At 65.0% G+C, this 229730-nt stretch carries 206 protein-coding genes, 5 pseudogenes and 1 riboswitch (1 of these 212 running past the window's edge); of the genes and pseudogenes, 139 read left to right on the top strand and 72 right to left on the bottom strand.

Going from position 1 to position 229730, the window contains the following annotated elements; all coding sequences use genetic code 11:
- Positions 1-260, top strand: partial view of a nicotinate-nucleotide--dimethylbenzimidazole phosphoribosyltransferase gene (gene cobT / locus ACXJMY_RS02650; protein WP_456617758.1) — the end only. 793 nt of this gene lie to the left of the window's left edge; 260 of the gene's 1053 nt are visible here — the last part of the coding sequence; its start codon lies off the left edge, out of view; the stop codon is at positions 258-260.
- A 6-nt stretch (positions 261-266) separates the two neighbouring features.
- On the opposite strand, the gene ACXJMY_RS02645 is transcribed toward cobT, so the two are convergent.
- Positions 267-839: a histidine phosphatase family protein gene (locus ACXJMY_RS02645; protein ID WP_456617757.1), complete on the bottom strand. Its 573-nt coding sequence runs from the start codon at positions 837-839 to the stop codon at positions 267-269.
- Between the two features lie 75 nt (positions 840-914).
- A riboswitch (cobalamin riboswitch) is annotated at positions 915-1116 on the top strand.
- Positions 1117-1234: 118 nt separating this feature from the next.
- Here ACXJMY_RS02645 and ACXJMY_RS02640 point away from each other — a divergent pair.
- Positions 1235-3607, top strand: a complete 2373-nt coding sequence (locus tag ACXJMY_RS02640) for a TonB-dependent receptor (RefSeq protein ID WP_456617756.1) — start codon at positions 1235-1237, stop codon at positions 3605-3607.
- 12 nt (positions 3608-3619) lie between these two features.
- Positions 3620-5053, top strand: a complete 1434-nt coding sequence (locus ACXJMY_RS02635) for a PepSY domain-containing protein (protein WP_456617755.1) — start codon at positions 3620-3622, stop codon at positions 5051-5053.
- A gap of 30 nt (positions 5054-5083) precedes the next feature.
- On the opposite strand, the gene ACXJMY_RS02630 is transcribed toward ACXJMY_RS02635, so the two are convergent.
- The gene (locus ACXJMY_RS02630; RefSeq protein ID WP_456617754.1) at positions 5084-5209 is read right to left on the bottom strand and encodes a hypothetical protein; all 126 of its coding nucleotides are present in this window, start codon (positions 5207-5209) and stop codon (positions 5084-5086) included.
- Positions 5210-5304: 95 nt separating this feature from the next.
- Here ACXJMY_RS02630 and ACXJMY_RS02625 point away from each other — a divergent pair, with 95 nt between their 5' ends.
- From ACXJMY_RS02625 to ACXJMY_RS02580, 10 genes are all read left to right on the top strand, one after another.
- Entirely contained in the window at positions 5305-6465 is a 1161-nt protein-coding gene (locus tag ACXJMY_RS02625; protein WP_456617753.1) for a transporter substrate-binding domain-containing protein, read from the top strand.
- On the top strand, positions 6462-7127 hold the full coding sequence (locus tag ACXJMY_RS02620; RefSeq protein ID WP_456617752.1) for an ANTAR domain-containing response regulator: 666 nt from the start codon (positions 6462-6464) through the stop codon (positions 7125-7127). The genes ACXJMY_RS02625 and ACXJMY_RS02620 overlap by 4 nt, the downstream gene beginning before the upstream one ends.
- A gap of 10 nt (positions 7128-7137) precedes the next feature.
- Positions 7138-8379 carry an urea ABC transporter substrate-binding protein gene (locus ACXJMY_RS02615; RefSeq protein WP_456617751.1) on the top strand — a complete coding sequence of 414 codons (1242 nt, stop codon included), beginning with the start codon at positions 7138-7140 and terminating at the stop codon, positions 8377-8379.
- Between the two features lie 93 nt (positions 8380-8472).
- Positions 8473-9345 (top strand): ABC transporter permease subunit, encoded by an 873-nt coding sequence (locus tag ACXJMY_RS02610; RefSeq protein ID WP_456617750.1) that lies wholly within the window; start codon positions 8473-8475, stop codon positions 9343-9345.
- Positions 9346-9360: 15 nt separating this feature from the next.
- On the top strand, positions 9361-10425 hold the full coding sequence (locus tag ACXJMY_RS02605; protein WP_456617749.1) for a branched-chain amino acid ABC transporter permease: 1065 nt from the start codon (positions 9361-9363) through the stop codon (positions 10423-10425).
- On the top strand, positions 10425-11141 hold the full coding sequence (locus ACXJMY_RS02600; protein WP_456617748.1) for an ABC transporter ATP-binding protein: 717 nt from the start codon (positions 10425-10427) through the stop codon (positions 11139-11141). The genes ACXJMY_RS02605 and ACXJMY_RS02600 overlap by 1 nt, the downstream gene beginning before the upstream one ends.
- Before the next feature lies 1 nt (position 11142).
- Positions 11143-11862, top strand: coding sequence for an ABC transporter ATP-binding protein (locus tag ACXJMY_RS02595; RefSeq protein WP_456617831.1), 720 nt, complete (start codon positions 11143-11145; stop codon positions 11860-11862).
- Positions 11863-11892: 30 nt separating this feature from the next.
- Entirely contained in the window at positions 11893-12882 is a 990-nt protein-coding gene (locus tag ACXJMY_RS02590; RefSeq protein WP_456617747.1) for an acetamidase/formamidase family protein, read from the top strand.
- A gap of 14 nt (positions 12883-12896) precedes the next feature.
- The gene (locus ACXJMY_RS02585) at positions 12897-14636 is read left to right on the top strand and encodes a nitrilase-related carbon-nitrogen hydrolase (RefSeq protein WP_456617746.1); all 1740 of its coding nucleotides are present in this window, start codon (positions 12897-12899) and stop codon (positions 14634-14636) included.
- Between the two features lie 21 nt (positions 14637-14657).
- Positions 14658-15419: an SDR family NAD(P)-dependent oxidoreductase gene (locus ACXJMY_RS02580; protein WP_456617745.1), complete on the top strand. Its 762-nt coding sequence runs from the start codon at positions 14658-14660 to the stop codon at positions 15417-15419.
- Here the strand turns inward: ACXJMY_RS02580 and ACXJMY_RS02575 are convergent.
- The gene (locus ACXJMY_RS02575; RefSeq protein WP_456617744.1) at positions 15416-16789 is read right to left on the bottom strand and encodes an amidase; all 1374 of its coding nucleotides are present in this window, start codon (positions 16787-16789) and stop codon (positions 15416-15418) included. The genes ACXJMY_RS02580 and ACXJMY_RS02575 overlap by 4 nt on opposite strands.
- Positions 16770-17966: an MFS transporter gene (locus ACXJMY_RS02570; protein ID WP_456617743.1), complete on the bottom strand. Its 1197-nt coding sequence runs from the start codon at positions 17964-17966 to the stop codon at positions 16770-16772. The genes ACXJMY_RS02575 and ACXJMY_RS02570 overlap by 20 nt, the downstream gene beginning before the upstream one ends.
- A gap of 26 nt (positions 17967-17992) precedes the next feature.
- On the opposite strand from ACXJMY_RS02570, the gene ACXJMY_RS02565 reads away from it, so the two are divergent.
- Positions 17993-18328 carry a hydroxyisourate hydrolase gene (locus tag ACXJMY_RS02565; RefSeq protein ID WP_060911301.1) on the top strand — a complete coding sequence of 112 codons (336 nt, stop codon included), beginning with the start codon at positions 17993-17995 and terminating at the stop codon, positions 18326-18328.
- On the opposite strand, the gene ACXJMY_RS02560 is transcribed toward ACXJMY_RS02565, so the two are convergent.
- Genes ACXJMY_RS02560 through ACXJMY_RS02545 form a run of 4 tightly spaced genes read right to left on the bottom strand, consistent with a single transcriptional unit; the run spans position 18329 to position 22198 of the window.
- Positions 18329-19144 carry an ABC transporter permease gene (locus tag ACXJMY_RS02560; protein ID WP_456617742.1) on the bottom strand — a complete coding sequence of 272 codons (816 nt, stop codon included), beginning with the start codon at positions 19142-19144 and terminating at the stop codon, positions 18329-18331. It abuts the gene before it with no gap.
- Positions 19144-20007, bottom strand: coding sequence for an ABC transporter permease (locus ACXJMY_RS02555; protein ID WP_456617741.1), 864 nt, complete (start codon positions 20005-20007; stop codon positions 19144-19146). Before ACXJMY_RS02555 ends, ACXJMY_RS02560 begins: the two co-directional genes overlap by 1 nt.
- A gap of 19 nt (positions 20008-20026) precedes the next feature.
- Positions 20027-21073: an ABC transporter substrate-binding protein gene (locus tag ACXJMY_RS02550; RefSeq protein ID WP_456617740.1), complete on the bottom strand. Its 1047-nt coding sequence runs from the start codon at positions 21071-21073 to the stop codon at positions 20027-20029.
- A gap of 30 nt (positions 21074-21103) precedes the next feature.
- Positions 21104-22198, bottom strand: coding sequence for an ABC transporter ATP-binding protein (locus ACXJMY_RS02545; RefSeq protein WP_456617739.1), 1095 nt, complete (start codon positions 22196-22198; stop codon positions 21104-21106).
- Between the two features lie 88 nt (positions 22199-22286).
- On the opposite strand from ACXJMY_RS02545, the gene ACXJMY_RS02540 reads away from it, so the two are divergent.
- Positions 22287-23675 (top strand): amidase, encoded by a 1389-nt coding sequence (locus ACXJMY_RS02540; RefSeq protein WP_456617738.1) that lies wholly within the window; start codon positions 22287-22289, stop codon positions 23673-23675.
- Here the strand turns inward: ACXJMY_RS02540 and ACXJMY_RS02535 are convergent, their stop codons facing one another.
- Complete coding sequence (locus tag ACXJMY_RS02535) at positions 23676-24425, bottom strand: aspartate/glutamate racemase family protein (RefSeq protein WP_456617830.1); 750 nt, start codon at positions 24423-24425, stop codon at positions 23676-23678.
- A 2-nt stretch (positions 24426-24427) separates the two neighbouring features.
- On the bottom strand, positions 24428-25138 hold the full coding sequence (locus ACXJMY_RS02530; RefSeq protein ID WP_456617829.1) for a GntR family transcriptional regulator: 711 nt from the start codon (positions 25136-25138) through the stop codon (positions 24428-24430).
- A gap of 198 nt (positions 25139-25336) precedes the next feature.
- Here ACXJMY_RS02530 and ACXJMY_RS02525 point away from each other — a divergent pair, with 198 nt between their 5' ends.
- Genes ACXJMY_RS02525 through hydA (ACXJMY_RS02505) form a run of 5 tightly spaced genes read left to right on the top strand, consistent with a single transcriptional unit; the run spans position 25337 to position 30114 of the window.
- Positions 25337-26341: an ABC transporter substrate-binding protein gene (locus tag ACXJMY_RS02525; RefSeq protein WP_456617737.1), complete on the top strand. Its 1005-nt coding sequence runs from the start codon at positions 25337-25339 to the stop codon at positions 26339-26341.
- Complete coding sequence (locus ACXJMY_RS02520) at positions 26325-27176, top strand: ABC transporter permease (protein WP_456617736.1); 852 nt, start codon at positions 26325-26327, stop codon at positions 27174-27176. The genes ACXJMY_RS02525 and ACXJMY_RS02520 overlap by 17 nt, the downstream gene beginning before the upstream one ends.
- Complete coding sequence (locus ACXJMY_RS02515) at positions 27176-27952, top strand: ABC transporter ATP-binding protein (RefSeq protein WP_456617735.1); 777 nt, start codon at positions 27176-27178, stop codon at positions 27950-27952. The genes ACXJMY_RS02520 and ACXJMY_RS02515 overlap by 1 nt, the downstream gene beginning before the upstream one ends.
- Before the next feature lie 3 nt (positions 27953-27955).
- Complete coding sequence (locus ACXJMY_RS02510) at positions 27956-28693, top strand: maleate cis-trans isomerase family protein (RefSeq protein ID WP_456617734.1); 738 nt, start codon at positions 27956-27958, stop codon at positions 28691-28693.
- Positions 28654-30114, top strand: coding sequence for a dihydropyrimidinase (gene hydA / locus ACXJMY_RS02505; protein ID WP_456617733.1), 1461 nt, complete (start codon positions 28654-28656; stop codon positions 30112-30114). Before ACXJMY_RS02510 ends, hydA (ACXJMY_RS02505) begins: the two co-directional genes overlap by 40 nt.
- 25 nt (positions 30115-30139) lie before the next feature.
- Here hydA (ACXJMY_RS02505) and ACXJMY_RS02500 read toward each other — a convergent pair whose 3' ends face one another.
- From ACXJMY_RS02500 to ACXJMY_RS02480, 5 genes are all read right to left on the bottom strand, one after another.
- A complete protein-coding gene (locus tag ACXJMY_RS02500) occupies positions 30140-31180 on the bottom strand; it encodes a Bug family tripartite tricarboxylate transporter substrate binding protein (RefSeq protein ID WP_456617732.1) in 1041 nt (346 codons plus the stop codon).
- Positions 31181-31399: 219 nt separating this feature from the next.
- A complete protein-coding gene (locus tag ACXJMY_RS02495) occupies positions 31400-32155 on the bottom strand; it encodes a siderophore-interacting protein (RefSeq protein WP_456617731.1) in 756 nt (251 codons plus the stop codon).
- A 40-nt stretch (positions 32156-32195) separates the two neighbouring features.
- The gene (locus tag ACXJMY_RS02490) at positions 32196-32888 is read right to left on the bottom strand and encodes an O-methyltransferase (RefSeq protein ID WP_456617730.1); all 693 of its coding nucleotides are present in this window, start codon (positions 32886-32888) and stop codon (positions 32196-32198) included.
- A 108-nt stretch (positions 32889-32996) separates the two neighbouring features.
- Positions 32997-33821: an AraC family transcriptional regulator gene (locus ACXJMY_RS02485; RefSeq protein WP_456617729.1), complete on the bottom strand. Its 825-nt coding sequence runs from the start codon at positions 33819-33821 to the stop codon at positions 32997-32999.
- Positions 33822-33922: 101 nt separating this feature from the next.
- On the bottom strand, positions 33923-34894 hold the full coding sequence (locus ACXJMY_RS02480) for a LysR family transcriptional regulator (protein WP_456617828.1): 972 nt from the start codon (positions 34892-34894) through the stop codon (positions 33923-33925).
- 174 nt (positions 34895-35068) lie between these two features.
- Between ACXJMY_RS02480 and ACXJMY_RS02475 the strand changes: the two genes are divergently transcribed.
- The 16 genes from ACXJMY_RS02475 to ACXJMY_RS02400 all read left to right on the top strand — a co-directional run bounded on the left by ACXJMY_RS02475 (position 35069) and on the right by ACXJMY_RS02400 (position 56884).
- Entirely contained in the window at positions 35069-35689 is a 621-nt protein-coding gene (locus ACXJMY_RS02475) for a UbiX family flavin prenyltransferase (protein WP_456617728.1), read from the top strand.
- A 24-nt stretch (positions 35690-35713) separates the two neighbouring features.
- Positions 35714-37135: a UbiD family decarboxylase gene (locus tag ACXJMY_RS02470; RefSeq protein WP_456617727.1), complete on the top strand. Its 1422-nt coding sequence runs from the start codon at positions 35714-35716 to the stop codon at positions 37133-37135.
- Between the two features lie 124 nt (positions 37136-37259).
- Complete coding sequence (locus ACXJMY_RS02465) at positions 37260-38099, top strand: helix-turn-helix transcriptional regulator (protein WP_456617726.1); 840 nt, start codon at positions 37260-37262, stop codon at positions 38097-38099.
- 131 nt (positions 38100-38230) lie between these two features.
- Positions 38231-41248: a xanthine dehydrogenase family protein molybdopterin-binding subunit gene (locus tag ACXJMY_RS02460; RefSeq protein ID WP_456617725.1), complete on the top strand. Its 3018-nt coding sequence runs from the start codon at positions 38231-38233 to the stop codon at positions 41246-41248.
- Positions 41245-42060, top strand: coding sequence for an FAD binding domain-containing protein (locus ACXJMY_RS02455; RefSeq protein WP_456617724.1), 816 nt, complete (start codon positions 41245-41247; stop codon positions 42058-42060). Before ACXJMY_RS02460 ends, ACXJMY_RS02455 begins: the two co-directional genes overlap by 4 nt.
- On the top strand, positions 42057-42575 hold the full coding sequence (locus ACXJMY_RS02450; RefSeq protein ID WP_456617723.1) for a (2Fe-2S)-binding protein: 519 nt from the start codon (positions 42057-42059) through the stop codon (positions 42573-42575). The genes ACXJMY_RS02455 and ACXJMY_RS02450 overlap by 4 nt, the downstream gene beginning before the upstream one ends.
- Positions 42568-44112, top strand: a complete 1545-nt coding sequence (locus ACXJMY_RS02445; protein WP_456617722.1) for an AMP-binding protein — start codon at positions 42568-42570, stop codon at positions 44110-44112. Before ACXJMY_RS02450 ends, ACXJMY_RS02445 begins: the two co-directional genes overlap by 8 nt.
- A 29-nt stretch (positions 44113-44141) precedes the next feature.
- Positions 44142-44948: an enoyl-CoA hydratase/isomerase family protein gene (locus tag ACXJMY_RS02440; RefSeq protein WP_456617721.1), complete on the top strand. Its 807-nt coding sequence runs from the start codon at positions 44142-44144 to the stop codon at positions 44946-44948.
- Between the two features lie 76 nt (positions 44949-45024).
- A complete protein-coding gene (locus tag ACXJMY_RS02435) occupies positions 45025-46356 on the top strand; it encodes an MFS transporter (protein WP_456617720.1) in 1332 nt (443 codons plus the stop codon).
- A gap of 253 nt (positions 46357-46609) precedes the next feature.
- Positions 46610-48415: a MocR-like pyridoxine biosynthesis transcription factor PdxR gene (gene pdxR, locus ACXJMY_RS02430; RefSeq protein WP_456617719.1), complete on the top strand. Its 1806-nt coding sequence runs from the start codon at positions 46610-46612 to the stop codon at positions 48413-48415.
- 174 nt (positions 48416-48589) lie between these two features.
- Positions 48590-50599 carry a hydantoinase/oxoprolinase family protein gene (locus tag ACXJMY_RS02425; protein WP_456617718.1) on the top strand — a complete coding sequence of 670 codons (2010 nt, stop codon included), beginning with the start codon at positions 48590-48592 and terminating at the stop codon, positions 50597-50599.
- Positions 50596-52176: a hydantoinase B/oxoprolinase family protein gene (locus ACXJMY_RS02420; RefSeq protein ID WP_456617717.1), complete on the top strand. Its 1581-nt coding sequence runs from the start codon at positions 50596-50598 to the stop codon at positions 52174-52176. The genes ACXJMY_RS02425 and ACXJMY_RS02420 overlap by 4 nt, the downstream gene beginning before the upstream one ends.
- 11 nt (positions 52177-52187) lie before the next feature.
- Positions 52188-53483, top strand: coding sequence for an aminotransferase class III-fold pyridoxal phosphate-dependent enzyme (locus ACXJMY_RS02415; RefSeq protein ID WP_456617716.1), 1296 nt, complete (start codon positions 52188-52190; stop codon positions 53481-53483).
- A 23-nt stretch (positions 53484-53506) separates the two neighbouring features.
- Positions 53507-55171, top strand: a complete 1665-nt coding sequence (locus ACXJMY_RS02410) for a long-chain-fatty-acid--CoA ligase (protein ID WP_456617827.1) — start codon at positions 53507-53509, stop codon at positions 55169-55171.
- A 106-nt stretch (positions 55172-55277) separates the two neighbouring features.
- Entirely contained in the window at positions 55278-56210 is a 933-nt protein-coding gene (locus ACXJMY_RS02405) for an N-carbamoyl-D-amino-acid hydrolase (RefSeq protein WP_456617715.1), read from the top strand.
- Positions 56207-56884: a flavin reductase family protein gene (locus ACXJMY_RS02400; RefSeq protein WP_456617714.1), complete on the top strand. Its 678-nt coding sequence runs from the start codon at positions 56207-56209 to the stop codon at positions 56882-56884. Before ACXJMY_RS02405 ends, ACXJMY_RS02400 begins: the two co-directional genes overlap by 4 nt.
- Here ACXJMY_RS02400 and ACXJMY_RS02395 read toward each other — a convergent pair.
- Positions 56881-57543, bottom strand: coding sequence for an aspartate/glutamate racemase family protein (locus ACXJMY_RS02395; protein ID WP_456617713.1), 663 nt, complete (start codon positions 57541-57543; stop codon positions 56881-56883). The two genes, ACXJMY_RS02400 and ACXJMY_RS02395, sit on opposite strands and share 4 nt — an antisense overlap.
- A gap of 56 nt (positions 57544-57599) precedes the next feature.
- On the opposite strand from ACXJMY_RS02395, the gene hydA (ACXJMY_RS02390) reads away from it, so the two are divergent.
- The 13 genes from hydA (ACXJMY_RS02390) (at position 57600) to ACXJMY_RS02330 (ending at position 73158) form a co-directional block, all read left to right on the top strand.
- Positions 57600-59069 (top strand): dihydropyrimidinase, encoded by a 1470-nt coding sequence (hydA, locus tag ACXJMY_RS02390; protein ID WP_456617712.1) that lies wholly within the window; start codon positions 57600-57602, stop codon positions 59067-59069.
- A gap of 16 nt (positions 59070-59085) precedes the next feature.
- The gene (locus ACXJMY_RS02385; protein WP_456617711.1) at positions 59086-60060 is read left to right on the top strand and encodes an NAD-dependent epimerase/dehydratase family protein; all 975 of its coding nucleotides are present in this window, start codon (positions 59086-59088) and stop codon (positions 60058-60060) included.
- A 1-nt stretch (position 60061) separates the two neighbouring features.
- Positions 60062-60811 (top strand): SDR family oxidoreductase, encoded by a 750-nt coding sequence (locus ACXJMY_RS02380; protein ID WP_456617710.1) that lies wholly within the window; start codon positions 60062-60064, stop codon positions 60809-60811.
- On the top strand, positions 60808-62244 hold the full coding sequence (locus ACXJMY_RS02375; protein ID WP_456617709.1) for an NAD(P)-binding domain-containing protein: 1437 nt from the start codon (positions 60808-60810) through the stop codon (positions 62242-62244). The genes ACXJMY_RS02380 and ACXJMY_RS02375 overlap by 4 nt, the downstream gene beginning before the upstream one ends.
- 107 nt (positions 62245-62351) lie before the next feature.
- The gene (locus ACXJMY_RS02370; protein WP_456617708.1) at positions 62352-63971 is read left to right on the top strand and encodes an ABC transporter substrate-binding protein; all 1620 of its coding nucleotides are present in this window, start codon (positions 62352-62354) and stop codon (positions 63969-63971) included.
- 25 nt (positions 63972-63996) lie between these two features.
- The gene (locus ACXJMY_RS02365) at positions 63997-65031 is read left to right on the top strand and encodes an ABC transporter permease (protein ID WP_456617707.1); all 1035 of its coding nucleotides are present in this window, start codon (positions 63997-63999) and stop codon (positions 65029-65031) included.
- On the top strand, positions 65028-65876 hold the full coding sequence (locus ACXJMY_RS02360; RefSeq protein ID WP_456617706.1) for an ABC transporter permease: 849 nt from the start codon (positions 65028-65030) through the stop codon (positions 65874-65876). The genes ACXJMY_RS02365 and ACXJMY_RS02360 overlap by 4 nt, the downstream gene beginning before the upstream one ends.
- Entirely contained in the window at positions 65873-67543 is a 1671-nt protein-coding gene (gene nikE / locus ACXJMY_RS02355; RefSeq protein ID WP_456617705.1) for a nickel ABC transporter ATP-binding protein NikE, read from the top strand. The genes ACXJMY_RS02360 and nikE overlap by 4 nt, the downstream gene beginning before the upstream one ends.
- Before the next feature lie 142 nt (positions 67544-67685).
- Positions 67686-69290: an ABC transporter substrate-binding protein gene (locus ACXJMY_RS02350; RefSeq protein ID WP_456617704.1), complete on the top strand. Its 1605-nt coding sequence runs from the start codon at positions 67686-67688 to the stop codon at positions 69288-69290.
- A gap of 17 nt (positions 69291-69307) precedes the next feature.
- Complete coding sequence (locus tag ACXJMY_RS02345; protein WP_456617703.1) at positions 69308-70249, top strand: ABC transporter permease; 942 nt, start codon at positions 69308-69310, stop codon at positions 70247-70249.
- Entirely contained in the window at positions 70246-71169 is a 924-nt protein-coding gene (locus tag ACXJMY_RS02340; protein ID WP_456617702.1) for an ABC transporter permease, read from the top strand. The genes ACXJMY_RS02345 and ACXJMY_RS02340 overlap by 4 nt, the downstream gene beginning before the upstream one ends.
- A 19-nt stretch (positions 71170-71188) precedes the next feature.
- Positions 71189-72178: an ABC transporter ATP-binding protein gene (locus ACXJMY_RS02335; protein ID WP_456617701.1), complete on the top strand. Its 990-nt coding sequence runs from the start codon at positions 71189-71191 to the stop codon at positions 72176-72178.
- Complete coding sequence (locus ACXJMY_RS02330) at positions 72175-73158, top strand: ABC transporter ATP-binding protein (protein WP_456617700.1); 984 nt, start codon at positions 72175-72177, stop codon at positions 73156-73158. The genes ACXJMY_RS02335 and ACXJMY_RS02330 overlap by 4 nt, the downstream gene beginning before the upstream one ends.
- Positions 73159-73327: 169 nt before the next feature.
- Here ACXJMY_RS02330 and ACXJMY_RS02325 read toward each other — a convergent pair whose 3' ends face one another.
- Positions 73328-74263: a GntR family transcriptional regulator gene (locus ACXJMY_RS02325; protein ID WP_456617699.1), complete on the bottom strand. Its 936-nt coding sequence runs from the start codon at positions 74261-74263 to the stop codon at positions 73328-73330.
- A 53-nt stretch (positions 74264-74316) separates the two neighbouring features.
- Between ACXJMY_RS02325 and ACXJMY_RS02320 the strand changes: the two genes are divergently transcribed.
- The 6 genes from ACXJMY_RS02320 to ACXJMY_RS02295 all read left to right on the top strand — a co-directional run bounded on the left by ACXJMY_RS02320 (position 74317) and on the right by ACXJMY_RS02295 (position 81591).
- Positions 74317-75477, top strand: a complete 1161-nt coding sequence (locus tag ACXJMY_RS02320) for a C45 family autoproteolytic acyltransferase/hydolase (RefSeq protein WP_456617698.1) — start codon at positions 74317-74319, stop codon at positions 75475-75477.
- Positions 75477-77042, top strand: coding sequence for an ABC transporter substrate-binding protein (locus ACXJMY_RS02315; RefSeq protein WP_456617826.1), 1566 nt, complete (start codon positions 75477-75479; stop codon positions 77040-77042). Before ACXJMY_RS02320 ends, ACXJMY_RS02315 begins: the two co-directional genes overlap by 1 nt.
- Positions 77043-77051: 9 nt before the next feature.
- On the top strand, positions 77052-77996 hold the full coding sequence (locus tag ACXJMY_RS02310) for an ABC transporter permease (RefSeq protein ID WP_456617697.1): 945 nt from the start codon (positions 77052-77054) through the stop codon (positions 77994-77996).
- Entirely contained in the window at positions 77993-78805 is an 813-nt protein-coding gene (locus ACXJMY_RS02305; protein ID WP_456617696.1) for an ABC transporter permease, read from the top strand. Before ACXJMY_RS02310 ends, ACXJMY_RS02305 begins: the two co-directional genes overlap by 4 nt.
- Positions 78802-80403 carry an ABC transporter ATP-binding protein gene (locus ACXJMY_RS02300; RefSeq protein ID WP_456617695.1) on the top strand — a complete coding sequence of 534 codons (1602 nt, stop codon included), beginning with the start codon at positions 78802-78804 and terminating at the stop codon, positions 80401-80403. The genes ACXJMY_RS02305 and ACXJMY_RS02300 overlap by 4 nt, the downstream gene beginning before the upstream one ends.
- 192 nt (positions 80404-80595) lie before the next feature.
- Entirely contained in the window at positions 80596-81591 is a 996-nt protein-coding gene (locus tag ACXJMY_RS02295) for a Bug family tripartite tricarboxylate transporter substrate binding protein (RefSeq protein WP_456617694.1), read from the top strand.
- A 161-nt stretch (positions 81592-81752) separates the two neighbouring features.
- On the opposite strand, the gene ACXJMY_RS02290 is transcribed toward ACXJMY_RS02295, so the two are convergent.
- From ACXJMY_RS02290 to ACXJMY_RS02275, 4 genes are all read right to left on the bottom strand, one after another.
- Positions 81753-82799 (bottom strand): helix-turn-helix domain-containing protein, encoded by a 1047-nt coding sequence (locus ACXJMY_RS02290; RefSeq protein ID WP_456617693.1) that lies wholly within the window; start codon positions 82797-82799, stop codon positions 81753-81755.
- A gap of 230 nt (positions 82800-83029) precedes the next feature.
- The gene (locus ACXJMY_RS02285; RefSeq protein WP_456617692.1) at positions 83030-83995 is read right to left on the bottom strand and encodes an acetamidase/formamidase family protein; all 966 of its coding nucleotides are present in this window, start codon (positions 83993-83995) and stop codon (positions 83030-83032) included.
- Positions 83996-84004: 9 nt separating this feature from the next.
- On the bottom strand, positions 84005-85423 hold the full coding sequence (locus tag ACXJMY_RS02280; RefSeq protein WP_456617691.1) for a cytosine permease: 1419 nt from the start codon (positions 85421-85423) through the stop codon (positions 84005-84007).
- A gap of 299 nt (positions 85424-85722) precedes the next feature.
- Positions 85723-86217, bottom strand: a complete 495-nt coding sequence (locus ACXJMY_RS02275) for a MarR family winged helix-turn-helix transcriptional regulator (protein WP_456617690.1) — start codon at positions 86215-86217, stop codon at positions 85723-85725.
- 153 nt (positions 86218-86370) lie between these two features.
- On the opposite strand from ACXJMY_RS02275, the gene ACXJMY_RS02270 reads away from it, so the two are divergent.
- From ACXJMY_RS02270 to ACXJMY_RS02225, 10 genes are all read left to right on the top strand, one after another.
- Positions 86371-87648 (top strand): amidohydrolase/deacetylase family metallohydrolase, encoded by a 1278-nt coding sequence (locus ACXJMY_RS02270; protein ID WP_456617689.1) that lies wholly within the window; start codon positions 86371-86373, stop codon positions 87646-87648.
- Positions 87649-87656: 8 nt separating this feature from the next.
- Positions 87657-90050, top strand: coding sequence for a xanthine dehydrogenase family protein molybdopterin-binding subunit (locus tag ACXJMY_RS02265; RefSeq protein ID WP_456617688.1), 2394 nt, complete (start codon positions 87657-87659; stop codon positions 90048-90050).
- Positions 90047-90883 (top strand): FAD binding domain-containing protein, encoded by an 837-nt coding sequence (locus tag ACXJMY_RS02260; RefSeq protein ID WP_456617687.1) that lies wholly within the window; start codon positions 90047-90049, stop codon positions 90881-90883. Before ACXJMY_RS02265 ends, ACXJMY_RS02260 begins: the two co-directional genes overlap by 4 nt.
- Positions 90880-92085, top strand: coding sequence for a xanthine dehydrogenase family Fe-S subunit (locus ACXJMY_RS02255; RefSeq protein ID WP_456617686.1), 1206 nt, complete (start codon positions 90880-90882; stop codon positions 92083-92085). Before ACXJMY_RS02260 ends, ACXJMY_RS02255 begins: the two co-directional genes overlap by 4 nt.
- A gap of 81 nt (positions 92086-92166) precedes the next feature.
- Positions 92167-93321, top strand: coding sequence for an ABC transporter substrate-binding protein (locus tag ACXJMY_RS02250; RefSeq protein ID WP_456617685.1), 1155 nt, complete (start codon positions 92167-92169; stop codon positions 93319-93321).
- A gap of 73 nt (positions 93322-93394) precedes the next feature.
- On the top strand, positions 93395-94267 hold the full coding sequence (locus ACXJMY_RS02245; protein ID WP_456617684.1) for a branched-chain amino acid ABC transporter permease: 873 nt from the start codon (positions 93395-93397) through the stop codon (positions 94265-94267).
- A complete protein-coding gene (locus ACXJMY_RS02240; protein WP_456617683.1) occupies positions 94264-95310 on the top strand; it encodes a branched-chain amino acid ABC transporter permease in 1047 nt (348 codons plus the stop codon). The genes ACXJMY_RS02245 and ACXJMY_RS02240 overlap by 4 nt, the downstream gene beginning before the upstream one ends.
- On the top strand, positions 95310-96092 hold the full coding sequence (locus ACXJMY_RS02235; protein WP_456617682.1) for an ABC transporter ATP-binding protein: 783 nt from the start codon (positions 95310-95312) through the stop codon (positions 96090-96092). Before ACXJMY_RS02240 ends, ACXJMY_RS02235 begins: the two co-directional genes overlap by 1 nt.
- Positions 96085-96789, top strand: a complete 705-nt coding sequence (locus ACXJMY_RS02230) for an ABC transporter ATP-binding protein (protein WP_456617681.1) — start codon at positions 96085-96087, stop codon at positions 96787-96789. Before ACXJMY_RS02235 ends, ACXJMY_RS02230 begins: the two co-directional genes overlap by 8 nt.
- Entirely contained in the window at positions 96782-97132 is a 351-nt protein-coding gene (locus ACXJMY_RS02225; protein WP_456617680.1) for a Rieske (2Fe-2S) protein, read from the top strand. Before ACXJMY_RS02230 ends, ACXJMY_RS02225 begins: the two co-directional genes overlap by 8 nt.
- Positions 97133-97262: 130 nt before the next feature.
- Here ACXJMY_RS02225 and ACXJMY_RS02220 read toward each other — a convergent pair whose 3' ends face one another.
- The 12 genes from ACXJMY_RS02220 to ACXJMY_RS02165 form a co-directional block, all read right to left on the bottom strand.
- Complete coding sequence (locus ACXJMY_RS02220; RefSeq protein ID WP_456617679.1) at positions 97263-98123, bottom strand: alpha/beta hydrolase; 861 nt, start codon at positions 98121-98123, stop codon at positions 97263-97265.
- 131 nt (positions 98124-98254) lie between these two features.
- On the bottom strand, positions 98255-98542 hold the full coding sequence (locus ACXJMY_RS02215) for a YciI family protein (protein WP_456617678.1): 288 nt from the start codon (positions 98540-98542) through the stop codon (positions 98255-98257).
- A gap of 65 nt (positions 98543-98607) precedes the next feature.
- Positions 98608-99597, bottom strand: a complete 990-nt coding sequence (locus tag ACXJMY_RS02210) for a sugar ABC transporter substrate-binding protein (protein WP_456617677.1) — start codon at positions 99595-99597, stop codon at positions 98608-98610.
- A gap of 46 nt (positions 99598-99643) precedes the next feature.
- Positions 99644-100618 carry an ABC transporter permease gene (locus ACXJMY_RS02205; RefSeq protein ID WP_456617676.1) on the bottom strand — a complete coding sequence of 325 codons (975 nt, stop codon included), beginning with the start codon at positions 100616-100618 and terminating at the stop codon, positions 99644-99646.
- On the bottom strand, positions 100615-101565 hold the full coding sequence (locus ACXJMY_RS02200) for an ABC transporter permease (RefSeq protein WP_456617675.1): 951 nt from the start codon (positions 101563-101565) through the stop codon (positions 100615-100617). Before ACXJMY_RS02200 ends, ACXJMY_RS02205 begins: the two co-directional genes overlap by 4 nt.
- A complete protein-coding gene (locus ACXJMY_RS02195) occupies positions 101558-103081 on the bottom strand; it encodes a sugar ABC transporter ATP-binding protein (RefSeq protein WP_456617674.1) in 1524 nt (507 codons plus the stop codon). Before ACXJMY_RS02195 ends, ACXJMY_RS02200 begins: the two co-directional genes overlap by 8 nt.
- A complete protein-coding gene (locus tag ACXJMY_RS02190) occupies positions 103078-104469 on the bottom strand; it encodes an FAD-linked oxidase C-terminal domain-containing protein (RefSeq protein WP_456617673.1) in 1392 nt (463 codons plus the stop codon). Before ACXJMY_RS02190 ends, ACXJMY_RS02195 begins: the two co-directional genes overlap by 4 nt.
- 59 nt (positions 104470-104528) lie before the next feature.
- The gene (locus ACXJMY_RS02185) at positions 104529-105413 is read right to left on the bottom strand and encodes an intradiol ring-cleavage dioxygenase (protein ID WP_456617672.1); all 885 of its coding nucleotides are present in this window, start codon (positions 105411-105413) and stop codon (positions 104529-104531) included.
- Positions 105414-105428: 15 nt separating this feature from the next.
- Positions 105429-106331: an NAD(P)-dependent oxidoreductase gene (locus ACXJMY_RS02180; RefSeq protein ID WP_456617671.1), complete on the bottom strand. Its 903-nt coding sequence runs from the start codon at positions 106329-106331 to the stop codon at positions 105429-105431.
- Positions 106332-106352: 21 nt separating this feature from the next.
- Entirely contained in the window at positions 106353-107726 is a 1374-nt protein-coding gene (locus tag ACXJMY_RS02175; RefSeq protein ID WP_456617670.1) for an amidohydrolase family protein, read from the bottom strand.
- Positions 107727-107730: 4 nt separating this feature from the next.
- Positions 107731-108810 carry a maleylacetate reductase gene (locus tag ACXJMY_RS02170; protein ID WP_456617669.1) on the bottom strand — a complete coding sequence of 360 codons (1080 nt, stop codon included), beginning with the start codon at positions 108808-108810 and terminating at the stop codon, positions 107731-107733.
- A complete protein-coding gene (locus tag ACXJMY_RS02165) occupies positions 108807-109130 on the bottom strand; it encodes a Dabb family protein (RefSeq protein WP_456617668.1) in 324 nt (107 codons plus the stop codon). The genes ACXJMY_RS02170 and ACXJMY_RS02165 overlap by 4 nt, the downstream gene beginning before the upstream one ends.
- A gap of 106 nt (positions 109131-109236) precedes the next feature.
- Here ACXJMY_RS02165 and ACXJMY_RS02160 point away from each other — a divergent pair, with 106 nt between their 5' ends.
- The 6 genes from ACXJMY_RS02160 (at position 109237) to mdlC (ending at position 116961) form a co-directional block, all read left to right on the top strand.
- Positions 109237-110160: a LysR family transcriptional regulator gene (locus ACXJMY_RS02160; protein WP_456617667.1), complete on the top strand. Its 924-nt coding sequence runs from the start codon at positions 109237-109239 to the stop codon at positions 110158-110160.
- A 45-nt stretch (positions 110161-110205) separates the two neighbouring features.
- Entirely contained in the window at positions 110206-110673 is a 468-nt protein-coding gene (locus ACXJMY_RS02155) for a MarR family winged helix-turn-helix transcriptional regulator (protein ID WP_456617666.1), read from the top strand.
- Positions 110674-110719: 46 nt separating this feature from the next.
- The gene (locus ACXJMY_RS02150) at positions 110720-112429 is read left to right on the top strand and encodes an FAD-dependent oxidoreductase (RefSeq protein ID WP_456617665.1); all 1710 of its coding nucleotides are present in this window, start codon (positions 110720-110722) and stop codon (positions 112427-112429) included.
- An 89-nt stretch (positions 112430-112518) separates the two neighbouring features.
- Positions 112519-113838: an MFS transporter gene (locus tag ACXJMY_RS02145; protein ID WP_456617664.1), complete on the top strand. Its 1320-nt coding sequence runs from the start codon at positions 112519-112521 to the stop codon at positions 113836-113838.
- Positions 113839-113867: 29 nt separating this feature from the next.
- Positions 113868-115316, top strand: coding sequence for an aldehyde dehydrogenase (locus ACXJMY_RS02140; RefSeq protein WP_456617663.1), 1449 nt, complete (start codon positions 113868-113870; stop codon positions 115314-115316).
- 37 nt (positions 115317-115353) lie between these two features.
- On the top strand, positions 115354-116961 hold the full coding sequence (mdlC, locus tag ACXJMY_RS02135) for a benzoylformate decarboxylase (RefSeq protein ID WP_456617662.1): 1608 nt from the start codon (positions 115354-115356) through the stop codon (positions 116959-116961).
- Positions 116962-117024: 63 nt separating this feature from the next.
- Here mdlC and ACXJMY_RS02130 read toward each other — a convergent pair whose 3' ends face one another.
- From ACXJMY_RS02130 to ACXJMY_RS02105, 6 genes are all read right to left on the bottom strand, one after another.
- Positions 117025-117861 carry an ABC transporter substrate-binding protein gene (locus ACXJMY_RS02130; RefSeq protein WP_456617661.1) on the bottom strand — a complete coding sequence of 279 codons (837 nt, stop codon included), beginning with the start codon at positions 117859-117861 and terminating at the stop codon, positions 117025-117027.
- Between the two features lie 71 nt (positions 117862-117932).
- On the bottom strand, positions 117933-118421 hold the full coding sequence (locus ACXJMY_RS02125) for a MaoC family dehydratase (protein ID WP_456617660.1): 489 nt from the start codon (positions 118419-118421) through the stop codon (positions 117933-117935).
- A 9-nt stretch (positions 118422-118430) separates the two neighbouring features.
- Positions 118431-120014, bottom strand: a complete 1584-nt coding sequence (locus ACXJMY_RS02120) for an acyl CoA:acetate/3-ketoacid CoA transferase (protein ID WP_456617659.1) — start codon at positions 120012-120014, stop codon at positions 118431-118433.
- Positions 120015-120030: 16 nt separating this feature from the next.
- A complete protein-coding gene (locus tag ACXJMY_RS02115; RefSeq protein WP_456617658.1) occupies positions 120031-121173 on the bottom strand; it encodes an acyl-CoA dehydrogenase family protein in 1143 nt (380 codons plus the stop codon).
- A 12-nt stretch (positions 121174-121185) separates the two neighbouring features.
- The gene (locus tag ACXJMY_RS02110) at positions 121186-121554 is read right to left on the bottom strand and encodes a tautomerase family protein (RefSeq protein WP_456617657.1); all 369 of its coding nucleotides are present in this window, start codon (positions 121552-121554) and stop codon (positions 121186-121188) included.
- A gap of 3 nt (positions 121555-121557) precedes the next feature.
- Positions 121558-122640: a LacI family DNA-binding transcriptional regulator gene (locus tag ACXJMY_RS02105; protein ID WP_456617656.1), complete on the bottom strand. Its 1083-nt coding sequence runs from the start codon at positions 122638-122640 to the stop codon at positions 121558-121560.
- Positions 122641-122823: 183 nt separating this feature from the next.
- Here ACXJMY_RS02105 and dapA point away from each other — a divergent pair, with 183 nt between their 5' ends.
- Entirely contained in the window at positions 122824-123741 is a 918-nt protein-coding gene (gene dapA / locus ACXJMY_RS02100; RefSeq protein ID WP_456617825.1) for a 4-hydroxy-tetrahydrodipicolinate synthase, read from the top strand.
- Positions 123742-123746: 5 nt separating this feature from the next.
- On the opposite strand, the gene ACXJMY_RS02095 is transcribed toward dapA, so the two are convergent.
- A complete protein-coding gene (locus tag ACXJMY_RS02095) occupies positions 123747-124649 on the bottom strand; it encodes a LysR family transcriptional regulator (RefSeq protein WP_456617655.1) in 903 nt (300 codons plus the stop codon).
- Between the two features lie 191 nt (positions 124650-124840).
- Here ACXJMY_RS02095 and ACXJMY_RS02090 point away from each other — a divergent pair, with 191 nt between their 5' ends.
- The 10 genes from ACXJMY_RS02090 to ACXJMY_RS02045 all read left to right on the top strand — a co-directional run bounded on the left by ACXJMY_RS02090 (position 124841) and on the right by ACXJMY_RS02045 (position 132800).
- Positions 124841-126031, top strand: coding sequence for a CaiB/BaiF CoA transferase family protein (locus ACXJMY_RS02090; RefSeq protein WP_456617654.1), 1191 nt, complete (start codon positions 124841-124843; stop codon positions 126029-126031).
- Positions 126028-127191 carry an acyl-CoA dehydrogenase family protein gene (locus tag ACXJMY_RS02085; protein WP_456617653.1) on the top strand — a complete coding sequence of 388 codons (1164 nt, stop codon included), beginning with the start codon at positions 126028-126030 and terminating at the stop codon, positions 127189-127191. The genes ACXJMY_RS02090 and ACXJMY_RS02085 overlap by 4 nt, the downstream gene beginning before the upstream one ends.
- A gap of 8 nt (positions 127192-127199) precedes the next feature.
- Complete coding sequence (locus ACXJMY_RS02080; protein WP_456617652.1) at positions 127200-127613, top strand: MaoC/PaaZ C-terminal domain-containing protein; 414 nt, start codon at positions 127200-127202, stop codon at positions 127611-127613.
- Positions 127614-127616: 3 nt separating this feature from the next.
- On the top strand, positions 127617-128048 hold the full coding sequence (locus ACXJMY_RS02075; RefSeq protein ID WP_456617651.1) for a MaoC/PaaZ C-terminal domain-containing protein: 432 nt from the start codon (positions 127617-127619) through the stop codon (positions 128046-128048).
- A gap of 8 nt (positions 128049-128056) precedes the next feature.
- On the top strand, positions 128057-128998 hold the full coding sequence (locus tag ACXJMY_RS02070) for a dihydrodipicolinate synthase family protein (protein ID WP_456617650.1): 942 nt from the start codon (positions 128057-128059) through the stop codon (positions 128996-128998).
- Positions 128999-129007: 9 nt separating this feature from the next.
- Positions 129008-129310 carry a hypothetical protein gene (locus tag ACXJMY_RS02065; protein ID WP_456617649.1) on the top strand — a complete coding sequence of 101 codons (303 nt, stop codon included), beginning with the start codon at positions 129008-129010 and terminating at the stop codon, positions 129308-129310.
- A gap of 121 nt (positions 129311-129431) precedes the next feature.
- The gene (locus ACXJMY_RS02060; RefSeq protein ID WP_456617648.1) at positions 129432-130268 is read left to right on the top strand and encodes an ABC transporter substrate-binding protein; all 837 of its coding nucleotides are present in this window, start codon (positions 129432-129434) and stop codon (positions 130266-130268) included.
- Positions 130269-130287: 19 nt separating this feature from the next.
- Complete coding sequence (locus ACXJMY_RS02055; RefSeq protein WP_456617647.1) at positions 130288-131019, top strand: amino acid ABC transporter permease; 732 nt, start codon at positions 130288-130290, stop codon at positions 131017-131019.
- Positions 131016-131816 (top strand): amino acid ABC transporter ATP-binding protein, encoded by an 801-nt coding sequence (locus ACXJMY_RS02050; protein ID WP_456617646.1) that lies wholly within the window; start codon positions 131016-131018, stop codon positions 131814-131816. The genes ACXJMY_RS02055 and ACXJMY_RS02050 overlap by 4 nt, the downstream gene beginning before the upstream one ends.
- Before the next feature lie 18 nt (positions 131817-131834).
- A complete protein-coding gene (locus ACXJMY_RS02045) occupies positions 131835-132800 on the top strand; it encodes a dihydrodipicolinate synthase family protein (protein ID WP_456617645.1) in 966 nt (321 codons plus the stop codon).
- Positions 132801-132882: 82 nt separating this feature from the next.
- Here ACXJMY_RS02045 and ACXJMY_RS02040 read toward each other — a convergent pair whose 3' ends face one another.
- Together ACXJMY_RS02040 and ACXJMY_RS02035 are read right to left on the bottom strand one after the other, a co-directional pair.
- Positions 132883-133257 carry a hypothetical protein gene (locus tag ACXJMY_RS02040; RefSeq protein WP_456617644.1) on the bottom strand — a complete coding sequence of 125 codons (375 nt, stop codon included), beginning with the start codon at positions 133255-133257 and terminating at the stop codon, positions 132883-132885.
- A gap of 267 nt (positions 133258-133524) precedes the next feature.
- On the bottom strand, positions 133525-133782 hold the full coding sequence (locus ACXJMY_RS02035; protein ID WP_456617643.1) for a hypothetical protein: 258 nt from the start codon (positions 133780-133782) through the stop codon (positions 133525-133527).
- A 234-nt stretch (positions 133783-134016) separates the two neighbouring features.
- Between ACXJMY_RS02035 and ACXJMY_RS02030 the strand changes: the two genes are divergently transcribed.
- The 6 genes from ACXJMY_RS02030 (at position 134017) to ACXJMY_RS02005 (ending at position 142173) form a co-directional block, all read left to right on the top strand.
- On the top strand, positions 134017-134193 hold the full coding sequence (locus ACXJMY_RS02030) for a hypothetical protein (RefSeq protein ID WP_456617642.1): 177 nt from the start codon (positions 134017-134019) through the stop codon (positions 134191-134193).
- A gap of 77 nt (positions 134194-134270) precedes the next feature.
- On the top strand, positions 134271-134951 hold the full coding sequence (locus tag ACXJMY_RS02025; protein WP_456617641.1) for a response regulator transcription factor: 681 nt from the start codon (positions 134271-134273) through the stop codon (positions 134949-134951).
- A gap of 60 nt (positions 134952-135011) precedes the next feature.
- A complete protein-coding gene (locus ACXJMY_RS02020) occupies positions 135012-136433 on the top strand; it encodes a sensor histidine kinase (RefSeq protein WP_456617640.1) in 1422 nt (473 codons plus the stop codon).
- Positions 136434-136580: 147 nt separating this feature from the next.
- Positions 136581-137582, top strand: a complete 1002-nt coding sequence (gene rpoH, locus ACXJMY_RS02015) for an RNA polymerase sigma factor RpoH (protein WP_456617639.1) — start codon at positions 136581-136583, stop codon at positions 137580-137582.
- 140 nt (positions 137583-137722) lie between these two features.
- On the top strand, positions 137723-140905 hold the full coding sequence (locus ACXJMY_RS02010) for an efflux RND transporter permease subunit (RefSeq protein ID WP_456617638.1): 3183 nt from the start codon (positions 137723-137725) through the stop codon (positions 140903-140905).
- A complete protein-coding gene (locus tag ACXJMY_RS02005; protein WP_456617637.1) occupies positions 140902-142173 on the top strand; it encodes an efflux RND transporter periplasmic adaptor subunit in 1272 nt (423 codons plus the stop codon). Before ACXJMY_RS02010 ends, ACXJMY_RS02005 begins: the two co-directional genes overlap by 4 nt.
- Here the strand turns inward: ACXJMY_RS02005 and ACXJMY_RS02000 are convergent.
- From ACXJMY_RS02000 to ACXJMY_RS01970, 7 genes and pseudogenes are all read right to left on the bottom strand, one after another.
- Positions 142170-142715 (bottom strand): hypothetical protein, encoded by a 546-nt coding sequence (locus ACXJMY_RS02000; RefSeq protein WP_456617636.1) that lies wholly within the window; start codon positions 142713-142715, stop codon positions 142170-142172. The genes ACXJMY_RS02005 and ACXJMY_RS02000 overlap by 4 nt on opposite strands.
- Positions 142716-142971: 256 nt before the next feature.
- Entirely contained in the window at positions 142972-144180 is a 1209-nt protein-coding gene (locus ACXJMY_RS01995) for an ABC transporter substrate-binding protein (RefSeq protein ID WP_456617635.1), read from the bottom strand.
- A gap of 77 nt (positions 144181-144257) precedes the next feature.
- Positions 144258-146723, bottom strand: coding sequence for an ATP-binding protein (locus tag ACXJMY_RS01990; protein ID WP_456617834.1), 2466 nt, complete (start codon positions 146721-146723; stop codon positions 144258-144260).
- 198 nt (positions 146724-146921) lie between these two features.
- Positions 146922-147158 (bottom strand): annotated as a pseudogene (locus ACXJMY_RS01985) (winged helix-turn-helix domain-containing protein); the annotation flags it as partial.
- A 462-nt stretch (positions 147159-147620) separates the two neighbouring features.
- Entirely contained in the window at positions 147621-147848 is a 228-nt protein-coding gene (locus tag ACXJMY_RS01980) for a hypothetical protein (RefSeq protein WP_456617634.1), read from the bottom strand.
- Positions 147849-147989: 141 nt separating this feature from the next.
- A complete protein-coding gene (locus ACXJMY_RS01975) occupies positions 147990-149228 on the bottom strand; it encodes an ABC transporter substrate-binding protein (protein ID WP_456617824.1) in 1239 nt (412 codons plus the stop codon).
- A 423-nt stretch (positions 149229-149651) separates the two neighbouring features.
- Positions 149652-149894 carry a hypothetical protein gene (locus tag ACXJMY_RS01970; RefSeq protein WP_456617633.1) on the bottom strand — a complete coding sequence of 81 codons (243 nt, stop codon included), beginning with the start codon at positions 149892-149894 and terminating at the stop codon, positions 149652-149654.
- 222 nt (positions 149895-150116) lie between these two features.
- Between ACXJMY_RS01970 and ACXJMY_RS01965 the strand changes: the two genes are divergently transcribed.
- Complete coding sequence (locus ACXJMY_RS01965; RefSeq protein ID WP_456617632.1) at positions 150117-150398, top strand: hypothetical protein; 282 nt, start codon at positions 150117-150119, stop codon at positions 150396-150398.
- Positions 150399-150485: 87 nt separating this feature from the next.
- On the top strand, positions 150486-153377 hold the full coding sequence (locus ACXJMY_RS01960; RefSeq protein ID WP_456617631.1) for an ATP-binding protein: 2892 nt from the start codon (positions 150486-150488) through the stop codon (positions 153375-153377).
- 337 nt (positions 153378-153714) lie between these two features.
- On the opposite strand, the gene ACXJMY_RS01955 is transcribed toward ACXJMY_RS01960, so the two are convergent.
- The gene (locus ACXJMY_RS01955) at positions 153715-156615 is read right to left on the bottom strand and encodes an ATP-binding protein (RefSeq protein WP_456617630.1); all 2901 of its coding nucleotides are present in this window, start codon (positions 156613-156615) and stop codon (positions 153715-153717) included.
- Between the two features lie 227 nt (positions 156616-156842).
- Complete coding sequence (locus tag ACXJMY_RS01950) at positions 156843-157736, bottom strand: SDR family NAD(P)-dependent oxidoreductase (protein WP_456617823.1); 894 nt, start codon at positions 157734-157736, stop codon at positions 156843-156845.
- 380 nt (positions 157737-158116) lie between these two features.
- Here ACXJMY_RS01950 and ACXJMY_RS01945 point away from each other — a divergent pair, with 380 nt between their 5' ends.
- The 13 genes from ACXJMY_RS01945 to cydB all read left to right on the top strand — a co-directional run bounded on the left by ACXJMY_RS01945 (position 158117) and on the right by cydB (position 169825).
- A complete protein-coding gene (locus ACXJMY_RS01945) occupies positions 158117-159172 on the top strand; it encodes a catalase family peroxidase (RefSeq protein ID WP_456617629.1) in 1056 nt (351 codons plus the stop codon).
- On the top strand, positions 159169-159732 hold the full coding sequence (locus tag ACXJMY_RS01940; RefSeq protein ID WP_456617628.1) for a cytochrome b: 564 nt from the start codon (positions 159169-159171) through the stop codon (positions 159730-159732). Before ACXJMY_RS01945 ends, ACXJMY_RS01940 begins: the two co-directional genes overlap by 4 nt.
- Before the next feature lie 125 nt (positions 159733-159857).
- Positions 159858-160358: a Dps family protein gene (locus tag ACXJMY_RS01935; protein WP_456617627.1), complete on the top strand. Its 501-nt coding sequence runs from the start codon at positions 159858-159860 to the stop codon at positions 160356-160358.
- A gap of 38 nt (positions 160359-160396) precedes the next feature.
- A complete protein-coding gene (locus tag ACXJMY_RS01930) occupies positions 160397-161020 on the top strand; it encodes a histidine kinase dimerization/phosphoacceptor domain -containing protein (RefSeq protein WP_456617626.1) in 624 nt (207 codons plus the stop codon).
- Positions 161021-161231: 211 nt separating this feature from the next.
- Complete coding sequence (locus ACXJMY_RS01925; protein ID WP_456617625.1) at positions 161232-161831, top strand: HdeD family acid-resistance protein; 600 nt, start codon at positions 161232-161234, stop codon at positions 161829-161831.
- A 3-nt stretch (positions 161832-161834) separates the two neighbouring features.
- Complete coding sequence (fdhD, locus tag ACXJMY_RS01920) at positions 161835-162671, top strand: formate dehydrogenase accessory sulfurtransferase FdhD (protein WP_456617624.1); 837 nt, start codon at positions 161835-161837, stop codon at positions 162669-162671.
- A gap of 18 nt (positions 162672-162689) precedes the next feature.
- Positions 162690-163352, top strand: coding sequence for a YoaK family protein (locus ACXJMY_RS01915; protein ID WP_456617623.1), 663 nt, complete (start codon positions 162690-162692; stop codon positions 163350-163352).
- A 185-nt stretch (positions 163353-163537) separates the two neighbouring features.
- Entirely contained in the window at positions 163538-164974 is a 1437-nt protein-coding gene (gene fumC, locus ACXJMY_RS01910) for a class II fumarate hydratase (protein ID WP_456617622.1), read from the top strand.
- A gap of 13 nt (positions 164975-164987) precedes the next feature.
- The gene (locus tag ACXJMY_RS01905; protein ID WP_456617621.1) at positions 164988-165389 is read left to right on the top strand and encodes a hypothetical protein; all 402 of its coding nucleotides are present in this window, start codon (positions 164988-164990) and stop codon (positions 165387-165389) included.
- 17 nt (positions 165390-165406) lie between these two features.
- Complete coding sequence (locus ACXJMY_RS01900; RefSeq protein WP_456617620.1) at positions 165407-165811, top strand: hypothetical protein; 405 nt, start codon at positions 165407-165409, stop codon at positions 165809-165811.
- A 22-nt stretch (positions 165812-165833) separates the two neighbouring features.
- Positions 165834-167408: a malate dehydrogenase (quinone) gene (gene mqo / locus ACXJMY_RS01895; RefSeq protein WP_456617822.1), complete on the top strand. Its 1575-nt coding sequence runs from the start codon at positions 165834-165836 to the stop codon at positions 167406-167408.
- Positions 167409-167426: 18 nt separating this feature from the next.
- Positions 167427-168836 carry a cytochrome ubiquinol oxidase subunit I gene (locus tag ACXJMY_RS01890; RefSeq protein ID WP_456617619.1) on the top strand — a complete coding sequence of 470 codons (1410 nt, stop codon included), beginning with the start codon at positions 167427-167429 and terminating at the stop codon, positions 168834-168836.
- Between the two features lie 2 nt (positions 168837-168838).
- The gene (gene cydB / locus ACXJMY_RS01885) at positions 168839-169825 is read left to right on the top strand and encodes a cytochrome d ubiquinol oxidase subunit II (RefSeq protein WP_456617618.1); all 987 of its coding nucleotides are present in this window, start codon (positions 168839-168841) and stop codon (positions 169823-169825) included.
- Between the two features lie 78 nt (positions 169826-169903).
- Here cydB and ACXJMY_RS01880 read toward each other — a convergent pair whose 3' ends face one another.
- Positions 169904-171151: an oxalate decarboxylase family bicupin gene (locus ACXJMY_RS01880; protein ID WP_456617617.1), complete on the bottom strand. Its 1248-nt coding sequence runs from the start codon at positions 171149-171151 to the stop codon at positions 169904-169906.
- Between the two features lie 247 nt (positions 171152-171398).
- On the opposite strand from ACXJMY_RS01880, the gene ACXJMY_RS01875 reads away from it, so the two are divergent.
- Positions 171399-173690, top strand: coding sequence for an FdhF/YdeP family oxidoreductase (locus ACXJMY_RS01875; protein ID WP_456617616.1), 2292 nt, complete (start codon positions 171399-171401; stop codon positions 173688-173690).
- Between the two features lie 23 nt (positions 173691-173713).
- On the opposite strand, the gene ACXJMY_RS01870 is transcribed toward ACXJMY_RS01875, so the two are convergent.
- The 6 genes from ACXJMY_RS01870 to ACXJMY_RS01845 all read right to left on the bottom strand — a co-directional run bounded on the left by ACXJMY_RS01870 (position 173714) and on the right by ACXJMY_RS01845 (position 181353).
- Positions 173714-175441 carry an ATP-binding protein gene (locus ACXJMY_RS01870; protein WP_456617615.1) on the bottom strand — a complete coding sequence of 576 codons (1728 nt, stop codon included), beginning with the start codon at positions 175439-175441 and terminating at the stop codon, positions 173714-173716.
- Positions 175442-175540: 99 nt separating this feature from the next.
- Positions 175541-175957, bottom strand: a complete 417-nt coding sequence (locus ACXJMY_RS01865) for a thioesterase family protein (RefSeq protein WP_456617614.1) — start codon at positions 175955-175957, stop codon at positions 175541-175543.
- Positions 175944-179087, bottom strand: coding sequence for an efflux RND transporter permease subunit (locus tag ACXJMY_RS01860; protein ID WP_456617613.1), 3144 nt, complete (start codon positions 179085-179087; stop codon positions 175944-175946). Before ACXJMY_RS01860 ends, ACXJMY_RS01865 begins: the two co-directional genes overlap by 14 nt.
- A complete protein-coding gene (locus ACXJMY_RS01855; protein WP_456617612.1) occupies positions 179084-180256 on the bottom strand; it encodes an efflux RND transporter periplasmic adaptor subunit in 1173 nt (390 codons plus the stop codon). Before ACXJMY_RS01855 ends, ACXJMY_RS01860 begins: the two co-directional genes overlap by 4 nt.
- A gap of 17 nt (positions 180257-180273) precedes the next feature.
- On the bottom strand, positions 180274-180813 hold the full coding sequence (locus ACXJMY_RS01850) for a hypothetical protein (RefSeq protein WP_456617611.1): 540 nt from the start codon (positions 180811-180813) through the stop codon (positions 180274-180276).
- 198 nt (positions 180814-181011) lie between these two features.
- Positions 181012-181353: a hypothetical protein gene (locus ACXJMY_RS01845; protein ID WP_456617610.1), complete on the bottom strand. Its 342-nt coding sequence runs from the start codon at positions 181351-181353 to the stop codon at positions 181012-181014.
- 248 nt (positions 181354-181601) lie between these two features.
- Here ACXJMY_RS01845 and ACXJMY_RS01840 point away from each other — a divergent pair, with 248 nt between their 5' ends.
- From ACXJMY_RS01840 to ACXJMY_RS01800, 9 genes are all read left to right on the top strand, one after another.
- Complete coding sequence (locus ACXJMY_RS01840; protein ID WP_456617609.1) at positions 181602-182387, top strand: alpha/beta hydrolase; 786 nt, start codon at positions 181602-181604, stop codon at positions 182385-182387.
- A gap of 176 nt (positions 182388-182563) precedes the next feature.
- Positions 182564-184210, top strand: coding sequence for a malonate decarboxylase subunit alpha (gene mdcA / locus ACXJMY_RS01835; protein ID WP_456617821.1), 1647 nt, complete (start codon positions 182564-182566; stop codon positions 184208-184210).
- 10 nt (positions 184211-184220) lie between these two features.
- Positions 184221-184538, top strand: coding sequence for a malonate decarboxylase acyl carrier protein (mdcC, locus tag ACXJMY_RS01830; RefSeq protein WP_456617608.1), 318 nt, complete (start codon positions 184221-184223; stop codon positions 184536-184538).
- Complete coding sequence (locus tag ACXJMY_RS01825) at positions 184535-185473, top strand: biotin-independent malonate decarboxylase subunit beta (RefSeq protein ID WP_456617607.1); 939 nt, start codon at positions 184535-184537, stop codon at positions 185471-185473. Before mdcC ends, ACXJMY_RS01825 begins: the two co-directional genes overlap by 4 nt.
- A complete protein-coding gene (gene mdcE, locus ACXJMY_RS01820) occupies positions 185460-186182 on the top strand; it encodes a biotin-independent malonate decarboxylase subunit gamma (protein WP_456617606.1) in 723 nt (240 codons plus the stop codon). The genes ACXJMY_RS01825 and mdcE overlap by 14 nt, the downstream gene beginning before the upstream one ends.
- Positions 186157-186837, top strand: coding sequence for a malonate decarboxylase holo-[acyl-carrier-protein] synthase (gene mdcG, locus ACXJMY_RS01815; protein WP_456617605.1), 681 nt, complete (start codon positions 186157-186159; stop codon positions 186835-186837). The genes mdcE and mdcG overlap by 26 nt, the downstream gene beginning before the upstream one ends.
- Positions 186834-187715 (top strand): triphosphoribosyl-dephospho-CoA synthase MdcB, encoded by an 882-nt coding sequence (gene mdcB, locus ACXJMY_RS01810; RefSeq protein ID WP_456617604.1) that lies wholly within the window; start codon positions 186834-186836, stop codon positions 187713-187715. Before mdcG ends, mdcB begins: the two co-directional genes overlap by 4 nt.
- Entirely contained in the window at positions 187712-188662 is a 951-nt protein-coding gene (locus tag ACXJMY_RS01805; protein ID WP_456617603.1) for an AEC family transporter, read from the top strand. The genes mdcB and ACXJMY_RS01805 overlap by 4 nt, the downstream gene beginning before the upstream one ends.
- 9 nt (positions 188663-188671) lie before the next feature.
- Positions 188672-189610 (top strand): acyltransferase domain-containing protein, encoded by a 939-nt coding sequence (locus ACXJMY_RS01800; RefSeq protein WP_456617602.1) that lies wholly within the window; start codon positions 188672-188674, stop codon positions 189608-189610.
- Positions 189611-189788: 178 nt separating this feature from the next.
- On the opposite strand, the gene ACXJMY_RS01795 is transcribed toward ACXJMY_RS01800, so the two are convergent.
- The 7 genes from ACXJMY_RS01795 to ACXJMY_RS01765 all read right to left on the bottom strand — a co-directional run bounded on the left by ACXJMY_RS01795 (position 189789) and on the right by ACXJMY_RS01765 (position 197642).
- Positions 189789-190835, bottom strand: a complete 1047-nt coding sequence (locus tag ACXJMY_RS01795; protein WP_456617820.1) for a helix-turn-helix domain-containing protein — start codon at positions 190833-190835, stop codon at positions 189789-189791.
- A gap of 262 nt (positions 190836-191097) precedes the next feature.
- Positions 191098-192303, bottom strand: a complete 1206-nt coding sequence (locus ACXJMY_RS01790; RefSeq protein WP_456617601.1) for a biotin/lipoyl-binding protein — start codon at positions 192301-192303, stop codon at positions 191098-191100.
- A 10-nt stretch (positions 192304-192313) separates the two neighbouring features.
- A complete protein-coding gene (locus ACXJMY_RS01785) occupies positions 192314-192517 on the bottom strand; it encodes a DUF1656 domain-containing protein (RefSeq protein ID WP_456617600.1) in 204 nt (67 codons plus the stop codon).
- Positions 192514-194412 (bottom strand): FUSC family protein, encoded by a 1899-nt coding sequence (locus ACXJMY_RS01780; protein WP_456617599.1) that lies wholly within the window; start codon positions 194410-194412, stop codon positions 192514-192516. Before ACXJMY_RS01780 ends, ACXJMY_RS01785 begins: the two co-directional genes overlap by 4 nt.
- Before the next feature lie 167 nt (positions 194413-194579).
- A complete protein-coding gene (locus tag ACXJMY_RS01775; RefSeq protein ID WP_456617598.1) occupies positions 194580-194960 on the bottom strand; it encodes a response regulator transcription factor in 381 nt (126 codons plus the stop codon).
- 103 nt (positions 194961-195063) lie between these two features.
- Entirely contained in the window at positions 195064-195735 is a 672-nt protein-coding gene (locus tag ACXJMY_RS01770) for a response regulator transcription factor (RefSeq protein ID WP_456617597.1), read from the bottom strand.
- On the bottom strand, positions 195732-197642 hold the full coding sequence (locus ACXJMY_RS01765; RefSeq protein WP_456617596.1) for an ATP-binding protein: 1911 nt from the start codon (positions 197640-197642) through the stop codon (positions 195732-195734). The genes ACXJMY_RS01770 and ACXJMY_RS01765 overlap by 4 nt, the downstream gene beginning before the upstream one ends.
- A 453-nt stretch (positions 197643-198095) precedes the next feature.
- On the opposite strand from ACXJMY_RS01765, the gene ACXJMY_RS01760 reads away from it, so the two are divergent.
- From ACXJMY_RS01760 to ACXJMY_RS01745, 4 genes are all read left to right on the top strand, one after another.
- On the top strand, positions 198096-198950 hold the full coding sequence (locus ACXJMY_RS01760; protein WP_456617595.1) for a helix-turn-helix domain-containing protein: 855 nt from the start codon (positions 198096-198098) through the stop codon (positions 198948-198950).
- A complete protein-coding gene (locus ACXJMY_RS01755; protein WP_456617594.1) occupies positions 198947-199153 on the top strand; it encodes a hypothetical protein in 207 nt (68 codons plus the stop codon). Before ACXJMY_RS01760 ends, ACXJMY_RS01755 begins: the two co-directional genes overlap by 4 nt.
- Positions 199154-199306: 153 nt before the next feature.
- Complete coding sequence (locus ACXJMY_RS01750) at positions 199307-199957, top strand: response regulator (RefSeq protein WP_456617593.1); 651 nt, start codon at positions 199307-199309, stop codon at positions 199955-199957.
- 57 nt (positions 199958-200014) lie between these two features.
- Positions 200015-201799 carry an ATP-binding protein gene (locus ACXJMY_RS01745; RefSeq protein WP_456617592.1) on the top strand — a complete coding sequence of 595 codons (1785 nt, stop codon included), beginning with the start codon at positions 200015-200017 and terminating at the stop codon, positions 201797-201799.
- Here ACXJMY_RS01745 and ACXJMY_RS01740 read toward each other — a convergent pair.
- Positions 201796-202290 carry a hypothetical protein gene (locus ACXJMY_RS01740; protein ID WP_456617591.1) on the bottom strand — a complete coding sequence of 165 codons (495 nt, stop codon included), beginning with the start codon at positions 202288-202290 and terminating at the stop codon, positions 201796-201798. The genes ACXJMY_RS01745 and ACXJMY_RS01740 overlap by 4 nt on opposite strands.
- A gap of 144 nt (positions 202291-202434) precedes the next feature.
- On the opposite strand from ACXJMY_RS01740, the gene ACXJMY_RS01735 reads away from it, so the two are divergent.
- The 9 genes and pseudogenes from ACXJMY_RS01735 to ACXJMY_RS01695 all read left to right on the top strand — a co-directional run.
- The gene (locus ACXJMY_RS01735; protein ID WP_456617590.1) at positions 202435-203166 is read left to right on the top strand and encodes a sulfite exporter TauE/SafE family protein; all 732 of its coding nucleotides are present in this window, start codon (positions 202435-202437) and stop codon (positions 203164-203166) included.
- 158 nt (positions 203167-203324) lie between these two features.
- Entirely contained in the window at positions 203325-204272 is a 948-nt protein-coding gene (locus tag ACXJMY_RS01730; RefSeq protein WP_456617589.1) for a PDR/VanB family oxidoreductase, read from the top strand.
- 18 nt (positions 204273-204290) lie between these two features.
- The gene (locus tag ACXJMY_RS01725; protein WP_456617588.1) at positions 204291-205631 is read left to right on the top strand and encodes a Rieske 2Fe-2S domain-containing protein; all 1341 of its coding nucleotides are present in this window, start codon (positions 204291-204293) and stop codon (positions 205629-205631) included.
- Positions 205628-206104 (top strand): aromatic-ring-hydroxylating dioxygenase subunit beta, encoded by a 477-nt coding sequence (locus ACXJMY_RS01720; RefSeq protein WP_456617587.1) that lies wholly within the window; start codon positions 205628-205630, stop codon positions 206102-206104. Before ACXJMY_RS01725 ends, ACXJMY_RS01720 begins: the two co-directional genes overlap by 4 nt.
- Positions 206070-207728 carry an ATP-dependent acyl-CoA ligase gene (locus ACXJMY_RS01715; RefSeq protein WP_456617586.1) on the top strand — a complete coding sequence of 553 codons (1659 nt, stop codon included), beginning with the start codon at positions 206070-206072 and terminating at the stop codon, positions 207726-207728. The genes ACXJMY_RS01720 and ACXJMY_RS01715 overlap by 35 nt, the downstream gene beginning before the upstream one ends.
- A 26-nt stretch (positions 207729-207754) precedes the next feature.
- Positions 207755-208483 (top strand): SDR family NAD(P)-dependent oxidoreductase, encoded by a 729-nt coding sequence (locus ACXJMY_RS01710; RefSeq protein WP_456617585.1) that lies wholly within the window; start codon positions 207755-207757, stop codon positions 208481-208483.
- Between the two features lie 124 nt (positions 208484-208607).
- Positions 208608-208810, top strand: a pseudogene (locus ACXJMY_RS01705) (IS5/IS1182 family transposase); the annotation flags it as partial.
- 80 nt (positions 208811-208890) lie between these two features.
- Positions 208891-209424 carry a methyltransferase family protein gene (locus ACXJMY_RS01700; protein ID WP_456617584.1) on the top strand — a complete coding sequence of 178 codons (534 nt, stop codon included), beginning with the start codon at positions 208891-208893 and terminating at the stop codon, positions 209422-209424.
- Positions 209425-209548: 124 nt separating this feature from the next.
- Positions 209549-209659 (top strand): annotated as a pseudogene (locus ACXJMY_RS01695) (IS5/IS1182 family transposase); the annotation flags it as partial.
- Here ACXJMY_RS01695 and ACXJMY_RS01690 read toward each other — a convergent pair.
- From ACXJMY_RS01690 to ACXJMY_RS01675, 4 genes are all read right to left on the bottom strand, one after another.
- On the bottom strand, positions 209656-210138 hold the full coding sequence (locus ACXJMY_RS01690; RefSeq protein ID WP_456617583.1) for a MarR family winged helix-turn-helix transcriptional regulator: 483 nt from the start codon (positions 210136-210138) through the stop codon (positions 209656-209658). The pseudogene ACXJMY_RS01695 and the gene ACXJMY_RS01690 sit on opposite strands and share 4 nt — an antisense overlap.
- Before the next feature lie 14 nt (positions 210139-210152).
- The gene (locus ACXJMY_RS01685) at positions 210153-210647 is read right to left on the bottom strand and encodes a MarR family winged helix-turn-helix transcriptional regulator (RefSeq protein ID WP_456617582.1); all 495 of its coding nucleotides are present in this window, start codon (positions 210645-210647) and stop codon (positions 210153-210155) included.
- Positions 210648-210798: 151 nt separating this feature from the next.
- Positions 210799-212364 (bottom strand): indolepyruvate oxidoreductase subunit beta family protein, encoded by a 1566-nt coding sequence (locus ACXJMY_RS01680; RefSeq protein ID WP_456617581.1) that lies wholly within the window; start codon positions 212362-212364, stop codon positions 210799-210801.
- On the bottom strand, positions 212361-214520 hold the full coding sequence (locus tag ACXJMY_RS01675; protein ID WP_456617580.1) for a thiamine pyrophosphate-dependent enzyme: 2160 nt from the start codon (positions 214518-214520) through the stop codon (positions 212361-212363). The genes ACXJMY_RS01680 and ACXJMY_RS01675 overlap by 4 nt, the downstream gene beginning before the upstream one ends.
- Before the next feature lie 99 nt (positions 214521-214619).
- Between ACXJMY_RS01675 and ACXJMY_RS01670 the strand changes: the two genes are divergently transcribed.
- The 6 genes from ACXJMY_RS01670 to ACXJMY_RS01645 all read left to right on the top strand — a co-directional run bounded on the left by ACXJMY_RS01670 (position 214620) and on the right by ACXJMY_RS01645 (position 220996).
- Entirely contained in the window at positions 214620-215663 is a 1044-nt protein-coding gene (locus tag ACXJMY_RS01670) for a carbon-nitrogen hydrolase family protein (protein ID WP_456617579.1), read from the top strand.
- 277 nt (positions 215664-215940) lie between these two features.
- Complete coding sequence (locus ACXJMY_RS01665; RefSeq protein WP_456617578.1) at positions 215941-217047, top strand: cupin domain-containing protein; 1107 nt, start codon at positions 215941-215943, stop codon at positions 217045-217047.
- A 43-nt stretch (positions 217048-217090) separates the two neighbouring features.
- Entirely contained in the window at positions 217091-217999 is a 909-nt protein-coding gene (locus ACXJMY_RS01660) for a fumarylacetoacetate hydrolase family protein (protein ID WP_456617577.1), read from the top strand.
- Positions 217999-218436, top strand: coding sequence for an acyl-CoA thioesterase (locus ACXJMY_RS01655; RefSeq protein ID WP_456617576.1), 438 nt, complete (start codon positions 217999-218001; stop codon positions 218434-218436). The genes ACXJMY_RS01660 and ACXJMY_RS01655 overlap by 1 nt, the downstream gene beginning before the upstream one ends.
- On the top strand, positions 218433-219140 hold the full coding sequence (locus tag ACXJMY_RS01650) for a hypothetical protein (RefSeq protein ID WP_456617575.1): 708 nt from the start codon (positions 218433-218435) through the stop codon (positions 219138-219140). Before ACXJMY_RS01655 ends, ACXJMY_RS01650 begins: the two co-directional genes overlap by 4 nt.
- A gap of 302 nt (positions 219141-219442) precedes the next feature.
- Positions 219443-220996, top strand: a complete 1554-nt coding sequence (locus ACXJMY_RS01645; RefSeq protein WP_456617574.1) for a glycoside hydrolase family 17 protein — start codon at positions 219443-219445, stop codon at positions 220994-220996.
- 251 nt (positions 220997-221247) lie between these two features.
- Here the strand turns inward: ACXJMY_RS01645 and ACXJMY_RS01640 are convergent, their stop codons facing one another.
- Entirely contained in the window at positions 221248-221949 is a 702-nt protein-coding gene (locus ACXJMY_RS01640; protein ID WP_456617573.1) for an alpha/beta fold hydrolase, read from the bottom strand.
- Between the two features lie 164 nt (positions 221950-222113).
- Between ACXJMY_RS01640 and ACXJMY_RS01635 the strand changes: the two genes are divergently transcribed.
- Together ACXJMY_RS01635 and ACXJMY_RS01630 are read left to right on the top strand one after the other, a co-directional pair.
- Positions 222114-223016, top strand: coding sequence for a LysR family transcriptional regulator (locus ACXJMY_RS01635; RefSeq protein ID WP_456617572.1), 903 nt, complete (start codon positions 222114-222116; stop codon positions 223014-223016).
- 246 nt (positions 223017-223262) lie between these two features.
- On the top strand, positions 223263-223478 hold the full coding sequence (locus tag ACXJMY_RS01630; protein WP_426613761.1) for a dodecin family protein: 216 nt from the start codon (positions 223263-223265) through the stop codon (positions 223476-223478).
- 78 nt (positions 223479-223556) lie between these two features.
- On the opposite strand, the pseudogene ACXJMY_RS01625 reads toward ACXJMY_RS01630, so the two are convergent.
- A pseudogene (locus ACXJMY_RS01625) lies at positions 223557-223811 on the bottom strand (transposase); the annotation flags it as partial.
- A gap of 372 nt (positions 223812-224183) precedes the next feature.
- On the opposite strand from ACXJMY_RS01625, the gene ACXJMY_RS01620 reads away from it, so the two are divergent.
- The 5 genes and pseudogenes from ACXJMY_RS01620 to ACXJMY_RS01600 all read left to right on the top strand — a co-directional run.
- A complete protein-coding gene (locus ACXJMY_RS01620) occupies positions 224184-226616 on the top strand; it encodes an arylsulfatase (RefSeq protein WP_456617819.1) in 2433 nt (810 codons plus the stop codon).
- Between the two features lie 199 nt (positions 226617-226815).
- Positions 226816-227121, top strand: a complete 306-nt coding sequence (locus ACXJMY_RS01615; protein WP_456617571.1) for a hypothetical protein — start codon at positions 226816-226818, stop codon at positions 227119-227121.
- Positions 227122-227275: 154 nt separating this feature from the next.
- Positions 227276-227455 (top strand): hypothetical protein, encoded by a 180-nt coding sequence (locus ACXJMY_RS01610; protein ID WP_456617570.1) that lies wholly within the window; start codon positions 227276-227278, stop codon positions 227453-227455.
- A gap of 38 nt (positions 227456-227493) precedes the next feature.
- Positions 227494-227823 carry a GcrA family cell cycle regulator gene (locus tag ACXJMY_RS01605; protein ID WP_456617818.1) on the top strand — a complete coding sequence of 110 codons (330 nt, stop codon included), beginning with the start codon at positions 227494-227496 and terminating at the stop codon, positions 227821-227823.
- Positions 227824-228882: 1059 nt separating this feature from the next.
- Positions 228883-229069, top strand: a pseudogene (locus ACXJMY_RS01600) (hypothetical protein); the annotation flags it as partial.
- Positions 229070-229730 lie beyond the last annotated feature (661 nt).

The following is a 229730-nucleotide window of genomic DNA, read 5'->3' as shown; positions in this document are numbered from 1 at the left end:
TCGTGTCGGTCGCAGCGCTGGCGGCCGTGCGGCTCAATCCGTCGTGCCAGCCGTTCCTGCTGCCGTCGCACCAATCGGCAGAGCAGGGGCATCGGCTGGTGCTGCGCGCGCTGAATGTGCAACCCCTGATCAGCCTCGATCTCAGGCTCGGGGAGGGATCGGGCGCCGCGATCGCGCTGCCGCTGGTACGGCTCGCCTGCAGCCTTCACAACGGCATGGCGACGTTTGCGCTGGCCAATGTGCCGGATCGACCAGCCTGATCCGGCTCAAGCCACGCGCTGATTGACGGAGACGACGCGCCAGCCGGTCGCGAGCCGATCGATCCGGGTCAGCGACAGCGGGTCGACCACGAAGCGCAAGGCCGCTTCCGGCGCAAGGTCGAGCGCGACGCACAGCGCGGCGCGGATGGTGCCGGAATGCACGACGAGCGTTGCCGACCCGGCCGCAATCCGCGAGAGACCCAGCCGGACGCGCGCGACCTGATCCTCAAAGCTCTCGCCGCCCGGTGGCCGTGCGTGCGCGGAATCGCTCCAGAATTGCGCATAGGTGTCGCCGCCCTTGGCGGCGAGCTCGTCATGTCGCCGGCCGGTCCAGTCGCCGAAATCCTGCTCGCTGAATTCGCCCACGAGCACCGGATCGAGCCCCAGCGCGCGCGCCGTCTCGATCGTGCGGCGCGCCGGGCTGGCATAGCTCGGCGCCTCCCGCGGCAGGTGACGCCGCAAGGCATTCAACTGTGCGGAATCGCTAAGATCGGCCGGCGCGTCGGGGGCATGGATCGTCCCCGCGACGCCGTCGACGGCCGCATGACGTATCAGCCAGAGGAAGGTCTCGCCTTCCATGCAAGAATCTCCAAGGAAAGTTGGCCGCTGTGGCAACAACGCCGCAACAGGCACATTGACTCTGTCTGGATCGTAATCCTAGATGGCCTCGACGGTTTCCCCACCCGGGGATGAAAAGGGAATGCGGTGCGGGGACGTTGTCCCCAATGCCGTGGCTGCCCCCGCAACTGTAAGCGGCGAATCTTGCGTCACAAGCCACTGGGTATCTCGGTCCCGGGAAGGCGACGCAAGGTGATGACCCGCGAGCCAGGAGACCTGCCGTCAGCCGTGGTCACACGCGAAGATGTCGGTCGGGGAGTACAGACATTCGGCTTCATCGGAGGGCTCGAAAGGCCCAAAAGATGAGACCTCGTTCGCTGTGACGTGCCACTGACGTCATACCGAGGTCCAGCACCGTGTCTTCTATCCGTCTTGTACGACCGCGCCGATTTTTGCTCGCGTCTGCCGCTCTCACATCGTTTGCCGCTGCCGATATGCCCGCTGCTTTGGCGCAGCAGGCCCGCGAACCGCTGCCGCCGATTGAGGTGTCCCCACAGCAATCCCGCAAGCCGCCCAAGCCCGCCGGTCGTGCCGGACAGGCTGCGCGCCGTGCGGCTGCGCATAGATCTGCGGTAGTGCCGGCCGCGCCCAAGCCGGTCGTGCCGGCTGCAACCGCGCAGACGCCGCTCAACACCAACGTGGTTGCCGAGAGCGCCTCGCGCCTCGGCCTGACCGTGCGCGAAACGCCGGCGACCGTCGAGGTGATTTCGGCCGAAACCATGCGCGAGCAGGGCTATCGCACTGTATCCGAGGTGGCCCAGGGCGCGGTCGGCGTCACCTCCGGCGACAATCCGGCCGAGCCCGCGGCTTTCTCCATGCGTGGCTTCACCAACAGCCAGATCAACATGCTCTACAACGGCATCAAAATCGGTCCGCAGAACATGACCTCGCGGATCACGGATACGGCCAATCTCGCAGCCGTCGAATTTTTGAAAGGTCCGGCCTCGCTGATATCGGGTGAAGGTGCCGCCGGTGGCGCAATCAACTTGGTCACGAAGCAGCCACACACCGGGCCGATCCGGAATGAGGCTGACTTTTCCTGGGATTCGCTGAACTCGTTCGGCGTCCATTACGGCTCGGGCGGCAGCACCAACGTGCAGGGGCTCGACTACCGCTTCGACATCAGCCGTTCCTCGCTCAACGGCTTTGCCGACGACACCAATACCAAGACGCTGGATGTGTCCGGCCAGCTCAACTACCGCATCTCCGACAGCCTCAAGGTCTGGGGCGCGATCGAGTATCGCGAGGATCGCGGCAGGGCCTATTGGGGTGCGCCGCTGGTGCCGATTGCCTTCAGCGGCTCGCATGCCACGAGCGGCATCGTCTCCGGCAATTACGTCTCGAACTATAACAAAACCAATCTTGGTCCGGTCACGATCGACGATCGTACCTTCAACGCCAACTACAACGTCCTCGACAACCGTAACGTGGCGCAGGAAGTCTGGCTGCGCGGAGGTTTCGAGCTGAAGCTGGCGTCGGACCTGACCTTGAAAAGCCAAGTTTATGGCTATGGCGCAGAGCGCACCTGGTTCAATAACGAGGTCGAGGCGTTCAATGCCAGTACGGGCCTGCCCAACTCGAACATGGTGGACCGCGAGCGCTTCTATGTCGCACACAGCCAGCGCCTTGTCGGCAACATCACCGACTTGATCTGGGACACGAACATCGCGGGCTTCGACAACCGGCTGGTCACGACGCTGTCGTCAAGCTATCTCGACTTCGTCAGGCCGGGCGCGGCGAAATTCCCGAACGACTATGTTCCGCTGGTCGGTTTCGATCGAGGCTTTTACGGCGAGCTCGCGACCAAGCAGCAGACCGCGCGAATCGACAACGAGGCGCTGTCGTTCGAGGACCGGCTGAAGCTGACCCGGACCTTCGCGCTGATCGGCGGCCTGCGCGTCGAGCATATCGGGCTCGACCGCAACTCAACCGACCAGAACGGTCTGGTGAACGCGGGCTTTCCGTTCACGAAGGACTGGGCGCCGGTGACGGGACGCATCGGCTACACCTGGGACGCCGTGCCCGGCCTGACCTTCTTCAGCCAGTACGCCACCGGCGCGGACGTCTCCGCCAACAATATCTTCCTGCTGTTGCCAACTCAGCCGCTCGACCTGACGACCGCGCGCACCTACGAGACCGGCGTCAAGCATCTGTTCTGGGACAACCGGGCTGAGTGGTCGTTCTCGGCCTACGACATCCTGCGCAAGAACGTCTATGCGGCGGCCGGCGGCATGCAGCTCAACATCGCCGGGCGGCAGGAATCGAAGGGCGTGGAGCTCGCGGCGGCCATCCGGCCGATCGAGCCTTTGCGGCTCTGGGGCAACATCGCCTATGTCGATGCGCGCTACGCCGACTACAATTTCGTCGGCGGCTCGTTCTCCGGCAACACGCCGCCGAACGTGCCGCGCGTCGTTGCCAATGCCGGCGCGTCGTATCGGTTCTTCACGCCGTGGCCGGTGGAGCTCGGCATCACCGGCCGCTATGTCGGCGACCGCTATAACACCGACGCAAACGTCGTGACGCTGAAGGCGTACACCGTGGCCGACGTCTATACCTTCGTCGACATCCCCAAGACGGTGTTCAATGCGGTCGATCAGGCCCGCCTTGGTTTCCGCGTGCGCAACATCACCGACAAGCGTTATGCGATCTGGGGCGATCCGTTCTATCCCGACCAGATCCTGCTCGGCGCGCCGCGCACCTATGAGATCTCGGCCGCGTTCAAATGGTAGGGCGCTGACCACATGATGAGCGCGATCGTCCTGCTGCACCGCTGGCTCGGGATCGCGTTCTGCCTGCTGTTCGCGATGTGGTTTGCGACCGGCATCGTGATGCACTTCGTTCCGTTTCCGTCGCTGACGGAGGCGGAACGCTTTGCCGGACTTGCGCCGGTGGATCGTGCGCGGGTGGCGATCGCGGTTGCCGATGCGGTGGCCGCCAGCGGCCTCACCGATGCGACGCGTGCTCGCCTGATCGAGCGCAGCGACGGACCGGTGTACGTCGTCTCGGGAGCGTCGCGTATGCGCGCAGTCCGCGCCTCGGACGGAGCGGACGCATCGGTCACGTCTCCCGAGTTTGCGCTCGCCATGGCGCAGGATCATGCTCGCAACCGTGGGCTCGAAGCCACCGGCGCGAGGATCCTCGCGCGCGCGGACTACGATCAATGGAGCGTGCCGAACGGTTTTGATCGCCACCGGCCGCTGTTTCGCGTGGCCCTCGGCGATGCCGCCGGGACGGAGGTCTATGTCTCCTCGCTGACCGGCGAGATCGTGCTGGAGACGACACGGAGCGCGCGCGGATGGAATCTGGTCGGCAGTGTGCTGCACTGGATCTATCCGACGGTCCTGCGAAGCAATTGGGCGCTGTGGGATCGCGTGGTCTGGACGCTGTCGCTGCTGGCGTCGGTTGCGGCGGTGCTGGGCGCGGTGCTCGGGATCGTGCGGATCAGGATTCGAGGACGCCAGGTCTCCTCGCCATACCGTGGCTGGCATGCCCTGCATCACATCATCGGCCTTGCGGCGACGGTGTTCGTGCTGACCTGGATTTTCAGCGGCTGGCTCTCCATGGATCACGGCCGGCTGTTCTCGCGCGGGCAGTTGACCGCGCCCGAAGCCGGGATAGCGAACGCCCCGCCGGACTGGACGGCCGTCTCGTCGCTTGATCGGGCGCCGATATCGTCCTCCGCCCGCGAGGTCGAATGGTTCGCCTTCAATGGCGGTGTTTATCGTCGTGACCGGATCGCACTTGGCAGCCAGATCCTGGTCAGGGCAGTAGAGGCGCCCCGTGATGGCCAGTCGGGATTCCTGAGCGCGCAGGAGGTTCAGGGCTTGACGATGCGCCTTGCGGCCGGCTGCAACCCGCCGTCCGTTCTTGCCGATAACGACGACTACCCCGCGCAGTCCATCGTTCCGGGGGCGCCCGTCCATCGCTCACGGTGCGGCGACCTCTGGTTCGACGTCGACAGCGCCAACGGCGGCGTGTTGCAAAGGCTGGACGCGTCGCGGCGGGCGTATCGTTGGCTCTACAGCGCCTTGCATACGCTCGATTTTCCGGCGCTCATGGCGCATCCGCGTCTCCGTGACACCCTGATCGTCGGGCTCTGCGCACTCGGGCTGGTGTTCTCCGTCACCGGCGTCGTCATCGGCTGGCGGCGCTTGCGCGCGTCTGTCGCGGCTTGACGCGGGTCGTCTTCCGTCTGCACAGTTTTGCTACAGGGCGGCACGAATTGCGGCAATTTTCGCTGCAACAACGCGCTTGACATCGTATTCGATCTCAACGACCGTAATGCACGAGCGTAGGGCAAGACGGCCCATCAACGCGGTAAGTTCAACCATTTCCAACGCCACGCGGTCGTCGCGTGTTCGGTTGGCGGCGAGGGCGCCCTCGGCTTCACAGCCGGCGGGCGCTTTTTTTGTTTTTGGATCGAGTGATGACGCGGAAACAATATCGGATCGGCGTGATGTTCTCGACGACGGGCTCCTACAGCGTCGTCGCACGTTCGATCCTCAACGGCGCATTGCTCGCGTTCCAGGAGGTCAATGCGAGCCGTGACGACATTGCGCTGGAGCCAGTGGTGGTCAACCCGTCCGGCGACCTCGCGCGCTACCGTTCGCTCAGCCTCGAGCTGCTCGGTTCCGGCATCCGGCAGGTGGTCGGCTGCTACACCTCGTCGAGCCGCAAGGAGGTGATCCCGTGCTTCGAGAAGTTCGACGGACTGTTGTGGTATCCGTCCCACTACGAGGGCTTCGAGAGTTCCGATAACGTCATCTACACCGGCGCCGCGCCCAACCAGCACGTGCTGCCGTTGGTCGACTATCTGGCGTCCCGCGTCGGCTCGCGCGCCTTCTGTGTCGGCTCCAACTACATCTGGGCCTGGGAGAACAACCGCATCTTCCGCGAGGCGCTGACCGCGCGGGGCGGCACCGTGCTGGCGGAGCGCTATCTCTCGGTCGGCGATACCGAGGTCGACCAGGTGATCGCGGCGATCATCGACCAGCGTCCCGACTTCGTCTTCAACAATCTGATCGGCACCAGCGCCTATGCCTTTTTTCGGGCGTTCCGGGCCGCCTGCCGGGCGCGCGGCATCGATCAGGCTGCGGAAATTCCGGTCGCGAGCTGCACGCTGTCGGAACCGGAACTACCGGAGATCGGTCCGGACGCGGTCGACGGGCATCTGTCCTCGAGCGTCTATTTCTCCTCCCTGAATTCGCCGGAAAATGGCGCCTTCATGCGCGCCTACACGACGTCCTTTCCGGACGGACCGGTCTCGTCGGCAGATGCTGAATCCTCCTACATCGCCGTCAAGCTGCTCGCGGCGGCATTGTCGCAGGCCGGCACCGACGACGCCCGCACGGTGCGCGCCGCCGTGGCCGATCAGCGGCTGCGTGCGCCGCAAGGCGAGGTGCGGATCGACCGGCAGACCTTTCACGCCTGGCTTACGCCGCGCATCGGCCGCTCGACCGCCGGCGGGCAGTTCGAGGTGCTGCTGGAATCCCGCGAGCCGGTCGCGCCCGATCCCTATCTCGTCCAGTCGTCGCCGCGCTTTGCCAGCGCGATGCGCTCTCCGCTGTTGAAGGTGGTGCAATCATGAGCTCCCGACTGCTTCAGAACTTCAAGGGCGGCCGCGYGATCGTCGTCACCCGGCGAGGGGGATGGGAGAGCACGCTCGAAACGACGCTGGCGAAGCTCGGCGTCTCGACCGAATATCCGGAAATCATCGACGGCCGCGCGCAGATCGAGGCCGCCGGCCTTCAGGCCGACCGTGACATCCTGTTCGTCGACGGCGACCTCGAGGGCGCGGTTGCGATCGAGGTCAACCCGGCCTCGCGCCTGCCGCCGGTGCCGGTCATCGGCCTCGTCGGCGTCGAGGCGCCGAGCCGGCTCAAGGCGCTCGTCAACCTCGGCGCCACCTCGTTTCTGCGCAAGCCGGTGCATGGCGGCGCGGTCTACACGTCACTGTTCATGGGCATCAACCAGTTTCTGCTGCGCAGCGAGATGTACGAGCGCTTGCTGGGCCTCGAAGAGCGCCGCCGCGGCCGTCGCGCGGTGATCCGGGCCGTCATCCTGCTGATGCAGCAGGATGGCCTCGACGAGGAGGGTGCCTATTCCCAGCTCCGCCGCGACAGCATGCGCGCGCGGCAGAACATGGAACTCTATTGCGAGGAGTTTCTGAGCAAGCGGGCGAAGCCGCCCGACACGTCCGGCCGCACAACCGGCATTACGCTGCAAGGCGGCAACAAGCAGGCCATCTAGGAGAAGCAAAATGACCAAGTCTGTATTGCGGGGGCTGCGCGCCGCAGCCCTCACGGGGACGCTTGTCTTCGGATCACATCAGGCGCTCGCGGCGGAAAACCCGATCAAGCTCGGCGTGCTGGAGGATCAGTCCGGCGATTTCGCCGCAGCCACCATCGGCAAGGTCCACGCCATCCAGCTCGCCGCCGACGAGATCAACAAGGCCGGCGGCATCATGGGCCGGCCGCTGGAGCTCGTCGCTTACGACACGCAATCCGACAACACCCGCTACCAGGAATTCATGCGGCGCGTGCTCCAGCGCGACAAGGTCGACGTCGTGTTCGCGGGCTTCTCCTCGGCCTCGCGCGAGGCGTATCGCCCGATCGTCGACCAGTTCAACGGCTTCGCCTTCTACAACAACCAGTATGAGGGCGGCGTCTGCGACGGCCACATGATCGTCACAGGCGCGGTGCCCGAGCAGCAGTTCTCCACGCTCATTCCCTACATGATGGAGAAGTACGGCAAGAACGTCTACACGCTCGCCGCCGACTACAATTTCGGCCAGATCTCGGCGGAATGGGTCCGCAAGATCGTCAAGGAGAACGGCGGCAAGATGGCCGGCGAGGAGTTCATCCCGCTCGGCGTGTCGCAGTTCTCGCAGAGCATCCAGAACATCCAGAAGGCCAAGCCGGACTTCGTGGTCACGCTGCTGGTCGGCACCGCGCAGGCCTCCTATTACGAGCAGGCCGCGTCCGCCAACGTCAACCTGCCGATGGCGTCTTCGGTCAATGTCGGGCAGGGCTACGAGCACAAGCGCTTCAAGCCGCCGAGCCTGAAGGACATGTACGTCACCACCAACTACATCGAGGAAATCGACTCGCCCAAGAGCAAGGAGTTCTACGCCAAGTTCAAGGCGAAGTTCCCGAGCGAGCCCTACGTGAACCAGGAGGCCGAGAACTCCTATCTCGCCGTCTATCTCTACAAGCAGATGGTCGAGCGGGCGAAGTCGACCAAGCGCGAGGACATCCGCAAGGTGATCGCGATTGGCGACGTCTGCATGGACGCGCCGGAGGGCAAGGTCTGCATCGACCCGAAGAGCCAGCACATGTCGCACACGATCTATCTGGCGAAGGTCGATGCCAATCACGCCATCTCCTTCCCCAAGGTCTGGGAGGACATCAAGCCCTATTGGCTCGGTGACGCCGGCTGCGACCTCACCAAGAAAGATCCGATGGCCCAGTACACGCCGTCGAACCCGCCGCCGAAACCCTGACGACGGCTGGTCGCCCCGGCGTTGACGGCACGCCGGGGCGATCACGGACATCCGCGGCGGCAACGCCGCTTCTCTCACCAGTCTGGCAGGTCCATGGACATCGCGACCCTTGCATTCTCGGCGCTCTATCAATTCGGCGACGCCTTCGCGTTCCTGGTGCTGTCGGCCTGCGGGCTCGCGGTGATCTTCGGCATGATGGGCGTGATCAATCTCGCCCATGGCGAGTTCATCATGTGCGGCGCCTATGTGACGGCGGCGACGGTGCATGCCGGCCTGCCATTGCCGCTGGGGATATTGGCGGGAACGATCGTGTCCGCACTGGTCGGCGTGCTGGTGGAGCTCGCCGTGATCCGTCATCTCTACGACCGGCCTCTCGACACCATCGTCGCGACCTGGGGTCTGAGCCTGATCGCGACGCAAGGCACGCTGATCATGGTCGGTTCCACCATGGCGGGCGTCGGCACGCCGTTCGGCAGTTTTCAGGTCGGCGACTACTCCTATTCGATCTATCGCATCGTGCTGTTCTGCGCCGCGCTCGGCGTGCTGGCGGGGCTCTACGCCCTGTTCAACTGGACCCGCTTCGGCGTGCTGGCGCGCGCCACCATTCAGGTACCGCATATGGCGGCGGCGCTCGGCGTCGACACGCGGCTGATCTACAGCCTCACCTTCGCCTGCGGGGCAGGGCTCGCCGGCCTTGCCGGCGGCCTGTACGCGCCGACCATGACGCTGGTGCCGACCATGGGCGCGACCTTCATCATGGAGGCTTTCGTCACCGTGGTGATCGGCGGTGCCGACGTCTTCCTCGGCACGGCGCCGGCGGGCACCGTGCTCGCGGTGGTGAAATCGGTGATGACGTCGTGGCAGGGGCAGTTGTTCGGCCAGATCGGCCTGTTGGTCGCCGTCATCATCGTCGTCCGGGTGCTGCCGAAAGGCATCTCCGGCTTCGTGCTGCGCGAGCGCACGTGACGGAGTGATGGTGTCGTGAGCGGTTTCGTCTCCCTGTTCCGTCGTCTCGAAGGCCCGCAGACGGTCGGCCGCGGCCGGGCCTTCTGGGCTCTGTTTGCCATCGTGCTGTTGCTGGCGCTGGCCTATCCGTTGTTCAGCGACGGTTACACCGTCGGCAACACCGTCTATTTCTTCGTCTGGGTGTTCATCGCGCTCAGCCTGTGCCTGATCTGGGGCTATGGCGGTTCGCTCTCCTTCGGCCAGACGGCGTTTTTCGGGATCGCCGGCTACGGCTACGGCATCCTGACCATCAATTTCGGCTCGGCCTATGGCTTCACACTGATTGCGATGGTCGTCGCCGTCGCAATTGCCGCACTGTTCGCCGTCCTGCTCGGCTATTTCATGTTCTTCGGCCGCATCGCCGGCGTCTTCCTCGGCATCGTCACGCTCGCCGTGACCCTGATGCTGGAACGCTTCATGGCCCAGACCGCGGGACCGGAGTGGCACATCGGCAGTGCGCGGCTGAACGGCTTCAACGGCATGAGCGCGATGCCGCCCTTGACCATCCCGTGGCCGGGCGAGCCGATCGTGCTGTTCGCCGATGTCGGCCTCTACTACCTCGTGCTCGGCCTCCTCGTGTTCGTCTATCTGGCCTTGCGCATCCTGATGAACTCGTCGTTCGGCAACGTCATCGTCGCGATCCGCGAGAATCCGGAGCGGGCGGAGATGCTGGGTTATGACGTGCGCAAGTACCAGCTCATCACCTTCGTGATCGGGGCCGCGCTCGCAGGAATATCCGGCGTGCTCTACACGGTGTGGGGACAGTACATCACGCCCTCGAGCATGGGCATGACGGCGGCGGCGTTGCCCCTGATCTGGGTCGCGGTCGGCGGTCGCAGCGATCTGACATCGACCGTCATCGGCACGCTGGTGGTGCTCGCCGCGTTCCAGGCGCTCACCATCTACGGCAGCCAGTATGCGCTCATCTTCATGGGGGTGCTGCTGGTGCTCACCGTCCTGATCGCCCCGAACGGCCTCGTGCTCGGCCTGATGAACTGGCTCGGCCGCCTCGCCACCCGCTTCACGCAGAGGGCGGGCTGATGTCGCTGCTCGAGCTCCGCAAGCTGAACAAGCATTTTGGCGGCCTGCACGTCACCAACGCCGTGGACCTCATCCTCGAAGCCGGCGAGATCCACTGTCTGATCGGCCCGAACGGCGCCGGCAAGAGCACGCTGTTCCGCCTGATCCTCGGCGAGCATCATCCCGGCAGCGGCGACATCCTCTTTGCAGGCGAGAACATCACGGCGCTGAAATCATTTGCGCGAATTCATCGCGGTCTCTCGGTCAAGTTCCAGGTGCCCGGCGTCTTCAAGGGCCTGTCGGTCCGTCAGAACCTCGAGATCGCCTTGCAGAGCCGGCACCGCGGCGCGGAGCTCGAAGCGGAGATCGGCCGGCTGCTTGCCTTCCTCGGACTGGAGAGCGAGCAGGCCCAGACCGCGGGCAATCTCAGCCACGGCCAGAAGCAATGGCTCGAGATCGGCATGGCGATCAGCCTGAAGCCGCGTCTTCTCCTGCTCGACGAGCCCACCGCCGGCATGTCGCCGGAAGAAACCCGCACGACCGGCGAGATGGTGCAGCGGCTCAATGCCGACGGCATGACGGTGCTGGCGATCGAGCATGACATGGCGTTCGTGCGTCAGGTCGCCCAGCGCGTCACCGTCCTGCATCTCGGTCAGGTCTTTGCGCAAGGCACGATCGACCAGATCGTCGCCGACGAACGCGTGGCGGCGATCTATCTGGGGCAGGCCCATGCTTGATATGCCGCGCAAGGAAGTGATCCTGTCGACGCTGGGCCTGCGCGCCGGGTACGGCGGCAAGCCGGTGCTCCAGGGCCTCGAGATCGAGGTGCGGGAAGGCGAGATCGTCGCCGTGATCGGACGCAACGGCGTCGGCAAGTCGACGCTGATGAAGAGCCTGATCGGGCTCGTGCCGGCGATGAGCGGCTCGATCGTGTATCGCGGCGAGGCGGTGGAATCCCTGCCGGCGCACAAGCGGGCGCGCCTCGGCATGGGCTATGTGCCGCAGGGGCGCGACGTGTTTCCGCGACTGACCGTCGGCGAGAACGTCGCGGTCGGCGCCGCGATCAAGGGCGGCGGCATTCCCGAAGCGGGCCGGCGCAGGATCGTCGAGGCGTTTCCGATCCTCGCCGAGCGCTGGTCCCAGCGCGCCGGCACCATGTCCGGCGGCCAGCAGCAGCAGCTCGCGATCGGGCGGGTGCTGATCGCCGACCCCCATCTCATCCTGCTCGACGAGCCGTCCGAAGGCATCCAGCCCAACATCGTCCAGGACATCGCGCGCAACATGGTCGAGCTCAACCGCAAGACCGGCGTGACCATCATTCTGGTCGAGCAGAATCTCGACATGATCCGCGCCATGGCGCAGCGCTGCTACGTCATGGACAAGGGCCGCATCGTCGCAAGTCTCGACCGCTTGGCGCTCGACGACGAGGCGGAGATGCGCCGGCACCTCGCGGTCTGAAAGCGGCGCCAACAACCAAGGAGAACAGCAATGGCCTGGCAAAACGATTCCATCATGGCACGCAAAGGCGTCGCCAGGGGCGAGCGCGGCACGCAGTACACCATCACCGAGAGCGAGCAGGGCAAGTACCACTATGTCTACGGCCCCTATGTGAGCCCGGTGCTGAGGGTCGATCCCGGCGCCGTCGTCGCCGCCGAGACCCATGACGCCTTCGAGGGCGCGATCAAGCACGAGACCGACAGCCCGTCGAAGATCCTCAACTTTCCGTTCCTTAATCCGCAGAACGGGCCGATCCACGTCAACGGCGCCGAGAAAGGCGACGTGCTCGCCGTCTACATCGAGAGCATCGTGCCGCGCGGGCCGCAGCCGTGCGGCACCACCGTGGTCATGCCGGATTTCGGCGGCCTCGTCAGCACCGGGCAGACCGCGCTGCTCAACCCGGCGCTGCCGGAGCGGGTGAAGAAGCTCGTGATCGACGCGAAGACCGGGACCAAATGGAACGACAAGATCACGCTGCCATATGAGCCGTTCATCGGCACCATCGGCACCTCGCCGGAGATCGAGGCGATCTCCTCGCTGGTCCCGGACTATTACGGCGGCAACATGGATTTGCCCGACATTGGCGTCGGCGCCGTCATCTATCTGCCGGTCAACACCAAGGGCGGGCTGCTCTATCTCGGCGACTGCCACGCCGCGCAGGGCGACGGCGAGCTCTGCGGCGTCGCCATCGAGCATCCGACCGTGACCACGGTGCAGATCGACCTGATCAAGAACTGGACCATCGCCTGGCCGCGGCTCGAGACCAGGGACTTCATCATGACCATCGGTTCCGCCCGGCCGATGGAGGATGCGGCCCGCATCGCCTATCGCGAGCTCTGCCGCTGGATGGCGGCGGATTACGGCTTCGACGAGATCGACGCCTATATGCTCCTGACCCAGGCAGGCCGTGTCCGGCTCGGCAACATGGTCGATCCGAAATATACGCTCGGCGCCTCCATCAAGAAGTCCTTTCTGGTTTGAGGGCCGGTCAGGTCATGTCAGGGATTCACAAGGTTGCCGCCGTCCAGTTCGAGCCGACCATGTTCGAGAAGGAGCGCAACATCGCGCGCCTGCTCGAACTCTGCGAGCAGGCGGCGGCGGCCGGCGCGAAGCTCATCGTCACGCCGGAAATGGGAACCACCGGCTATTGCTGGTTCGACCGCGCCGAGGTTGCGCCCTTTGTCGAGAAGGTGCCGGGACCGACCACCTACCGCTTTGCGGCGCTGGCGCGTCGGCATGATTGCTACATCGTGGTCGGCATGCCCGAGGTCGATGAGGACGGCATCTACTTCAATACGGCCGTGCTGATCGGGCCCGACGGCGTGGTCGGCCGCCACCGCAAGACGCATCCCTATATCTCCGAGCCGAAATGGGCGGCGGCGGGCGACCTGCACAACCAGGTGTTCGAGACGCCGATCGGGCGCATTGCGCTCCTGATCTGCATGGACATCCATTTTGTGGAAACCGCGCGGCTGATGGCGCTCGGCGGCGCCGACGTCATCTGCCACATCTCCAACTGGCTGGCCGAGCGCACGCCGGCGCCCTACTGGATCAGCCGCGCCTTCGAGAACGGCTGCTACGTCATCGAGAGCAATCGATGGGGGCTCGAGCGCACCGTGCAGTTCTCCGGCGGAAGCTGCGTGATCGCGCCGGACGGGCAGGTGACCGCCGTGCTCGACAAGGGTGACGGCGTCCTGTTGTCGGAGATCGATCTCGATGCCGCGCGCGCGCGCCGTGTGCTCGGGGAAGCCGTATTCGCGCAACGTCGGCCGGAACTCTATCCCGAGCTGCTCACCGATACCTTCAGCTGGAATCCACGCGACTTCTTTGGTCTCTATGGCCACGAGTCCTGGCCGACCGGCAAGACGTCGCGGGTCAGCGTCGCGCAATTTGCGCCTGTCGACGACGTCGGCCGGAATCTTGGGGAGATCGAAGCCCTCGCGCGCAAGGCCAGGGCCGAAGGCGCGGAGCTCGTCGTCTTTCCGGAGCTTGCGGTGACGGGGCTCGGCGCCCCCGCGGCATCGGCGCAGCCAATCCCGGGGCCGGCCACCGACAGCCTCAGGAAGCTTGCAAGGGAGCTCGGCCTTTACCTCGTCTGCGGTCTGGCCGAGCGCGCCGACGGTGCGCTCTACAACAGCGCCTGCCTGGTCGCGCCCGACGGAGACATCTCGGTCTATCGCAAGACGCATCTTGCAGCCGACGACAACAGCTGGGCGACGGCCGGGGACGGCTGGACCGTCGTCGACACGCCGATCGGACGTATCGGGATGTTGATCGGCCATGACGCGTCATTTCCCGAAGCGGGCCGGGTGCTGGCTTTGCGTGGCTGCGATCTCATCGCGTGTCCCGCCGCGATCAAGGGACGCTTCAGCTCGTCGCATGCCGGCACCGAGGTGGCGCAGCCAAAGCCGATTCCGACCGGCCCCGATCCGCATCACTGGCATCATTTCCGCGTTCGCGCCGGCGAAAACAATCTGTTCTTCGCCTTCGCCAATGTGGCCGATCGCGAACGCGGCTATCCCGGGCTGAGCGGCGTGTTCGGTCCTGACACGTTCGCGTTTCCACGGCGGGAGGCGATTGCGGCCGACGGCACGGGCCTTGCTGCGGCGCTGGTCGACACCACCAATCTCGACAGCGTCTACCCGACCAATGTGGTGCGGCGAAAGGATCTGGTTTCAATGCGAATGCCGCACAGCTATCGTGGATTGGTCAAGGCCGGGCTGAGCAACACCTGAACCAAGAAAAGGAAACCGACCATGGATCTGGGACTCAAGGGCGCCAAGGTTCTCGTCACGGGAAGCACCAAGGGGATCGGCCGCGCGATCGCCGAGACATTTGCCGCAGAGGGCGCCGACGTTGGCGTGTGCTCGCGCAATCAGGCCGAGGTTGAGAGCACGGTCGCTGCGCTGAAGGCCAAGGGCGTCGCGGCCTATGGTGGTGCGGTCGACGTCTCCAACGGCCCCGCGCTGAAAGCCTGGGTCGGCGACATGGCGGCCAGGCTTGGCGGCATCGACGTCGTCGTCGCCAATGTCAGCGCGCTCGCGATCGGACAGGATGACGAAAGCTGGGAGAAGGAATTTTCGACCGACATGATGGGCACGGTCCGGCTGGTGAACGCCGCCATGCCCTATCTGGAGAAGAGCGCCGCCGGGGCGATCGTCACGATCGCCAGCGTCTCCGGGCGCGAGGTCGATTTCGCGGCCGGTCCCTATGGTACCTTCAAGGCGGCGATCATCCACTACACCCAGGGTCTCGCCAACCAGCTTGCCGGCAAGGGCATCCGCGCCAACACGGTGTCGCCGGGCAATACCTATTTCGAGGGCGGGGTCTGGAACATGATCAAGGACAACAATCCCGAGCTCTACAAGACCGCACTGGCACTCAATCCGACGGGGCGGATGGGCACGCCGCAGGAGATGGCCAACGCCGCCGTGTTTCTCGCCAGCCGCGCGGCCAGCTTCATCACGGGGACGAATCTCGTCGTCGATGGTGCCCTGACGCGCGGCGTGCAGTTCTAGGCGCCGTCCCTCAGAAGCGTCTCAATGTGCCACGCTGCCTTGAGCAGCGTGCGGTCGCGGCCGCGCCCGGCGATCATTTGCAGGCCGAACGGAAGTCCGGCCGCATCGGTGCCGCATGGAATCGAGACCGCCGGCAGCCGGGCGTGGTTGACGAAGGGCGTGAACACCGCATGCGCGCGCGGGCTCGCGGCACGGCCGCCGATGGTGTCGGGTCCAAGCTGGGTCAACGGCCATGCGACGCAGGGGACCGTCGGCGCCAGCAGCAGGTCGATGTCGGTGAAGAGGGCCGCGAAGGCATGGGCGATCGCGGCGCTCGCGACCAGCGCACCGGCAACGTCCGCGCCCGACCAGGACAGCCCCCGCTCGATCTGCCTGGCGATGTCAGGGTCGAAGACAGTCGGATCCTTGCGAAAGGCGTCGCCATGGAGGGCGGCGAGGCCCGCGTGCTGAAGCGGCATGATGGCCTCTTCCGTGGCACCCGCCGGCCAGACCGGATCACGCTGCGCGATGCGTAAGCCGGAGGCGGACAGGCGCGCCACGGCGGAAGCAACTCCGTCGGCGACGACGCCGTCGACCGCGACGTCGAGGCCAAGGCGCGGTGAGAAAGCGATGCGCAGGCCGGCGAAGTCATCTGCCTCTTGTGCGATATCCGCGGAGTCCGGGTCGCGTGGATCGGCGCCGGTCATGGCTTCGAACGCAAGCGTGATGTCGGCGACGGTGGCGGCGATCGGTGCAATGACGGACAGGCCGAAAAACGGCTCGGCGAAACCGGGCCCATAGGGGATCCCGCCATAGGACGGTTTGAAGCCGGCGACGCCGACATGGGCCGGCGGCCTGCGGCTGGAGCCGCCTGCATCGGTGCCTATCGCGAGCGGCACGAGGCCGGCCGCGACAGCCACAGCCGGCCCGCCGGACGAGCCGCCCGGCGTCAGCGCGGGATTGAGGGGATGCCGCGTCGGACCGAACAGCGGCGAGATCGTGACACCCTTGCTGGCGAACTCGGACGTCGCGCCGATGCCGGCGACGACCGCGCCGGCCTCGCGCAGCCGCTCGACCGCAATCGCATCCTGCGGCGCGATGAAATCGGCGAACAAGCGCGAGCCCTGCGTCACGCGCCAGCCACGGGTCCAGATGTTGTCCTTGACGACGATGGGCACGCCGGCAAGCCGCATTGTCTCGCCGGCACGCAGGCGATCATCGACCGCTGCGGCATCGGCAAGCGTGCGCGCGGGGTCGATCGTGACCACTGCGTTCAACGCCTTGGCGGCCTCGATCCGCGCGAGCGCGGCCTTTGCGGTCTCGACGGCGCTCGTCCGTCCGGCCGCGACATCGGCCGTGATCTCGCGGGCGCTATGTGCTGGCTTTGTCATGGCCTCCCCAGATCAGCGCCACTGTGCCGCAGAGAGCGAGGCAGGCCAAGGCGAAGAACGCCGCGCCAAGGCCGGCCACACCGTCCAAGATCGACACCACGGCCGGCGCCGCCAGCAGGCCGGCATAGGACGCGGTCAGCACCGCGCCGGTGGTCTCGCCGATCCGGTCCTGCGGGGCGAGGCGGGCGATCTCGGCGATGAAGACGCCGTTCCAGCCCGATGCCGTCAGGCCGAACAGCGCCGCCACTGCGAACTGCCAGGTGCGGCTGAGCGATCCGCCGTCGAGGCCGAGCAGCGCAGCGCAGAGGGCCATGCCGAGGCCGATGACGATGAGCACGGCGCGGGAGGCGTCGAGGCGCATGGCGACGTAGCCCCAGCCGAGCCGGCCGATCAGACCGCCGGCCTGCGCGCAGGCGAGCGCCATACCGGCCTCGATATGGCTGAGGCCAAGCTCGCGCGTGCCGAGCGTGACGAAGACCGTGTTGAGCGAGACCTGCATGGCGCTGAACGGCATCGAGGCCAGCGCCAGCATTGCGATGCGCCGGTCCGCGGTCACCAGCGCCAGCCGCGCGCGCAGATCGAGTTTTGGCGGCGGGACGACCTTGCCGGCATAGGCCGGCCGCAGCCACTCGAACAGCGCGATCCCGAGAAGGGCGCAGGCCCCGACGACCGCATAGCACCAGGCCGGCCCGAGCGAGATCGCGATCGCGGGCAGGGCCAGCGAGCCGCAGACGGCGCCGATCTGGTTGCCGGTCTGACGCACAGAGAAAACGAAGGCGCGCCGCTCGGCGGTCACGAGTCGCGCCAGCAGCGCCGCGCTCGCGGGCGTCTCGGGCCCCATGGCGAGGCCGAGGCAGAGGCCTGCTGCGAGCAGCGCGGCGGTCGAGCCCAGCGAGGCCAGCGCCATGCCGACGACGATGGCCGCGGCGCACAGGCTTGCGATCCGCAGCGAGCCGAGGCGCGCGATGAAGCCGCCGCCCCAGAACGAGGCGGGGATACCGACGGCGAACACCGCGCATGAGAACATCGAGAGCTGCCAGACCTCGATATGGGCGCGCGGCGCGACCACGCCGGGCGCGAACAAAGCGAGCGCGACGAGGGCCTGAAGCGAGGTCATCGCGCCCAGGGCCGGTAGCAGCGCGGGCGCTGGCCGAGCGGCAGCCTTTCCGTCTATCATGGCGGCGCGCTCACGGGAGGAACATGGTGGCAGGCGGTATTTCCATTCACGCGGTCGATGTGGCGAGCGGACGGCCCGCGCAGGGGCTGCGCGTCGAGATCTGGCGGATCGATCCCGACTCCTCGCGCATTGCCGACGGGCGGCTCGGCGCCAATGGCGTGCTCGATCACCCCATTGCGCAAGGCGCCGGTGTGACGGCCGGCGAGTACGAGGTCCTGTTTCATCTCGGCGAGTTCTTTGCGGACAGCGACGGTTTTCTCACGGTGACGCCGTTCCGCTTCCGCATCAAGAACGTTGACGAGCATTTTCACCTGCCGCTCAAATTTACGCGCTGGGGCTATTCGCTGTTCCGCGGCGCCTGATCAGTTGGTCAGCCGCCGCGACAGTCCCGTGACGCGCTCCATGACCGCGACCAGCGCGACGGTGGCGATGATCAGCACGCCTGATAGCGCCGCGATGGTGACGTCGAGCTTGCCCTCGAGATCCTGCCACATCCGGATCGGCAGCATGTCGGTCGCAGCATCCCGCAGGAACAGCGAGACCGGCACGTTGTCGAACGAGGACATGAAGGCGATGAAGGCCCCCGCAATGATGCCCGGCCGGATCAGCGGCAACACGATCCGGCGGAACGTATAGAGCCGGCTCGCCCCCAGCACCGCCGAGCTCTCCAGCAGGGTCGGCTCGAGCTGGGCCAGCGCTGCGACCGTGTTGCGCACGACATAGGGGACGCAGACCACGGTATGGCCGATCACCAGCGTCAGCGGCGACACAGGCAGGCCGACCAACGAGAACAGCATCAGGGCGGCAAGCCCGAAGGCCAGCGCCGGCAGAACCAGCGGCGACATGAAGAGGGAATCGAGCAGCCGTGCCGACAGCGTCCGCGAGCGCGAGATCGCAAGCGCTGCGGCGACGCCGAGGACGACCGACAGGCCCGTCGCCCACAGCGCGACGATGAGGCTGTTCTTGGCCGCGAAGTGAAGCTGCCAGGCATTCCAGAGTTCGGCGTACCAGCGCAGCGAATAGCCCGGCGGCGGGAAGCGCAGCGAGAAGCCGCTGGTGAAGGAGACGATCAGCACCACCAGCGACGGCGCGATGATGATGATCAGCGCGATCATCGCGATCACGGTCATGACCAGCTCGAAGCTGATCGCCTCCAGGGTGCGCTTGCGACCGCTCATCACGCGCCGCCATAGCCGCGCGACATGCGGCCGAGCGTGGTGAAGACGGACACCACCGCGAGCACGGCGAGCAGGAAGATGATCGAGATCGCCGATGCAAAGGGCCAGTTCTGAAGGGTCGAGGCCTGCTGATAGAGATACATCGGCATGAACAGCATCTGCCCGCCGCCGATCAGCGACTGGGTGATGAAGGCCGTGATCGCGGCGGCATAGGTCAGCGTGCAGCCGGCGATCACGCCCGGCAAGGACAGCGGCAGCACGATCCTGAAGAAGGTGCGCCAGCTTCCGGCGCCGAGCGAGCAGGAGGCATCGTCGAGATTGGGATCGATGCGGCCGAGCGCGGTGATCAGCGGCAGCGTCATCAAGGGCATCTGCACCTGCGCCAGCGCGAGCACCACGCCGAACTGGGTGTAAAGCAGTTTTAGAGGGGTATCGATGATGCCTAGCGATTGCAGCGTCGCGTTGATGATGCCCTGGCGGCCGAGGATGACGATCCAGGCGAACGTGCGGACCACGACGCTGGTCAGGAGCGGCAGCAGCACGATCAGGATGATGATGGTCTGGAGCCGCGGCCCGACCCGCTGATAGAGCCACGCGATGGGAAAGCCGAGCACGAGGCAGACGGCCGTCACCTCGGCACCTAGCAGCAGCGTCGAGCCGAGCACGCCGAGGCTGAAGGGATCGGTGAGGAAGTGCAAGTATTGGCCGAGCCCCCAGTGGAGCGCGGCCGTGTCGTTGTGCAGCGAGAGCCAGAGCAGTTGCAGCAGCGGCGCGACGAAGAAGACCAGGAAGAACAGCGCCAGCGGCACTGCCAATCCCATCCCGTAGGAGGTCACGTCCCGTGATGCCGGTGCTGCACCCATCGTCAGGTCCTCAACGCTCTCAGATCTTGATCTCGCGGTTGAAGCGCTCGATCCAGGCCGAACGCTGCTCGTTGATCTTCTTCCAGTCCTGGAACACGAATTTCTGCTTCAGCTCGGCCGTGTCCTTGGCGAGCACGCGCGCGATCTCGCCGCCCATCGTCACCTTGGAGTTTGTGGGCACGATCAGATAGGGCGGGTTCATCAGCGTGGTCTGCACCTCGGGCGTCAGGGCTGCCTCGATCAGCTTGAAGGCGAGCTCGCGGTTCGGCGAATTCTTGACGATGTGGATCGTGGTCTTGAAGGCGATGGCGCCTTCCTTCGGCGCCACGAACTCGACCGGCACGCCGCGGGCTTTCAGGATCTGGATGGCGTTGAAATTGCCGGGCGAGATGTCGATCTGGCCCTGCTGGAACAGGGTCGCCAGCGCGCCGGGATTGGCGGCGACCGCGGCGAGATTGGGCTTCAGCTCTTCCAGCGCCTTGAAGCCGGGATCGACATTGGCCTCGGAGCCGCCGCGCATCTTGGCGACCTCGACCAGCCAGCCGGTGCCGAGCGTCGAGTTGAGGTTGGTGATGCCGACGCGGCCCTTGAACTCGGCTTTCCAGAGATCCGCCCAGGAGGTCGGCGGCGTCTTGATCGTCTCCGGATTGTAGGTGAGGCCGACGACCTGGAAGAACGGCGCGGGACCCATCGGCTCCTGCGCCTCGGCGATCAGATCCTTGTAATAAGCGCTCTTCTCGACGGGATACGGCTCGACCAGGTCTTGGCCGATCGCGACGAGGGCAGGGCCGGGATCGTGCAGCATGACGTCGATCGGCGGATTGGCTTTTGCGGCATTCACCTTCGCGATCTGGTCGACCGAGAGCATCGGGTCGAGCACCATGGCGGCATCCGCGTTGGCTTTCCGGAACGCCGGCACCAGCACGGCCTTGTGCGCTTCCTCCCAGCTTCCGGTGAAGGTTGCAAACACCAGCGGACGGGCCTGGGCGAAGCTCAGTCCGGGAAACGCCTTCATGGCGCCGAGTGTGAGTGCGGTCGTCATCAGGCTTCGGCGGCTCAGGATCATGTAAAAACTCCCTGTGGACTATGACTGGGTCTAAAGCGTTGCGGGAAAGGCGTTGGCGAGCGATGGCGCGAGCGGCGCAAGGCGCACCGCGGCGCCGCTCTCGAGCGTGCGCGTCTCGCCGATACGCGCCTGTGAGATTTTCACGCCGGAGCCGTCGCCGGTCGTGACCTCGTGGACGACGGTGGCCCCCAACGGCAACGACATGCCGACCACGCCGGCAAAGCCGGTTTCATCGCTGACGAATTGCAGATGCTCGGGGCGGATGCATACGGTGACGCGGCCGCCCTCGGCGAGCGCGCCGCCCGCGGGCCGTGCGATGATCTCCGCGCCGGCATCGAGGCGCACCTTGGCGGCGGTGCGGTCCGCCGACACCACCACGCCGGGCATGCGGTTGCTGGAGCCGACAAAGGTGTTCACGAACAGCGTCTGCGGCCGGTCGTAGACGTCGGACGGCGTTCCGAACTGTTCGAGCTTGCCATGGCTCAGCACCGCGACGCGGTCGGCCATCGACAGCGCCTCTTCCTGGTCGTGGGTCACGATCAGCGTGGTGATGCCCGAGACCCGCTGCAGCCGCTTGACCTCGATCTGCATGTCGAGCCGCAAATTCTTGTCGAGCGCGGCAAACGGCTCGTCGAGCAGCAGGATCGACGGCTTGATCGCGAGCGCGCGGGCGAGCGCGACTCGTTGCTGCTGGCCGCCGGAGAGCTGCCGCGGCAGGCGTTCCGCCATTGATGGCAGTTGGACCAGCTCGAGCAAGCGCTGCGCCTCGCGCTGACGCGCGGCCTTGTCGATGCCGCGCGCGGCGAGCCCGTAGGCAACATTCTCGCTGATCGACAGGTGCGGAAACAGCGCGTAGTTCTGGAACACGATGCCGACGGCGCGGCGGTTCGGCGGCAGTGCGTCGACGATGTCGTCGCCGATGATGATCCGCCCTTGCGTCTGCGCGATGAAGCCGGCGATGATCCGCAGCAGGGTGGTCTTGCCGCAGCCGGAGGGGCCGAGCAGGGCGATGATCTCGCCACCCCTGATGTCGAGATTGATGTTCTCGACCGCGAGCGCACCACTCGGATAGCGGTGGGTGACGGCGTCGACGACGAGCGAACGGCCGCTTTGCGCATCAGCCATGGTGTTGCCTCCCGTTGCCCCAAGGGAGAAAGCAAGTCTCGTGCCCGCGCCGGTCGCTTTTCGAAGCGAGTTTTGGCATTGTGGCCCGATGACATCGGATCCATCGGTTTGCAACCTCACGGCCACAACTCTTGCGCGCGCCATTGCCGGCGGCAAGCTGTCCTCGCGTGACGTCGTCGAGGCGCATCTCGAACGGATCGCGGATTTGAACGAGCAATTGGCGGCGTTCGTCACGGTCGACGCGGAGGGCGCCCGCCGCGCCGCGCAGATCTGCGATGCCGCGCCTGCGCCGATCGGCCCGCTGCACGGCGTGCCCGTCGCGATCAAGGACCTCACCGACACCGCGGGACTTGCGACCACCTACGGATCGGTGCTGTTTCGCGATCACGTGCCGGCCGAGGACGATCTCGTGGTCGCGCGGCTGCGGCGCGCCGGCGCGATCATTCTGGGAAAGACCAACACGCCGGAGTTCGGCTTCGGTGCGGTCTGCACCAACAGATTGTGCGGGCCGACGCGCAATCCCTTCGCTCCCGCGCTGACCTCCGGCGGCTCGTCCGGCGGCTCCGCCGTTGCGGTCGCGGCCGGCATGGTGCCGCTGGCGCATGGCACCGATTTCGGCGGCTCCGTGCGGACGCCCGCCAGCTTCTGCGATGTCGCCTCGATCCGGCCGACGCCCGGCCGCATTCCGTCGCCGCGCCGCCCGCTCGGCTGGGACATGCTGGCCACCCACGGTTTTCTTGCCCGCGGTGTCGATGATCTCGAGCTCGCGCTGTCGGTCTGTGGGGGAGGCGATCCGAACGATCCGCTCTCGATCGGCGTCGTCAATGATGATCGGCCGGTCGCGGGACGGCTCCGGATCGCCGTCACGCCCGATTTCGGCGTTGCACCGGTTGCGCGCGAGGTTCGTGGGCGCTTTGCTTCCGCCTGCGAGGCGCTTGCGCGCATTGCCGATCTTGTGCCGTCGTCGCCCGATTGTAGCGGCGCAATCGAGACCTTCCGTACGCTGCGCGCCGCGCACATCGCCAACGGCTATGGCGAGTTGCTGCGGACGCGTCGCGACGAGCTCACGCCCACCGTGATCTGGAATATCGAGGCCGGTGCAAAACTCTCCGCGGAGGATTATCTGAACGCAGAGCGCCGGCGCACCGCGATCTACCGCAGCTTTCGTCAGCTGTTCACCCGCGCCGACTTCCTGGTTGCACCGGCGGCGTCCGTCTTTCCGTGGCCGACCGCCGTCAGCGATGTCACCGCCATCGATGGCGTGACGTTGGAGACGCCGATCGATTATCTCGCCGTCACCTTCATCGTGTCGCTGGTCGGTTGTCCGGTCCTGACCTTGCCGGCGCGCCGGGGAGTGAATGAGCTGCCCTTCGGCATCCAGATCATCGCGCCGCCGGGATGCGAATCCCGCTTGTTTGCCTTTGGCCGCACCATCGAAAACGAATTGGGTTTTTCGCATCGCCGGCCGCCTGCCTGATCAACTGTCGCGATGCTCGAGCCGGGCGGCGAGCGCCTCGGCGAGACCTGTGGTGGGCTTGGCGGCGGGCCGGCGGAACGTGCCCGCCGTCGCCTTGCGCAGCCGCAGCGCCAGCAGCGCTTCGGCCTGCTTCACGGCGGCGACGACCTGGTCGATGACGGGGACGGGGATCCGGTCGGCCACGCGTTCTGCGAGGCCCGAGAGCGGCGCGCCGGCGAAGATCAGGACGTCGGCCTCGTTCTCGACGATCGCGCGCTGCGCAAGCGCGACGAGCACGTCCTCCTTCTCGGTGCCGACTTCGGAGATCGCCTGGAACGGCGTATCGAGCATGCGGATGCCGGCGCAGCGCTCCCACAGCCCGTGCGCACGTACGCATTCCTCGTACCAGGGCCCCAAGGCTTGCGCGAACGTGACGATGGCGAAGCGGCGCCCGGCCATGCAGGCCGTCAGCATCGCGGCCTCCGCCATGCCGACCACGGGAATGTCGAAGGTTTCCCGCGCGGCGAACAGGCCGGGATCGCCGAAGGCCGCGATGATCGCGGCGTCGACCTCGTGATGCCGCTCGGCCAGCATTTCGAGCGCGATCGCCCCGCCGATCTGCGCCTCGGTCCGCGTCGCGATGTAGGGCACGCCGCGGGACGCGGTGCAGGGGAGCAGCACGGTGCCGGGCGAGGCCGCGCGCTGCCCGACATCCATCATCAGCCGGGTGACCTCGGCGCTGGTATTGGGGTTGAGCAGCAGCAGCTTCATGGTCACGCCGCCGTCCGGTTGGGCTTGGAGGTGGCGAGAACTTCGAGCAGGGCGGTGCCGGTGCGCCGAACATGGGCGCCGAGCAGGCGTCCGGCCGTTTCGCTGTCGCGTGCTTCGAGCGCCGCCAGAATATCGGCATGCTCGTCGACCGAATTGCTCCAGCGCCGGTCGGCGCCGAGCGCGAGGTAGCGCGCACGTTCGGCGCGCGAGATCAGCGTCTCGTGCGCCTCCCGCAGCGGCGTGTTGCGGGCCATGCGGACGATCATGCTGTGGATCTCGCCGTTGATGGCGAAATAGTCGTCGAGCTTGCCGTTGCGGTGGTGACCCTCCATGCGGGTCTGAAGTGTGCGCAGGCGGGCGAGATCGCGTTCGGTCGCACGCTCCGCGGCGAGTTCGGCGGCAAGCCGCTCGATGCCGGCCAGCGCCTCGAACAATTCCGAGATGCTGTCGACCGCGATATCGGCGATGCGCGGGCTGCGGTTGGGGCGCAGCTCGATCAGTCCTTCGGCCGCGAGCACCTTCATCGCCTCACGCAGCGGGGTGCGCGACACGCCGAGCGACTTCGACAGCCTGGTCTCCTGGGTCTGGGATCCCGGCGGCAGCTCGCCGCGAATGATCATCGTCCGCATCCGCGCGGCGGCGCGCTCATGCAGGCCCATCCGCTTGAGTTTGGGCGACTTTCGTCCCTTCGGGGCTTCCGACTTCTGCTGCACGCGCGCCTCACTGCTCACGTTTATCTTAGCCGTTTCCGGCTCTTTGACTTGCCCAAAATACCGACGCATCTAGCTGAAAACAATGGCACAACGCGCAAATTGTATGCAGCATGCAAAAACCGGATTGCGCTGCGGCAAAGGGCGACGGATGATCTTGCGCGACGCGCGGGATCTCGCGCCTTCGAAACGGAGTAAGCGATGCGGACGAGTTTGCGACTGGGCCTCGTATTGGTGGCGGCGATGTTCGGCACGAGCCATCTTGCCTCCGCACAGACCGCGAAGATCAAGCTTGGCTTTGCCAAATGCGCGCATTGCCTGCCGATGTCGCTGATCCCGGGCATGGCCAAGAACGTCGAGGTCGAGGCCACCGGCTTCAACTCGGGCAATGACGTCCTCACCGCCCTGGTCTCGAAGAGCATCGACGTGGCGCAGGTCACCTACCTCCATTACATCACCGCGCTCGACAAAGGTTTCGACGTCGTCGCGGTGTCGGGCCAGATCAACGGCGGCTCGGAATGTCTCTCCTCCGCGAAGCTGAACCTTCCGCCCGAGGACTGGGCCGCGTTCAAGGCGACCGTTGCGAAAGCAAAGAGCGACGGCCAGCCGCTGAAGGTCGCGGCGTCCCGCGGCAATGCGCAGGACATCCACATGCGCGGAGCCTTCCTGAAGCAGGGCGTCGATCCCAACAAGGACGTCCAGTTCATCAACATTCCCAATCCGTCCGACCATCTCGCGGCGTTGCAGCGCGGCGAGGTCGACATGATCTGCTCTGTGGAGCCGTTCGCCTCGCAGATCAGGCTCGCCGGCACCGGCAAGCACTTCGTGCTGCCCTATGACCAGGCTGCTGGAAACCTGACCAATCTGATCGTCACCCGTTCGGACGTGATTGCCGGCCAGCGCGCCGGCGTCCAGAGCGTGGTCACCGCGGTGGTCGAGCTCGACAACAAGCTGATCGCCGACAAGGCGCCGTGGATCGACGTCATCAACAGGCTCACCGGCCTCGACAAGACGGTCGCGACCGAGGCGCTGAAGAATGCCTCGCCGGATCCGGCGATCCATCGTTCGCAAACGCTCGCGATCGCGGCGATGATGCGCGACCTCAAATACATCTCAAAAGACGTCTCCGCGGAAGCGGAGAAGAACATGGACTATTCGTTCCTGGAGCAGGCCACGGGAAAATCCAAGAATGACCTCGGCTATTGACGTCTCGCCGGCCAAGCCGGCGTTTCGGCTGACGCGGGCGTTCCAGGGTTTCGAACGCGTCGTCGTCCCCGCGCTGCTGATCGCGGGCTGGGAAGCCTTCGCCCGCAGCGGCATGCTGCCGCCGGCGCTGCTGCCGGCGCCGAGCGCGGTGCTGCATGCGCTCGGTGACTGGGTGTTCGGCTTCGACGAGACCACGCAGATCTATTCGGGTCACTGGCTGCGCGACGCGCTCGCCAGCGCCTTGCGCGTCTTCGGCGGCTTTGCGCTGGCAAGCCTGCTCGGCATCCTCGCCGGTGTCGCCATCGGCTGGTCGCGCCTGTTCGAGAAGACGCTGGAGCCGACGCTCCAGATGCTGCGTCCGATTCCGCCGGTGTCCTGGATTCCGCTGGCAATCATCTGGTTCGGCATTGCCGACAAGCCGGCGATCTTCCTGGTGTTCCTCGGCGCCTTCTTTCCCGTGCTGATGAACAGCATTCACGGCGTCAAGACCGTGGACCATAATCTGGTGCGCGCCGGCGCGATGATGGGTGCCAACGGCCGGCAAATGCTGACCGACATCGTGCTGCCGGCGGCATTGCCCTCGATCTTTGCGGGCCTGCGCATTGCGGTCGGCTCGGCCTGGATGCTGACGGTCACGGCCGAGATGGTCGCGGTCAAGAGCGGCCTCGGCTACGTGCTGTGGGATTCCTATTACTTCCTGCGCTACGACATCGTGCTGGCTGCGATGATCTCGATCGGGCTGCTCGGCTATCTCTCCGACCTCGGCCTCAAGGCGATCATGGCGCGCACGCTGCGCTGGCAGCAGTCGACCACCGTGCAGGGCAGGGCCGGCTGATGGCAGCGATCGAGCTTCGCAACATCGTCAAGGTGTTTTCCGACAAGCGGCGCGGCCGCGATCTCCTGACGCTGGACCACATCAATCTCGACATCGAGGCCAATGATTTCGTCTGCCTGCTGGGTCCGTCCGGCTGCGGCAAGTCGACCCTGCTCAACATCATCGCCGGCTTCGAGCAGGCGACATCCGGCCGCACGTTGGTCGACGGCAAGCAGGTGGAGTGGCCCGGCTCGGACCGCGGCGTGGTGTTCCAGCAGCCGACCCTGATGCCGTGGCTGACGGCGATCGACAACGTCGCCTTCCATCTCAAGCTCAAGGGCGTCGGCAAGGCGGAGCGGCACCACCGCGCCATGGAGTTCATCGATCTCGTCGGCCTGCGCGGCTTCGAGCACCATCATCCCTCCGAACTGTCCGGCGGCATGAACCAGCGGGTCGGGATCGCCCGCGCACTTCTGATGAATCCGAGTGTCATCCTGATGGACGAGCCGTTCGCGGCGCTGGACGCGCAGACCAAGCTCGAGATGCAGGAGGAACTGGTCGCGATCTGGCAGAAGCGCCGCTGCACCATCGTGTTCGTCACCCACAGCGTCGACGAGGCCCTGGTGCTCGGCAACAAGATCGTGGTGATGACGAAGCGGCCGGGCCGGATCCGCGAGGCCGTCAATTTCGACCTGCCGCGCCCGCGGGATATCACCAGCCCCGAATTCAACGACGCAAAGCGCCGCATCCTGGCTCTGATCCGGGAGGAGTCGACGCGCCTGGCGCAGGCGTCGTAGAATATGGCCATGCGCAAGCGTCTCGGCATGATCACGCCGTCCTCCAACTCGGTGCTCGAGCCGGTCACCAGCGCCATGCTGGCTGGTGTCGACGGCGTCACCGCGCATTTCTCGCGCTTCCGCGTCACCGAGATCGCGCTCGACGCTGCGGCGCTCAATCAATTCGACGCATCCGTGATGCTGCCGGCGGCGGATCTGATGGCCGATGCCAAGGTCGACGCCATCGCCTGGAACGGCACATCCGCGAGCTGGCTCGGCGTCGATCGCGACAGGAGCCTTTGCGCGGCCATCACGGAGCGCACCGGCGCGCCCGCGACGACGTCCACGCTCGCCTGCATCGATGCCGCCCGCGCGCTCGGCGCCAAGCGGGTCGGCCTGGTCTCGCCCTATACGGATGACGTGCAGCGGCGGATCGGGGATGTCTGGGCCGAGGAGGGCATCGCCCTGCATGCCGAGCGGCATCTCGGCTTGCGCGACAATTTCTCCTTCGGCGAGGTTGCGCCGGCGATCATCGCCGGCATGATCCGCGCGGTGGCGGCGGAAGGATCCGATGCGATCGTCATCCTCTGCACCAATCTCGACGGGGCCGCGCTGGCGGCATCGCTGGAGCGAGAACTGAATATCGCCGTGCTCGATTCGGTGGCGGTCACGCTGTGGCGAACCCTCAGCCTCGCTGGCGGAGACATCGCGGCTCTTGCGGAATGGGGCCGGATATTCCAGACAATGCCAGTCATCAAGTGACGGAGACTCCTGTGACGCAGCTCGATCTCGCCATTCGCGGCGGCACCATCGTGACGGCCAGTGACGAGTTTCGCGCCGATATCGGCATTCGCGACGGCCGCATCGTCAGCATCGCGGACAGCATCGAAGGCGCGGCGCGCGAGATCGACGCGACGGGTCTGCTGGCGCTGCCCGGCGGCATCGACAGCCATGTTCACATCTCGCAAGCCTCCGGCCCCGACGTGGTCATGGCCGACGATTTCGCCTCGGCGACCCGCTCTGCTGCCGCCGGCGGCAACACCATGGTGCTGCCCTTTGCGCTCCAGGAGAAGGGCACCTCGCTGCGGACCTGCGTCGAGAACTATCGCAAGCTCGCCGAGGGCGAGTGCTACATCGACACCGCCTTCCACCTCATCATCTCCGACCCGACCGCCGTCGTGCTCGGGCAGGAGCTGCCGGCGCTGGTCAAGGACGGCTACACCTCGTTCAAGGTGTTCATGACCTATGACGACCTCGTGCTCAGCGACAAGCAATTGCTCGAAGTGTTCGAGGTGGCGCGCCGCGAGGAGGCGCTGGTCATGGTCCATTGCGAAGGCTACGACGCCATCCGCTATCTCACCGCGAAGCTCGAGCGGGAGGGGCACATCGCGCCGTACTACCACGGCGTGTCGCGGCCGCAGGCCGTCGAGCGCGAGGCGACGCACCGCGCCATCAGCCATGCCGAGATCGTCGGCGTTCCCATCATGATCGTGCACGTCTCCGGCCGCGAGGCGATGGAGCAGGTGCGTTGGGCCCAGCAGCGCGGATTGCCGGTGCATGCGGAGACCTGTCCGCAATACATCACGCTGACGGCCGACGACATGAAGGGCCTCAACATGGATATCAGCGGCGCCAAATATGTCTGCTCGCCGCCGCCGCGCGATGCCGAAAGCCAGCAGGCGATCTGGGAAGGCATCACCACCGGCGTATTCCAGACCTTTTCATCGGACCACTGCCCGTTCCGCTATGACGATCCCAAGGGCAAGCTGACGCCGAATTCCCGCACCTCGTTCCGCTGGGTGCCAAACGGCATCCCCGGTGTCGAGACGCGCCTGCCGATCCTGTTCTCCGAGGGCGTGTCGAAGGGAAGGATCTCGCTCCAGAAATTCGTCGAGCTGACCTCGACCAACCATGCGCGGATCTATGGGCTTTATCCGCGCAAGGGCTCGATCGGCATCGGCTTCGACGCCGATATCGTGTTGTGGGACCCCAAGTTGAAGAAGCCGATCCAGCAGGCCGATCTGCATCACGGCGCCGACTATACGCCGTGGGAAGGGTTCGATGTCACCGGCTGGCCCGTCACCACCATCGCGCGGGGCCGGGTGGTGTACGAGCAGGGCAAGATCGTCGGCGACAAGGGTGCGGGCGAAGTGCTGAGCCGCGGCAAATCGAGCCTGGTGTGATCGTCACATTGGCTCGATGTGATCCTCACATCGGCTCGATGCCGATCTTCTTGATGATCCCAGCCCATTTCGTGGTCTCGGCGGTCATGAAATCCGTCAGGCCCTTAGGGTCCATCACCAGCGGCTCGGCGCCCTGTTCGACGAAGAGGGTCCGCACCTTCGGATCGTTCACGGCCTCCACCATCGCCGCATAGAGCTTGTCGATCACGGCCTTGCCGGTGCTCGCAGGCGCGAGCAAAGCGAGCCACGCGGCGCTCTCGTAATCCTTCAGGCCGGCCTCGGCCGCGGTCGGCACATCAGGCAGCGCGGTCATGCGCTTGTCGCTGGCGACCGCGAGCGGACGCGCATCGCCGCTTTTGATCAGGCCGAGGACGTTGGGCAGGAGCTGGAAGCCGAGCGGGACCTGGCCCGCGATGAAGTCCGGCGTGTAAGCGGCGATATTGCGGTAGGGAACGTGCGTGATCTCGGTGCCCGTGAGCTGCTCGAAATAGGCGGCCGCCAGATGCTGCGACGAGCCCACTCCGACCGTCCCGTAGTTCAGCTCCCGAGGATGCGCCTTGGCGTAGTCGATCAACTCGTGCAGCGATTTCGGCGGCAGCCTCGAATTGATCACGACGACGTTCGGTAGCGTCGCGAACAGGCCGATCGGGGCGAGATCCTTCAGCGGATCGTAGGGGAGCTCCTTGTAGAGCGACTTGTTCGCGGCCAGCGGGCCGGAGGTGCTCATCAGCAGCGTGTAGCCGTCCGCTGCGGCATGCGCGGCGGCCGCGGTGCCGATATTGCCGCCGGCGCCGGGGCGATTGTCGACCACGAAGGCCTGTCCAAGTGATGTGGACATGCGGTTGAGCAGGATGCGGGTGATGACGTCGCTGGCGCTGCCGCCGGCAAAGGGCACGAGCACCTGGACCGGGCGGGCGGGATAGTCCTGCGCTTGTGCAGGCAGCAGCCCGGTGGCGGCGAGAGCCGCGCCTGCGCCGAGCGACAGCAAAGACCTGCGGTCAGGGCGAAACCCCTCAGCGTGCCGCGCCGTGCTGTCCGTGATCTTGCTGCGACCGAACCTTGCCATCTCGGACTGAATCTCCCGACTGTGTCTTGTCTGCGAGCCCTGAGATCGTCCGGGACGAGAGTCGTCCGGAATGAGCGCCAGGTCGCGATTTTCTGCGCCTGGACCGTAGTTATCTCGTGAATGCGACCGTCATGCCGGCTGGTCTCAAAACTTACCAACCCGTCTCATTTTGCAGTGGGCGCGACATCTTGTCCGAGTGAGAGGGCAGCGAGCAGAAGCCTAATCCAGTCCGGTCTTGCCCTCTGCCCAATAGGCCTTGGTCTTGACCCGCGATGCTACGACGCCGGCGGCTTTCAAAGCGCGGCTGACGCGCTGGATCGATGCTGCCTTGCCGGTCAGAACGAACTGCGCTCCGTTAGCGGCAAGACGCAGCATCTCGGTTTCGACGGCGGCGAGATGGGCATCGCCGGCGCTACGTGCGATCAATCTCGCCTGGCCGAGTTTGATAGCCTCCAGCACCGGCCGCGACTCCGCGACATCCGTGGTTTCGAACATGTGGAGCGCACCGCCGGCTTGCCGGCGGTCGCGCAATGCCGCCGCAAGGCCAAACGAGGTCTCATCGCCGAACAGGACGACGGGCGCCTCAAGGCCGGCAAGATCAAGCGAACGGCGCGGGCCGAAGAACTGACAGCTATCGCCTTTGCGCAAATCGCTCGCCCATCGGCTGCCGGGGCCATCGCCATGTGCGAAGGCGAGCAGTCGTGTCCTGCCTTTGTCAGCATCCCACGACATCGGCGTGTAGGTGCGCGCGCTCAGGCCTTGGCCCATCGAGATCTGGATCTTCTGGCCGGCCGTCCAGGCGACATTCCTGAGTGCTGCGCCTTCCAGCTCAACGAGCCGAAAGGGCGGCGAGAGGGTCTCGACCGCGGTAATGCGCGCGGGGCGCATCAGCCATCGGAGTAACATCCGCGTGACGCGGCCCTGCGCGGCAGGTGACGGCTCGGGATTTTGCGGCCGATGGTCGTGCTCGTTCAAAGCTCTTGCTCCTGTTGCTAACGCTTCAGCGCCGTAGCAATCACCTGGTCCGAACCGTGAGCTCGTTGCCGCGCCCGGGATTGAACGGCAGCGGCAACGAGAGATAACCGTTCTGCGGATCGCGGACGTAGTCGAGATAGCCCGCGCCTTCGGCGAAGGCATTCTCGCCGACGATCATCGCGCCGGGCTTCAGTTGCGGCTCGATCAGCTTGAGAATGGGGAGATAGAGCGTGAAGGCGCCATCGAGCATCACCATGTCGATCCCGCCGCCGATATCGGATTTGAGCGTTTGCCGTGCGTCGCCGAGCCGCAACTCGACCAGATCGTCAAGTCCCGCGGCGGCGACGTTCGCGCGCGCCCGTTCGATCTTGCCGGGCTCAAGGTCGGTCCCGATCAGGCGGCCGCCGCCTATGTCGCGCAGGGCCGCTGCCATGTAGATGGCCGAAATCCCCATCGAAGACCCGAACTCGACGATGCGCGTGGCCTTGGAGCTACGAGCGCACATGTAGAGAAACCGTCCGAAATCCGGCGAGACGCTCAGGAAATTGCTGGCGAGCCCACGATAGACGCCGGTCAGATCCCTGGTCTCGGCTTCGATGAACTGCCTGATCGTCCGCTCCTGATCGGCCGCTTCGCTCGTATGGGCCTGCATCAGCGGTGCATCGGCGGCTTCCGCTTCCCGATGAAGTCGACGAAGAACGTCTGCGATGCGGCCGCTGCTGAGAGAATCCATGTTTTCCGGCTCCTGAACATGCGCCTGCCGGCGCGCTTCGGAGCCCTGGATACGGAGTCGTCGCGCCGACCGCATTCCGCGAACGGGACAATCCGTTGCGATTTCCGGTCAATATGCGCCGATACGGCGTTCCGCCAGATACCGCGCCGGCGGCTTGCCCAGCGCCTTGCGGAACATCGTGACGAAGGCGCTCGCGCCCTCATAGCCGAGATCGAGTGCCACAGTCTGGACCGACGCGCCCTGGTCGAGACGCTGAAGCGCGATGAGGATGTGGAGCTGCTGGCGCCAGCGGCCAAAACTCATGCCGGTCTCGCGTTGCAGGATGCGGGTGAGGGTTCTGGGGGCAACGGCGATGCGCTGGCCCCAATCGTCGATCGTCGCGCGGTCGGAGGGATTGGCCATGATCGCGGTGGCGATCCTGCGCAGCCTTGCGTCAGCCGGCATCGGGAAGCGCAGCTCCTCGACGGGCGCCAGCGACAGCTGGTCGAGCAACACTGTGGCGATCCGGCCGTCGGCGCCGTCGACGTCGTAGAGCACCGGCATGTGAGTGGCATGCACCAGCAACCGTTCCAGCAAGGGGGAGATCGACAGCGAGCAACATTGCCGGGGCCGCGCCGCCGTCGCATCAGGTTCGACGAACAGGCAGTAGATCTCGACATTCCCGGCGACGGTCACGCTGTGAGCAACATGGCCGGGGATCCACAGCGCACAGCGCGGTGGTACAATCCAGACGCCCTGGTCGGTTTCAAATCTGACGATGCCGCGCAAAGTCAGGACGAGTTCGTCCTTCCGATGCGCATGCATGGCCAGCTCCATGCCCTTCGTGACCATGTGGCCGCCGAAGGCGGCGACAGGGCGCGGCACGTTCTCGGGATCGAAATCCCCGGTATCGTCAGGACGAAGATCGTCTTCGGTGAGCCGGAAGAAAGGCATGGTGGCGGATGACTGTCCGGGTGCGGTTGGCTGGTTCAGGCAATATCGGGCTCGCGATTGCCGCTTGCAACGCAGGGCGCCCAAGTCTCGATCGGTTCTAACTAGGACGTCGTTCGCCTCCGCGGCTTTCGGCGTTCCCTGCGAGAGGACGAGCTTGTGCCGCCGGAGCCGGGCTCCACGAACTCCTTTGCCACGGCGGCGGCCTGCGCGAGGTCGTGGCTGATGACGTCGAGCACGGCCTTCGCCGCGACCGACACCGTTCGCCGCGGGTGATGGACCCAGGCAATCGAGCGCACGATCCTTTGTTCGTCGAAGCGATGGGCCCGGATGGCCCCGCTCGCGAGCGATTGCCGGAGAGCGATGGTCGGCAGCACGGTTGCGAAATCGGTGGTCGCGATCACGTCACACAGCGCGGGGAGGGTGTCGAGCTCGAGCCGCGGCCGCAGGTCGATGCCGACGGCGGCGGCGTGCTCGTCGAGGATCAGCCGCAGGCCGTGGCGCTTGGAGGGCAGCACGAGGTCGAAATTCGCGATGTGGTCGAAACGCAGCTTTGCAGGCGGCCTGAGCGGGCTGTCCTTCCGGCAGGCGAACACCATCTCCTCGTCCATGACGTGATGCGCGGCCAGTGGCGTCTTCCGGCGCGGCACGTTGATCAGCGCGAAATCGAGCTGGCCGGTGTTGACCCAGTCGACCAGCGTCTCGGTGTAGCCCTCGCAGGCGGACAGCGTGATCTCGGGATAGCGGCTGGCGACGGTCGCCGACGAGCTTGCCATGGTGCTCTGCGCGACGGATGTGATGAGGCCGACAGAGACCCGGCCGGAAATGCGGCCGCCGAGCTGCGCCATCTCCTGCCGCGCATACTCCGCGTCGCGCACGATCGGCGCCGTCAGCCGCACCAGCGCCTCGCCGGCGCTGGTCAGCGTCATGCCCTGGACGCTGCGGTCGAACAGTTTTTGGCCGAGCTCGGCCTCGAGCTTGGCGATCTGCATGCTCAGCGCCGGCTGCACGATGTTGAGCTGGCGGGCGGCCCGCGTGACGTTCTTTTCCTCGGCCAGGCACAGGAAATATTGCATCTGCCTGAGTTCCACGGACCTGTCCTTCGTTCGGATCTTGCTCGCAGGTCATCATTCCAGATGATCGATCATATAATCAATCATTATTTGTGTTGATGGGTGTCGGTGCCTAGTCTTTGCGGCGGACTAACGTGGCCCCGCGGGTCGCGGGACCCAGGGAGCGAAACCAGAAACATGCAAGGCGCACCACCCAAGCGGCTGATCATCGGCATCTCCGGCGCCTCGGGCGTCACCTATGGCGTGCGCCTGCTGCAACTGCTGCGCAATGCCGGCGTCGAGACCCATCTGGTGATGTCGAAGACGGCCGAGCAGACTTTTGCCTACGAGACCGACCTGAAGATCGCGGAGGTGAGGGAGCTCGCCAATGTTAGCCATCCGATCGACGACATGGCGGCTGCGATCTCGAGCGGGTCGTTCCGCACCGCCGGCATGATCGTGGCGCCGTGCTCGATGCGCTCGATGTCCGAGATCGCCTCGGGCGTGACCACGACACTTTTGACCCGCGCCGCCGACGTCGTGCTCAAGGAACGCCGGCGCCTGGTGCTGATGGTGCGCGAAACCCCGCTGCACACCGGGCATCTCAGGACCATGACCGCACTGTCCGAGATGGGCGCGATCATCGCGCCGCCGGTGCCGGCCTTCTATGCCAAGCCCGATAACCTCGACGACATGGTCGACCACACCGTCGGCCGCGTGCTCGACCTGTTCGACATCGATATCGGCATCGTGCGCCGTTGGGGCGAGGACGAGGCGCTCAAGCGCCGCTCGCCGTCGCTGCGCAAGATCGCGCCCTGACCACACCAAGGAAAGACCCGTCATATGCGAATGGAAAATGTTGCGAGGAAAGGCTCGAACGCGCCCGCCGATCTGCGCGCCTGGCTCGCTGAGCTCGCCGACCGCGGCAAGCTCGCGATTGCCCACGAGGGCGTAGCGCTGACCGATGAGCTCGCCGCAATTGCCAAGCGGCTGGAGCGCGACAGCGCGGTGCTGTTTCCGCGTCCCGACGGGCACGAGATCCCCGTCGTCGCAAACCTGTTTGCCGGCCGCGACTGGGTCGCCGACTCCATCGGCGTGAGCGAGGATCAGTTGCTGCCTCGGTTTCTTGCTGCCGCAAATGCGCCGTTGCCGACCCACGAGGTGGCGAGCGGGCCGGTGCAGGATGTCGTCCACGAGGACGTCGATCTGCTCCACCAGCTTCCTGTGCCAAAGCACAATGAGCGCGACAGCGGGCCCTACATCACTGCCGGACTGCTGATCGCCCGCAACCCGAAGACCGGCGTGCAGAACGTCTCGATCCATCGCTGCCAGATCAGCAGCAAGAACCGCATCGGCGTCCTGCTGCTGCCGCGGCATACGTTCTCCTACTATCGCTTCGCGGAGGAGATGGGCCAGGCATTGGAGATCGCGATCGTCATCGGCGCGCATCCGGCCCTGCTGCTGGCCTCGCAGGCGATTGCCGCGCTCGACGAGGACGAGATGGCGATCGCCGGCGCGCTGCTCGGCGCTCCCGTGGACGTCGTCAAATGCCGGACCAATTCGGTCCGCGTGCCCGCTTACGCTGAAATCGTCATCGAAGGACGGATTTTGCAAGGCGTGCGCGAGCCCGAGGGTCCGTTCGGTGAATTTCCCCAGTATTACGGTCCGCGCGCCAACCGTGAGGTGATCGAGGTCGATGCGATCACGCATCGCAGGCAGCCGATCTTCCACACCATCGTCGGTGGCGGCTTCGAGCATCTGATCCTCGGCGGCGTGCCGCGCGAGGCGACGCTGCTCCAGCATCTGCGCCGCAGCTTCCCCAACGTGCTCGACGTTCGCCTGACGCGCGGCGGCACCTGCCGCTACCATCTCGCGATCAAGATGGACAAGACCAATGATGGCGAGCCGAAGAACGCCATGATGTGCGCCTTCGGCGCCCATTACGACATCAAGCAGGTGGTCGTGGTGGACAAGGACGTCGACATCTCCTCGTCCGAGGAGATCGAATGGGCGGTGGCGACGCGCTTCCAGGCCGACAGGGATCTCATGGTCGTATCCGGCGCGCTCGGCTCGAAACTCGATCCGACCGCCGACAACGGCATCAGCGCCAAGATGGGGCTCGATGCGACGGCCCCGGTCAGTGCGCCCGAGCTCGCCTTCAAGCGCATCCGCGTCAAGGGCGAGGACGAGGTCGATCTCGCCACGGCGTTGCAGGCCGATCCGAGCGCTGCGGTCGCGCGGCTTCTCGCGGAGACGCGCGCATGAGCGGATTACCGCCCGGAAGCAACTTGCGTCCCTTTGCGCCGTTGGAATATGTAGCGGGTGCTGCTTATAGTGCCGCGCCAACAAGGCAATCATTTTGCGGCGCAATGCCGGGAGGGAGGAACTGATGTCGACGGCCCTGCGCATCGCTCATGGTGCTTTCGGCAGGGTCGCTCTGCTCGACATGGATCGTTCGCTGGTTCGCCACGCTCATCATCACTGCCATGTCCTGCTCAAGGTCGAGGGCGCCGACACGCAGTTTTTGGTCGGCGACCAGGTCACGCCGCTGACGGACACCGCCGCCGTGCTCGTCGACGGCTGGAAGCCGCACGCCTATGTGCATGATGCCGACCGTCCGCGCACGCTCATCATGGCGCTCTATATCGAGCCGGAATGGCTGAAGGAGTTCCGGCCCGGCTGGGCTGCGAGCGGAGCGCCCGGCTTTTTCGAGCGTCCGTCGGGCGAGGTGTCGCCGCGCATCCGTCAGCTCACCCTGCACCTCGCCGCCGAGATGATGGCGAATCCCGACGCGGTGCGGACCCATGAGCAGACGCTGTCCGACCTCATGATCGCGGTGATCGAGCGCTTCACGCCCTGGCGCAGCTTTCCGACCTCGATCCGCGGCATGAGCGCGGTGAGCTGCGACTGGCGGATCCGGCGCGCAATGGACGCGATGCGGGTGCAGGATTCCTATGCCGGCGTCGATCAGTTCGCGAAGGGCGCCGGCCTGTCGCGCGCGCAGTTCTTCCGTCTGTTCGAGACCTCGCTCGGCGTCTCGCCAAAACTCTATCTCAACGTCGTGCGCATGGAGCGTGCGCTGGACGCGGTGATGCGCGAGGACACGCCGCTCGGCGAGCTCAGCGAGCGCTTCGGCTTTCCGGAGCCGGCGCATTTCACGCGCTTCTTCCGTGATCATGCCGGCGTCAGCCCGCGCGAGTTTCGCAACGTCTCGCGTCTCGCGGGCTGATATTGCGCCGCACGGGCGCTCAAATGAGACGATTTGGTAAGTCGTGAGAGCGGGCGGTATGGCCCGCGCACCTCCTGTCCTGACAACTGTCACCGTCGCGTCAAAGAACGCGTCGGGAGGTATGCCGGGACATGGTGCAGGCTGCGGTCAAGTCCGCAAATTCAGGCGATCAGCAAGGGAGCGGCGACAGGCGGTGGGTCGGGCGTTCGATCGAGCGCGTCGAGGACGCCGCGCTGCTCAGCGGCCGCGGCCGCTTCATCGACGATCTCGGCGTCCAGCCCGGCACGCTGCATGCGACCATCCTGCGCTCGCCACATGCGCACGCCGATATTCTGTCCATTGATGTTGAAGCCGCCAGGCGCTTGCCGGGCATCGCGGCGGTCCTGACCGGCGAGCAGGTCAAGGCCGTCACCACGAGCCTCGTCGTCGGCGTCAAGGCGCCGGTCGAGTGCTGGCCCATTGCGATCGACCGCGTGCGCTATGTCGGCGAGCCCGTCGCCGTGGTCGTGGCAACCGACCGTGCCCGCGCCGAGGACGCGGCCGAGCTGATCAATGTCGACTATCGCCCACGGGCCGCTGTCGTCGATCCGCTCGGGACGCTCGCGCCGGATGCGCCTGTCCTGCACGACGGTTTTCCCGGCAATCTGGCCAGCGAGCGCAAATTCCGTTACGGCGATCCCGAGCGGGCCTTTGCGGATGCGCCGCATCGCTTCTCCATCGACATCCGCTACCCGCGCAATTCCTGCACGCCGATCGAGACCTACGGCGTCGTCGCCTCGCATGATGCCGCCGAGGATGCCTTCGAGGTTCTGGCGAATTTCCAGGGGCCATTCAGCATCCACACAGTGATCGCGCGCGCGCTGAAAGTGCCGGGCAACCGGCTGCGGTTGCGCACGCCGCCGGATTCCGGCGGCAGCTTTGGCGTCAAGCAGGGCGTGTTCCCCTACATCGTGCTGATCGCGGCTGCGGCCCGCGTTACGGGACGGCCGGTCAAGTGGATCGAGGACCGGCTCGAGCATCTCACCGCATCGGTGTCGGCAACCAACCGCGCGACGACCTTGGCGGCGGCGGTCGCGGCCGACGGAAAAATCCTCGCGCTCGACTGGGACCAGGTCGAGGATTGCGGCGCGCATCTGCGCGCGCCCGAGCCGGCGACGCTCTACCGCATGCACGGCAACATGACGGGCGCCTATGACATCCGGCACGTCAGGATCCGCAACCGCGTCGTCGTCACCAACAAGACGCCGACCGGCCTGAACCGCGGCTTTGGCGGACCGCAGGTCTATTTCGCGCTGGAGCGGCTGGTGCAGCGCATCGCGATCGGCCTCGGTCTCGACCCGCTCGATGTCATCAGGCGCAACCTGATCGATGCCGGCGCCTTTCCCTATCGCACGGCGACCGGCGCGCTGCTCGATTCCGGCAACTACCAGGAAGCGATCGCGCGTGCGGTCGAGCAGGGCAGGCTCGCCGAGCTCAAGGCGCGGCGCGATGAGGCACGCGCACAGGGGCGTCTCTACGGCATCGGCTTCACCACGGTGGTCGAGCCCAGCGTCTCCAACATGGGCTACATCACGACCGTGCTGACGGCGGCCGAGCGCCGCAAGGCCGGGCCGAAGAACGGCGCGCAGGCGACCGCGACCGTCGGCCTCGATCCGGTCGGCAGCGTCACCGTTCACGTCGCCTCGGTGCCGCAGGGGCAGGGCCATCGCACCGTGCTGTCGCAGGTCGTTGCCGACGTGTTTGGCCTGGAGCCCAAGGACATCCGCGTCAATACCGAGATCGATACGGCGAAGGACGCGTGGTCGATCGCATCAGGCAATTATGCCAGCCGCTTCGCAGCAGCGGTGGCCGGCACGGCAAAGCTCGCAGCCGAGCGCGTTGCCGGCCGTCTCGCCCGCATCGCCGCCAGCCAGTTGAACGTCGAGGCCGCCGACATCGTGTTCACGCGCGGCTTCGTCGCCTCAAAGCACAATCCGGAGAACCGGATGGCGTTCTCGCGCGTCGCAGCCCTCAGCCATTGGTCGCCCGGCTCGTTGCCCGACGATGCCGGGCAGACCATTCGCGAGACCATGTTCTGGACGCCGCCGGAGCTGACGCCGCCCGATGACGAGGACCGCATCAACTCCTCGCTCTGCCACGGCTTCATCTTCGACTTCTGCGGCGTCGAGATCGACCGCACCACGCTGGAGACGCGGATCGACCGCTACGTCACCATGCATGATTGCGGCACGATCCTGCATCCCGGCATGGTGAACGGCCAGATTCGCGGCGGCTTTGCCCAGGCGCTCGGTGCCGCGCTCTACGAGGAGTACGCCTACGCCGGAGACGGCAGCTTCCTCACGGGAACGTTCGCCGACTATCTGCTGCCGACCACCACCGAGGTGCCGGAGCCGCAGATCATCCACATGGAAACGCCGTCGCCGTTTACGCCACTGGGTGCAAAAGGCGTCGGCGAGGGCAATTGCATGTCGACGCCGGTGTGCCTCGCCAACGCGGTCGCGGATGCGCTCGGCGTTGCCGACGTTACGTTGCCCCTGGTCCCGGCACGGCTTGCGGAATTGGTGCGCGGCGCCGAGCCGCCGCCTCCTGCTGGCGGTGCGAGCGTAGCACCTGCCCGGGAAGGCGACCGGCGGTTGCGCGGCGAGGGGCAGGCCTCGGTGAAGGGCGCGCCCGAGCAGGTCTGGGCGATGCTGCTCGATCCAGCGACCCTTCAGTCCGTCATTCCCGGCTGCCAGCGCGTCGACAAGGTGTCCGAGACTCATTTCCGCGCCGACGTGACGCTCGGCATCGGCCCCGTCAGCGGCCGCTATCGCGCCGATGTCGAGCTGTTCGATCTCGATCCGCCGCGCGCGGTCACCTTGCGCGGAGGGGCCACCGGCGCACTCGGCTTCGGCAGCGCCGAGGGACGCATTACGCTCGCGCCCGACGGCAGCGGTGGCACAAAGCTGACCTACAGCTACGACGCCGCCATCGGCGGCAAGGTCGCCAGCATCGGCGGCCGCCTGCTCGACGGCGCGACGCGGGTGATCATCGGCCAGTTCTTTACGGCGCTGGCCCGCAAGGCCGGCGGTGGGGGCGCGTCGGGCGGCGGTTTCTCGCTGTTCGCGCTGTTGGCAAAGCTCGCTGGCATGTTCGGAGGGCGCCGATGAAGCCCGCCGCATTCGACTATCTCCGCGCCGAAACTGTCGGCGACGTCCTCGAGGGGCTCGCGCAGGAGGGCGGCGATGCACGTGTGCTCGCCGGCGGCCAGTCGCTGATGGCGATGCTCAACATGCGCCTCGCCAAGCCGAAGCTCCTGATCGACATCATGCGGATCAAGGAGCTTCGCAAGATCGAGCAGCAGAACGACGCTGTGGTGGTCGGCGCCGGCGTGCGCCAGGCTGATTTGCTGGCCTGGCCCGATCTGGCCGAAGCGCTGCCGCTGGTGGCGCTGGCGCTGCCCTGGGTCGGGCACATGCAGACCCGCAGCCGCGGCACCATCTGCGGCTCGCTCGCGCATGCCGATCCCAGCGCCGAGATGCCGCTCGCGCTGGTCGCGCTCGGCGGCGAGGTGCATCTGCGCAGCGCCAAGCGGCGGCGGCGCGTCGCGGCCAAGGACTTCTTCGCCGGCATGATGCTGACCGCGCGCGCCGACGATGAGCTGATCGAGGGCATCTCGCTGCCGGTCATCAAGGGATCGCGCTTCGCCTTCCGTGAGGTCGCGCGCCGCCATGGCGACTTCGCCATCGTCGCCTGCGCGGCGATGAAAACGCCATCGGGCATACGCCTCGCCATCGGCGGCGTCGCCGACGTCCCGACCGCGCGCGACTGGCCGCGGCTCGACGGCAGTGGGCTCGACGATGCTCTCAACGCCTTTGCCTACGAGCTCGGTGCGCGCGACGACGTCCACGCCACCGCACGCTACCGTCGCGATCTCGTGCGCATGATCGGCCGTGACCTGATCGGCGAGGTGCTACAATGACCCGTCTCAAGGCCGACAGCCGCCATCCCGTCCGCTTCACGCTCAACGGCAAGGCCGTCGAAGCCGAAGCCGAGCCGCGCATGCTGCTGTCCGATTTCCTGCGCCATCAATTGGGCGCGACCGGCACCCATGTCGGCTGCGAGCACGGCGTGTGCGGCGCCTGCACCGTGGTCGTCGACGGCATGCTGACCCGGTCCTGCCTCACGCTCGCTGCGCAGGCCGATGGCTGCGAGATCAGGACGGTGGAAGGGCTCGCGCCGTCCGCCGACCGGCTCGGCGTGCTGCAGCGCGCCTTCCGACGCAATCATGCGCTCCAGTGCGGCTTCTGCACCGCCGGCATTTTGATGTCGCTCGATCACTACCTCAGCCGCAACCCGGCGCCGACCGAAGCGGAGATCCGCGATCTCCTCAGCGGGCATCTGTGCCGCTGCACCGGCTACACCCCGATCATCCAGGCGGCGCTCGAAGCCGCCGCCCAGCTTGCCTCAGCTACAGAAGAGACGTCCGATGCTTGATCTCGCCAGCAGCTTCATGGCCAGCGCCGCGCGCGATCCCCATGCCGTTGCACTGGTCGATGGCAATCTCCGCCTGACCTACCGGCAGTGGTACGAGAAGATCTCCGCGCTGGTGGCGTCGTTCGACCGCCTCGGCCTCAAGCCCGGCGATCACGTCGTCACGCTGCTGCAAAACCGCTGGGAGGCGGCGACGCTGCATTGGGCCTGCCAGTTCGCAGGGCTTGTGATCACACCGATCAACTGGCGCGCCAAGGCCGACGAGCTCGATTATTGCATCGCGAATGCCGAGGCCTGCGCGGTCTTCTATCAGGACATCTCTGCCGAGGCGGTGCAGGGCTCGGCGCTTGCCGGCAAGCTGCTGCGCGTGTCCGTCGATCCCGGAAGCGGCGAGGCGACCAGCTTCGCCGATCTGATCAGGGATACCGCGCCCGACGCCGAGCCGCGCGTCGGCGCCGATTCCTGGTCGATCATGCTCTACACCTCCGGTACCACCTCGCGGCCGAAGGGCGTACCACGGCGGCATCGCGCCGAACGGGCGGCCGCGATCGCCCATGTTGCGCAAAACCTCTATGGCCGTGGTGAGCGCACGCTCGGGGTGATGCCGCTCTATCACACCATGGGGGTGCGCTCGCTGCTGGCGATGTCGCTGATCGGCGGCAGCTTCATTTGTCTGCCGCGCTATGACAGCCGCCAGGCGCTGGCGCTGATCGAGAAGGAGGGGATCACCAACCTCTATCTGGTGCCGACGCTCTATCACGACCTCGTCCATCACGAGGCGTTTGCCGCAACCGACGTGTCGAGCGTGCGCAAGCTCGGCTTTGCCGGTGCGTCGATGACCGACGGGCTCCTGAAGAAGCTGAACCAGGCCTTCCGGCCGGAGCTGTTCGTCAATCACTACGGCAGCTCGGAGATCTACACCTTCACGATCGACCAGAACGCCGCCGCCAAGCCCGGCTCGGCGGGCAAGGCGGGCCTTAACCAGCACGTCAAGGTCGTGCGCATCGGAGCGCGTTCGGTCGCAGACCTGGCCGCGGTCGGCGAGGAGGGCGAGATCATCGCGACACTCGCCGGCGACGAGGCCTTTGAAGGCTATTGGCGGCGCCCGGAGGCCGATGCCAAGTCGCTGCGCGAGGGCTGGTATTTCACCGGCGATACCGGTTTCGTCGATCCCGATGGCGACCTCTTCGTCACCGGCCGCGTCGACGACATGATCATCACCGGCGGCGAGAACGTCTCGCCGGTCGAGATCGAGAGCTGCCTGTCGCTGCATCCCGCGGTCGACGAGGTCGCGGTGGTCGGCGTCACTGATGAGAAGTGGGGCAAGGTCGTCGCGGCCTTCGTCAAGCGCAACAAGCCAGTCTCCGAGGTCGAGCTCGAGCAGTTCTGCCGCACCTCGGGCCTCGCCAATTTCAAGCGGCCGCGCCGCTACGTGTTCGTTGACGCGATCCCGAAATCGCCCGTCGGCAAGCTGCTGCGGCGACTGCTCGTCGCCGGAGAATACGAGGCCGAGCGCATGCCGCCGTCGGACGCCGCCTGATCATCAATCACCAACAGAAGGAAACCAAAATGCCATCAGCCTATACGTTTACCGATCCCCGACTCGCAAAACTCGACGGGTTCAAGGTCGAGATCGACGAGGCGCATGAGCGCGCCGACATCATCCTGGGACGTCCGCCCTACAACGTGGTCGCGATGCCGCAGCGCGACCAGCTCCGGCTGACCTTCGAGACGCTGGACGAGGACCCGCGCGTCCGCGTCATCGTGCTGCGCGGCGAGGGCGAGCACTTCTCCAGCGGCGGCAATATCGGCGGCTTCATGGAAGCGAGCCCCGAGCATGTCTCCAAGCTCGCCTGGAACATCGCAGCCCCCGCACGCTGCGCCAAGCCGGTGATCGTCGCCAACCGCGGCTATTGCTTCGGCGTCGGCTTCGAATTGTCGCTCGCCTGCGATTTCCGCATCGCGTCGGAAACCACGCAATACGCGCTGCCGGAGCAGAAGCTCGGCCAGATCCCGGGGTCGGGCGGTTCGGCACGCTTGCAGAAGATGGTCGGCATCACCCGCACCAAGGACATCGTGATGCGCTCCAAGCGCATCTCGGCCAAGCAGGCGCTGGAGTGGGGCATTGCCACCGAATGCGTGCCGGATGCCGAGCTCGAGACGGCCACCGACAAGCTCGTCGACGAGCTCCGCACCTTCTCGCCCTTGGCGCAGCGCACGGCCAAGAAGCTCCTGAACGACACCGAGGACTCGACGCTCGCGATCGCGATCGAGCTGGAGGGTCATTGCTACAGCCGTCTGCGCCAGTCGGACGACTTCAAGGAAGGCGTCGAGGCCTTCAACGCCAAGCGCCCGCCGAAATTCGCCGGCCGCTGATACGCGACACGACCAACTGCCGCGGTTCGCAATTGCGCGAACCGCGGCGCTACTCAAAAGGGGGAGGAAGATAAAAATGGCTGAGATGGATATGCCGGTCGCAGGTGCACAGGCGCCGGCCGACAACAAGCAAATGGTCAACGCGATCATCGCGTCCGTGCTGGGATGGGCGCTCGATCTGTTTGATTTGTTCATTCTGCTCTACGTGGCGCCGGTCGTCGGCGCGCTGTTCTTTCCGTCGAGCAATGCGGCGCTGTCGCTGGCGGCGGTCTACGGCTCGTTCGCCGTGACGCTCTTGATGCGGCCGCTCGGCTCGGCGGTGTTCGGGCACTATGCCGACGTGCACGGCCGCAAGCAGGCCATGTTGATCGCCATCGTCGGCGTCGGCATCAGCACGGCGGCGTTCGGCCTGCTGCCGACCATCGCCCAGGTCGGCGTAATCGCGCCGATCATTTTCCTGCTGCTGCGCCTCGTGCAGGGCATATTCGTCGGCGGCGTCGTGGCCTCCACCCACACGATCGGCACCGAGTCGGTGCCGGCGCATTGGCGCGGCGCGATGTCCGGCCTGGTCGGCGGTGGCGGTGCCGGCATCGGCGCGCTGTTGGCCTCCGTCGTCTTCCTGATCACGTCGTCGGTCTTCCCGGGCGATGCCTTCGCGGTGTGGGGCTGGCGCTTCATGTTCTTCTCGGGGCTGCTGAGCTCGCTGCTCGGCTGGTTCATCTTCCGCAACCTCGAGGAGTCGCCCTATTTCAAGGAGCTGAAGCGCCAGCAGGGCAACAAGCAGGCGAAGGTGTCGAAAGCGCCGGTCAAGGACGTCTTTTCGGGCGAGTATCGCGGCGTCTTGCTGGTCAACCTGCTGATCACCTTCGGCGGCGGTGCCGGCTACTATCTGACCTCGGGCTACCTGCCGAGCTTCCTCAAGGTCATCAACGCGGTCCCGAACCAGACCTCGTCGCTGATCCTGATGGGGGCGAGCGTGTCGGCGTTCTTCTCGGCCGTGCTGGTCGGCGCGCTGAGCGACTGGATCGGCCGCAAGAAGACGTTCCTCATCATCGGCGTGCTGGCGGCGGTGCTGCTGCCGCTGTGCTATCTCAACCTCGCGGCCACCAAGGACACGACGCAGATCACGCTCTATGCGTTCGCCATCGCCTTCATCGGCAACGCCGGATATGCGCCGGTGCTGATCTTCCTGAACGAGCGTTTCCCGACCGCCCTGCGCGCAAGCGGCACCGGCCTGTCCTGGAACATCGGCTTTGCGCTGGGCGGCATGATGCCGACCTTCGTCTCGCTGGTGAGCGGGAGCCCCGCGGAGATTCCAATGTCGCTGGCATACTTCGCGGTCGGCGTCTTCGTGGTCTACCTGATCGGGGCGATCGTGATCCCCGAGACCAAGGGCAATTTCCGCTGATCCCGGCATCGGCGCGGCCATGTCGCGGCCGCGCCGGCTCATCGAATGCACGACGCGGCGGGAGTGGATGGGCTGCATTACGACGGTGTGATCGTCGGCGGCCGGCCGTAAGGCCGAGGGCGCGGGGGGCGGCTTTCTTGCCGCATTGAAGGCTGGGGTGTGGTCTGACAAGGCTGTACCTCGATGCCGACTTGCCTCAATCTGATGCGAATCTGGTGGCGCTCACCGGGCATTCGAGAAGCTTCCTGCCGCGATGGACAGAGATCATCACCCAAGCAAGCGCGTCTCCCTTGCCGGGATGCGTATCGACCGGACGTTGGCCGTGCCGCTGCATTTGCAGATTGCAGCGCATATCCGGGACTGCATTCTGCGCGGGGTCTTTCCAGGCGGAACGCAATTTCTCGGCTCACGCGAGATCGCGCGGGAATTGGGATGCTCGCGGACGGTGGTATTGACCGCCTGGGATCTGCTCTATGCGGAGGGCTACCTCGAATCGATGCCGCGCGGCAGCGTCATGGTGGCATCCGTCGCGGTGCCACATGCGCAGCCGCCTTCGCCGGTGTCGCCGGCCGCCGATCCCGCCCACATGTCGGAGCGCTGGCGCTCGCTGCTCGCCTCCGACTACGAGACCAACTGGCCGTCGGAGTTCAGTCCGGGCGCGCCCGATATTTCGAGCTTTCCCTTCAAGGACTGGTCGCGGCTGCTGCGTCAGGCCTGGCAAAATCCAAGAGAGCAGGAATGCCTCGATCTTCCCCCTGAAGGCCATCCGCGGCTGCGCAGCGAGATCGCGAACTTCCTCGGCTCGGTGCGCGGTCTGGTCTGCTCTCCGGAAGAGGTCGTCGTCACCTCCGGCACATCGGGCGCGCTGGATTTCTGCAGCCGGATGATCCTCGACCCCGGCGACGAGGTCTGGGTCGAGGAGCCGGGCTTCGTCGAGGCGCGATGGGCGCTCACGGCCGCCGGCGCAAAGCTTGTTCCCATTCCCGTCGACGACAAGGGGCTGGTGGTGCCGGAGGGAATCCGGCGCGCCCCGCATGCGCGGCTGATCGTGGTCACGCCATCGCATCAATATCCCCTGGGCGTCAGCATGGGCCTGGAGCGGCGTCTCGAGCTTCTCGACTGGGCCAACAAGAACGACGTCTGGGTGATCGAGGACGACTACAATTCGGAGTTCAGGCATCAGGACAGCATGATCGCCTCGTTGCGCTCGCTCGACCGCGAGGGGCGGGTGATCTATTTCGGCACCTTCTCGAAGATCATGATGCCGAGCCTGCGGCTCGGCTACATCGTCGCCAACAGGCGCTTCATCGAAGGATTTTCCAGAGGCCGCGCGCGGATCGACGTGCACACCTCCGGCATCGGACAACTCGCGCTGGCGGAGTTCATGCGCGAGGGGCACCTGTTGCGGCATCTGCGGGGGATGCGGCGGATCTATGCCGCCAGGCGCAAGGCGCTGATCGACGCAATCACAACGCTGATGCCTGATGATCTGGCGGTATCGTCCGCCGTCACCGGACTGCACCTGGTGGCGCTGTTCACCGACGCAATGCGGGCGCGGATGAGCGACCGCGAGGCGGCCGCAGTCCTGAAACAGGCCGGCATCCACGTGCAGCCTTTGTCGCAGAATTTTCTGGAGCGGCCCGACGCGGCAGGGCCTGGTGTTTGGCTACGGGCGGCTGCACGTCGAGGATGCCGCACCGTTGCTTGCGAGAATCGCGGCTTGTATCGGCAGTGGCTCCCGCAATGCACGATCCGGGCCGGCAACATCCTCTCTTACTGTTCGTACAATAAAGAGAGGCTGAGCCGACCGCTATGCATAGCTCATAGGCAGGCCCATATCCCGCAGCGCCGCCCGATCGCCTGCAAATTAGACAGACTATTTTGGGCGCTCCGATTGCAGTGCAGCGGGCGTCACGATTTGCGCCGAGAAATCCGTGGTGTGCGCTGCACTTTTCTCGCGTGGAACAGTCCGCGATTGCGTGCTCTCTGCGCGGGCACCGCTGCACCAAAACGTGCAGCTTGTGGCGCGGCGCGCGGCGTCGCTCGCGCGCTGGTCTAGCGGTTTGCGACAACTCTGGCCCTATCCCGCGCCCATCGCTCTGTCGCACGCTCGCTCATGGTGGCATGACAGGGGATGCATGATGAGCGCTCTCGGTTTGGCATTCGACGTTGTTGCGATGGACGGGAAGGACCCGGCGTCCGGTCCGGACGTCATCCGTAGCTGACTGTGCACATGAGCAATTCCGGCAATCACTGGGAAGTCGGCACCGATATCGGGGGCACCTTCACGGACATCATCGCGATCCGCCGCGATTCCGCCGAAGCGCGGATCGCGAAGGTGCCGTCGCGGCCGCAGGCTCCGGTTCAGGTCATGCTGGAGGCCATCGAAGCGGTGGGCTTGCGCAAGAGCGAGGTCAAGCGCTTTGTCCACGGCACCACGCGCGTGACCAACGCCATCGTCGAGGGCAGGCTGCCGAAGGTGGCGCTGGTCGCGACCGAAGGATTTGCCGACGTGCTCGAGATCGCGCGCTACCGCCGCCGCGATCTCTATCGCCTCGACATCCCGCCGAAATCGCCGCCACTGGTGCCGCCTGAACGATGTTTTGGGCTCGCCGAGCGCCTCGATCACGAAGGCCGGGTGCTGAAGGCGCTGGATGCTGCGGAAATCGAGCGGCTGGTGGCGTGGCTCAAGCAGACCGGCGTCCAGAGCGTCGCGGTGGCCTTGCTCCACGCCTACGCCAACCCGGTGCACGAAAAGATGCTCGGCGAGCGCCTCAAGGACGTCGTCGCCCATGTCTCGCTGTCGCACGAAGTCAATCCCGAGGCGCGCGAATACGAACGGACCTCGGCGACCGTGTTCAACGCGGCCGCGATGCCGATTGCGGTGGAATATCTCAGCGAGCTGGAACAGCGGCTGCCGATCGGGGCCGGCCTGCAGGTGTTCCATTCGGCCGGCGCCATGATCCCGATCTCCGCCGTAAAGCGGCGGCCGCTGGTGATGGCGATGTCGGGTCCTGCGGCCGGCGTTTCGGCCTCCGTCAGCATCGCGCGCCAGCTCGGCACATCGCGCATGCTGACCTTCGACATGGGCGGCACCACCACCGACGTCTGCCTGATCGTCGACGGTCAGGCCGAGATGACCGACGGCCGCATGCTCGGCGACAAGCCGCTGCGCCAGCCAATGCTTGCGGTTCATTCGATCGGCGCGGGTGGCGGATCGATCGTGCGCAATGGCCCGGGCGGCCTGACGGTAGGGCCGGAGAGCGCCGGCTCCGAGCCGGGGCCGGCCTGCTACGGCCGCGGCGGCACCGAGCCCACGATCACCGACGCCAACGCCGTGCTCGGTTATCTCAATCCCGAAACAAAGCTCGGCGACCGCATCGGGATCGACATCAAGGCCGCGGCTGATGTCATCGCCCCGATCGCCCGCGCACTTGGATTGAGCCTGACCGAGACGGCGCTCGGCATCATCAAGGTCGCGAACGCGACGATGGCGCGCGCGCTCCGCCGCGTCACCGTCGAGCGCGGCATCGACGGGCGCGACTGCACGCTGCTCGCCTTCGGCGGCGGCGGACCGATGCATGCCGCGGGCCTTGCCGATCTCTACGGGATTGCAGCGGTCGTCGTGCCCAGTGCATCGAGCGCGTTCTCGGCGCTGGGCTGCCTCACCGCGGATTTCAGCTTTCTCCAGCAGCAGACTTTTCGCGCGGCGCTCGACGGCATCGATCTCGCGCGCGTGTCGGAGCGGATCGGGACGTTGATCGCCGATGCCTCGGCACCGCTCATTGCCAACGGCGTTGCGCAGGCGGAGATCCAGGTCGAGCTGGTGGCCTTGATGCGCTACGCGGCGCAGAACGACGCCATTCCGGTGCCGTTCGCATTGCCGCTCGACGTCGGCAGGCTCAAGAAGGACTTTTTGGCGCGGCATCACGAGCTCTTCGGCTACGCGACGAGCGAGCCCTGCGTCATCGAATCCGTGCGTGTGCAGGCGCGTCGTCCGTCGACGACCGTTGTCAGCCGGCCGGCGACCGCGACCCGCGCAGTGTCCACCGGTCAGCGTACCTGCTCGTTCGACGGTTTCCACGACATCGCAACCGCGATCATTGACCGCGCCGCAATGACCGACATCGTCAGCGGTCCCGCCATCATCGAAGACGCCTGGTCCACTGTGGTGGTACCGCCCGGCTGGCAGGCGCGGCCCGATGCAACCGGCAATCTGTTCCTGACGCGGAGTGCAGCATGAAGCTCGATCCGTTCGTCGTCGAAGTCATCAGGCACGGGCTTTCCGCCGCCGCCGAAGAGATGAGCCTGGTGATGACGCGCTCGGCGCGCTCGCCGCTGCTGCGCGAGGCGGGCGACCTGTCGTCGGCGATCACCGACGGCCGCGGTGGCCTGGTCGGGCAGGGCCGCGACATTCCGATCCATCTCGGCGCGATGGCCTATACCATTCCCGAGTTGCTGAAGGTCGTGCCAATCGAGAGCCTGAACGACGGCGACGTGCTGATCTACAATGTCGGCGCGCTCGGCGGCAATCACCTCAACGACGTCAAGGTCGTGCGTCCGGTCTTCGTCGACGGCGAGATCGTGGCGTTCGCCGTCAGCCTCGCGCACTGGCCCGACATCGGCGGCACCTGGCCGGGCAGCTATTTTGCCAAGGCCATCGACACGTTCCAGGAGGCGATGCGGATACCGCCGGTGTTGATCGCGACCGCAGCCGGCGTCAGCGCGCCGATCGTGCAGCTGCTCAAGGCCAACGTTCGCGACCCTGAGTCCTGCGAGGGCGATCTGCTTGCCCAGATCGCGGCGACCAAGGCCGGCGAGAAGCGCATCGTCGAGCTTTGCCGCGAGCACGGCAAGGCGGTGTTCACGGCGATGCAGTCGCGCCTGCACGATCTCTCGGAGATCGAGATGCGCGAGGCAATTCGCGCGCTACCGGACGGCGTCTACGAGGGCGAGGATCATCTCGACGACGGCAGTGTGAACAATGCGCCGGCGCGCATTCACGTCAAGATCACTATTCGCGACGACGAGGCGACCTTCGATCTGTCCGGCAGCTGCGACCGCGTCTCCAACTTCTGCAACACGACGCCGTTCATGGCGCGCTCGGCGGTGGCCTATGCGGCGCGCATCATGAGCGGGCGCGACATGCACCAGAACGCAGGCGCGCTGCGGCCTTTGACCATCATCACGCGCCCGGGCTCGATCCTGGAGCCGGGCTGGATGGCGTCCGTGGCCGCCGGCAACCACGAGACGTCCATGCGCATCGTCGATGCGATTTTTCGCGCGATGCAGGACACCATTCCGGAGCGCCTGTCGGCCGGCGGCGCGACCACCGCGGGCGTGCTGTTCTTTGCCGAACCGCGCCAGAACGGTTCATGGAAGATGCTCTACGAGGTCCACGGCGGCGGCGAGGGTGCGCGTCATGACCGGGCCGGCATGTCTGCAACCCGGGTGCATCTCTCCAACACCTCCAACACGCCGGTCGAGGTGATCGAGGCGAATTACGCGATCCGGCTCGAACAGCAGGCCATTCGCTGGAATTCCGGCGGCGCGGGGGCCCATCGCGGCGGTGATGGCTCCGTCCGCACCTATCGCATCCTCGCGCCTTCCATGCACCTGACGACCTGCATCGAGCGCATGGTGATTGCGCCGTTCGGCATGCAGGGCGGCGAGTCCGGCAAGGCCTGCCGCATCTCGCTGATCAGGCAGGGCGCGAACGTTGCCATCGACGGCAAATCGAACCTGGTGTTGCAGCAAGACGATCTCGTCACGATCGAGATGTGCGGCGGCGGCGGCTACGGCGCCGCGGCCGCGGAGTGAGGGGACCCGCGATGAGCAAATTGTTGCGAACCGGACTGAACGCGGGTGAGAGCGCGCCGATGGCCGTGGTCGGTGGCGAGGGTGTCTACTTTCACCTTGCGGATGGGCGCCGGCTGATCGACGGCAGCAACACTGGCGGCGGTCTCGGGCATCGTCATCCCGTGATGGTGGAGGCGATCCGTCGCGCGGCCGATACGCCGGTCGTGAATGAGGGCTGGACCTGGGTCGGGCGCGAGCAGGCCGCCGACGATCTGATGGCTGCCGCGTTCAAAGGCGAGGAGGATTGGGTCGGCGCGGTGCGCTTCTGCATCAGCGGCAGCGAGGCCAACGACATGGCGCTGTCGCTCTGCCAGGCGCTGACGCAACGCTCCGCATTGGCGACGCGCGAGCGCGCCTATCACGGCATCACCGGCCTGTCGCGCAGCATGACGGTGCAGCCGCAGTGGCATGGCGGGCTCGCGGTGCACTCAGGCGGCTCGAAGCTGCCGGCGCCGATGGCCCCGGTGCGTATCTTGCCCGCACCCGATGGTGCAATCTATGGCGCGCCGGCCAACAATGCACCTCCGAGCGAATATCTGGCGGACGCCACGCGGCTGCTCTCGGACACCGCGGCGACGATCATCGACTACACCCAGGGCGGCATCTATTACGACGGCGCGTATCAGGACGAGGTGGCGCGTTGCGCACGCCAGGCCGGCTCATACTGGATCGCGGACGAGGTCGTCACCGGTGCGGGACGCGCCGGACGCTGGTTCGCATTCCAGGGGGCGACGAGCCGCCCCGACATCGTGACGCTCGGAAAATCGCTCGGCGGCGGTGCGGCGGCGGTGGCCGCGGTCGTGGTCTCGAAGGCGATCGTCGAGCGGCTCAAGGGCACGAGCTGGCAGAATTACGGCACGCTGCGCGGTCATCCGATCAGCATGGCCGCCGTCAGCGCCTACCTGAAGGTCGTCACCGAAGAGAAAATTCTCGAGCACGTCCGCAGTCTCGAAAAGCTGTTCACCCGCCGCCTGCTCGCGATCGCGCAAAAACATCCCAGCGTGCAGCGCGTGGCGGGGCAGGGGCTGCACTGGACGGTCGAGCTGCACGGGCCGGATTGGCGCTCATGGCGCGCCGATACGACCGAGGTGCCGATCGCCTCGCGCGTGGCGTCGCGTGCGCTGGAGGCCGGCGCGGTGATCGGGACCAGCGGCGAGCAGACCTCGCTGTTCCTGGCGCCGCCGCTGGTGATCTCCGAGCACGAGGCCGAGTGGCTGCTGGACGCGCTCGACCACGGCCTGGACATCGCCGACGAGGAGCACGGGTGAGCGCGGACGGCACACCGAACGCAATGCTTCGCCGGTCACCGAATTGGCCGGCGGATGAGCCCTGGCATCTCGCGATGCCCGAGGGAACGCTCTACGACGCGCTGGCGCGGGCCGCGCATGATCGCCCCACGCATCCGGCGACCATATTTTACGGCGCGAGCCTCAGCTATGCCGAGCTGCGCGACCGGGTCGACGCCATGGCCGGATTCCTGCAAACGGTCTGCGGCGTGCGGCGCGGCGACCGCGTCATCATCGCCCTTCAGAATTCGCCGCAATATGTCATCGCCTATTATGCGGTGATGCGGGCGGACGCCGTGATCGTGCCCGTCAACCCCATGAACAAGACGGCCGAGATCGACTATCTCGCCGCGGACAGCGGCGCCCGGGTCGCGATCATCGGCAGCGAGCTCAGCGCCGAGTTTGCTCCGCCGGCGGGCGGGATCATTGCCCATGCGATCGTGGCGCAGTATCGCGACGAGATTCCGGCGGCCACGCCTTATACGCTGCCATCCTGCGTGACCGAAGCCTCGGCGGACGTGCCGCCGTTACCGGGGTGGCATTCCTGGTCGTCCGCAATCGCACAAGGCCTGTTGCCCGGCACGATGAGCGCGGCGCCGGACGATCTCATGATCCTGCCCTATACGTCGGGAACGACCGGCAAGCCCAAGGCCTGCATGCACAGCCATCGCAGCGCGCTGTTCACTGCGGTCTTGCAGGCGCGCTGGTACGGCCTCGGCGGCGACGACGTGATGACCGGTTTCATGCCGCTGTTTCACGTCGCGGGCATGCAGGGCTCGATGAATGCCGCGATCGTCACCGGCGCCACGCTGCTGTTGATGGCGCGCTGGGACAAGGATCTGCTGCCGGATCTGTTCGAAACCTACGGGGTAACGTTCTGGAACGCGGCCCCGACCATGATCGTCGACGTGCTTGCCAGCGCCCGGTTCCGCGACCGCTGTTTTGCCAAGCTCAAAGTCTTGACCGGCGGCGGCGCCGCGATGCCGACCGCGGTGGCCGAGCGGCTGAAGGGACGCTTCGGTCTCGATTTCGTCGAGGGCTACGGCATGACCGAGACGATGTCACCGACGCACATCAATCCTATGGCGACGCCGAAGCGGCAATGCCTCGGCATCGCCGTGCACGAGACCGACGCAAGGATCATCGATCCGGAGAGCCTCACCGAGCTCGACGACAACGTCGTCGGCGAGATCGTCGTGCACGGCCCGCAGGTGCTGCGAGGCTATTGGAACAGACCGCAGGCCGACGCCGAGGCGTTCATCGAGCTCGCCGGCAAGCGGTTCCTGCGCACGGGCGATCTCGGCTATCGCGATGCCGACGGCTATTTCTTTGCGGTGGACCGCCTCAAGCGGATGATCAATGTCAGCGGCTTCAAGGTGTGGCCGGCCGAGGTGGAGGCGGCCATGTACCAGAACCGCGCCATCAGGGAATGCTGCATCGTCTCGGCGCCGGACGATTATCGCGGCGAGACCGTCAAGGCGCTGGTGGTGCTGGATGAGGCGATGCGCGCGACGACGTCGCCGGATGATATCATCGGCTGGGCGCGCGGCGTCATGGCAAGCTACAAGGCGCCCCGCGCCGTCATCTTCGTGGATGCCTTGCCGCGCACCGCGAGCAACAAGATCAACTGGCGGCTTTTGCAGGATGCCGAATGGGGGCGGACGGCATGAAAACTGCTTGTCTGGAAAATCGGCGCAAGACCGCGGTATGCTGCGCGCGCCGACACCCCCTTGAAGCTGCGATCCCCAGCCTCGCCAATCAATCAGGAATTTTCTGATGCGTATCGTCAATGTTGCCGCCGCCCAGATGGGCCCGATTCAGAAAGCCGACAGCCGCGAGGCCGTGGTCAAGCGCATGATCGCGCTGATGGACGAGGCCAAGACCAAGGGCGCCGATCTGATCGTCTATCCGGAGCTGGCGCTGACGACGTTCTTTCCGCGCTGGTACGCGGAGGACCGGGCCGAGTTCGACATCTGGTTCGAGCGCGAGATGCCGAGTGCGGCGACCAAGCCGCTGTTCGAGCGCGCAGCTCAGCACCAGATGGCGATGAATTTCGGCTATGCCGAGCTGACGCCTGACGGCCACCACTTCAACACGGCAATCCTGACCGACAAGTCCGGCAAGATCGTCGGTAAATATCGCAAGGTCCATCTGCCGGGCCATGTGGAGTACGACACCAAGCGCTCGCACCAGCATCTGGAGAAGCGCTATTTCGAGCCGGGCGATCTCGGCTTCAAGGTCTGGCGTGAGCTGGGCGGAATCATCGGCATGGCCATCTGCAACGACCGCCGCTGGCCCGAGACCTATCGCGTCATGGGCCTGCAGGGCGTCGAGATGGTGGTGATCGGCTACAACACGCCGTCCGTCAATGCGGAGAAGAGCGAGGAGGGCGTCGAGAAGCGCCTGTTCCACAATCGCCTCTCGGTGCAGGCCGGCGCCTATCAGAATGCGACCTGGGTCGTCGCGGTCGGCAAGGCCGGCGTCGAAGATGGCCACCCGCTGTTTGGCGGCAGCCTGATCGTCGATCCCAATGGTGAGATCGTCGCCGAGGCGAAGACGGAGGACGACGAGGTTCTGGTTCACGCCTGCGACCTCGATGCCACGACCTTCGGCAAGACCACGATCTTCGATTTCGCCCGGCATCGCCGCATCGAGCATTACGGCCTGATCACCAGCCAGACCGGCTCGGTGCCGCCGCCGGAGAAATGACGCCGATGACAGGCAAGGGCACATCGGGCATTCCGCTGCGCGAGCTCGATCCGCGCGACCGCTACAAGCTGCTCTGCGGCGTGGTGGTGCCGCGGCCGATCGCGCTGGTGACGACGCTGGACGAGAACGGGGCGGTCAATGCCGCGCCGTTCAGCTTCTTCAACGTCTTCTCGGAAAGCCCGGCGCTGATCGTTCTCGGGCTTCAGCACAAGCCGGATCACAGCCCGAAGGACACGACCCGCAACATCCATCGCGATGGCGAGTTCGTGGTTCACATGGTGGACGAGGCGCTGTCGGCATCGATGAACGACTGCGCGGTCGATTTCCCCTCCGGCGACAGCGAGGTCGCCGCGACCGGGCTCGCCACGCTGCCCTCCGTCGATGTGAAGGTGCCGCGCCTCGCCGCGGCGCCCTTTGCGCTGGAATGCCGCCGCCATGTCGTGCTGAACTTTTCGCCCGACCGCGAACTATTGGTCGGTGAGGTGCTCAGGGTTCACGCCCGCGAGGGCCTGGTCGATGAGGCCAACATGTATGTCGATCTCGATGCCTACCGGCCGATCGGCCGCATGTTCGGCAATCTCTACACGACGCAGCGGGACACGTTTGCGCTTGTTCGCGAGAGCCATGCGCAGTGGCTCGCGCGCCAGGACGCCAAAGAGCTGAAGGACGCCTAGTGAGCCGAGAACTGCACCGCTCCCAGCGCCATGGTGACGGCCGCCTGTGTCGGGTCGATCACGGGAATACGAAGCGCGTCTTCCAGCGGGCGGCGGTGGCGCGCCATGCCGGCGCAGCCCATCACGATGGCGCGGGCGCCGTCCTCGTCGCGCAGCGCGCGGCCGATGTCGATCATCTTCGCGAGCGTCCCTTCGCCGGACGCGGTTTCCGCCACGCTCATATTCAGCGGCCGCTCGCCGGCCAAGCGTTCGGTCAGTCCCATCTGCCTGAGATAGCGCATGTGGCGCGGGATCGAGCGCTGGGCAATCGCGATGACGCCAAAGGTCTCGGCGCGGGCGAGCGCGGTCAGCACGCCGCACTCGGCGATGCCGAACACGGGACGGTCGGTGCCCTCGCGGCAGACTTGAAGACCGGGGTCGCTGTAGCAGGCGATGACGAAGGCAGCCGAGCTGTTGTCGCTTTCCACCAGCCGGCGCAGCGGCATCGCGACGCCATCGACATCGGCCTGGCTTTCAATGCCGAACGGACCCTCCGCCAGCGACTGGCAGACCAGTTCCGGTCCGCCTTCGAAAGCGAGCGGCTTCAGGGCATCTTCAAGCCCTTGCGTGACCGCGGGGTTGGAATTCGGATTGATGACGAGAATGCGCGGCCGGGACATGATGGTCTTCCTGCGAAATTACGAGTACTTGCCTCAGGCATATCACGGAGTGCCTCATGACTGAACCCACTTACGACCTGATCATTCGCGGCGGACGCGTCGCGACCACGACCGACGTGTTCGAAGCCGACGTCGCCATCTCCGGCGAGACCATCGCCGCCATCGGCCGCGGGCTTCCGCCCGCCAAGCGCGAGATCGACGCGCGCGGCAAGCTGGTGCTGCCCGGCGGCGTCGACAGCCACGCCCATATCGAGCAATTGTCCGCTGCCGGCATCATGAACGCCGATACGTTCGAGAGCGCGACGGTGTCCGCGGCGTTCGGCGGCACCACCACGGTGATCCCGTTCGCCGCCCAGCATGTCGGCATGAAGCTGCCGCAGGTGGTGGAGGACTATCACGCGCTGGCGAAGAAGGGCGCCGTGATCGACTACGCCTTTCACATGATCATTGCGGACGCGACCCGGGAGACGGTCGAGGAGCACATTCCGGCGCTGGTGAAGCAGGGCCATGCCTCGATCAAGATCTTCATGACCTATGACCGGCTCAAGGTCGACGACGAGCCGCTGCTCGACATCCTGCTCGCCGCGCGCCAGTCCGGCGCGATGCTGTGCGCGCATGCCGAAAACCACGGCATCATCGCCTGGATGGTGAAGCGCCTGCTCGCGCGCGGCTACACGCTGCCGAAATACCACGCGGTCAGCCACGCCCGTGTGTCGGAGTCCGAAGCCTTCACCCGGCTGATCGGCATGGCCGCACTGATCGATCAGCCGATCATGATCTTCCACGTCTCCACGGCCGAAGGCGCCAAGGTGATCCGCGATGCGCGCGGGCAGGGGCTCAAGGTCTTTGCCGAGACTTGTCCGCAATACCTGTTCCTGACTGCCGGCGATCTCGACAAGCCCGGCGCCGACGGCGCCAAATGGATGTGCAGTCCGCCGCCGCGCACCCATTCCGACCAGGAGGCGCTGTGGCAGGCGCTGTCGCTCGGCGATCTCCAGACCATCTCGTCGGACCACGCACCGTATCGCTTCGACGAAACCGGCAAGCTGCGCGCCGGACCCAATCCGAACTTCAAGCAGGTCGCCAACGGCCTGCCGGGACTGGAGCTGCGGCTGCCGCTGCTGTTCGACGCGATGGTGTCGAAGGGACGGCTCGGCCTGGAAAAGTTCGTCGAGCTGACTTCGACCGCGCCGGCCAAGATCTACAATCTGCATCCGCGCAAGGGCTCGATCGCAGTCGGCGCCGACGCCGATATCGCGATCTGGGATCCCAATCGCGAGACTGTGATCGCCGACGAGATGATGCACGATCTTGCCGGCTACACGCCGTTTGCAAGCCGCAAGCTGAAGGGCTGGCCGGTATCGGTGTTGTCGCGCGGCCGCGTCATCGTCGACGACAACAAGTGTCTCGCGAGCGCCGGCAGCGGCAAGTTCCTGGCACGCAGCGGCGGTGAGGCGGCCAAGCCCACCGGCCGGCTCGTCGCCGACATGGATCCGGAACGGAATTTTGGAGCAAAACTGCTGTGACGGTGGTTCGCGCGCGATGAGGATCGTCATCTTCGGCGGCACCGGCTTCGTCGGCCTCAATCTCGCGGAGGTGCTGCTCGCGCGCGGCCATGACGTGACGCTGTACGATCGGAAGCAACTTCCGGCTGGCGCGGAGCGATCCTTTGCTGACCACCGGGAGCGGCTCTCGATTGTTCAAGGCGAGATCACGGACATCGAGAGGATCGACGCCCTGGTAAAGCAAGGCTTTGATGCGATCATCCTTGGCGCTGCCATAACCGCCGGGGACCAGCTCGAGCGGACCACGACCTCGAGCATCCTCGAGATCAATGTGATGGCTCAGATGCCGATCCTGAGCGCTGCGATTCGCCGTGGCGTTCGGCGCGTGATCAATCTGTCCTCGGCGTCCGCCTATGGGGCTGCGGGACAACGCTATCCGCTACTGGACGAGGAGACGCCGTGCGATCCCGTCTCGTTCTACGCGATCAGCAAATTCACGTCAGAGAGATCCGTGGCGCGGCTTGCCGAGTTGTGGGAAGGCGATTTTCTGAGCGTGCGTTTAAGCGCCGTGTTCGGTCCGTGGGAGCGGATCGGGAAGGTGCGCGATACGCCCAGCCTCCAGTTCCAGATCCTTGCTGCGTTCGCCCGCGGCGAACCGGCCCTTCTCCCTGCGCCAGGCATCAAGGATTGGACCTACGCGCCCGACGCCGCCGAAGCGGTGGCGGTGCTGATCGAAGCCGAGCGGCCGCGCCACCGGCTTTACAACATCTCAAGCGGCGCGGCCTGGTCTGCGCTGCAATGGGGTGAGGCGTTCGCAGCCCTGCATCCCGGGCTGGAGTGCCGGCTCGCGTCACCTGGAGAGAAGACCTTCATCAAGCTCCACGGCGGGGATCGTGCCCCGATGTCGATCAAGAGGATGGCCGATGAGTTCGGCTGGCGCGCCCGGTTCGGCTGCGTGGAGTCGGCCGCTGCGATGAGCGCCTGGTGGAAGCAGCACAAGGAGTGGATCTGACATGCGGCTGCAGAGGCGCACGGCCATCATCACCGGTGCAGGCTCGGGCATCGGCCGCGCCAGCGCAAAGCTGTTCGCGGAGGAAGGCGCGCGTCTCGCTCTCGTCGATCGCGATGCGGCGGGCCTTGCGGAGACGTTGAGCCTCGTGCGCGAGGCAACGACGCATGTCGGCGACGTCGGCGATACCGCATTCGCCGAGACTGTCGTGGGCGATGTCATGGCGCGGCACGGCCGGCTCGATATCCTGATGACCGCGGCGGGCTTCTCCTGCGGCGGCACGGTGCTGACGACGAGCCCGGACGATTGGGACGCGGTGTTCCGCACCAATGTCGGCGGCACCTGGCTGTGGGCGCGGGCCGCCGTGCCCGAGATGCAGCGGCAGAAGAGCGGCTCGATCATCACGCTGGCCTCGCAGCTCGCCATTGCCGGCGGCAAGGGCAACAGCGCCTACATCGCCGCCAAGGGCGCGATTGTCAGCCTGACGCGGACGATGGCGGTGGATTTCGCCACCGACGGCATTCGCGTCAACGCGATCGCACCGGGCGCGATCGACACGCCGATGCTTCGCCGCAGCTTTGCCCGTCACGCCAATGCGGACGAGGTGCGCGAAGCCTCGCGCAACCGCCATGCCATGAAGCGGTTCGGGCAAGCCGAGGAGATCGCACAGACGGCGCTGCATCTCGCCAGTGATGCGTCCTCGTTCACGACCGGCACCGTGATGGTGGTCGACGGCGGATGGCTCGCGGCATGAGCGACGCGCTGACAGACCTCGAAGCCGATATTCGCGCCGATCTCGCCATGATCGCGCATCCGGGCGCCGCGTGGCTCCCTCCAAAGCCGGGACCGGACGGCAAGCCGGCGCTCGATGTGCTCATTGTCGGCGCTGGCCAGTCCGGCATCGCCATCGGCTTCGGCCTCATGCGCTCCCGCGTCAGCAACATCCTGCTGCTCGACAAGGCCGCGGAGGGGATGGAAGGCCCGTGGCTCAGCTATGCCCGCATGCCGACGCTGCGCAGTCCGAAGGACTACACCGGCCCGGACCTCGACATTCCGAGCCTGACCTATCAGTCCTGGCACGAAGCCCGCTTCGGCAAGGAGAGCTGGCAGACGCTCGACCTCATCCCGCGCGGCCATTGGGCCGAGTATCTGCTGTGGCTGCGCCGCACGATCGGATTGCCGGTGCGCAACGGCTGCGAGCTCCTCGAGATCGCGCCGGCGGCCGATGGCCTGCTCGCCGCACACGTGAAACGTGCCGACGGCGTCGAGACGCTCTATGCGCGCAAGATCGTGCTGGCGACGGGGCAGGAGGGGATGGGCAACTGGATGATCCCCGAGCCGCTGTCCCATTTGCCGTCAGGCTCGGTCGCGACCGTCGCCGACGACATCGATTTCGAAAGCCTTCGCGGCAAGCGCGTGGCCGTGATCGGCGCCGGCGCCTCCGCCTTCGACAATGCGGCAACCGCGCTTGAGGCAGGCGCGGCCGAAGTACATCTGCTCTGCCGCCGGTCGCAGATCCAGGTGATCCAGCCCTATCGCTGGCTGACCTTCCGCGGCTTCCTGCGTCATCTCAGCGATCTCGACGATGCCTGGCGCTGGCGCTTCATGCGCAAGATCCTCGAAATGCGCGAGGGATTTCCGCAGCCGACCTATGACCGTTGCGCACGTCACGCCAATTTCAAGCTGCATGAAGGTGCGCCTGTCGAGGCAGCGCGGCAGACCGGCAAGGCCATCGAATTGCAGACGCCGCGCGGCGCCATCACGGCGGACTTCGTCATCTGCGGCACCGGCATCGACATGAACTTCGCCGAACGCGGCGAGCTGCGCCAATTTGCCGGCAATATCGCGACCTGGGCCGACCGCTACCAGCCGCCGGAAACCGAGCGCAACGTGCGGCTCGGCCGCTTCCCCTATCTTGCCGACGATTACGCCTTCACCGAACGTGTGCCGGGCGCGACGCCATGGATCTCCGACATCCATCTCTTCGCCATCGCGTCCACGATGAGCTTCGGCCCGTCAGGATCGTCGATCAACGCGATGACGACCGCCGTTCCCAAGCTGGTCCACGGCCTCACGCGCGGCCTGTTCCGCGCCGATGTCAGGCATCACTGGGCTTCGCTCAGTGCCTATGACGTGCCGCAGGCCGTGGTGGCGCGGCCGGCGCAAAATGTGGGAGAATCGCGATGATTGTCCATGCTCTGCCGCGACGAAGCGTCCATCAGGGATTGGCGCGCAAATTGCTTCTTTCTCACCATGCCTTGCTGGCGTTCTTGTCGAAATTCAAGGGAAAACCAATGCGTTTTGTGTCTTTCAGGCCGGCGTCCTGCGTCGTCGCCACCGCCGCGCTGCTGCTCGTTGCCACCGCGCCTGTGCAGGCCCAAACCAGGGCGGAAACGTTGCGCTACGTGACCGGCGCATCCGTCAACACGCTCGATCCCAACATTCCCGGCTCGACCCGCGAGTCCTTTGCGCTGAGCATGAGCACCTACGACCGGCTGGTGGCATTTGGCCGCAAGCAGCTCAACGGCAAATGGGTGTTCGATCTCGACAAGATCACGGGCGAGCTCGCCGAATCCTACGACGTCAGTCCCGACGGGTTGAAGCTCACCTTCCGCCTGCGCAAGGATGCCAAATTCCAGGACGGCTCGCCGGTGACGGCCGAGGACGTGAAATGGTCGCTCGATCGCTGCGTCACCGCGCCGATCCTCGGCAAGGCCCAGCTCCTGACGGGCTCGTTGACCTCGGCCGACCAGTTCAAGGTGATCGATCCCCTCACCATCGAGGTGACGTTGCCGAAGCCGGACAAGCTCGCGCTGCCCAATCTCGCAACCGTCTATCCGATGATCATCAACTCCAAGGTCGCGAAGGAGCACGCGACCGCGGACGATCCCTGGGCCACCGCCTGGTTGAAGGAGCACACCGCCGGCAGCGGTGCCTATGTGGTCGAGACCTTCAAGCCGGGCGAGCAGGTCATCCTCAAGCGCGACGAGGCCTGGAACCGCGGTTCGGCCAACAAGCCGGCCTTCTTCAAGCGCGTGATCGTGCAGTCCGTGCCGGAGCCGGCGACCCGCGCCAATCTGGTCGAGCGCGGCGATGCCGATATCGTCGTCGATCTCCAGGCGAGCGACGTGCAGTCGCTCGAGGCCAAGGGCAAGCTCAAGGTGGTCTCGACGCCGCAGTACAATGCGATCACCTTCGTCTCGATGAACAACCAGATTCCGCCCTTCGACAATGTCAATGTGCGCCGCGCCATCGCCTTCGCTCTGCCCTATGAGGATATGTTCAAGGCCGCCTTGTTCGGTCGTGGCGCGCCGCTGTTCGGCGCGACCTGGCCCGACGGCAAGCCGCTGAACGGCATCTATCCGTTCCAGGCGCCCGTGAAGATCGATCTCGACAAGGCGCGCGAATATCTCAAGGCGGCGGGCCTTCCCGAAGGCTTCTCGACCAGCTTCAGCTTCAATGTCGGTCAGGCCTCGACGGCGGAGCCGATGGCGGCCCTGGTGAAGGAATCGCTCGCCAAGATCGGGATCAAGGTCGACATCCAGAAGCTGCCGGACGCGCAGATGTCGACGCAGATCAATGAGAAGAAGCTGCCGTTCTTCACCGAGGGCATCGTCGCCTGGCTGCCGTCGACGGATTATTTCTACCGCAACTTCTACACCGGCAATCAGCGCTGGAACTACAGCTCGATCAACAATCCCGAGCTGGCCGCGATCGCGCAGGAAGCCCGCTTCGAGCCGGACAAGGCCAAGTACGAGGAGGATGGCCGCAAGCTCAATGCCATCCACTTCAGCGAGATGCCGCAGATCCCGCTGTGGCAGCCCAATCAGGATGCGGTCATGGCGTCCTCGATCGAGGGCTACACCTACGAATTCCATCGTCAGGTCGACTACCGCGATGTCAGCCGCAAGTGACATCCGCAAACAGGGACGCTGAAAAGTGATGACCGGTCTTGGCGCAACGATGATGCGGGCGGGCAGGCGGCTTCTGTCGTCGCTGCCGGCATTGTTCGGTGTGCTGGTCTTCACCTTTCTTTTGATGCGCGTCCTGCCCGGCGACCCCGCGGTGTTCTTCGCCTCGGGGCCCAATGCGGGCAAGGAGGAGATCGAGCAGATCCGCAAGCAGATGGGGCTCAACAAGTCGGTGCCGGAGCAGCTCGTGTTCTATCTCTCCGACATCGGCCACGGCAATCTCGGCCGCTCCATGATGACGGGACAGCCGGTGCTGAAAGACCTGCGTGAGCGGCTGCCGGCTTCGCTCGAGCTCACCTTCACGGCGCTCCTGCTTGCGCTGATCGCGGCGGTGCCGCTCGGCGTGGTCGCGGCGCTGAAGCCGGGGTCGGCCGTCGATCACGGCGTGCGGCTGTTCTGCGCGCTCGGCGTCTGCGTGCCGACCTTCGTCTCGGGCCTGCTGCTCATCTATGTCTTCTACTATCTCCTCGGGCTTGCGCCCGATCCGACCGGGCGGATCGACGTGTTCACCTCGCTGCCGCCACAGCGCACCGGATTCCTGTCCATCGATTTCCTGCTCGCCGGAGATGTCGAAGGCTGGTGGGCGGCCTGCAAGCAGTTGATCCTGCCGGCGGTGAGCATGGCGCTGTTCGTGATCGCGCCATTGGCGCGGATCACGCGCGCCTCGATGCTGGTCTCGCTCGGCAGCGACTTCGTGCGCACCGCGCGCTCCGTCGGGCTGTCCTGGCGCAAGGTGGTCGTCACTTATGCCTTGAGGAACGCGATCCTGCCCGTCATCACCATCGCCGGCATCGTGTTCTCGACCATGCTGGGGGCCAATGTCCTGGTGGAGAAAGTGTTCTCCTGGCCGGGCGTCGCCTCCTATGCGCTCGATGCGCTGCTGTCCTCCGACTACGCGCCGGTGCAGGGATTCGTGCTGCTGATGGCCAGTCTGTTCGTGCTGGTCAATCTCGCCGTCGATATCTGCTACGGCATCGCCGATCCCAGGGTGTCGATCGAATGACGAGCGCAACCCTCAGGCATTCGGTCTGGATCCTGCGCGGCAATCCGCTCACCGGCGTCGCCGCGGCCGGCGTCCTCCTGTTCGTCCTGGTCGCGATCTTCGGTCCCTGGATCGTGCCTTATGATCCCGTCGTCTCGAATGTCTCGGAGGCGCTGTTGCCGCCGAGCGCCGCCCACATCGCCGGCACCGATCAGCTCGGACGCGACGTGTTCAGCCGCCTCGTGATCGCGGCGCGGCTCGACCTTGCGATTGCGGTCTCCGCGGTCGGCATGTCCTTCGTGCTCGGCGCCGTCGTCGGTTCGTTCTGCGGCTATGCCGGTGGCAGGCTCGACCGCGCGGTCGGCCGCTTCGTCGACGTGATGATGGCCTTTCCGCTGTTCGTGCTGGCGATGGCGATGGTCGCGGCCCTGGGCAACCGGATCGAGAACATCGTGATCGCGACCGCGATCATCAACCTTCCGTTCTACATCCGCTTCGCGCGGGCCGAGGTCAACATCCGGCGCAATGTCGGCTGGGTGGAGGCCGCGCGCGCCTGCGGCGAGAGCCATTTCTCGGTGGTGCTGCGCTTCCTGCTTCCGAACATCCTGCCGGCAATGGCGGTGCAGATCTCGCTCAACCTCGGCTGGGCGATCCTGAATGCGGCCGGCCTGTCCTTCATCGGCCTCGGCGTCAAGCCGCCGACGCCGGAATGGGGCATCATGGTCGCCGAAGGCGCGCGCTTCATCTCGACCGGCAGGTGGTGGTTGGTGGCCTTTCCGGGCCTTGCGCTGATGATGGCCGTGCTGTGCTTCAACCTGCTTGGGGACGGGATGCGGGACATTCTCGACCCGCGTATGCGGACATGAGCGAGACGCTGCTCCAGATCGACGACCTCCACGTCTCGTTCTCGACGCGGCGTGGCATGGTCGAGGCCGTGCGCGGCGTCACGCTCGCGGTCGAAGCCGGCGAGATGCTCGGCCTCGTCGGCGAGAGCGGTTCGGGCAAGTCGGTCACCGGCTTTGCGACGACGCGGCTGCTGGATTCGGCTGGCCGTGTCACTGCCGGAAAGATCCTGTTTCGCGGGCAGGACGTCACCAAGCTCAGGGGCGACGATCTTCGTCAGCTGCAGGGCGCTGCGATGTCGATGATCTTCCAGAACCCGCGGGCGGCGCTCAATCCGATCCGGGCGATCGGCTTGCAGATCGCGGACGCGATCCTCACCCACAAGCGGATCTCGAAGGACGCCGCGCGCGCCGAGGCGCTGGAGCTGCTGCGCGCCGTCCAGATCCGCGACCCCGAGACGCGGATGAACGCCTATCCGCACGAGCTCTCCGGCGGCATGTGCCAGCGCGTCATGATTGCGATCGCGATTTCCTGCAATCCTGCACTGCTGATCGCCGACGAGCCGACGACCGGGCTCGACGTCACCACGCAGAAGGTGGTGATGGACCTTTTGGCAGACATTGCCGCCGCGCGCGGCATGGCGACGATCCTGATTACGCACGATCTGGGGCTCGCGGCGCGATACTGCCGCCGCATCGCCGTGATGGAGCGCGGTCGCATCGTCGAGGAGGCCAGCCCCAGGACGCTCTTCAGCGCGCCGCAGCACGCCTATACCAAGCGGCTGGTTGCGGCATCGCCCACTGCGACCTCCCGGATTGAGGATCTCGTGACGGAGGAGGAGCGGGAAGGCTACGCGGCAATGATCAGCAAGCCCAGGCTGGAGCCCGCGTACGGTACGCCCCCGCTGCTTGAGGTGCGTAAACTCGCGAAACGTTTCGACCAGGGCTCTGCGGCGGTCGCGGATTTTTCGATGACGATGGCCGGCGGCGAGAGCGTCGGGCTTGTCGGCGAATCCGGATCCGGCAAGAGCACGACGTCGCGCATGATCTGCCGCCTGATCGATCCGAGCGAAGGCGACATCGTGTTCGACGGGCAGTCGATCGGTCACGTGGCGGCGCGCGACTTTCATCGCTCGCGCTTCCGCAAGGACATTCAAATCGTCTTCCAGGACCCGAATGAGAGCCTCAACCCGCGCTTTACCGCCTTCGACTGCATTGCCCATCCGCTGATGCGGCTCGACGGTTTGCGGGCGGGCAGYCAATTGCGGGAGCGGGTGGAAGAATGCGCGGAGCGGGTGGGGTTGCCGCAGGATCTGCTGCCGCGCTTCCCGCATCAGCTCTCCGGGGGCCAGAAGGCCCGCGTCGGCATTGCCCGCGCCATCGCCTGCCGGCCGCGGCTCCTGGTGCTGGACGAGCCGACCGCCGCGCTCGACGTCTCGGTGCAGGCGGTGGTGCTGCAACTGCTCGACCGCCTGCGGCGCGAGAACGACATCGCGCTGCTGTTCGTCAGCCACGATCTCAACGTGGTGCGCATGCTCTGCGACCGCACCATCGTGCTGCGCAATGGCGGCATCGTGGAGCAGGGGGAAAGCCGGGCGTTGTTCGATAATCCCAAAACCGACTACACGCGCAAGCTGGTCGAGGCGATCCCCCATTTCGAGACCGGGCCGGCGCTGGCGGCCGCGCTTTGAGGCCCGAACCAGCCGCAAAAGCCATCCAGATCCGGCTAGCGAAGGCCTGGTTACTGGCATACCATTTGCAGGCGAATGGCTTCTGTTTCACCTGCCCTTGGCCAACGAACGGCCGGCATCACGGCATTACTGGGAGGACTTCATGGATCGCAGGACCGTATTGAAGGGACTGGCTGGCGCAGGCGGCCTGGCGCTGACGGGTAGCCTCTCGGCTCCGGCGCTTTCGCAAGGCGCGGCTGCCCGCACCCTGCGTTTCGTGCCGCAGGCCAACCTTGCCAATTTCGATCCGATCTGGGGCACGCAATATGTCGTGCGCAACGCCGCCGCGATGGTCTGGGACACGCTTTACGGCATCGATTCCTCGCTTCAACCGCAGCGCCAGATGGTCGAATCCGAGCAGGTGAGCGACGATGGCACGATCTGGACGTTCAAGCTGCGTTCGGGCCTCAAGTTCCATGACGGCGAGCCGGTGCTGAGCAAGGACGTCGTCGCGAGCCTTGCGCGCTGGTCGGCGCGCGATCCGATGGGGTTGATGATCAAGGCGCTCCAGCAGGAGCTCACCGCCGTCGACGACCGGACGTTCAAATGGGTGCTGAAGCAGCCCTTCCCGAAGCTGCTCTACGCGCTCGCCAAGAACAACTCGCCTTGCGCCTTCATCATGCCGGAACGCATCGCGCAGACCGATCCGTTCAAGCAGATCGGCGAATATGTCGGCTCCGGGCCGATGAAGTTCGCGAAAGCCGAGTGGGTGCCCGGCGCGAAAGCGGTGTTCGAGAAGTTTGCCGACTATGCGCCGCGGCAGGAAAAGTCCTCGTGGCTTGCCGGCGGCAAGCAAATGCTGGTCGACCGCATCGAGTGGGTGGTGATGCCGGATCCGGCCACCGCTGCCGCCGCGTTGCAGAATGGCGAGATCGACTGGTGGGAGAATCCGATCGCGGACCTCGTGCCGGTCCTGAAGAAGAACAAGAACATCAGCGTCGATATCGGCGATCCCCTCGGCAATGTCGGCTCGTTCCGCATGAACTTCCTGTATCCGCCCTTCAACGACGTGCGGGCGCGGCGCGCGGTGTTGATGGCGCTGAGCCAGGAAGACTATATGCGCGCGATCGTCGGCGACGACACCGCGCTCTGGAAACCGCTGCCGGGCTTCTTCACGCCGAATACGCCGCTCTACACGGAAGTGGGCGGTGATATCCTGAAGGGCAAGCGCGATTTCGACGCGGCCAAGAAGCTGCTCGCCGAGAGCGGCTATTCCGGCCAGCCGGTCACCTGCCTCGTGGCGCAGGACCAGCCGATCACCAAGGCGCAGGGTGACGTGACCGCCGACCTCCTGAAGAGGCTCGGCATGAATGTCGACTTCGTCGCGACCGATTGGGGCACGGTCGGCTCGCGTCGTGCGGCGAAGACGCCGCCGGGACAGGGCGGCTGGAACATGTTCCACACCTGGCATGCGGGCGCGGACTGCATCAATCCGGCCCCGTACACTGCCATTCGCGCCAATGGCGACAAGGCCTGGTTCGGCTGGCCCAACAGCCCCGGCACCGAAAAGGAGGTCACCTCCTGGTTCGAGGCCAAGAACCTCGATGAGGAGAAAGCCGCCATCGGTCGCCTCAACAAGGCGGCGATGGATGACGTCGTCTATGCGCCGACCGGCTTCTTCCTGAGCTACACCGCGTGGCGCAAGAACGTCTCCGGCGTTGGCAAGGGACCGTTGCCGTTCTTCTGGGGCGTATCCAAGTCCGCTTGATCGTGCGATAAGGCCACATGCTCTCCTACATCCTCCGGCGCATCGTCGCGACCTTGCCGGTCATGGCAATCGTCGCGCTGTTCGTGTTCAGCCTGCTCTACATCGCGCCGGGTGATCCGGCCGTGGTGATCGCGGGCGATCAGGCAAGCCCGGAGGATGTGGAGCGCATTCGCCAGAGCCTCGGCCTCGATCGTCCGTTCCTGATCCAGTTCGGAAGCTGGGTCTGGCGCATCCTGCATGGCGATCTCGGCACCTCGATCTTCACCAACCTGCCGGTCTCGACCATGATCGGGCAGCGTCTCGGACCGACGCTGTCGCTGATGATGGTCACGCTTCTGCTCACGATCGTGGTCGCGGTGCCGCTCGGCGTGGTGGCGGCGTGGAAGGCCGGCAGCCTGATCGACCGCGCCATCATGGGCTTTGCCGTGTTCGGGTTCTCGCTGCCCGTCTTCGTGGTCGGCTACATGCTCGCCTACATCTTTGCGCTCGAACTGGAATGGCTTCCGGTGCAGGGTTACACGCCGCTCACCCAAGGCTTCTGGCCCTGGCTGGAGAATTTGATCCTGCCGGCGGTCGCGCTCGGCTGCGTCTACATCGCGCTGATCGCGCGCATCACCCGCGCCACCATGCTCGAAGTGCTGCAGCAGGACTATATCCGCACCGCGCGCGCCAAGGGGCTCGGGCAGGGCGGCATCCTGTTCGTTCACGCGCTGAAGAACGCGGCGGTGCCGATCGTGACCGTGATCGGGATCGGCATCGCGCTTCTGATCGGCGGCGCGGTTGTCACCGAAAGCGTGTTCGCGATTCCCGGCCTCGGCCGGCTCACGATCGATGCGATCCTGCGCCGCGACTATCCCGTGATCCAGGGCATCGTGCTGCTGTTCAGCTTCGTCTACGTCCTCGTCAATTTGATGATCGACGTCATCTATACGCTCGTTGATCCGAGGATCCGCTATTGACCGACACGACCATCACCACGCAACCGCTTCCGGCCGGGTTCGTCGTCGCGCCGCAACTGCCCGAGCTGTTGCGGCCGGCAAAAATCCGGCGCGGCATTGTCGGCTTCCTGCGCGGCCATCCCACGGTCGCGATCGGCGGCGCGCTGCTGCTGACCCTCGTCCTGGTCGCGATCTTCGCGCCTTATCTCGGAACGGTCGATCCGACCGCGCTCGCGCCCGCCAAGCGGACCCGGGCGCCGTCGGCCGCTTTCTGGTTCGGCACCGACGTGCTCGGCCGCGATATCTATTCACGCGTGCTCTACGGCGCGCGGGTCTCGCTCACGGTCGGCCTCTCGGTCGCGATGTTCGCCTCGATCGCCGGTCTTGCCATCGGCATCGTCTCCGGCTTCATCCGCTGGGCGGACGGGATCCTTATGCGCTTCATGGACGGCCTGATGTCGATACCGCCGATCCTGCTGGCGATCGCGCTGATGGCGTTGACGCGCGGCAGCGTCGGCAACGTCATCCTGGCGATCACCATCGCCGAAATCCCGCGGGTTTCCCGTCTTGTCCGAAGTGTGGTGCTGTCGCTGCGCGAGCAGCCCTATGTGGATGCGGCGGTGGCGTGCGGAACGCGCACGCCGATGATCATCCTGCGCCACATCCTGCCCAACACGCTGGCGCCCATGCTGGTCCAGGCGACCTATATCTGCGCCAGCGCCATGATCACGGAGGCGATCCTGTCCTTCATCGGCGCCGGTACGCCGCCCACCATTCCGTCTTGGGGCAACATCATGGCCGAAGGCCGCGCGCTGTGGCAGGTCAAGCCCTACATCGTGTTCTTTCCGGCGGCCTTCCTGTCGGTCACCGTGCTTGCCGTGAATTTGCTCGGCGACGGCCTTCGTGATGCGCTCGACCCGCGCATGGCCAAGAGCCTCTGATGGCAAGGGGCTGATCGCGATGGCGCTGCTCGAAGTCGAGAATCTGCAAACCCACTTTCGCACGCCCGGGGGCATCAACCGTGCGGTCGAAGGCGTGTCCTTCCATGTCAACGAGGGCGAGACGCTGGCGATTGTCGGCGAGTCCGGCTGCGGCAAGTCGGTGACGTCGATGTCGCTGATGCGGCTGATCCCGGAGCCGCCCGGCAAGATCGCGGGCGTCATCCGCTTTGCGGGCAGGGACCTCCTGCAACTCTCCGACCGCGAGATGCGCGCGATCCGTGGCAACGACATCTCGATGATCTTTCAGGAGCCGATGACGAGCCTCAATCCGGTCCTGACGGTTGGCCGCCAGATCCGCGAGACGCTGATGATCCATCAGGGTCTGGACCAGCAGGCCGCCGAGGCGCACGCGATCGAGATGTTGACGCTGGTCGGCATTCCCGAGCCGAAGCGGCGCGTGCGCGAATATCCGCACCAGCTTTCCGGCGGCATGCGCCAGCGCGTGATGATCGCGATTGCGCTCGCCTGCAACCCGAAACTCCTGATCGCCGACGAACCGACCACGGCGCTCGACGTGACCATCCAGGCGCAGATCCTGAAATTGATGCTTGATCTCAAGCGCCGGGTCGGCGCGGCGATCATTCTCATCACCCATGATCTCGGCGTCGTCGCCGAGATCGCCGAGCGTGTCATGGTGATGTATGCCGGCCGCAAGGTCGAGGAGGCGCCGGTCGCCGAGCTGTTCCGCTCGCCGCGCCATCCCTATACGCAAGGCCTGCTCGGCGCCGTGCCGCGGCTCGGCTCTTCGCTGACCGGCACGGCGAGGCGGCTCGCCGAGATTCCCGGACAGGTCCCTGATCTGCGCAAGCCGATCACCGGCTGTGTGTTTGCCGGACGCTGTTCGCTCGCCACCGATCTCTGCCGCCAATATGCGCCGGGGCTCGAGGAGAAGGGGCCGCGACACGTCGCCGCCTGCCATTACGCAGCCAAGGGAGCCGCCGCGGCATGAGTCCTCCGCTGCTCCAGGTCAACGACCTCAAGAAGCACTTTCCGGTCAAGACTGGCCTGTTCAACCGCAGGTCCGAATGGGTCTATGCGGTGGACGGCGTGTCGTTCGAGATCGCGCGCGGCGAGACGCTGTCGCTGGTCGGCGAATCCGGCTGCGGCAAGTCGACGGTCGGCCGCGCCGTTTTGCGGCTGTTCGACATCACCGCCGGCCAGGTGATCCTCGACGGCCAGCGTATCGACGACGCGCATCCGAGCACGATGCGGCAGATGCGCCGTCGCGTGCAGGTGGTGTTCCAGGATCCGTTCTCGAGCCTCAATCCGCGCATGCGCGTGCGCGACATTCTGGCTGAGCCGATCCGCAATTTCGGCCTCGCCAAGTCGGCGGCCGATCTCGAGGCGCGCGTCACGGCGCTGATGGACACCGTGCGCCTGCCGCGCGAGGCGCTGAACCGCAGGCCGCATGAATTCTCCGGCGGCCAGCGTCAGCGCATCGGCATCGCGCGGGCGCTTGCCGCCGAACCCGAGCTGATCGTCTGCGACGAGGCGGTCTCCGCGCTCGACGTCTCGGTCAAGGCGCAGATCGTCAACCTGTTGCAGGATCTCCAGAACGAGTTCGGCCTCGCGCTGCTGTTCATCAGTCATGATCTCGCGATCGTCGAGCACATGACCCACCGCGTCGCGGTGATGTATCTGGGCAAGATCGTCGAGGTGGCGCCGCGGCGGGAGATTTTTGCCGCGCCGAGACATCCCTACACCAAGGCGCTGCTGTCGGCGGTGCCGCTGCCCGAGCCTGGTGCCCAGCGCAGCCCCATCATCCTGAGCGGCGACGTGCCGAGCCCGATCCATCCGCCGAGCGGATGCCGCTTCCACACCCGTTGTCCGTACGTCTTCGACCGCTGCCGGACGGAGGAGCCGGAGCTTCGCTCAAGCGGAGGCGATCAGTGGGTGGCGTGCCATCTCGACGCATTGCCGCAGGATTAGACTTCATCGTCGGCATATGAGCGCGTGAGCGGAACTGTGCTGCGGGCTTCAGTCACGTATGGTGTTGGGATGCGCCCGGCGCCTGGGTCTCGCAGGTCGCAATAGAGCTGAACAAGGACTCGAAGTAGCGCCTTGCGCGAATGCCGCCGGCCGGCTGTCTTGCAAATCGTCAGGTCGGTCGTGACCGAGAGCCGGAATGGGCCGGGCTGCGCTTGAGCTTTGCCGCCCCTTCGAGATGCCGGCGCAACAGCGCGGCTGCGGCCTCGTGCTGGCCGGCTTCGAGCTGATCGAGGATGGCGAGATGCTCGCGGCAGTTCACGATCACCCGCTCATGGCCGAAGGTCCAGTCGTAATTGCCGAAGCGCCGCAGCCGGTTCTGCTGCTGAACGGCGACCAGCAGATAGCGGTTGCCTGATGCGGCCGCGAGGCCCTCGTGAAAGGCCGCGTTCATCTCGTAGAGTGCGATGCTTGCCGTGTCGCTCCACGGCATCGCCAGCATCTCCTGATGACGGCGGCGCATGTCGGCGGCCCACGCCGGATCGAGCCGAAAGCCGGGCTCGAGCAGCCCGGCCGGTTCGATCAGCAGGCGGTAGCGGTAACTTTCGTCGCGCGCCTGGGCATCGGCGATGGTCGGCTGGAAGCGCCAGCCGTGGCCCGGCTTGCGCTGGACGGCGGCGACCTCGGCCAGCCTGGTGAGGACGCGCTGCACGACCGGCCGCGTCGCATCGTAGCGCTGCATCAGGTCGCGTTCGGAAACCTCGTCCGCCAGCCGGCCGGCGCGGCGGTCGCGCGCGATCGCAAGGAACAGCCGGTCGGTCTCGTCGGGACTCGGCTTCGGCGGCGTCTTGTGCGGGGCGGGGGCGGTGTCTGCGACGAAATAGCCGCGGCTGGCGCCGGCGTGCACCAGCTTGCGTCGTGCCAGGAGCTTCAGCGCGGCGCGGACCGGCGTGCGCGAAACCTGGAGGCGCTCGGCGAGCGCGACTTCGGCAAGCCGCGTGCCCGGCGCAAGCCGCTCGCTCCGGATCAGTTCCAGGATCCCGGCGGACAATTCGCGCTGGAGACGGCTTGGAGAGGCTTTTCCCCGGCTTGAAGTTTTTTGTTTCATGTCATCACGAAGTACATTAGCCTCTTCCGGAAAGCAAAAGGAACTTGGTGCCCATGGTCGAACCCTTCCCCCTGATCGAAATCTCCGGTCCTCCTCGCGAGCGTGGACGTCAGTACGGGCAGAAGGCGGCAGGCCGCATCAAGAAGGGGACCACCCATTACTTCGCGCAGCTGAAGGAGCTTTCGCTCGACGCGAAGGGCGTGGCCGCGCTGGTGCGGGATTATCTGCCCGTCATCGAGGCGTTCGAGCCGAGCTATATCGAGGAGATGCGCGGCATTGCCGAAGGCGCCGACGTTCCGTTCGAGGATGTCGTCCTGCTCAACGCCCGCACCGAGATCCTCAAGCTTGCCAATCCAAAGATCCGCGCGCGCCTGAAGACGCCCGATGAGCCCGATGGCTGCACCGGCGTCGTTGCGCTGCCGACGGCGACCAGTAACGGTCGTCTGATCCACGCCCAGAACTGGGACTGGAAGCGCGAATGCGCAGAAACAGCGGTGGTGCTGAAGGTGCGACGCGACGATGGTCCGGATCTCATGACCTTCACCGAGGCCGGCGCGCTCGGCCGCTGCGGCTTCAATGCCGTCGGCATCGCGATCACCGCGAACTATCTCCAAAGTGACCGTGACTATCGCCAGGTCGGCGTGCCGCTGGCGCTGATCCGCCGCAAGGTGCTGGAGCAGGAGCATCTCGCGCTGGCGATGCGCGCCGTCTACTGCACCAAGAAATCCGCGGCCAACAACATGATCGTCAGCCATCGCGAGGGCGTGGCGATCGATTTCGAATGTGCGCCGGATGAGACGTTTCAGGTGCATCCGCAGAACGGCCTGCTGGTGCACGCCAATCACTTCGTGAGCCCGGTTGCGCTCGGCAAGCTCAAGGACGCCGGCATCCAGGATACGCCTGACAGTCTCTACCGCGACATCCGCGTCCGCGATCTGCTCCAGCCGCATATCGGCAGCATCAGCTTCGACACGGTCAAGAGCGCGCTGTTCGACGAGTTCGCCTATCCCTGGTCGGTCTGCCGCCCGCCGCGCCGCAATCTCAGCAACAATCTCAGCGCCACCGTGGCGATGATTCTGATGGAGCCGGCGAGCGGGTTGATGGAAGTGGCGCCGCTGCCGGCGCTCAATCGCGAGTTCACCAGCTACCGGCTCGAGATTGACGAGATCGGGCGGGCGGCGTTCGAGCGGTCGGCCGCGGCGGGGGCGTCATGATGCGCCGGCGTCGGCCATCGCCGGCATGGGCGGTCGGTCTGGCCGCGCTGGCCCTGTTGGCCATGCTCGGGAAGGCCGGCGCCGAAACATTGCTGAGGACGCGGCTCAACGCCGATATCCGCTCGACCGATCCCGGCACCAATCGCGACGCCAACACGGATGCGGTGATCGCGCATGTCGTGGAAGGGCTGGTCGCCTTCCGTGACGATACCTCGATCGGCCCGATGCTGGCCGAGAGCTGGACCGTTGCGAACGACGGCAAGACCTATGCGTTTCATCTGCGGCAGGGCATCAAGTTCCATAACGGCGCCACCATGACCGCGGACGACGTGGTCTGGTCCCTGAAGCGTTGGCTCGACCCGGCGACGCAGTGGCGCTGCCTGTCCGAGTTCAGTGCCACCGGCATCGCGCGGATCGAAAGGATCGAAGCGCCCGATCAGCAGACCGTCGCCGTCACGCTCGATCAGCCGACCGCCTTGTTCCTCCCGACACTGGCGCGGCCCGATTGCGGCCAGACCGCGATCATCCACCGGGAGTCCGTCGGGCCGGACGGCAAATGGATCACCCCGATCGGCACCGGTCCGTTCAAGCTCGCCGAGTGGAAGCGGGGACAGTATGTCGATATCGTCCGCTTCGACGGTTATGTCTCGCGCAGCGAGCCGCGCACCGGCTACACCGGCGCCAAGAGCGTCATGGTCGATCGCGTGCGCTTCAACGTGATCCCGGACAGTTCGGCGGCGAAGGCGGGGCTGCTCAGCGGCTCGCTCGACGTCATCATGAGCCTGTCGATCCCCGATCTCGAGGAGCTCAAATCGCGCACCGACGTGCAGCTCAGCATCACGCCTGCGCTCGGCCTCACCGGCATCCTGTTCCAGACCAGGGATCCGCTGCTGAAGGATGTGCGTATTCGCCGCGCCATCGCGCTGTCCATCGATACCGAGCAAATCGTCGATGCGGTGATGCAGGGCACGGCGCGTCCCAACAATTCGGCGCTGCCGCTTGGCAGCCCGTTCTACAGCGAGGCGCAGTCGCACGGTTACGCGCAGAACATCGCGGAGGCCAGGAAGCTGCTGCTGGAGGCCGGCTATCGCGGCCAGCCGATCAAGATGATCACCAACAAGCGCTACAGCTACGTGTTCGACGCCTCGGTGCTGGTGCAGGCGATGGCGCAGACCGTCGGAATCAATATCGAGCTCGAGGTCATGGACTGGGCGGCCCAGCTCGACCGTTACAACCGCGGCGACTACCAGTCGATGGCCTTTACCTATTCGGCGCGGCTCGATCCCTCCTTGAGCTTCGAGATGCTGACCGGGCCGAAGGCGACGCAGCCGCGCAAGGTCTGGGACAATCCGGAGGCGCAGGACATGCTGCGCCGGTCGATGATGATCGACGACACGGCCAAGCGGCAGGCGCTGTTCGACGAGATGCACAAGCGCTTCATCGCCGACGTGCCGATTATCGTGCTGTTCAACGGCGCCGAGCTGACGGCGCTGCGCAAGAGCATCAAGGGCTATGCCGGTTGGCTCTACCCGCAGCCGCGGTTCTGGGGCGTCTCGATCGAGTAGGGCGGCGCCATGTTGGGTTACCTCGCAAGACGGCTGGCAATGACGATCCCGACACTGCTGCTGGTCGCGATCGGGGTCTTTGCGCTGGTCCGGCTCATTCCCGGCGACCCCGTACAGGTGATGCTCGGCGACGCCGCCGATCCCGCACAGGCCGCACAGCTCCGTGCGCAGCTCGGGCTCGACCAGCCGATGCCGATCCAGTTCATGCACTGGATCGCGAAACTCGCGGCCGGCGATTTCGGCCATTCCATCACCAACAACCTTGCCGTGCTGCCGCTGATCCTCGACCGCTTCCAGGTCAGCGCCATCATCGTGCTGGTGGCGGTCGGGCTAGCTGCCTGCATCGCGGTTCCCGCCGGCCTCGTCGCGGCCTGGAAGCAGGACAGCCTCGTCGATCTCTCCGTCGTCGGCGGCGCCACGCTGCTGCTGTCGATCCCGAGTTTCTGGCTCGGCCTGCTGTTGCTGCTGCTGTTCGGACTCAAGCTGAAATGGCTGTCGGTGATCGGCTATGTGCCGTTCGCCGAGAATTTCTGGCAGGCGGCGACCTTCATCGTGCTGCCGATCGCAACGCTGACCATGGTGGAGATCGGCGTGCTCACGCGCATGGCGCGGGCCGCATCCATCGAGGTGCTGCGGCTGGAATATGTCACGCACGCGCGGGCCAAGGGCGTGCCGGAGTGGCGCGTGCTCGCCCGCCACGTCCTGCCGAACGCGTTCGCGCCGACCTGGACGCTGATCGGCCTCGTGCTCGGCCATCTCCTCGGCGGCATCGCCGTGATCGAGACCGTGTTCACGCTGCCCGGTCTCGGGCGGCTGCTGGTCGATTCGATCTTCGCGCGCGACTATCCGGTGGTGCAGGGCTGCCTGCTGTTCACGGCCGTGATCTACGTCGTGGTCAATTTGATCGTCGATCTCTGTTATCCGCTGTTCGATCCGCGGGTGACGGTGGCATGAGGTTGCGCGCCAACACCGCGATCGGTGGCACCCTCATGGCGCTCCTGCTCGGCGCGGCGCTCACCGCAGCATTCTGGACGCCGTTCGACGCGCTTCGCATCAATCTGCGCGCGCGGCTCCAGCCACCGTCGTCACTGCACTGGCTCGGTACGGATGAGTTCGGCCGAGACGTGCTGAGCCGCGTCATGGTCGGGGCTGGCACCAGCGTGGTGATTGCCTTCCTCACGGTGCTGCTGGCCGTTGTTGCAGGCATGGTGATCGGATGCGCGGCCGGTTACGTCCGCGGCTGGGCCGATCGCATCATCATGGCGGCCAACGACGCGCTGCTCGCCTTCCCCGGCATCCTGCTGGCGCTGGCCGTGATGATCGTCGTCGGCGCCAACAAGGTCGGGCTCATCCTGGCGCTGGGTCTCGCCTATATCCCGTCGGTCGTTCGCGTGGTGCGCGGCACCGTGCTGTCGATCCGCGAGAAGGAATATGTCGAGGCCTCGCGCGTCATCGGCAATTCGGAAGTCTATTCGATGCTGCGCCACGTGATGCCGAACGCGGTCGCACCGGTCGCTGTGCTGGCGACCAGCATGTTCGGCTGGGTGCTTCTGGCGGAGAGCGCCCTGAGCTTTCTCGGACTTGGCGTGCCGCCGCCGGCGCCGACCTGGGGCAACATGCTGGCGGCGAGCCGTCCGTTCATGGAGACGGCGCCCTGGCTCTCGATCGCGCCGGGCCTGTGCATCGCGCTCACGCTGCTGGGCGTCAATCTGCTCGGCGATTCCCTGCGCGATCGCCTCGACCCCAGGATGGCGCACGGATGACGCTGCTCACGGTCGCGAATCTGCGCATCGAGGCGTCCGCCAGCAAGGTTGCGGYGGTCGACGACATCTCCTTCGCCGTCGAACGCGGCGAGTTCCTTGCCGTCGTCGGTGAGTCCGGCAGCGGCAAGACGGCGGCGGCGCGCGCGGTGCTCGGTCTGTTGCCATCAGGCCTTCGCAAGGCCGGCGGCCGCATCGTGCTCGACGGCGTCGACCTTTCGACCGTCTCGGCGCGCGAGATGCGCGCGCTGCGCGGGCCTGCCGTCGGCATGGTGTTCCAGGAGCCGATGGTCTCGCTCAATCCCGCCATCAGCGTCGGGGCGCAGATGGCGGAGGGGCTCGGCCTGCACGCGCGGATCGGGAAGCGCGAGATCAGGCGGCGCTGCCTCGACATGCTGGCGCGCGTGCAGATCCGCGATCCCGAGCGGACCTATGACGCCTATCCGCACGAATTCTCCGGCGGCATGCGCCAGCGCATCATGCTGGCGTCGGTGATGCTGCTGAAGCCAAAACTCCTGATCGCGGACGAGCCGACCACGGCGCTCGACACGCTGACGCAGCGCGAGGTGCTCGATCTCATGGTCGGGCTCGCCCGCGACCACGGCACGTCGGTGATGTTGATCACCCACAATCTCGGACTGGTGTCGCGCTATGCGCAGCGGGCACTGGTGCTGCGCCAGGGCAAGATGGTCGAGACCGGCACGACGCGGCAAATCCTGTTCTCGCCGCAAGAGGCTTATACGAAGCGGCTGGTCGAGGCCCTGCCGCGCCGCGGTGCCGTCGCGAAACAGCGGCAAGGCGGCAAACCTCTCGTCAGCGTGCGAAGCCTCAAGGTCGGCTTCGCCGGGCGACAACGATTGTTCCGCCGCGATGCCGGTGTCTCGGCCGTCAACGGCGTCGATCTCGACATCGCCGCAGGTGAAACGGTTGCCGTGGTCGGCGGCAGCGGCTCAGGCAAGACCACGCTTGGCCGCGCCATGCTGCGGCTGATTCCGACGTCGGGCGGGGAGATCAGATTCCAGGGCAGGGATGTGACGACCGCGGTCGACCGCGAGTTTCGCCTGGCCTCGCAGCTTGTGTTCCAGGATCCCTATTCCTCACTCGATCCGCGCATGCGCCTCGGCGAGATCGTCGCCGAGCCGCTGCGCCACGTGCCGCAATTGACGGCCGGTGAGCGCGACAGGCGCGTGGAGGCGATGTTGGAGGAGGTGGGGCTCACGGGCCTTGGCCGCCGCTGGCCGCATGAATTGTCGGGAGGTCAGCGGCAGCGGATCGCGATTGCGCGCGCCATCGTGCGCCAGCCGGCCTTCGTCGTCGCGGATGAACCGGTGTCGGCGCTCGACATGACCATCCAGGCCCAGATACTGAAATTGTTCGAGCGGCTTCAGGCGCAGTACGGCTTCGCCTGCCTGTTCATCAGCCATGATCTCGCCGCCGTCGAGCAGGTCGCCGACCGCGTCGTGGTGATGCAGAGCGGCCGGATCGTCGAGCAGGGCTCGCGCGACGACATCTTCGATCGCCCGCAACACGATTACACCAGGGCTCTGCTCGCGGCCGCGCCCGTGCTGGACTTCGCGGGAGCGGCGGCAGGGAAATCCTGATCGACGCGTCCCGTCAGGGCTGTTGCATGGCGTTGGACGACCCCCTTGAACGACACGGGGATCACGACATCTTGCTGCACGGCGCCGCAGCGCCTGAAGCAATATGGGGATGGCAGCTCATCCCCTCGAGCGGTATCTCCTGGTGTTCCGCTGCTGTAAGAACAACGATGCAGCCCCTGAAATATGTGCGCAATGAAGCTTTTGTCACGGCGGGACGTCCTCGGAACGGGCGCGTGTGTTGCCGGGCTGTCCGCATGGCCCGGCGGCGCGCGCGCCAATGACTATCCCTCTCGTCCCATTCGGCTGGTGATCCCGTATGCGGCGGGCGCCGCGGGTGATCAGATCGGCCGGCCTTGGGCTGACAGGGTCGCTTCGCTGCTCGGCCCGGTCTACGTCGAGAACATGGGCGGCGCCGGCGGGGCGCTCGGCTCCGCCGTGGTGGCCCAAAGTGCGCCCGACGGCTATTCGCTGCTGCTCGGCAATGGCAGCACGCAGGTCATGATTCCGTTGTCCTCGGCGCGTCCCGCCTACGATCCGATCCGTGATTTCCGGGCCGTCTATCGCCTGATCACCAGCACGCTTGCCTTCGTCGTGAATCCTTCGCTGCCCGTCAGGGACCTGCAAGAGCTGGCCGCTTATGTGAAGGACAATCCCGGCAAGGTTTCTTACGGCACCCCGGGTGTCGGCACCGGCAATCATCTCGTCGGCGAGATGTTCAGGCGGCAATCGGGCAGCGCAGCCGATTTCGTCCACGTTCCCTACCGCGGCATAGCGGCCGCGACCAACGACCTCGTCAGCGGCCAGATCCCCGCGATGATCGCCGTCGTATCGAGCAATCTCGTGCAATTGCACCGTGCCGGCGAGGTGCGCATGCTCGCCGTGACGAGCCGGACTCGCTTGAGCGGCGCGCCGGAAATTCCGACCGTCACCGAGGCTGGCATGCCGGATCTCAACTATGCCGGATGGTTCGGCCTGTTCGTGCCGCAGGCGACCCCGGATGAGATCGTGAACCGCATTGCCGCGGCAACCCGCGCCGCCATGGCCGATCCGGTGCTGCAGGAAACCTACCGCTCGCAAGGCATGGAGCCGGATGACGATTCCAGCCCGGACAAATTTCAGCAGTTGGTGGAGGAGGAATTGACGCGTCTGGCTCCCATCGTCAAATCGATCGGACTGAAGCGGGATTGAACAGCACCGCTGCCAGCAGTGCAGCGACAAAAAAAGGGCCGTCCTTGTGGGAGAGGACGGCCCAAATGCTCGTATGCCAGGGAGGAGGGGCACGAGCCGTGACTGGCGGGGGGCGCAGTCAACTGTATTTTCAGCATCGCCGATCCCGCGGACGGCGTATTTCACGAACCGAGGAAGTTTCTCATTTCGCATGATTCACGCCGTTCCCTTGCGGCGACGCGAGACGAATTGTTGTGGATGGGAGCCGGATCGCAGCCGAACGTCGCGGCCGGTGACAGTTCGCTCCGCCGGGCGCATCGCCAGCGTGCCGGCGTATCGCCCGTGATGCGCTTGAAGACGGTCGAGAAATGCGCCTGCGTGCAGAAACCGACGGCCAGCGCCACCTCGGCCAGCGACGTCTTGGAATTCGACAACAGTGATTTCGCATGTTCGATGCGCTGGTGCAGGAGGTACTCGCGCGGCCGGTATCCCGTCGCAGCACGAAACTGTGCCGCGAAATGCATGCGGGACAGTCCCGCGACCCTGGCAAGGTCAGACAGGCTGATGCAATGGTCGAAGTGCGTTCCGACATATTCCTCGACGCGCCGCAGGCGCCATTTCGGCAGCGCGTTGACCTTCGTGCGTGGCAGTTCGCGTCGGGCAACATGCAGCGCCAGCGTCTGGCCGATGCAACGGATGAAATCCTGGTCGGTCGAATTGCCGTGATCGGTCAGCGCCTTTGCAAGCTGCTCGGCGAACGGGTCGCGCAACAGGACAAGGTCGTTGAGGCCTTCGGGGGTCGAAGCGTCCGTTCCGGACTGAAGGGATGGAAAGCAACAGACGCAGATGTGGAAATGCAGGAAATCGCAGGGCGCATCGAACTGCGCGCTGAGCTGCTTCGAGGGTGCACCGAGATACAGCGTGCCCGCCGGCATGATGCCGTCGAAAATGCTCTGATTGCCCCTGGTTAGCTTGAGACGGGTCGTCTTCAAGGCGATGGCGATGAAGTACCGGTCGGGAGGCGTTGTCGCTTCTTCGCGCCTTGCGGCAGGTTGCGCGCAGGTCCAGCGCGAGATCGTGATGTCCTCGGCCGCAATCCAGCCGCCTTGCTCCGGCTGGCGCCATTTTCGTTCGCAGGGAAAGGCATGCGTCGGCTGCGGAAAGTCCGGTTCGCGTCGGCTGACGTCATGGCTGAACCAGGCGCCGCCCATTTGCATATCGGTGAGCATCGTTGGTCTCGTTTCCTGAGGACCGCTGCAACTGAGCCGGCCGCGCCGGACTGCCGAATGCAGCAAGTCGATGTTCAAACGATATGTCCGATCCCGTCACGAAGCTTGTTAGAGATGCTTAAGCGTTGTTAGATCTTGCAAGGGCGCGAGGTGCGACCGGATGTCGCAAATCCGTCAATTGGATCAAGGGGATCAATGGCTTGCAGGCCGAGGTCCGGATCGGCCGGCTGTTAGCGATCCGGACCGATCGGGTTGGGTGACGGCATCCGGGATTTCGCCAGGACGCAGTGAATGCCCTTGTTGCCGTCGACCATCTGYGTGACCCGAAGGTCTGCCGCGATCGAGCAGAGCGTGTAGGCGTCCTGCGCACTGAGGCTGCTCCGCTCGCGGATCAGCGCGATCATGTCGCGCAGCGCTGCCTTGGCCGCATCATCGAGATCTTCATCGAACCCCATGGTGATCCAGTCGGACGCCGTTTCCGCGCGCGGCGAGGTGAGGCGGAGATCGCGGCGGACATGGAATTCGAAGGTTCCCGTGAGCGCGGCCTCGATCGCGGTCAGGCAGACTTCGCCGTCGCCCTGAAGCGCGTGACCGTCGCCCGCGGAGAACAGCGCGCCCGGCACGAAGACGGGAAAGTAGAGCGTGCTGCCGGCACCGAGTTCCTTGTTGTCCATGTTGCCCCCGAAGGCCCGCGGTTCCTTCGAGGACAGCCGGCCCCAGCCGAGCGGCGGTGCGACGCCGAAATTGCCGAAGAAGGGCGCGAGCGGCAGCTCCTGTCCCCATGGCAGTTTCGCGACGTTGCGCGCGCGGTCCAGTGGAATGTGGATGCGGCGGAACTCGGGAAAGTCCTCCGGCAACGTGCCGAGCGTGGGGACCTGGAGATTCCAGCCCCAGTTGCAGCGCAGTTCGATGTTCAGCACGCGCACCTCGAGGACGTCGCCAGGCTCGGCGCCCTCGATATGGATCGGTCCGGTGAGAAGGTGCGGCCCCGGACCGCGGAAGGCGCTTGCCAGCACCTCCGTGTGTCCGGGAACGGTATCAAAGCCGAGCGACGGATCGGGCAGATCGTCCGGCTCGCCCGAGAGCGTCTCGATGGTGACGCGGTCTCCGGATGCAATCCGGAGCACCGGCTTCAGCCGTCCATCCCAGAGTCCCCACTGGACGTTTCCGGGCGTGGATCGCAGCACGAAGTCCATGATCCGCCTTCACCGTCCAGCGCTGCTCGCAACGATCGAGGACGGCGAGGTGACATGCTTGCTCAGCCCGAGATAGACCAAGCCCGCCACTCCGATGCCGAACAGCCAGCTCAGATCGGCCCCGCCCAACAGGTTGATCGAGACCGGCCCCTGCAGCGCGCCAACCAGGCCATCTTCGACCAGCCATCCGGCGACGAGGCCCGCGAAGAACGCGATCATGCCGGCCCAGTTGATGTCGCCATAGACGCTGGTCTCCGGCGACCGATAGAGCTCGGCGACGTCGATCTTGCCTTTCCGCTTGATGAAGAAGTCYGCGAGCACGACGCCGGCCCACGGGCTCATCCACAGCAGCAGGCTGATCATCCAGTTGTCGAACGCTTTCGCAAAGGACGGCGCGAAGATGAAGTACAGCGTAACCAGATAGCCGGCAACGCCGACGATGACGGTGAGCCAGAAGCGCGAGAACTTCAGCCCCGCGCTCAGCGCCGCCAGTGTCGCCGAGTAGACGTTGAGGATGTTGGTGGCGATCGGGCCATGCAACACCATCAGCAGCACCAGGATGCTGACCGGCCCGCCGAACACCGCGCTGACCATCTTGGCGGGATCGGTGTCCAGCGTCGTCGATGCGATGGTCGCACCGAGAATGCCGAGCCAGACCGTCGGCACGAACATGCCGACATAGCTGTACCAGAACACGGATTTCGACGACACGCTACGCGGCACGAAGCGCGAATAGTCGGAGGCCCAGGTGACCCAGGAAATGCCCCAGCCGACGCCGATCGCCGTCATCAGCAGGGTCAGCATCGCCAGATGCGCGCCCGGCGGCAGCGACGTCGTGAGGCCCCAGTTGACGACGCCGGGGCGCGTCCAGGCCAGCACGCTCATCAGCACCATGATGGCGATGGTCGGCGGCACGGTGTATTTCTCGAAGGTGCGGATCGCGTAGAAGCCGTAGATGCCGATCAGGACTTGCGCGGCCATCACCAGCGTGATCACGACGATCTCGATCAGCCAGGTGTCGGGCACACCGAACTGGCCGAGGATGCCCATCGAGACCTTCACCGGGAAGTAGGTGTTCACGCCGATCCAGCCCAGCGTCATCACGAACATCAGGATGCTGGGCAGGTAGGCGCCGCGAACGCCGAACGCGGACCGGCTCAGCACCATCTGGTTGACGCCGGTCTTGTGTCCCATCACCGTGAAGGTCGCGAAGATCGCGCATCCCACGATGTTGCCGAGCACGATGACCGCGATCGTCTCCATCAGGCCGAGTTTCAAAATGATGCCGAGCGCGCCGAGCGCCCAGTTGACCGGCGCGATGTTGGCGCCGGCCCAGATCCACATCTGCTGCGGTCCGGTCGAGTCCCGGTCCGCATCAGGAATTGGCTCGATGCTGTGAATATCAGCGCGAAGTTCGGAATCCGTCATGACATCCCCCAATACGAAGCACGCTTCGCATCATCGCAGCATAAATCGTGCCATTGGTTGCGGAGCGGCCGGAGCAGGGCGTGCGCCGATGCCGGATGCAATGTGGCTCGCGCCGGATTGCTACTGAGTTTTCAAGTGCGGCCGACGTCACGCGCGGGTTCGCCGCTGCATCCGTGAGACGGTGCTCGGCGGCTTGAGTGTCCCGGCGAGACGTGGAGGACGTTGCATTGCCGGGCAGCGGTACGATGATAAATTGAGCAACCCAACTCAAAAGTGCGGCAGCCGGCTGCAAGCCGCTTCTAATCGAATAGGGCAGCGGCGCTGTCGCGGCTGGGGTTTCCGGCCACGATGCGCTGCATCATCTCGACGAACAGGGCCTGTTCCCGCTCGCTCAAATCACCGAGCGTCGCGCGGTGCGCCCGTCGCGCCGGGCCCTCGATCTTGACCAGCAGGGCGGCGCCGGCCGGCGTCAACCGGCACAATCGCGCCCGGCGATCGTCCTTGTTGACGGCGCGTTCGACCAGGTTTCGTGCGGCGAGCCGCTTCAGCGCGCCGGTCGTTGTCGTCCGATCGAGGGCGATATCGGCCGCCAAAGTGGTCTGATCGGCGGTTTCGCGCGCCGCCAACGCGGAGAGCAGGCTGTATTGCAGTGGCGTGACGTCGAACGCGCTGCATGCTTCCTGGAACAGCGCGACGTGTATCTGGTGCAGCCGCCGGATTAGATATCCGGGACGCTGCGACAATGGCCAGGGGCGGTGCTTGCCCCCGCTGCGACGTTTGTTCGCTTGCCGCACTGCACGCTCTCCCAACCCAAAACTCCGCCGCGCTTAGCTCGATTCGAGTGCGCTCGCCACCATCCGATGATGGCACGAAGCTTGCTTTTGTCAAAATGCGAAGCATGCTTCGCATTTCGATGCAGAGCAAGCGCCCGCGAGGAGGAGAACGCCATGTCCATCACTGCCAGCTTCGACCTTCTGCTGCGGGGCGGTCGCGTGATCTGTCCGGCGTCCGGCGTGGACGGCATCCGGGATATTGCCATCCGCAACGGCAAGATCGCAGCGCTCGCGCCGGACATCCTGCCGACCAGTGCGAAGGAGGTGGTCGACGTCGGCGGCAAGCTCGTGCTGCCCGGACTGATCGACACCCACGCGCATGTCTATCAGTATGTCTCCGGCCGCTTCGGCATGAATGCCGACATGGTCGGCGTGCAGTCGGGCGTGACGACGCTGGTCGATCAGGGCGGACCGTCCTGCATGACGCTGCCCGGCTTTCGTCATTTCATCGCGGAGCCCGCGGCCTCGCGCGTCTATGCGTTTCTGTCCGCCTATCTCGTCGGCGGGCTCGAGGGCCATTACTATCCGAAACTCTACAGTCCGGACGGTGTCGATATCGATGCCACCGTCAAATCGGCGACGGCCAATCTCGACATCGTGCGCGGCATCAAGGCGCACGCCGAGATCGGCGGCTTCGCGCGCTGGGGCATCCGGGTCATCGAGATGGCGGCGGAGATCGGCAAGCGTGCCGATCTGCCGGTCTATGTGCATTTCGGCCAGCTCTGGGGGCTGCCCGAGAGCGGCGCCAACGGCGAGGACGCGGACACCATCCTGACGCGCGTGATTCCGCTCTTGCGCGAGGGCGACATTCTCGCCCATCCGTTCACGCGCCATCCGGGCGGCTTCGTCAACCGCGAGGGCGAGGTGCATCCGGTGATCCAGGCCGCGCTCGACCGTGGCCTGAAGGTCGACGTTGGTCACGGCAGTCACTTCTCCTATCGGCTTGCGAAGAAGGCGATTGCCGCCGGCATCATTCCGACCACGCTGGGCGCCGACATTCACGGCTACAACACCCATGTGCCCGCCCCGGCCGGGACGCCCGACGAGCACGAGGACGAGGAGAACCATCCGTTCGCGGGGCAGGCCAAGTTCAGCCTGGTCCAGGCGATGAGCTCGATGATGGCGCTCGGCCTGTCGCTGGAGCAGGTGGTGCCGATGGTCACCTCCAATCCGGCCAAAATGCTCGGCCGCAGCGCAGAGATTGGCGCGCTCAAGGTTGGCATGGACGCCGACGTCTCGGTGCTCGCGGAGAAGAACGGCCGCTTCGTCCTCAAGGACAACGAGAAGAACGAGGTGATCGCCGAGCGTCTGCTGCAGCCGGCGTTCTGCCTGCGTGCCGGCACGCGCTTCGACGCGGTCGCGCCGATCCTGCCGCAGGCCGTTGCGGCATAGGCCGCGCGGTGAAGGAGAACGCGGAGTTGCGCAACGAGCGAGAGTTTCCTTCAGGCAGATCCGGGCAGGGCGTCGGCGCACGGCTGCCGCGGAAGGAGGACGACCGCCTGATGCGCGGCCGCGGCCAGTTCGTCGGCGATATCAGGCTTGCGGGTCTTCAGGACGTCGCCTTCGTGCGCAGCCCGCTGGCGCATGCACGCATCCGCGGCATCCACGTGCCCGAGCGCTATCGTGGCCATGTCTTCACGGCGGCGGATCTTGTCGGCGTCAAACCGATCCGCGCGGTATCCGGACTTCCGGGCTTCAAGATTTCGGAGCAGCCGGTGCTGGCCTCCGGCAAGGTGCGCCAGGTCGGCGAGCTCGTTGCGATGTGCGTCGCACCGACGCGCGCCGAAGCCGAGGACATCGCGGCATCGGTGACGCTCGACCTCGACGAACTCCCCGCGGTCTACGACATGCTGAAGGCGCGTGAGCCGGGCTCTGCGCTGGTGCACGAGCATTGGGGCGACAATGTCTTCTTGGAGACCAATTACGAGGTCGACATCTCCGCCGCGCTGGACGCGCCGATCAAGGTGACGCGCGAGATCTCGACGGCGCGGCAATGCATGTCGCCGCTCGAAGGCCGCGGCGTGGTTGCGACCTTCGATTCGAGGCTCGACCAGCTCACGCTGCATTCGGCAGCCCAGATGCCGCACATCACGCGCAGCGGCCTTGCCGAATGTCTCGGCATGGAGGAGGGCCAGATCCGTGTCATCTCGCCCGACGTCGGCGGTGGATTCGGCCACAAGGGCATTTTGCTGCCCGAAGAGGTCTGCCTGTCCTGGCTGACGATGCAGCGCGGTCACCCCGTGCGCTGGACCGAGGACCGCCGCGAGCATCTCGTCGCCAGCTCCAATTGCCGCGAGCACCATTACAAAATCACGCTCTACGCCGATCGCGACGGCACGTTGCGCGGCATCGATTGCGAGGCGACGGTGGATTCCGGCGCCTACTCGTCCTATCCGTTCTCGGCCTGCCTCGAAGCCGCGCAGGTCGCGAGCATCCTGCCGGGTCCGTACAAGATGCCGGCCTATCGCTGCCGCACCTTTTCGGTGGCCACCAACAAATGCCCGATTTTGCCCTATCGCGGCGTGGCACGCACCGGCGTGTGCTTTGCGCTGGAGTTGATGCTCGACCTCGTGGCGCTGGAGGCCGGTCTCGAGCCCGGCGAGGTGCGGCTGCGCAATCTGGTGCGGCCGGAGCAGATGCCGTTCGACAACATCACGAAGAAGCATTTCGACAGCGGCGATTATCCGGAAGCGATGCGGCGCGCGCTGGCCGCGATCGATATCGAGGCCATTCGCGCGAAGCAAAGCCAGGGCGAGACCGGCGGCCGGAGGATCGGCGTCGGCGTCTCCATCTATTGCGAGCAGGCCGCGCACGGCACGTCGGTCTATTCCGGCTGGGGTATTCCGATGGTGCCGGGCCATGAGCAGGCGTCGGCGCGGCTGACGCCGGACGGTGGCCTCGAGCTGCGCGTGGGCGTGCATTCGCACGGGCAGGGCATGGAGACGACGCTCGCCCAGGTCGCGCATGAGATGCTGGGCATAGACGTCGCCAAGGTGCGCATCATCCTCGGCGACACCGCGATGACGCCCTATTCGACCGGCACCTGGGGCTCGCGTTCGATGGTCATGGCGGGCGGCGCGGTGGCAACCGCCTGCCGCGAGCTCGGCGAACGTGCGCGGCGCATCGGTGCCAAATTGTTGCAGCATGATCCGGCTTCGGTCGTCCTGCAGAATGGCGAGGTGCGCGGCGTCAATGGCAGCGTCAGCCTGAAGGCGATCGCCCACACCTGGTATCGCCGCCCGCAGGATTTGCCGGCTGACGTCGATCCCGGCGGCCTCGAAGTGACGCAGGGCTACAAGCCCGTGCGCGACAGCGGGACATTCAGCTACGCCGCGCATGCCGCCGTCGTTGCGGTCGATCCTGATCTCGGCGAGGTCGAGATCCTCGACTACGTGATCGTCGAGGACGGTGGCGTGCTCGTCAATCCGCTGGTCGTCGACGGCCAGATCTATGGCGGTCTTGCCCAGGGGATCGGCACCGCGCTCTACGAAGAGATGCCGTTCGATACCTCCGGCCAGCCGCTCGCGACCACGTTGGCCGACTATCTGCTTCCCGGCGCGACCGAAGTTCCGGCGGCGCGTCTCGACCACATGGAGACGCCATCGCCCTACACGCAGTTCGGCGTGAAGGGCATCGGCGAGGGCGGAGCGATCGCGCCGCCGGCCGCGATCGCCAACGCCGTCAACGATGCGCTGCGGCCGCTCGGTGTCGAGCTGATGCAGTCGCCGATCACACCCCATCGCGTCGTCGCGGCCGTGCTGGCCGCGCGCGCCGCCGAAAGGACCGCGGCATGAAGCCTGCGCCTTTCAGCTATGAGCGGCCGCGCGATCTCGATGCGGCGCTGTCGATGCTTGCAGCAAGCAACGGTTCGGCGAAGATCATCGCCGGCGGCCAGTCGCTCGGCCCGATGCTGAACTTGCGGCTGCTGCAGCCGGAACTGATCGTCGACATCTCCGGTCTTGCCGAACTCAAGCAAGCGGAGCTTCGCGGCGGCGAACTCGTGCTCGGCGCGCTGGTCACGCACGCCGACATCGAGGATGAACGCACGCCCGATGTGACCCGTGGCGCCATGCGCGGCGTTGCGGCCAATATCGCCTATCGCGCGGTGCGCAACCGCGGCACGATCGGCGGCTCGCTCAGCCACGCCGATCCCGCCGCGGACTGGATTTCGGCGCTCGCCGCTCTAGGCGCGCGGGTCACGCTGCGCAGCCTTGCCGGTGTGCGTACGATGGCTGTCGAGGCGTTTGTCGTCGGTGCGCTTGAATCGGCGCTGCACGCCGGCGAGATCGTCGAGGCCGTTCATGTGCCGGCGCGGGTGGTCTCGGCGCATTGGGGCTATGCCAAGAGCTGCCGCAAGACCGGCGAGTTTGCCCATGCCATCGGTGCGGTCCTGGTCGACCCGGCTGCCGCCACCGCCCGCGTCGTGATCGGTGCGATCGACACAGTGCCGATCGTCGTGACCGATGCAGCGGAGCTGTTCGGCGGACGGGTCGCCGCCGACTACAAGCGGCGTTTCGATGCCCGTGTCGCGGATGGTCTGCTTGCGAAGGCCGGCATCAGCGACGCCGTGCAGCGGCATATCCATGTGAGCGTGTTGCAACGTGCCGTTCATGAGGCCGCGGCATGAACACGATCGCCCTCAACGTCAACCGGCGTGCGGTGGAGGTTCTGGCGGAGCCGCGCACCAGCCTCGCCGATTTCGTCCGCGACAGGCTCGACCTGACCGGCACCCATCTCGGCTGCGAGCACGGCGTGTGCGGCGCCTGCACCGTGCTGCTCGACGGCGTGCCGGCGCGGTCCTGCATCACCTATGCGGTGGCCTGCCAAGGCGCTGATATCACCACGATCGAAGGCCTCGACGAGGACGAGGTCATGGTCGAGCTGCGCGCCGCCTTTACACGGGAGCATGCGCTGCAATGCGGCTATTGCACCCCGGGGATGCTGGTCTCCGCGCGCGACCTGGTGCTGCGTCTGCCCGACGCCGATGAACGGCGGATCCGGGTCGGTCTCAGCGGCAACCTCTGCCGCTGCACCGGCTACGTCGGAATCGTGCGGGCGGTGCAGTCCGTGATCGAGGCCCGGCGTGCGCGCAACATCGCGCCGCAAGCCGATGGCGGCCGGACCATCCTTGGTCCCGCCGGTTCGGGGCGGGCCGTGTCTGATGGAAACGGACAGCCGCTGCGGCCTGCGCGGCAGGAGTTCGCGCCGGCATTGGACATCTCCGCACCGGCCGTCATTCCGGACTTCGTTCCGGCCACTGTTCTCGATCAGCGCTGCACGCTGCCGCACGCGCCGGCAAAAGTGTTTGCGATGTTCGAGGATATCAAGGGCATCGCAGCCTGCCTTCCCGGCGTGTCACTGACGGCGCCGCCAAGCCCGGAGCGCGTCGAAGGCGCGATCCGCGTCAGGCTCGGGCCGATCGCTGCGGCCTTCGAGGGGGTCGCGCGCGTCGAACGCGATCCCGTGACGCTCTCCGGCCGCATCATTGGCATCGGCACGGATCGTCGCAGCCACTCGGCGACGCAGGGTGAAATCCGTTATCGCCTGGTGCCGATCGACGACGGCCGTGCGACCGCCGTCGAACTGTCGATCGGCTACACGCTCACGGGAATGCTGGCCCAGGTCGGGCGTCCCGGCCTGGTACGCGATCTTGCCCGGCGCCTGGTCGCGGACTTCGCCGGCAATCTCGACCGCCACATGTCGGGTGCATCGCCGGGAGAGGCGGTCCCGGCGGAGCTCAGCGGCTTGTCGATCATTTCGGGCGTGTTGCGCGCCCGGGTCGCGCGCGTTTTCGGTCGTTTCTTTGCCAGCCGGGACAGGTCGGGATGACGGATCGGCGTGTCCGCACATCGCGGAGCGACGAAGTTTGCAGTGCCTAGGGATCAACAGCGTGGGATTTGGAGAGACAACATGACACGAGCACTTGGATTCGTTCCGGCAGTCGCGCTGGCGGCAGCCTTGTTCGGCGGCGCGGCACAGGCGCAGACCATCAAGATCGGTGTCAACGAGCCGCTCACCGGCGCATTCGCGGCGTCCGGCACCTACGTCGTCAACGGCGCCAAGATCGCCGCCGACGAGATCAACGCCAAGGGCGGCATTCTCGGCAAGAAGATCGAGCTCGTGATCGAGGACAACAAGAGCAATCCGACCGAGGCGGCGGCCGTTGCCGAGAAGCTCATCACCAGCGACAAGGTGCCGGTCCTGATGGGCGCCTGGGGCTCGAGCCTGACGCTCGCGGTGATGCCGAAGCTGATCGAGTATGAAACGCCCATGGTGGTCGAGACTTCGTCCTCGGGCAAGATCACGACGACGGGCAATCCCTTCATCTTCCGCATCTCGCCGCCCTCGGCGGTCGAGGCCGCGGCGTTCAAGGGCATCGTCGACAAGCTCGCGCTGAAGAAGGTGGACTTCCTCGTCATCAACAACGACTGGGGCCGCGGCACCGCCGAGGACTTCAGCAAGATGATGAAGGACAAGGGCATCACGATCGGCCTGGTCGAAACCATGGACCAGGGCGCGCAGGACATGAGCGCGCAGCTCTCCAAGATCAAGAGCTCGGAGTCCGAGACCGTCATCGTCACGACCGCCGTCGATCAGCTCACGCTGATCTTCAAGCAGGCGGCCGCGCTGGGGCTGAAGAAGCGCATCATCACCACCGGCGGCTCGCAGAATCCGGACCAGATCATCGCCCAGGCGGGCGCCGCGGCCAACGGCACCATGCATCTGACCACCTTCCTGCCCTGGTTCCCCGACAAGACGCCGAACCCGGAAGCCACCAGCTACTTCATCGCCGAATGGAAGAAGCGCGGGTTCGACTTTGCCGGCTGCACCGAGAGCTTCCGCGGCTATGACGGCATCCGCACCGCCGCTGCCGCAATCGAGAAGGCGGGCAAGGCGGAACCTGCGGCCATCAAGGCGGCGATGTGGGACATCAAGCTGAAGGGCCTCAACGGCGACATCGTGTTCCGCAAGTCCGGCCCCGAGGGCAAGGAAAGCGGGCAGAGCCAGCCGAACGTCTATCTGATCGAGATCAACGAGGGCAAGGTCGAGATGAAGACGCTCTGACGTCGCGCAAGTTCTGGGGGAGGGCAGCGCACCCCGCCCTCCCGATGCGCACCTTAATAATTTGGGACCAGCCTTGGGCGAGTTTCTCCAGCATCTGATCAACATGCTCGTGCTCGGCGGCACCTATGCGCTGCTGGGCATCGGGCTCACGCTGATCTTCGGCATCATGAACGTGGTGAACTTCACGCATGGCGTGCTGTACACGTTCGGCGCCTACATCATGTTCATCGTGGTGCAACAGCTCGGGCTGAACTTCTTCCTCGCCTTGCCCGTGGCCGTGCTGGCCGGATGGCTGCTGGGTGCAGCCATCGAGCTGACGCTGCTCCGGCCGCTGCGCGGCTCCGACATCGACACCACGATGCTGGTCATGATCGGCGCCTGGATCGCGATGCAGTCGGGCACGCTGTGGATCTGGGGCGGCGTCGCCAAATCGGTGGCAACGCCATTCCCTGAGGCGCCGCTGGTGCTCGGGCCGGTGTCCGTGTCCTGGCTGCGCCTGTTCGTCCTGGCGGCAGCGGCAATGCTGATCGTGGTGACGTACCTCGTGATCAACCGGACCAGACTTGGCCGTGCCATGAGGGCAACGTTCCAGGACCACGACACGGCGTCGCTGATGGGCGTCAACGTCGATCTGATCTACACCTCGACCTTCGCGATCGGCTCGAGCCTTGCGGCGGTCGCGGGGGCGCTGCTCGGGCCGGTCTACGTGATCTTCCCGCAAATGGGCGATCTCGCCGCAGTCAAGGCGTTCGCCATCGTCATCCTCGGCGGTCTCGGCAACATCACCGGCGCGGTGATCGGCGGATTCATTCTGGCCTTGGCCGAGGAGCTCGGCGCCGGCTATGTCTCCTCCGGCTATCGCGACGCCATGGGCTTTGTGATCATCATCGCGGTGCTGATCTTCAAGCCGACCGGCCTGTTCGCGCGCGCGGAGCGCGTCGGATGAGGATCGCCATCACCATCCTCGCCGTCGCAGCCCTTGCCTCGGTGCCGCTCTGGCTGCGCGATCCCTATCTCCTGAACGCGCTGATCACGACCGGCATCTTCGTCATCGGCGCGATGAGCCTCAACCTGCTGCTCGGCTTCACCGGCCAGCTCAGCCTCGGTCACATCGCCTTCTTCGGCATCGGCGCCTATGTCAGCGCGCTGACATCGCTCGGTTTCGACGCCGGTCTGCCCGGAGGTCTGCGTCTGGTCCACGAGCCCTGGCCGCCGATCGCAGGCTTCGTGCTCGCGATCATCGTCGCCGGGCTGTGCGGCTATTTTGTCGGCCTGCTCTCATTCCGGGTCCGCGGCGCTTATTTCGTCATTGTCACGATCTCCTTCGCCGAAGTGGTCCGGCTGGTGGCGCTGAACTGGGTCGAGCTGACGCAGGGCCCGCTGGCGCTGACCAACATTCCCTCCATTGCGCTCCCGTTGCCCGGCTTTGGCGAACTGACGCTGCGTACCAAGCTGCACAACTACTACCTCGTGCTGGCGGTGGCGCTCATCGCCTACCTCCTGATCGCGCGGCTCGTTCATTCGCATTTCGGCCGCGCCATGCGCGGGCTGATGGAGAATGAAACGCTGGCCGTCTCCGTCGGCATCGACGTGACCAAGACGCTGACACTGGCGGCCGTGATATCAGCCGCGATTGCGGGCGCGGCCGGCAGCCTCTATGCCCACTATATCCGGATCATCGATCCCGAAGTGTTTGCCTTCATCAACACCGTCACCATGGTGATCATGGTCATCAGCGGCGGCAAGGGCTCGCTGGCTGGCCCCGTTGTCGGCGGCCTGATCTTCGGGCTGTTGCCGGTCGCACTGCGTCCGATCATGGCGCCGGAAGCGCAGTGGATCGTCTATGGCGGCGTGCTGATTGCCATCCTGTTCGTGCTGCCCCGCGGCATCGTGCCGTCGCTCGCACAGCGATTTGTCGGGCGAGGGCGCAAGACGACGGCGCTGACGCCGGTCGCGCTCACCGAGACCGGCGTCAAGGAGCGGGCGTGATGACGGGGCGCGCCGTTGCCATGACGATCGAGCAGGTCGCGGTCCGCTTCGGCGGGCTGGTCGCGATCTCCGACATGAACTTCACCGTGGGCGAGGGTGAGATCGTCAGCCTGATCGGACCGAACGGCGCCGGCAAGACCACCGCCTTCAACGTCATGACCGGCTTTCTGGAGCCGAGCGCCGGCCGCGTCACCTATCAGGGCACCGAGCTCACCGGTTTGAAGCCGCATCAGATCGCCGATCTCGGCCTGATCCGGACGTTCCAGCGCACCAGCGTTTTCCCGAATGACACGGTCTACGACAATCTTCTCATCGGGCTGCACCGCCAGGGCCGGGTCGGGCTGCTTGACGCCATCCTCGGCATGCCGCGTGCGCGCGCCGCGGAGCGCAAGCTGCGGCAGCGCGCGAGCGAGCTGATCGAATGGGTCGGCCTCGAACGCCGCGCCCACGATGCTGCCGGCTCGCTGTCCTACGGCGAGCAGCGTTTGGTCGGCGTCGCGCTGGCGCTCGCGGCAGAGCCATCGATGCTGCTGCTCGACGAGCCGGTCTCGGGCATGAATGCCTCGGAAACCCACAGGTTCGTCGAGCTGATCCGCGGCATCCGCGACCGCGGCATCACCATCCTGCTGGTCGAGCATGACATGCCGATGGTGATGACGGTCTCGGATCGCATCGTGGTGTTGAACTACGGCCGCATCATCGCCGAGGGGACGCCCGACGTGATCCGTAACGATCCGGCGGTGATCGAGGCCTATCTCGGACATGGAGCGGCGCGTGCTTGAGATCCGCGACATGGTGTGCGGCTATGGCGGCGTCACCGCGCTGCGCGGCATCTCGCTGGAGGTGAAGGCCGGACAGCTGGTGGCTCTGATCGGCGCCAACGGCGCCGGCAAGAGCACGACGCTGCGCGCGATTTCGGGACTGGTGCCGCCGCGCTCGGGGCAGATGCTGTTTGACGGCATCGACATCACCGCGGCGAAGCCGCCGCGCGTGCTGGCGAGCGGCATTGCGCATTGCCCGGAAGGCCGGCGGGTGTTTCCGCATATGAGCGTCGAGGAGAACCTCGACATGGGGGCTTACCTCCGGAGCGGTTCGGGCGAAATCGCGGCCGATCGCGACCGCATCTACCTGGAATTTCCGCGGCTTGCCGAACGGCGCCGCCAGGCGGCGGGTACGCTGTCCGGCGGTGAGCAGCAGATGCTCGCGATCGGGCGTGCGCTGATGTCGCGGCCACGGCTGATCATGTTCGACGAGCCCTCGCTCGGGCTTGCTCCCAACATCGTCGAACGTACCTTTGCGATCATCCGTCGCATCCGCGACGCCGGCACCACGGTGCTTCTGGTCGAGCAGAACGCGTTCGCCGCGCTCGACATGTGCGACCACGCCTATCTGCTCGAGAGCGGCCGCATCGTGTTGTCCGGCGCAGGCTCCGAGCTGATCGAGAACGAGCATGTGCGGAAGGCCTATCTCGGTGGATGACGCGTCTGTCCGCCCGGACGGGCATGGGTGGATTCCGGTTTGCGACCTCAGCCGGCTGAAGGCAGAGAGCATCGTCCGCGTCGCCGGGCTCGATATGCTCGTGATCTGGAACGACGGCGAGGTCACCGCCTGCGAACGCGCGTGCCCGCACGAGCAGGCGGATCTCGGCCTTGGACATGTTGCGGTGGGCCGGCTGGTTTGTCCGCGTCACGCAGCATCGTTCGATTTGCGCGACGGCAGCATTTCTTCGGGCTGGCCAAGTCCGCCGTTGCGGCTCTATCCGGTCCGGGTCACGGGAGAGCAGGTCTGGATTGATGCGGGGGCGGGACAGTCGGGGCGATGATGGCATTCTGCCCCTGTTTTGCCCGACGTGTCAAAGCCTCGCGCGACGTGGATTTGCCTTTAGAAGCGGCGTGGATTCGTCTTTAGAAACAAGGGCAGTCCTACTGTGCATGGGGTTGTTTTCGCGTTTTTTAATCCAGCAACCGGCGGACAGCGTCCACCAGAATGCCGTCAGGGCGACGCAACGCCTCAAGGATCGTGAAATGGTCGGCGCCCTCGACCGGGATCAGTTTGCCGGGCGCCTTCGCGGCCGCGCGCTTGTCGTCGAAATTGATTGAATCGAGCACGAGGGCCGGAAGCTCGACGGTGCCGTAGGCGATGTCGAGCCGCTTGTGCGTCACGGGCAGGCGAAGCGGCGAGAGCGTGGCGACTTCCTCGTCCGTCAGCTTCAGCGCGTTGTTGAGCCCGGTATCGCGGATCGGCGCCAGATCGTAGACGCCGGACATTGCCAGTCCGGCATGGACACGCGGATGGTCCAGTGCCATCGCCACGAGGTGGGCGCCCGCCGACCAGCCCGACAGGACGACCGGCCCGGCGATGCCATAGGATGCGCCATGCGCAGCGAGCCAGTCGAGCGCCCTGGGGATTTCTGCGACGATCTCGGTCAGGGAAACCTGGGGCGCCAGCGAGTATCCGGGGATCGCAACCGACCAGCCATGCGCGGCGACGCCTTCGACCAGCATGGCGAACAGCTCGCGCGAATTGCGCTGCCAATAGCCGCCATGCAGGAACACCAGGCAGGGCGCATCAGGCTGCGCGGCCGGGTAGAGGTCGATCTTGTTGTTCGCCCGCTCGCCGTAAGGCAGATCGAGATGCGATGTCAGGCTCTTCCGCAGCCGTCCCGAAGCTTCATTGCGCTCGGCGATCAGGGCCGCGCTGTTCTTGACGGCGCTGTTGTTGTCATAGGCGGCGTCGCGCTCCGCCTGGGCAAGCGCGGACCAGTTGGTGCGGGGATCGAGCGGCCGATTTGGCGAACGGGTCTCATCTACCATGGAGTCTCCGGGGCGGCATGCGATGACCCACCGTAGCTGCGATCGGCCTTGCTCACTCCTGTCTGCCACGAATCCTGTTGGAGTTGAACATCAACCGCGGGCGGTCGAAGCATGCGTGTGCTGCAATCCCTTCAACCCTGGCGGCGCAGAAACCCCGTGATCGTGACCTTCTCCCAGATCCCGGCCGCGGCAAAGGGGTCCGCGCCGTTGAAGGCTTCGACCTCTGCGCGGCTCGAGGCCTCGATCAGGAACAGGCTGCCGATCATGGTCGCGCCGTCGTCGGAGACGAGGGGTCCCGACATCACGATCTTGACGCCAAATTTTGAGGTGTCGCTCAGGAAGGCCTTGTGAGCGTCATAGTTGGCGAGCCGGGTCGGAAGCGCGCCGGCGCGGTCGAGAGCGTGGATTGCGAACAGCATGGTGTCTCCGGTTCTTGGGACGGCCGCGAGGAAGCGGCCGTCCGGGTCTGTCGTGATTGGCTGGCTTATTTGCCGCCGAGCTTGCCGGCGTCCTCGAAGGTCGGGCAGGTCCGTTGCTCCAGCGGCACGTCGAACGGCTGGTAATTGTCCTTGGTGATGACCGTCGGTTTCAGCACGATCTCGTTGATGACCGGCTGGTTGCGCAAGCTGCGGATCGCCATCATGGTGCCGAGGCAGCCTTGCGCAAATCCGTTGTAGTCGCCGCTCGCGAGCAGCTTGCCGGACTTGATCGCATCGATCGCCTCCTTGGTGCCGTTGATGCCGATCACCTGCGCCTTGCGGTTGGCGCCGTCGAGGGCCTCGATCGCGCCGACCGCCATGGCGTCGTTGGCGGCCAGCACGCCGTCGATCTGCGCGTTCGACTGCATCAAATTCTCCATCACCTGGAGCGCCTGGAGCCGCTGGTAATTGCCTGGCTGCGAGGCCAGGAGTTTTGCGCCGGCGTTCTCCTTCAGCGCGTCGTTGAAGCCTCTGACACGGTCGACATTGGTCAGCGAGCCCTTGACGCCCTCGATGATGACGATGTTGCCCTTGCCGCCGAGCGTCTTCAGCAGATGGCGCGCGGTCTCGAGCCCGAGGCTGTAATCGTCGGCGCCGACGAAGGACAGGAATTTGCCGCCGGCGGAGCGGTCGGTGATGTTGACCACCGGGATCTTGGCGTCGTTGATCTTCTCGACGCCCGGCACCATCGCCTTGTAGTCGACCGGCGTGAAGACGATGGCGCTCGGCTTCTTCACCACGACGTCCTCGATCTGGCTGAGCTGCTCGGGGATCGAATCCGGCTTGGTTGGGATGTATTGCAGCGTCTTCGCGTTCAGCGCCTTCGCCATGTTGTCGGCGCCGACCCGCACCGTCTGGAAGAACGGGTTGGTCTGGTTCTTGGTGAAGACGGCGATGGTCTCGCCGTCGGCGCGGGCCTGCGTGGTGAGTGCCGCGGCCATCAGCAGCGGCAGCGCCAAATAAGACGTCACGTAGCCCAGTTTCTGTTGTCTCATGTTGCCTCCATCCCTCGTTTTGCTTGTTGGATTTTTCAAGTACTCGTTACGCGCGGCGGCGCGTCTTCATGTCGAGCCAGACCGCGAGAATGACGATGATTCCGGTGACGAGCGGCTGCCAGTTGGCGCTGACCGACAAGAGGTTCATGCCGTTCAGGACCAGCGTCAGGATCAGCGCGCCGATGAAGGTGCCGAACACGGTGCCGACACCGCCGAACAGCGAGGTGCCGCCGATCAGCACGGCCGCGATCGCCGGCAGCGTCAGGCTTTCGCCGATGTCGGCCTCTGCCGAATTGAGCCGCGACAGGAAGATGATCGAGGCAAGGCCCGCCATGGTGCCGGAGACGGCGTAGACCAGCAGCAGGCGGCGCGCGACCGGGATGCCGGAGAGCCGTGCCGCGACCGGATTGGCGCCGATCGCATAGATCTCCTGGCCCCAGATCGTTCGCTGGGCAAACAGCGTCCCGATCCCAAGGAACACCAGCAGCAGGTAGACCGGGATGGGCAGTCCGAACAGATAGCCGCTGCCGATCTGGCGGAAGCCTGCCGGGAAGCCGTGCAGGGTCTCGCCCGCCATGTACCAGTAGGTGAGGCCGTTCAGCACCCAGAGCATGCCGTAGGTGGCGATGAAGGAGGGGATGCGCAGCGCGGTGACCATCACGCCGTTGAGCAGCCCGACGATGCCGCCGCAGGCGAGCCCGGTGAGGATACCAAGCGCTGGCGAGCCGGTCTTGTGGATCACGGTGCCGGCGATGCAGGCCGACAGCGCGACATTGGCGCCGACGGAGAGATCGAGGCCCGCGGTCAGGACCACGAGGGTCAAGCCCGAGGCGATGAAGAAGGTCAGGCTCGCCTGCCGGAGCACGTTGAGGATGTTGCCGAGGCTCAGGAAGGAATCGCTGAGCACGGCCAGCACCGCGCAGATCAGCAGCGCCGCGAGCAGGCGATAGAACACCTGGATCGCGTCCTGCGACAGGAAGGAGCGGGGCGGCACGATCGCCTCTTTGCTGATGTCGGTCATGCGCGGCTCCGCAGGCCGTCGAGGAACAGTGCGACGATGACGAGGACGCCGACGCTTGCGACCTGCACCGAGGAGGGCATCGAGATCAGGTTGAGCCCATTGCGCAGCACGCCGACCGCGATCACGCCGAGCAACGTGCCGAGCAGCCAGCCATTGCCGCGCTCGAAGGAGGTGCCGCCGACCGCCACCGCGGCGATGGCATCGAATTCAAGGCCGAGGCCAGCGGTCGGATGGCCGGAGTTCATCCTTGCGGTCATCAGCAGGCCGGCGATGCCGGCCATGGCACCGCCGATCGCATAAACCGCGATCAGCAGCCGGTTCGGCGAGAGGCCGGCATAACGCAGCGCCTCGCGGTTGCCGCCGAGCGCAAAGATGTAGGTGCCGAAGCGGGTGTGATAGAGCAGCGCGTGGAACGCTGCGTAAGTCACCAGCGCCATCACGATCGGGACCGGCACACCCAGAAGCGTCGCCGAATAGATGTCGCGCACGCTGTGGGGAATGCCGACCACGCTCTGGCCGTCACTCACGATCAGCGACAGGCCTTGCGCCATGCCGAGCGTGCCGAGCGTCGCGACGAAGGGCGGAATGCCGACAATCGCGACCAGCCAGCCGTTGACGGTGCCGAAGGCGGCCCCGACCAGCAGGCCGGCGCCCAGGCCCAGCAGCATCGACTTGGTCGCGAGCGACACGATGGCGACGCAGAGCGAGGTCAGCGTCAGCACCGCGCCCATCGACAGGTCCAGCCCCTCGGTCATGATGATCAGGGTCATCGGCAATGCGAGCATGGTCAGGATCGTCGACTGCACCAGCACGTTGGAGAGGTTGGCGACCGACAGGAATCCGGGCGCGATTGCGCCGAACAGCGCGATCAGGAGCACCAGCACGATGGCAACGCCGGGAATGCGTTGCAGCGGATTGGGCTGTGAAACGACCGCGGCCTCACGCATGATGCATCCCCAGTCGCACGATGTTCTCCTCGGTCAATTCGTTGCGGGTCAGATGGCCGGCAATGCGGCCCTCGCGCATCACATAGGCGCGGTCGCAGACATGGCAGATCTCGACCTGCTCGGACGAGATCATCAGGGCGGCTGCGCCTTCCGCGACCAGCCGGTCGATCAGTGCAAAAATCTCGGACTTGGCGCCGATGTCGATGCCCCGCGTCGGCTCGTCGAAGATGAAAAGCTTCGAGCCGGCCGCCAGCCACTTGCCGATCACGACCTTCTGCTGGTTACCACCGGAGAGCAGTCCGACGGTCTGCCGCGCGCTCGGCGTGGCGATCCTGAGCTGCCGGATCAGGCCGTCCGACGTGCGCTGTGCGCTACGCCGGTCGAACAGGCCGCTCGGAAACAGTTTTCGCAGCGCCGACACCACCAGATTGTCGCTCACCGACCGCAACAGGGCGAGGCCCTCGCTCTTGCGGCTCTCCGGGACCAGCGCGATGCCGCGGCGTGCGGCGAGGTCGGGCTCGCCGGAAATGGCCTTGCCGTCAAAGATGATCTCGCCGGAATTGACGGGATCGGCGCCGAAAATGGCCCGCGCAACCTCGCTGCGACCCGAGCCGACCAGGCCGCACAGGCCGACAATCTCGCCCCGGCGCACCTCGATGTTGATGTCGGAGATACCGGTCGACGAGGAGAGGCCCTTGACCTCGAGCAGCAATTCGCCGGGCTTGTCGGCAAAATTGCGCGGATAGGTCATGTCCACGGTGCGGCCGACCATCATGCGGACGAGCTGGTCCGGCGTGACGTCGGCGGGGCGGACGCCGTCGATGCGGCGGCCGTCGCGCAGCACCGTGATGCGGTCGCCGAGCGCGAACACCTCGGCCATGCGATGCGAGATATAGACGATCGACACGCCGTCGGCTTTGAGCCGCGCGATCAGCGCGAACAGGAGCTCGGTCTCGCGGTCGGATAGCGCCGCCGTCGGCTCGTCCATGACCAGGATGCGCGCATTCTGGCTGATCGCTTTCGCGATCTCGACCATCTGCTGCTGCGCTACGCCGAGCTTGTCGACGGTGGTGGAGGGATCGATCTCGAAGCCGATCATATCGAGCACGCGCTTGGCGTCGGCCAGAATCTTGCGGCGGTCGATCGTGCTGGGGATGCGGCCCATTGGCTCGCGGCCGAGGAAGATGTTCTGCGCGATGTCGAGATAGGGGACGAGCGAGAATTCCTGGAAGATCACGGCGATGCCGAGCTTCTGTGCATCGGCCGTCGAGTTGATCGCGACCTTCTCGCCCTTGTGGTAGAACTCGCCGGCGTCGGCGCTGTAGGCGCCGCACAGCACCTTCATCAGGCTCGACTTGCCGGCGCCGTTCTCCCCTAACAGCATGTGGACTTCGCCGGGGAAGACGGCAAAGGACACGTCGTCCAGCGCCTTGACGCCGGGAAACTCCTTGCTGATGCCGCGCAGCTCGAGCAGTGGCGTGGGCGAGGGCGCAGTGGCCAGTGCCGCGGTGCTCATGCGTGTGCTCCCGCAAAAATCTTGCCGGGATTCATCAATCCATTGGGATCGAGGGCCGTCTTGATCGACCGCATCACGTCCACGGCCTCGCCGAGCTCGTCGGCGAGATAGTCGATCTTGCCGAGCCCGATACCGTGCTCGCCGGTGCAGGTGCCGTCCATGGCGATGGCGCGCGCGACCATGCGCGCCTGAAGCGCCTTGGCGCCTTCGCTCTCCTCCGGCTTTGCCGGATCGATCAGGATCAGCATGTGGAAATTACCGTCGCCGACATGGCCGACGATCGGAGCGGTGAAACCGTGCTCGTCCGCGTCCCGCCGCGTCTCGGTCAGGCATTCCGCGAGCCTTGAGATCGGCACGCAAACATCGGTGATCACGGCGCGCGCGCCGGGCCGCAAGCCCAGGCCGGCATAGAGCGTGTTGTCGCGGGCGTGCCAGAGCCGGCTGCGGTCTTCCTGTGCCTTGGCCCAGGCAAAGCCATGGCCGCGATGGTCGGCGGCGATCGCCTCTGCGGCCTCTGCCTGCTCGGCAACGGAGGTCTCGGAGCCATGGAATTCGAAGAACAGGGTCGGGGCTTCGCGATAGCCGAGCTTTGCGTAGGCATTGATGCCGCGCATCATGACGTCGTCGAGCAGTTCGATGCGCGCCACGGGGATCGCGGACTGGATCACGGAGATCGCGGTGTCGACGGCATCATGCAGGGTGTCGAAGCTGCAAACCGCGGCCGAGATCGCCTGCGGCACGGGATGCAGCTTCAGCGTGATCTCGGTGATGAGCCCGAGGGTGCCTTCCGCGCCGACGAACAACCGCGTCAGGTCGTAGCCGGCCGCTGATTTGCGTGCCCGTTGCGAGGTGCGAATCACGCGCCCGTCGGCCAGCACCACTTCCAGCGCCATGACGTTGTCCTTCATGGTGCCGTAGCGCACCGCCATGGTGCCGGAGGCGCGGGTGGACGTCATGCCGCCGATCGAGGCATCGGCGCCGGGGTCGATCGGGAAGAACAGGCCGGTGCCACGCAGCTCGGCATTGAGCTGCTTTCGGGTGATGCCGGGCTGCACGACGACATCCATGTCGCTCTCGTGCACCGCCAGCACCTTGTTCATGCGCGCGAAATCGAAGCAGACGCCGCCGGCGACGGAGGCCGCATTGCCCTCAAGCGAGGTGCCGGCGCCGAACGGCACGATCGGCATATTCGCGCCGGCGCAGAGCTTGACGATCGCGGCCACCTCCATCGTGGTCTCGGGGAAGACGACGATGTCCGGCGGCAGGTTGCGGTAGTGGGATTCGCTCTGGCCATGCTGATCGAGCACGGCCCGCGCCACGCTGGCACGCGGGCCGATCATGCCCGACAGGCGATCGGCCAATGCGGCTATGCTGACCCGCGGTCCCATCATCTCTCCCCGTTCGTATCCTCTCGCGGACTCTTGCCGGCCCGTTCGGTTTGTCCGGCTTAGGCCGCCTGCGCGCTGCTCGCAACCTGCTTCAGACCGAAATCATAGTTGAGGTGGAAATACGCCGCGTCCACCATGCGACCATCCGGCGCACGGCCGGGCGGGCACTGCACAAACTCGCGGATCAGGCTGTCCTTGACGCCGAACACCACGTCGCTGTCGAGATACTGGTCGCCGGCGACGAACACATGGGTCACGAGCTGCTCGAAGCCCGGCGCTGAGATCATGAAATGCACGTGCGCCGGCCGCCAGGGATGACGGCCCTGCACCTCCAGCATCTCGCCGACCGGACCGTCATGCGGGATCGGATAGGCGGCAGGCTTGATCGACCAGAAATGGAAGCGGCCGTTCTGGTCGGTGTGGAAGCGCGCGCGCATCGCGAGATCGCCGATCTTGTCGAGCTGCTGCACGTCGTAATAGCCGTCATCGTCGGAATGCCAGACGTCCACGACGGCGCCCGCAAGCGGCCGTCCGTCGACGATCGAGACCGAGCCGGTGACCAGCATCGGATCACCCTCCATGGGACCGGAGATGTCAGCGCCGTTCTGCTTCTCGGGCGAGGCCTGGACGAAGAACGGGCCGAGCACCGTGGTCTCGGTCGCGCCTTCCGGCACCGGGTGGTTGATTGCATCAACCAGCATGGAGACGCCGAGCGTGTCCGACAGCAGGATGAATTCCTGGCGCTTGTCGTCGCACATGTGACCGGTGCGGGTCAGGAAGTCGATGCCGTATTCCCATTCCTTCTGGGTCGGGCGGACCTCGCGGACGAAAGCATGAAGGTGCCGGACCAACGCTTCGCTGACCTGCTTGATCCGGGGATCAGTCGCGCCTTCGATCCGCTCGAGCACTGCGTCGGTGATCGTGTTCTCGTTGAAATTGCGCATATGTGCCTCCGTTGATCACAGTTTGGGCTCGCCGAGGCCGGACAGCCGCTCGAGATGTTTGACGGTCGCGATGAAGTCGGTGTCGCCATCGCCCTGCGCGACCAGCGATCCGTAGGTCTCTCGTACCTGCGCGGCGAGCTGCAAGGGTACGCCTACGGCTTGGCCGGCACCGAGGATGAGATCGAGGTCCTTGGCCATCTGCTTGCAGGAGAAAGTAGACTCGAAATCACGATTGCGCAGCGGCGCGGTCTTGTACTTCACCATCGGCGAAGCCACCGCGCTGTCGTCGAGCACCTTCAGAATATCCTGCCAGGCAATCCCACCCTTGCGCGCCAGCGCCAGGCTTTCCGCCATCATCGCGGCCGACACCGCGATCATCAGATTGACCGCGAGCTTGGCATAGCGCGCTTCCTCGCCCGGTCCGAGATAGGTCTGGGCGCGGGTGAAGGTTGTGAACAGCGGTTTTGCGTTTTCGAAGGCGTCCTTCGGCCCCGAGACGAAGCAGCTCAGCGCGCCGGTATGGACGATGCTGGCATTGCCGGACACCGGCGAACGAAGATAGGCAATGCCGCGGGCCTGCGCGGCGGCGTCGACTTCGGCGGAAGCCTCGACGCTCACGGTGCTGGTCTCGATCAGAACGGCGCCAGGGGCCATGGCGGCGATGAGGCCGCTGGGGCCGAGCGTCACGGCGCGCAAGACCGTATCATCGGGCAGGGACGTAACGACTGCGGCCCGTCCGATGACGGCTTCGGCCTGCGAAGCGGCGATACCGATGCCTTGCGAGCGCGCCTCGTTCAGCCGGGCGGCACTTTGGTCGAAGGCGGTCACGGCGTAACCGGCCTTGGCGACGAGCACCGACATCGGCAGGCCCATCTTGCCGATCCCGATGAAAGCGATGTTCTTCGAAGCGTCTGTCATTGCTCTCGTCCGTTGGCGCCTTCAGGCGGCGCGTCCCTGTCGTTCGATGTCCTGCACCAGTCGCCGGCCGGATTGCCCGAGCAGCTCTTTCTTGCTCTCGAGCCCTTCGGCCTGCAGCCGGCCGTTCCGTTTCTTCCAGGCGCCGCCGATCATGACCGCCTCGATATTGGCGAGGCTCGTCTGCATCACGACGGTCGCGACGGGGTCGTGCACGGGAAAGAGGTTGAGATCGGATGCGTTGATGATGACGAGGTCGGCGAGCTTGCCCGGCGTCAGCGAGCCGATCTGGCTCTCGCGGCCGAGCATGCGGGCGCCTTCCGTCGTGATCCAGCGCAGCGCCTCGCGCACGGGGATGGTGGTGGTCGCTGGAATGGTGCCGCTGTCCCGGCGCGATTCCGCATTGTCGAGCGCCCGCTGCATCGACAGCGCGACGCGAGCGGCGGAGAAGAGATCGCCGGCCAGCACGGATTCCAGATCGATGCCGATGGTGGGACGCACGCCGCGCTTGAGTAGCCGTCCGGTGATCGGAAAGCCGTGCCCCTGGATCATCTCGTTTTCGGGCGTCACCGAGAACGACACGCCGAGGTCGACCAAGCGGTCGAGGAGGTCGTCGGGCAGATCGTTGCCGTGGACGATGTTGACGCCGGCACCGACGAGGCCGGCCGCGATCAGCTTCTCCCAGCCGCCCGGCGTCTTGGCCGGGCCGCCGCCCTGGTGCATCGAGGCGATCAGCTTGAGCTCCCGCGCCATGCGGAAGTCGTGCATCGCGACGTCGAGCGTCGAATAATGCGGACCGAGAATCGCAAGCCCGAGCGTGACGAGGCCATCGCGGTCGGCGAGGGGGCCGGCCAGCAGCCGCTCGACCTCGCGGCGCGGATGCGGCACTTCCGAGAAGTGCGGCTCGCCCGGCTTCGGCTCGGGTTTGGGCGAGCCGTGAAAGAAGGCGGCGCGGATGCCGCTCTCGATCAGGCCGCGCACGGCGGCGTCGGTATGGGCGGGGGTTGGATTGTTGTGGCACCAGTCGACCAGTGTCGTGGTGCCGCAATTGATCTGGTTCAGCGCGCCGACCAGCGTCGCGATATGGATGTCCTCGGGACGGAACACTGTTGCCAGCCCGGCATGCATGCGGCGGAAATATTCGAGCAGTGTCCAGTTCGCGGCGTAGCCACGCAACGCCGTCTGCCAGGTGTGCATATGCGCGTTGATCAGGCCGGGGATGACGATGCGGCCTGTGCCGTCCACGATCTCCGTTTCGGCCGTGCCACTACCGAGGTCGATGTCGGGGCGCACGTCGACGATGCGATTGCCCTCGACCAGCACGTCGCCGGTGCGAAGATCGCCGATCGCATCATCCATGCTGATGACGGCCGCGGATTTGATCAGCGTGCGCCGCATCGCTCTAAACCGCCGCTTTGATTGCGCCTGGCTGCTCGCCGGCCCAGGCGCTCGCGATCAGGTCGCGGATGGCGCCCCGCTCGAGCGGGCGCGGATTCCAGTAGGCATTGGTGACGGCGAGATCGGCCGCCTTGTCGATGCCGCTCTCGGGCATGCCGACGTCGCGCAGCGCAAGCTTTGCATTCAGCCGTTTTGCGAGGTCGTAAAGTCCCTGCGACGCATCGGCGGCGCCGATCGCGCGCGAGATGCGCGCCATCGCATCGGGCACGGCCGGTGCGTTGTAGGCCAGCGCATGCGGCAGCACGATGGTATGGGTCTCGGCGTGCGGCAGATCGAAGGTGCCGCCGAGCGTGTGGCAGAGCTTGTGATGCAGCGCCATGCCGACGGTGCCGAGGCAGACGCCGCACAGCCAGGCACCATAGAGCGCCTCGGTGCGGGCCTCGCGGTCGTTGCTTTTGGCGGCAATGGCGGGCAGGGCACGCGCGAGTGCGCGAATGCCTTCTTCCGCCATCAGCGAGGTGACGGGATTGGTGTCGCGCGCGTAAAGCGCCTCCACGGCATGCGCGATCGCATTGATGCCGGATGTCGCGGCCAGGCTCGGCGGCAGCGTCAGGGTGAGATCGACATCGTAGATCACGGTCTCGGGCAGCACGGCCGGGTCGCGCACCGTGGTCTTGAGGCCGTTCTCGGTCTGGCCGACGATCGGCGTCATCTCGGAGCCGGCATAGGTGGTGGGAATGCAAAGCTGGTTGACGCCGGTGCGCAAGGCCAGCGCCTTGCCGAGCCCCGTCGTCGAGCCGCCGCCGAGCGAAACCACGCAGTCGGCATCGCACGCCTTCATCGCCGCGAGGGCCCGCTCCGTGACGTCAACCGGGGTGTGCATGGTGGCGCCCGGGAAAAGCCCGGCATAGAGCGGGCCGAGCGCTGCACCCAGGCTTTTGCCCTGCGCTTCCTGCTGCGGCGTCGTCAGCACCAGCGCGCGCTTGCCGCCGAGCCGCTCGACCTCGGCTTTGGCCGCGGCCAAGGTTCCGCTGCCGAACACGACGCGGCAGGGCAGGTTTTCAAAGGTGAACGAACCGATCATGTGCCGGTCTCTTTGATGGGATAATCGACCTGGAAGCGCCCGATCCGCAAGTCGCCCAGCGCCTCGCGCACCCGCAGGTGTTCGGGGTGGGTGGCATAGGCGGCAAGCGCCGCGTGATCGGTGAACTCGGAGAACAGGACGACGTCGCAGGCGTAATCGACATCGCTGACGTCGAGGCCGACTTCGATATGGGTGAGGCCTTCGATCCGGCCGCGCAGGCCTTCGAACAGGGTCTTGACCTTGACCCGGGCAGCGGAGCGCTCCTCAGGCGTCTCCCCGCGCAGCCGCCACATCACGATGTGCCTGATCGGGCCCGACATTTCCCTATTCCTCGCCTGCATCTTGCTTGTCTTCAGGCCACTTTGCCTTGCGGGATATGGAAATAAAGGCCAATAATTGTAAGTCTCTTTTTCTAAAAGTGAAAAAATGGACCGCTTGCTGCAATTGGAGGTGTTCTCCAAGACCGCCGAGCTCGGCAGCCTGTCCAAAGCCGCCGAGGCATTGCGCATGTCGAATGCCGCCGCCAGCCGCTACCTCAGTGCGCTGGAGGAGCGCCTCGCCGTTCGGCTGATCGAGCGCAATACGCGCCGGTTGTGGTTGACGGAGGCAGGGCAGGAGCTGCTGGAGCGTTGCAACCCGGTGCTGAATGAATTGGCGGAAGCCGAGGACATCGTCAGCGATCGCGCCCTGTCGCCTCAGGGCACGCTGCGCGTCACGAGCTCGCTGTCCTTTGCGGTGATCTATCTGGCGCCGATGCTGCCGGCCTTCCGCGCGCGTTATCCGAAGCTCAACATGCAGATCACCACCGCCAACCGCTACCCCGACTTCATCGAGGCGGGTATCGACGTGGCGATCCGGACGCGCGAGCAAGAGCCGGATTCCAACATCATCGTACGCCGCATCGGCCAGATGCGCCGCGTGCTCGCGGCCGCGCCGTCATATCTCGCGAGCCATGGCGAACCGGAGCAGCCCGCCGATCTCGCGCGTCACAATATGCTGGTCTACAATCTTGCGAACGACCCGTATTCCCTGCGTCTGCGCAAGAGCAGCGGTGCGCAGACCATCCGTATCACGCCGACGCTCGACAGCAATGACGGCCAGGTCATCCGCGGCGCGGCGCTGGCGGGTCTCGGCATCCTCATCCAGCCGCTCTACATCGTCCAGAGCGACATCGCCGCGGGCCGCCTCGTCCCGATCCTGATGGATTGGGAGCTGCCTCTGCTCACCATGAACGTCGCCTATCAGAATCGTGCGGGACTGCCGGCCAAGATCAGGGTTTTCTCCGACTTCCTGGTGACCTACATCCGCGAGCATTCAGAGCCGGGGATCTGGATAGACGCCACGAAATAAGTCACAAACACTCTGGAATACCGACTGCTTCGAGAAGGCATATCATTGAAAGCCAGGACATCCGGGACCGCGTGGCGGCATGCCAACATTGGCCGCCTGCTCAACAACGCAGTGCGGCGCTTCGAGGCCCGTGTGCTCGAATTGATGAGCGACAGGGGGCATGACGAAACGCGCATCGCGCATGTCGGCCTGACCCGCAATCTCGACGTGGAGGGGACGAGACTTACCGAGCTCGCCCGCCGCGCCTCGATGAGCAAGCAGGCCATGGGCGAACTGGTCGATCAATGCGCCGAGCTCGGACTGGTGGATCGCGTTGCAGATCCGACTGACCGGCGTGCCCGCATCGTCATGTTCACACCGGCCGGGCTCAAATGGCTCGACGCATTTCGTGATGCGGTCGATATCGCCGAACGGGAGATGCGCGCCGAGCTCGGCAAGGCGACGATGGATGCGATCCTGAAGGGATTGGCACTCTATGGCGAGAGGTTCGACACGCTCGACGACGCCAAGTAGTCAGGCTACTTGACGATATCGTCAGGCTACCTTACCATGCAGGATAATGCTGGTAGGGAGAAGCGTCTTGGAGACAAATCTGAGTGCCTCGGTGCTCATCGTGGGCGGCGGGCCATGCGGTCTGATGCTGGCCAACGAGCTCGGCCGCCGCGGTGTTTCCGCGATCCTGATCGACGAAAAGCCCGGAACGGCGTTCAATCCGCAGGCCAATGCGACCCAGGCCCGCTCGATGGAGCACTATCGGCGCTTGGGTTTCGCCGACGAGATCAGACGGGAAGGTCTGCCCGCCGATTATCCGACCGACGTCGCCTACTTCACGCGCTACACCGGTTATGAACTGGCGCGATTTGCGTTGCCATCATCGTCGCGTGCGAGCGAGCTCATCAAGGGGATGTCGGGCTCCTGGAGCGCCGCGGAGCTGCCGCATCGCGTCTCGCAGAAATATGTCGAGGCCGTGCTTCGCCGCCACGCCGAGCGGCTCCCCGGAATCCGGCTCGACTATGGTCATCGGCTGATCGACTACGCCGAAAGTGACGAGGGCATTGTCGGCGAAGTCGAGTGCCTCGACGACGGTCGCCGCTTTGAGGTCCGATCCGACTTCCTGGTCGGCGCCGACGGGCCGCGCTCGATGGTCCGGCAGTCGCTCGGAATCGCCTATGGCGGCGAGACCGGGACCCAGCGCGATTTCATGGGCGGTCGCATGCTGGCCGTCTATCTCCGCTCACCTGATTTCTACGCCGGCATTCCGCACGCCAGGGCGTGGATGTACAACTGCTTCAACGGCGATCGCCGCGCCTTCATGGCCTCCGTGAACGGACGCGACGAGTTCGCGTTTCACACGCAGCTCCGGCCGGGCGAAGACGAGAGTGCGATCAGGGTCAACGAGGCCAAGGCGGCGTTCCAGCGCGCATGCGGCKCGCCGATCGCATGCGAGGTGCTGTCCTTCCTGACCTGGACCGCCGGCCACGCGCTGGTCGCGAATGCGATGCAGCGGGGCAGGGTGTTCCTTGGTGGCGATGCGGCGCACCTGTTCACGCCGACGGGCGGCCTCGGCTACAACACCGCCATCGAGGATGCGGTCAATCTCGGCTGGAAGCTCGCGAGTGTCGTCAAGGGCGTGAGCCCGGCGGCGCTGCTCGACAGCTACGAGATCGAGCGGCGTCCGGTTGCGCTCCGCAACACCGCCTACGCGCGCGGCTTCGCCGATTCCCTCGGCCTGTTCGCGCCGGCGCCGGAGATCGAAGACGCCACGGAGGCCGGCAGCGAGGCCAGGCGGACGGCAGGCAGCTATCTCGAGCAGCATGCCCGTGCCGAATTCAACATTCCCGGCGTCACCTTCGGCGGACGTTACGACGGCTCGCCGCTGATCGTCTCCGACGGCAGCCAGCCGCCGCCTGACGCCGCAAATGCCTATGTCCCAAGCGCCTGTCCCGGGGGCCGCGCACCGCATGCGTGGCTGGAGGATGGCGTCTCCTTGTACGACCTGTTCGGACTCGAATGGACGCTGCTCCAGTTCGGAGAGGTCGTGTCCGCTTCCGGTGCGCTCGGCGAGGCGCTACGCGGGCTTGGGGCCGATGTGAAGCTCGTCACGCTGCCGAGATCCTTGCGCGATCTCTACGAGGCCGACCTCGCCCTGATACGTCCCGACCAGATTGTGGCCTGGCGCGGCAGCGCGTCACAGGCCGGAACGATCGGGCACATCCTTGCCCGCGCGCTCGGGCACGGTGAGAGCGACGGCGCGCGTCTGGCAAGCTGATCTGTTTCCGCGGCCACATCCAACCTGTGGCCGCAAGGCAATAACAACAAGCGCAATAACAACAAGCAATGACAACGGAGGAGGAAAACGTGACGACAGGAGCATTCGAAGACTACGACGAACATGCCGCCACCGCTGCCGCGCAGACGGCGAGCAGCCGCCGGCGCATTCTGATCGCCGGCACCATCGGCACCGCGATCGAATGGTACGATTTCTTCATCTACGGCCTGATCGCGCCGCTGGTCTTCGACCAGCTCTTCTTTCCGAAATTCGATCAGCTCACGGCGACCATCGCTGTCTTCGCGACGTTTTCCGTCGGATTTCTGGCACGACCGCTCGGCGGGCTCGTGTTCGGTCATTTCGGCGATCGCCTGGGCCGCAAGTCCGTCCTGTTGTGCACCTTGCTCATCATGGGACTTGCGACCATGTCGATCGGATTGCTGCCGACCTACGGCAGCGTAGGCGCGATCGCGACCGTCGCGCTCGTCGTGCTGCGCTTCCTGCAGGGCTTCGCGCTCGGCGGCGAGTCGACCGCGGCAATCCTCATGGCGATCGAAACGGCGCCCGGCAACCGGCGCGGCTTCTCCGCGGCGGTGATCCAGGCGGCAGGGCCCGTCGGCGTCGTGCTGGCGTCGTTGGCTGCGCTGACGATTTCGCGGTTGCCGGAGGCCGACCTGCTGTCCTGGGGGTGGCGCGTCCCGTTCCTGATCAGCGCGGTCCTCGTTGCGCTTGGCATCTATATGCGCTGGCGCATCGAGGAGAGCCCGACGTTTCGCAAGGTGGGGGAGGTCGAAGCGGTGCCTGCCGTCGAAGCGGTCAGGGGTCATTGGCGTCCGATCCTCATCGTGTTCTTCGCCGAAATGGCGCAGACGTCCTATTTTTATCTGACCGCAATCTTCACGATCTCCTTTGCAACGCGCCAGCTCGGCGTTCAGAAGGACGTGATCACCCAGGCTGTGCTGTTCGCAAATCTGGTCGGCCTCGTTGCCATGCCGCTCATCGGGGCCTGGTCCGACAGGATCGGACGGAAACGCCTGTTCATCGCCGGCGTTGCGCTCGCCGCCATCTCGATGTTCGCGTTCTACGGCGTGATCGCAAGCCGTGACACGCTGCTGATAACGGCTGCGCTGATCCTGGCCGCGGGCGTGATCCATCCGCTGATGTTCAGCACCGAAGGTAGCTATTTCCCGGAGCTGTTTCCGACCCGCATTCGCTTCACCGGCGTGTCGATTGGAAAGCAGCTCGGGACGGTGCTCGGCGGCGGTATCGCGCCGCTTGTCGCCACCAGCCTGTTCGCGCAGACGGGCTCCACCCACGCGATCACCGGATACTACGTCGTGCTCGCGCTTGCGGCGATGATCGCGCTTGGCTTTGCACACGAAACCAGCAAATCGCGGCTGCTCGGCTAGGCCCAGTTGCCGAAACAAGGGAGGTTCTCATGGACGTCAGTCTTCTGATCAATGGGCAGGATCTGGCCGCTTCGACCGGCAAGCTGTTCGAGCGGCGCAATCCGCTATCACAGGAGGTCGCGAGCCGGGCGGCCGCCGCGACGGTTTCGGATGCCGATGCCGCGGTTGCGGCGGCCTCCGCCGCGCTGGGGGCGTGGTCGGCGCTCGGCCCGAACGCGAGGCGCGGCCTGCTGCTGAAGGCGGCCGATGTGCTCGAGGCCAAGCGTGACGCCTTCATCCGGATCATGATGGCTGAGATCGGCACCACTGAAGTCTGGTCGGCTTTCAACGTGAAGCTCGCGGTCGGCATGCTGCGCGAGGTGGCGTCGTTGACCACGCAGGTCGCGGGCGAGGTGATCCCGTCCGACAAGCCGGGATGTCTGTCGATGTCGGTTCGTCAGCCGGCCGGCGTGTGTCTCGGCATCGCGCCTTGGAACGCCCCGATCATTCTCGGCGTCCGCGCCGTGGCGACGCCGCTCGCCTGCGGCAACACGGTGGTGCTCAAGGCCTCCGAGATCTGTCCGGGAACGCACCGGCTGATCGGAGAGGTCTTCAGGGACGCGGGATTTCCGCCCGGCGTCGTGAACGTATTGACCAATGCGCCGGCCGATGCGCCGGCGGTGGTCGAACGACTCATCGCCAACCCCGCCGTCAGACGGATCAACTTCACGGGCTCGACCCGCGTCGGCCGCGTCATCGCCGAACTCGCCGGCCGCCACCTCAAGCCGGTGCTGCTCGAGCTCGGCGGCAAGGCTCCCCTGGTCGTGCTCGACGATGCCGATCTCGACGCTTCCGTCGCGGCCGTGGCGTTCGGCGCCTTCATCAACCAGGGCCAGGTCTGCATGTCGACGGAGCGGGTGATCGTCGACGAGACGGTGGCCGATCTCTTCGTCGAGAAGCTCGCCAGGAAAGCAAGCGCGCTTCCGGCCGGTGATCCGCGCTCCGGCCCGGTGGTCATCGGCTCGATGATCGATGAGGCGCCCGCCAGGCACGTCGTTGCGCTGATCGATGATGCGATCGGCAAGGGCGCCGCCAAGCTTGCGGGTGGAGAGCGGGCCGGAACTGTCGTACCGGCAACGGTGCTGGACCGCGTCGTGCCCGGCATGCGCATCTACACCGAGGAAAGCTTTGGTCCCGTCGTCTCGGTGATCCGCGCGCGCGGCGTGGATGATGCGGTGCGTCTTGCCAACGATACCGAGTATGGCCTCTCGGCCGCCGTTTTCGGCCGCGACGTCGCGCGAGCGCTGACGGTGGCGCAGCGCATTGAAAGCGGCATCTGCCACGTCAACGGACCGACCGTGCACGACGAGGCGCAGATGCCGTTCGGCGGCATGAAGGGATCCGGCTATGGCCGCTTCGGCGGCCAGGCCGGGATCGCCGAGTTCACCGATCTGCGCTGGATCACCATCGAGACCCAGCCTCAGCACTATCCCTTCTGATCGCGTCTCGACAGGAAGCACGCCGGGAAATCAGTCCATGAATTCGAAAGTCTTGACGGTTCGGGAAGCGACCCTCGGTGTGCTTCGTTCCTTCGGCGTTGACCGCGCCTTCGGCAATCCGGGCTCGACGGAGCTTGCCTTTCTCGGCGATTGGCCTGACGACATCGATTACGTGCTGGGCTTGCAGGAAGGCTGCGTCGTCGGCATGGCCGATGGTTATGCGCAGGCCACGGGGCGTCCGGCCTTCGTCAATCTGCACTCGGCGGCCGGTCTCGGCCATGCGCTCGGCAATCTCTTCACGGCGTTCCGCAACAAGACGCCGATGGTCGTGACCGCCGGGCAGCAGGCGCGCAGCCTGCTGCGGATGCGGCCTTATCTCTTTGCCGAGGACGCCGAACAGTTTCCAAAGCCCTATGTGAAGTGGAGTTCGGAACCAGCGCGCGCCGAAGACGTCCCCGCGGCCATTGCGCAGGCCTTCCTCACCGCCATGCAGCATCCGCGAGGCCCGACATTCGTGTCGGTGCCGTCGGATGACTGGGCGCGGCCTGCGGTCGCTCCGCCGGTCCGCCACATCGCAACGGAGTTTGCGCCGGATCCGGCTGCGATCGTTCGGCTTGGCGCAGCAATCGCAGCGGCCAAGAGGCCTGCATTCGTGGTCGGGCCCGAGGTCGATCGCAACGGCTGTGTCGACGCGATGGTCGCGGTGGCCGAACGAGCCAAGGCAGCGGTGTGGGCAAGCCCGATGTCGAGCCGGTCGAGCTTTCCGGAACGTCATCCGCAGTTCGCAGGCTTCCTTCCGGCCGCGCCGCAAGGGCTCGCACGCACCTTGCGCGGGGCCGATTTGATCGTCGTATTCGGGGCGCCCGTGTTCACCTTCCACGTCGAGGGACGATGCGAGCTGCTCGACGACGGAACGCCGGTCTGGCAGATCACCGACGATCCGATCGAAGCGGCGTCCGCCGCTGTCGGCGACACCATCATCGGCACGCTCCCCAAGGCGCTCGCTGCGCTGCTGCCGGCATTGCCTGATGTCGCGGAGCGCGACGCGCCCACCGCGCGCCGGCAGCCCGCCGTTCCCGCCGCGACGAATCCCATTCCGCCGGYCTATGCGCTGAGCCGGCTGTCGGAGCTGATGCCGCGGGATGCGATCGTGGTCGAGGAGGCGCCGTCGCACCGTCCCGCCATACAGCAATTCCTGCCGCGGCCGGGGGCGGACAGCTTCTACACCATGGCAAGCGGCGGGCTTGGTTACAGTCTGCCGGCCTCCATCGGCGTGGCGCTGGCGCGGCCGGGCCGTCGCATCGTGGGCCTGATCGGCGATGGGTCGGCGATGTACTGTGTCCAGGCGATCTGGACCGCGGCGCAACGCCAACTGCCGATCACTTTCGTGATCATGAACAATTCCGGCTATGGCGCGATGCGCGCCTTCAGCCAGCTCATGCAGGCGCATCGGCCGCCCGGGATCGACCTGCCCGGGATCGACTTCGTTGCGCTCGCCAAGGGGCTCGGTTGCCCGGGCCGGCGCGTAACCGACGTCGACGATCTCGACCGCTGTCTTGTCGAGGCATTGGCGTCGAGCGGCCCCGCGCTGGTCGATATCGCCGTCGACGACGCCACGGCGGATCTGTTCGGCCATCCGCACTAGTCATGCGTTTCCGTTGCCCGCTGCTGCCGCTCAGCAACGGGCAAACGGTGGATGCCGACGCTGTCAGTTCGTGGGGCCTTCGCCGCGGATGGCGAAGCTGGTGGATTTCAATTTGGTCATGCCGAACTTGTCGAACAATTTGTCATAGGTGCCGTCGGCGCGGGTCGCCGTCAGCGCGTCGGCGAACGCTTGCGCGAGCAGCTTGTCGCGGAAGGCGAAGGTGATGTCCGTGCCGGCGATGTCGCGGACCCAGATCTTGGCGATGCCCTTCTGCTCGAGCGAGTTGGCGGTCTCGTTGATGTTGAGCGCGGCCTCGAGCTGGCCGGCGCGCAGCGCCGCCGAAGTCGCGGTGACGGTGGTGAAGGTGCGAAGCTCGATCGGCTTGAGGCCCTTCGCGACCATCTCGTTGTTGAACTCGCGCGCCTTGCGCTCGGTGTAGGTCGCCGACTCGACGCCGACCACGCGGCCGGCGAGATCCTCGAACTTCTCCAGCTTCAGGCTGGAGGAGGGATCGGTGTAGATGCTGATCGCCTGCTGCGCGTAAGGCACGAGGTAGAGCATCTTAGAGCGCTCCTCGGTCCAGAACAGGCCGGTATTGATGGCGTCGAAGCGGCCGGAGCGCAGCGCCGGGATCATGGGCGGAAAATCCATGCGCAGGAACACCGCCTCGACACAGATGCGCTTGGCGATCTCGCGCGCGAGCTCGACATTGAGTCCCTGCAGCTCGCCCTTGTCGTCGACGAATTGCTGCGGCGGCAGGGTCGGGTTGATCGACATCTGCCATTTGGGAGCCTCGATCAGGCTCGACGCCGGCACTTTCGGCGTACAGCTCTGGGCGACGGCCGCCTGGGACAGGCCGATCAGCAAGGCGAGGGCGGAGATGGTCTCGAGAAATCGCATCTAAGTACTCCTGTCAAATCGTGGGTGGCAGAGGAGCCGTTCTCCGGTCCGGATTCTTCTTCATTGTCGCATCATGTGGCGGCCGTCGCATCGCGATCGGCCTGCCGGGTCAGGATCAGCGAAATGTGGCGGGCGGCGGTGACCACCTCGTCGCGCTGGTTGAGCAGGTCGAGCGTCTCGATGACGATGCCGCGCCCGGGATTCCTGGTCGGCCGCTTCTCGACGAAACGGAAGCGGACGCGCAAGGCGTCGCCGGCGACGATCGGCGCCTTGAATCGCACCTCGTCCCAGCCAAGCGAGGCGACCGAGGTCTCCTCATACAGCTTCAGCTCCGACTTCAGTCCTTCCATCAGCGACAGGCCGAACAGGCCGTGGCCGATCACTGCGGGAAAGCCGCGCGAGCGCGCATAGCCCGAATCGACATGGAGCGGGTGGTGATCGCGCGTGACGTCGGCGAAGACGGCGATGTCGGCCTCCGTCACGGTGTGCGCCGAGGTCTCGAACTCCGCGCCGAGCGCGATGTCCTCGTAACGGAGATTGGTGGGTGCGCTGGCGTCCATGCGTATCCCTCAGGCGACCTTGCGCGGCCGTGCCGGCAGGGCCTTGAAGCTCTGCGCGATCCCCATCGGCCCGGAGCGGAAGATGCGCGGGTCCATGTCCCTGAGCTGCGGGCTGATGCGCGGCTTAAAGCCCATATGCGCGAGGATGTCCTCCTCCAGGCGAACGCCCGGCGCGATCTCGGTCAGGGTGACGCTGCCGTTCTCCAGCTCGAACACGGCGCGTTCGGTGATGTAACTCACGTGCTGGCCGCGTTGTGCGGCAAGCGAGGCGCTGAAGCTGATCTGGCCGACCTGAGGCACGAACTTGCGGAAGGCGCCGTCGCGCCGGATCGCGAGGCGGCCGTTCTCGACGCCGATGTCGAATTTGCCGCCGGTCATGGTGCCGCTGAAGATCAGCCGCCGCGCGTTCTGCGTGATGTCGATGAAGCCGCCGGAGCCGTCGCGGCGCTCGCCGAAGCGGGTGACGTTGACATTGCCGGCCTCGTCCACCTCCGCGAAGGAGAGGAAGGCGCAGGACAGCCCGCCGCCGTCGTAGAAGTCGAACTGATAGGCCTGGTCGAGGATGACGCGCGGATTGATGGCGGTGCCGAACTCGCGTGCGTGTCCGGGTACGCCGCCGACCACGCCGGATTCCACCGTCAGCGTGATCAGGTCGGAGATACCTTCCTCGGCGGCGACATTGGGGATCATCGCCGAGATGCCGACGCCGAGATTGACGACGTCGCGCGGTCGCAGCTCGAAGGCGGCGCGGCGGGCGATCACCCGCCGCTCGGTCAGCGGATCGGGCGCGATCAGCGCCTCCGGCACGCGCGTCTCGCCGCAGCGCGCCGGGTCGTAGGCAGTGCCGTAGGTCTGCATTTGGTCGGGCTCGAGCACGACGTGGTCGATCAGGAAGCCCGGGATCTTGACCATCTGCGGATGGATCGAGCCGCGCTTGACGATGCGCTTCACCTGGCAGATCACGGTGCCGCCGGCATTGTGCACGGCCTGCGCGATCGAGAGATCCTCGCGCGTGGTGCCCTCGTGTTCCATGCTGACATAGCCGTCTTCATCGGCCGACGTGCCGCGGATGATGGCGACGTTCGGCGGAGCGGGGACGCGGTAGAGCAGCCAGTGCTGGCCGTGCAGCTCGAGCAGGTCGACCAGCGGCGCGGTGGTGCGCGCGTTCATGCGGCCGCCGTCCTGGCGCGGGTCCATATAGGTGTTGAGGCCGACATGGGTGAGCACGCCCGGATGCTTCGCCGCCATGGCGCGGCAGAGCTGGCTCATGACTCCTTGCGGGAAGTTGTAGGCGTCGATCAGCTCGTCGCGGACCAGGCGCATGAACGGCACCTGGAGTCCGAAATTGCCGCCGATCACGCGCGCGATCAGGCCTTCATGGGCGAGATGGCACAGGCCCTTCTCCGTCACCGCGCCGACGCCGGTGATGTTGATCAGCGTCAGGCCGTGAGGCCCGTGGCCGCCGAGAAAACGCTGCTCCAGGGCGTCGAGGATGGCTTCGGCAGCCCCCGTGCCGCCATTGCCGCCGACGATCAACGTGTCGGCGTCGCGGATCAGGCCGGCGGCCTGTGCCGCGGTGATGATGCTCAGCATGCGCCCACGCTCTGCCTCATGCGGCCTCCTTCTCGACCTGGCGGGCGATGATCAGCCGCTGGATCTGGTTGGTGCCCTCGTAGATCTGGGCGAGGCGCACGTCGCGGAACAACCGCTCGATGCGGTATTCGCGCGAATAGCCGTTGCCGCCATGGATCTGCAGCGCGTTGGAGACGTGCTTCATCGCCATGTCGGTCGTGAACAGCTTTGCCTGCGCGGCTTCCTTGGCGATCGGCTCGCCGGCATCATGCAGGCGCGCGGCGTGGTGGATCAGCAGGCGCGCGGCGGCGATGTCGGTCGACATGTCGGCGAGCATGAACTGCACCGCCTGGAAGCCGATGATCGCCTGGCCGAACTGCTTGCGGTCCTTTGCGTAGGCGGTGGCGTCCTCGAACGCGGCCTGCGCCATGCCGAGCGCCATCGACGCCATCATCAGCCGGCTGAAGTTGAAGTTGCTCATGGCCATCTTGAAGGCCTGGTTCTCCGGCCCCATTACGCTGTCGGCCGGCAGCTGCACGTCGGAGAAGGTGATCTGGCAGTCGTCGAGGCCGTGCATGCCGAGCAGCTCCTCGTTCTTGCCGCGCGCGATGCCGGGCAGGGCACCGTCGACGAGGAGACAGGAGATGGCGCGATGACCGGCATCCGCGCCGGTACGCGCGAATACCATAATGCGGTCGGCGACGCCGCCGAGCGTGACCCAGGCTTTTGTGCCGTTGAGCAGCCAACCCTTGCCATCGCGCATGGCGGTGGTGCGGATGCCCGCGACATCGGAGCCGTGGTCGGGCTCGGAGACGGCGGTGGCCGGGATGATGTCGCCGCTGAGGATCTGCGGAATCAGCGCCTTGTGCGCGTCGGTGCCGTGATGGTCGAAGAACAGCACGGCTTCGACGGGAATCGCAAAAGCATTGGCGACCGCGCCGGAGCAGCGCGCCAGCTCCTCCATCGCGATGCAGGCCGCGACCGCATCGAGGCCCGCGCCACCCGCGCCTTCGCGCAGGCAGATGCCGAACAGGCCGAGATCGGCCATGCCCTTGTAGAGCGCGCGGTCGAAGCGGTCTTCGCGGTCGATCGCTGCCGCGCGCGGCAGGATCTCCGCTTCCGCGAAACGGCGGGCGGTTTCGCGGAGAGCCTTCTGGTCCTGGGTGTAAAAGCGGTCCATGGCGTGCTCCCGTCAGTCGCTGGCGAGCTTGGAATCGTGGGCGACCTCGCTGCGGTCGCGATCGAGGAAATAGACCGCGACATCGTCGCCCGGGACGCCATAGGCATTGCAGACGGCGCGGGTCAGCGCGATCGCCGCGGCGCGGCGTTCGGCCTCGCTGCGGCGGAACGCATGCACCTTGAGCAGGATGCGCTGGCCGGTGGCCTGAGCGCCGAACGTGCCGGCATGCGCGTAATCGTCGGCCGCGATAGGGAGGAAATAGAGCGTGACCGTGTCCGCGGTAACGCCAAAGGCCGACATCAGGCCGTCGGTCACGGACCGCGCCAGCGCGGCCTTGCGTTGCGGCGGAACTTGCGGGGCGAGCACTTCAACATAAGGCATCGATCAGACCTTCGCGGACTTGGCCGCAGACGATTTGGACGGGGATTTGGGCTTCGCGGATCTGGCGGTGGTCGGGGCATCGATCTGGCGGCAGGAGTCGCGCTTGATCAGCCGGGCGCCGACGCGATATTCGCGGACGCCGTCATTGCCGTTGCCCTTCGCATCCATGCGCTGCAGCAGCCGGTCGACGGCGAGGTTGGCGAGGTCGCGCGCACCGTTATCGACGATGCTGATGGCGGGGCGGTGCCATTCGAACCACGGCATGTCCTCGTAGCAAAGCAGCGAGAGATCGTCGGGGATCGCAATGTTGCGCTCCGCCGTCACCCGCAGCACGCCAAGGGTTGCCTCGTGATTGGCGACGAAGATCGCGCTGGGCGGATGCGCGAGATCCAGCAGCTTGCGGCAGCAGGTCACGCCGGTCTCCGGCACGAAATGGCCGGCGTGGATCAATGAATCGTCGGCGGCGATGCCGGCCTCGCGCAGTGCGCGAACGTAACCGGACAGCCGCTCGCGGCCCGAGGTGGTGTCCTGGCGGCCGACGATCAGCCCGATGTGCCGGTGCCCGAGCTCGATCAGATGGCGCGTGCCGAGATACGCGCCCTGCGGATCATCGGCGAGCACGGTCTCGAGGTCGGTCGCGTCGTCGCGACGCACCAGACAGACGATCGGGACGTCGTTTGCCAAGGCTTTGAGCTGCGGGCCGTTTTTCCCCGTGGGCACCACGATCAGCCCGTCGATGCGGTGGTCGACCAGCGTGGTGAGGGTGTCGCTCTCCTGTTGCGGATCGTCGCCGCCGATGCACAGAAGCATCTGGTAGCCCAGCGCCTTGAGCCGCGCCTGCACCACTTCGGCCATCACCTGGAACGAGGCGTTGGTGAGGTTGTGGACCAGCAGCGCAACCAGCCGCGATTGTCCGGTCTTCAATCCGCGGGCGATCGGGTTGGGCCGATAGCCGAGCTCGCGCGCGATGCGCGTCAGGCGCTGCTGCGTGCGCTCGCTCGTCAGGCCGGTTCCGGACAGCGCGCGCGAGGCGGTGCTGATCGAAACGCGGGCCGCCTGTGCCACATCTTTGAGCGTGACGCTCATCAAACCTGCCGATAGACTGCAAACGATTGCAAAACGCTATGAGCTAAATAGACGCTGATCAAGCCTAAATATTGGATCAGCGTGCCCAATGCAGAGCCAGTCTTGCAATCGTTTGCAGTCGTCTTGCGGTTATTCCGCAAGACATCGCCGTCACGTGAGTTGTTCCAATCGCCTGGTAGTTCCCTGATGAAGAGTTTTCGCGGCACCTACACCGTCATGATCACGCCGTTCACGCCGGACGGTCGCGTCGATGTCGCGGCCCTGCGTGCCTTCGTCGATTGGCAAATCGCGGAGGGTATCCATGGGCTGATCCCGCTCGGCTCGACCGGCGAATTCCTGTCCCTGGACGACGACGAGAAAGCGCTGGTTGCGGAGATCGTCATCAGCCAGGCGGCAGGACGCGTCCCGGTGCTGATCGGCACCGGCGCGGAGGACACGCGCGAGGTGGTGCGTCTCAGCCGCCGTGCTGAAAATCTGGGCGCGGACGGCGTGATGATCATTCCGCCGTTCTATTCGACCCCGACCGACGACGAGCTCGTTCATCACTACAAGACGGTGGCCGATGCGATTTCGCTGCCGATCATGGTCTACAACAACCCGGCGACGGCCAATGTAGACCTCAGGCCGCCGCTGGTGGCCCGCCTCGCCGAGATCGACAACTGCCTCTATATCAAGGAGTCGACGCTGGAGGTGACGCGCGTGCGCGACATCATCCGCCTCTGCGGCGACAAGATGACCGTGTTCGGCGGCATCCTCGGCTTCGAATCCTTTGTCGAAGGCGCGCAAGGCTGGGTGGCGGTTGCCTCCAACGTGGTGCCGTCGGCGATGGCGCGCATCTTCAGCCTCGTCGCCGATGACGGCGCGATCACGGACGCGCGCGAGCTCTACCTGAAATATCTGCCGCTGATCGAGTTCGTCGGCGGCCAGGCCTATGTCGCCGGCACCAAGGCGCTGCTCGGCCACATGGGCTTTGCCAATGGCAATCCGCGTCCGCCGCGCCTGCCATTGCCGGCCGTGCAGGACGCCGCCGCGCTTGCGCTGGTCAAGCGCTTTGGCCTGGCTTGGCCGAATGCGGCAGCTGTTTCAAGGGCGACCGGATGACCGCATCACTGCCTCGATGCCGCGAGCCGGGCCGCGATCTCTTCGCGGGCATGCTTGACCAGGGCCAGCGTCAGCCGTTGCTGCATGCGGTCCGACGGCACGATGGCGGACACGGTGACCTCCGTCTTCGGCTTGAACGGCACGCTTCTGAGGCGGCTATAGCGCTTCGAGGACGCCGTGAGCTCATCCATGATCGTGACCCCCAGTCCTTCCTCGGCGAAATGCCCGGCGACGTTCATGAAGCGCACGTCGATGGCGGGGGCGTAATTGACGGCGCTGCGGCGGAAGGCGTCCTGGATAAGGCTGCTGATGCGGCTGGAGGTGCGGGCATTGATCAGCGGCGTGTTGCGCAAATCGGTCGGGCTGACGAAGCTCAGCTGCGCCAGCGGGCTGTCGGCAGGGCAGGCGCAGACCATGTCGAGCTGCGCCAGCGGCAGACAGGTCAGCGTCTGGCGGGGGTGCGGCTCCATGGCGAAGCCGATGTCGACGATTCCGGTCTCGACATATTCCAGCAGATTATCGAGCCGTTGCGTCTCGAGCGAGATCTCGACGCCGCCATGATCGCGGCAGAACCGCGCAACCACCTGCGGCAGCAGCGATTCCGACAATTCCGAGGTGGCGACGATCCGCATGCGGCCCTTGCGGCCCGCGCGCAGGTGCGCCGCGGTCTGGTTGATCAGGTCCTGCATCAGGAACAGCGGCTCGGCTTCGGCGAGCAGGATCTGCGCTTCCTGTGTCGGGGTCATGCGCTTGTTGACGCGATCGAACAGCAGAAAGCCGAGCGCGGCCTCGGCGTGCTTGATGGCGTTGCTGACCGCCGGTTGCGACATGCCGAGATCCTGCGCCGCCGCGACCGTGGAGCGCGTCCGCATCACTGCTCGCAGGATTTCCAGCTGCCGAAGGTTCATGACGATGGTCCGATCATTGGTGAGCGATGTGAATGTGCATCATAGATTTCGGTTATCAACTTGGCTCGCAAAATAATTGATCGCGATGTTGTCGGTGGTCGAAGCGGCAGCTTACGCTGGCGCAAGACATTGCGTTGCGACCGGGACGTTTCGAACGCACGGCTCGCGCGCGCTAAGCATGGTGTGACCGGATGAAACTACTCGATGGCGTCAAGATCCTGAGCTTCAACCACTACCTCGCGGGGCCGCTGGCCGCACAGACGCTCGCCGATCTCGGTGCCGACGTCATTGCGGTCGAGCCGATCGAGGGCGCGTTTCAGCGCAACTGGGCGGTCGCCAATCATTTCGTCGCAGGCGACAGCGTTAATCATCTCGCGACGGGACGAAACAAGCGAAGCCTTGCGGTCGATCTCAAGCATCCCGACGGCGTTGCCGCCGTGAAGAAGCTCGTCGCGATCGCCGACGTGGTGATGGAAAATTTCCGGCCCGGCACCATGGCCAAGCTCGGCCTCGGCTACGACACGCTCAAGGCCATCAACCCGGGCCTGATCTACGCGGTGGCGACCGGCTTCGGATCGGAAGGGCCCTACAAGGACCGTCCGGGCCAGGATCTCCTGCTTCAGGCGATGTCGGGTCTGGTCATGCGGACCGGTCGTGCCGACGGCGAGCCGACCGCCGTCGGCGCCGTGATCGTCGATCAGCACGCGGCCTCGCTCTATGCCATGAGCATTCTCGCGGCGCTGTTCGCAAGGACCAAGACAGGCAAGGGGCAGCTCGTCGAGGTCAACCTCTATCAGGCGGCCATCGATCTCCAGGTCGAGCCGCTGACGGCGTGGCTGAACGGTGCGCCATCGCCGACGTCGCGCGGGCCGGCTGGTATCGCGGCCTGGTTCAGCCCCGGGCCGTACGGCATTCACGCGACGGCCGACGGCCATCTCGCGATCTCCATGGCGGCGCCCAAAGCGCTCGCGGCAGGGCTCGACTGCGAGGAGTTGAAGCGGTTTGGCGAGGCCGACAGCTTCTCGCAGCGTGAAGAGATTACACGGATCGTCGCGGCGCGTCTGAAACAGAAGCCGACTGCCGATTGGTTGCCCTCGCTTGAAGCGGCGCGGATCTGGCACGCGCCGGTGCAGGACTATCGCGACCTCGAGGCCGATCCCCAGCTCAAGCATCTCGGCGTGTTCAAGAGCGCCGAGAGTGCAGGGGGCGCGCCAATCCGGATGGTCGCGCATCCCGCTCGCTATGACGGCCAGACACCGGAGGTGCGGCTGGTGCCGCAGCGGTTAGGTGCGCAGACGCGCGAGGTGCTTGGCGAAGCCGGTTACGCCGCCGCCGAGATCGACGCCATGGTTGCCGGCAAGGCTGTGGGAGTCGCGCAATGATCGATTTCTCAGTCCCCGAGGATACCCGCCTCCTGGTCGATACCGTCCGCCGCTTCGTCGAAACGGAGGTGCAGCCGCTCGAGGACGAGGTGGAACGCACTGCCACAGTGCCCGCCGACGCTCTGGCGGTCACCAAGGCCAAGGCACAGAAGCTCGGCCTCTACGCCATGAACATGCCGGCCGGCGTCGGTGGCGGCGGACTGTCCTGCGTCGAGCATTGCCTCGTCGAAGAAGAATTCGGCAAGACTTCCGATGCGCTGATCCGCCGGGTGTTCGGCCAGGTCTATCCGATGCTGATGGCCTGCAAGGACGGGCAGGTCGATCGTTATCTGCTGCCGACGGTGAAGGGCGACAAGATCTGCGCCATGGCGATCACCGAGCCGGGCGCCGGCTCCGATGCGGCGGCGATCAGCACGACGGCACATCTCGATGGCGGCGCCTGGGTGCTCAACGGCACCAAGCATTTCATCAGCGACGGCGACATTGCCGACTATGTGATCGTGATGGCGCTGACCGACAAGGACAAGCGCGCGCGCGGCGGCATCACGCTGTTTCTGGTCGATCGCGGCACGCCCGGCTTCAGGGTCGCGCGCACCCAGCCGATGATGGGCCATCGCGGCTATGGCCATGCCGAGCTGAGCTTCAAGGATTGCCGCATCCCGAAGGACGCGGTGCTCGGCGAGGTCGGGGGCGGCTTCAAGCTGATCATGCAGAGCGTGCTCCAGATCCGCCTTGCCCATATCGGCGCGCGCGCCGTGGGCATGGCGCAGCGCGCGCTCGAGATGATGCGCAAGCATGCCGCGGAGCGCCGCCAGTTCGGCCAGGCGATCGGCGATTTCCAGATGGTGCAGAAGCTGATCGCCGATTCCGCGACCGAGATCTTTGGCGTCAAGATGATGGTGATGAACGCCGCCTGGGAGATCGACCAAGGGCTGGAGCCGCGTGACAAGGTCTCGATGATCAAGGTCGCGGCATCCGAGATGCAGGGCCGCGTCGTCGACCGCGCCATCCAGGTGTTCGGCGGCATGGGGTTCAGCAAGGACCTGCCGCTGGAACGCATGTACCGCGATGCCCGCGTCACCCGGATCTACGACGGCACCTCCGAGATTCATCGCATGCTCGTCGCGCGCAGCACCATCAAGAACGGCCTGAGACTGTAGGAGCCCCGATGACCACCTCTCTCGCTCCCCTGAAGACCGGTGCGGCGTTCTCGTTCCGCAAGACCATGACGGTGGCCGAGCAGGCGATGTTCACCGGCATCAGCGGCAACCTTGGCGGTCTCTATGTCGACGCCGTTCGCGCCAGGAAGGCCGGCGCATCCAATATGGTTGCGTTCGAACTTGCGGTCGGCGGCCTCGCCACGACCTGCCTCAGCCAGCTCGGCGGACCCGCGCGGCGCATCGGCAGCATCGCGTTGAGCTTCTCCGCGCCGGTGATCGTCGGCGATTCCGTCGAGGCGAAGGCTGAAATCGTCTCTGTCGCCGGTGACGAGGCGGTCTGCCGCATCACCTGCACGCTGTCGCCTTCCGGCGCGACCGTCGTGGACGGCACCGCGACGCTCGTTCCCTTTGCCAGGGGCTGAGCCATGTACGAGCCGAAATCCTTCGACGAGCTGAAGGTGAACGACAGGGTCAGCCTGAGCAAGACCATTACCGAAGCTGACGGCGCGCTCTACATCGCCGCGACCGGTGATTTCGGTCCCGTCCATGTCGATGAGGTCTACGCCGGCGCCACGCGGTTCGGACGCCGGCTGGCGCCGGGGATCATGGTCGCCGGCCTCTGCACCAGCATTCTCACCAGCGAGCTGGTCGGTACGATCGGCGTGTCGGTGGAGGATCGGTTCTGGTTCACGGGGCCGGTGTTCTATGGCGACACGCTCACTTTCGACGTCTGGATTGCCGAGCAGCACGACGAGACCCGCACGATCATATGGGAGGCAAGCGCGCGCAACGAGACCGGCCTCGAAGTGCTGAAAGCGCGCGCGAGCCTGAAATTTCCACGGCGCAAACCGTCATGAGCGAGCCGATGAGAAAACCTGACCTGCGCGGCATCACGGTGGCGACCGTGTTGCCGTTCAACGACAACCTCTCCATCGATTGGGATGGCTATGCACGCGTGCTCGACTATTGCGCGTGCCCGGATGGTGTCGCGGCGGTGTTCGTCAACGGGCACGCAGGCGAGGGCGGATCGCTCTCGGACGAAGAACGCCAGGCGGTGATCGAGCGGACGCGCAGGCATATCGGCAAGAAACCGCTGCTGGCCGGAATCATCGCGCACTCCACCGCGGAGGCGATCCACCAGGCGCAGCTCGCCGAGGAAGCGGGTGCCGAATGCGCGGTGCTGTTTCCACCGGCGCCGCTCGGCGGCGGGGCATCGGCGACCTCGCGCGCGCCGGTCGCCTTCGTGCAGGCGGTCAGCTCCGCCATCGGCATTCCCGTGTCGATCTTCCAGTATCCGCTGGCGTCCGGATTCGGCTATTCGCCGGAGACGCTGGCAAAGATCGCAGCGCTCGACAGCGTCATCGCCATCAAGGAAGGCAGCGACACCATCTTTGCTTATGACGAGAACCGGCGCGCGGTGAGGCTGGCCGATCCATCCGTTGCGATCCTGCCGTCGAACTTCAACTGGTTCCTGCCGCAGCTTGCGATCGGCGGCGACGGTATTCTGTCCGGCCTCGTGAGCCTGGCGCCGGATCTGTTCATTGCGCTGTGGCAGGCGTCGCTCGCCGACGATCTCAAGGCGATGCGCGCCGTCAACGAGCGGCTTTATCCGATCGTCCGGGCCATCTACGGCCCGGCGCCGATCATGGACATGCACACCCGCATGAAGGTCGGGCTGAAAGCACTTGGCTTGATCGGTAACGCCGATCCGCGGCCGCCGCTGCTGCCGGTTCTGCCAACGCTGTGCGATGCCATTGCAACGACGGTCGGCGCTGCACGCGCGGCCGGCGACATTCGTCTGGCGTGAGGGCCGCTCATGCCGGACGAGACCTTCATCCACATCGTGCGCGTCGACATCGACCCCGAGCACGAGGCTGCGTTCAACGCCTGGTACGAGCAGACGCATTTTCCCGATCTGCTCGCCTGTCCCGGCTGGCTGTCCGCAAAACGCTTCGTCTCGGTCGGCGACGGACCGAAATACGCGGCCATGTACGAAGTCGCGGGACGGTGGGCGTTCGAGACGCCGGAGTTCCTGAAGGTGAAGGGATTCGGCCCGTTCGAATCCCTGGTGAAGAATTTCGCGCGTATTCAGCTCAAGCCGATGTCGGGACCGGCTTGAGGGGATCAAGGACGATGCTGCCTGCCGTGTCGCGAGATCCGGCCGGCCGCATCCAAGAACATTGAGGGGAAAGCCGGACGAGGAACTGCATCGGTCATTGGCGTCTTACTGGAGGTATCACATGCTCTCGACACTGCTTCGCTTGAGTGCCGCTGCCGCACTCGTTCTCGCATCCGCCGCCGCGCATGCCGCGTGCACGCCCGCGATCACCAACGACAATCTGATCGCGCCCGGAAAGCTGCAGCTCTCCATCAACCCCACCAATCCGCCGCAGCAATTCGTCGACAAGGACGGCCAGCTGCAGGGCCTCAACGTGGAACTGGCCGCGGAGCTCGGCAAGCGGTTGTGTCTTCCGGTCGAACTCGTCCGGATGGATTTTCCGGCCATGATACCGGCCATGGCCGCGGGCCGCATCGACGGGATCGATACGGGAATGTTCTGGACCGAGGAACGCTCCAAGCTGATGTACATGGTGCCCTATGCAATTCAGGCCATTTCGGTCGTGGTTGCGCCCGATAGCGGCACAAAAATTGCTACCGAAGGAGACCTGATCGGGAAAACATCCGCCGTCGAGGTCAGCACTTACCAGATGAACTGGCTCAAGAAACTCAGCGATGCGAACGTGGCAAAGGGCGGGCCCGCTATCGAGATGCGCACGTTCCCGACGGCGACCAACGTCGTGAGTGCGCTGCTCGCCGGACAGGTCGACAACGCGCTGCTGGTCGACAGCGTGGCGCGCGATCTCGTCGGCCGCGGGCGGGTCAAGGAGGTGCTGAGCGGCCTCGGCACGGCGCGTACCACGCTCGGTTTCCGCAACAAGACGGTGGTCGATGCCGTCGTCAAGGCGCTCAACACCATGCGCGCCGACGGCAGCTACCAGGCACTGTTCGACAAGTTCGGCCTGACCAGCCTGCCGGCCGATCAGCCGCTTGCGATCGCGGGCCCCGGTCCGGTCTGATACCTACGGAGATACGCTGATGAGCCATTTCAGTCCGACGGCTGCCGTCAACTACTTCTTCAACTACTTCCTGATGAAGGGTGTGCTGGTCACCATCGGCCTGACGGTGGCGGCCGTCGTCGGCGGATTGATTCTCGGCATGGGCATCGCGCTCCTGCGGATGTCGTCGAATCCATTGCTGTCCGGCGCGGCGCGGTTCTACGTCTGGTTCTTTCGCGGCACGCCGCTGTTGATCCAGCTGGTGGTGATCTACAGCGGCTTGCCCCAGCTGGGGATCAAGTTCTCCGTGATCACCTGCGCGTTGGTCGGACTGATCCTCAACGAGGCCGCCTATCTCGCCGAGATCGTCCGCAGCGGCTTCATGGCCGTCTCGGCGGGGCAGCGGGAGGCCGCGTGGGCCTTGAGCCTGTCGCCATGGGTGACGTTCCGGCGCATCACCCTGCCGCAGGCGTTTCGGCTGATGATCCCGCCACTCGGCAATTCCATCAACTCGCTCTTGAAGGCGACCTCGCTGGCGTCAGTGATCTCGGTCGAGGAGCTCATGCGCCGCAGCGACATGCTGATGCAGGAGCACTTTCAGATCCTCGAAGTCTATGCCGCTGCAACGGCGTACTATTTGATCCTCACCTCGGTCTGGGATGCGGTTCAGCGCCGGCTGGAGAAGCATTTTGGTCGATCGAGCGCTGCGAAATCCCGGCGGGTTGCGGCAAGGGCGCCGGTTGCACAGACAAGCGTGGAGGCCCGCGCATGAGCGAGATGTCGATGAATGCGGCTCGTGGTGCCGACGGCGCAATGGTGGAGCCGCAATTGCGCGAGGTGCCTGCGGTTCGCATGGAGGCCGTCTACAAGCACTATGGCGACTTCACCGCGTTGAACGAGGTCGACCTCAAGGTCGGCAAGGGCGAGAAGATCGTGGTCTGCGGTCCCTCCGGCTCGGGCAAGTCGACGCTGATCCGCTGCATCAATCATATCGAGAAGCACGATGAGGGGCTGATCTACGTCAACGGCACCGAGCTCGACCGTCAGCAGAAGAATATCGATGCGGTCCGGCGCGACACCGGCATGGTGTTCCAGAGCTTCAACCTGTTCCCGCACATGACGGTGCTGGAGAATTGCATCCTGGCGCCGATGACCGTGAACGGCATGACGAAGGGGGAAGCCAGGGAGCTTGCCATGCATTTCCTGACCAAGGTCCGGATTCCCGATCAGGCCGAGAAGTTTCCTGGCCAGCTCTCGGGCGGCCAGCAGCAACGCGTCGCCATCGCGCGCGCGCTGTGCATGCGGCCGAAGATCATGCTGTTCGACGAGCCGACCTCGGCGCTCGACCCCGAGATGGTCAAGGAGGTTCTGGAGACCATGAAGAAGCTCGCGGAGGAGGGCATGACCATGCTGTGCGTGACCCACGAGATGGGTTTCGCCCGCGAGGTCGCGGACCGCATCGTGTTCATGAACGAGGGGAAGATCGTCGAGCAGGCCGCGCCGGAGGAGTTCTTCAATCATCCGAAGTCCGAGCGGGCAAGGACGTTCCTCGACCAGATCATTCACTGATCTCAGGCGGCATCGGTCGTGACCAAGACGGTTCCATCGTTCAGCGCTCGCCTTTGCGGCATCCACGCCGCGACCATCGTGCCGATGACGTCCGATTTTGCGATCGACGAGCCGGCGCTGGCAGCGCATATCGCGTCGGTGGCATCCGTGCCCGGCATCAATGGGTTGCTGGTCAACGGCCATGCCGGCGAGAACTTTGTGCTGTCCCTGGCCGAGAAGCGGCGTGTCGTGGAGGTCGCGCGCGAGCATGCCAGGGACTGTCTGATCGTCTCGGGGGTCAACCACGAATCGAGTCTCGAGGCGGCGCGAGAAGCGGCCGCGCTGGAGCGGGCCGGAGCTGAAGGGCTCCTGGTGTTTCCTCCCAACAGCTGGGCGCTCGCCCACGCCGACAGCTGCGTGATCGAGCACCACCGTCGTGTCCGCGACGCGACGTCCGTGCCCTTGATGCTTTACGCCGCCCCCGTCGGCGCGGGCGCGATGGCCTATGCGCCACCGCTTCTGGAGCACCTGGTGGCGGACCCTCGCTTCGTGGCAATCAAGGAGGGGAGCTGGGAGGTCGCCGCCTATGAGCAGAACCTGCGATCGATCCGCAAGCGGCGTCCGGACTTCACCGTGCTCAGCTCAGGCGACGAGCACCTCCTGACGAGCTACATGATCGGAACGGCGGGCAGCCAGGTCAGCCTTGCTGCCGTCGCGCCGGAGTTTGTGGTCGAGCTTTGGAAAGCGGCCGAGGCCGGAGATTGGATGCAGGCGCGCGCCGTGCATGAAAAGCTCTATCCGCTGGCGAGGGCAATCTATCGTGACGGCCCGGGCGGACGTGCCTCGGCGCGGCTGAAGGCCTGCCTGAAGCTGCTCGGGCGGCTCGACTGTGACGCGGTCCGTCCGCCGCAGATGGCGGTGACGCCGATCGAGCAACGCGCACTTGAGCTGGCGTTGAGAACCGCGGGCTGTCTCGGCGACAGCGATGATTTGGCGCGCGGATGATGGCCGGCACCATCACGAGCACGACGATGCCCGGATCAGTGCCGGCCAGAGCCCGCCAAAGGCGAAGCGCCGCGCGCGCAAACTAGCTGCAGCTTAGCGGCAACGGCTGGTCGGGATGCAGGTCGTACCAATCGTAGCAATCCGGGTAGGCGCCATAGAAGCCATATCCGGGCCGATAGCGACCATAATGATGGAATGCGTGCTGGCCGAAGCCTGTGCCGTGAAAGGCGAAGTGGTCGCCGCCGCCGACATGATCTCCGCCACCAAACGTGCCGGCGTGCATTCCTCCGCCGAATCCTCCCGCATGACCCGCCATGCCGCCCATATGCCCGCCGCCGAAACCGCCGCCGCCAAAGCCTCCATGGCCGCCGCCACCGCCGCCGTGCGCCTCGGCCGCGCCGACCGCCAGAGTCGAGGCGAGCGCCGCTGTTGCCAGAACCATCATCATTCGTTTCATGGGACACTCCTTTCGTGTCGAGGCCCGGCGGTCCGTGCAGTCCGGTTGAGCGTCGTGCCGTCGCCAAGTCCTGTGATGAAAGGAAGATAGGAGCGGCGGGCGACAATCCCACTGAAATCAATGTCAGGAACGACGCGCCGCCGGTCGGGAAGCGATCCGCCGCTGGTGGTTGCGGCGTTGGAAAGGGACGGGCTGAACATTCCAGCCCGTCCCTGCCGTTGCGGAGCGGCCGACCGAGGCGCCCGGCCGGCCGAAATGTTGCAGCGATCAGAAGCTGCCCGTGCCCGGCTCACAAGGGACATTGTCGCCGGTCCATGGCGCCGTCGCAAAAGCTCCGACGCGCGGCGCGGGAACGCAGGCGCGGGCTCCCTGATATCCTCCCTGATAGAAGGGCGTGTCTGCCGCGACCGTATCGGCTTCCATGCTGGGCTGTCGTGCGACGTGATGGTGTTCACGGGCCATGACGGGTCCTCCGAGCACGGCGATCGCGATCAGGCCCGTCGACAGGAACTTGAGCGTGGTCATTATGGCTTCTCCTTTGATGACAGCAGGCCGATGAAGCCGGCTGCTCATGGAGGTGTGGACGACCCAGGCGCGATCAAACGCACGAATTGCTCACTCGGCTTCAACGGCGTGTGAACCGGAGCGGGACGGCGGACACGATCGTGCGAATTCGCAATGCCCGCTGGCTTCGGGAGTAACAGCGAACCCGTCGAGGACATATCTCCGGTAGAACGCGGTTCAGAACGGAGACAGAAGATGATCACGACGACAGCAAGCCGCATCGCCGCCGCACCGGCGCTGTCGCCCGGCTTTCCCGGCTTCCTGAATCGCTATTTAGTGGTGCTCCATTCTCCCTGGGACTACCTCGTCGGAGAGCCAGCGGTCCCTGGCATGCCTTCGCAGCCCGGCGCGTTCAGAACCGGCGGGCATTGACGATGACGTCGCGGACCGCTGAGCCCATGCTTCTCCGTCGCGGGCCGAAACGCCCCGCAGGACGCAAGGCCAGGACAATGGCGCGGATTCTTCTGATCGAGGATGACGCCGAAACCGCCGAGGCGATCGTTGCCGAACTTGGCGACCGCGGGTTCGAGGTTCAATGGGCCCCTGATGGCATCGACGGTCTCGACCAGGCGCGTTCAGCGTGTCCCGATGCCTTGATCGTCGATCGCATGCTGCCCGGAATGGACGGGCTGACCGTCATCGAGGCCCTGCGCAAGGACCAGGTGAGGGCGCCCGTGCTGGTCCTGAGTGCGCTCGGCGCGGTCGATGATCGGGTACGCGGATTGCGTGTGGGAGGAGACGACTATCTCACCAAGCCGTTCGCGATCATCGAGCTCGTCGCCCGGATCGAGGCATTGCTGCGCCGTCCGATGGACAGCCGCGAAACCACATTGCGCGCGGGTCCGCTGGAGCTCGATCTGATCGAGCGGACCGCGAGGCGAGGCGAGCGCGAGATCGACCTGTTGCCGCGCGAATTCCGCCTTCTCGAATACATGATGCGCCGGAGCGACCAGTTGTTGACGCGCGCGATGCTGCTCGAAGAGGTCTGGAACTACAAGTTCGTTCCGGCAACCACGAATCTGATCGATGTGCATATGGGCCGGCTTCGTCACAAGGTCGATGGTCCCGGAGAGGTGCAACTCGTCCACAACGTTCGCGGCTCGGGGTTCATTCTGCGCGTGCGCCAATAGCCGCCGCGGCGTCCCTGGAATCGTGGAGCAGAGCTTGCGCGAATATCGGACCTCGAAGCAATGCGCCAGATTCAGTTCATTCGTTCGAACACGTTCCTCTGGGCCCTGGCGGTGGCGGCGGCGTTTGCGTTGCTCGTGGTCGGCTTGTTCGCGTTCATCTATTGGAAGATCGATGATTACCTGATCGCCCGGTCCGACCGCATGATCGTCGCGCAGATCGACTTCATGGCCGGGCTGCCATCGGACCGCCGTGTCAATGTGATCTCGGATCATCTCGGACAGGATTCCAGAGGCGTGCAATATGCGGGACTGTTCGATGCTGCCGGAGCGAGGCTTGCCGGCAACATCGAGCGCCTGCCGCGAGATCTCGCGCTCGGCGGATCGGTGCGCGGCGTGCGGCTTGCCCGAAGCGGGCAATCGACGGTCCGTGATCCGGTCGTCAGGGCGGCAGGCAGGCGTCTGGGCGACGGCGAGATCCTGGTGATCGGCAGGAACGTCGATGAGACGCGCGAGATATCGAGTGTCGTGGGGCAGGCGCTCGCGCTGGGCCTCCTGCCGGCATTCTGTCTCTGCCTGCTGGCCGGCGCGTGGCTGAGCGTCCGCGCCCAGAGACGCGTGGAGCAGGTGAACCAGCGGGTTCAGCGGATCGTTGCCGGGGATCTGCGCGAGCGCCTGCCACTCGACAATGTAGACGATCCGTTCGCGCGACTGGCCGGGATCGTCAACGGCATGCTCGACGAGATGGAGACGATGATCAACGCCCTTGCCGGTGTCGGAAACGATATCGCCCATGATCTCAGAACTCCGCTCACGCGCGTCCGGCTGGCGCTGGAGCGCGGGCGGACGCACGCGGCCACGCTGGGGGCGCTCCAGGAGGTCACCGACAAGGCCATCGCCGGAATAGACCAGTCGCTCGCGATCATTACCGCGCTGTTGCGCCTGGCCGAAATCGAGAACGGCCGCCGCACGGCCGGGTTCGGCGACGTCGCGCTCGACGAGATCCTGCGCGAAGTGTGCGACGTCTACGAGCCCATCGCCGAAGACAAGAACATCGAACTTGGCGTCGTCATCGATCGCACCGCGCGGGTGCGGGGCGATCGGGATCTGTTGTTCGAGGCGATCGCCAATCTCGTGGACAATGCCGTCAAGTTTACGCCCACGGGCGGGAAGGTGAGACTCGAACTCGTGTCGGACGACAAGACCGCGCTTGTGCGCGTGAGCGATACCGGGCCCGGCATCAACGAGCAGGAGCGCGAAGCGGTGCTGCGGCGATTCTATCGCTCCGACAAGATGCGCAACACGCCGGGAGTTGGTTTGGGACTGAGCCTGGTGGCTGCCATCGTCAAGCTGCATGGCTTTCAGCTGATCATCCGTCCGGCCCCTGGAGGGCGGATCGAGATCCTCGCCCGGACCGGAGGAGCGACCAAAGCCGCCGCATCCCGGTCTCGGATCTCGCTTCACGCAAACGCGAGCCAGGTGTGATGACTCAAACGACGCGCGCTGCGCCGAACGCCGGGACGGGGCCGAATGTTTGAACGCGAATTCAGGTTTGTTAAGCCCAATTCAGTCGCGCCTTCGTTCGAAGGCCTCTTAGAGTCGGCTTGCCGGTTTCGAATGTGGACGTAACAGATGCAGACCCGCCACGAGCTCACCAGGAACAATGCCGCGGCCGTACCGGGCAGAGCCCCGTCCGTCCCCTTTCTCAGCGCCTATTCCGCGGCCATCAGGGGCTACGAACTGCTTGAGCCCGTTCAGGAGCAGCAGCTTGCACGACGTTGGCAGGAGAGGCGGGATCGAGACGCAGCGAACGTGCTGGTCACGAGCCATCTCCGGCTCGCTGCCAAGGTGGCGCGAGGCTACAGGGGATACGGCCTTCCGCTGGCAGATCTGATCGCGGAAGCGAATCTTGGGCTCGTGATCGCGGCGTCAAGGTTCGAACCCGGTCGTGGCTCGCGGTTCTCCAGCTATGCGCTGTGGTGGATCAAGGCATCCATTCACGAATACATCCTGCGGTCCTGGTCGCTGGTCAAGATCGGCACGACAGCCGCCCAGAAGAAGCTGTTCTTCAGGCTCCGCGGCGAGATGAGGAAGGCCACGGGCGGCGAGATGGCGCGGCTCACCCCGGAGGTCGCCGAGGTGATCGCCGCGAACCTCGACGTCACGGCGCGTGACGTGATCGAGATGGATACCCGCCTGAACGGCGACCTGTCGCTGAATGCGCGCGTTGGAGGCGACGAGGACGGAGCCGATTGGGAGGCGTCCCTGGTCGACGGCGCGATCGATGCCGAGACGGTTCTCGCCGATCAGGATCAGATGGAGCGTCGCACCAGCGCCCTGCGCATCGCGCTGGATGTCCTCACGGCGCGTGAGCTTCACGTTCTGAAGGCGAGGCGGTTGGCCGAACCCGCCGTCACGCTCGATCGGCTTGGCCGCGAGCTTTCGATCTCCAGCGAACGGGTTCGGCAGATCGAGACCCGCGCCTTTGCCAAGGTCAGGCGGGCCGCGATTCTGGCCGCGCAGGATGCTGCGCGCGTCTCCCGATGCAGCGGGCGCGCATCATCCTCTTCCGCGGCCGGCACGCGCCCAGACGGTATCTCGAGCCCAAGGTCGAGGGAGCTCACCGCTCCTTGAGCGATCGAGAAACGGTGATGGTTCGCAGGAGCGCACTCCGCCCGCCCTGGAGCCCATGAATTCGTTTTCATTTGCACGGATGGCCCTCCATCGTCATCTGTTCAAAGATCTAGCGCGACTTGCTCCAGACGGAAACGATCATGGGAATTGTTCGCTTTGCTCTGCGGTTTCCGCACACATTCTATGTACTGGCGGCCCTGATCCTGTTTCTCGGCGGCATCGCGGTGTGGTCGATGCCGACGGACATCTTTCCGGAGATCCGTATCCCCGTCGTCACGGTCATCTGGAGCTACACGGGTCTCTCGACACCGGAGATGGAGCAGCGCGTCAGCACCTACAGCCAGTATTCGATCAGCGCCAACGTCACCGGCATCAAGAACATCGAGGCGCAGACGCTCAACGGCCTGTCGGTTCAGAAGATCTACTTTCAGCCGGACGTCAATCTCGATCTCGCGATTGCGCAGATCGTCTCGGCGACCAACGCCATCCGCGCGCTGATGCCGCCGGGCATTCAGCCGCCGATCATCGTGCAGTTCAACGCCTCGAGCGTGCCGGTGCTGCAGCTCAGCCTGCAGTCCGATAGCCTGAACGAGCAGCAATTATACGATTTCGGGATCTATCGCGTCCGGCAGCAACTGGCTCCCGTTCCGGGAGTGACCCTGCCCACGCCCGCGGGCGGCAAGTATCGCCAGATCATGGTCGACATCGATCCGAACAAGCTTCTGTCGCGTGGGTTGACGCCGCTCGACATCGTCAACGCCGTGAACACCCAGAATCTGACCTTGCCGACAGGCACGGCGAAGATCGGCGACACCCAGTACACCGTCAGAACCAACGCGACGCCGGCCTCGATCAAGGATCTCAACATGATCCCCGTCAAGTTCGCAAACGGGGCCACCATCCTCCTGAAGGATGTCGCTCAGGTTCGCGACGGATCGCAGGTCCAGCAGAATATCGTGCGGGAGGACGGCCACCGTTCCGTTCTGCTCAGCGTGATCAAGAACGGAAACGCCTCCACGCTTGCCGTCGTGAACGGCGTCAAGAAGGCCCTGACATCGATTCGCGCGTCGGCGCCTCCCGGCCTGAAGATCAGCGAATTGTTCGATCAGTCGGTCTTCGTCACCCATTCGGTCGATGGCGTGCTGCGCGAAGGCGGAATCGCGGCCGGCCTCACCGCGCTGATGATTCTGGTATTTCTCGGATCGTGGCGGTCGACGCTGGTCGTCATGATCTCAATTCCACTGGCGATGCTGTCCTCGCTCGTCGTGCTGTATTTTCTCGGCGAGACCCTCAACACGATGACGCTCGGCGGGCTTGCGCTCGCGGTCGGCATCCTGGTCGACGATTCGACGGTGACGATCGAGAACACGCATCGGCTGTGGACCGAGGAGGGCATGCCGTTGTCGGAGGCGACCCTGCACGGCGCGGCCGAAATCGCGGTGCCGACGCTGGTCTCCACGCTGGCGATCAGCTGCGTGTTTACCTCGGTCGTATTCCTGGAAGGGCCGGCCAAATACCTCTTCACGCCGCTTGGTCTGGCGGTGGTGTTCGCGATGCTGGCGTCATACGGATTGTCGCGGACGCTGACGCCGATCACCATCGGTCTGTTGCTGAAGAGCGAGCGGCATCCTGCCAAGGGGGAGACGCCGTCGGGCATTTTCTCGCGCGCCTCGGCCATGTTCGAGCGCGGGTTCGAGCGCCTGCGCGACGGCTATTCCGATCTCCTGACGACGTTGCTCCGGCGTCGTGCCGTCGTCCCCGTCATTGCCGTGCTGGTGCTGGCTCTCGGAGCCGTCATGTTCGCCTATGTCGGCAGGGACTTCTATCCGCTGATCGACGGAGGCGAGATCCAGCTCCACGTCCGCGCGCCTGCCGGCACCCGCATCGAGCGTACGGAGGGGATCTTTCAGGCGGTCGAAGACAAGATCCGCGAGGTCATTCCCGAGCGGGACCGGGCGTTGATCGTCGACAATATCGGGCTTCCGGCGCGTTCCTACAACCTGGCATTCGCCGACGGCTCGACGATCGGCGTCAATGACGGCACCATTCTCGTGTCGCTCAAGGACGGGCACAAGCCGACCGCGGACTATGTGAAGAAGCTGCGCCAGGTGCTGCCGGCGGCATTCCCCGAGGACACCTTCTACTTCCAGGCGGCCGATATCGTCACGCAGATCCTGAACTTCGGTCTTCCAGCGCAGATCGACGTCCGCACCGTCGGCTACGGCACCAACAACCTGGCCGTCGCAAAGGAACTGCAGAAGAGTCTCGCCACAATTCCCGGCGTCGTCGATGCGCATCTCCAGCAGGAAGTCGACGCCCCGGCGTTCTACGCCGATATCGACCGGACCCGGGCCGCGCAGCTGGGGCTCAACGCCAGCACGGTGGCGACCAATATCAACGTCAGCCTCAGCTCATCCGCCCAGGTCTCGCCGAACTTCTGGACCGATCCGACGTCGGGCATCCCGTATTATCTGGCGGTGCAGACGCCCGAGTACAGGGCCAACTCGCTGAACGCCTTGGGGAACACGCCGGTGGCGGCCTCGGTTGCCGCGAGCGGGCAGACAGTGCCCGGCCTCCTCAGCAATGTCGCGACGTTCAAGCGCGGGACCGTTCCCACCAATTCGAACCAGGCCAACGTGCAGCCCGTCTTCGACATCTACGCCAGCGTCCAGGGCCGTGATCTCGGCGGCGTGGCGGCCGATATCAACAAGGTGACGTCAACTCTGCAAAAGCAGCTCCAGCCGGGCAATTCGATCCAGGTTCTGGGGCAGATCCAGAGCATGAATCAGTCATTCCGCGATCTGGGAATCGGACTGCTGTTTGCCGCCATCCTGGTGTACCTGCTGATGGTCGTGAACTATCAGAACTTCGGCGATCCCTTCGTCGTCATCATGGCGCTGCCGGCAACCCTCTGCGGCATCGTGACAATGCTGTTCATCACCGGAACGACGTTGAACGTGCCCTCGCTGATGGGAGCGATCATGGCGGTCGGTGTCGCGTCCGCGAATTCCATCCTGCTCGTGACCTTCGCGCGCGAACAACAGTTGAAGGGACACCCTGCGTTCCAGGCGGCGCTGAGCGCAGGCCGCACGAGGATCCGTCCCGTCCTGATGACCGCCGCCGCGATGATCGTGGGCATGATCCCGATGGCGATAGGAGGTGCGGGCGAGGAGCAGAATGCGGCGCTCGCACGTGCCGTCATCGGCGGACTGCTGTTCGCGACCCCGACGACATTGCTGATCGTGCCCTACCTCTTTGCCATGCTGCGCAAAGGCAACGATGGCAAGCCTCACCACGGCGTATTCGAGGAGCAACCGGAATGACCGACGTTCGCGCGCGGACCGATGGCGACGACGTGAAGAACCGGCCTGATGGCGAGAGCTGCCGGATCGTGGAGCTGCCCGGCAAGAGCTCGCGGCCGGAACGCCGCTATGGCGGCGCGCTGCTCGGAGGAGGCATGCTTCTGCTCCTCGCCGGCGGTCTCGGCGTTGGAGGCTGGCGGCACTATCAGGCCGCGCGTGAGGTCGCCGCAGTGGCGGAGCAGGCGAGAACGGCCATTCCGGAGGTTCGGGTGGCCGCGGTCCGGCCCAGCGGCGACCTGATGAAGGTCACGCTGCCGGCGACGACGACGGCGTTCGAGGCGGCGAATATCTTCGCGCGGACCAGTGGCTATATCGAAAAGCGCTACGTGGATATCGGCGATCGCGTGAAGAAGGGCGATCTTCTCGCGGAAATCACCGCTCCGGAACTCGACCAGCAGATCGCGCAGGCACAGGCGACGCTGGCCCAGAACCAGGCAGCCTTGCAGCAGGCGCAAGCAAGCCGGGAGCTCGCCGATGTCACCAATGCGCGGGACAGCAATCTCGTCAAGCAAGGCTGGTTGACGGCGCAGCAGGGTGACAACGATCGTCTCACCCTGCGCGCGCAGCAGGCCGCCGTGAATGTGGCCCAGTCGAACATCTCGGCGCAGGAAGCGCAGATTCGCGTTCTTCAGCAGGAGAAGGCCTACCAGCGCGTGGTGGCGCCGTTCGACGGCGTGATCACACAACGCAACGTGGACAATGGCAGCCTGGTGCAGTCCGGGTCGACCTTTATGTTCACGCTGATGCATTCCAACGTGATCCGAACCCAGGTCTTCGTGCCGCAGGACGAGGCCTTCGGAGTAGCACCCGGCGTCGACGCGGAAATCCACGTCCCCGAGATTCCGAACCGGACCTTTCCGGGGAAAGTCACACGCATCGCAACCGCGTTGCAGCCGGGAAGCCGGACGTTGCTGACCGAGATCGACGTGCCCAATCCGGACGGGGCGCTCAATCCCGGCATCTACTGCACGGTGGAGCTGTCGATTCCACGCAGGACGCCGTCGATGACGATCCCGGCCGATGCACTCGTCTTCGACCAGAACGGACTTCATGTCGCGGTCGTCCGCAACGGTACCGTTCATTTGCAGAAGGTCTCGATCGCGCGCGATTTCGGCACCGAGGTTGAAGTCCGCGACGGCGTGCAGCCCGGTGACCAGGTCGTGCTCAATCCGACGGTGAATCTGACGGAGGGCAGCAAGGTCGCCATCCGCAAGACCGAGGTGAGCTAGATGCGGATCGTGCTCGCAACGATGATCGTTCTGCTGTCGGGCTGCGCTCCGGGCGAGGCGCAGGTCGCAACGATGGGCACCACGGCGATGGGCCTTCCGACGGTGCCGGGCGCGATCGTCACCTCGCCGCTCAATAGTCCAGGCCCGTTTTCCGCAACGACCGAGCCGGGCGCACCCGATACGACGCTGGCGCCCGTTCCGCTCGCCTCGGATCCGGCGACACCGGGCACGGTGGTCGTCTGCGCTCCGCCATCGACGCCTCCAACGCCGATGCCGCTGACGCCGAGCGTATCGAGCACGGGTGTCTCGACCTTAGGCAGCATCGTTCCGATACTGCCTGTCACGGGACTAAACGGCAGTGCCACCGGCACGATTGCCGCGGCGACGCCGGTGGGAACGGGGACGACCGTTGCATGCAGCTCGACGCCGGGAGGGCTTGCAGTGAGCGCCGCGTCGCTGCCGCTCTCGATCCCGCAAGTCGCCGCCAGTCCGGCGCCTGGTACGATCCTGGCGGCCACCAACGGCGCTGGGGGCACAGGCATCGATCCAAATGCCGCTATCGTGCCCAGTCCAAACAGCTCGAGCTGTGCAGAGGGGGTCTCGATGAATCTGGCATCGCCCGCGACAATGTTGCCGGCCAACGCGTCAGGTGCGGCGGCAACGCCGGGGGTGTCGCCGATCCTGCCGCCGGGATGCTGAGGCGAAGTTATTGCAGCACGCACAGCGCGCGCCGGACTGCGCCAAGCGCTCCGGCCGAATGCACGGGTGACGCGTCGCCCCGAGGCGAGGCTCTGCGTTTCATGTTGACGCGCGCAATTTGCGAACTTCGGCATCCGGCGGAAACATCGTTCCGCCGTCCAGATATTTCCAGTCCACCATGACGCCCGTGTTGCCCCTGACGGTGGTGCGGCCGACAAACGTCCCCAGGGTGCTCTGATGGTCGATGGAGCGCCATGTTGCCGGTCCGAACGGCGTTTCGAAGCTGACATTGCCAAACCCGTCGGCCATCGCCTCGGTATCGAGGCTCCCGAGCTTCTCGATCGGAGTTGCGATCGAGCTGATCAGCGCGTGACCGACCACGGAGCCCATCGTGGGAGCCTCGCCATAGCGCGAGGAATAGGCCGACACGAAAGCGCTGTTGGCTTGACCCAGAGCCTCGGTCACGGGATAGCCGGTCACGATCCAGCCTTCCGGTGCGTCCTGTCCGAGGGGAATGAGGTATTCGGGTTCACCGGTCGTGAACGACACGACGTTTCGTCCTTCGAACAGGCCGCGATCATTGCCTTGCCGAACAAACTTGGCGAGGTCGGGTCCGAAGGTGACGTTGAGGATCGCCTCGGGGTTCTGCTGAGCGAGGGCGTTCACGACGATGCCGGCATCAATGGCACCCAAGGGCGGCCACTGACTGCCAATGAACTGGACGTCGGGACGGCGGCGGCTGAGAAGCTGCATGAACCACTTCACGGCCGATTGCCCATACTCGTAGTTCGGGGAGATCGTCGCCCATCGTGTCGCCTTCAGCTGGGCTGCTTCCTCCACCAGCATGGCGGCCAGCATGTATGTCGAGGGCCGGAGCCGGTAGCAATATCGATGTCCCCGTTCCCAAACGAGGGCGTCCGTGAGCGGTTCGCTCGCCACGAACAGGATCCGGTTTTGCCGCGCGAAGTCGCTGATCGCCAGTCCGACATTCGACAGATAGGCGCCTGCCAGCAGATCGACGCCGTTCCTGCGCACGAGCTCTTCCGCCGCGCGAATCGCTACGCTTGGCTTGCCTTCGTCGTCCCGACTGATGACCCGCAATTCACGCCCGAGAAGGCCGCCCTTCGCATTGAGCTGTTCGACCGCCAATTGCCAGCCGCGACGATAGGGCAGCGTAAACGCCGGCGCGCTGCTGTAGGAGTTGATTTCACCGATCGTTATCGGTCTCGTGCCCTGCGCCCGGAGGATGCCAGGCGAAAAGATCGAAGCGCCAATGCTGCCCAAGGCCTGTCGTCTGGAAATGCTCATCAAGCGCGGTCCGGAGGGTTGAGTGGGGTTGTTGCGGCGATGCGGGACATGTCGGGCGGGCTGAAGGCGGCAGCGACCTAGTGGCAAGTGCAGGAAGCGGGCCGGTCGCCGGGGTGTGTCGTAACCGAGGCGCCCGGGCTTGCAGCGAGACCGCGCGCAAAGGCGAGCGCGGGAAGATCCACCCCACGATCGAACAGAGCGCTGACCGGACCGACGAGGTCGAGCGCGGTCTGCTGACGGTCGGATGCCGCCATGATCCTCGCCCAGGCCGCCGCGACCTTCAGCTCGTAGAAGCGGCATTGCTGCTCTCTCGCAATGGATAGACCTTCTGAGAACAGCAATTCCGACCGGGAGGTCTCGGACGAGTCTCCGGCCAGCAGGATCTCGCCCTTGATCCGCAACAGATCCGCAAGGCACCACAATTGCTTGCCCTGCCGGGAAATAGTCAGGGCATCTTCCACGGCGGTGAGGGCCTGCGCAATCTCGCCGCTCGCGAGCAGGCCCTCGGCAAGCGATCCGATAAACTCGGGATTGCGCATCAGCCATCCATTCTCGGCTCGCGCTTTCAGCCCGGTGCGCAGCAGTGCTACTCCATCGCGATGCTTGCCCTGCAGGACGAGCAACTGACCCTTCAGGCAGGACGTCCAGCTGGCCCAGAACGCTATGCCCTCGCGCGTGACCAGCTCGAGAAGAGACGATATCGCCTCATCGGCAGCGGCGAGATCATGCGTCATCAGCGCAATCGGGCAGACGGCGTTCCGCAGCGCGTAAGCGATCGCAAGCTTGTCCTTCTCGCGCTGCGCCTCCTGGAGGCACTCGGCGGCCAGGGATCTGCTCTGGGCGATCTGTCCCTGTAGCAGCAGGACGCGCGCCAACATGGCTTTGGCCAGAACGCTCTGGTTCAGCAGGAACCACATCTGGTTCGCACCGTCCTTCAATCCGTGAGCCGAATGGTCCAGGGACAGGGTCAATTCGCGCCTTGCATCCTCCTGCGCTCCGTAAAAATGGGTCGCCGCGCCGATCAGGCGACGGCCTACGGTCTCGTTGGCGGGATTTCCCGTGCGCAAGGCGATCTCGAGGTATCGCTCTCCGACGTGCTTGGCCGCGTCATATTGACCCGAGTTGAGATTGTGGCTCCACAGCGTCCAAACGGCCCTGAGCTGAAGCTCGAGATCGGACAGCTCTTCGGCGAGCACAAGCCCGATGTTGAGGGCCGCCTTCATGCGGTCCGCCGAGCCGGTCGTGTTGAGCAGCGCGAACCCCAAAGCGACATAGAGGTGCGCCTTGAGCCTCGGGTCGCAGGTCAGCTCAGGGCTGAAATGCGCGAGAGCGTGCTCGATCCGGCTCGAGCACTCCATGAAAGACAGCAACTGCATCCATACCGGAACAAAGCCGGCCGTCAGCTCGATCCCGAGCGCGGCATCGCCATCGGGTGCGAAGGCCCAGTCGAGCGCCGCATGCACGTTTCCGATCTCTTGGGCAAGACGAGAGATATCGTCGGACGCGGGAGTGGCGTCGCCGAGCGGCGCGACGAGTTGCCTGAGGAAGCTCGCGTGCCGTCTCGCCGCTTGCTCGACGAGGCCTGCTTCCGCCAGCTTCTCCAGGGCATAAGCGCGGGTGGTCTCGAGGAGGCGCCATCGCCCCTCAAAGGACGGGTCCAGCGAGACGAGCGATTTTCCAACCAGATTGAACAGTGTTTCGATGACGTCCGACCGGGACGAGTCGTCGTCCATCATTGCGATGGCCGCATCGAGCGTGAAGCCGGCCGGAAACACCGCAAGCCGGCACAGCAGCCTCTGCTCCGTCGGCGGCAACAGATCGTAGCTCCAGTCCAGTGTTGCCCGCAGGGTCTGATGTCGCGGCAGCTGGTCGCGGCGGCCGCCGCTCAGCAGCTCGAAACGATGGTCCAGGCGAAGCAATACGGTGTCGACCCCGAGGTTCGCGGCCCGGGCAGCGGCAAATTCCAACGCGAGCGGGATCCCGTCGAGCCGGCGACAGATGGCGGCTATCTTCAGCAGGTCGTGCGCGCCGGGAGCGAAGCCTGCGCGCAACGCCCTCGTGCGTGCGACGAACAGCTGCACTGCGCTTTCCCGGAGAAGATAATCGGGGTCATGGATGTCGGGGTGGGGCACCGACAGCGGCGGGATCGCCGCAACATATTCGCCGTCGATGCGGAGGCCTTCCCGGCTGGTTGCAAGAACGGTGACATTCGGACAATAGCGCAGCACGGCACTGGCGATCTGTGCCGCGGCATCGATGACGTGTTCGCAATTGTCCAGCACAAGAAGCAAGCGGCGCGAGCCGATGGCCTGGGCAATGCTTGCCGCCGAGACGTCCTTGTCGCTCAGGGCAAGCCTGAGGGCACGGCCGGTTGCGGATGTTGCGAGCGCCGGATCCTGCAGAGTCGCGAGCTCGACCAGCGCGACCGAATCGTTGAACGACGGCGCGACGCGCCGCGCGAGTTCGATTGCCAGCTTCGTCTTGCCGATGCCGCCGGGGCCGACGAGAGTCACTGTCCGATATGCGGACAGCACGTCGGCCAACTCGTGCAGGCAATCCTCGCGACCGATGAGAGGCGCGCGGGTGTTGGGCAGATTGCTCGAAAAGGACGACGCGGCCGGAACGGATACCGGTGCGGCGGCTGCAGGCTGATCCAGATGCCCGCTTCGCCAGCTTCCGGCGAGCGTATAGCCACGTCCCGAGATCGTCTTGAGGAGATCGCGATCCTTGCCGAGCGCCTTGCGGACGGCGGAGATATGGACCTGGAGCGTGTTGTCCTCGACGGCCAGGCCTGACCAGACGCTCCCGATCAATTCATCCTTGGTCACCAGGAGACCGGCAGAGCCTGCCAACTTCTCGAGAATCTCGAATGCGCGGCTTCCGATCGGCACCGTGACGTTGTCGTGCCTCAGCTCTCTATGCTGGCAGTCGATGAGCCAGTTTCCGAAAGTGTAAGTTCGATCAGCCGGCGAAGACATCGGGGTCCGTGGATCAGATTCAATGCCGTGATGTCGGGAAAGCGAGAGCCCACCCGAAGATCACCGCCCCCTGGCAAGATATTGAAAAGCGTGAATATGCCTTGGTGTCCTACAGGCGAGGCCGTTGGCGTGTCAAGACGACCTTCTCCGTAGACGGCTGTCCGCCATGCGCGACGCAAGCGCCCGCAATGCTCGCGGTTCGATACACGAATTCGTGACGCGATCAGGAGTGCCAAAATGGGAGAGCGGAACGGGCCGCACGACCGGTAGGGGGCAAGGCACCCTGTCGCCTGCTGCGGAAGGTCTCCACTGAAATGTGGCGGGCCGGAAGAACAGCGGCTTCATGCAGTGCCGCCATTCTTCCGTCCGTGCGACAGACGGCCCCGAGGCGCCGAGATGAACTCCTTCAGCTCAGCGCCAGCGGTTGTCTTGCGCCGACGGGGCTTCCTTCGGCTCGCGTGCTCAATAGCCGGACGTGGGCTCGCAGGGGGGCCGGCGCCACGGGTCGGATGCGTATGCGCCGACGTCGGGAGCGCGAACGCAGCTGCGCTTGGAGGTGACCGGCACGCGCTGAGCCGACGCATAAGCGTCGACATTGGTCCGCTTCGCGTTGCCTTCGCGAGCCATCGCGGGAGAGGCAATCATGGCTGCAACCATCAGTCCGGCGGACAAGAGCTTCAGTGTCGTCATAGAACGTCTCCTTGATGAAGCGACGCCGGGAACGCCTCGGCTCGCTTGCCTGACATGTGCATGCGTGCGCCGGATCGGCAGTATCATTTGAACGATCATTTTCGTCTTTGCACGAAGTCGCGGCCTGCGCTGTTCGGCGCGCTAGTCGGACGAAGGCATCGTCTGGTCCGCATGTCCGTCCAGCAGCGGGCCAAACCATTCCCACCTCTCGCCGGTGAAGCGCATCATCTTCAGATGCTCGATCGGGCGAAAGTCCGTTGGCGATGTCTTTATCCGAACACCGGGAATGTAGGCGGCAGTCTCGATATCGAGATCCGTCGCCACCTTCATGATTCTTTCGCGCGTGAGTTCGTCGCCGCAGCGCCGTATCACTTCCACCAGCGCGCTCGACATGTTGAACGCCATCAACGGGCCGCTCTCCGATCGATCCGCGTCCGGATAATATTTCGCCATGAACGCGCGAAAGCGCTGCATGCCCGGATGGCTGTCCCACTGCGGATCGGTCACGTCCATCTGATAGCCGGCGCTCAGAATTCCCTTTGCGTTGTCCAGTCCGGCGGGCCTGAGCACCGCGCCAACCGAGACCGAGACGTTGGTGATGATATGGATGGGATGCCAGTCCAGTTCGCCGAGCTTCCTGATCGCTTGAGCTGCGAATTTCGGCGTGGCGACATTGATGAATATGTCGGGAGCGGCGGCCTTGATGGCAACGATCTGCGACTCGATCGTCGGCGTGCTGATCTCATAGGGCTGGCTGGTAATGACCGTCTCGGCGTACTTGTCCTGGAGGGCATCCTGCAATCCGAGGAGATAGTCGCGCCCGAAATCGTCATTCTGGTAGAGAACGCCGATCTTGGCGCCCGGATGGTGCGCCAGGATATAATCCGCATAGATGCGTGCCTCGGTCCGGTAACTCGGTTGCCAGCCAATGGTCCACGGAAAATGCACGGGATCGGCCCAACGCGACGCTCCCGTTATGACAAACAATTGCGGCACATGCCGATTGTTCATGTATTTCTGAATGGCGGCGTTGCTCGCGGTGCCGAATGGCGCGAAGATCGCGAGCACTTCGTCGTCCTCGACGAGCCGTCGTGCCTGCTCGACCGCCCTGGACGGACTGTACGCATCGTCATACGAGATGAAGTTGATCTTCCGGCCGTTGATGCCGCCATTGTCGTTGACCATGCGAAAGTAGGCGCTCATCGTCTTGCCGATGATGCCGTAAGCTGATGCCGGGCCGCTATACGGCATGATGTTGCCGATCTTGATCTCGGTGCTGCTCGCACCGGGATCGTATTGCGGTTGCGCGGAGCTGCCGGCCGTGCCGGCCGCCAGCACGGCGGTGGCGATGCCAAGCCTTGTGATGCCAAGCCTTGTTATGCGACGCCTCGTTATGCGAAGCCTTGTGATGCCAATCAAGCGTCGTGCAATGCCCGAAATCGAAATGTCACTTCTGCTCGTGATCAAGCAATGCCTCCGTGATGCTGCGGGTTGCCGGACAAGCAAAAGCGACAGTCGGCCTCGGGAGTATAGCCGGCGCCCTGCGGCAGGCGCGGTTACAGATGCTGAAGCACCGTTAAGTTTCGCAATTGCGGGCGGAGGGAAAGCGGATCACGGGGGCGCCGGCCGGCGGCGCCTTGCGCGGGTCTCGTCCTTGCTCCGGGAAGGCCTTTGCGGCCTATGGGACCGAATTCATTTCGAGCCCGCGGGGTGCGCTGCGCGGGGCGGTCGCACTCGGTACGAGGTCACGGGCGGCATGGCCTGCACCTGACAGGATGCATGATGGTCGTTCGTAGCACTTGGTCATCGTTGCCAGTGGCGGTTGTGAATATGGCCTGCGGCGAACACGGGAGCGGCGCCGCCGGGGCGCTCGAGGCCCATTCGTCCCGCCGGCGTCAGCGCGCCGCCATTCAGCACGTCGCGATCGGGATACATTGATGCAAATGCGGCGGGCTCCTGATCGGCGAAAGACCAGGACGCGGAAGCGGAGGATATTGTTGCCGTTGAGACCAGCGCTGCGGCGATCAGGATCTTGAATGCACTCATAGCGATTCTCCATTGCTTGTTCGGTGCGGAGAGTCGCTTGGCGATGATCGCTGCTCGGCTGGTGGCGCTTCCGGGATTATTTTCTCTACAGGCTATATGGGCACGCCGATCGGCAATCCCACTGTCAATTTTGTCAGAATCGCTCGCGCGATCGTGCGTGGTCAAAAATGCGCAGGGCGCCCAGCTCTGGGTTCAGGCAATACAACCTGTGGAGTGTGAGTCATGAGACTGTCCTCGTTTCTCTGCGTCGCCGCCTGCATTGCGCTTTCGGGCGCCGCATCTGCCCGCGGCGGCATGGGATCGCACATGTCGATGGCAAGCGGCGGCGAGCTCGGGACCAGCGCCGCCACGCCCGGAACGAACTCGCTCGGCACCGCGCTGCCGGCGTCCGAAACTGGCGGTCACGCGATGACGGGACCGTTGCTCGGCACTTACCCGAGCATCGACAAGGACGACGCCAAGCTCGAGAAGATGCTGGAAGGGTCCATCTGTCGCGGCTGCTGAAATGCAAGTAGCGCGATAGGAGCGTTCGGTCTCCGGCGGTCCTCGCGTCCGGGGAAGCTGTGTTTTTCGAAAGGGTTGGTGCTAAGCTTGAGACGAACTCAGGTACCGCTTGGGGCAATCCCAATGATGGTTGAGCCAGGCCAGCGTCCGGTCTACGCGTGCGCGGAATGGGAAATCGATCTTGCCAGGCGAGAATTTCGCTCGATGGGAGAGTCCGTTCCCCTCGGCGGGCGAGCCTTTGAGATTCTTGCGGAATTGGCCCAGGCCGAGGGCCAGCTGGTCACCAAGGATGACCTGACGGAGCGAGTCTGGCGCGGCGTCTTTGTCGAGGAGAGTGCACTTCGGGTACATATTGCGGCGATCCGGAAGGCCTTTGGTCCGGATCGCGACATGCTGGCAACCACGGTCGGCCGCGGTTATCGCCTGTTGGGATCATGGCAAATCCGGCAGGTGGACGCTCCGCTACAATCTGCCGCACCCGCGTTGCTGCCGTCGACCAACATTCCCAGCGCATCATTCGATCTCATCGGCCGCACCACCGCGATCGCGCATTTGTGGAAGCTGCTGTCGGCCTATCGCGTCGTGAGCCTCGTCGGCCCTGGCGGGATCGGCAAGACAGCGCTTGCGCTCCAAGCCGCCAGAACGCCGCCGGCCGGCTTTGCGGCCGATCGATTGCTGGTCGAACTGGCCTCGTTGTCCGATCCCAAGCTCGTTTGCTCGGCCGTCGCCGGCATGCTCGGCATCAAACTCGAAGGGGAGGAGATCTCGCCGGAATCTGTCGCGCGTGCGATCGGCGCCAGGCAATTGTTGCTCATTTTCGACAATTGCGAGCATGTCGTTGATACCGCGGCCCAGCTGGCCGAGACGATCGTCAACCGCTGTCCGGGGACGACCATCATAGCGACAAGCCGCGAAGCGCTGCGCATTGATGGTGAACACGTCTATCGCGTTCTTCCCCTGGTCGTGCCGCCCGACGCCCGGCTCGAGCCCGACATCGCATCGGCGTATACGGCCATGGAATTGTTTACGACCAGGGCGAAGGCGCTGGGCTCCAACTTCGCGCCTGACGCGGAAAACCTCGACGCGGTCGCCGCCATCTGCCGGCGGCTGGATGGCATTCCACTCGCGATCGAGTTCGCGGCGGCGCGCGCGGTGATGCTCAGTCCGCCGAAGATTGCGGCACTTCTCGACGACAGATTCAAGTTTCTGACGACCGGCCGGCGTACGGCGTTGCCCAGGCAACAGACGCTTCGTGCCACGCTCGACTGGAGCTACGACCTGCTGCCGGAGGCCGAGGCCCGGCTTCTGCGGCAGCTCGGCATCTTTGCCGGAGAGTTTCTGCTCGATGCAGTGACCGCCGTCGCCGGCGAGGGCGCGAGCGATGTCACCGGCCAGCTTGCCAATCTGGTGGCCAAGTCGCTCGTCCTTGCGGACATACGCGGCGACCGCCCCCACTATCGCCTGCAGGATACCACGCGCGCTTATGCGCTGGAAAAGCTGCAGGCCAGCGGCGAACTTCCCGACGCGGCCAGACGCCAGGCGAGGTACTATTGCGGGTTCTTTGCCCGTGCCGAGGCCGATAGCGAAATGAAGCCGCAGACGGAGTGGCTTGCCGTCTACGGCCGCCACATCGACAATGTGCGAACCTGCCTCGATTGGGCCTTCTCGCCGCGCGGAGACGCGCAGATAGGAGTGGCGTTGACCGCTGCGGCAGTGCCGCTATGGGTGCAATTGTCACTCCTCGCAGAATGCCGCGAGCGGACTGAACTTGCATTGGCAAGCCTTGACGACACCGCCGCAGGCGCGTTGCGGCTCCGCATGCAATTGTCGGCCGCCCGAGGCTGGTCGCTGATGTACGGCGTCGGACGCGCTCGCGAGGCCGGTCCCGCCTGGACCGCGACCCTGCAGCTTGCCGAGCAGCTCGGTGACAACGACTATTTGCTGCGTGCGCTCTGGGGGCTGTGCATTGATCAGTTCAACAATGGCGAGTTCCGCAGGGCGCTCGAATTCGCGCACCGCTTCGCGGAAGTCGTGGCCGATTCCAGCAATTCCGTCGACCGGATGATGGCCGACCGGCTCCTCGCCACCACGCTGCATTTTCTCGGTGACCAGCGGCTGGCGCATCATCACATTGGGCGGACCCTGTCTCGTCTTTCGGATCTGACGGCGAAGCCGCAGGTCATCCGTTTCCGGTTCGACCTGCGGGCCTCGGCGCGCTACTTCCAGGCGCGCATCCTGTGGCTGCTCGGGTTGGGCGATCAGGCATTGAGCGTCGTCGAGCGCAACGTCGAGGAGGGCCGTGCGAGCGGCCACGCCCTGACATTCTGCAGCGTACTGGGCCAGGGCGCTTGCCCGATCGCTCTGCTGGCCGGTGATCTCGAGGCGGCGGAACGCTATTGCACGATGCTGATCGAGCACACGGAACGTCATCCGATCCGCCTGTGGAACGTGTGGGCGCGCGCCTTCAGAGGCGTCGTGATGGCGCGAAGCGGCGACGTTGCCGTCGGGTTGCCGCTGCTGCGCAAGGCGCTCGAACTGGCGGGCGAGGCGCGTTTCCTGCCGCGTTTCCTGCTTCCGCTCGGCGAGTTGGCGGTATGCCTCGGAGAGGCTGGCGAGGTGTCGCTGGGGCTTGCGACCGTCGACGAGGCGCTTGCGCGATGCGAGGCGAGGGACGAGCGGTGGTACGAGGCCGAACTCTGGCGCATCAAAGGCGAATTGCTGCTGCATCCCGGCGAACACCGCTCCGCCATCGCCGCCGAGCAGGCCTTTGCCAGGGCGTCCGAGGTGGCGCGTGGCCAGGGGGCGCTGTTCTGGGAGTTGAGGACGGCGATCAGTCTGGCGCGATTGAGGACGAGTCAGAGCCGTCCCGCCGATGCGCGCCATGTTCTCAATTCCGTGTACGGAAAGTTCACCGAAGGTTTTGAGACCGCCGATCTGAGGCGCGCCAGAGCCATGATGGCGCAGCTTTCGACCTCGTAGAGTCGCGCTGCGGTGTCGCAGCCGATGCCCCGGGGGCGCATCCGATCCATGCAATCGGATGCCGTTGCGGCCTCGGCGAGCGCCGCATCCCCCGTGCTCCGGAACGTTCCGGAAAACTGCTCGTCGAGCCCCTTCGCCGCAGAAAACAGGCACGAATGGCTTCGGCGCCTCGTTGCCGGCCCAGGATGCCATGGCGCCTCGAACTTATCTTTCCACTCCGCGCCCTTCTATCGGGAGTGCACGGCATGTCGAGAATATCGGCGGCGCGATCGGCTTCGACACGGAGCCCGACATCGGATCCAACCCGGACAAATCGGTCGCGCCTGCCACGGAGCCGTCAACTCGCGGCGAGCGAGCTCGAAGGCGGCGCCCCCAATTTGGCGAGCAGCTCCCTGGCCGCCGTCAGGCGGGGCGTATTGAATCCCTCGGTGAACCGACCATAGATTGACGCAAGCATGTCCTGTGCTTCTCTGCGGCGGCCCTGCCGCTGCCATAGCGTTGCAAGACCGATCGCCGCATGCAGCTGATATCCGAGCGCCCCCTGACGTCGGGCCAGCTCAAGCGACTGCACGAAGCTCTGCTCCGCTTGCGAAAGATCCGGATTGCTCTTGCGCATCAGCACTTCCGCGCGCGCCCGCAACATGTCGGGCATGTTCATCATGAGGTTGCAATGCCGGGCCTGGGCAATCCCCAGCTCAATGGTGTCCAGGGCTTCATCGCCGCGATCCATCGCCGCCAGGGCTTCGGCGAGCGGCATGCGAAACCCTGGCACCGTACCGAAACGCTGGCTCTGCAGCTTCTCGATCGCGCCTTTCAGCATAACGAGCCCGATATCGGTCTCGCTCCGGGCCAGCAGCGTAATCCCCTTCATGGCCTCGCCGACCATCTGGAGGATGGCGAGGTTGTGCCTTCGAGCCTCCACGACGAACCTGTCAACATGCTCTTCGCAATCCTCCAGCTCGCCATTCCAGAAGAAGACGCCGAATGCCCATGGCAGCGCTCTGCAGAACATGATCGGGTGGTTCACTGCGATGACATCCGAGATGGCCCGGCGCACCATTTGCTTGGCCTGATCGGGATGTCCCTGAAGCCAGAGGACGCGAGCAAGGGTGATCTGAGCGCGCTTGGGATATTCGAGGGTGAGGCCGCCATGGACGTCCCGCTCCAGGCCCGGATGCTGCAATGCCGCTTCGATATAGGAGCGAGAGGCAACAAACCTGCCGAGATACTGGCAGGAGATGCTGAGCATTACGCGCATGCGCGCCACCGCAACGGAATCGTTGCTGGCGAGGGCAATGGCTTCGCCGCGCTTGGCGGTGCCCAGTGCGTCGTCATACTTGCCGACGAACAATTGCAGGAGATGCAACTGGTCAATCAAACGGATCTGCCCGGGGACGTCGCCGATCTTTTCCGCTAGTTCGAGCGCCCGGTTGAGGTGATTGGCGCCCAGTTCGTCCAGCTGTCCCGTGAGCATCCGGGCAGCCCCTAGGGCGGCGTGGAGTGCGAGACCGTGCTTGATGCTTTCATTCGTGTCATCGCGTGCTTCGATCGCGCGGGTGACCCAGAGCTCGCATTCCGCCAGGAGCGACAGCTTGAAGAACAACGGTATTGATGCTGCAGCGAGCGCCACGCCGGTTCTGCGGTCCCCCTGATCCGAGAAGCACCACGTCAGTGCGGCGCGCACGTTGCCGAATTCCTCGGCGGCCGCCGAAAAGTCTCGCCCCGATTCGTCAGCCATCTTTTCAAGGAGACCGAGAAAGTAGCAGGCGTGGCGTCGCGCTGTCGCGCCGGCATCCGCGCTGGCGGCAAGTTTCTCCTGCGCATAGGCCCGGGTCGCGTCCGCAAGCCGGTAGCGGGTCGGTTGCGAGCCGGCGTTCAGCGCAAGCATCGACTTGGCGACGAGGCTGTCGATGATCGCCAGGATCGTGTCGTCGTCCTCCCCGGCCGCGGCAATCGACCGGGCGGCGTCCAGGGTCATGCTGCCGACGAACACCGACAGCCGGCCGAGAATCACGCGTTCCGGCTCGGATAGAAGATTGTAGCTCCATTCGATGGTCGCACGCAGCGTCCGGTGTCGGGGCAGTGCGGTGCGTCGTCCCTCCCACAGCAAATTGAGGTGCTGGTCGAGGAGTTGGATCATCGCTCTCGCGCCGTAGGCGCCCACACGGCCGGCGGTGAGCTCGATTGCAAGCGGGATGCCGTCGAGCCGACGGCAGAGATTGCCGACGTCCGAGGCGTTCGTATCCGTCAGCGCGAACTCGCCGCCTCCTGCGGCCGCACGCTCCACGAAGAGTTTCACGGAGGGATAGGCGAGCGCGCTCGCGGCGGTCAGAACGGCCTTGTCCGGCGGGCTCGGCAGCGGCGGGAGACGGTATGTGTACTCGCCTTCGACGCGCAGCAACTCCCGGCTCGTGGCCACGATGTGCAGCTCCGGTGCTGCCTGGTAGAGCCGTTCGGCCAGCGCCGCGGCGGCTTCGATGACATGTTCGCAGCAGTCCAGAATGAGCAGCATGCGCCGGTCGCGCAGGAATGCCGCAAGACTGTTGGTAGGATCATTCGATCGGGTCCGGCGCCCAAGTGAAGATGCGACGATCGCTGGCACCAGAGCGGCGTTGTCGGTCTCGCCGAGACCGACAAAATGGACTTGACCGGCGAATTCCGCGAGCAGGGCATGGCCGGCGGAAACGACGACCGTGGTCTTGCCGATGCCGCCGGGACCGACGACCGTGACGAAGCGTTGGACTCTCAGTCTTTCCGATATGTCCTGGATGGCTTGCTCGCGTCCCACCATCTGCCGGGGAGGCGCCGGCAGGTTGTGGACGTAAGCCGGTTCGGGCGGCTCAGATCGCTGCTGTTCCGGGCCGGAGATCGAACCGACGAAGCAGTAGCCCTGTCCGGAGACCGTGCTCAGATATTTGGCTCCGTCATTGCCGTCCCCGAGCGCCTTGCGCAGTGCTGCGATATGAACCCGCAGGCTGTTCTCGTCGACGCTGGAGTCCGGCCATGCCCTGGCCATCAGATCGCTCTTGCTGACGACGCTGCCGGCCTGCCGGATCAGGGTCAGCAGGATGTCAAATGCGCGAGCCGAGAGCTGGACCGGGCTGCCATCCCGTTCAATCCGCCTCTGCAAGGCGTCCATGCGAAATGGCCCAAAGACGAAGACCTCTTGGGCGGAGGTCTCTTGGGTGGAGAGGCCGGCAGCGGCCGTTGCATTGTCGCTTTGCCAGCGGGGAGCCATTTGGGAATATCAACCCGACAACCGACGCGTCACGTTCTATGACTTGGAAGCGCACCAAGACGCATGAACGTAGTGGCAGCGCCAAAGGTAACATTCGACAGTATCGGGGTAAAGGATCACCGCCGCGGGAGGCAAATCACTTTCGTCTATATTGGGACGGGGACTCCAACAGATATTCCGATCTTTCGGGGAATAAACCTCGATTGCGGTGGTTGCGGAACTTGATCCTATCCAATGGACGCCGGCTTGAGAATGTCTTCCAGCCCGATCAGGCGGAGCAGTTCCGCGCGTGCGTGGTCGGCGACGGCGTCGACGGCTGCGGCCCCGTCGTCATCCGGATCGAAATGAACTCGCAGAGGGCGCTGGCCGAATGGCATGTTCACGACATCGGCTACGGCGCTCGCGACCTCTTGCGGGGCTCGATCCCTCGGCGAAAGCTGCGCAAGTCCTGAGAGCGCAATTTCGCTGACGTCGGCGGTCGGGCCATCCGCATATTCCTCGGCCCGAGCGGTGTCCACTGGCCGGCCGGAGCGAAGGTAATGGCCGGGCCCGAGCGCGCTGGGAACAACGATGGTTGTCTCAACGCCCCAACGCGCGAGCTCGCCGGCATAACCGAGCGCGAGCGCGTCGATGGCGGCTTTTGACGAGGCATAGGCGCCGAGGAAGGGTACGGAGCCGCCACGCGCACTGCTCGACGTGATCCATATCAGCAGCCCCTGGCCCTGCTTGCGCAATTGTGGCAATGCCGCGCGATTGAGGCGCTGCGCGTTCAGCACGTTGGTATCGTAGAGCTCGGCGAGCTGCTCCGGCGTAAAGGCCTCGGTCGGTCCGTAAACGATCTGCCGTGCATTGTGCACGACGACGTCGAGGCGGCCTTCTTCGGCGATGATGGCTTCGATGGCCGAATTCACGGAGGCTTCCGAGGAGACGTCGAACTCGATGGGACGAAGACCGACGCCGTCGTTGCCGGTCTCTGCTCCGGCCTCATCGAGGCCGTGCACATTGGGGCCATCCGCTTTCCGCATTGAAACGTAGACCGTGTGACCCGCCCGTACCAGTTCCTTGCAGGTGCTCCGTCCGATGCGGTTTGCAGCTCCTGTGAGAATGATCACTTTGCTCATTGGATTCCCAATCGCGCGCGCGACCTTCGCGAGAGTGGGCAACGACGTTGCGATGCGGTCCATCGTCTGGTGTTCGGGCCGCTGCCCTCGCGAGAGAGCCTCTGACATAGGACCCGCCGCAAGGCGGGTCTTTCGAGCGTGATGTGTGATTTTCAAAACGCACGAAAGATTTCCAGAACGCCCGAAGCGGGGTCGTATGAGCCTCCGGCCAGGGCTCGAGCCAGGAAGGCCGGGCAGAAGCTGGCGTGCCTTCGCGAAATTGGCCGTGAGTTTGAGAAGATCGCAGCCGCGGCGGCCCGCTAAAACGACCTCTCGTTACTCGACAATGGGGCTGCGCGTATCCGGTCGCCAGGCGGTCGCGGGGCGCGCGAGGAGACCGAATGAATCTGCCAGGCAAGCCATCGCGCTCGGGTCTTGGATCGCTCGTCATGATTGCAGCCGTCCTCGGCGGTGGCGCCGCTGCGTTCGCATATACGGCAGGGTGGCTCTCACCCGAGCGCCTGACCCCGGCGCGGATGATCGCAGCATTGACGCCTCCAAGCGGCGTGCCGCTCGGGCACCGGCGAAATCATGCCAAGGGAATCTGCTTCACCGGGACGTTCGAGGCGAACGGAAACGGCGTGGAACTCTCCCGGGCCAAGGTGTTCGAGCAGGGTCGGTATCCAGCCTTGGGCCGTTTCAATCTCGGCACCGCCGATCCGAACGCGGTCGATGCGACCGTGCGCGTGCGCGGCATGGGATTGCAGATCACGGCAGCGGATGGCGAGGCGTGGCGGATGGCGATGATCAACCCGCCGTTCTTCGCAGTTTCGACGCCGCAGGCGTTTCACGACCTGCTGATCGCATCCGGCAAGAAGGATCCGGAGGCGATGAAGGCGTTCATCCAGGCAAATCCGGAATTCGGTCCCTTCGCGGCCTGGGCCAAGACGGCGCCCTGGACCGGCAGTTATGCGGAAGAGCCTTATCACGGCCTCAACAGCTTCGTGTTCACGGATGCGAAGGGCGGCGACCACACGGTGCGATGGTCGCTGCTGCCCTCGGCACGACCGGTTCCGATCTCGCAGGCCGACCTCGAAAAGCGCGGTCCGGATTTTCTCGAGCAGGAGATCACGGAACGGGTCCGGAGCGCCGGGCCGCTACGATGGACCATGGTCACGACCGTGGCCGATCCGGGCGATCCGACCGCGGACCCGAGCAAGCCGTGGCCGGAGACCCGTCGCACCGTGCAGGTCGGAACGCTGATCGTGCAGCGGATCGAGCCGGAGCGGGATGGGCCGTGCCGCGACATCAACTTCGATCCGGCCGTCCTGCCGCAGGGAATCCGGGTATCGGACGATCCGTTCCCGGCTGCACGCTCATCGGTCTACCGCAGGTCCTACGATCTGCGCGCTGCCGAGGCCAAGGATTATCCGCGAACCGAGGCCGCCAAGCCATGACCACCGCTCCGCATCGTTTTGCCCTGATCCAGCGGCTCCTGCACTGGCTGATGGCGGTTTGCATCCTGGCCATGCTTTTCATTGGCGCCGGGATGGTCGCCACCATCGCGCCGAAATATCTGCCGCTCATCCTGCTCCACAAGACGCTCGGCGTCACGCTGCTGGTCCTCGTCCTGATCAGGCTGGCGTTGCGGCTGTATTACGGCGCGCCGCCATTGCCGGCCGATCTCCCGGGAACCATGAAGCTCGGAGCGAGATTGTCGCACCAGCTCCTGTATGGTCTCATGATCGTCTTGCCGGTGCTCGGCCTCGGCATGCTCTGGGCCGCGGCCTATCCGGTCGTCCTGTATGGCGGGATTCAAATTCCCCCGCTGCTGCCGCAGAGCGACGGCGTGCACACGCTGCTGTGGAATGCCCACGCCTATCTGGGCTTCGCGTTCTTTGCCCTCGTGCTGCTGCATCTGGCGGCGGGGCTGTTCCACGCATTGATCCGCCGCGATGGCGTATTCGGGACGATGGCGCTTCTGCCGCTGCGGGACAGGATGACACGAGCGGAGTGAACGCGGCCAGCGTGCCGGCAGGCGCCCGTCGCAGGCGTGCGATCCAAAAATGCTCCTGCGGGCCGGAAAGACCGCTTGCGCGCCGGGCGGCTAGGATTTTTCAACCTCCAACAAGGATGCCGACCATGACCAAAGCAGATATCCAAAGCCCGACGGACCTCGGAGCCAACGCGAACCGGGACGTTCCAGCCGCGCTGAGGGCGCTGCTGGCCGACGTTTTCGCGCTCTACCTGAAGACCAAGAACTTCCACTGGCACGTATCGGGCCGCCACTTTCGCGACTACCACCTCCTGCTCGACGAGCAGGCCGACCAGATCTTCGCGATGACCGACGACATCGCCGAGCGCGCGCGCAAGATCGGCGGAACGACGCTGCGCTCGATCGGCCAGATCGCACGCGAGCAGCGCATTCTCGACAACGACGCCGACTATGTCGATCCGCAGGACATGCTGGCCGAGCTGCGCAGCGACAATCAGCAGCTGACGCGGGAAATGCGCCGGGTCCACGAGCTCTGCGACGAATATGGCGATATCGCCACCGCAAGCCTCCTGGAAAACTGGATTGACGAGACGGAACGGCGCGTCTGGTTCCTGTACGAGACCGGCCGCAGCGGTCCGAATTCGTAAGTGCAGCGCATGCCGTTCGGCCGGGAAGCGGGTGAAGGATGAGCAGCCTCTCGGACCTCCTGCCGGATGGCGACGTAAGGGCGGAGCGCCTGCTTTTGCGCGATTTCGCGCATCGGATCGATGACGAGCTTGCCTCGGTGATCGATCTGGTGTCGAAGGCGGCCAACCGCTGCGACGGCGCGGAAGCGAGGGCTGCCCTCGCTTCCGTGCAGGACAGGCTGGAAAGTCACGCGCGGCTTTACCGCGCGCTGCAAATGCCGCAGTTCACCACCACCGTCGATCTCGCGGCCTATCTTCAGCAATTGTGCCGGTCGATCAGCCGCTCGAGCCTCGAAGGCGAGGGGATTGCGCTCTCACTTCTGCTGCACCCGCTGAAGATCAACTCCGAGCGCTGCTGGCTGTTGGGGATGATCGTCTTCGAAGCGATCACCAATGCGGCGCGCCACGTCGCCCATGGCGGGGCAGGCGCCATTCATCTCGAAGTGCGGGGGACGGCAACGTCGATCGCGTGCTGCATCACGGACAATGGCCCATTCGACGAGAGCCGGTATCGGGAAGAAGACCGATCCATCGTCGAGACGCTCGCCGCGCATCTGCACGGAACGGTCGATGTTTCCGTCGGACCCGATGGGACCAGGACCGTCGTGAACGTCCCGCGTTAGTCGTGGATCGTGCCGTGACGCCTGCCGCCGGGCTCGCTGCTGGGCGGGTCTGTCGGCTACGCGCCCGTCCATTGCCCGCTTCTCTCGCGACGATCCGCATCGTGCGGATGAAATAATATCGCTGCGTCCTCGAAAGATGGCCCAGGGCCGATCTTTGTACGCTTGCGCCCATTCATGACCGGCGGACCGGTCTGCGAACAAGGGTCAAGCCATGACTGATATATCGAACTCGAAGACCTCGCTCGGTAAGGCCATCCACGCGATCACCGGAAAATGGGGCTGGTTCGTTGCGCTGGGGGTCGGTGAACTGATCCTCGGCGGTGTTGCATCCGCAAATCTGATGGCGGCGAGCCTCGCTTCCGTGCTGGTCATCGGCGCCACCATGGCGGCCGCCGGCATTTTCCAGATCGTGCATGCCTTTTCGGTGCGCGGCCTCCGTGGATTCCTGTTTTGGCTGCTCGCGGGGATCGTCTATGGAGCCGCGGGCGTCATCATCCTCTACGACCCGATCCTGGCCTCGTTCACGCTGTCCCTCGTGGTGTGCGCCTTCCTGGTCGTCGCCGGGGCGATACGGATCTGGGCCGGCTTCCATATGCGGCCGGCCGCGGGCTGGCGCTGGATCGCGGCTGCCGGCGTTCTGACCTTCTGCGTCGGCGTCCTGCTGATCGCGAGCTGGCCCGCCATCGGCCTGTGGCTGCTCGGTGCGATGCTGGTCGTCGACCTGATCTTCCAGGGATGGGGATTCATCGCTTTCGGGATCGCGCTCAGGAGCCGTGCTTCGCGCCATTCGGCCCAGCCGGCGACAGTGTGAGCCATGATGACGGGATCGACATTCACGCGGCATTGGGAAATTGCCTGGCGCGGCGGTCAGACCAAATCGGCTTCGCGATTGGTCGCCGAGGAGACCGCCATCGCGCTCACGTATAATGGGTCGACCCATGCCGTGATGATGGGGACGCCGGCCGATCTGGAAGATTTCGGGATCGGTTTCAGCCTCACCGAGGCCATCGTCGACCGCGTGAACGAGATCAGCAGCATCGAGCTGGTCCCGAACGAGCTCGGCATCGAGGTGCGGATGTGGCTCGATGGCGACCGCGCGGCATCGCTGGCGGCGCGGCGCCGGGCCATCAGCGGCCCCGTCGGATGCGGGCTATGCGGCATCGAGAGCCTCGAGCAGGCACGCCGCGCGCCGTCGCGGGTGGCGAGCCGGAGCCACGCCTTTCACGCGCGGGACTTGCTGGGCGCCATGCAGGCGCTGTCTCCCCTCCAGATCCTGAATCAGCAGACGCGGTCGGTCCACGCGGCGGCGTTCTGGCATCCTCGCACCGGCATCGGCCCGGTCAGGGAGGATGTCGGCCGGCACAATGCGCTCGACAAGCTCGCCGGTTCGCTCGTTCGCGAGGGGAGATCGGCTTGCGATGGCGCCGTGCTGCTGACGAGCCGCGTTTCGGTCGAGATGGTGCAGAAGGCGGCCATGATCGGCGCACCGGTCATCGTGGCCGTTTCCGCGCCGACCGCACTCGCAATCCGGACTGCGGACGAGGCGGGGATTACGCTGCTCGCGATCGCCCGCGATGACGGATACGGCGTATTCACGCACCCGCGCCGCGTCCTGCTGCCTGAAGAGGCCGCGCGACGCGCCGGCGGCTGATCTCACGGGCGGACGAATATGGCGATCCAGGCCGTGTCTCCAGAGCTGGAAGTCGAGGCGTCTGTCGGCATCTACGCTCCGGAGCGGTCGCTTCTCGTCGCATCTCTCCTGAGCATGTCCGGTGGCTTTCTCGACGCCTTTACCTGGCTCTCGCTCGGCGGCGTGTTTGCAAGTTCGCAAACCGGCAATGTCGTGTTCCTCGGCGTCTACGCCATGTCCGGCCAATGGCAGCAGGCGGTCCACCATCTGCTTCCGATTGCCGCCTTTCTCCTCGGCGCGTCGATCGCGATCCGCATCCGGGCGCCGCTGCTCTGCCTCGCCGGAGAGATCGCCTGCCTGGCAGCAATGATGCTATTGCTTCATCGCGTTCCGGATATGGTCGCGATCCCCGGAATCTCCTTTGGTGTCGCGCTGCAGTCGGCCAGCTTCAGGCAGGTCGAGCGCTGGAAGTATCTCTCCATGACCGTCACCGGCAACATGCTCCGCGCCATCGACCAGTCCGTTGCGACGTCCGATCGTGATGCGGCACGCGGCGCCGGAACCATGCTCCTGCTTTGCCTGATGTTCCTGTTGGGAGCCGCCATCAGCGGTTGCGTGACGAGGTGGTTGGGCGCGTGGAGCCTTGCCCTGCCGATCGCGTCGTCGGTGTGCGTTCTCTGGCTCTGCCGCCGGCCGCGCTGACGCTCGGTCGTCGATCGGAACTTTTTGCACCCGTGACAGCCCCGCGCTCATCGATGCGCGAAGCGCCCACCATGCCATTGCGCAAAAGGACGTTCGTTCACGGAAGCCCGCGTGCCGTGCGGACCATAAGCTTTCCCGCAGTGCCGAGATGGCCCTTCCGACACCAACTGCCACGAGAGGCAAGGATGAACGATCTCCGTAAAGAGACAGACAGCCTGGGCGAAGTCGACGTTGCCGCTGACAAGCTCTGGGGTGCCCAGACGCAGCGCTCGCTGGAGCATTTCAGCATCGGCAAGGACCTGATGCCGCGTGAGATGATCCAGTCCTACGCGATCCTGAAGAAAGCGGCTGCGAACGCAAATTGTGCCGGCGGGCGTCTGGATGGCAAGATCCACAAGCTGATCGTCCATGTCTGCGACGAGATACTCGCCGGCCAGCATCAGGACATGTTTCCGCTTCACGTCTGGATGACGGGCAGCGGAACGCAGTTCAACATGAACGTGAACGAGGTGATCTCGAACCGATGCTGCCAGCTCGCAGGCACGCCGCTCGGGAGCAAGCACCCGGTCCACCCGAACGATCACGTCAACATGTCGCAGTCGTCGAACGACAGCTTTCCGTCGGCCATGTACATCGCGGCCGCCATGAACGTGACGCAGCGTCTCGTGCCGGCGGTCGAGGCACTGCATGACGCGATCGCTGGAAAGGCGGACCAGTGGGACGACGTCGTCAAGATCGGCCGAACCCACATGCAGGATGCGACCCCGCTGACGCTGGGACAGGAGTGGTCCGGTTACGCGGGCATGCTCGCCGACGATCTGGCGCGTATCGACGACGCGCTCAAGGGCGTGTTCCGGCTCGCATTGGGCGGCACGGCGGTCGGCACCGGGATCAATGCGGCCCCGGGCTTCGCCGAGGCCGTTGCTGCCGAAATCGCACGGCTGACGGGACTGCCCTTCGTCAGCGCGCCGAACAAGTTCGCCGTGCAGGGCGCGCACGATGCGTTGGTGCAGCTGTCCGGCACTCTCCGCACGCTCGCCGGCTCGCTCTACAAGATCGCCAATGACATCCGTCTGATGTCCTGCGGTCCGCGCGCGGGCTTCGCCGAATTGCTGATCCCCGAGAACGAGCCGGGTTCCTCGATCATGCCGGGCAAGGTCAATCCGACGCAGGCGGAAGCGCTGACGATGATTGCCGTGCAGGTGATGGCGAACGACGTCGCCGTCGGGTTCGGCGGAGCCGGCGGCTACCTGGAAATGAACGTCTACAAGCCGCTGATCATCCACAACATCGCGCAGTCCGTCACCATTCTCACCGACGGTTGCACGAACTTCCGCACCTTCCTCGTCGAGGGCACCGAACCGAACCGCAAGAAGATCAAGGAGTATGTCGACAGGTCGCTGATGCTTGTGACCGCGCTGGCGCCGGTGATCGGCTACGACAAGGCGTCGCGGATCGCGCATTACGCGATGGACAATGACCTCACCCTGAAGTCGGCGGCGCTGAAGCTCGGTTTCGTGACCGAGCCGGAGTTCGACCGCATCGTGGATCCCGCCAAGATGGTCAAACCCTATGTTGCCGAGATCAAGGTGCCGCTCGCAATCGGCGCGAAGGCCGGCTGAAGGAGCCGACGCGATGATCCGGTGCGTCAAACTTTGGACGGGTGCGGACGGCAAGTCGCACTTCGAGGAAGGTGTCATCGAGCTCGAGCGCGGAGCCAGGGGCGACGCACTCAGCGCGAAGCTTCAGGTCGGCGCCGCGTCGTTCCACGAGACGGATGTGGATCCGAAACTCGGATGGCATCCGGATGCCGTGCGGCAGCTCGTCATGTCCCTGAGCGGCACGCTGCGGTTCGAGACATCGGACGGAAGCTTCGTGCTTCATCCGGGCGACGTCCTGTTCACGGAAGATGTCAGCGGAGCGGGCCACAATTGGACCATGTTGGACGAGGAGCCGTGGCGCCGCCTCTACACGCCGCTCGAACCGGATGCCGTGGTGCCGTTCCGCCCGACGACCACTCCGCAAGCAATGCAATAACAGCAAGGACAGAAACCATGATCCGTTGTGTGCGCCTATGGACCGGACAGGACAACAACTCGCATTTCGAGGAAGGCGTCATTGAGCTTGAGCCGGGCCAGCGTGGCGACTTGCTGACTGGCAAGATCGATGTCGCCAGCGTCTCGTTCCAGGAAACCGAATCGGGCGGGGCTTTCGCCTGGCACACCGCGCCGATCCGCCAGCTGGTGATCACGCTGAGCGGAACGCTCGATTTCCAGACCCGTGACGGCCATCACTTCCTGCTTCATCCCGGCAACATCCTGCTTGCCGAAGACACCGTGGGCTCGGGACACAGCTGGAAACTGACGGACGATTCGTCCTGGCGCCGTGCCTATTTGATCCTGCGACCGGGAGCCGTTGTGCCGTTCCGCGCCAAAGCGCGGCAATCGGTCGGGGCCTGATCGAGCAATCCAGAATCGCGCAATCCAGAACAGCAACGCTCAACGAAGAGAAACGACCATGCAAGCAACCTCCGACCGCGAAATCGACGTTGTCCTCATCGGCGCAGGCATCATGAGCGCCACGCTCGGCGTCCTCCTCAAGGAGCTGGAGCCGTCTCTCTCGATCCAGGCGTTCGAGGTTTTGGCGGATTGCGCGCTGGAAAGCTCCGACTCCTGGAACAATGCCGGTACCGGACATGCGGCGAACTGCGAGATGAACTACACGCCGCAGCGGCCCGACGGCAGTATCGACATCTCCAAGGCGCTCCAGGTCAACGTCGAGTTCGACCTCTCCCGGCAGCTCTGGTCCTACCTGATCGACAAGGGGGCGATTGCGGATCCGTGCGCCTTCATCCATCCGGTGCCGCATATGAGCTTCGTGCACGGTGCGGAGAACGTCGCGTTCCTCGGCAAGCGGTTCAAGGCGATGTCGGCCCATCATTGCTATGAGGGCATGGAACATACCGAGGATCCGAGGCAGATTGCCGAATGGGCGCCGCTGGTGATGGACGGAAGGAGCGGCGACGAACCGGTTGCCGCAACGCGCATCATCACCGGCACCGACGTCGATTACGGCTCGTTGACGCATCTGCTGGTTGGTCATCTCGTCAGCCAGCCAGGCTGCGCGGTCCACTACAACAGCTGCGTCACCGGTCTTGACCGGGAGCAGGGCGGCCGGTGGCGCGTCGGAGTGCGGGACACCGCGAGCGGCGAGACCCGCTCGGTCCGCGCAAAATTCGTCTTCATCGGAGCCGGCGGCGGTGCGCTGCCGCTGCTGGAGAAATCCGGCATCCCGGAGGGGCGCGGCTATGGCGGTTTTCCCGTCAGCGGAATCTGGCTGCGCTGCGACGATCCGGAGATCAACAAACGTCACCATGCCAAGGTCTACGGCAAGGCCGCGGTCGGCTCGCCGCCGATGTCCGTGCCGCATCTCGATACGCGCGTGATCGGCGGTCAGCACTCGCTGCTGTTCGGCCCCTATGCGGGCTTCTCGAGCAAGTTCCTCAAGCATGGCTCGCTGCTCGACCTGTTCGAATCTATTCGTCCTGCCAACGTCAAGCCGCTGCTTTCGGTGGCGCGCGACAATTTCGATCTCACCGAATATCTGGTCGGGCAGGTGCTGCAGTCCGAGAGCCATCGTCTTGCGGCGCTCGACGAATATTTTCCGAAGGCCGACCCGAAGGACTGGCGATTGCAGGTCGCGGGCCAGCGCGTCCAGATCATCAAGCCCGACGTCAAGCGGGGTGGGCTGCTCGAGTTCGGGACCGAGCTCGTCGGCGCGGACGATCATTCGCTGGTGGCCTTGCTCGGCGCCTCGCCGGGCGCCTCCACCGCGGCATTCATCGCCATCAGCGTGCTGGAGAAGTGCTTCGCCCGCGAGCTGACGGCGAGCGCCTGGCTGCCGAAGCTGAAGAAGATCATCCCGTCCTATGGCGTGTCGCTGATCGATGACGCGGAGTTCTGTCGTCAGATTCGCGCAGCGACAGCCGCGGTCCTCAAGGTCGACGACATCCAGCGGCCGGCCGCACGCGCGCCATCGGCTGCGAAACGAGCCTGAGCCAAGGGGGGCTTTGCGATGGATCCGACGGCGCTGCTCCTCTCACGGCTGCAATTTGCCTTCACCATCTCGTTTCACATCATCTTCCCGGCATTCACGATCGGGCTTGCCGCCTGGCTCACCGTGCTCGAAGCGATGCACTTGTACAGCGGCAAGTCGGTCTACCGGACCCTGTTCGAGTTCTGGCTCAAGATCTTCGGCGTCGCCTTTGGCATGGGCGTGGTCTCGGGCGTCGTGATGGCATTCCAGTTCGGAACGAACTGGAGCGTGCTCTCGAAGATGTCAGGGCCGATCCAGGGGCCGCTGCTGTCCTACGAGACCTTCACCGCCTTCATGCTGGAAGCGAGCTTCTTCGGCATCCTCATCTTCGGGCGGACCCGGGTGCCGCCCTGGTTCTACCTGTTCTCCACAGCCATGGTGGCGCTCGGAACGACGCTTTCGGCGTTCTGGATCATGGTCAACAACAGCTGGATGCAGGTGCCGACCGGCTACGTCATGCAGAATGGTCAGTTCGTGCCCGACGACTGGGCGCAGATCATCTTCAACCGGGTGGTCTGGGTCCGGTTTCCGCACATGCTGCTCGCGTCCTACCTGACCGGCGCGTTCTGCGTGGCGGCAACTGGCGCGTGGTATCTGTTGCGGCGGACCTATCGTCCCGAGGCGCTCGTGATGCTGCACATGGGCCTTGCGCTCGCAGCGGTGCTGCTTCCGGTCCAGCTCTTCATCGGTCATCTCGTCGGCGACTATGTCCACGATTACCAGCCGGTCAAGTTCGCCGCGATCGAGGCTCGCTGGCATGACGAGCAGCCGGCCTCAGAGGTGCTGATCGGGATCCCCGATTCCGCCACCGAATCCAACAAATACGCCATATCGATTCCGGTTCTCGGGAGCATCATCGGGAGCATGAGTCTGACCTCGAAGGAGGTCGGTCTGACCAGCTTCGCGCCCGAGGACCGGCCGCCGGTGGTGATCCCGTTCTTCACCTTCCGCATCATGGTCGGTTGCGGGCTTGTGATGCTGGGGCTGGCGTGGCTCGGGACCTGGCTCGGCCTCAAGCGTCGCCTCGAGCGGAGCCGCCTGCTGCTTTGGGGTATCTTCCTCAGCTTTCCGTTGCCGTGGATCGCGATCCTCACCGGCTGGTACACCGCGGAAGTGGGCCGTCAGCCCTGGACCGTCTACGGGGTGCTGCGGACCGCCGATGCGGTAACGCCGTCCCTGACCGCGGCGGCCGCGACGGCTTCGCTGATCCTGTTCGTCGCGGTCTACGCCTTCATCTTCTCGTTCGGCACCTACTACATCTACCGGCTGCTGCGCGCCGGTCCGGCGGGGCTCGGCGGCAAGCCGCTGCACATCCCCGTGCCAAATCGGCCGATGTCGCTCGCCGACCGGGCGGCGGAGACGCGCAGCTTTATCAAGGCGGGAGAATAACCATGGTGATGTTCTGGGTTGCGCTCCTTGCCATCAGCATTCTGATCTACCTCCTCCTCGACGGGTTCGACCTCGGCGTCGGCATGCTGTTCGGCCTGGCCAACGGGAAGGCGAAGCGGGACGATATGCTGGGCACGATTGCTCCGGTCTGGGATGGCAATGAAACCTGGCTGATCGTCACGGGCGTGATCATGTGGGGCGCCTTTCCCGCGGTCTATGCCATGGTGATGCCGGCCTTCTATATCCCGGTCGTGGTGATGCTGCTCGGATTGATCCTGCGCGGCGTGGCATTCGAATTTCGCGGCAAGGCGCAGCGCTCGCGCTGGGTCTGGGACGTCAGCTTCTCGGCAGGCTCGTTGGCCGCGAGCTTCATGCAGGGGGCGATGGTCGGCGCCCTCGTCCAGGGACTTCAATTCTCGAACGGTGAATATACCGGCGGCACCTTCGGTTGGCTGACGGCCTTCTCCGTGCTGTGCGGGATCGGACTCTGCTTTGGTTACGCGCTGCTCGGCGCGTGTTGGCTGGTGAGGAAGTGCGAAGGCCCGGTTCGGGACGACGCGCGGCGTCAGATCCCGCCGCTGGCGGTCGGTGTCCTGGCATTCCTGGTCATCGTCTTCGTCTACGCGCTCGCCGAACATCTTCCGATTCTGCACCGCTGGATCGACCGTCCCTATCTGTTGGTGTTTCCACTGGTCGGCGCCGGCGCTGCGGCGATGCTCGCCAGGAGCATCCTGCGCCACGACGATTATTGGCCGTTTCACATGGTCTCGCTGATCTTCGTGTCGGCCTTCGGAACGCTGGCCCTGTCGTTCTGGCCCTACATGATCCCCTTCGTCGTCACGATCGAGCAGGCCGCGGCGCCCCATGCGAGTCTCGCCTTCATGTTCTGGGGCGCGGGCCTGTTCGTATTCCCGTTGATGCTGCTCTATGTCGCGGTCGGCTATCGCATCTTCCGTGGCAAGGCCGTCTCCGCGGCGGATCACTATTGAGGCCCGCACGACGCCGAAAATGCCGCAAGAAAGGAAAGGCGCCGTCTCCGGCGCCTTTCTCATTCGTGATCCCGTCGTTCAGGCCTTCGGCATGATGCCGGGGCTGTTGTCCGGCCACCGGGCGATCAGCTTCTCGTCGATGTTGAAGTGCTGGGCGACCAGTTTTGGCGGTGTATGCGTCAGCCAATCGGAGAGCGACACCTCCTCGTAGCGAGGCGCGCGGAACACGCCGACGAATTGCAGCTCGGTGTCGCCGACATTCTCGACATAATGGCCGAGATTGCGCGGGACATAACCGATGTCGCCGGCGGCAAAATTCGTCGTCAACGCGTTGGGACCGGTATTGAACACGGTCATCCGCGCCTTGCCCTTGATGTAGTACTGCCACTCGTCCGCGTTCGGATGCCAGTGCATCTCCCTGATGGCGCCTGGGGGCATCGTCACTAGTGCTGCCGCGACGGTGGTGGCTACCTTGAAGTTGGTGCTATCGGCGAGGCGGATGCTTCCGGCGGAACTTTCCTTGACCGGAGCCGAGCTGCCGAGCGAATGGACGAACGGGTAGGGTGGCGCTTCGGCATGCTTGGCGACCGCCGCACGATCTGCAGCAAGATCGCCGGGCAACGTGCCCTGGAAGATCCAGAGATCGTGAAGCGGAATCTTGGCGAAGGATTCGGCCGGGACCCCGAAGTTCTTGGCCAGTACCTCTGGAGGCGTGTGGGCGAGCCAATCCGTCACCAGGAGCGTGTTGAACTCGCTGGCGTGGCCGTCGTCGAAGCAGATCACGAATTCGCAGCCGTCGGGGCCAAGTCCTTGCAGCGAATGCGGCGCGCCTGCTGGAAAATACCAGAGGTCGCCGGGTTTGAGATCGGCGACATAGGGGCGGCCCTGGACATCGAGCACCGTGATGCGGCAGTTGCCGGATGTCATGATCGCCCATTCGGCCGCCTGATGCCAATGCAGCTCGCGGATGCCGCCCGCGGAAAGCCGCATGTTGACGCCGGATATTTCCTTTGAGATTGCGAAATCCTCGACCGTGACCTGCCGGGCCCAGCCGCCGTTCTGGATGCGCCTCGACGCATTGTTGAAGGAAGACCAGTTCAACGGCAGGCCGCCGACGTCGGTTGCCGGCGGCGTCTGCTCCGAGGGAAACTGCCTGGCGAGCGCCGGGTCTTGCGGACCGGGATCGGTCAGGCTTCCGGGTCCCTTGGCATTCACGGCGCCTTGCGGCGGCTCATCCGGATTGCCGAAGGTTGCTGCTTGTGCGCTGGAGCCGACCATGGCGGCACCAGCCGCCGACATGGCCAGCAAATCACGTCGTGAAAACATGTTGGTCGCTCCTGAAAAGTGTCGCGAGCCCAGTGTCGCGACGGGCTCCAAGCGTCCAGACTAGTTTCTGACGGCCGGCTCAGCTTCCGCGAACGGCGTTCCTTTTTCCGGAATGCACTGGCTGCTTCAGGCGCACGGTCCGGACCAAAGCTGTGCAATTGAGAAATTCGAGCTCTGATTTGAAAAGACGCTTCCATCGGGGCAGCCCTTAACTGGCGGGACGACTGCGATATTGAGAGATATTGAAATGACCAGGAAATCGGTGCGTCCCTACCGTGAACCGGCCGGCGGATGGGGCGCTCTCAAGGCGCTCAGCGAGGCCCTGCTGGTGCAGCGGATTCCGGTGAAGGGCGCGGCGACGCTGAGCCGCATGAATCAGCCGGAGGGCTTCGACTGCCCCGGCTGCGCCTGGCCTGATCCGAAACACACCTCTTCATTCGAGTTCTGCGAGAATGGCGGCAAGGCGATTGCCTGGGAAGCGACGTCCAAGCGCTGCGCGCCGGAGTTCTTCGCCGAGCACACCGTCACCGAGCTCGCGGGATGGGGCGACTATGATCTCGAGATGGTCGGACGTCTCACGCATCCGATGGCCTATGACGCTGCCTCCGACCGCTACCTCCCGGTGGAGTGGAGCGATGCCTTCGACATGATCGGTCGCCAGCTCAGGGCGCTGCCGGACCCGAACATGGCGGACTTCTACACGTCCGGGCGAACCTCGAACGAAGCCGCCTTCCTCTACCAGCTGTTCGTGCGCGAATACGGCACCAACAACTTTCCCGACTGTTCCAACATGTGCCATGAGGCGACCAGCGTCGGCCTGCCGCAATCGCTCGGCGTCGGCAAGGGCACCGTGCTGCTGGAGGATTTCGACAAGGCCGACTGCATTTTCATCTTCGGCCAGAATCCGGGCACCAACAGCCCGCGGATGATGACGAGCCTGCGCGACGCGGCCCGCCGCGGCGCCTCGATCATCTCGTTCAACCCGTTCCGCGAGCGGGCGCTGGAACGCTTCCAGGCGCCGCAGAGCCCGATCGAGATGATCACGCTGGGCTCGACGACGATCAGCTCGAAGCTGTTCCAGGTGCGGGTCGGCGGCGACGTCGCCGTCCTCAAGGGGATCATGAAGATCCTGGTGGAGGCGGACGAGGCGGCGCGGGCCGCCGAACAGCCCGAAATCCTCGACTGGGATTTCATTCAGGGGCACACCGTCGGCATCGAGGCGCTGATCGACGACCTCAAGCGCACGCCATGGCCGGCCATCGAACGCCAGTCCGGCCTGGCGCGCGAGGACATGGAATATGCGGCCGGCGCCTATATGAAGGCGGAACGCGCCATCCTTGTCTACGGCATGGGTATCACCCAGCACCAGCGCGGTGCGCATAACGTGCAGCAGATCGCCAACCTTGCGCTCCTGCGCGGCAATGTGGGACGTGACGGCGCCGGCGTCTGTCCGGTTCGCGGCCATTCCAACGTGCAGGGCGATCGGACCGTGGGAATCACGGAGATCCCCAAGGCGGATTTCCTCGAGCGCCTGGAGCACCGCTTCGGCTTCAAGCCGCCGGCCGCCCCGGGACATAACGTCGTGACCGGCTTGGAGGCGATGATCCGTGGCGAGGTCAAGGTGTTCTTCGCGATGGGCGGCAATTTTGCCGCGGCCATCCCGGACTGGCAGGCGACGCAGGCGGCGTTGCGCAAGCTCGATCTGACCGTCCACGTCTCGACCAAGCTCAACCGCAGCCATCTGATCCATGGCCGCGCCGCCCTGATCCTGCCGTGCCTCGGACGCACCGAGATCGACATCCAGGCCACCGGACCGCAGTCGATCACGGTCGAAGATTCGATGTCGATGGTCCATGCCTCGGGCGGCCGCAACAAGCCGGCATCGGAGCATCTCCTCAGCGAGGTGGCGATCGTCGCCGGCGTCGCCAAGGCGACGCTCGGTGAGCGCACGGTGGTCGACTGGGACGGCTTCGTCGCCGATTACGATCGCATCCGCGATGCGATCGAGGCCGTCTTTCCCATCTTCGAGAGCTACAATGCCCGCATCCGCATTCCCGGCGGCTTCCATCTCACCTCGACGGCGCGGGAGCGGATCTGGGAAACGCCGTCCGGCAAGGCCAACTTCCTGGTTTTCGAGGGGTGCGGCGAGGACCCGCCGCAGAGCGACCCCGATTTCCTGTGGCTCAGCACCATACGCAGCCACGACCAGTACAACACCACCCTGTACTCGCTGTCGGACCGCTATCGCGGCGTCTTCGGCCAGCGCGACGTGGTGTTCCTCAACGACTACGAGTTGAAGAAGCGCGGGCTCGCGGATGGCGATCGCGTCGACCTGGTGACCGAATCGACCGACGGCGCCGAGCGGATCGTGCGCAACTTCCGCGTGGTGGCCTATTCCTTCCCGACCGGCTGCTGTGCCGCCTACTATCCGGAAACCAATCCGCTGGTGCCGCTCTACGCCCGCGATCCCATCAGCTTCACGCCGTCATTCAAGGGCATCCCGATCCGCCTCGTGCGCTCGACCGCCCAGGCAGAATAGCGGCAGCAGGGCGAACGTTGCGGTCATGCATCGGCGCGGAGATCGGGGCGCGACGACGGCGCCGGCGCGGAGATCGGCAGCGTGAACCAGAAGCGGGCGCCGCCACCCGCGCTATTGCCCTCGGCCGCGATCCGGCCTCCATGCGCTTCGATGATCGACCGGCAGATCGGCAGGCCCATGCCCATGCCGCTGTCCTTGGTCGTGAAAAAGCTTTCGAAGAGCCGCCCGACATGTTCGTCGGCGATGCCGGGGCCGTTGTCCTCCACGGCGCAGCACAATGTGGTCGCATCCCGCCCGGCCGTGCTGATGACGATCCTGCGATCGTCTTGTCCCGCCTGCGTCATGGCCTGCACGGCGTTGATGGCCAGATTGACGATCACCTGCTGAAGCTGGGTCCGGTCACCGAGCACCGGCAGCGCCGTCCGATCGGGGCGGTGCAGGATCGTTACGCCGCGGGATTCCATCTCGTGCCGAAGGAAGAGCAGCGCCTCGTGAATGACATCGTCAAGCGACAATAGGGCGCGCTCGGGCGCCTTGCGCGAAGCCATCCCGTGAACGCGCGCCACGATGTTCGCGGCCCGCTTCGTATCGGCAACCATGTTCTCGATTGCGCTGCGGACCTCGGCCACCTCGGGGGTGGGCCTGTTCAGCCATCGCAGCGCGGCGGCTCCGTGGGTCGCGAGGGCCGCCAGGGGCTGGTTGACTTCGTGCGCGATGGACGCGGTGAGCTCTCCGAGCACCGAGACGCGCGCCGCATGCGCGAACTCCGCCTGCACCTGCCGAAGTCTCTCCTGGACACGAATGCGTTGCGAGATGTCGATCGTGGCGACCAGGCTTATTTCCAGATCATTGATCGGACCGACGCGAGCCGTGGTGAAGAGAACGTCGACGACGCGGCCGTCCCACGTCACCATCTTGGTCTCTTCCTCGAAGTTCGTTTCGCCGCGGTAGCGGGACTCCATGGCTCGCCGGAACGTATCCGGACGCACCTTCCAGGTGTCGGCCATGGAACGTCCGGCATAGCCGCCGACGCCTCCTCCTCCGAACATCTGAATGGCCCGTTCGTTGGCCTCCTGGAACGCGAGCGCATCCATGCAGGTCCGGAGGAAATCGGGATGGCTGTCGAAATAGCTGCCGAGATCGGTGACCCCTTCGGCGCGCAATTTTCGGAACAGCGCCACCAGCCTGCTGCCGTCGAGCTGCCGCAGTGCGATCGGCATGCGGCTGAACAGATGGCGATAGCGCTGCTCGCTTCGTTCCAGTTCGGCGTGGGCCTTCTTCTGGGCGGTGATATCCATGACCGCGCCGATGAACTCGAACTGGCCCCGACCGTCGCTCATTCCGCGAGCGACGACGCGGATATGCTTGATCGACCCGTCGCTCATGACCAGGCGCTGTTCGAGGGAGATATCCTTCCGGTCTTTCACGGCACGGTCGATTGCTGCGCGAACGGACTCGAGGTCGTCGGGATGCGTGCGCTTCAGGACGAAGTCGAGCGACGGTCGCGATGTCGGTGCGAGATCGAAGATTCTGAACGTTTCATCCGACCAGAAGAGCTCTCCGGTCTCGACATTCCAGCCGAAGCTGCCGGTTTGACTGAGCTTCTGCGCTTCAGCGAGATAAGCGGCCTGGCTTTGCCGCGACGCTCCTTCATTGCGCCGCGCGACCTTCACGGTCCAGTTTTGAAGAACACGGCGCCACCATCGCTGTGGCTGTACGGAATCAGAGCCATCCAGGCGTTCGAGCGTCATGCGAGAGGTCTACCGCGCCGCTGAAAAACGGTCTTTTGCGTTTTCGCAGGCGCTTTGCCAAAACGCACGATGCCGCGATCGGGCTCGGTGCTTTTGGCCTTAGACCATCGCGGCCGCGGATCTCGTCACGCCGAATCGCTTCTCGAACTCGACGACGTTGACAACGCCGCGCCGGTGGGTGCCGTCGCCGATCTTGCGGTCGCCGTCCCAGGCCTCGACCTCGAAGACAATGCTCTTGGCCTCGATCGCGACGACCCGCGCGACCGCGCGCACCCTGCGGCCGACCGGTGTTGCCGCCAGATGGCGGATGTTGACCGTCATCCCGACGCTGACATGGCCCGCAGGCAGCCAAGGCTGCACCGCCGATCCCGCGGCCATCTCCATGTGCAGGATCATCATCGGCGTGCCGTAGACGGACGGCATTCCCGGCACCACATGGCCGACCGTCATCTCGGGCGTGACGGTGACCAGCTCCTCGGCCGTCATGCCGGCGGTCACCTTGTCAAGCGGACTCATGGCTCAATCCCGTATCTGCTTCGGTCGCGGAGGGTTGGGCCGTCTCGGCCACGTGCGGCTTGCGTCTGGTGAACCAATTGCCCAGCCGGTCGAGATAGAGATAGACCACGGGTGTGGTGTAGAGCGTCAGGATCTGCGACAGCATCAAGCCGCCGACGATCGTGTAGCCGAGCGGTTGGCGCAGTTCCGCGCCGGTGCCGTTGCCGAGCATCAGGGGCACACCGCCGAGCAGCGCGGCCATTGTCGTCATCAGGATTGGGCGGAAGCGGAGCGTGCAGGCCTGGTAGATCGCTTCCTCGGGGCTGAGCCCATGGTTGCGCTCCACCTCGAGGGCGAAGTCGACCAGCATGATGCCGTTCTTCTTGACGATGCCGATCAGCAGGATGATGCCGATGATGGCGATGACGCTGAGATCCATGTGGACTGCCAGCAGCAGCAGCAGCGCGCCGATGCCGGCGGAAGGCAGCGTCGACAGGATCGTGATCGGATGGATCAGGCTCTCATAGAGGACGCCGAGGATGATGTAGATCACGATCAGCGCCGCCCCGATCAGCAACGGCGTGCCGGACAGAGACGACTGGAAGGCCTGCGCGTTGCCCTGGAACGAGGTCGACAGCGAGGTGGGCTTGCCGGTGTCCTTCTCGATCTTCTGGACCGCCGTCACCGCATCGCCCAGCGCGACGCCGGGCCGCAGGTTGAACGAGATCGTGACGGAGGGAAACAGGCCCTGGTGATTGATCAGAATCGGCGCCGGCATGATGACAGTGTGGACCAGCGTGCTCAGGGGGACCTGCTGGCCGGTGGCCGAGTTCAGGTAGATATCCTTGAGCGCTTCGGGGCCGTACTGGAAGCGCGGGTCGACTTCCATCACGACGTGGTACTGGTTCAGCGAGGTGAACATGGTGGAGACGATGCGCTGACCGAACGCGTCGTCGAGGGTGTTGTCGATCGTCGTGGGCAGGATTCCGAAGCTCGAGGCGACTTCGCGATTGACGGTGACCTGCAGCCTCGGGCCGGCATTGGCCTGGTCGCTGGCGACGTCGGCGACGATGTCGAGCGCGCGGATCTTGTCCAGGAAGATCGCCGACCAGTGGGTGAGTTCGTTGGAATCGGCGTCCGTCAGCGTGTACTGATACTGCGTCTTCGACAGCCGTGCGCCGATCGTGATGTCCTGGGCCGACTGCATGTAAAGCTTGATGCCCTGGATATGGGCGAGCTGGGGTTCCAGCCGCGCGATCACCTGGTCGGCGCTTGCCTTGCGTTCGGGCTTCGGCTTCAGGACGATGAAGATGCGCCCCTGGTTGAGGGTCGCGGTCGGGCCGCCCGGACCGATATAGCTCGCCACCGACTGGATCGCCGGATCCTTTAACAGGATGTCGACGACCGCCTGCTGGCGTTCGGACATGGCGGGGAAGGAGATGTCCTGGGCGGCCTCGGTGATGCCGACGATCTGTCCGGTGTCCTGTTGCGGGAAGAATCCCTTCGGGATGATCACGTAGAGATAGCCGGTCAGCGCGATGGTCGAGAGCATCACGAGCAGCGTCACGAAGCGGTGGCGCAGCACGACCCGCAGGCCGCGCGCGTACAGCGCAAGCAGGCCATCGAAGCCGCGCTCGAACAGGAGATAGAGCCGGCCGTGCTTCCTGCGCGATTCGTCCTTCAGGAGGCGGGCGCACATCATCGGCGTCAAGGTGAGCGAGATCACCAGCGACAGCAGCAGCGAGGCGGTGATCGTGACGGCGAATTCCTGGAACAGCTTGCCGACGTAGCCGCCCATCAGGAACAGCGGGATGAACACGGCGATCAGCGACAGGGTGATGGAGACGATCGTGAAGCCGATCTCGCTGGAGCCCTTGAGCGCAGCCTCCATGGGCGTCATGCCCTGCTCGAGATGGCGCACGATGTTCTCGATGACCACCACGGCATCGTCGACCACGAATCCCACCGCGATCGACAGGGCCATCAGCGAGAGGTTGTCGAGGCTGTAGCCGAGCACGTAGAGCACCGCGAAGGTGCCGACCAGTGCCAGCGGAACCGTGATCGCCGGGATGATGGTGGCCCAGAAATTCCTCAGGAACAGGAATATGACCATCACCACCAATGCGACCGTCAGCATCAGCGTGAACTGAACGTCGGCGACCGCGGCGCGAATGGTGGCGGTACGGTCGGCGGCGATCGTCACCTTGATCGCCGGCGGAACGGAGGCCTGCAGCTGCGGCAGCAGCTTCTTGATGCGATCGACGGTTTCGATGACGTTGGCGCCGGGGACGCGCTGGACGGCGAGGATGACGGCGGGGTCCTTGCCGTACCAGCCGGCCAGCAGGTCGTTTTCGGGCCCCTCGATCGCCGAGCCGATGTCGCGCAGCCGCACCGGCGAGCCGTTGCGATAGGCGATGATGAGGGCTTCATAGGCGGCGGGCTTCAGCAACTGGTCGTTGGTATTGAGCGTATAAGTGACGCGCGGGCTGTTGAGCGTGCCCTTGGGCAGGTCGACATTGGCGCCGGCGATCACGGTGCGGACGTCTTCGAGGCCGATGCCGCGGGCGGCAAGCGCCTGCGGATTGACGCGGATGCGGATCGCGGGCTTCTGCTGGCCGCCGATACCGACGAGGCCCACGCCCGGCACCTGGGAAATCTTGGGCAGCAGGATGTTTTCCGCGTAGGCATCGACCGTCGTCTGCGGCATCGACTCCGACGTCAGCGCGATCAGCATGATCGGCGTTTCCGCCGGATTCACCTTCCTGATCGTCGGCGGGTAGGGGATGTTCTGCGGCAGGTACGGGCTCGCGGCATTGATCGCTGAGAGCACGTCGACCGCCGCGCTGTCCACCGTGCGCGACAGCTCGAACTGCACCGTGAGCTGGGCGACGCCGAGTGCGCTGGACGAGGTGAGCTGCGTGACGCCGGGGATCTGGCTGAGCTGCTGCTCGAGTGGCGTGGCGACTGACGAGGCGATGGTTCCGGGGTCGGCGCCGGGCAGTTGCGCCGAGATCTGGATCGTCGGGTAGTTGACGTTCGGCAGCGCGCCGACCGGCAACAGGGGATAGGCCGCGATGCCGCACAGCAGCAGGCCCGCCATCAGCAGAGCGGTTGCAATCGGCCGCAGGATGAAGGGCGCGGACAGGTTCATGGGAGCGCGTCCTGCACCGAGCTTTGCAGGTCGGCTTCGCGCGCGGCCTTGCCGTGCAGCTCCCGAACGCGGCTTCCTTCCGTCAGTCGATACTGGCCGTCGATCACGACGACGTCGCCTGATTTCAGTCCCTGGTCGATCAGGGCCTGGCCATCGCTGATCTGGGCGACGTGAACGGGACGCAAGGACGCGGTCTGGTCAGCGGACACGACATAGACGTAGCTGCCGTTCGGACCCTGCTGTACCGCCGAGCCGGCGACCGTCAGCGCATCCTTCCGTGTCTCCAGCAGCAGGCGCGCGTTCACCAATTGACCCGGCCACAGCCGGTGCTCATGGTTTGGGAATTCCGCCTTGAGCTGGACAGTGCCGGTCGTTCCCGCGATCTCGTTGTTGACCAGCAGCAGCGTGCCCTCGTCGAGCTTCACCTTGTTGTCCTGGCTGTAGGCGATGACCTTCAGCGTTCCCTTCGCAGACCGCTCCTGAATCACGGGCAGATCCGTCTGGGGCAGGGTGAAGAGCAGCGAGATCGGTTCGATCTGGGTGACGACGACGAGACCGTTCGGATCGGTCGGATGGATCACGTTGCCGACATCGATCTGGCGGACGCCGGTGATGCCGGGAATGGGCGAGGTAAGGCGCGTGTAGCTGAGCTGGACGTTGGCCTCATCGATCTGCGCCTGGTCCGACTTCACGGCAGCCTTGAGCTGCGCCACCTGCGCCGTCTGGGTCTCGATCAATTGTGGGGTCGCATATCCCTTGTCGCCGAGTTGATTGTAGCGGGAGAGATTGGCCTCGGCGTTCACCAGCTGCGCCTGGTCTCTGTCGCGATTGGCCGTCAACTGCTCGATCTGGGCCTGATAGGGACGTGGATCGATCTGGGCGAGCAGATCGCCGACCTTGACGGTTTGTCCCTCGGTGAAGGTGATCTTGACGATCTGGCCTTGAATCTGGCTGCGCACGATATCGGTGTTGTAGGCGATCACCGTGCCGATGCCGCGCAGGAAGATCGGGACGTCCTTGCCCGTGACGGTGGCGGCGACCACCGGCACGGCGGAGGGCACGGGCGCGGCTGCGATGGCCGGCTTCCGGTCGGTGCCGAAGAACCAGAAGCCCGCTCCGGCCAGGATCACAGCGAGAACGACGAGCGCGATGGTGAGGTTTCGTTTCACGGTGATCATCCTCGATGTCAGGGATTGCCGGGGCTGACGATGGAAGTCGCGCTGTCCGAGGGAATCTGGCCGGGGACCGGCACGGTCGGGCTGATGCCGGCGCCGCCGAGCTCGGTGGCTCCCAGCGGAATCCCGACGCGTCCGACCGTCGACGACGAGGGCAGGGAAGACGGAGCCGTCGTGCTGCCGGCGCACGCGATCGATGAACCACCGGAAAGCCCGCCACCGTCGAACAAGGCTCCCGGCGACGCCGTATTGCCGGATCCGGCGCAGCCCGCCAGGCCTTGCGAGGGATTGATCGGTGAGATGCCCGGCGTCGTGATCTCGGTCGAGCCCAGCGGAATGCCCACAGGCTGCGTGGATTGCGGGTTGAGCGGCGACGTCGCGAGCATGCCGGCGGGAGGTTGCGCTCCCGGCACCGTCGTCTGGGCGATCGCCGCAGCCGAGGTCAGGCACAGAACGCCGATCGCCAGCGTTGCCCGCGGATGCATCAAGGTGAACCGACGCGATCCCGATCGCCTTGCGCTGCCGTCGTTCGACGAGTGCTGTTTCCGCATGGAAGAATGCTCCGGCTGAATGCTATCGAACAATAGGAAGGTGCAGCAGCATGGGTATTTCCAGAATGCACGTCATGCTCCCCGGCAGCACGAAGATCGGTCGCTGCGCGCGCTGCAGCCGTTTTCGTGCAGCTGCGCTGCCGTATCGCCTCGCGAGCAATGGCGACCGGTCCTGGTTTCGATCGTGAACCTGCCTCACTATCGCAGAATGGCGCGGGCGCGGGTGAGTTCCCGGCGGCACGTGGCGATGTCGCCGATGTGATCGGCGGCGCGGGCGCGCCCGAGCGAATTGAGCGCATCCGTGTAATCGACACCGTTGCTCCCCTCGGCTTCGGCGATCGAGCGGGGCGTGGGTTGATGATTGCGCAGCGCGCTGAGACTCTCCGGCTTCCAGCCGTGGGAGCCAGCGTCTCGTTCGATGGCCTGATCCAGCTGGCGCTGAGTGTGCGCGATCGCGTCCGAGCAAGTGCGTGCATGAGCCGGCGATGCTGCGCACAGCAGGGTGAAGAGCGCGATGCGGAAGGTTGCGTTGGATGTCATTGTCCGATCCCATGCGTGGAAAGTCGAGCGGCGTCGGCGACGACGTCTTGAATGACAGAACGAGTGCCGGTCGTCTTTCGCGTATGAACGCAGATGTCGTCGGGCACGCGGCGCGGTCGCGTGCCGAGGAGCCGTTCTCGCGGTCGAAATTTGCGACGTGCGAAGTGGCAAGGACAGTTGTTTGGGGAAATACGCGAGCGCAACCCTCGAACTAGTGTCGCAGCATTCCAACCCGGAGTGATCCCGACATGAAACATCTCAACGCCTGCCTCGCCTTCGCTGCCGCCCTTTCGGTATTCTCGACCGTCGCTCCGGCGCGCGCGGAACCGCCCAAGAACATCGTGCTGGTGCACGGCGCCTGGGTCGATGCGTCCGGCTGGAAGCCGGTCTATGAGATCCTGGTCAAGGACGGCTTCCGCGTCAGCATGCTGCAGGAGCCCGAGACGTCGTTTGGCGATGATGTCACGGCGGCGAAGCGGCTGCTCGATCTCCAGGATGGCCCGACGCTTCTGGTCGGCCACAGCTACGGCGGCTCGATCATCACCGAGGCGGGTGTTCATCCCAATGTCGTCGGCCTGGTCTACGTCGCTGCGCATGCGCCCGACGTCGGAGAGGACGAAGGGACGCTGGGCAAGAAGACGCCGAGCGTGCTTGCAAAGACCGAAGGCGCCATCAAGGTCACGCCCGACAAGTTCACCTATCTCGATCCCGTGCAATTCCCCAAGCTGTTCGCGCCCGATCTGCCGCGTGAGCAGGCGGAGTTCGAATCACGCTCCCAGGTTCTGGCCGCGACGCAAGTGTTCAACACGCCGCTGACGGCGGCTGCGTGGAAGACCAAGCCGAGCTGGGGCATCGTTGCCGGCAACGACCAGATCATCAATCCGGACCTCGAGCGCTGGTATTACGAGCGCGCCAAGAGCCAGACCACCGTGATCCCGGGCGCCAGCCACTCGGTCTATGAGTCGCATCCGAAGGAAGTGGCGGCGATCATCGCCCGCGCCGCGCGCAGCATCGGGCAACCGGCCACGCGTTGAAGCGGCTTTTTGCCGGTCCTGACGCACGGCCGGCGGAAGGAGGGGCGGCGGGAGAGACAGCACTCCCGCCGGCCTGACCATCCCATCCGGAAAATTCCATGAGCGTGATCGAGACCACCAGCACCATCCTGGACTCGGGCGCGACCACGGCGAAGCGCGCCCGAGGAGCCGACATCATGACGAGCTGGCAGAACAACCGCGCCGCGCGCGACGCCCGCATTGCGGCCGGGGCCGGACTTGCCCGCGGCAAGGTCGTTGAGGCGCGCGATGCGACGCGCTTGCTGGAGGCAGTGGTCCGGCCCGGCGATCGGGTCTGCCTCGAAGGCGACAACCAGAAGCAGGCCGATCTGCTCAGCCGCGCGCTGCTGGCGGTGGATCTCGCCAAGGTCAACGATCTGCACATGGTGCAGTCGGGCGTCGTTCTCCCCGAACATCTGGACCTGTTCGACCGCGGGGTAGCCAAGAGGCTGGACTATGCCTATTCCGGGCCGCAATCGGCGCGCATCGCGCGCATGCTGTTCGGCGGCAAGATCGAGTTGGGAGCGATTCACACCTATCTCGAATTGTTCGCCCGCTATTTCATCGACCTGACGCCGCACGTCGCGCTGATCGCCGCCGTCAGCGCCGACCGCGACGGCAATCTCTACACCGGCCCGAACACCGAGGACACGCCCACCGTGGTGGAGGCGACGGCGTTCAAGGACGGCGTCGTGATCGCCCAGGTCAACGACATCGTCGAGACGGTTCCGCGGGTCGATATCCCGGCGGACCGTGTCCACTTCATCGTCAAGGCCGACAAGCCGTTCTTCGTCGAGCCGCTGTTCACGCGCGATCCCGCCGCGATCACCGAGGGCCAGATCCTGACCGCGATGCTCGCGATCAAGGGCATCTACGCGCCCTATGGCGTGCAGCGGCTCAATCACGGCATCGGCTTCAGCACGGCCGCGATCGAGCTTCTGCTGCCGACATTCGGCGAGAGGCTGGGGCTGAAGGGCAGGATCGCAACCCAGTTCGCATTGAACCCGCATCCCGCGCTGATTCCCGCGATCGAATCCGGTTGGGTCCGGCAGATCCACTCCTTCGGCTCGGAGGTCGGCATGGACGAGTACATCCGCGCCCGGTCCGACGTCTACTTCACCGGCCCCGACGGCTCGCTGCGCTCGAACCGCGCCTTCTGCCAGACCGCCGGGCTCTATGCCTGCGACATGTTCATCGGCTCCACGCTGCAGATCGATCTCCAGGGAAATTCGTCGACCATCACCACCTCGCGCATTGCCGGGTTCGGCGGCGCGCCGAACATGGGGGCGGATGCGCGCGGGCGGCGTCACCCGAGCGAACCCTGGCTGAAGGCCGGGGCCGAGGCCGATCCCGACGGCTCGGCGCTGCTGCGCCGCGGCCGCAAGCTGGTCGTGCAGATAGGCGAGACCTTCGGCGACAAGAACGTGTCGCTGTTCGTCGAGAAGCTCGATGCGATCGAGCTCGCGGAGAAGCTGAAGCTCGATCTCGCACCCATCATGATCTATGGCGACGACGTCACGCACATCGTCACCGAGGAGGGCGTGGCCAACCTGCTGCTGTGCCGCACAGCGCAAGAGCGTGAGCAGGCGATCCGCGGCGTGGCCGGCTACACCGAGGTGGGCCGCGGGCGGGATCGCAACATGGTCGCAGCCCTGCGCGAGCGCGGCGTGATCCGTCGCCCGGAGGATCTCGGCATCAATCCGCTCGATGCGGACCGCAGCCTGCTGGCGGCGCGCTCGATCAAGGATCTCGTGCGCTGGTCGGGCGGGCTTTACGCACCGCCGTCAAAATTCAGGAATTGGTGAGGGACTGACCATGGAAGATCTCAACTTTCAACACCAGGTTCGCGCGCGTGCCGGCGGCACCAGGAAAAGCGCGATTGTCGGCGTGGTCGCCTCCGGGAACCTGGAAGTGCTGGTCGAGCGCAGCTTGGCGGATGCGGAATGCGCCGTCGACATCAAGACCGCGGCCGTGGGCTTCGGCGAGGTCTGGAGCGCCGTGATCGGAGATTTCGTCGAGCGCTATTCGCCCGGGGGGCTGAAGTTTTCCATCAATGATGGAGGCGCGCGTCCCGATACGGTGTCGCTGCGGCTGGCGCAGGCGGTCCGATTGATCGCGGAGAACGGCCAATGACCGCCCCGCTCAAGAACGTCACCCCGGCCGAACGCGCCCGCAGCACCAGCTTCAACGAAGCGTCGGCGCGCACGCGGCTGGAGCTGTTGCTCGACGCCGGCAGCTTCGTCGAGTTCATCGGGCCGGAACAGCGCGAGGTCAGCCCGCATCTGAAGATATTCGACCTCCCCGAGCAGTTCGATGACGGCATCGTCGTCGGTCATGGCCGCCTCGGCGGCTCGTCGGTGTTCGTCGCCGCTCAGGAGGGCCGCTTCATGGGCGGCGCGTTTGGCGAGGTGCACGGCGCCAAGCTGACGGGGCTGCTTCGCGCAGCGCGCCAGATCGGCTCGATCCCCGTCCTGATCCTGTTCGACACCGGCGGCGTCCGGTTGCAGGAAGCCAATGCCGGCGAACTCGCCATCGCCGAGATCATGCGTGCGGTGATGGAAGCGCGCACCGCCGGCGTGAAGGTCATCGGCCTGATCGGCGGGCGCTCCGGCTGCTATGGCGGCGGCGGCCTGATCGCGGGCTGTTGCTCCGCGCTCGCCGTGTCGGAGCCCGGGCGCATCGCGGTATCGGGCCCCGAGGTCATCGAGACCAACCGCGGCGTCGAGGAGTTCGATTCCCGCGATCGCGCCCTGATCTGGCGCACCATGGGCGGCAAGCACCGCCGGCTCCTCGGCGCCGCCGACGTCTTCGCCGACGACACCGTGCAGGATTTTCGCGAGGCCGCGCGCGATTTGCTCGGCCTGGTCGGCCCTTTCAGCCTCGACAGGCTGAAGGCCGAGCAGGAGCGGCTTGCCGGCAGGTTACGCCGCTTCGGCGCCTGCGCGGATGCCGTCGACATCTGGACGGCGGAGGGCATCGCGCATGCGGACACCGTTCCGGAGCTGCCCGCCGACCAGTTCATTGCGCTCGCCAACAGGATCGGGGAGACCAGCCGTGACGCTCGATGACATTCTCGCCTCGCTGTTTCCGGACGGCCATGAGGTCAGCAACGACAAGGGCATCATTGCCGGATCGGCGACGCTGCGATCCCATGGCAGAATTCTCGTCATCGGCGTTGCCGATCGGACCGCGCTCGGCGTCGACGAAGCGATCAGGCTCTCCGGACATGTGCTGGACTCGATCGGCCGCGGCAGCGGGCCGATCCTGGTCCTCGTCGACAGCGACAGCCAGCGCATGAGCAAGCGTGACGAACTGCTCGGGCTGAACGAATTCCTGGCGCATCTGGCGAAGGCGCTGATCTACGCGGACATGAATGGCCGTCCGACCATCGGTCTGCTGTACGGCCATTCCGCCGCCGGTGCCCTGCTTGCGACGGGCCTTGCAACCCGCGTGCTGGTCGGATTACCCGGCGCCGATCCCGCGGTGATGGATCTGCCGTCGATGGCGAAGGTCACCAAGCTGTCGGTCGAGGCACTCCAGGAGAAGGCGAAATCGACGCCGGTGTTCGCGCCGGGCTTGTCGAACCTCGCGCGGATGGGCGCCGTTCACATGACATGGCGCAATGACGCCTCGCTCGCCGACCAGATGGCGGCGCTAATGGCTGACATGCCCGCCGTGCAGGACCGGCGGGATGCGCTCGGCAGGGAACGTGGTGGCCGGATCAAGGCTGCCGATATCGCGGAGCGGGTTCGTGACCTGGCCCTGCAAACCCGGTGAGCGGCCGCCCGGCCGCCACGACCTCGTCTTTGTCAGCCCGGAGGGCTGGCGCGCGCTGCTCGAGATGCGCGGCGATCTCGCCGCCGATCCCCTGGTCGGGTGTTGGCCCGTCATGGGATGGCCGACGATCAGGCGGCGCGCGCTGCCAGGCGAGGCGACCGGCCTCGCTTTGGGCCTGCCGCTGCCGCCCTCTGCCGGCAAGAAGCGGCTCTCCCTTCTCGCTGATGTCGGCCATGTCGTTTCGGTTGCGAGACCGCCCTCGCTGCGGGAGGTGCGTGCCTCGGCGCCGCGTCACTGGAGGCTGACGCTCGATCGACTCGACGAGCTTGCACTCCGGCATGCGGTGGATGTGCGGATATTCGGCAGCCTCGCCTGGCAGTCGCTGACCGGGCTCGATTACGTGACCGACCGCTCCGATCTCGACGTCCTGCTCGAATTCCACCGCGAAACGGATCTGGATGATCTCGCGGCCGATGTGGCCGCGATCGAAACCGCAGCGCCGATGCGGCTCGATGGCGAGCTGATGCGCGCGGATGGTGCGGCGGTGAACTGGCGCGAATTCCACGGCGGTGCGAGCGAGCTCCTGGTCAAGACCATCGGCAGCGTGGCCGTGCTCGACAGGGATCGATTCATTTCGGGAGCGACGGGATCATGATCACCGCGGCCGCACGCGGGGCTGAACCGCTCGTTTCGTACCGGACGCGAAGGGTCGCCGATACCGCAGCCATCGGCGACGTCGCCGCCGATTGCCTCGTCATGGAGCTGGAAACCTGGCCGAAGCCGGGGCTCGTGAGCCATGTCGACAATGGCAGTCACGACGACATGGATGCCGGCATGTTTCGCCGCAGCGCTGCGGCCATCAGGCCTTACTTTCAACGGCTCGCCGACGCGGGCGCGCTTGGTTGCGGCATGGGACGGCTGAGGATCATCGGCCTGGAGGCCGAACGTGCGATGCTCGCGGCGACCTCCGGCATCAACACCCATCGCGGCGCGATCTTCGGGCTCGGGCTGTTGTGCGCGGCGGCGGGTGCGAGGGCCGGCGGGCTCGCCGATCCCGGGCTGCCGCTCGGCGATGTCGTGGCACGCGTCTGGGGCGGCAGCATACTCGACGGTCCGGTGCTGCTGCACAGCCATGGCAGCACCGCGCGCCGCCGCTATCACGCGGGCGGCGCCCGTCTCGAGGCCGCGACCGGGTTTCCCAGCGTCTACCGGATCGGCCTGCCTGCCTTGCGCAGGACGACGCCGGCCGTGCCCGCGGAAGCGGAAGCCGCCCGGGTCGAGGCGTGCTTTGCCCTGATCGCGTCCGTTGAGGACACAAATCTCCTGCATCGCGGCGGGCTCGACGGCCTTCGCTTTGCCCATCGCGCCGCGCGTCACTTCATCGACGCCGGCGGGGTGTGTGCGGCCGGCTGGCGTGCGCGCGCGCAATCGGTCCATGAAAGCTTCGTCGCCCGGCGTCTCAGCCCGGGCGGATCGGCCGACCTGCTTGCGATGACGCTGTTCGTCGACGCCCATGAGAGGCCCGGCTCATGACGTCGAACGTCATATTAATGGCGCTGGTGCCGGTCTTCTTCGTCCTGCTGCTCGGGTTCGTTGCAGGCAAGGCCCGCATCGTCGACAACGATCACGTCGAAGGTCTCAATGCGCTCGTGATGGATTTCGCCTTGCCGGCCTCGCTGTTCGCTGCGACCGCATCGGCCCCGCGCGACCGGATCACCGACCAGGTCCCGGTCTTCCTGGTGTTCGGCCTGACGATGCTGATCATCTATCTCGCCTGGTACTGGTTCGAGCGCAGCTTCTTTGCGGTGACGAGGTCCGATGCAGCGGTGCAGGCTCTGACGGTCGGTTTCCCGAATCTTGCCGGCGTCGGTCTGCCGATCCTGTCGACCGTGCTGGGGCCGGCCGGAGTCGTCCCGGTCGCCGTCGCGCTGGCAACCGGCTCTATCCTCGTCAGCCCTCTGACCCTCGTGATCGCCGAGATGAGCGCCAGCAAGAGCCGCGGCGCCGACACGCCGACGCCGCCGGTTCTGACGGCAGTCCGGCGCGCGTTCGCCAAGCCGGTGGTGTGGGCGCCCGCGCTCGGCGTCATGCTTTCACTGTCTGATCTGAATCTCGATCCGCTTGTTCATGCCTGCCTCGTCCTGATCGGAAACGCGGCCGCAGGCGTTGCCCTATTCCTGACCGGTCTCGTTCTGTCGGCCCAATCGCTCCGGCTCGATTGGCGTGTCGTTGCCGCAACGGGAGCTGCGGACATCTTGCGTCCGTTGCTGGCCGTCGCGATCGTCTACGTCTTTCACCTCGGTCCTGACGTTGCGAAAACGGCAATTCTGCTTGCGGCATTGCCGTCGGGCTTTTTCGGCATTCTGTTTGCGGTCAACTACAAGCTGGATTCCGCGACGGTGGGGTCGATGGTCATCGCCAGCACCGGATTCAGCGTCGTGACCCTTGCAATTGCGATCGCAGTGCTCTTTCCCCATTAGGCCGCGACCATGACACTTGCGATCCTGTGCTCGGGACAAGGCAGACAGCATCGGGACATGTTCGCCCTCACGGGCAACGCACCGGAAGCCGCGGACTTGTTTGCGCATGCGACAACCCTGCTGGGCGGCAGGGATCCACGCGATTTCGTACGCAGCGAACCCATCGAGGCTCTGCATCACAACCGGGCCGGCCAGATTCTGTGCACCTTGCAGGCGCTGGCCGCCGCGGCCGCGCTGGGAAATGCGATGCCTCGCGGCGCCATCTTTGCCGGCTACAGCATCGGTGAGCTCGCAGCCTGGGGCGCGGGCGGCCTGCTCGATGCGTCCGTTACGCTCGACCTTGCGGCGCGCCGGGCGGAAGCCATGGATGCGGCCACGCACGCCGGTGACGGGCTGATCTTCGTCCGCGGTCTTTCGCGAGAGGAAGTCGGTCGCCTTTGCGAGCGTCATGGCGCAGCGATCGCCATCGTCAATCCCGGCGATGCCTTTGTCATCGGCGGCGGCCGCGAGGCGCTGGGCAGGCTTGCCAAAGACGCGCGGGCGATGCACGCCGCAAGGATCGTCGCGTTGCCGGTTGAGGTCGCCTCCCACACCAAACGGCTCGCCGCGGCGTCTGCCGTCTTTCGTGAGACCTTGCGCCTGGCATCGGTGGTATTCCCGCCGAGGAGCGGAGCGCGCATTCTGAGCGGGATCGATGCCGCTCCGGTCGTCTCGCTCGAAACCGGCCTCGACAAGCTCGCCGCGCAAATATCGCAAACCGTGCAATGGGCAGATTGCCTGCAAGCCTGCGTCGAAGCGGGGGCGACGGGGTTTCTCGAACTCGGGCCGGGACATGCGCTCAGCGGCATGGCCGTGGAAATCGGGAGCGGACTTCCGGCGCGCTCGCTGGATGATTTCAGGAGTCTTCAGGGCGTGCGGGCCTGGCTTGTGCGTCATCTGAACGGCTAGACGCGGAGTGGAGCCGGTCCGATCCCGGACAGATCGCGCGCGACGCGGTCAAAAAAAGGGCCGTCCTTGGGGGGAGGACGGCCCTCAAATGCTCGGATGCCAGGGAGGGGCACGAGCCGTGACTTGGGGTCTCAGTCACTAACATCTGCAGCATCGCCGATCCGGCGGGCAAAGTATTTCAAGTCCCCAGGTTGTTTCTCAGTTCGCATGATTCACGCAGGTCCGCCGGCAGGACGCGAGACATTGCCTGGCGTGCCGGAACCGGATCGACGCCAGCGAGCCTGGACGACGCCAGCGCGTTCCGGCTGGCGCATCGCCAACGTGCCGGCGTGTCGCCCACAATCCGTTTGAAAACGGTCGAGAAATGCGCCTGCGTGCAGAAGCCGACCGTCAGCGCCACTTCGGCCAACGACGTCTCGGTATGCGACAACAGCGATTTCGCATGCTCGATGCGCTGGTGCAGCAGGTACTCGCGCGGCCGGTATCCGGTCGCGGCGCGAAACTGCGCCGCAAAGTGCATGCGGGACAATCCCGCGGCGCCGGCAAGATCGGACAGGCTGATGCAGTGGTCGAAGTGCGCTTTGACATATTCTTCGACGCGGCGAAGACGCCATTTCGGCAGGGCGTTGACTTTCGTGCGCGGCAGTTCGCGCCGGGCCACATGCATCGCCAGCGTCCGGGCGATGCAGCGCGCGAATTCCTGATCGGCCGAGTGGCCGTGTTCGGTCAGCGCCCTGGCGAGCTGCTCGGCCAACGGATCGCGCAACAGCACGAGATCGTTCAGAGCCCTGGGCGTGAGCGGCCTCGTTCCCGGCGGCGAGGATGAAAGGCAATTGGCGGAGACGTGGAAGTGCAGGAAGTCGCACGGCGCCTGGAATTGCGCGCTGAGCTGCTGGCAGGGCGAGCCGACATACAGCGTCCCCGCCGGCATGATGCCGTCAAAGATGGCCTGATTGCCTCTGGTCAGCTTGAGACGGGTCGTCTTCAAGGCAATCGAGAAGAAATATCGGCCGGGAGGCGTTGTCGCTTCGTCGTGCCTTACGGCTGTTTGCGCATAGGTCCAGCGCGAGATTGTGATCTCCTCGGACGTCGTGCCCACGCGTTGCCTGGGCTGTCGCCACTTCCGCTCGTGGAAAAATGTGGACGTCCCCTGCGGGGGATCTGGTTCGCCGTGGCTGGGTTGATACGTTGACCGAGCTCCGGCCGCTTGCATATCGGTGAGCATCATTCGTTCCCTGTCTTAGGTCCTGCTGCCGAGCCGCCGAATGCAACAGTGGATGCCACCACGATAGGTCTGATCCCGCCCCAAAGCTCGTGATCGATCCTTAAGGACTGTGAGATTTTGCAAACGCGAAGGAAGCGACCGTATGTCGCGATGAAATCAATTAGATCAAGCGGCCAAAGGGCTTGGCCGCTGATCCGGATGTTGCACGACGCGATGTGATGACAGCCGCCGGGATGGGTGGAGCGACCCTGGCGAGATCGATTCAGGGAAGACGCGGAGAAGCGTCGATACCGGGGGCGAGGCCCGGAGCGACTTTCTCGGCCGGAGGAACTGAGGGTTCCCGCGCGTAGGGAATCGCTTCCACCTCCGGGAGCTGTTGCGATGTGCTCTGCAAGCAGTTCGGACGGGGTGGGCGTCCTTTGCCGAACCAGTCGGATACGGGATCCACGAGGCTTGCGCGGAGCTGGTCGAACCAGGTTTGGCGGCCAACCGCGGCAGGCTGCCGAATGGTCACTGTCGCTGTCATGCCGGAAACGAGCGGCACGTCCGGCGGCACCGTGTCGATGGCGACGCGAACCGGCACGCGCTGCGCAAGCCGCACCCAGGTGTAGATGGGATCGACGTTGGGTAAGCCTTGTGTGCCGGCCGCGGCGTTCGACACGCTGATGCCGCGAGTCACGGTCTTCACATGTCCCAGAATGGGTCTGGAGTAGCCGACCAGCTGTGCCTCTGCGCGATCGCCCACGCAGACGCGGGCCATCTTGGTCTCTTCGAAATAGCCGTCGATCCAGAAACTGTTGGAATCGATGACGGAGACGTTGCTGACGCCGGTGACGGCATAGTCGCCGACGCGCAGCAGGAGGTTGGTGACGTAGCCGTCGACGGGGCTCGTCACATTGGTACGCTTCAGGTTCAATTCGGCCTGTGCGAGCTGATGGGCCGCAGCCTCGTAGGCGGCCTTGGCCTGCGTGGCATTGCCGGCGAAGATCTGCTGTTCCTCGGGTGTCGCTGCAAGATCGGACAGATGCTGGCGCCGGTCGAACTCGGCCTGCTTCACCTCCAGGTCCGCCGCCCGCTGGTCGACGACGGCCTTGCCGACGCGGACGGCCACCTCGAAGTCGAAGGGATCGATGACGTAGAGCACATCGCCCTTGTGGACGAACTGGTTGTCGGCCACCCGCAGTTCCACGATCTTGCCCGGAACTTGCGGCGCGACATTGGCGACCTGCACGCGCACGCTGCCATTCCGCGTCCAGGGCGCGGTGACGTAATGCTGCCACGTCGCAACCGATATCAGGACGGCGACCAGCGCGATGGCGAGGGTCGCGAGATGCCTGCCGGCGCCAGCCATGAACCGCCCGATAGCCTCGCGTCGCGACGCGGTTGAGGGCGTCGCCTGCCAGGGAGCTTTGTCGTCGGCGCCGCGATTGCTGGTGTCACGCGCCACGGGTTCTTCGAGGCCAGCCATGACTCGTCTCCTAGAAAAACAATGCCAGCAGGCCGAAGATCACCACATAGAGGCTGAGCTCGGCCAGTGACGGGCTACTGAAAAATCTCGCAAATCCGACCAGGCGCAGCACAGGGCGAAGCATCAGGAACGCGACCAGCGCGATTGCGGCATAAGAAACGATGGGAGCAATGAGCACGCCGCCGAAGACGAGCTCCCGATACGTGTTCGTCATGACCGCTTCCCTTGGCTGGGGCCGGTGAGAGTCTGCGGCGCTGCGAACGCAACGCTTGCCGGCACGAGCGCGGCAATGGCCGCATGGGCAGGCAGGCCGCTTTGAGCGGCCGCTTGGCGCAGCGCCTCGGCAGCCGCGAGGATCGCTGCTCCGCTCCGCAGCGCAAGGGCCGTTTCCGCGGCGCGCGCCGCGCCGGCAAGCGGTCCTGCCGTCAGCCGGCTCAATTCCGCGCGGCATCGCCGCAGGCTCGCCGCCCGGTCGAAATAGTGCATCGCTTCGGCGACGGTCTGATCGTCAATCGGGGAGGCGCCCCTGGCCGTCACGATCTGCTCGATCCGCGCGGCGTCGCGAAACCCGGCTTCCTCGGGTGCGAGATGCCGGGTTCGTGCGCTGTCCGGTTGGTTCAGTTCGCGCCTTGCCTCGTCCAGCAGCAGCCCGATCCGCTGCTCGCCCGACAGCGGAGGAAGCAGAAGCTGCGCCGCGAAGACCAGGACCGAAGATAGACAAACAAAGAGGCACGTCACCAGAAACACATTTGGATCGTAGCTCTGCGGGTTGGTCGGCGCGAGGATGATGAGTGTGAACACCAGCGTGAGGCGACCCAGTGGCGACAGCACGCGGCCTGGCAGCGAGATCAGCAGCGCAAGGCCGATGACGACGGGTGCAAGACCGATCGCCAGCAGTTGAAACTCGGATACGCCGTTGAAGACGAGGTATTTCAGGATGCCGGCCAGCACGCACGCGATCGGTGTCGCCATCAACGCCGTCATGGTGAGACTGCGCGGCTCGGGGGACGTCGCGCCGAGGCCGGCAATGACCGCGACCAGCGAGAGGCAGAGCTCGGTGGCGGGCCAGCCCGCCAGCATGAAGAAGACCGCGACCAGCGCGAAACAGATCGCTGCCCGCGCGCCGCTTCCGGCCGCGATGCGGCGCGAGCGATACAGGGGCGCACGCCATGCGTGGGAAGGGTAGGTTCCTTCGTGCAGCGCATTGAGGCTGCTGCGCACGTCTGCGGTCTTGCGGCTGATCTCGCTCCGGAGGTGAGTCCGGCAGATCGTCGTCAGGACCGATCTGCCGTGGTGCGGATCGTCCCTGGCCGCGACGGCGGCGACGGACAGCGCCGCGAGCATGCGGGCGAGAGACAATGCGCTGACGAGATCGACGAGCGCCGAACGCGCGGCCGCGGTTCTCGCCGGGCCGCTGCTCGACTCCGTCGTAAGGCTGGCGATCTCCGGATGCAGCGCCGCGATATCGTGCAAAAGTCCCGCCGCGATCGGTGTGGATGAAGCTTCATCGCGATCGGCGCCTTGCGCGAAGTCCATGACGCGGCGGTGCAACGCCTCGAAGCGGCTTGCCAGAACCGGATGGTAGTCCGGCGCGGCCAGCACCTCGTTGACCAGTGCCACCGCAAGGACGCCGATGGTGATGGCGGCGCCCCGCGCGACGCCGGTCGGGAATACCTGCAGCGGACTGTCGATCTGCTCGATGGCAATCAGGGCGACGGTGATGCAGCAGAGGGCTGCCGCATAGGCGCGATTGCCGTCGAGCATCCCGGCAGCGTAGACGCAGAGGCCGATCCAGATGCCGAACACCGCGAGCAGGAGACCGCCAGTTTGGGAAAACATGCCGGCGATCGCGATCGATGCCGCCACGCCGATGGCGGTTGCAACGAGCCGGTAGCCGGCCTTTTCCATGCCTTGACCGCGCGTGGGCAGTGCCAGGACCGCCACGGTGAGGGCCGACGACGAGGGAGAATCTAGCTCGAGCCAGAAGCTGACATAGAGCGCGAGAAGCGTCGCAAGCCACACCCGCAGCGCAAAGGCCCAGGAGCTCGCCGGAAAGCCGGCGAAGACCAACGGGCGCGCCTCGGCGGCAGCATTGGCATTGACTTGCATCGCGCAAGATCCCCCTCGGCAGAGCGGATCGCGCTGCCAATGTCGTGATACGCGCGCAAGTATGAGATTTGCCGGGCTCGCCGGTATTTCCGGTCCACCAACCTGGTTGCGGGAATGCACGTCGGGTTGAGGGACAGGGGCCGTCGTCCGTCCGGCCGGGGACTGGACTATTGCGGCGCGTGGCCTGCCAGCGCCTCTTCGAGGCTGCGGATGATCTCGTCGCCGCTGGAGGGCTTGCCGAGAAAGCAATGCGCGCCTGCCGCCATCACGCGCTGGCGCATGGCTTCGCTTGGAAACGCCGTCATGAAGATGATCGGGAAGCGGCGGCCGGAGGCGATCAGCTGCGCCTGCAGTTCATCGCCGGTTAAGACCGGCATCTGAATGTCGGCGATCATGCAGGCTGGATCGTCTTCCGACGGTTCCCGCAGGAACTGAACGCCGGACTCGTAGGCGTGGGCCTCATAGCCGAGCGAACGCACCAGGCTCGCAAGCGACGCGCGGACGCCTTCGTCGTCGTCCACGATCGCAATCACCGGGGTCTTGGCCATTGGCACACATTCCTGACCGCGGTGTTCAGCAAGGAGGAAATCTCCCCGCATACGTGGTCAATGGCACCTTATGCACCGTGCGGCAGTCCCGCCGGAATTATACTCAGGTTTGGTCCGTAGTCTTTCTGGTCTGGGAAATCCCGAGCGCCTCGGCTTTGCGAACGAGGTCGGCCAGCGACCGGACCCCCATCTTGCGCATGACGCTCCCGCGGTGGATCTTGACCGTGATCTCGCTGAGGCCGATCAGGCCTGCGACCTGCTTGTTCATTAGGCCGGCGGTCACATGGCCCATCACCTCGCGCTCGCGCGCCGTCAGGGTCTCATACTGGGCGCGGATATCCTCCTTCGTCGCGGCTTCCGCGCGGCGCTGGCTATCGCGCTCGAGCGCCGCGGTCACGGCATCGAGCATGTCCTGGTCGCGAAACGGCTTGGACAGGAAATCCACGGCGCCTGCCTTCATGGCGCGCACCGACATCGGAATGTCCCCATGGCCGGTCATGAAGATGATTGGATATCGGATGCCCTGCCGGGTCAGTTGACCCTGCAGATCGAGCCCGCTCACGCCCGGAAGCCGGACGTCCAGCACGATGCAGGCGGGGCCGTCGGGCAGCGTGCTGCCGAGCAGCTCGGCCGGCGAGCCGAACAGGCGCGTCTCGAGGCCAACGGATCGGAACAGGCTGTCGAGCGAGGTGCGGATGCCCGCGTCGTCATCGACGATGATGACGACTGAACCCGAGGACTGGGCCGGTGGATGCGCTTGGTCTGGTCGTGTCATGGCGAGGCGTGTTCTTGGTTGGATGGCAGTGTCAGGCGGAATGTCGCCCCCGCGCCGGGAATACTCTCTGCCGTCAACTGGCCGCCGTGAGCTTTCACCGTCGTTCGGCAGATCGCAAGTCCCATGCCCATCCCGCCATGCTTCGTCGTGAAGAAGGGATCGAACAGGCGAGGGAGGTCGTAAGGCGGAATGCCGGGGCCGCTGTCCTGCACCGTGATGGCGAGGTTCTCGCCGTCGACGGCGGCGGCGCGCAGCGTGATGGTGCGGGAACCGGGCTGGTCCGACATGGCCTGGCCGGCATTGATCAGCAGATTGACGAGAACCTGCTGAAGCTGGACCCGATCGCCCCTGATCGGCGGCAAACCTTGTTCCGTCTCGATGGTCAGGACAACGTCGTCTTTTGCGAGTTCCCGCGTCACCAGGAGGGCCGCTTCCTCGATGATCTCGGTGATCTCCAGCACGTCCTGCTGGGCAGGCGTCTTTTTCAGGAAGGCCCGGATGCGAGTCACGATCTCGCTGGCCCGGCGGCCCTCGGCGACGACGTGAGTGATCGTGGCCGCGACTTCGTCCAGATCCGGCACATCGCGCCGCAGCCACCGCAAGCCGGCCTGGCCGCTGGTGACGATCGCCGCCAGCGGCTGATTGACCTCATGGGCAATGGACGCGGTGAGCTCGCCGAAGGTGGCGACGCGCGTGGCATGGGCGAGCTCCGCCTGCGCCGCGAGCAGCGCGTCCTGTGCCTGCCTGCGCTCGGTGATATCGACGACAAAGGCGAGGACGTTGCGATCTCCGTCGGAATCCGCCGGAAAGGTGATCGTAAACAGCACGGGAATCTTGCGCCCGTCGAGTCCGACGAACTCGCTCTCTCCTTCGTAGAATGGCTCTCCGTCGGCGAATGCCACCAATGCATTGACGAAACTCCGGTCGTTCCCGACCAGAAGCCTGTCCAGGTTGGCGATGAAGGCTGACAAGTCGGTCGCCCCCGCCATCTTCTGCAGGGCCGGATTGACGTCGGTGATTCTGGCGAGCCGGCGGGCCTGCCGGACGAAATCCGGGCTTCGCGCGAGATAGTCGCGCAGACCGGCCCCGCCGGTATCCAGCGCTTTCAGTGCGGTTCTGAGGTCGCTCCAGTCCTGCTCGACGACGCCGATCCGGCTTGCGTCGAACATCCGGCGGTATCGCTGCTCGCTCTGCACCAGCGCGCCGTGCGCCGCCACGCGGTCCGTGACGTCGGTGTGCGTTTCCAGCACCCCGACGGCCTTGCCGAGATAGTCGTGCTGGAGGGCCCATCGGGCATCGACGCTGAGCATGACGCCGGCCTTCGTCCGCTGCTCCACTCTGCCTTCCCATCGGCCGGTGTCGAGCAGGGCTGCCTCGATGATCTCCCGCCGCTCCGGATATCTGGTTTGCAGAAGCTCGTCGGCGAGTCGGCCGAGGGCGGCGTCGGCTGACCAGCCGTAGGTGTGTTCCGCGGTCTTGTTCCAGAAGGTGATCACGCCGGCGCGATCCCTGACAAAAATCATGTCATGCGACAGGTTGAGCAGGCGGGCCTGCGCCGCCAGGCGGTTCGTCGCCGCGTGATTTTGGAGCGCAAGCAGGGTGGTGATCGTGATGGCCGCGAGACTCACCAGCGCACGAAGGGCAGGTGAGGCGATGGACTCCAGGTCGTGCGACAGCAAATAGGCCGTCATCGTCAGGATGACGCAGCCCGCGGCGGCGGCGATGATGTCATTGCGCCGGTTCGTCCTCGCCGCGAGCAGGATCACCACGACGTAGAGAACCGCAACGGCGCCCTCGAGCGGCGTCAACACATCGACAAGGAAAACCGCTAAGGCGAGGACGGCAGACCAGAACCGCAATCCGGCGCGGCTCATGGAGGAACCCGTGGGCCGGTCAGGAATCGTCATCGTCGCTGGCTGTCGTTCGTCTCATCGCAGTCGCGTTGATGCCGGGATTTTGTCGTGCCGACAACATCCCGCGGCATATTTTTCGTGCTCTCTTGGAAGACGTCCCGCAATCGCGAAATCTGGCCAGCGTGCCGACGAGGACGTCTCTGAAGGAAAACGAGGGATTTCCGCGGCGTTGCCGATCGACGGTACGCGCGGCAAGCGCGTCAACTTACCGCAGCCGCCTCAATCCGGCGCCGGATCGCTCGTCCACCGGTGCCGGTGAGGCATCCGGCCGGCGGTCGCAGGCCATGCCGCGATCATACTCAAGTATGACCCGGTCAACCTGACAACCTATCGATGCACCCGCGCGTAGAATGGAGCGCTTGGGCCGGCGAATTACTCTGCTCCCATGACATTCGGACAAGCCAGCCTGGCCTTTCCGAGTCGAAAACAGGACAAAGAGGTTCGACGATGGCGCAGCAGATCTCACACCCGCTCCCCGCAAATGATCGTGTCATCGGTTCGATCGACATACCGGGAGTTGACGGCCGGCGCATCGCGTTCTCGACAGGTCGCGATCGCTCCGGCGAGGAGGAGATGACGCTCTCCCTGGTCCATCTGGATGTTGCCCTGGCCGTCGAGGCGGATGCGCCGGATATGCGGGGATCCGCCGCGGGCGAGGCCGGCTTCAGGGTTTTCGCGAAACGTCTAGCGCGTGAATCGGCGACGACCGACCGGGCGTCCGGTGCCGTGGAATTCACCGACCCGGTGATGCTGCGCCTGTCCGATGCGCTTGCGGCTACCGAAGCCACGCAACACCCCCATTCCGAGATTCTGGCCGACGCGCTGCGTCTGGCCATTCTGACCCGCAAGGCCAGCCGACAGACCACCGCCGGACGAAGCCAGGCCGACCCGGCTGACGGCGACCGTGAAGGGCAGAGCTGCCGAGCCGTGCGGTCGCTGCAGAAGTGGCGCCTCAAGCGCGTCCTGCAATATGTCGACGACAATCTGGCTGCGAAGATCACGTTGCAGCATCTGGCCGCCGTTGCCGGCCTGAGCCGGATGCACTTTGCCGCGCAGTTCCGGGCGGCGGTCGGCATGCGGCCGCATGAATATCTGCTGAAGCGGCGCATCGAGCGGGCTCAGGAGTTGCTCAGGCAAGCCGACGTCACGCTCGTCGATGTCGCCTTGACCGTCGGATTCCAGACCCAGGCGCATTTCACGACGGTGTTCAAGCGGTTCGCCCGCGATACGCCCTATCAATGGCGGAGTGCCTGTCTCGCGCAATCGATGCCGATGCCGTGCGTTGGAGCGGGGCCGTCATGAGCGGCGTCGGCATTCAGGCCCTGCTGCCGCTGTTCGGCATTCACGCGGCATTGACGCATCATGAGATCATGGCACTGGTCGAGATGGCCCGTGCCCTCGGCAACGCCTATCGTCTGGCAGCTTCAGAACCGGGGTCAAGCGTCCTCTATGGCCGCTTCACCCTCAACTTCTGCAGGGCCATCGTCGCTTGCGTCGCGCACTAGGCGCGCGACACGGCGAGGTTGCATTCGGACGATCACCGCAAAATGACCAGGGCGATCCCATCCGGCAAACGGAATTGTGATCCACATCCTTGATTGGAGTTGGTTGATACCCTAATACCGTTAGCGATGGCGAGCCATGCAGGTGTGGGACCGGTGAGGACGATCATTGCTGACGATCACGCCGTCGTTCGGGAAGGCCTGAAGCAGCTTCTGTCGACCGTGGACGGGCTTACGGTCAGCGGACAGGCGGGGGACGGTGAAGCCGTTCACCGGCTGCTGAACGAAAGCCCCGCCGATCTTCTCATCCTCGATCTCGGCATGCCCGGCGTGAGCGGGTTTCAGTTCATCGCCAACCTGAAAACCGAATGGCCGGCGCTGCGCGTTCTTGTCCTCACCGCCAATGTTGAGCCGCGTTCCGTGCGGGCCGCTTTTTCCGCGGGCGCGAATGGCTATTTGACCAAGAGCGGCGATCCATCCGAACTCATCGCTGCCATCGATGCCATCAAAAGAGGCAATGCCTATGTGGCGGAGGAGGTTCGCTTTGCGGTGGACCAGCATGACGGCCCGAACGAACCCCCCGAGCCCTCGGCTGCGATCATATCTCCGGTCACGCTGACAAGACGTGAGCGGCAGATCCTGGGCATGATCCCTCACGGCGCCACCAGCCGCGACATCGCCAATCGTCTCGGCATCAGCCCGCTCACCGCCCGGAAACATCGCGAAAATCTCATGCGGAAGCTCGATCTGCACAGTGGTGCGGAATTGACCGCCTACGCGATCCGTCTCGGCCTTCCATCGGGTTAGCGCAACGGCAACTCGCAAACGAAGCCGCCGCAGCGACCGGCGCGCGGAGAGGTTTCGATGCAGGACGGTTCGATGCGGGAAGACAAGATACGCGAAGCGCTCGTCGAGCTCTTGTATCGCAATTCTTATGGGGTGGTGGCCTCCAACGTCCTCATCTCCCTGGCGGCGGCATACGTCCTGAGGAGCACCGTACCGGCGAGCTGGTTGGTCGGATGGCTCGGTGCGCTGTATCTGCTCACCGCCATACGCGTCCTGGCGGCGCGCCGGTTCTTCAGCCGGAATCGAGAGCCAGCGTCTGTGTTGCGATGGGCGTGGCTCGCGGCCGCGTTTTCCTGCGTGTCGGGACTGCTGTGGGGAATGCTCGGCTGGGTCGGGTTCGTTCCCGAACAGCCCGTTGCTTTTTTATTCACCATTGTTGCCTTGACCGGTCTGGTCTGCGGCACAGTTCCGTCGCTCTCGGCCTTTCCGCCGGCTCTGGTCGGCTCGATCATCGCAACGGTGCTGCCGGTCATGGTGCGCGCCTTTATCAATGGAGGTGATACCGCCGGCGCATATCTCGCCCTGCTTACGGGACTTGTGACGATCAACCTCTATTATTGCCGCACAACGCACCGCATGCTGCGTGAGACCATCAGGTTGCGCCTGGAAAATGTCGAGCTGGTCGGCCACCTCGAGGAAGAACGCGACCGCGCGCAGGCCGCCGACCGTGCGAAAACGCGTTTCCTTGCGGCCGCCAGTCACGACCTGCGCCAGCCGATCCATGCCTTGAGCCTGCTGATCGCCACGCTCGCGGCGCTGGGCCATCGCGGCGCTGTCCAATCCGGCGATGCACGCGATCTGGCCGGCAAGGCGAAATCCATCGTCGGCAACCTCAGCGCCCTTCTGAACGGACTGCTCGACATCTCCCGGCTTGATGCCGGCGTCGTCACTGTTGCGAGGGAGACGGTGAATCTCTCCCAACTGTTCGACCAGCTCAGCAACGAGTTCGTTTCAGCGGCGAAAGATCGTGGCCTTGATTGGCGCGTTGTTGAAAGCCGCCTCCAGGTGGACAGCGATCCCATGATGCTGAAACGGGTGTTGGGCAATCTGCTGTCGAACGCCTTTCGGTACACGAGATCGGGCGGCGTTCTGCTCGGCTGCCGCAGGCGCGGCACGTCGGTGGAAATCCAGGTATGGGATACCGGCCCGGGCATCCCCGCAGATCAGCAAGCCATGATCTTCGAGGAATTCGTGCAATTGCAGAACCCGGCGAGGGATCGCACGCAAGGCCTTGGCCTCGGCCTCGCCATCGTTCGCCGCACCGTCGCGCTGCTGCAACACCCGCTGAAGCTGGCCTCCGTCCCCGGGCGCGGCTCGATGTTTTCCGTCACGGTCCCGATAGCCAGTGCGGTTGAAACTCCCTTGCCCGATAACAGGGCATCGCCGCCAGGCACCGCCGTCAGCATCATGGTCGTGGAAGACGAGGAAGATGTTCTCGATGTCATGGTGCAACTGCTCACGCTGCAGGGCCATCGGATCTATGCCGGACGATCTGCCGCCGAGGTGCAACAGGTTCACGCGGAGGCGATCGCGGCCGGCGATGCACCGGTCGATCTGATCCTCGCCGACTACCGCCTCGGAGATGGTGTTACGGGCCTGGAGGCGATCGAGGCCCTTTGCGCTCATATCGGCCGCTCGGTGCCCGCCATTATCGTCACCGGCGATACCTCGCCGTCGCGCATCCGGGAAGCCACCGCCGGCGGTCATCGCATTCTGCACAAGCCGGTCACCGGCGAGGAATTGCACGAAGCGATCGTTGCCGCCTGCGTCGGCGGCAAGGAAGCGATCGATAGTGATGGCTAGAATGATGCGTGGCTGCCCCGAGATTGGCGATCGTCCCGCCACGGCTGCGATTGTGTCTCGGCGCTGATCTCCAACGCCGCCATCTGCTGGGCGGGTCCTTCGACATTGGCCTGCTTGCCGGCGACGAAATACGACATCTGCCGTATCGCTCGTGAATCGACCCGGCGATATCTTTCACCCCGCCTGGACGCACTTGGACAGCAGCCGATCTTGAATTCGGCGGTTGGGAGCAGGGGCGTGCCGTCAACGAGGGCTATCGAGACGCGCGGCTTCGCCGGCAAGGGCGTCGCGCGATACCAGTGGTGAGCGTCGGTGAAGCATTTGTGAGCATTCAGTCGAATTTCGAACGCCTGCGAGAAAGCAATTTGGATATGGCAATTACCGCTAGCTCCCACGCCCGGCGACCATCGCCGCCTCTCAAGGCATGGACCATCGCTGTGCTCGCTGGCTTCGGCATTTTGCACCTCATCGGAGCATACATGCTGCATCACGCGCCCAGTATCCGCCCGATCGAAACGGCAGTCGCGGCGATCCACGGCGACTAGATCGGCTGGTGGCTGAGGCTCGCGTGAATTCGGGCCACCCCACGCCGTCCTATGATTGACGACGATCACCGTTCTTGAGGAAACGATGCCATGTCGGACATAGCGGCTTATCTGGTGCTGAGTGCGGCGGTTTTCGCCGGTGCGTTCGTCTCGGGCCTTTCCGGGTTTGCGTTCTCCGCCGTCGCCGGCGCCATTCTGTTACACGTTTTTCCGCCCATGGAAGCTGTGCCATTGATGATGGCTTGCAGCATCACCGTGCAGGCGGCCAATCTGTTCGCGCTACGCAAGAGCATGCAATGGAAAACCAGCCTCGTCTTCATCGCCGGCGGGCTATTGGGCATCCCGATCGCGATTTATCTCCTGCAGAATGCGGATACCGGGATCTTCAGACTTGGTTTTGGAATTCTCGTATCCCTTTACGCGGCCTATGCCTTGTTCCGGCCGGCGCCTGCCGATTTGCGTGAGATGGCCAGCCGGAGCAGGAACGCGCTGGTCGGATTTGGTGGGGGACTGGTCGGCGGATTGACAGCGATGCCCGGCGCACTTCCTGCGATCTGGTGCGACATCCATGGTTTCCCGAAAGTTCAGCAGCGCGGCCTGGTTCAGCCCTACATAGGTGTCATGCAGCTCTTCGCCCTCGCGCTGATGCTGTCGCACCACAGCCTGTCGCTAAAGGTCTTGATCGACTTTGGCATTTCTCTGCCCGCGTTGGCTGCCGGAACGGCCGGAGGTATCGTCCTGTTCGGACGGATCAACGAAGCAGCCTTCAAACGAATTATCCTGGGCCTGCTGCTGTTTTCGGGACTTTGCCTTGTGATCTAGCAGGGCCGTGGTTTCGGGCGGATCATCATTTGAAAGTCTGAAGCTGGGGGCCTGCGTCTGCGCGGGGGCGCAGTGCTGAGCGGCCGTTCGCCGCCGGTTGACAAGGGATTATTATATGTCTAAATATATGCAGATTCATATAATATCGAGATGCCTGAATGGACGCGCATCCGCTCAAGCTCAAGGTGAGATCGTGTACCGCGGAGACGCCGTTCGTACGGAGCCTTGTGCTTGATGTGGAGGGTGCCGTGCCGCGATGGCAGGCCGGCGCACATATCCGCGTCGCGCTCCCGAGCGGCGGAGACCGGCCGTATTCGTTGATGGCCCTGCCGGATCTCCCGGAGGGCGCACTGGCGCTCGGGGTGCTGCGCGAGCAGGCGTCGACCGGCGGCTCGCAGTTCATGCACGCGCTGAAGACCGGCGACGTCGTCAGGGCAAGCGCGCCGGTCAATCATTTTCACCTGCATGAGGGCTCCGCGCCGGCAATCCTGTTGGCCGGCGGCATCGGTGTCACCCCGATCCTGTCGATGGCGGCCGCGCTGCAATCCCGCGGAAATCCCTATCGCCTGCACTATGCGGGGCGCGCGCAAGGAGTGCTGGCGTTCCTGCCGCAATTGCAGGCGATCTGCCCGAAAAGCCTGTCCGTCCATTACGATAGCGACGACTCGCGCCTCGATCTCGCGGCGGCGCTCGGCGATGTGACGGCGGACACCCACATCTATGTCTGCGGTCCCGCCGGCATGATCGATGCGGTGAAAGCGGCGGCACTTGCCCAGGGTATTGCCGCGGACCGCATCCACTACGAGCTCTTCAACGCGGAGCGGCCGGGCTCGCCCGACAAGCCGTTCGAGGTCGAACTCAAATCGAGCGGGCAGGTCGTCACCGTTGCAGCCGGTCAGAGCATCATCCAGGCGCTGGAGGCCGCGGGGCTCGACGTGCTCTACGACTGCCAGCGCGGCGATTGCGGCATCTGCCAGTGCGGCGTGATCTCGGGCACGCCCGACCATCGCGACGTCATTCTCAGCGACGACGAGAAGGCGTCGAACAAGGTCATGCAGATCTGCGTGTCGCGCGCGAAGTCGGAACGGCTGGTGTTGGATCTCTAACGGGAGGCAAGGGGCGCCATGGCGAAATACGGAAACAATGCGCCGGCGATCGCGGCGCTGGTGCGCGAAGCCGAGGTGCATCGCGACGTCTATGTCGATCCCGAGATCTTCGAGCTCGAGATGGAGCACCTGTTCCCGAACAGCTGGATCTATGTCGGGCATGCGAGCCAGCTTGCGAAACCCGGCGATTTCATCACCGCCAATATCGGCCGGCAGCCGGTGCTGGCGAGCCGCCATACCGACGGCTCCATCCACGTCTTCTACAACCGCTGCCCGCACAAGGGCGTGAAGATCGCCTCGGAACCCTGCGGCAATGCCGGCAAGTTCTTCCGCTGTCCCTATCACGCCTGGTCGTTCAAGACCGACGGCTCGCTGCTCGCGATTCCCCTGAAGAAGGGCTACGAGGGCACCGGCTTCGGCGACACCCAGGCGAATGGCGGGCTGTCGAAAATCAGGAACGTCGTGATCCATCGCGATTTCATCTTCGCGCGGCTCTCGGACGACGGCGTGTCCTTCGAGGACTATTTTGGCGAGAGCCTGTCGACGATCGACAACATGGTCGACCGTTCGCCGGAGGGGAAGCTTGCCGTCGTCGCGACGCCGATCCGCTACATGCACACCTGCAATTGGAAGATGCTGGTCGAGAACCAGACCGACACCTGCCATCCGATGGTGGCGCATGAGAGCTCGGCCGGCACCGCGGTCAAGGTCTGGAAGCGCGAGCAGGGCGAGTCCACGGAAACACCGATGGCGGTGCAGCTCTACGGTCCCTTCATGAGCCCGTACGAGTTCTACGAGCAGAGCGGCATCAGGATCTGGCCGAACGGCCATGGCCACACCGGCGTGGCCAACTCGATCCATTCGAACTACTCGGACATCGACGGCTATGTCGACCAGATGGTCGCGGCCTATGGCGAGACGCGGGCGCACGAAATCCTCGGCGAGGTCAGGCACAACACGGTCTATTTCCCGAACATCATGGTCAAGGGCGCCGTCCAGATCCTGCGCAACTTCATCCCCATCGCGGTCGACAAGACGCTGGTCGAAAGCTGGGTGTATCGTCTGGTCGGCGCACCGGACAAGCTCTACGAGCGCGCCCTGATGTACAACCGCTTCATCAACGCGCCGACCTCGATCGTCGGGCACGACGATCTCGAAATGTACGAACGGGCCCAGGAGGGCCTCAAGTCCAACGGCAATCAATGGGTCAATCTCCGCCGGCTCTATGAGAGCAACGAGGAGCAGGACGTCACCGCCGTCATCAACGGCACGTCGGAGCGGCAGATGCGGAACCAGTTTCATGCCTGGGCCAAGTTCATGACCATGGACATGGACAAGCGCGTCGAGGCCGCGGAATGATCACCGAGAAGACGATCACCGACGTCATCTATCGCGAGGCCGATCTGCTCGACACGATGCAGTGGCAGGCGTGGCTCGATCTGTTTCACCCCGAAGGGCGCTACTGGATGCCGCTGGAATGGCAGCAGCAGGATCCGGTGCTCCAGCCCTCATTGATGTACGAGGATTTGCTGCTGCTGAAGGTGCGGGTCGAACGACTGTCGGGCGAGCGCACCTTCAGCCAGAAGCCGAAGAGCCGCTGCCATCATCTGCTCCAGGCGCCGCAGATCGTCGCCTGCGACAATGCCGCCGGCGTGTTCAAGGCGCGCACGTCCTATATGTACACGGAGACGCGCGGCGATATGCTGGAGCGCTATTCGGGATGGGCGTCGCACGATTTCGTCGAGGTCGGCGACACCCTGAAGATCAAGCTCAAGCGGGTCGATCTCGTCAATTTCGATGCGCCGTTCGGCAACATCCAGCTTTTCATGTGAGATCGTCTTGACCGCTGCGACCACAGTCTACGCACGTTTTCGCGACACCGCGCTGCGCCGGGGCGAGGCGGCCTTTCTCAACGTCTTGAGGGAGACCGCCGACATCTACGGCATCACGGCCGGCGAAATATCCTACCGCGCCATGCTGGACCGGGTGGAGCGCTGGCGGACGGCATTTGCGAGCCGGGGCTATGGCGAGGGCCACAGGGTCGGACTTCTGCTCCAGAACCGGCCTGTATTCGTCGAATTGTGGTTCGCGCTCAACGCGCTCGGCGTCTCCGTCGTGCCGATCAATCCGGATCTGCGGATGAGCGAGCTCGAATACATCATCGCGCATTCCGAGATGAACGCGGCGTTCGTGCTCAGTGAGCGGCGCGCCGAGGTCGAGACCGCGGCCCGCCAGGCGGGGCGCGCGATTGCGGTCGTGACCGACAGCGGCGACGTTCCCGCTCCCTTCGGCGGCGCGCAAGGAGCGACCGCGGCTGATGGCTCGACCGAATGCGCGCTGCTCTATACGTCGGGGACGACCGGACAGCCCAAGGGCTGCGTGCTCACCAACGAATACTTCCTGCATTCCGGCAACTGGTATCGCGACGTCGGCGGGCTGATCGATCTCAGGCCCGATGGCGAGCGCATGATCACGCCGCTGCCGCTGTTCCACATGAACGCGATGGCGGTGTCGCTGATGGCGATGCTGTCGGTCGGCGGCAGCCTGACCATGCTCGATCGTTTCCATCCGCGCAGCTGGTGGCAGTCGGTGCGGAACAGCCGCGCCACCTGCCTGCATTATCTCGGCGTGATGCCGTCGATGCTGATGGGGGCGCCGGCATCGGACGAGGACAAGGCCCACACCGTGCGGTTTGGATTTGGCGCCGGCGTCGACAAGCTGCTGCACGCGCCGTTCGAGCAACGTTTCGGCTTTCCGCTGATCGAGGCCTGGGCGATGACGGAGACGGGCAGCGGCGGCGTCATCGCCGCCAATGTCGAGCCGCGCAAGATCGGCTCCTCCTGCTTCGGCCGCCCGGCCTCCGAGGTCGATATCCGGATCGTCGACGAGACCGGCAACGATGCGCCCGCGGGAGCGCCCGGCGAGCTGCTGGTGCGGCGCGCGGGTGCGGACCCGCGCTACGGCTTCTTCCGGGAATATTTGAAGAACCCGCAAGCCACCGCCGAGGCGTGGGACGGCGGCTGGCTCCATACCGGCGATATCGTGTCGCGCGATGCCGAGGGCGACCTCCATTTCGTCGATCGCAAGAAGAACGTGATCCGCCGCTCCGGCGAGAACATCGCCGCGGTCGAGGTCGAGTCCGTCCTCAACCGCCATCCCGCGATCCGGCAGGCCGCGGTCGCGGCGACGCCCGATCAGCTGCGCGGCGACGAGGTCGCGGCGGTCATCATCGCGGAGCGGGCAGGGGCGGATCGCGCGCTCGCCGAGGACATCGTGCGCTGGAGCCTGGAGCAGATGGCCTATTACAAGGCGCCGGGCTGGATCTGCTTCGTCGACAGCCTGCCGCTGACCGCAACCGAGAAGATCCAGCGCGGCGGGCTGAAGGATTTTGTCGCCAAGCTGATGTCTGATGGCGCGTTCTTCGATCTGCGCGACCTCAAGCGGCGGCAGGTCTGACGTATGCCAAGCGGGGGAGACCAATCATGAGCCAGATCCGTACCACCCTCATCACCGGCGGCAATTCCGGGATCGGCGAAGCCTTGGCGAAGAGGCTGGTCGACAAGGGACAGCGCGTGGTCTCGGTGGGACTGGAGACGCCGGACTGGACCCACGATCTGCTCGCCGCCTATCGCGCTGATCTGACCTCCATTGAGGAGACACGCGCCATCGCGCAGGAGATCTGCCGGGATCATGCCATCGACTGCCTCGTGCACAATGCGGGCGTCATCCTGCCGAACCTGCTGCCCGATGCGAGGCCCGAAGACATCCTGGCGCTTTCGCAACTGCACCTCGGCGCACCGATGCTGCTGACCCAGGCCGCCCTCGAAGGCATGATTTCGCGCCGTTTCGGCCGCATCGTGTTCGTCAGCTCGCGTGCGGCGATGGGCGCCGTGACCCGCTCGGCCTATTCCGCCACCAAGGCGGGCGTGCACGGCATGGCGCGGACCTGGGCGCTGGAGCTCGCGTCAGGCGGCATCACGGTGAACGTCGTCGCGCCGGGCCCGATTCTGACGGACAATTTCTGGGGTGTCGTCCCAAAGGGTTCGGAGCGGCAGGAGAGAATGGCGCGCAACGTTCCGGTCGGCCGGCTCGGTGCGCGCGAGGACGTGGCGCACGCGGTCGAATTTTTCCTCGACGAGCGCTCAGACTTCGTGACCGGGCAGGTGCTCTATGTCTGCGGCGGCACCAGCCTCGTCGGCCTCGGTCCGTGACAGCCGAGCATGATCCGGCAAAGTGCGAAGCGGTTTTCCGAAAAGATCATGCTCGAACAAGCAGGACTAGGGATAAGATCCAATTAGCCACATTGAGATTCAACGGGTTGGTCTCTGCAAGGACGGCATCAAACCGGTGATCCCAGGCCGGTCAAATCGGAAGAAACGCATAGTCACGACAAGCAAGCCTATAAGGATCGCAATGTCATCGAGCGCTGCTACTGCAGGCTCAAGCACTTCAGGCGCATCGCAACGCGCTACGACAAACTCGCTCGGAACTACTTCTCAGCCCTGTGCCGCGTTGCCGCCGTGGCATTCTGGCTTTAGTCGTGCGCGGTTTCCGCTTTTGGGATAACATGGCGGCCGGCACCCGGATGACGACGGGAATCCATGAAGGGGAGGTCGGAATGACCTCGCAGCGAGTGTCGGGAACCGCCGTGCAACGAACCATTGCCGTGCTGGGCTCGGCGGTTTTCTTCGTGGTCGCCCCGTGTACGCTGGCGGGGCTGGTTCCATGGTCGATCACGGGTTGGCAACTCCGGCCGCCGTTCCTTGGTCTGGAGCTGACGCGCGGCATCGGCGCGATCATGATTCTCGCAGGCGTGCCTGGGCTCGTTGACGCATTTGCGCGTTTCGCGCTGCAGGGTCTCGGCACCCCCGCGCCCATCGCGCCGACCCGGAATCTCGTGGTGACCGGTCTCTACCGTTATGTGCGTAATCCAATATACGTCGCGGTCGTTGCCATCATCCTGGGTCAAGCGGTGCTGATGGGCGATTGGCGCCTCATCGTCTACGGCGCGCTGCTCTGGCTCTTCTTCCACGTCTTCGTCGTGGCGTACGAAGAACCCACGCTCGAGCGGACGTTTGGGAGCGAGTACGAGGCGTTCCGCGCCGCCGTCCCGCGCTGGATACCGCGGATGACCCCATGGCGGTCGAAATGATCGGTGGCCCGCGGTTGTGCGAGCCGCTGCTCGCGACCGGTCTCGGACGCTTCGCCGGCGCCGCGAGCAGGCACGCTAACGGCCCTCGGAAAAGAACATCTCCCCATTGGCGAAGCGGTTGGGTTTCAGGCGCATCGCAACGCGCTACGACAAACTCGCTCGGAACTACTTCTCAGCCCTGTGCCTCGTTGCCGCCGTGGCATTCTGGCTTCAATCAATTGAGTCTGGACCCTAGATCTGGTTCAGCCGGATATTCTCGACCATCTTGGCGAGCACGCGCGCACAGACCTCGATGTCGTCAGGCTCGATGCCTGCGATCAGCCGGTCGTAGTTGGTCGCCATGACCGGCCAGATCTTGCGCAGCAGCGCTTCGCCGTCCGGCGTCAAGGCCACGACCCTGCGGCGCTGGTCCTCCTCGGCAATCTCGCGCTTGACCAAGCCCGATGACACCATGGAATCGACCATGCGGCTCGCGGTCGATTGCTCGGTGACGGCGAGAACCGCGATCTCGTTGACGGTGAGCGTCTTGTAGATGAACAGGACCGACAGCGTCCGGAACACGACGTTGTTGACGCCGTGCTCGCTCAGGTCGCGGTTCTGGTCGAGGTTCCAGCGATTGGCCAGGCGATTGAACAGATAGGGGATGTAGTTCTGCAGCTGGTCCTTGGTCCTCGGCGGACCCGACTTCCATCTGCTCTTGGATTCTTTGGCCATTATCTCTTGCGACTTTATCTCTTGCGACTTTGCTTCTTGCTCTCGGTGCGAAGTTTCGAGGAGAGCGACCGCAACACGGAAAGCGCGGTGTCGAGCTCCTGGGTCGGGATGTTCTCGAGCCGCTTGCCGAGATGCCTCTTGTGGACGTCGGCGGCCTTCGCGAACAGGGCTTCGCCCTTGGGCGTGAGCCGCACGATGAACGAGCGCCGGTCCTCGCTCGACATTTCCTTGCTGATGAGGTCGTCGGCCAGCAGGCGCTGGACCAGTCCCGAGACGTTGCCGCCGGACACCTTCAGATTCTGCGACAATTGCCCCAGCGCAAGTCCGTCCCTGTAGCGGTCAAGCTGAGCCAGCACGTCGAATTTTGCGAGCGACAGGCCGAACTCGGAGTTCAGCATCGAATTCAGCGACGCGAAGAGCTCGCCATGCAGGGACAGCAATTGCAGCCAAAGCCGGGTTTCGACCTGCCCGGGGACGGGAACAATGTTCTCTTTGAGTGCTGCCGGCATTGCATGACCATCGAGTACAGAGTGTCTCGTCGAGTGGGGGATTATCGCGGGTCTGTCGCTCCGATTAGCAACCTCAGAATCGTAGTCAAGCCGCCCGATCCTGACGTCCTTCGCTCCGGACGGCAATCGAATTGAGCCTCGCCCGATCGCATCACGCGAAGCTCTTGATGGTCTGGATCACGCCGTCGAGCTCCTTGCCGGCGCTGTCCTTCAGCGCCGCTTCCCGCAGGCGGCGCGCCCAGTCGGCGGCGTCGTCGCGCCGCTCGACCAGCTTGATCGCGTCCAGGGTCTTGTCGAATTTCGACAGTCCTCGGCTGTGGGTATCGGAATAGCCCTTTACCAGACGGCGGCATTGCAGGATTTCGACACCCAGCTGGTAGTTGGTGCCGACCGCGTCGGTCGCGGCCCGGAGCCATTGGTCCCGGTGAGCCATCTCGACGGCGTGACGCAGGGAACGGCGGCGCAGGCCGCGCAGTCCAGCGACGGTATAGAGTGCCAGGAACCAGGGCAGTGAATAGGTCCGCACCCGGCGTCCCTTGTTGACGCGGCGGTCCAGCCAGCCGAGAAGGCGCGGCTTCGCGCCCAGCCAGCGGCCGAGGCCCACCGGCAGCATGCCCATCACCTCCTCCATGCGGGGGTGCATGAATTCCGTGGTCTGGAGCAGCTGGCCTTGCGACATCTCGAGCTCGCTCTCGATGCGCGCGCGGCGTCCGGCCCGCGTCTTGAGGTCGGCCACGCGGATGACGTCGTCGTAGGTCATCGCGTTGGCGAGGTATTTTGCCGCGGCCTGGGTGAAGGCATAGCCTCTGTCGACGCCGCCTGAACTCCGGTCGGCAGTGTGCAGCGACTTGAGGATGTCGAGATATTCGGCGCCATAGGCGACGTCCTGGAAGTCGACCACCTTCTTCAGGCCGGCGCGGCCCATGGCCAGCGCGGGCTCGGGCAGCTCCTGCGTCAATCTTGCGACAAGCCCGGCGAGTTGCGGATCCGGCGTCGCGCGAGAGGGGCCGTCGTTGGCCGGCTTCGATGGCGCAGGCGCCGCGACCTCGGAAGCCCCGCGCTTGACCCGGTCAAAGGCCGCTTCAAAGGTCTGAATGCTGGCCCTGGCACCTTTCTCGCCGGCGCGGATGACGTCGAGATAGCTGTCGCGGTCGAACGGCAGCACGGCGGCGGCCGCGAGCGCGCCGAACATCGCCGCCGAGATGACGCTGCCGTGCTCGATCGCCAGCGCGTTCAGGTCGAAGATGATCTCGGTCTTCGCGGCAATCCCGATGGCGCCGGTGACGGCGCCCCCGTCGGCGATGCCGTTGCCCGGCGCGATCTTCTCGCCGATCGCAAGCGAGCGGTGGTTGGAGGCGATCAGCGTGGTGCGATCCGGCGTCACCAGGCCGCGCAGGATGGATCGGCCGGCCTCCATGAATTCCGCCGCCATCACCACGTCGACGTCGCCGGGCGTCGGCATCAACGACAGGATCGGCTTGCGGCCGTCCAGCGGCGGCATGGCCTCGATGTAGTAGATCGTGGCGCCGGTCCGCTGCGCGACACCGGGCACCGAGGTCGATTGCGCGACCCAGCCATGGTTCTCGGCGAGCTGGACGATCCAGTCGGTCAAAACGCCGCCGCCTTGGCCGCCCATCGCGACGATCGCCATCGAGATCGGCCGCTCGGTTGCTTCACCCGCGGCGGGGAGGGCCAGCCGTACCGTCTCGTCTCTCATGCCAGCGCCTCGAGCGCAGGTCTGCGGCGATCGCGCCGGCGTTGCAGCCAGCTGATCACGGCCATGGCGACCTTCGATTTGAACCTGTCCCAGCGGGTCGGATTATGGATGACATCGGCGCGATAGAACGAGGGGCACAGCACGGCGGCTTCGGCGACCTCGCCGCAATTGCCGCATCCGACGCAGGAATTGTCGATGGCCGCGACCGGATCGTCCCGCAGGGGATCGTCGAGTTGCTTCACCGAGAGCGAGGGACAGCCGGAGAGCCGGATGCAGGCGTGATCGCCCGTGCAGACGTCCTCGTCGACGCCGAAGCGTTCCTTGACGGTGCGCAACCCGTCCTTGATCGCCTTGTTGATCAGCGGCTTCACGCGGCGCTGCTTGTTCAGCATGCATTCGGAGGAGGCGACGATGACCTTGGGGCCTTCGTCCTTGGTCGTCAGCGCTTCCTTCAGCGTGTCGCGCATCTTGCCGACGTCGTAGGTCCGGTCGATCTGGCGGACCCATTGGCCGCCGATGCCCTTCACGGCCTGCACGATCGAATTGTTGGTATTGCGCCGCTTGTTGGTCGCGCGCGACGACAGGATGTCCTGACCGCCGGTCGCCGAGGTGTAGTAATTGTCGACGATCAGGAAGACGCCGTCATGCTTGTTGAAGACGGCATTGCCGATGCCGCTGGTCAGCCCGTTGTGCCAGAAGCCGCCGTCGCCCATCACTGCGATCGAGCGCTTGTCGGCCTTGACGTTGAAGGCCGAGGTCGAGGCCGGGCCGAGGCCGAAGCCCATGGTGGTCGCGCCGATATTGAAGGGCGGCAGGATCGAGAACAGATGGCAGCCGATGTCGGCCGAGACATGGTGCTGGCCGAGCTCTTCCTCGACCAGCTTCATCGCGGCGAAGATCGGCCGCTCCGGGCAGCCGGTGCAGAGCCCGGGCGGGCGCGCCGGCACGACCTGCTTCAGCTTCTCGACGGCGGGATGATTGAGCACGGGCGCGGCGTCCGGCGCCGGCGGCCGGTTGCCGAGCAGCCGCGGCTCGGTCTTCTCGAGGAATTCCCGGATACCGCCGAGCAGGACCTGCGCGGTGTAATCGCCGCCCATCGGCAGCACGTCCTTGCCGTGAATGCGCGCATTGATGTCCTTGCGCCGCAGCACGGTGTTGATCGCCTGCTCCAGATATTCCGGCTGGCCTTCCTCGACGATGAGGATCGCCTCCTTGTCGAGGCAGAATTCCGCGACCTCGGTGTCGATCACGGGATAGGTGACGTTCATGACGTAGAGCGGGACCTGGGTGTTGCCATAGGCATCCGACAGGCCGAGATATTGCAGCGCGCGGATGACGTTGTTGTACATCCCGCCCTGCATGATGATGCCGACCTTGCCCTGCTTCGGCCCCATCCACTCGTTCAGCCTGTGGTCACGGATGAAGCCGATCGCCGCGGGCATTCGCGTCTTGATCTTCTCCTGCTCGTGCTCATAGGCCGCCGGCGGCAGCACGATGCGGCCGACGTCGCGCTTGGGATTGTTGAGTGCGTCCTTGATGGTGTGCGCCGGCTTGACGTTGTCCTTGCAGGCAAAGCTTCCATGCATGTGGCAGGCGCGAACCCGGACCTCGAGCATGACCGGGGTGTTGGAGAATTCCGAGAGCTCAAAACCCTTCTCGATCAGATTGACGATGCACTCGTGATCGGGGCGCGGGTCGAGCAGCCACATCTGCGATTTCATCGCGAAGGCGTGGGTGCGCTCCTGCATGATGGAGGAGCCCTCGCCATAGTCCTCGCCGACGATGATCATCGTGCCGCCGGTGACGCCGCCGGAGGCGAGATTGGCGAGCGCATCCGAGGCGACATTGGTGCCGACGGTCGACTTCCAGGCAACCGCGCCGCGCAGGGGATACATCACCGAGGCCGACAGCATCGCCGCCGCCGCCGCCTCGTTGGCGGAGCTCTGGAACACGACGCCGAGATCGTCGAGCACGTCCTTGGCGTCGGCGAGCACGTCCATCAGATGCGAGATCGGTGAGCCCTGATAGCCGCCGACATAGGCGACGCCCGATTGCAGCAGGGCCTTGGTGATGGCGAGGATGCCTTCGCCGCGGAAAGTGTCGCCGTCGCCGAGCCGGAGATCCTCGACTTCGCGAGCAAAAGACCGTTCAGCCATTGCAGCCTCCAGAAATATGCGTTATCATACTTTTACATGTAAAGTAAGTCAACGCCGCGCCATGCTGACACTCTAGCGGATCTGCTCCCGAGTGCGATCATGAAGCCAGCGACAGGGCCTGCGCCGATGCTGAAGCTGCCTCGCTTTAAAGCTGCCGCCATCCAGGCCTCACCGGTATATCTCAACGCGAGCGCGACGGCCGACAAGGCGGCTTCACTGGTCCGTGAAGCCGCGGCGAACGGCGCGAAGCTCGTTGCGTTCCCCGAAGTCTTCGTTCCCGGCTACCCCTACTGGAACTGGATCACCGACCCGGTCACGGGAAGCGCATGGTTCGAGAAGCTCGCCAAGGCGTCGGTCCTTGTGCCGGGTCCGGAGGTCGACGTCGTCCGGAAGGCCGCGCGCGACACGGGATGCCACGTCGTGCTCGGCGTGAACGAGCGCAGTCCGGTCTCGCTGGGCACGATCTACAACACAATGGTTTTCATCGGGCCGGACGGCACGCTGCTCGGCAAGCATCGCAAGCTGGTGCCGACCTGGGCAGAGAAGCTGACCTGGACCGGCGGTGACGGATCGAGCCTGCGCGTCTATGATACCGAGATCGGGCGTCTCGGAGGGCTGGCGTGCGGCGAGAACACCAACACGCTCGCGCGCTTTGCGCTGTTGGGGCAGGGCGAGCTGGTGCATGTCGCCAGCTACATCTCGCTTCCCGTCGCGCCCCCCGACTATGACATGGCGGAGGCGATCAAGTTGCGCGCGATTGCCCACTCCTTCGAAGGCAAGATTTTTACGATCGTCTCCTGTTCGACCGTGTCGGAGGAGATCATCACCGCCATGGAAGCCGTGGTTCCCGACGCACGCGCGCGCTTGCAGCGGAAGTCGAGCGCCTTCTCCGGCATCATCGGGCCTGACGGCCGCCTGGTCGGCGATGCCCTGATCGACGACGAGGGTATCGTCTACGCCGACATCGACCTCGAGCGCTGCATCCAGCCGAAGCAGATGCATGACATCGTCGGGCACTACAACCGGTTCGACATTTTCGATCTCCGGGTCAATCGGCGTCCTTTGGCGCCACTTGACCTCGCAGACGGTGAGGGCGATGCCGCGGGGCAGGGCTTCACGCCGATCCCGCTCGGATCGGAATAATGGTTTGGGATGCAAACCGCAAAGAAGGTGCGCTCCCTCCCCCGCTTGCGGGGGAGGGTTGGGGAGAGGGTATCAACGCAATCGAGAACCCCCTAGAGGAGAGAACCCTCACCCGCGCCTTCGGCAAAGCCGAGGCTTCGCCTCGGCGTTCTTGGAGGACGGCCGCTGAAGGCGGCCTATGCTCTCCCGCAAGCGGGAGAGGTGACGCACCCCGCGGCCCAATCAACCAACTCATTTTACTTTGGTTGAAGCCACAAGACAGGACTTGGAGGATAGGATGCGCGAAAACATCGTCGGCCGGGCCAATGTCGAGGACACGCCCGAGCTCAAGGCCTATTACAAGGATCTCGAAAAGTACGAAGCTGGCGCGCTGTGGACGGTCGCCAACAAGATCGAGCCGTGGGCGCCGCAATCGGCGTCCGTTCCGGTGCTCTGGCGCTACGACGATCTGCGCGAGCACGTGCTGCGGTCGGTCGAGCTGGTCTCGCCGGAGAAGGCGGGACGGCGGGTGATCTATCTCAACAATCCCGGCCGCCGCGACGTATCGGCCGCGGTCGGCTGGCTCTATTCCGGATTGCAGGTGATGCACCCCGGCGAGGTCGCCTCGGCGCACGCACATTCGGCGTCGGCCTTGCGCTTCATCATGGAAGGGTCGGGGGCCTACACCGTCGTCGACGGTCACAAGATGACGTTAGGGGCGCGGGATTTCGTGCTGACGCCGAACGGCACCTGGCACGAGCATGGGGTCGACGGCAACGGCTCGGTCTGCATCTGGCAGGACGGACTCGACATCCCGCTGGTCAATGCGCTGGAAGCGAACTTCTTCGCGGTCCATCCCAAGGTCCAGCAGGAAGACTCCGGCTATCCCGTGGACGACATGACCAAGACCTGGGGCAATCCCGGTCTTCGCCCGGTCGACTCGAAATGGTCGAAGGGCTATTCCCCGATGTTCAAATACGAGTGGGAGCCTACCTACGACGCCTTGCGGAAATATGCCGCCGCGACCGATGGCTCGCCTTACGACGGCATTCTCATGAACTACGTCAATCCGGTCACCGGCGGACATGTGATGCAGACGATCGGCGCCAGCATGCAGTTGCTGCGGCCGGGCGAACGGACCAAGTCGCACCGGCACACCGGCAGCTTCATCTACCAGGTGGCCAAGGGGCGTGGTTATTCGGTGATCGGCGGCAAGCGTTTCGAGTGGCAGGAGCGCGATATCTTCTGCGTTCCCTCCTGGGCATGGCACGAGCACGGCAATGCGTCAGAGAGCGAAGACGCCTGCCTGTTCTGCTTCAACGATCTGCCCGTCATCGAGAGTCTCGGCTTCTACCGGGAAGAGGCCTATGGCGACAATGCCGGCCACCAGCCAGTTGCCGCCTGACGTCCCCACGCAGAATTCAACCGAAAGAGCCGGATAAAGCTTCATGCGCCTTGTTACCTACACTTTGGGCTCCAGCGGTGCCCGCCTCGGGGTCCTCGTTGACGGATTGGTTGTGGACGTCGAGCACCTCGGTGCGTCGCAGGGCTTTACATGGCCGAGCGACATGCTGTCGTTGATCGACAACAGCGTGACATTGCTGCCGGCGCTCAGGGACTGCCTGGATAATGCCAATGGACGCCTGCCGGCCGGCTCCGCCGTTCCGGTCGAGGACGTGAAGCTGCAGGCCCCGATCCCGCGGCCGCGGAAAAACATCTTCGGCATCGGGCTGAACTACCGCGCGCATGTCGCGGAATCCGCCAAGAGCCTGGATACGGACAAGGACCTGCCGAAGCAGCCGGTCGTCTTCTCCAAGCCGCCGACCTCCGTGATCGGCCCGGGCGCGGCGATCCAGCACAATGCGAAGATGACGCAGCAGCTCGATTGGGAAGTCGAGCTCGCCGTCATCATCGGCAAGACGGCGACCCGTATCACCGTCGAGAAGGCGATGGATCACGTGTTCGGCTATTCGGTGATGATCGACATTTCGGCGCGCGACAATCGCCGCGCCGGCCAGTGGATCTTCTCCAAGGGCATGGACACCTATGCGCCGTTCGGCCCGTGCATCGTCACCGCGGACGAGATTCCCGATCCGCATGATCTGCGGCTCTGGCTGACCAAGAACGGGGTCATGAAGCAGGACTCCAATACCAAATACATGATCTTCGACATTCCGGTGCTGATATCGGACATTTCGTCGGGCATGACGCTCGAGCCGGGCGACATCATCGCAACGGGAACGCCCGAGGGCGTCGGCGCCGGCAGGAGCCCTCAGGAATGGCTGTGGCCGGGCGACGTGGTCGAGGCCGGGGTCGATGGCGTCGGCGTCATCCGGCATCCGGTCGTCGCGATCTGATGACGAATTTCTCGTTCGACCGCGAGCTGAGGTTCGGCGACTGCGACCCTTCCGGCATCGCTTATTTTCCGTCCTACCTGAACATCCTCAACGGCGTCGTCGAGGAATTCTGGGCGGCGATCGGCTTTCCATGGCCGGGATTGATCACGGTGCGGACGATCGGGACGCCCACGGTGCACCTGACCTGCGACTTTTCCCGGCCATCGAGATTCGGCGATCTCCTGACGTTCGGGCTCCGCATCGGCCGGGTGGGCGGATCATCTCTGCATTTGGAGCATATCGTCTCGGGCGCGGATGGCATGCGCTGGCGCGCCCGCCAGGTCCTTGCCGCGACCTCGCTGCTGGATCACCATGCGATCCCGTGGCCCGATGACATTCGCACCGCGCTCACGGCGCATCTGAGCCTGGGCGAGGGGGCCGAGGCAACGCCGGCATGATCTCGCTCTTCGTGACATTCTCCGATCGGGCAGGCGAACGGCGGATTCATCCCGACGAGGTTGCCGCCGCGGCAGAGTTGGTCGGATCGATCCCGGAGATGACCGAGGGCTTGCTGTTCACGCCGCTGGAGCAATCGGTCGATCATCCCTACAAGGCCGACGGCTCCGGCCCCGTGTTTGCGCTTCAACTGCGCTTTCCAGACCTGTTCGCCTGCGAGGCGGCGCTGGATTGCGGCGGCGTCCTTGCCGGCCTGGCGAAGGGGGCCGGGTTATCCGGCCTCGCCGGATTGGACGTCACGCACCAGGTGATGCTGACGCGCGCGTTTCCCGTCGACGTCGCCGCACATCCGGCAGGGGTGACAACGCCGTGCAGCTACCTCGTGCACTATCCCGGCCCGGCTGAAGACATGAACGCCTGGAACCTGCACTATCTCGAGCACCATCCGTCGATCATGCGGACTTTCCCGAACGTCCGCCAGATCGAGATCTACACCCGCATCGATTGGGTCGACCGGCTGCCGTCGCGGCGCGTCGAGCACATGCAGCGCAACAAGCTGGTGTTCGACAGCCCGGAGGCCCTCGCGCACGCGCTCGGCTCCGACGTGATCAAGCGCATGCGCGCAGACTTCGTCCAGTTCCCGCCGTTCGCAGGCGGCAACAAGCATTTTCCGATGCTGACGCAGGTGGTTCGGCCGAAGCCCTAGATGGCCGAGAACGTGAAAAAATATGGCGTGAGCCCGTACATTGAGACGGATCGCCATATGTCCGCTTTGGCGCCCATTTCAGACCCGCCCTGCGGTAGCATTAAGGCCTTCGTTGGATGTTGACTCGCCTCTTGCGGCACGGACGATCTGGCACCAGCTTTCACAGGTCAAGCAGGTAACGGCGGACGATTTCTGTTGTTGTCGGGTCACGACAACATGCCGGTTGACCGACGATCTCTACGTTGGAGGGTCGAACTATTTCGCTTCGCACGCCTCTGGCGCTTCTCCTCATATCCCTAGGTGTGATCGCCGCGGTGTGGTGGTGGCTGGCCATACCGATCAACTTGGCGCGCGCACCGATCGATCCGAATGCCAAACTGCAATGCATATCCTACGCGCCCTTCCGCAACAACCAAACGTCGGAGTCGCCGACACCAGTGCCGCGGGACCAGATCGCGGAAGATCTCGCCCAACTTGCCAAAATAACCCACTGTATCCGTACCTATGCGACGGATCTTGGTCTCGATCAGATCCCCGAACTTGCGTCCGAGGTGGGGCTGAAAGTCATTCAGGGAATTTGGCTCGATAGGGACCGACAGAAGAACGCGACGCAGATATCCACGGGCATACGCCTCGCCCGGCAATATCCGGAAACCATCACCGCACTCGTGGTCGGCAATGAGGTTCTGTTGCATCGGAAGATGACGCCTTCCGACCTTGCTGCCTTAATCCGCTCGGTCAAGGCACAAGTGCCGGTCCCCGTCACCTATTCCGACGTCTGGGAGTACTGGCTGCGCTATCGGGAGCTCGATGACGCCGTCGATTTCGTCACCGTTCATATCCTGCCATATTGGGAGAACGTCCCGGTCCCGGCGAAATCTGCCGCTGCTCACGTCGACGACGTCCGAAAGCAGGTAGCGTCGGCGTTTCCGGGAAAGGAAATCCTGATTGGAGAAACAGGTTGGCCGAGTGAAGGGCGGATGCGCGATTCGGCGCTACCGTCGCGCACCAATCAGGCGCGGGTGATCTCGGAGGTACTCGATCTTGCCCGGCGCGAGAATTTCCGCGTCAACCTGTTCGAGGCGTATGATGAATTGTGGAAGCATGAGTTCGAGGGCACCGTCGGCGGGTCGTGGGGCTTATTCGATTCCGCGCAGCGCATGCTGAAATATCCCCCCGGCATCCCCGTCAGCAATTATCCGCTCTGGAAACTGCAAATGAGCAGCGGAATGGCGCTGGCGATCCTGGTGTTCGGCGCTGCATGGCTGACCTCGCGCCGGAAGCTCTCGCAGCCCCGGCTCGTCTCCTGGTTTGCGGTCGGAATATCGGCAACCACCTCCGGAGTCCTGTTTGGGGTGGCCGCTCAAAAGATGTTCTATGAAAGCTACGACGCGGGCAGCTGGCTGCTGTGGGGCGCACTTCTGGTGGCGGCAACTGCCTCGCCGCTGTTCGGCGCCAACGCCCTGATGTCCGGGCGCGCACCGCCCACATTTCTGGAATTGCTGGGTCCGAAAGACGACCGGACCCCATCGGGGCTGGCGATCATGCACGGATTGATCTTGATCGTAACCATCGTGATCGGCACGGCGACTGCGCTGGGCTTTATGTTTGACCCGCGCGAAAAGGATTTTCCCTTTGCGGCCCTCACTATGGCGGCAGTCCCCTTTGCGGCTATGACGCAGCTCAATCGCCCCAAGAAGGGAATCCGCCCCATGGCGGAAGCGATATTTGCCGGCGTATTCCTGGTGGCAGCCATCTATGCGGCGCTTAGCGAAGGACCGGACAATTGGCAGTCGCTGTGGACTTGTGCTGCCTATATACTGCTTGCGGTTACGCTGTGGCGGGCGCGCGCTTGAGAAAACCTGGCCGGCCGACTTCCGTTTTGGGGGCAAGTGCGTCGATCCAGGCATATCCGCAACCATGCCGACCAGGCGGGTTAATGGGGGCTACCATCGCTCATAGATGCTCCCGAAAGAATCGCACGACGCTTGCGTCGAACTCGCGGTGAAAGGCCGCCCCGTCGGCTACTGAACACCTGCCCATGAACAAGAGAGGTCGCCTCGCGAGCGACCTCTCCTTCGTGTACGGCAATGTATGCTTCTTGCGATCAGCTTTTTTGAACGGCGGCCGCGGCTTTGCGGATCACGTCGATAACCACATTTGGCTGGGAGAGCATCGGCACGTGGCTGCTCGCCACCTCGGTGACGGTCGCTCCCATGCGCTTCGAGACCCAGCGTTGCAGATCCGGATGCACCGTGTGGTCTTGCGTGGCCAGAACGTACCAGCTCGGCTTCGATCTCCACGCGATCTTGTCGGCGCTGAGCTTCTGTTGCTGGAACAGATTGTAGACGGGCGCATAGTGGGTGGCCCACACCAGCTTCTGGTCTTCTTTGGAGAGGTCTCCGGCAAAGAATTCGGTGCCGTTCGGAAGCATCCAGGCACGCCCGTCTGCGACCTCGACGCGAGAGAAGATGTCCGACGGATACTTGTCGAGCTGGTCCTGTACGGTCTCGCCGGCATCCGGGGCGACCGCTGCAATGTAGACGAGGCCAACCACGCGCTCATCGGTCCCCGCGCCCGTGATGGTGGCGCCTCCATACGAATGACCGACGAGGAGGACCGGGCTGCCGACACGATTAAGCGTGCGCTTGACCGTCGCAAGGTCCTCTTCGTAGGAGTCCAGACCATATTGAACGGCGATGACCTCGTAACCATCAGCCTGCAACGCAGGAATGACTTTGCTGAAACAAGAACCATCGGCCCAGATGCCGTGGCAGAAAACGATCGTCGGCTTGGTTTGCGCAGGCATACTGCATTCCCTTTTTCTTGCATGAGCTTGAGCGATGGAGGGCATGTTGGAAGGCCTAGAGCGCGGCTGCCAGGGATCCCCCCCATTGCGAGGCTCAACCTATTCGGTCATAAATGACCGAATAGGTGGGTTTCGTTCGGTTCTTTCGTGATCAGAAGTCCGGAATGACGACGATTTTGGAAAGAACAGCCGGTCTGCTGGCCTTCGTGCGGACGGTTGATACGGGTTCTTTCGCGGGCGCCGCGAGGCTCATTGGCGCCAGTCCTTCAGCCGTATCGAAAAGCGTCGCGCGCCTCGAGCAACGTCTCGGTGTACGCTTGCTGCAGCGCTCGACGCGCACGCTCAGCCCGACGTCCGAAGGCGCCGCTTATTATGAGCATGTTGCCCCCCATTTGCGCGCGATCGAGGAAGCCGATGACATCGTGCAGGCTCCGGGCAACGTGCGTGGCGTGCTTCGGGTCACCGTGCCGAGTACGTTCGGACGTCCGTTGATCTCTGCATGGGCGGGCTCGTTCCTGGAACGCTATCCAGACATCAAGCTCGACCTCAGCGTCACGGACCGCCGTGTCGATCTCATTCGCGAGGGTTTCGACCTCGCGGTCAGAATTGGCGAATTGGAAGACACGAACCTGATCGGTCGCTCGTTGGGTGTCCTGCAATATGTTCTGGGCGCATCGCCGGAATACCTTCAGCGCCGGGGAGTTCCGCGGTCGATCGACGATCTCAGGCAGCATGCCTGCCTTCGCCACCTGCTCGGCGGCCGGCCGCAAGCATTCGCTTTTGCGGACGGCACCCGGGTCATCCCCAATGGCCCCTTCGATAGCGACGATGCCCAGTCGTTGATTGAGGCGGTCGTCAAGGGCGTTGGCATCACCCAGTTCATGCGCATCGCAATCGAGGACGAGCTTGCCGCCGGACGATTGAATGTCGTGCTGCCGGAGATACCGATGTTCACCACGCCGGTCTTCGTCCTGCACGCGTTCGGACGGCAACTCCCCCTGCGAGCCCGCCTGTTCATCGATTTTCTTGTCGAGGCCTTGGGCGTGTCGCGCAATTCGTCGCTCTGAACTTTCGGAATTGGCCAGAAGCGCGGTCGAGCATAGATCGGCCGCCACGAATACCTGACGACGACTTGATCGTGCTGCGGCTTCGGGCCAAAAGCCGCCATCCCCGCCAGATGCGGTTTGTCCTTATCGGGCCCCCGGGCGACGTCCGAGACCGTATCGCGTCGTATCGGCGCCGATATCCTGATGCTAGATTTCACAACGGCAGGGAGCACCTGCTTCCTGCTTCAGACCGAACGGGAGGACGACATGCCTGATAGCGTCTACAAGGTCATTGAACTGATCGGTACCAGCAACGACTCATGGGAGAAGGCGGCCGCTAATGCGGTCGGGCAAGCTGCAAAATCTCTCCGGGATCTTCGCATTGCAGAGGTCGTCAAACTCGACATGCAACTGGATGAGAAGGGAAAAATAGAGGCCTATCGCGCCAAGCTCAACGTCTCGTTCAAGTTCGAGGGTTCCTGAGCCTCAGCACCTCGCCCCCGCTTGCGGGGCGAGGTTAGCTCACTGGAGAAGGGCGCGCGGCCATCCGGGAAGGAGCGCCTAGGGCGCGGACTCATTGGCATGCAGCCAAATTCGGATTGATGCGAGTTTGACGAACGCCAGATAGTTGGCTGCGAGCTTGTCATATCGGGTCGCGACACGCCGACATTGCTTGATCTTGTTGAAGAACCGTTCGATCAAGTTGCGCGCGCAATATAGAAACGGGCTGAAGCAGATTGGGTCTTTGCGATTGCGTTTCGGCGGAATATTGGCCCACGCGCCTTGCTGGCGGACAAGCTCCCTAATCCAATCCGCGATTGCGGTCCATTCGTAATCGCTGAGTTCGTAGCGCATGATTCGAGGCTCCGGTTTCGGACCTTGAATCACGTCTCGGGCAGCGCCAGCAACCGACAACGCCCGTGGCCGTGCCGCTAATGCTCTGAATTTGCTTCCGCTTTCGGGGCATAGCGGACTTAGCCGGGCTTGCTGTTGGCTCGACCCGGTCGCGAATGACCCCGATCGGACATTCCTTGATCTACATCAAGCACGACGAGGGGCGTTCCATGAGGTGCTTGCGGTGAGCCATCCTCTACTTGAGGGTGAAATTCTATTTCGTGGCGGCCATCACAGGAGAACATCGTGACCAAGATTGCGAGTTTCCTATCATCGTCAGGTATTCTCCTCTGCATGTCACTTGCGCCGGGCGCTTGGGCCCAGCAAATCACGGGCACGCCGGGTACGCCCAGCGCCACGATGACACTTGATGGCAAGCAGCTTCCGCCGGAGCCTCCAAAGTTCGGCGGCGATATCAAGGAAACCGCGAAAGACTCCAAGCCCTACTGGCCACCGTCCGTCGTGCCGCCCAAGGGCGCACCAAACGTGCTGCTGATCATGACTGATGATCAAGGTTATGGCGTGACTGGCACCTTCGGTGGAGTCATCCCAACCCCGAACATGGATCGCATTGCCGAGACGGGTCTGCGCTACACGCAGTTTCACTCGACGGCGCTTTGCTCGCCGACGCGCGCAGCGCTGATCACCGGCCGCAACCACCATTCGGTCGGATTCGGCGTCATCGGTGAACTGTCCACCGGCTACCCCGGCTACGATTCCGTCATTGGCCCGGAGAGCGCGACGATCGGGACTATTCTGCGGGACAACGGATTTGCCACCTCATGGTTCGGCAAGAACCATAACACCCCGACCTATCTGTACAGCGCGGCTGGTCCATTCGACCAGTGGCCGGTCGGAATGGGATTTCAATACTTCTACGGGTTCATGGGCGGCGAGACCGACCAGTGGACGCCTTATCTTTATAAAAACACGACCCAGATTTTTCCGTGGATCGGCAAGTCCGGCTACAACCTCACCACCGATATGGCGGACGAAGCCATCAACTACATGAACAGCCTGAACGCGGCCGCACCCGACAAGCCGTTCTTCCTCTACTACGTGCCCGGCGGCACGCATTCGCCGCATCAGCCGAAGAAGGAATGGACCGACAAGTTCAAGGGCAAGTTCGACATGGGCTGGGAGAAGCTGCGCGAGCAGATCTTCGCCAACCAGAAGCGACTCGGGGTCATCCCGGCGAATACCCAACTCACTGCCTGGCCTGATACCTTGCCGAAGTGGGACTCGCTCTCATTGATCCAAAAGAAGCTGTACGCGCGGGAGGCGGAGGTGTTTGCCGCTTACGCCGCCTATACCGATAATGAAATCGGCCGCGTCATCAAAGCGGTCGAGGACATGGGCAAGCTCGACAACACACTGATCATCTATATCAGCGGTGACAACGGCACCAGCGCCGAAGGCACGCTAGAGGGCACCCCGAACCAGATGACGGCCTATAACGGCGTGCTGAAACTCCCCGAAGCCGAGTTGATGCTGCACTACGAGAATTGGGGCTCCGACAAAACCTACCCGCATATGTCGGTGGCATGGTCGTGGGCTTTCGATACCCCGTTCAAATGGACCAAGCAGGTGGCGTCGCACTTCGGTGGCACCCGCCAAGGAATGGCAATTTCATGGCCCGGTCACATCAAGGATGTCGGCGGCATTCGCTCCCAGTTCCACCACATCATCGACATCGTGCCGACCATCCTTGAGGCCACGGGCATCCCGGCGCCTGCGACCGTCAATGGCATTGCGCAAAAGCCCATCGAGGGCGTGAGCATGGCCTATACGTTCGACCAGGCCAACGCCAACGCACCGTCAAAGCGCGACACGCAATATTTCGAGATGTTCGCCAACCGCGGCATCTACCACGATGGCTGGTATGCCTGCACGACGCCGCCCGAAGCGCCCTGGCTTATGGGCACGGCAAAGATGCCTGAGATCAACGAATACAAATGGGAGCTCTACAACATCGCCGAGGACTACTCGCAAAACAACGACGTCGCGGCCAAGAATCCTGACAAGCTAAAGGAGCTGCAGGCGAAGTTCCTGAGCGAGGCCGCGAAATACCAGGTCTTGCCGCTGGACAACTCCGTCTTGCCGCGCATCGTCACCCCGCGGCCGAGCGCGACAGCAGGGAAAACTGTTTTCACCTACACGGGATCGAACCCCGGCATTCCTGCCGAGAATGCGCCCAGCATCATGAACAAGGACTACAAGATCACCGCCGAGATAACGATCCCGGCGGGCGGGGCTGAGGGAATGATCGTTACTCTCGGCGGCCGGTTCAGCGGCTATGGCCTGTACTTGCTGAAAGGCAAGCCGGTTTTCGTTTACAACATGCTGGATTTGAAACGATACCGCTGGGAAGGTGGCGTGGGTGCGCGGGATTGGTTGGGTTCTGCGCTCAAGCCGGGAAAGCACACCATCGTATTCGATTTCAAATATGATGGACCCGGCCCAGCCAAGGGCGGCACTGGGGTGCTGTCGGTGGATGGCAAGGAGTACGCCCGCCGGTCGATCCCGCACTCGATTGGGTTCCTGATGGCCATCGACGAGTCCTTCGACATCGGCGTCGATAGCCGCACAGAGGTGGATGACAGTTACAAGCTGCCGTTCCAGTTCACCGGGAAAATCGACAAGCTGACATTCAACCTTGGGCCGACCCAGATGACCAGCGATGAGCAAAAGGTCATGCGGCACGCACTCGAAAGGGCGAGGGACTGAGCGCGACAGGCGCGCAACCTGTATTTCCGGTATTGGCACATCGCGTCATTTAGCTGCGTTGCAGAATTTGGTCGCTATCGGTGCATAGCGGGCTCTGGCAAGCCGTCCGCCCGGCAGATTTATGGGTTCACGGCCTAGTCCAATTGAGACCGGGCATGCTTTGATGCGTGGGGCGGGAACCGTAACGCGTGGTGACCTCATGTACATAGTCATTCGCAAGTACACCAAGGTTCGTTCGGTTGCGGACGCTGCTCGCCGCGCCAAGAGCGGCGTCGGTCAGATCCTGAGGCAATCGCGCGGATTCAGATCTTACTACGTGCTGGATGGGGGCGACGGCGTGGGTGTCGCCGTGATGATATTCGAGGATCGCGAAAGCGCCAATGCAGCGAACGCCCGGATAATGGAGTTCATTCAAGCGAGTCTGCATGACCTCGATCTTGGGGATCCCGAAATCACTGCCGGCGAAGTGTTGGTAAATATAGAACCTGATGCGTCCTCGGCATAAAGTATTCGTAGACGCCGCCAGTTATGTGGGGTGCCGCCCCTTGCCGCGGCTGTCGATCTGATCGCCGTCGCGTAGGAGCGATCCCGCCCTGGAACTCCGGATGTCGTCCGTCGGAATATTCGACTGCGCATGCTCTTCGAGGAGTAACAACGCCATGAGGCAACACGAGTTCGAAGCATTTTTCATCACAGCGATCGTCTGGACGCCGCTCGTCGCTATGGGCGCCCTGATGCCGCCCCGAGATCCTGATGATGACGAGGAGGACGACGAAGACGACGAAGAGGAGGATGAAGCCGACGAACCGGCAGTCGTACGCGAGCCGGATGAAGACTAGACTAGCCGGTGTCGGCCAGTCAGCGCTATAATCTCCCCATGGGCTGGGATGCGAAAGACGTAGCACTGCTCAAAAGGCTCTGGGCCGCAGGACAGAGCGCGGCACAGATTGCGCGCCGTCTCGGGTGTAGCCGTAACGCGGTCTGCGGGATGCTAACCCGTTTGGGCTTGAAGCGTGGCCACAAGCCGCCAACAGCAAGACCCAGGATCAGGCCGCCACCGAAGCTAAGGCCGGCGTCGTCGGCCGCCTGCGCACGTCCAGTGGCAAAGAAGGTGTCGCGAAGCACTGCAGAGAGGCAGCAGCCCAAGGAATTCAGCAAGCAGCAGCTGTACGCCATTCTAGCTGAGGCGGTCAGGAACACTGGCTAAGAGCTCACCACGAAGGGCGTTACGCTCGGCGTCCGTGCCCTGGTCCAGCTCGAACGGTTCGGCGGTCGTGAACATTCAATCCAAGCGAGCGTCGATTGTTTCACGGCATTGCTCTGAGACTGCCCAACAAGCGCTTGGCTAATGACCTTGGCAAATTGGGATGCGCACAGGCGGACGTCCGTTCTGGCGCTCATTTCGGACTCTCGTCGACATCACGGCGCTTCCGGAAAAGGGGCCAAGAGGGGACATCACTCACTTGGTTGTCGTTTCGAAATCTTTGCCGACTTTGTACACGGTTGGATGCATAAACTCTGTGATTCACGTTGAAATTTGGTCACGAGCCAGATCAAGCCCCTTGATCTTTGTCAATGTCGGCATCAACCGACGGGCCTCCTTATGCAAAGGGGGCGAGACAGGATAGGAGCAAAACGATGAAGCAGATGGCTTTCAGAAATTTTGCAATTGCAACTTCGGCTATCGCCCTTGCAACACTGTTCACTGTTGACTGGTCTGAGCAGCGCGGGAYTTCGCTGTCAGTTGAGAGTGCCCAAGCGAGGCGGCTCTATGTCAGCCCGTATCCCTATAGTCACTACATACCCGATCAGTCCGGTCTGCCTTGGTACGCAGTGCGGGCCTACTATACTGGCGGCCCCTGGTGTGGGGTCGGCGGCAGGACCGGGTACGGCACGGCTGTTGGGGTCTTTGGGCGTGCTTCCTACACCTGCTACGACGGTTGGGATAGCTATGCGAAGCTCAACGGCATTGGTTGCACGCCCGGCACCTTGATCAAGGGCGGTGACGGAATCATGTACGTCTGCCAGTARGMACGCGGACCACACGGAGAGGCGGCGCAAKSGYCGCCTCTTTCAATTYGAAAACGMTRTCCGTTCTTGCCGTCACGGGCTCGCGCACGATCGAAGAAARCTCGTYGRTARCGTCAAAGTCTCTGCCTCATCCGAGCTCGCAAGCCCATCGTCTACCTTTGATCTAGCGCAATAGCCACCCKGCGGTGAGGCAGCATCCTTTCAGCATGGGGCAAGCCAGTAATGGAGCAAGTTCATGAAACAGATGCATCTAACAAAACTTGCAATTGCGGGCTCAACTGTCGCATGCGCGGCACTGTTCTCGTTTAGCTGGTCTGAACAACGCGGTGTCTCTTTGTCAGTCGAGAGTGCCCAAGCACGGGTCGGTCGGCCACTGACCCCRATGAGCGTTGCAGGTGTTGCTCGCCGGCAAGACCGGCGGGCTGCGTACCGGTATGGAGCCGGGGTCGTCGGCGCTGGCGTCGCCGGCGCGGCCGCCGTGGGCACGGCGGCTGCTGTGGCGGCTACATCTCCCAACTGGGGATGGGGAAGCGGCCCTTACTACACAGGCGACGCTCGGGCAGCCAACGCCTACTATGGCGGGTCCACAGCCAGCTCCAGCAATGGCTGGTACATAACGCCCACCGGCATGGCCTGCACATCGGGGACTTTGGTCACAGGCGCCAACGGTTTGCCGTTCCGCTGCCGGTAAAGCACACGCGAAGGCCGGTGAAGCGGGCATCGACTTCGGCGCGTCAGCATACCAGCGACGTTATGGCACCCTGATCTGCTGAAGCCGAGAAGTCCCCTCGAAACGAAGACGTGTGCGCCAGAGACGCTGCATGGCCGAGAAGTGGTGTTGAATGCTACCGCGGGTCACGAGGTTGGTTTATGCACCAAGGCTAGTGGCCCGCAGGCAAATCCTCTATCGACGCGCTCCGACGCGATTAACGCCGCCATTGGCATTACCGCCGACGTTATGACGGACTGCAGCGCGCGCAACGGGCCGTGGCCGGAGGGCAACGCCAGCCCGGGCAACGCAACCGACCGGATAGTCGACGTACTGGCAATAAACGATCGCGCGGGCCGGTGATGGAGCAAGCG

The organism is Bradyrhizobium sp. P5_C12 (assembly GCF_054049735.1).
Note: the sequence above shows the minus strand (reverse complement) of the source record. Positions and strands in the feature narration are given on the sequence as shown.

Coding starts and splice junctions, on each gene's coding strand:
- ACXJMY_RS02645 (WP_456617757.1), bottom strand. CDS start 839: ATGGAAGGCGAGACCTTCCTCTGGCTGATACGTCATGCGGCCGTCGAC.
- ACXJMY_RS02635 (WP_456617755.1), top strand. CDS start 3,620: ATGATGAGCGCGATCGTCCTGCTGCACCGCTGGCTCGGGATCGCGTTC.
- ACXJMY_RS02630 (WP_456617754.1), bottom strand. CDS start 5,209: ATGGTTGAACTTACCGCGTTGATGGGCCGTCTTGCCCTACGCTCGTGC.
- ACXJMY_RS02625 (WP_456617753.1), top strand. CDS start 5,305: ATGACGCGGAAACAATATCGGATCGGCGTGATGTTCTCGACGACGGGC.
- ACXJMY_RS02615 (WP_456617751.1), top strand. CDS start 7,138: ATGACCAAGTCTGTATTGCGGGGGCTGCGCGCCGCAGCCCTCACGGGG.
- ACXJMY_RS02610 (WP_456617750.1), top strand. CDS start 8,473: ATGGACATCGCGACCCTTGCATTCTCGGCGCTCTATCAATTCGGCGAC.
- ACXJMY_RS02600 (WP_456617748.1), top strand. CDS start 10,425: ATGTCGCTGCTCGAGCTCCGCAAGCTGAACAAGCATTTTGGCGGCCTG.
- ACXJMY_RS02595 (WP_456617831.1), top strand. CDS start 11,143: ATGCCGCGCAAGGAAGTGATCCTGTCGACGCTGGGCCTGCGCGCCGGG.
- ACXJMY_RS02590 (WP_456617747.1), top strand. CDS start 11,893: ATGGCCTGGCAAAACGATTCCATCATGGCACGCAAAGGCGTCGCCAGG.
- ACXJMY_RS02585 (WP_456617746.1), top strand. CDS start 12,897: ATGTCAGGGATTCACAAGGTTGCCGCCGTCCAGTTCGAGCCGACCATG.
- ACXJMY_RS02580 (WP_456617745.1), top strand. CDS start 14,658: ATGGATCTGGGACTCAAGGGCGCCAAGGTTCTCGTCACGGGAAGCACC.
- ACXJMY_RS02575 (WP_456617744.1), bottom strand. CDS start 16,789: ATGACAAAGCCAGCACATAGCGCCCGCGAGATCACGGCCGATGTCGCG.
- ACXJMY_RS02570 (WP_456617743.1), bottom strand. CDS start 17,966: ATGATAGACGGAAAGGCTGCCGCTCGGCCAGCGCCCGCGCTGCTACCG.
- ACXJMY_RS02560 (WP_456617742.1), bottom strand. CDS start 19,144: ATGAGCGGTCGCAAGCGCACCCTGGAGGCGATCAGCTTCGAGCTGGTC.
- ACXJMY_RS02555 (WP_456617741.1), bottom strand. CDS start 20,007: ATGGGTGCAGCACCGGCATCACGGGACGTGACCTCCTACGGGATGGGA.
- ACXJMY_RS02550 (WP_456617740.1), bottom strand. CDS start 21,073: ATGATCCTGAGCCGCCGAAGCCTGATGACGACCGCACTCACACTCGGC.
- ACXJMY_RS02545 (WP_456617739.1), bottom strand. CDS start 22,198: ATGGCTGATGCGCAAAGCGGCCGTTCGCTCGTCGTCGACGCCGTCACC.
- ACXJMY_RS02540 (WP_456617738.1), top strand. CDS start 22,287: ATGACATCGGATCCATCGGTTTGCAACCTCACGGCCACAACTCTTGCG.
- ACXJMY_RS02535 (WP_456617830.1), bottom strand. CDS start 24,425: ATGAAGCTGCTGCTGCTCAACCCCAATACCAGCGCCGAGGTCACCCGG.
- ACXJMY_RS02525 (WP_456617737.1), top strand. CDS start 25,337: ATGCGGACGAGTTTGCGACTGGGCCTCGTATTGGTGGCGGCGATGTTC.
- ACXJMY_RS02520 (WP_456617736.1), top strand. CDS start 26,325: ATGACCTCGGCTATTGACGTCTCGCCGGCCAAGCCGGCGTTTCGGCTG.
- ACXJMY_RS02515 (WP_456617735.1), top strand. CDS start 27,176: ATGGCAGCGATCGAGCTTCGCAACATCGTCAAGGTGTTTTCCGACAAG.
- ACXJMY_RS02510 (WP_456617734.1), top strand. CDS start 27,956: ATGGCCATGCGCAAGCGTCTCGGCATGATCACGCCGTCCTCCAACTCG.
- hydA (WP_456617733.1), top strand. CDS start 28,654: ATGGGGCCGGATATTCCAGACAATGCCAGTCATCAAGTGACGGAGACT.
- ACXJMY_RS02500 (WP_456617732.1), bottom strand. CDS start 31,180: ATGGCAAGGTTCGGTCGCAGCAAGATCACGGACAGCACGGCGCGGCAC.
- ACXJMY_RS02490 (WP_456617730.1), bottom strand. CDS start 32,888: ATGGATTCTCTCAGCAGCGGCCGCATCGCAGACGTTCTTCGTCGACTT.
- ACXJMY_RS02485 (WP_456617729.1), bottom strand. CDS start 33,821: ATGCCTTTCTTCCGGCTCACCGAAGACGATCTTCGTCCTGACGATACC.
- ACXJMY_RS02480 (WP_456617828.1), bottom strand. CDS start 34,894: ATGCAATATTTCCTGTGCCTGGCCGAGGAAAAGAACGTCACGCGGGCC.
- ACXJMY_RS02475 (WP_456617728.1), top strand. CDS start 35,069: ATGCAAGGCGCACCACCCAAGCGGCTGATCATCGGCATCTCCGGCGCC.
- ACXJMY_RS02470 (WP_456617727.1), top strand. CDS start 35,714: ATGCGAATGGAAAATGTTGCGAGGAAAGGCTCGAACGCGCCCGCCGAT.
- ACXJMY_RS02465 (WP_456617726.1), top strand. CDS start 37,260: ATGTCGACGGCCCTGCGCATCGCTCATGGTGCTTTCGGCAGGGTCGCT.
- ACXJMY_RS02460 (WP_456617725.1), top strand. CDS start 38,231: ATGGTGCAGGCTGCGGTCAAGTCCGCAAATTCAGGCGATCAGCAAGGG.
- ACXJMY_RS02455 (WP_456617724.1), top strand. CDS start 41,245: ATGAAGCCCGCCGCATTCGACTATCTCCGCGCCGAAACTGTCGGCGAC.
- ACXJMY_RS02450 (WP_456617723.1), top strand. CDS start 42,057: ATGACCCGTCTCAAGGCCGACAGCCGCCATCCCGTCCGCTTCACGCTC.
- ACXJMY_RS02445 (WP_456617722.1), top strand. CDS start 42,568: ATGCTTGATCTCGCCAGCAGCTTCATGGCCAGCGCCGCGCGCGATCCC.
- ACXJMY_RS02440 (WP_456617721.1), top strand. CDS start 44,142: ATGCCATCAGCCTATACGTTTACCGATCCCCGACTCGCAAAACTCGAC.
- ACXJMY_RS02435 (WP_456617720.1), top strand. CDS start 45,025: ATGGCTGAGATGGATATGCCGGTCGCAGGTGCACAGGCGCCGGCCGAC.
- pdxR (WP_456617719.1), top strand. CDS start 46,610: ATGGACAGAGATCATCACCCAAGCAAGCGCGTCTCCCTTGCCGGGATG.
- ACXJMY_RS02425 (WP_456617718.1), top strand. CDS start 48,590: ATGAGCAATTCCGGCAATCACTGGGAAGTCGGCACCGATATCGGGGGC.
- ACXJMY_RS02420 (WP_456617717.1), top strand. CDS start 50,596: ATGAAGCTCGATCCGTTCGTCGTCGAAGTCATCAGGCACGGGCTTTCC.
- ACXJMY_RS02415 (WP_456617716.1), top strand. CDS start 52,188: ATGAGCAAATTGTTGCGAACCGGACTGAACGCGGGTGAGAGCGCGCCG.
- ACXJMY_RS02410 (WP_456617827.1), top strand. CDS start 53,507: ATGCTTCGCCGGTCACCGAATTGGCCGGCGGATGAGCCCTGGCATCTC.
- ACXJMY_RS02405 (WP_456617715.1), top strand. CDS start 55,278: ATGCGTATCGTCAATGTTGCCGCCGCCCAGATGGGCCCGATTCAGAAA.
- ACXJMY_RS02400 (WP_456617714.1), top strand. CDS start 56,207: ATGACGCCGATGACAGGCAAGGGCACATCGGGCATTCCGCTGCGCGAG.
- ACXJMY_RS02395 (WP_456617713.1), bottom strand. CDS start 57,543: ATGTCCCGGCCGCGCATTCTCGTCATCAATCCGAATTCCAACCCCGCG.
- hydA (WP_456617712.1), top strand. CDS start 57,600: ATGACTGAACCCACTTACGACCTGATCATTCGCGGCGGACGCGTCGCG.
- ACXJMY_RS02385 (WP_456617711.1), top strand. CDS start 59,086: ATGAGGATCGTCATCTTCGGCGGCACCGGCTTCGTCGGCCTCAATCTC.
- ACXJMY_RS02380 (WP_456617710.1), top strand. CDS start 60,062: ATGCGGCTGCAGAGGCGCACGGCCATCATCACCGGTGCAGGCTCGGGC.
- ACXJMY_RS02375 (WP_456617709.1), top strand. CDS start 60,808: ATGAGCGACGCGCTGACAGACCTCGAAGCCGATATTCGCGCCGATCTC.
- ACXJMY_RS02370 (WP_456617708.1), top strand. CDS start 62,352: ATGCGTTTTGTGTCTTTCAGGCCGGCGTCCTGCGTCGTCGCCACCGCC.
- ACXJMY_RS02360 (WP_456617706.1), top strand. CDS start 65,028: ATGACGAGCGCAACCCTCAGGCATTCGGTCTGGATCCTGCGCGGCAAT.
- ACXJMY_RS02350 (WP_456617704.1), top strand. CDS start 67,686: ATGGATCGCAGGACCGTATTGAAGGGACTGGCTGGCGCAGGCGGCCTG.
- ACXJMY_RS02345 (WP_456617703.1), top strand. CDS start 69,308: ATGCTCTCCTACATCCTCCGGCGCATCGTCGCGACCTTGCCGGTCATG.
- ACXJMY_RS02335 (WP_456617701.1), top strand. CDS start 71,189: ATGGCGCTGCTCGAAGTCGAGAATCTGCAAACCCACTTTCGCACGCCC.
- ACXJMY_RS02330 (WP_456617700.1), top strand. CDS start 72,175: ATGAGTCCTCCGCTGCTCCAGGTCAACGACCTCAAGAAGCACTTTCCG.
- ACXJMY_RS02325 (WP_456617699.1), bottom strand. CDS start 74,263: ATGAAACAAAAAACTTCAAGCCGGGGAAAAGCCTCTCCAAGCCGTCTC.
- ACXJMY_RS02320 (WP_456617698.1), top strand. CDS start 74,317: ATGGTCGAACCCTTCCCCCTGATCGAAATCTCCGGTCCTCCTCGCGAG.
- ACXJMY_RS02315 (WP_456617826.1), top strand. CDS start 75,477: ATGCGCCGGCGTCGGCCATCGCCGGCATGGGCGGTCGGTCTGGCCGCG.
- ACXJMY_RS02310 (WP_456617697.1), top strand. CDS start 77,052: ATGTTGGGTTACCTCGCAAGACGGCTGGCAATGACGATCCCGACACTG.
- ACXJMY_RS02305 (WP_456617696.1), top strand. CDS start 77,993: ATGAGGTTGCGCGCCAACACCGCGATCGGTGGCACCCTCATGGCGCTC.
- ACXJMY_RS02295 (WP_456617694.1), top strand. CDS start 80,596: ATGAAGCTTTTGTCACGGCGGGACGTCCTCGGAACGGGCGCGTGTGTT.
- ACXJMY_RS02290 (WP_456617693.1), bottom strand. CDS start 82,799: ATGCTCACCGATATGCAAATGGGCGGCGCCTGGTTCAGCCATGACGTC.
- ACXJMY_RS02270 (WP_456617689.1), top strand. CDS start 86,371: ATGTCCATCACTGCCAGCTTCGACCTTCTGCTGCGGGGCGGTCGCGTG.
- ACXJMY_RS02260 (WP_456617687.1), top strand. CDS start 90,047: ATGAAGCCTGCGCCTTTCAGCTATGAGCGGCCGCGCGATCTCGATGCG.
- ACXJMY_RS02255 (WP_456617686.1), top strand. CDS start 90,880: ATGAACACGATCGCCCTCAACGTCAACCGGCGTGCGGTGGAGGTTCTG.
- ACXJMY_RS02250 (WP_456617685.1), top strand. CDS start 92,167: ATGACACGAGCACTTGGATTCGTTCCGGCAGTCGCGCTGGCGGCAGCC.
- ACXJMY_RS02240 (WP_456617683.1), top strand. CDS start 94,264: ATGAGGATCGCCATCACCATCCTCGCCGTCGCAGCCCTTGCCTCGGTG.
- ACXJMY_RS02235 (WP_456617682.1), top strand. CDS start 95,310: ATGACGGGGCGCGCCGTTGCCATGACGATCGAGCAGGTCGCGGTCCGC.
- ACXJMY_RS02220 (WP_456617679.1), bottom strand. CDS start 98,123: ATGGTAGATGAGACCCGTTCGCCAAATCGGCCGCTCGATCCCCGCACC.
- ACXJMY_RS02215 (WP_456617678.1), bottom strand. CDS start 98,542: ATGCTGTTCGCAATCCACGCTCTCGACCGCGCCGGCGCGCTTCCGACC.
- ACXJMY_RS02210 (WP_456617677.1), bottom strand. CDS start 99,597: ATGAGACAACAGAAACTGGGCTACGTGACGTCTTATTTGGCGCTGCCG.
- ACXJMY_RS02205 (WP_456617676.1), bottom strand. CDS start 100,618: ATGACCGACATCAGCAAAGAGGCGATCGTGCCGCCCCGCTCCTTCCTG.
- ACXJMY_RS02200 (WP_456617675.1), bottom strand. CDS start 101,565: ATGCGTGAGGCCGCGGTCGTTTCACAGCCCAATCCGCTGCAACGCATT.
- ACXJMY_RS02195 (WP_456617674.1), bottom strand. CDS start 103,081: ATGAGCACCGCGGCACTGGCCACTGCGCCCTCGCCCACGCCACTGCTC.
- ACXJMY_RS02190 (WP_456617673.1), bottom strand. CDS start 104,469: ATGGGACCGCGGGTCAGCATAGCCGCATTGGCCGATCGCCTGTCGGGC.
- ACXJMY_RS02185 (WP_456617672.1), bottom strand. CDS start 105,413: ATGCGCAATTTCAACGAGAACACGATCACCGACGCAGTGCTCGAGCGG.
- ACXJMY_RS02180 (WP_456617671.1), bottom strand. CDS start 106,331: ATGACAGACGCTTCGAAGAACATCGCTTTCATCGGGATCGGCAAGATG.
- ACXJMY_RS02175 (WP_456617670.1), bottom strand. CDS start 107,726: ATGCGGCGCACGCTGATCAAATCCGCGGCCGTCATCAGCATGGATGAT.
- ACXJMY_RS02170 (WP_456617669.1), bottom strand. CDS start 108,810: ATGATCGGTTCGTTCACCTTTGAAAACCTGCCCTGCCGCGTCGTGTTC.
- ACXJMY_RS02165 (WP_456617668.1), bottom strand. CDS start 109,130: ATGTCGGGCCCGATCAGGCACATCGTGATGTGGCGGCTGCGCGGGGAG.
- ACXJMY_RS02160 (WP_456617667.1), top strand. CDS start 109,237: ATGGACCGCTTGCTGCAATTGGAGGTGTTCTCCAAGACCGCCGAGCTC.
- ACXJMY_RS02140 (WP_456617663.1), top strand. CDS start 113,868: ATGGACGTCAGTCTTCTGATCAATGGGCAGGATCTGGCCGCTTCGACC.
- ACXJMY_RS02130 (WP_456617661.1), bottom strand. CDS start 117,861: ATGCGATTTCTCGAGACCATCTCCGCCCTCGCCTTGCTGATCGGCCTG.
- ACXJMY_RS02125 (WP_456617660.1), bottom strand. CDS start 118,421: ATGGACGCCAGCGCACCCACCAATCTCCGTTACGAGGACATCGCGCTC.
- ACXJMY_RS02120 (WP_456617659.1), bottom strand. CDS start 120,014: ATGCTGAGCATCATCACCGCGGCACAGGCCGCCGGCCTGATCCGCGAC.
- ACXJMY_RS02115 (WP_456617658.1), bottom strand. CDS start 121,173: ATGGACCGCTTTTACACCCAGGACCAGAAGGCTCTCCGCGAAACCGCC.
- ACXJMY_RS02110 (WP_456617657.1), bottom strand. CDS start 121,554: ATGCCTTATGTTGAAGTGCTCGCCCCGCAAGTTCCGCCGCAACGCAAG.
- ACXJMY_RS02105 (WP_456617656.1), bottom strand. CDS start 122,640: ATGAGCGTCACGCTCAAAGATGTGGCACAGGCGGCCCGCGTTTCGATC.
- ACXJMY_RS02095 (WP_456617655.1), bottom strand. CDS start 124,649: ATGAACCTTCGGCAGCTGGAAATCCTGCGAGCAGTGATGCGGACGCGC.
- ACXJMY_RS02090 (WP_456617654.1), top strand. CDS start 124,841: ATGAAACTACTCGATGGCGTCAAGATCCTGAGCTTCAACCACTACCTC.
- ACXJMY_RS02085 (WP_456617653.1), top strand. CDS start 126,028: ATGATCGATTTCTCAGTCCCCGAGGATACCCGCCTCCTGGTCGATACC.
- ACXJMY_RS02080 (WP_456617652.1), top strand. CDS start 127,200: ATGACCACCTCTCTCGCTCCCCTGAAGACCGGTGCGGCGTTCTCGTTC.
- ACXJMY_RS02075 (WP_456617651.1), top strand. CDS start 127,617: ATGTACGAGCCGAAATCCTTCGACGAGCTGAAGGTGAACGACAGGGTC.
- ACXJMY_RS02070 (WP_456617650.1), top strand. CDS start 128,057: ATGAGAAAACCTGACCTGCGCGGCATCACGGTGGCGACCGTGTTGCCG.
- ACXJMY_RS02065 (WP_456617649.1), top strand. CDS start 129,008: ATGCCGGACGAGACCTTCATCCACATCGTGCGCGTCGACATCGACCCC.
- ACXJMY_RS02060 (WP_456617648.1), top strand. CDS start 129,432: ATGCTCTCGACACTGCTTCGCTTGAGTGCCGCTGCCGCACTCGTTCTC.
- ACXJMY_RS02055 (WP_456617647.1), top strand. CDS start 130,288: ATGAGCCATTTCAGTCCGACGGCTGCCGTCAACTACTTCTTCAACTAC.
- ACXJMY_RS02050 (WP_456617646.1), top strand. CDS start 131,016: ATGAGCGAGATGTCGATGAATGCGGCTCGTGGTGCCGACGGCGCAATG.
- ACXJMY_RS02040 (WP_456617644.1), bottom strand. CDS start 133,257: ATGAAACGAATGATGATGGTTCTGGCAACAGCGGCGCTCGCCTCGACT.
- ACXJMY_RS02035 (WP_456617643.1), bottom strand. CDS start 133,782: ATGACCACGCTCAAGTTCCTGTCGACGGGCCTGATCGCGATCGCCGTG.
- ACXJMY_RS02030 (WP_456617642.1), top strand. CDS start 134,017: ATGATCACGACGACAGCAAGCCGCATCGCCGCCGCACCGGCGCTGTCG.
- ACXJMY_RS02025 (WP_456617641.1), top strand. CDS start 134,271: ATGGCGCGGATTCTTCTGATCGAGGATGACGCCGAAACCGCCGAGGCG.
- ACXJMY_RS02020 (WP_456617640.1), top strand. CDS start 135,012: ATGCGCCAGATTCAGTTCATTCGTTCGAACACGTTCCTCTGGGCCCTG.
- rpoH (WP_456617639.1), top strand. CDS start 136,581: ATGCAGACCCGCCACGAGCTCACCAGGAACAATGCCGCGGCCGTACCG.
- ACXJMY_RS02010 (WP_456617638.1), top strand. CDS start 137,723: ATGGGAATTGTTCGCTTTGCTCTGCGGTTTCCGCACACATTCTATGTA.
- ACXJMY_RS02005 (WP_456617637.1), top strand. CDS start 140,902: ATGACCGACGTTCGCGCGCGGACCGATGGCGACGACGTGAAGAACCGG.
- ACXJMY_RS02000 (WP_456617636.1), bottom strand. CDS start 142,715: ATGCCTGTGCCCCCAGCGCCGTTGGTGGCCGCCAGGATCGTACCAGGC.
- ACXJMY_RS01995 (WP_456617635.1), bottom strand. CDS start 144,180: ATGAGCATTTCCAGACGACAGGCCTTGGGCAGCATTGGCGCTTCGATC.
- ACXJMY_RS01980 (WP_456617634.1), bottom strand. CDS start 147,848: ATGACGACACTGAAGCTCTTGTCCGCCGGACTGATGGTTGCAGCCATG.
- ACXJMY_RS01970 (WP_456617633.1), bottom strand. CDS start 149,894: ATGAGTGCATTCAAGATCCTGATCGCCGCAGCGCTGGTCTCAACGGCA.
- ACXJMY_RS01965 (WP_456617632.1), top strand. CDS start 150,117: ATGAGACTGTCCTCGTTTCTCTGCGTCGCCGCCTGCATTGCGCTTTCG.
- ACXJMY_RS01955 (WP_456617630.1), bottom strand. CDS start 156,615: ATGGCTCCCCGCTGGCAAAGCGACAATGCAACGGCCGCTGCCGGCCTC.
- ACXJMY_RS01950 (WP_456617823.1), bottom strand. CDS start 157,736: ATGAGCAAAGTGATCATTCTCACAGGAGCTGCAAACCGCATCGGACGG.
- ACXJMY_RS01945 (WP_456617629.1), top strand. CDS start 158,117: ATGAATCTGCCAGGCAAGCCATCGCGCTCGGGTCTTGGATCGCTCGTC.
- ACXJMY_RS01940 (WP_456617628.1), top strand. CDS start 159,169: ATGACCACCGCTCCGCATCGTTTTGCCCTGATCCAGCGGCTCCTGCAC.
- ACXJMY_RS01935 (WP_456617627.1), top strand. CDS start 159,858: ATGACCAAAGCAGATATCCAAAGCCCGACGGACCTCGGAGCCAACGCG.
- ACXJMY_RS01930 (WP_456617626.1), top strand. CDS start 160,397: ATGAGCAGCCTCTCGGACCTCCTGCCGGATGGCGACGTAAGGGCGGAG.
- ACXJMY_RS01925 (WP_456617625.1), top strand. CDS start 161,232: ATGACTGATATATCGAACTCGAAGACCTCGCTCGGTAAGGCCATCCAC.
- fdhD (WP_456617624.1), top strand. CDS start 161,835: ATGATGACGGGATCGACATTCACGCGGCATTGGGAAATTGCCTGGCGC.
- ACXJMY_RS01915 (WP_456617623.1), top strand. CDS start 162,690: ATGGCGATCCAGGCCGTGTCTCCAGAGCTGGAAGTCGAGGCGTCTGTC.
- fumC (WP_456617622.1), top strand. CDS start 163,538: ATGAACGATCTCCGTAAAGAGACAGACAGCCTGGGCGAAGTCGACGTT.
- ACXJMY_RS01905 (WP_456617621.1), top strand. CDS start 164,988: ATGATCCGGTGCGTCAAACTTTGGACGGGTGCGGACGGCAAGTCGCAC.
- ACXJMY_RS01900 (WP_456617620.1), top strand. CDS start 165,407: ATGATCCGTTGTGTGCGCCTATGGACCGGACAGGACAACAACTCGCAT.
- ACXJMY_RS01890 (WP_456617619.1), top strand. CDS start 167,427: ATGGATCCGACGGCGCTGCTCCTCTCACGGCTGCAATTTGCCTTCACC.
- cydB (WP_456617618.1), top strand. CDS start 168,839: ATGGTGATGTTCTGGGTTGCGCTCCTTGCCATCAGCATTCTGATCTAC.
- ACXJMY_RS01880 (WP_456617617.1), bottom strand. CDS start 171,151: ATGTTTTCACGACGTGATTTGCTGGCCATGTCGGCGGCTGGTGCCGCC.
- ACXJMY_RS01875 (WP_456617616.1), top strand. CDS start 171,399: ATGACCAGGAAATCGGTGCGTCCCTACCGTGAACCGGCCGGCGGATGG.
- ACXJMY_RS01870 (WP_456617615.1), bottom strand. CDS start 175,441: ATGACGCTCGAACGCCTGGATGGCTCTGATTCCGTACAGCCACAGCGA.
- ACXJMY_RS01865 (WP_456617614.1), bottom strand. CDS start 175,957: ATGAGTCCGCTTGACAAGGTGACCGCCGGCATGACGGCCGAGGAGCTG.
- ACXJMY_RS01860 (WP_456617613.1), bottom strand. CDS start 179,087: ATGAACCTGTCCGCGCCCTTCATCCTGCGGCCGATTGCAACCGCTCTG.
- ACXJMY_RS01850 (WP_456617611.1), bottom strand. CDS start 180,813: ATGCGGAAACAGCACTCGTCGAACGACGGCAGCGCAAGGCGATCGGGA.
- ACXJMY_RS01845 (WP_456617610.1), bottom strand. CDS start 181,353: ATGACATCCAACGCAACCTTCCGCATCGCGCTCTTCACCCTGCTGTGC.
- ACXJMY_RS01840 (WP_456617609.1), top strand. CDS start 181,602: ATGAAACATCTCAACGCCTGCCTCGCCTTCGCTGCCGCCCTTTCGGTA.
- mdcA (WP_456617821.1), top strand. CDS start 182,564: ATGACGAGCTGGCAGAACAACCGCGCCGCGCGCGACGCCCGCATTGCG.
- mdcC (WP_456617608.1), top strand. CDS start 184,221: ATGGAAGATCTCAACTTTCAACACCAGGTTCGCGCGCGTGCCGGCGGC.
- ACXJMY_RS01825 (WP_456617607.1), top strand. CDS start 184,535: ATGACCGCCCCGCTCAAGAACGTCACCCCGGCCGAACGCGCCCGCAGC.
- mdcB (WP_456617604.1), top strand. CDS start 186,834: ATGATCACCGCGGCCGCACGCGGGGCTGAACCGCTCGTTTCGTACCGG.
- ACXJMY_RS01805 (WP_456617603.1), top strand. CDS start 187,712: ATGACGTCGAACGTCATATTAATGGCGCTGGTGCCGGTCTTCTTCGTC.
- ACXJMY_RS01800 (WP_456617602.1), top strand. CDS start 188,672: ATGACACTTGCGATCCTGTGCTCGGGACAAGGCAGACAGCATCGGGAC.
- ACXJMY_RS01795 (WP_456617820.1), bottom strand. CDS start 190,835: ATGCTCACCGATATGCAAGCGGCCGGAGCTCGGTCAACGTATCAACCC.
- ACXJMY_RS01790 (WP_456617601.1), bottom strand. CDS start 192,303: ATGGCTGGCCTCGAAGAACCCGTGGCGCGTGACACCAGCAATCGCGGC.
- ACXJMY_RS01785 (WP_456617600.1), bottom strand. CDS start 192,517: ATGACGAACACGTATCGGGAGCTCGTCTTCGGCGGCGTGCTCATTGCT.
- ACXJMY_RS01780 (WP_456617599.1), bottom strand. CDS start 194,412: ATGCAAGTCAATGCCAATGCTGCCGCCGAGGCGCGCCCGTTGGTCTTC.
- ACXJMY_RS01775 (WP_456617598.1), bottom strand. CDS start 194,960: ATGGCCAAGACCCCGGTGATTGCGATCGTGGACGACGACGAAGGCGTC.
- ACXJMY_RS01770 (WP_456617597.1), bottom strand. CDS start 195,735: ATGACACGACCAGACCAAGCGCATCCACCGGCCCAGTCCTCGGGTTCA.
- ACXJMY_RS01765 (WP_456617596.1), bottom strand. CDS start 197,642: ATGACGATTCCTGACCGGCCCACGGGTTCCTCCATGAGCCGCGCCGGA.
- ACXJMY_RS01760 (WP_456617595.1), top strand. CDS start 198,096: ATGGCGCAGCAGATCTCACACCCGCTCCCCGCAAATGATCGTGTCATC.
- ACXJMY_RS01755 (WP_456617594.1), top strand. CDS start 198,947: ATGAGCGGCGTCGGCATTCAGGCCCTGCTGCCGCTGTTCGGCATTCAC.
- ACXJMY_RS01745 (WP_456617592.1), top strand. CDS start 200,015: ATGCAGGACGGTTCGATGCGGGAAGACAAGATACGCGAAGCGCTCGTC.
- ACXJMY_RS01735 (WP_456617590.1), top strand. CDS start 202,435: ATGTCGGACATAGCGGCTTATCTGGTGCTGAGTGCGGCGGTTTTCGCC.
- ACXJMY_RS01730 (WP_456617589.1), top strand. CDS start 203,325: ATGGACGCGCATCCGCTCAAGCTCAAGGTGAGATCGTGTACCGCGGAG.
- ACXJMY_RS01725 (WP_456617588.1), top strand. CDS start 204,291: ATGGCGAAATACGGAAACAATGCGCCGGCGATCGCGGCGCTGGTGCGC.
- ACXJMY_RS01720 (WP_456617587.1), top strand. CDS start 205,628: ATGATCACCGAGAAGACGATCACCGACGTCATCTATCGCGAGGCCGAT.
- ACXJMY_RS01715 (WP_456617586.1), top strand. CDS start 206,070: ATGCGCCGTTCGGCAACATCCAGCTTTTCATGTGAGATCGTCTTGACC.
- ACXJMY_RS01710 (WP_456617585.1), top strand. CDS start 207,755: ATGAGCCAGATCCGTACCACCCTCATCACCGGCGGCAATTCCGGGATC.
- ACXJMY_RS01700 (WP_456617584.1), top strand. CDS start 208,891: ATGACCTCGCAGCGAGTGTCGGGAACCGCCGTGCAACGAACCATTGCC.
- ACXJMY_RS01690 (WP_456617583.1), bottom strand. CDS start 210,138: ATGGCCAAAGAATCCAAGAGCAGATGGAAGTCGGGTCCGCCGAGGACC.
- ACXJMY_RS01685 (WP_456617582.1), bottom strand. CDS start 210,647: ATGCCGGCAGCACTCAAAGAGAACATTGTTCCCGTCCCCGGGCAGGTC.
- ACXJMY_RS01680 (WP_456617581.1), bottom strand. CDS start 212,364: ATGAGAGACGAGACGGTACGGCTGGCCCTCCCCGCCGCGGGTGAAGCA.
- ACXJMY_RS01675 (WP_456617580.1), bottom strand. CDS start 214,520: ATGGCTGAACGGTCTTTTGCTCGCGAAGTCGAGGATCTCCGGCTCGGC.
- ACXJMY_RS01670 (WP_456617579.1), top strand. CDS start 214,620: ATGAAGCCAGCGACAGGGCCTGCGCCGATGCTGAAGCTGCCTCGCTTT.
- ACXJMY_RS01665 (WP_456617578.1), top strand. CDS start 215,941: ATGCGCGAAAACATCGTCGGCCGGGCCAATGTCGAGGACACGCCCGAG.
- ACXJMY_RS01660 (WP_456617577.1), top strand. CDS start 217,091: ATGCGCCTTGTTACCTACACTTTGGGCTCCAGCGGTGCCCGCCTCGGG.
- ACXJMY_RS01655 (WP_456617576.1), top strand. CDS start 217,999: ATGACGAATTTCTCGTTCGACCGCGAGCTGAGGTTCGGCGACTGCGAC.
- ACXJMY_RS01650 (WP_456617575.1), top strand. CDS start 218,433: ATGATCTCGCTCTTCGTGACATTCTCCGATCGGGCAGGCGAACGGCGG.
- ACXJMY_RS01640 (WP_456617573.1), bottom strand. CDS start 221,949: ATGCCTGCGCAAACCAAGCCGACGATCGTTTTCTGCCACGGCATCTGG.
- ACXJMY_RS01635 (WP_456617572.1), top strand. CDS start 222,114: ATGACGACGATTTTGGAAAGAACAGCCGGTCTGCTGGCCTTCGTGCGG.
- ACXJMY_RS01630 (WP_426613761.1), top strand. CDS start 223,263: ATGCCTGATAGCGTCTACAAGGTCATTGAACTGATCGGTACCAGCAAC.
- ACXJMY_RS01620 (WP_456617819.1), top strand. CDS start 224,184: ATGTCACTTGCGCCGGGCGCTTGGGCCCAGCAAATCACGGGCACGCCG.
- ACXJMY_RS01615 (WP_456617571.1), top strand. CDS start 226,816: ATGTACATAGTCATTCGCAAGTACACCAAGGTTCGTTCGGTTGCGGAC.
- ACXJMY_RS01610 (WP_456617570.1), top strand. CDS start 227,276: ATGAGGCAACACGAGTTCGAAGCATTTTTCATCACAGCGATCGTCTGG.
- ACXJMY_RS01605 (WP_456617818.1), top strand. CDS start 227,494: ATGGGCTGGGATGCGAAAGACGTAGCACTGCTCAAAAGGCTCTGGGCC.